The organism is Nonomuraea sediminis, from assembly GCF_018531495.1.
Taxonomy (GTDB): domain Bacteria; phylum Actinomycetota; class Actinomycetes; order Streptosporangiales; family Streptosporangiaceae; genus Nonomuraea; species Nonomuraea sediminis.
In genome coordinates, this window is the sequence record NZ_JAHDTI010000015.1 from 1 (window position 1) to 229,559 (window position 229,559).

At 69.6% G+C, this 229,559-nt stretch carries 207 protein-coding genes, 2 tRNA genes and 2 pseudogenes (1 of these 211 running past the window's edge); 101 read left to right on the forward strand and 110 right to left on the reverse strand.

Annotated features, from left to right (window positions below):
* Window positions 1–2,791 (forward strand): ATP-binding protein (locus tag KIK09_RS45645; RefSeq protein WP_214325808.1); only part of this gene is annotated, 2,791 nt, incomplete at its 5' end.
* A gap of 248 nt (window positions 2,792–3,039) precedes the next feature.
* Here the strand turns inward: KIK09_RS45645 and KIK09_RS45650 are convergent.
* On the reverse strand, window positions 3,040–3,873 hold the full coding sequence (locus KIK09_RS45650; RefSeq protein WP_214325809.1) for an enoyl-CoA hydratase/isomerase family protein: 834 nt from the start codon (window positions 3,871–3,873) through the stop codon (window positions 3,040–3,042).
* A gap of 129 nt (window positions 3,874–4,002) precedes the next feature.
* On the opposite strand from KIK09_RS45650, the gene KIK09_RS45655 reads away from it, so the two are divergent.
* Window positions 4,003–4,638: a TetR/AcrR family transcriptional regulator gene (locus KIK09_RS45655; RefSeq protein WP_214325810.1), complete on the forward strand. Its 636-nt coding sequence runs from the start codon at window positions 4,003–4,005 to the stop codon at window positions 4,636–4,638.
* Window positions 4,639–5,344: 706 nt separating this feature from the next.
* Complete coding sequence (locus KIK09_RS45660; RefSeq protein ID WP_214325811.1) at window positions 5,345–6,988, forward strand: fumarate hydratase; 1,644 nt, start codon at window positions 5,345–5,347, stop codon at window positions 6,986–6,988.
* Between the two features lie 388 nt (window positions 6,989–7,376).
* Here KIK09_RS45660 and KIK09_RS58575 read toward each other — a convergent pair whose 3' ends face one another.
* On the reverse strand, window positions 7,377–7,565 hold the full coding sequence (locus KIK09_RS58575) for a DUF5999 family protein (protein ID WP_250574854.1): 189 nt from the start codon (window positions 7,563–7,565) through the stop codon (window positions 7,377–7,379).
* A gap of 731 nt (window positions 7,566–8,296) precedes the next feature.
* On the opposite strand from KIK09_RS58575, the gene KIK09_RS45665 reads away from it, so the two are divergent.
* The 4 genes from KIK09_RS45665 to KIK09_RS45680 all read left to right on the forward strand — a co-directional run bounded on the left by KIK09_RS45665 (window position 8,297) and on the right by KIK09_RS45680 (window position 13,216).
* Window positions 8,297–8,905 (forward strand): superoxide dismutase, encoded by a 609-nt coding sequence (locus tag KIK09_RS45665; protein ID WP_214325812.1) that lies wholly within the window; start codon window positions 8,297–8,299, stop codon window positions 8,903–8,905.
* 70 nt (window positions 8,906–8,975) lie between these two features.
* On the forward strand, window positions 8,976–10,067 hold the full coding sequence (locus tag KIK09_RS45670) for a serine/threonine-protein kinase (RefSeq protein ID WP_214325813.1): 1,092 nt from the start codon (window positions 8,976–8,978) through the stop codon (window positions 10,065–10,067).
* Window positions 10,068–10,101: 34 nt separating this feature from the next.
* Window positions 10,102–11,769 (forward strand): serine/threonine-protein kinase, encoded by a 1,668-nt coding sequence (locus tag KIK09_RS45675; RefSeq protein WP_214325814.1) that lies wholly within the window; start codon window positions 10,102–10,104, stop codon window positions 11,767–11,769.
* Between the two features lie 61 nt (window positions 11,770–11,830).
* Window positions 11,831–13,216 carry a class II fumarate hydratase gene (locus tag KIK09_RS45680; RefSeq protein ID WP_214325815.1) on the forward strand — a complete coding sequence of 462 codons (1,386 nt, stop codon included), beginning with the start codon at window positions 11,831–11,833 and terminating at the stop codon, window positions 13,214–13,216.
* 245 nt (window positions 13,217–13,461) lie between these two features.
* Here the strand turns inward: KIK09_RS45680 and trpD are convergent, their stop codons facing one another.
* Entirely contained in the window at window positions 13,462–14,502 is a 1,041-nt protein-coding gene (gene trpD / locus KIK09_RS45685; protein ID WP_214325816.1) for an anthranilate phosphoribosyltransferase, read from the reverse strand.
* Window positions 14,503–15,101: 599 nt separating this feature from the next.
* Between trpD and KIK09_RS45690 the strand changes: the two genes are divergently transcribed.
* Genes KIK09_RS45690 through KIK09_RS45710 form a run of 5 tightly spaced genes read left to right on the forward strand, consistent with a single transcriptional unit; the run spans window position 15,102 to window position 21,117 of the window.
* A complete protein-coding gene (locus KIK09_RS45690; RefSeq protein ID WP_214325817.1) occupies window positions 15,102–15,854 on the forward strand; it encodes a 3-hydroxybutyrate dehydrogenase in 753 nt (250 codons plus the stop codon).
* A complete protein-coding gene (locus KIK09_RS45695; RefSeq protein ID WP_308164697.1) occupies window positions 15,854–17,692 on the forward strand; it encodes a helix-turn-helix domain-containing protein in 1,839 nt (612 codons plus the stop codon). The genes KIK09_RS45690 and KIK09_RS45695 overlap by 1 nt, the downstream gene beginning before the upstream one ends.
* 31 nt (window positions 17,693–17,723) lie before the next feature.
* A complete protein-coding gene (locus tag KIK09_RS45700; RefSeq protein ID WP_214325818.1) occupies window positions 17,724–18,998 on the forward strand; it encodes an MFS transporter in 1,275 nt (424 codons plus the stop codon).
* Window positions 18,995–19,987: an alpha/beta fold hydrolase gene (locus KIK09_RS45705; RefSeq protein ID WP_214325819.1), complete on the forward strand. Its 993-nt coding sequence runs from the start codon at window positions 18,995–18,997 to the stop codon at window positions 19,985–19,987. The genes KIK09_RS45700 and KIK09_RS45705 overlap by 4 nt, the downstream gene beginning before the upstream one ends.
* Window positions 19,987–21,117: an alpha/beta hydrolase family protein gene (locus KIK09_RS45710; protein ID WP_214325820.1), complete on the forward strand. Its 1,131-nt coding sequence runs from the start codon at window positions 19,987–19,989 to the stop codon at window positions 21,115–21,117. Before KIK09_RS45705 ends, KIK09_RS45710 begins: the two co-directional genes overlap by 1 nt.
* Here KIK09_RS45710 and KIK09_RS45715 read toward each other — a convergent pair.
* Window positions 21,107–23,104, reverse strand: coding sequence for a glycosyltransferase family 2 protein (locus KIK09_RS45715; protein WP_214325821.1), 1,998 nt, complete (start codon window positions 23,102–23,104; stop codon window positions 21,107–21,109). The genes KIK09_RS45710 and KIK09_RS45715 overlap by 11 nt on opposite strands.
* Window positions 23,105–23,174: 70 nt before the next feature.
* Window positions 23,175–23,867 (reverse strand): aggregation-promoting factor C-terminal-like domain-containing protein, encoded by a 693-nt coding sequence (locus KIK09_RS45720; RefSeq protein WP_250574855.1) that lies wholly within the window; start codon window positions 23,865–23,867, stop codon window positions 23,175–23,177.
* 282 nt (window positions 23,868–24,149) lie between these two features.
* Here KIK09_RS45720 and KIK09_RS45725 point away from each other — a divergent pair, with 282 nt between their 5' ends.
* Genes KIK09_RS45725 through KIK09_RS45735 form a run of 3 tightly spaced genes read left to right on the forward strand, consistent with a single transcriptional unit; the run spans window position 24,150 to window position 26,745 of the window.
* Complete coding sequence (locus KIK09_RS45725; protein ID WP_214325822.1) at window positions 24,150–24,824, forward strand: response regulator; 675 nt, start codon at window positions 24,150–24,152, stop codon at window positions 24,822–24,824.
* Entirely contained in the window at window positions 24,821–26,233 is a 1,413-nt protein-coding gene (locus KIK09_RS45730; RefSeq protein WP_214325823.1) for an ATP-binding protein, read from the forward strand. The genes KIK09_RS45725 and KIK09_RS45730 overlap by 4 nt, the downstream gene beginning before the upstream one ends.
* The gene (locus tag KIK09_RS45735; RefSeq protein WP_214325824.1) at window positions 26,230–26,745 is read left to right on the forward strand and encodes a hypothetical protein; all 516 of its coding nucleotides are present in this window, start codon (window positions 26,230–26,232) and stop codon (window positions 26,743–26,745) included. The genes KIK09_RS45730 and KIK09_RS45735 overlap by 4 nt, the downstream gene beginning before the upstream one ends.
* Here KIK09_RS45735 and phoH2 read toward each other — a convergent pair.
* The 10 genes from phoH2 to KIK09_RS45785 all read right to left on the reverse strand — a co-directional run bounded on the left by phoH2 (window position 26,735) and on the right by KIK09_RS45785 (window position 36,212).
* Window positions 26,735–28,054 (reverse strand): RNA 5'-3' helicase PhoH2, encoded by a 1,320-nt coding sequence (phoH2, locus tag KIK09_RS45740; protein ID WP_372455778.1) that lies wholly within the window; start codon window positions 28,052–28,054, stop codon window positions 26,735–26,737. The two genes, KIK09_RS45735 and phoH2, sit on opposite strands and share 11 nt — an antisense overlap.
* Before the next feature lie 189 nt (window positions 28,055–28,243).
* Entirely contained in the window at window positions 28,244–29,005 is a 762-nt protein-coding gene (locus tag KIK09_RS45745) for an isoprenyl transferase (RefSeq protein WP_214325825.1), read from the reverse strand.
* A 40-nt stretch (window positions 29,006–29,045) separates the two neighbouring features.
* Window positions 29,046–29,585, reverse strand: a complete 540-nt coding sequence (locus tag KIK09_RS45750) for a hypothetical protein (protein WP_308164698.1) — start codon at window positions 29,583–29,585, stop codon at window positions 29,046–29,048.
* 46 nt (window positions 29,586–29,631) lie between these two features.
* Window positions 29,632–30,450, reverse strand: coding sequence for an amidohydrolase family protein (locus KIK09_RS45755; RefSeq protein ID WP_214325827.1), 819 nt, complete (start codon window positions 30,448–30,450; stop codon window positions 29,632–29,634).
* Between the two features lie 27 nt (window positions 30,451–30,477).
* Window positions 30,478–31,362 carry a DUF7064 domain-containing protein gene (locus KIK09_RS45760; RefSeq protein ID WP_214325828.1) on the reverse strand — a complete coding sequence of 295 codons (885 nt, stop codon included), beginning with the start codon at window positions 31,360–31,362 and terminating at the stop codon, window positions 30,478–30,480.
* A gap of 103 nt (window positions 31,363–31,465) precedes the next feature.
* The gene (locus tag KIK09_RS45765; RefSeq protein WP_214325829.1) at window positions 31,466–33,259 is read right to left on the reverse strand and encodes a phosphoenolpyruvate carboxykinase (GTP); all 1,794 of its coding nucleotides are present in this window, start codon (window positions 33,257–33,259) and stop codon (window positions 31,466–31,468) included.
* Window positions 33,260–33,451: 192 nt separating this feature from the next.
* The gene (abmR, locus tag KIK09_RS45770; RefSeq protein ID WP_214325830.1) at window positions 33,452–33,973 is read right to left on the reverse strand and encodes an ATP-binding transcription factor AbmR; all 522 of its coding nucleotides are present in this window, start codon (window positions 33,971–33,973) and stop codon (window positions 33,452–33,454) included.
* A 70-nt stretch (window positions 33,974–34,043) separates the two neighbouring features.
* Window positions 34,044–35,204, reverse strand: coding sequence for a C40 family peptidase (locus tag KIK09_RS45775; RefSeq protein ID WP_308164699.1), 1,161 nt, complete (start codon window positions 35,202–35,204; stop codon window positions 34,044–34,046).
* 76 nt (window positions 35,205–35,280) lie between these two features.
* The gene (gene greA / locus KIK09_RS45780) at window positions 35,281–35,781 is read right to left on the reverse strand and encodes a transcription elongation factor GreA (RefSeq protein ID WP_214325831.1); all 501 of its coding nucleotides are present in this window, start codon (window positions 35,779–35,781) and stop codon (window positions 35,281–35,283) included.
* A 107-nt stretch (window positions 35,782–35,888) separates the two neighbouring features.
* Window positions 35,889–36,212, reverse strand: a complete 324-nt coding sequence (locus KIK09_RS45785; protein ID WP_308164700.1) for a DUF4307 domain-containing protein — start codon at window positions 36,210–36,212, stop codon at window positions 35,889–35,891.
* Between the two features lie 247 nt (window positions 36,213–36,459).
* Between KIK09_RS45785 and mca the strand changes: the two genes are divergently transcribed.
* The 3 genes from mca (at window position 36,460) to KIK09_RS45800 (ending at window position 37,888) form a co-directional block, all read left to right on the forward strand.
* Window positions 36,460–37,344, forward strand: a complete 885-nt coding sequence (gene mca, locus KIK09_RS45790) for a mycothiol conjugate amidase Mca (protein WP_308164701.1) — start codon at window positions 36,460–36,462, stop codon at window positions 37,342–37,344.
* Between the two features lie 85 nt (window positions 37,345–37,429).
* The gene (locus KIK09_RS45795; protein WP_214325833.1) at window positions 37,430–37,594 is read left to right on the forward strand and encodes a hypothetical protein; all 165 of its coding nucleotides are present in this window, start codon (window positions 37,430–37,432) and stop codon (window positions 37,592–37,594) included.
* Entirely contained in the window at window positions 37,595–37,888 is a 294-nt protein-coding gene (locus KIK09_RS45800) for a GNAT family N-acetyltransferase (protein ID WP_214325834.1), read from the forward strand.
* Here the strand turns inward: KIK09_RS45800 and KIK09_RS45805 are convergent.
* Window positions 37,874–39,034 (reverse strand): hypothetical protein, encoded by a 1,161-nt coding sequence (locus tag KIK09_RS45805; protein WP_214325835.1) that lies wholly within the window; start codon window positions 39,032–39,034, stop codon window positions 37,874–37,876. The genes KIK09_RS45800 and KIK09_RS45805 overlap by 15 nt on opposite strands.
* A 32-nt stretch (window positions 39,035–39,066) precedes the next feature.
* Here KIK09_RS45805 and KIK09_RS45810 point away from each other — a divergent pair, with 32 nt between their 5' ends.
* Window positions 39,067–41,022: a thioredoxin domain-containing protein gene (locus KIK09_RS45810; RefSeq protein WP_214325836.1), complete on the forward strand. Its 1,956-nt coding sequence runs from the start codon at window positions 39,067–39,069 to the stop codon at window positions 41,020–41,022.
* Here the strand turns inward: KIK09_RS45810 and KIK09_RS45815 are convergent.
* Entirely contained in the window at window positions 41,008–43,104 is a 2,097-nt protein-coding gene (locus KIK09_RS45815; RefSeq protein WP_250574857.1) for a transglycosylase domain-containing protein, read from the reverse strand. The two genes, KIK09_RS45810 and KIK09_RS45815, sit on opposite strands and share 15 nt — an antisense overlap.
* Window positions 43,105–43,211: 107 nt before the next feature.
* Entirely contained in the window at window positions 43,212–43,697 is a 486-nt protein-coding gene (locus KIK09_RS45820; protein ID WP_214325838.1) for an Lrp/AsnC family transcriptional regulator, read from the reverse strand.
* Between the two features lie 67 nt (window positions 43,698–43,764).
* Here KIK09_RS45820 and hppD point away from each other — a divergent pair, with 67 nt between their 5' ends.
* From hppD to KIK09_RS45875, 11 genes are all read left to right on the forward strand, one after another.
* Window positions 43,765–44,865, forward strand: coding sequence for a 4-hydroxyphenylpyruvate dioxygenase (gene hppD / locus KIK09_RS45825; RefSeq protein ID WP_214325839.1), 1,101 nt, complete (start codon window positions 43,765–43,767; stop codon window positions 44,863–44,865).
* Window positions 44,866–44,899: 34 nt separating this feature from the next.
* Window positions 44,900–45,346, forward strand: coding sequence for an RDD family protein (locus tag KIK09_RS45830; RefSeq protein WP_214325840.1), 447 nt, complete (start codon window positions 44,900–44,902; stop codon window positions 45,344–45,346).
* A 54-nt stretch (window positions 45,347–45,400) separates the two neighbouring features.
* Window positions 45,401–46,828, forward strand: coding sequence for a M1 family metallopeptidase (locus KIK09_RS45835; RefSeq protein ID WP_308164702.1), 1,428 nt, complete (start codon window positions 45,401–45,403; stop codon window positions 46,826–46,828).
* A gap of 57 nt (window positions 46,829–46,885) precedes the next feature.
* On the forward strand, window positions 46,886–47,215 hold the full coding sequence (locus tag KIK09_RS45840) for a PadR family transcriptional regulator (protein ID WP_214325841.1): 330 nt from the start codon (window positions 46,886–46,888) through the stop codon (window positions 47,213–47,215).
* On the forward strand, window positions 47,212–48,096 hold the full coding sequence (locus tag KIK09_RS45845; RefSeq protein WP_214325842.1) for a hypothetical protein: 885 nt from the start codon (window positions 47,212–47,214) through the stop codon (window positions 48,094–48,096). The genes KIK09_RS45840 and KIK09_RS45845 overlap by 4 nt, the downstream gene beginning before the upstream one ends.
* A 33-nt stretch (window positions 48,097–48,129) precedes the next feature.
* Window positions 48,130–49,020, forward strand: coding sequence for a hypothetical protein (locus KIK09_RS45850; RefSeq protein WP_214325843.1), 891 nt, complete (start codon window positions 48,130–48,132; stop codon window positions 49,018–49,020).
* A 99-nt stretch (window positions 49,021–49,119) separates the two neighbouring features.
* A complete protein-coding gene (locus tag KIK09_RS45855; RefSeq protein WP_214325844.1) occupies window positions 49,120–49,986 on the forward strand; it encodes a hypothetical protein in 867 nt (288 codons plus the stop codon).
* A gap of 4 nt (window positions 49,987–49,990) precedes the next feature.
* Window positions 49,991–51,709, forward strand: a complete 1,719-nt coding sequence (locus KIK09_RS45860) for a peptidoglycan-binding protein (protein WP_214325845.1) — start codon at window positions 49,991–49,993, stop codon at window positions 51,707–51,709.
* Window positions 51,702–52,370: an ABC transporter ATP-binding protein gene (locus tag KIK09_RS45865; protein WP_214325846.1), complete on the forward strand. Its 669-nt coding sequence runs from the start codon at window positions 51,702–51,704 to the stop codon at window positions 52,368–52,370. The genes KIK09_RS45860 and KIK09_RS45865 overlap by 8 nt, the downstream gene beginning before the upstream one ends.
* Window positions 52,357–53,535 (forward strand): ABC transporter permease, encoded by a 1,179-nt coding sequence (locus tag KIK09_RS45870; protein ID WP_214325847.1) that lies wholly within the window; start codon window positions 52,357–52,359, stop codon window positions 53,533–53,535. Before KIK09_RS45865 ends, KIK09_RS45870 begins: the two co-directional genes overlap by 14 nt.
* Before the next feature lie 37 nt (window positions 53,536–53,572).
* Complete coding sequence (locus tag KIK09_RS45875; RefSeq protein ID WP_250574858.1) at window positions 53,573–53,902, forward strand: PadR family transcriptional regulator; 330 nt, start codon at window positions 53,573–53,575, stop codon at window positions 53,900–53,902.
* 15 nt (window positions 53,903–53,917) lie between these two features.
* On the opposite strand, the gene KIK09_RS45880 is transcribed toward KIK09_RS45875, so the two are convergent.
* Window positions 53,918–55,093, reverse strand: a complete 1,176-nt coding sequence (locus KIK09_RS45880; protein ID WP_214326050.1) for an FIST signal transduction protein — start codon at window positions 55,091–55,093, stop codon at window positions 53,918–53,920.
* A gap of 121 nt (window positions 55,094–55,214) precedes the next feature.
* Between KIK09_RS45880 and KIK09_RS45885 the strand changes: the two genes are divergently transcribed.
* The 3 genes from KIK09_RS45885 (at window position 55,215) to KIK09_RS45895 (ending at window position 59,415) form a co-directional block, all read left to right on the forward strand.
* Complete coding sequence (locus KIK09_RS45885) at window positions 55,215–56,654, forward strand: sigma 54-interacting transcriptional regulator (RefSeq protein WP_214325848.1); 1,440 nt, start codon at window positions 55,215–55,217, stop codon at window positions 56,652–56,654.
* A gap of 61 nt (window positions 56,655–56,715) precedes the next feature.
* The gene (locus tag KIK09_RS45890; protein WP_214325849.1) at window positions 56,716–57,432 is read left to right on the forward strand and encodes a hypothetical protein; all 717 of its coding nucleotides are present in this window, start codon (window positions 56,716–56,718) and stop codon (window positions 57,430–57,432) included.
* A 27-nt stretch (window positions 57,433–57,459) separates the two neighbouring features.
* Entirely contained in the window at window positions 57,460–59,415 is a 1,956-nt protein-coding gene (locus KIK09_RS45895; protein ID WP_214325850.1) for a vWA domain-containing protein, read from the forward strand.
* On the opposite strand, the gene KIK09_RS45900 is transcribed toward KIK09_RS45895, so the two are convergent.
* Window positions 59,393–59,824, reverse strand: a complete 432-nt coding sequence (locus KIK09_RS45900; RefSeq protein WP_214325851.1) for a DUF6292 family protein — start codon at window positions 59,822–59,824, stop codon at window positions 59,393–59,395. The genes KIK09_RS45895 and KIK09_RS45900 overlap by 23 nt on opposite strands.
* A 130-nt stretch (window positions 59,825–59,954) precedes the next feature.
* Between KIK09_RS45900 and KIK09_RS59700 the strand changes: the two genes are divergently transcribed.
* Both KIK09_RS59700 and KIK09_RS45905 read left to right on the forward strand, forming a co-directional pair.
* The gene (locus tag KIK09_RS59700) at window positions 59,955–60,080 is read left to right on the forward strand and encodes a hypothetical protein (protein ID WP_275956523.1); all 126 of its coding nucleotides are present in this window, start codon (window positions 59,955–59,957) and stop codon (window positions 60,078–60,080) included.
* A 10-nt stretch (window positions 60,081–60,090) separates the two neighbouring features.
* The gene (locus KIK09_RS45905; RefSeq protein WP_214325852.1) at window positions 60,091–60,522 is read left to right on the forward strand and encodes a DUF2269 family protein; all 432 of its coding nucleotides are present in this window, start codon (window positions 60,091–60,093) and stop codon (window positions 60,520–60,522) included.
* Here KIK09_RS45905 and KIK09_RS45910 read toward each other — a convergent pair.
* Both KIK09_RS45910 and KIK09_RS45915 read right to left on the reverse strand, forming a co-directional pair.
* Window positions 60,519–61,658, reverse strand: a complete 1,140-nt coding sequence (locus KIK09_RS45910) for a cystathionine gamma-synthase (RefSeq protein WP_214325853.1) — start codon at window positions 61,656–61,658, stop codon at window positions 60,519–60,521. The two genes, KIK09_RS45905 and KIK09_RS45910, sit on opposite strands and share 4 nt — an antisense overlap.
* A 141-nt stretch (window positions 61,659–61,799) precedes the next feature.
* Entirely contained in the window at window positions 61,800–62,000 is a 201-nt protein-coding gene (locus tag KIK09_RS45915) for a hypothetical protein (protein WP_214325854.1), read from the reverse strand.
* A 138-nt stretch (window positions 62,001–62,138) separates the two neighbouring features.
* Between KIK09_RS45915 and KIK09_RS45920 the strand changes: the two genes are divergently transcribed.
* Window positions 62,139–63,281, forward strand: coding sequence for a sensor histidine kinase (locus KIK09_RS45920; RefSeq protein ID WP_214325855.1), 1,143 nt, complete (start codon window positions 62,139–62,141; stop codon window positions 63,279–63,281).
* On the opposite strand, the gene KIK09_RS45925 is transcribed toward KIK09_RS45920, so the two are convergent.
* Together KIK09_RS45925 and KIK09_RS45930 are read right to left on the reverse strand one after the other, a co-directional pair.
* Entirely contained in the window at window positions 63,219–66,263 is a 3,045-nt protein-coding gene (locus KIK09_RS45925; RefSeq protein WP_214325856.1) for an ATP-binding protein, read from the reverse strand. The genes KIK09_RS45920 and KIK09_RS45925 overlap by 63 nt on opposite strands.
* Before the next feature lie 102 nt (window positions 66,264–66,365).
* A complete protein-coding gene (locus tag KIK09_RS45930) occupies window positions 66,366–66,968 on the reverse strand; it encodes a class I SAM-dependent methyltransferase (RefSeq protein WP_214325857.1) in 603 nt (200 codons plus the stop codon).
* 478 nt (window positions 66,969–67,446) lie between these two features.
* Here KIK09_RS45930 and KIK09_RS45935 point away from each other — a divergent pair, with 478 nt between their 5' ends.
* From KIK09_RS45935 to KIK09_RS45990, 12 genes are all read left to right on the forward strand, one after another.
* A complete protein-coding gene (locus KIK09_RS45935; protein ID WP_214325858.1) occupies window positions 67,447–68,076 on the forward strand; it encodes a PIG-L deacetylase family protein in 630 nt (209 codons plus the stop codon).
* Window positions 68,073–68,741: a WbqC family protein gene (locus tag KIK09_RS45940; protein WP_214325859.1), complete on the forward strand. Its 669-nt coding sequence runs from the start codon at window positions 68,073–68,075 to the stop codon at window positions 68,739–68,741. Before KIK09_RS45935 ends, KIK09_RS45940 begins: the two co-directional genes overlap by 4 nt.
* Before the next feature lie 127 nt (window positions 68,742–68,868).
* The gene (locus KIK09_RS45945; protein WP_214325860.1) at window positions 68,869–69,717 is read left to right on the forward strand and encodes an NAD(P)-dependent oxidoreductase; all 849 of its coding nucleotides are present in this window, start codon (window positions 68,869–68,871) and stop codon (window positions 69,715–69,717) included.
* Between the two features lie 77 nt (window positions 69,718–69,794).
* Window positions 69,795–70,877 carry a glycosyltransferase gene (locus tag KIK09_RS45950; RefSeq protein ID WP_214325861.1) on the forward strand — a complete coding sequence of 361 codons (1,083 nt, stop codon included), beginning with the start codon at window positions 69,795–69,797 and terminating at the stop codon, window positions 70,875–70,877.
* Window positions 70,878–71,017: 140 nt separating this feature from the next.
* Window positions 71,018–72,010: a glycosyltransferase family 2 protein gene (locus KIK09_RS45955; RefSeq protein WP_214325862.1), complete on the forward strand. Its 993-nt coding sequence runs from the start codon at window positions 71,018–71,020 to the stop codon at window positions 72,008–72,010.
* Window positions 72,003–72,380 carry a GtrA family protein gene (locus KIK09_RS45960; RefSeq protein ID WP_214325863.1) on the forward strand — a complete coding sequence of 126 codons (378 nt, stop codon included), beginning with the start codon at window positions 72,003–72,005 and terminating at the stop codon, window positions 72,378–72,380. Before KIK09_RS45955 ends, KIK09_RS45960 begins: the two co-directional genes overlap by 8 nt.
* The gene (locus tag KIK09_RS45965; protein WP_214325864.1) at window positions 72,377–73,642 is read left to right on the forward strand and encodes an NAD(P)/FAD-dependent oxidoreductase; all 1,266 of its coding nucleotides are present in this window, start codon (window positions 72,377–72,379) and stop codon (window positions 73,640–73,642) included. Before KIK09_RS45960 ends, KIK09_RS45965 begins: the two co-directional genes overlap by 4 nt.
* Window positions 73,643–73,651: 9 nt before the next feature.
* A complete protein-coding gene (locus tag KIK09_RS45970) occupies window positions 73,652–75,157 on the forward strand; it encodes a hypothetical protein (protein ID WP_214325865.1) in 1,506 nt (501 codons plus the stop codon).
* A 17-nt stretch (window positions 75,158–75,174) separates the two neighbouring features.
* Window positions 75,175–76,893 (forward strand): hypothetical protein, encoded by a 1,719-nt coding sequence (locus KIK09_RS45975; RefSeq protein WP_214325866.1) that lies wholly within the window; start codon window positions 75,175–75,177, stop codon window positions 76,891–76,893.
* A 127-nt stretch (window positions 76,894–77,020) separates the two neighbouring features.
* Window positions 77,021–77,200: a hypothetical protein gene (locus KIK09_RS45980; protein ID WP_214325867.1), complete on the forward strand. Its 180-nt coding sequence runs from the start codon at window positions 77,021–77,023 to the stop codon at window positions 77,198–77,200.
* Window positions 77,184–78,341 carry a glycosyltransferase gene (locus tag KIK09_RS45985; protein WP_214325868.1) on the forward strand — a complete coding sequence of 386 codons (1,158 nt, stop codon included), beginning with the start codon at window positions 77,184–77,186 and terminating at the stop codon, window positions 78,339–78,341. The genes KIK09_RS45980 and KIK09_RS45985 overlap by 17 nt, the downstream gene beginning before the upstream one ends.
* Window positions 78,342–78,486: 145 nt before the next feature.
* The gene (locus KIK09_RS45990; RefSeq protein WP_214325869.1) at window positions 78,487–79,479 is read left to right on the forward strand and encodes a polysaccharide deacetylase family protein; all 993 of its coding nucleotides are present in this window, start codon (window positions 78,487–78,489) and stop codon (window positions 79,477–79,479) included.
* 47 nt (window positions 79,480–79,526) lie between these two features.
* Here KIK09_RS45990 and KIK09_RS45995 read toward each other — a convergent pair whose 3' ends face one another.
* On the reverse strand, window positions 79,527–80,129 hold the full coding sequence (locus tag KIK09_RS45995) for a class I SAM-dependent methyltransferase (RefSeq protein WP_214325870.1): 603 nt from the start codon (window positions 80,127–80,129) through the stop codon (window positions 79,527–79,529).
* An 8-nt stretch (window positions 80,130–80,137) separates the two neighbouring features.
* Window positions 80,138–81,256 carry a GNAT family N-acetyltransferase gene (locus KIK09_RS46000; RefSeq protein WP_214325871.1) on the reverse strand — a complete coding sequence of 373 codons (1,119 nt, stop codon included), beginning with the start codon at window positions 81,254–81,256 and terminating at the stop codon, window positions 80,138–80,140.
* Between the two features lie 198 nt (window positions 81,257–81,454).
* Between KIK09_RS46000 and KIK09_RS46005 the strand changes: the two genes are divergently transcribed.
* From KIK09_RS46005 to KIK09_RS46025, 5 genes are all read left to right on the forward strand, one after another.
* Complete coding sequence (locus tag KIK09_RS46005; RefSeq protein WP_214325872.1) at window positions 81,455–82,390, forward strand: NAD-dependent epimerase/dehydratase family protein; 936 nt, start codon at window positions 81,455–81,457, stop codon at window positions 82,388–82,390.
* A gap of 284 nt (window positions 82,391–82,674) precedes the next feature.
* Complete coding sequence (locus tag KIK09_RS46010; RefSeq protein ID WP_214325873.1) at window positions 82,675–83,934, forward strand: nucleotide sugar dehydrogenase; 1,260 nt, start codon at window positions 82,675–82,677, stop codon at window positions 83,932–83,934.
* Between the two features lie 103 nt (window positions 83,935–84,037).
* On the forward strand, window positions 84,038–84,649 hold the full coding sequence (locus tag KIK09_RS46015) for an LPXTG cell wall anchor domain-containing protein (protein WP_214325874.1): 612 nt from the start codon (window positions 84,038–84,040) through the stop codon (window positions 84,647–84,649).
* An 88-nt stretch (window positions 84,650–84,737) separates the two neighbouring features.
* The gene (locus tag KIK09_RS46020) at window positions 84,738–86,399 is read left to right on the forward strand and encodes a DUF4012 domain-containing protein (protein WP_214325875.1); all 1,662 of its coding nucleotides are present in this window, start codon (window positions 84,738–84,740) and stop codon (window positions 86,397–86,399) included.
* A gap of 57 nt (window positions 86,400–86,456) precedes the next feature.
* The gene (locus KIK09_RS46025) at window positions 86,457–87,074 is read left to right on the forward strand and encodes an arsenate reductase/protein-tyrosine-phosphatase family protein (protein WP_214325876.1); all 618 of its coding nucleotides are present in this window, start codon (window positions 86,457–86,459) and stop codon (window positions 87,072–87,074) included.
* Here the strand turns inward: KIK09_RS46025 and KIK09_RS46030 are convergent.
* The 3 genes from KIK09_RS46030 to KIK09_RS46040 are packed head-to-tail and all read right to left on the reverse strand — an operon-like array spanning window position 87,043 to window position 90,488.
* On the reverse strand, window positions 87,043–88,452 hold the full coding sequence (locus KIK09_RS46030; protein ID WP_214325877.1) for a tyrosine-protein kinase domain-containing protein: 1,410 nt from the start codon (window positions 88,450–88,452) through the stop codon (window positions 87,043–87,045). The two genes, KIK09_RS46025 and KIK09_RS46030, sit on opposite strands and share 32 nt — an antisense overlap.
* Window positions 88,453–88,467: 15 nt before the next feature.
* The gene (locus KIK09_RS46035) at window positions 88,468–89,502 is read right to left on the reverse strand and encodes an MraY family glycosyltransferase (RefSeq protein WP_214325878.1); all 1,035 of its coding nucleotides are present in this window, start codon (window positions 89,500–89,502) and stop codon (window positions 88,468–88,470) included.
* On the reverse strand, window positions 89,499–90,488 hold the full coding sequence (locus tag KIK09_RS46040; protein WP_214325879.1) for an NAD-dependent epimerase/dehydratase family protein: 990 nt from the start codon (window positions 90,486–90,488) through the stop codon (window positions 89,499–89,501). Before KIK09_RS46040 ends, KIK09_RS46035 begins: the two co-directional genes overlap by 4 nt.
* A gap of 304 nt (window positions 90,489–90,792) precedes the next feature.
* Here KIK09_RS46040 and KIK09_RS46045 point away from each other — a divergent pair, with 304 nt between their 5' ends.
* Window positions 90,793–92,187 (forward strand): O-antigen ligase family protein, encoded by a 1,395-nt coding sequence (locus KIK09_RS46045; protein WP_214325880.1) that lies wholly within the window; start codon window positions 90,793–90,795, stop codon window positions 92,185–92,187.
* 387 nt (window positions 92,188–92,574) lie between these two features.
* On the opposite strand, the gene KIK09_RS46050 is transcribed toward KIK09_RS46045, so the two are convergent.
* The 5 genes from KIK09_RS46050 to KIK09_RS46070 form a co-directional block, all read right to left on the reverse strand.
* On the reverse strand, window positions 92,575–93,489 hold the full coding sequence (locus KIK09_RS46050) for a glycosyltransferase family 2 protein (protein ID WP_214325881.1): 915 nt from the start codon (window positions 93,487–93,489) through the stop codon (window positions 92,575–92,577).
* Window positions 93,490–93,631: 142 nt separating this feature from the next.
* Entirely contained in the window at window positions 93,632–94,945 is a 1,314-nt protein-coding gene (locus KIK09_RS46055) for a lipopolysaccharide biosynthesis protein (protein WP_214325882.1), read from the reverse strand.
* Window positions 94,946–94,976: 31 nt separating this feature from the next.
* Complete coding sequence (locus tag KIK09_RS46060; protein ID WP_214325883.1) at window positions 94,977–96,176, reverse strand: glycosyltransferase; 1,200 nt, start codon at window positions 96,174–96,176, stop codon at window positions 94,977–94,979.
* Window positions 96,160–96,474, reverse strand: a complete 315-nt coding sequence (locus KIK09_RS46065) for a hypothetical protein (protein WP_214325884.1) — start codon at window positions 96,472–96,474, stop codon at window positions 96,160–96,162. The genes KIK09_RS46060 and KIK09_RS46065 overlap by 17 nt, the downstream gene beginning before the upstream one ends.
* Before the next feature lie 219 nt (window positions 96,475–96,693).
* Window positions 96,694–98,064, reverse strand: coding sequence for a cystathionine beta-synthase (locus KIK09_RS46070; RefSeq protein WP_214325885.1), 1,371 nt, complete (start codon window positions 98,062–98,064; stop codon window positions 96,694–96,696).
* Window positions 98,065–98,171: 107 nt separating this feature from the next.
* Between KIK09_RS46070 and KIK09_RS46075 the strand changes: the two genes are divergently transcribed.
* The 3 genes from KIK09_RS46075 (at window position 98,172) to KIK09_RS46085 (ending at window position 101,183) form a co-directional block, all read left to right on the forward strand.
* Complete coding sequence (locus tag KIK09_RS46075; RefSeq protein ID WP_308164705.1) at window positions 98,172–99,155, forward strand: SGNH/GDSL hydrolase family protein; 984 nt, start codon at window positions 98,172–98,174, stop codon at window positions 99,153–99,155.
* A 58-nt stretch (window positions 99,156–99,213) separates the two neighbouring features.
* Window positions 99,214–100,557, forward strand: coding sequence for an outer membrane protein assembly factor BamB family protein (locus KIK09_RS46080; protein WP_214325886.1), 1,344 nt, complete (start codon window positions 99,214–99,216; stop codon window positions 100,555–100,557).
* A 65-nt stretch (window positions 100,558–100,622) separates the two neighbouring features.
* The gene (locus tag KIK09_RS46085) at window positions 100,623–101,183 is read left to right on the forward strand and encodes a dihydrofolate reductase family protein (RefSeq protein WP_214325887.1); all 561 of its coding nucleotides are present in this window, start codon (window positions 100,623–100,625) and stop codon (window positions 101,181–101,183) included.
* On the opposite strand, the gene KIK09_RS46090 is transcribed toward KIK09_RS46085, so the two are convergent.
* Both KIK09_RS46090 and KIK09_RS46095 read right to left on the reverse strand, forming a co-directional pair.
* The gene (locus KIK09_RS46090; protein WP_308164706.1) at window positions 101,170–101,619 is read right to left on the reverse strand and encodes a GbsR/MarR family transcriptional regulator; all 450 of its coding nucleotides are present in this window, start codon (window positions 101,617–101,619) and stop codon (window positions 101,170–101,172) included. The two genes, KIK09_RS46085 and KIK09_RS46090, sit on opposite strands and share 14 nt — an antisense overlap.
* Window positions 101,620–101,642: 23 nt before the next feature.
* On the reverse strand, window positions 101,643–102,551 hold the full coding sequence (locus tag KIK09_RS46095) for an alpha/beta hydrolase (RefSeq protein ID WP_214325888.1): 909 nt from the start codon (window positions 102,549–102,551) through the stop codon (window positions 101,643–101,645).
* A gap of 136 nt (window positions 102,552–102,687) precedes the next feature.
* Here KIK09_RS46095 and KIK09_RS46100 point away from each other — a divergent pair, with 136 nt between their 5' ends.
* Window positions 102,688–103,905: an acetyl-CoA C-acetyltransferase gene (locus KIK09_RS46100; protein WP_214325889.1), complete on the forward strand. Its 1,218-nt coding sequence runs from the start codon at window positions 102,688–102,690 to the stop codon at window positions 103,903–103,905.
* Window positions 103,906–104,408: 503 nt separating this feature from the next.
* Here KIK09_RS46100 and KIK09_RS46105 read toward each other — a convergent pair.
* The 16 genes from KIK09_RS46105 to KIK09_RS46180 all read right to left on the reverse strand — a co-directional run bounded on the left by KIK09_RS46105 (window position 104,409) and on the right by KIK09_RS46180 (window position 117,571).
* Window positions 104,409–104,819, reverse strand: a complete 411-nt coding sequence (locus KIK09_RS46105; protein ID WP_214325890.1) for a PPOX class F420-dependent oxidoreductase — start codon at window positions 104,817–104,819, stop codon at window positions 104,409–104,411.
* 55 nt (window positions 104,820–104,874) lie between these two features.
* Complete coding sequence (locus KIK09_RS46110) at window positions 104,875–105,108, reverse strand: DUF4287 domain-containing protein (RefSeq protein ID WP_214325891.1); 234 nt, start codon at window positions 105,106–105,108, stop codon at window positions 104,875–104,877.
* A gap of 146 nt (window positions 105,109–105,254) precedes the next feature.
* On the reverse strand, window positions 105,255–106,046 hold the full coding sequence (locus tag KIK09_RS46115) for a Bax inhibitor-1/YccA family protein (RefSeq protein WP_214325892.1): 792 nt from the start codon (window positions 106,044–106,046) through the stop codon (window positions 105,255–105,257).
* Window positions 106,047–106,240: 194 nt separating this feature from the next.
* Window positions 106,241–106,313: transfer RNA gene (locus tag KIK09_RS46120), tRNA-Leu, on the reverse strand.
* Between the two features lie 49 nt (window positions 106,314–106,362).
* Window positions 106,363–106,881 (reverse strand): peptide deformylase, encoded by a 519-nt coding sequence (locus tag KIK09_RS46125; protein ID WP_214325893.1) that lies wholly within the window; start codon window positions 106,879–106,881, stop codon window positions 106,363–106,365.
* Entirely contained in the window at window positions 106,878–107,390 is a 513-nt protein-coding gene (locus KIK09_RS46130; RefSeq protein WP_214325894.1) for a glycine cleavage system transcriptional repressor, read from the reverse strand. Before KIK09_RS46130 ends, KIK09_RS46125 begins: the two co-directional genes overlap by 4 nt.
* 83 nt (window positions 107,391–107,473) lie before the next feature.
* Window positions 107,474–108,790, reverse strand: coding sequence for an NAD(P)/FAD-dependent oxidoreductase (locus tag KIK09_RS46135; RefSeq protein WP_214325895.1), 1,317 nt, complete (start codon window positions 108,788–108,790; stop codon window positions 107,474–107,476).
* A 93-nt stretch (window positions 108,791–108,883) separates the two neighbouring features.
* Window positions 108,884–109,666 carry a uracil-DNA glycosylase gene (locus KIK09_RS46140; RefSeq protein WP_214325896.1) on the reverse strand — a complete coding sequence of 261 codons (783 nt, stop codon included), beginning with the start codon at window positions 109,664–109,666 and terminating at the stop codon, window positions 108,884–108,886.
* 18 nt (window positions 109,667–109,684) lie between these two features.
* Window positions 109,685–110,509 (reverse strand): hypothetical protein, encoded by an 825-nt coding sequence (locus KIK09_RS46145; RefSeq protein WP_214325897.1) that lies wholly within the window; start codon window positions 110,507–110,509, stop codon window positions 109,685–109,687.
* Window positions 110,509–110,835, reverse strand: coding sequence for a PadR family transcriptional regulator (locus tag KIK09_RS46150; RefSeq protein ID WP_214325898.1), 327 nt, complete (start codon window positions 110,833–110,835; stop codon window positions 110,509–110,511). Before KIK09_RS46150 ends, KIK09_RS46145 begins: the two co-directional genes overlap by 1 nt.
* An 88-nt stretch (window positions 110,836–110,923) precedes the next feature.
* Window positions 110,924–112,348 (reverse strand): hypothetical protein, encoded by a 1,425-nt coding sequence (locus tag KIK09_RS46155; protein ID WP_214325899.1) that lies wholly within the window; start codon window positions 112,346–112,348, stop codon window positions 110,924–110,926.
* Window positions 112,349–112,521: 173 nt separating this feature from the next.
* Window positions 112,522–113,439, reverse strand: a complete 918-nt coding sequence (locus tag KIK09_RS46160) for a Ppx/GppA phosphatase family protein (protein ID WP_275956524.1) — start codon at window positions 113,437–113,439, stop codon at window positions 112,522–112,524.
* The gene (locus tag KIK09_RS46165) at window positions 113,436–113,924 is read right to left on the reverse strand and encodes a DUF501 domain-containing protein (RefSeq protein ID WP_214325900.1); all 489 of its coding nucleotides are present in this window, start codon (window positions 113,922–113,924) and stop codon (window positions 113,436–113,438) included. The genes KIK09_RS46160 and KIK09_RS46165 overlap by 4 nt, the downstream gene beginning before the upstream one ends.
* A complete protein-coding gene (locus tag KIK09_RS46170) occupies window positions 113,914–114,324 on the reverse strand; it encodes an FtsB family cell division protein (RefSeq protein ID WP_214325901.1) in 411 nt (136 codons plus the stop codon). Before KIK09_RS46170 ends, KIK09_RS46165 begins: the two co-directional genes overlap by 11 nt.
* A 60-nt stretch (window positions 114,325–114,384) precedes the next feature.
* Entirely contained in the window at window positions 114,385–115,662 is a 1,278-nt protein-coding gene (eno, locus tag KIK09_RS46175) for a phosphopyruvate hydratase (protein WP_214325902.1), read from the reverse strand.
* Between the two features lie 55 nt (window positions 115,663–115,717).
* Window positions 115,718–117,571: a WD40 repeat domain-containing serine/threonine protein kinase gene (locus tag KIK09_RS46180; RefSeq protein ID WP_214325903.1), complete on the reverse strand. Its 1,854-nt coding sequence runs from the start codon at window positions 117,569–117,571 to the stop codon at window positions 115,718–115,720.
* Between the two features lie 73 nt (window positions 117,572–117,644).
* Here KIK09_RS46180 and KIK09_RS46185 point away from each other — a divergent pair, with 73 nt between their 5' ends.
* Entirely contained in the window at window positions 117,645–118,388 is a 744-nt protein-coding gene (locus KIK09_RS46185) for a methyltransferase domain-containing protein (RefSeq protein ID WP_214325904.1), read from the forward strand.
* Here the strand turns inward: KIK09_RS46185 and KIK09_RS46190 are convergent.
* From KIK09_RS46190 to KIK09_RS46210, 5 genes are all read right to left on the reverse strand, one after another.
* Complete coding sequence (locus KIK09_RS46190) at window positions 118,375–120,081, reverse strand: serine/threonine-protein kinase (RefSeq protein WP_214325905.1); 1,707 nt, start codon at window positions 120,079–120,081, stop codon at window positions 118,375–118,377. The genes KIK09_RS46185 and KIK09_RS46190 overlap by 14 nt on opposite strands.
* A gap of 19 nt (window positions 120,082–120,100) precedes the next feature.
* On the reverse strand, window positions 120,101–121,030 hold the full coding sequence (locus KIK09_RS46195) for a nucleoside triphosphate pyrophosphohydrolase (protein ID WP_214325906.1): 930 nt from the start codon (window positions 121,028–121,030) through the stop codon (window positions 120,101–120,103).
* Between the two features lie 3 nt (window positions 121,031–121,033).
* On the reverse strand, window positions 121,034–121,636 hold the full coding sequence (locus tag KIK09_RS46200) for a SurA N-terminal domain-containing protein (RefSeq protein ID WP_214325907.1): 603 nt from the start codon (window positions 121,634–121,636) through the stop codon (window positions 121,034–121,036).
* 28 nt (window positions 121,637–121,664) lie between these two features.
* Window positions 121,665–125,153, reverse strand: coding sequence for a transcription-repair coupling factor (mfd, locus tag KIK09_RS46205; protein ID WP_214325908.1), 3,489 nt, complete (start codon window positions 125,151–125,153; stop codon window positions 121,665–121,667).
* Window positions 125,154–125,240: 87 nt separating this feature from the next.
* Complete coding sequence (locus tag KIK09_RS46210; protein WP_214325909.1) at window positions 125,241–125,606, reverse strand: cupin domain-containing protein; 366 nt, start codon at window positions 125,604–125,606, stop codon at window positions 125,241–125,243.
* 67 nt (window positions 125,607–125,673) lie between these two features.
* On the opposite strand from KIK09_RS46210, the gene KIK09_RS46215 reads away from it, so the two are divergent.
* From KIK09_RS46215 to KIK09_RS46225, 3 genes are read left to right on the forward strand one after another with little or no spacing between them, the layout of a single operon-like run.
* Window positions 125,674–126,390, forward strand: coding sequence for a class I SAM-dependent methyltransferase (locus KIK09_RS46215; protein WP_214325910.1), 717 nt, complete (start codon window positions 125,674–125,676; stop codon window positions 126,388–126,390).
* A 51-nt stretch (window positions 126,391–126,441) separates the two neighbouring features.
* The gene (gene cysC, locus KIK09_RS46220; RefSeq protein WP_214325911.1) at window positions 126,442–127,647 is read left to right on the forward strand and encodes an adenylyl-sulfate kinase; all 1,206 of its coding nucleotides are present in this window, start codon (window positions 126,442–126,444) and stop codon (window positions 127,645–127,647) included.
* A complete protein-coding gene (locus KIK09_RS46225; RefSeq protein WP_250574863.1) occupies window positions 127,644–128,519 on the forward strand; it encodes a sulfite exporter TauE/SafE family protein in 876 nt (291 codons plus the stop codon). Before cysC ends, KIK09_RS46225 begins: the two co-directional genes overlap by 4 nt.
* Here KIK09_RS46225 and KIK09_RS46230 read toward each other — a convergent pair.
* Window positions 128,464–129,474, reverse strand: a complete 1,011-nt coding sequence (locus KIK09_RS46230) for a glycoside hydrolase family 26 protein (protein ID WP_214325913.1) — start codon at window positions 129,472–129,474, stop codon at window positions 128,464–128,466. The genes KIK09_RS46225 and KIK09_RS46230 overlap by 56 nt on opposite strands.
* A 291-nt stretch (window positions 129,475–129,765) precedes the next feature.
* Here KIK09_RS46230 and KIK09_RS46235 point away from each other — a divergent pair, with 291 nt between their 5' ends.
* Genes KIK09_RS46235 through KIK09_RS46260 form a run of 6 tightly spaced genes read left to right on the forward strand, consistent with a single transcriptional unit; the run spans window position 129,766 to window position 136,192 of the window.
* A complete protein-coding gene (locus KIK09_RS46235; protein ID WP_214325914.1) occupies window positions 129,766–131,043 on the forward strand; it encodes a YveK family protein in 1,278 nt (425 codons plus the stop codon).
* A complete protein-coding gene (locus KIK09_RS46240; RefSeq protein WP_214325915.1) occupies window positions 131,040–132,308 on the forward strand; it encodes a hypothetical protein in 1,269 nt (422 codons plus the stop codon). The genes KIK09_RS46235 and KIK09_RS46240 overlap by 4 nt, the downstream gene beginning before the upstream one ends.
* Complete coding sequence (locus KIK09_RS46245; RefSeq protein WP_214325916.1) at window positions 132,305–133,204, forward strand: hypothetical protein; 900 nt, start codon at window positions 132,305–132,307, stop codon at window positions 133,202–133,204. Before KIK09_RS46240 ends, KIK09_RS46245 begins: the two co-directional genes overlap by 4 nt.
* 5 nt (window positions 133,205–133,209) lie before the next feature.
* Window positions 133,210–134,055: a sulfotransferase domain-containing protein gene (locus tag KIK09_RS46250; protein ID WP_214326054.1), complete on the forward strand. Its 846-nt coding sequence runs from the start codon at window positions 133,210–133,212 to the stop codon at window positions 134,053–134,055.
* Window positions 134,052–135,296 carry a lipopolysaccharide biosynthesis protein gene (locus KIK09_RS46255; RefSeq protein WP_214326055.1) on the forward strand — a complete coding sequence of 415 codons (1,245 nt, stop codon included), beginning with the start codon at window positions 134,052–134,054 and terminating at the stop codon, window positions 135,294–135,296. Before KIK09_RS46250 ends, KIK09_RS46255 begins: the two co-directional genes overlap by 4 nt.
* The gene (locus KIK09_RS46260; protein WP_214325917.1) at window positions 135,293–136,192 is read left to right on the forward strand and encodes a sulfotransferase; all 900 of its coding nucleotides are present in this window, start codon (window positions 135,293–135,295) and stop codon (window positions 136,190–136,192) included. The genes KIK09_RS46255 and KIK09_RS46260 overlap by 4 nt, the downstream gene beginning before the upstream one ends.
* 392 nt (window positions 136,193–136,584) lie before the next feature.
* On the opposite strand, the gene KIK09_RS61015 is transcribed toward KIK09_RS46260, so the two are convergent.
* From KIK09_RS61015 to KIK09_RS46320, 12 genes are all read right to left on the reverse strand, one after another.
* Window positions 136,585–137,745: a WecB/TagA/CpsF family glycosyltransferase gene (locus KIK09_RS61015; RefSeq protein WP_214325918.1), complete on the reverse strand. Its 1,161-nt coding sequence runs from the start codon at window positions 137,743–137,745 to the stop codon at window positions 136,585–136,587.
* Complete coding sequence (locus KIK09_RS59705) at window positions 137,742–138,680, reverse strand: glycosyltransferase family 2 protein (RefSeq protein ID WP_275956525.1); 939 nt, start codon at window positions 138,678–138,680, stop codon at window positions 137,742–137,744. Before KIK09_RS59705 ends, KIK09_RS61015 begins: the two co-directional genes overlap by 4 nt.
* 473 nt (window positions 138,681–139,153) lie before the next feature.
* Complete coding sequence (locus KIK09_RS46275) at window positions 139,154–140,038, reverse strand: sulfotransferase family protein (protein WP_308164707.1); 885 nt, start codon at window positions 140,036–140,038, stop codon at window positions 139,154–139,156.
* A gap of 734 nt (window positions 140,039–140,772) precedes the next feature.
* Window positions 140,773–142,035 carry a sulfate adenylyltransferase subunit CysN gene (cysN, locus tag KIK09_RS46280; RefSeq protein WP_214325920.1) on the reverse strand — a complete coding sequence of 421 codons (1,263 nt, stop codon included), beginning with the start codon at window positions 142,033–142,035 and terminating at the stop codon, window positions 140,773–140,775.
* Window positions 142,036–142,950 carry a sulfate adenylyltransferase subunit CysD gene (gene cysD, locus KIK09_RS46285; protein WP_214325921.1) on the reverse strand — a complete coding sequence of 305 codons (915 nt, stop codon included), beginning with the start codon at window positions 142,948–142,950 and terminating at the stop codon, window positions 142,036–142,038.
* Between the two features lie 19 nt (window positions 142,951–142,969).
* On the reverse strand, window positions 142,970–143,728 hold the full coding sequence (locus tag KIK09_RS46290) for a 3'(2'),5'-bisphosphate nucleotidase CysQ (RefSeq protein ID WP_214325922.1): 759 nt from the start codon (window positions 143,726–143,728) through the stop codon (window positions 142,970–142,972).
* On the reverse strand, window positions 143,728–145,077 hold the full coding sequence (locus tag KIK09_RS46295; RefSeq protein WP_214326057.1) for a sugar transferase: 1,350 nt from the start codon (window positions 145,075–145,077) through the stop codon (window positions 143,728–143,730). The genes KIK09_RS46290 and KIK09_RS46295 overlap by 1 nt, the downstream gene beginning before the upstream one ends.
* Window positions 145,078–145,271: 194 nt before the next feature.
* Window positions 145,272–145,856, reverse strand: a complete 585-nt coding sequence (gene pth, locus KIK09_RS46300; RefSeq protein ID WP_214325923.1) for an aminoacyl-tRNA hydrolase — start codon at window positions 145,854–145,856, stop codon at window positions 145,272–145,274.
* A gap of 62 nt (window positions 145,857–145,918) precedes the next feature.
* The gene (locus KIK09_RS46305; protein WP_214325924.1) at window positions 145,919–146,545 is read right to left on the reverse strand and encodes a 50S ribosomal protein L25/general stress protein Ctc; all 627 of its coding nucleotides are present in this window, start codon (window positions 146,543–146,545) and stop codon (window positions 145,919–145,921) included.
* A 95-nt stretch (window positions 146,546–146,640) separates the two neighbouring features.
* Window positions 146,641–147,618 (reverse strand): ribose-phosphate diphosphokinase, encoded by a 978-nt coding sequence (locus tag KIK09_RS46310; protein WP_214325925.1) that lies wholly within the window; start codon window positions 147,616–147,618, stop codon window positions 146,641–146,643.
* Complete coding sequence (glmU, locus tag KIK09_RS46315; RefSeq protein WP_214325926.1) at window positions 147,615–149,054, reverse strand: bifunctional UDP-N-acetylglucosamine diphosphorylase/glucosamine-1-phosphate N-acetyltransferase GlmU; 1,440 nt, start codon at window positions 149,052–149,054, stop codon at window positions 147,615–147,617. The genes KIK09_RS46310 and glmU overlap by 4 nt, the downstream gene beginning before the upstream one ends.
* Before the next feature lie 130 nt (window positions 149,055–149,184).
* Window positions 149,185–149,256 (reverse strand) — tRNA-Gln (locus KIK09_RS46320).
* Window positions 149,257–149,492: 236 nt separating this feature from the next.
* Between KIK09_RS46320 and KIK09_RS46325 the strand changes: the two genes are divergently transcribed.
* Genes KIK09_RS46325 through KIK09_RS46340 form a run of 4 tightly spaced genes read left to right on the forward strand, consistent with a single transcriptional unit; the run spans window position 149,493 to window position 154,303 of the window.
* Window positions 149,493–150,431 carry an acyl-CoA desaturase gene (locus KIK09_RS46325; RefSeq protein WP_214325927.1) on the forward strand — a complete coding sequence of 313 codons (939 nt, stop codon included), beginning with the start codon at window positions 149,493–149,495 and terminating at the stop codon, window positions 150,429–150,431.
* A 43-nt stretch (window positions 150,432–150,474) separates the two neighbouring features.
* Complete coding sequence (locus KIK09_RS46330; protein WP_214325928.1) at window positions 150,475–151,368, forward strand: TetR/AcrR family transcriptional regulator; 894 nt, start codon at window positions 150,475–150,477, stop codon at window positions 151,366–151,368.
* Between the two features lie 54 nt (window positions 151,369–151,422).
* Complete coding sequence (locus KIK09_RS46335) at window positions 151,423–153,483, forward strand: RNA degradosome polyphosphate kinase (protein ID WP_214325929.1); 2,061 nt, start codon at window positions 151,423–151,425, stop codon at window positions 153,481–153,483.
* Window positions 153,476–154,303 carry an NUDIX hydrolase gene (locus tag KIK09_RS46340; RefSeq protein WP_250574865.1) on the forward strand — a complete coding sequence of 276 codons (828 nt, stop codon included), beginning with the start codon at window positions 153,476–153,478 and terminating at the stop codon, window positions 154,301–154,303. Before KIK09_RS46335 ends, KIK09_RS46340 begins: the two co-directional genes overlap by 8 nt.
* On the opposite strand, the gene KIK09_RS46345 is transcribed toward KIK09_RS46340, so the two are convergent.
* From KIK09_RS46345 to KIK09_RS46360, 4 genes are read right to left on the reverse strand one after another with little or no spacing between them, the layout of a single operon-like run.
* Complete coding sequence (locus KIK09_RS46345) at window positions 154,278–155,465, reverse strand: cytochrome P450 (RefSeq protein ID WP_214325930.1); 1,188 nt, start codon at window positions 155,463–155,465, stop codon at window positions 154,278–154,280. The two genes, KIK09_RS46340 and KIK09_RS46345, sit on opposite strands and share 26 nt — an antisense overlap.
* Entirely contained in the window at window positions 155,462–156,937 is a 1,476-nt protein-coding gene (locus KIK09_RS60360; RefSeq protein WP_214325931.1) for a CYTH and CHAD domain-containing protein, read from the reverse strand. The genes KIK09_RS46345 and KIK09_RS60360 overlap by 4 nt, the downstream gene beginning before the upstream one ends.
* Window positions 156,938–156,978: 41 nt before the next feature.
* On the reverse strand, window positions 156,979–157,311 hold the full coding sequence (locus KIK09_RS46355; protein ID WP_214325932.1) for a VOC family protein: 333 nt from the start codon (window positions 157,309–157,311) through the stop codon (window positions 156,979–156,981).
* Entirely contained in the window at window positions 157,308–158,078 is a 771-nt protein-coding gene (locus KIK09_RS46360; RefSeq protein WP_250574866.1) for a trans-aconitate 2-methyltransferase, read from the reverse strand. Before KIK09_RS46360 ends, KIK09_RS46355 begins: the two co-directional genes overlap by 4 nt.
* 56 nt (window positions 158,079–158,134) lie before the next feature.
* On the opposite strand from KIK09_RS46360, the gene KIK09_RS46365 reads away from it, so the two are divergent.
* Window positions 158,135–158,635, forward strand: coding sequence for a MarR family winged helix-turn-helix transcriptional regulator (locus KIK09_RS46365; protein WP_214325933.1), 501 nt, complete (start codon window positions 158,135–158,137; stop codon window positions 158,633–158,635).
* Between the two features lie 2 nt (window positions 158,636–158,637).
* Here the strand turns inward: KIK09_RS46365 and KIK09_RS46370 are convergent, their stop codons facing one another.
* Both KIK09_RS46370 and KIK09_RS46375 read right to left on the reverse strand, forming a co-directional pair.
* Entirely contained in the window at window positions 158,638–160,428 is a 1,791-nt protein-coding gene (locus KIK09_RS46370; RefSeq protein WP_214325934.1) for an ABC-F family ATP-binding cassette domain-containing protein, read from the reverse strand.
* Window positions 160,429–161,028: 600 nt separating this feature from the next.
* Window positions 161,029–161,916, reverse strand: coding sequence for a 4-(cytidine 5'-diphospho)-2-C-methyl-D-erythritol kinase (locus KIK09_RS46375; protein WP_214326060.1), 888 nt, complete (start codon window positions 161,914–161,916; stop codon window positions 161,029–161,031).
* Window positions 161,917–161,990: 74 nt separating this feature from the next.
* Between KIK09_RS46375 and KIK09_RS46380 the strand changes: the two genes are divergently transcribed.
* Complete coding sequence (locus tag KIK09_RS46380; protein WP_214325935.1) at window positions 161,991–162,761, forward strand: arginase family protein; 771 nt, start codon at window positions 161,991–161,993, stop codon at window positions 162,759–162,761.
* Between the two features lie 129 nt (window positions 162,762–162,890).
* Window positions 162,891–163,760, forward strand: coding sequence for a helix-turn-helix domain-containing protein (locus tag KIK09_RS46385; protein WP_250574867.1), 870 nt, complete (start codon window positions 162,891–162,893; stop codon window positions 163,758–163,760).
* Window positions 163,761–163,772: 12 nt separating this feature from the next.
* On the opposite strand, the pseudogene KIK09_RS58590 reads toward KIK09_RS46385, so the two are convergent.
* Together KIK09_RS58590 and KIK09_RS46395 are read right to left on the reverse strand one after the other, a co-directional pair.
* Window positions 163,773–164,219 (reverse strand): annotated as a pseudogene (locus tag KIK09_RS58590) (class I SAM-dependent methyltransferase); the annotation flags it as partial.
* A 318-nt stretch (window positions 164,220–164,537) separates the two neighbouring features.
* Window positions 164,538–165,536: an NADPH:quinone oxidoreductase family protein gene (locus KIK09_RS46395; protein WP_308164708.1), complete on the reverse strand. Its 999-nt coding sequence runs from the start codon at window positions 165,534–165,536 to the stop codon at window positions 164,538–164,540.
* A gap of 112 nt (window positions 165,537–165,648) precedes the next feature.
* On the opposite strand from KIK09_RS46395, the gene KIK09_RS46400 reads away from it, so the two are divergent.
* Window positions 165,649–166,275 carry a TetR/AcrR family transcriptional regulator gene (locus KIK09_RS46400; protein WP_214325937.1) on the forward strand — a complete coding sequence of 209 codons (627 nt, stop codon included), beginning with the start codon at window positions 165,649–165,651 and terminating at the stop codon, window positions 166,273–166,275.
* Here the strand turns inward: KIK09_RS46400 and KIK09_RS46405 are convergent.
* The gene (locus KIK09_RS46405; RefSeq protein ID WP_214325938.1) at window positions 166,244–166,720 is read right to left on the reverse strand and encodes a hypothetical protein; all 477 of its coding nucleotides are present in this window, start codon (window positions 166,718–166,720) and stop codon (window positions 166,244–166,246) included. The genes KIK09_RS46400 and KIK09_RS46405 overlap by 32 nt on opposite strands.
* A 602-nt stretch (window positions 166,721–167,322) precedes the next feature.
* Between KIK09_RS46405 and KIK09_RS46410 the strand changes: the two genes are divergently transcribed.
* Both KIK09_RS46410 and KIK09_RS46415 read left to right on the forward strand, forming a co-directional pair.
* Window positions 167,323–168,546, forward strand: a complete 1,224-nt coding sequence (locus KIK09_RS46410) for a sensor histidine kinase (RefSeq protein ID WP_214325939.1) — start codon at window positions 167,323–167,325, stop codon at window positions 168,544–168,546.
* Window positions 168,543–169,226: a response regulator gene (locus KIK09_RS46415; RefSeq protein ID WP_214325940.1), complete on the forward strand. Its 684-nt coding sequence runs from the start codon at window positions 168,543–168,545 to the stop codon at window positions 169,224–169,226. The genes KIK09_RS46410 and KIK09_RS46415 overlap by 4 nt, the downstream gene beginning before the upstream one ends.
* Window positions 169,227–169,566: 340 nt before the next feature.
* Here the strand turns inward: KIK09_RS46415 and KIK09_RS46420 are convergent, their stop codons facing one another.
* The gene (locus KIK09_RS46420) at window positions 169,567–170,466 is read right to left on the reverse strand and encodes a LysR family transcriptional regulator (protein WP_214325941.1); all 900 of its coding nucleotides are present in this window, start codon (window positions 170,464–170,466) and stop codon (window positions 169,567–169,569) included.
* Window positions 170,467–170,883: 417 nt separating this feature from the next.
* Between KIK09_RS46420 and KIK09_RS46425 the strand changes: the two genes are divergently transcribed.
* Both KIK09_RS46425 and KIK09_RS59720 read left to right on the forward strand, forming a co-directional pair.
* Window positions 170,884–172,173 (forward strand): amidohydrolase family protein, encoded by a 1,290-nt coding sequence (locus KIK09_RS46425; protein WP_214325942.1) that lies wholly within the window; start codon window positions 170,884–170,886, stop codon window positions 172,171–172,173.
* Between the two features lie 14 nt (window positions 172,174–172,187).
* Entirely contained in the window at window positions 172,188–173,348 is a 1,161-nt protein-coding gene (locus tag KIK09_RS59720) for an ATP-binding protein (protein ID WP_275956535.1), read from the forward strand.
* Between the two features lie 274 nt (window positions 173,349–173,622).
* Here KIK09_RS59720 and KIK09_RS46435 read toward each other — a convergent pair whose 3' ends face one another.
* The gene (locus KIK09_RS46435; protein ID WP_214326062.1) at window positions 173,623–173,994 is read right to left on the reverse strand and encodes a winged helix-turn-helix transcriptional regulator; all 372 of its coding nucleotides are present in this window, start codon (window positions 173,992–173,994) and stop codon (window positions 173,623–173,625) included.
* Window positions 173,995–174,340: 346 nt separating this feature from the next.
* On the opposite strand from KIK09_RS46435, the gene KIK09_RS46440 reads away from it, so the two are divergent.
* From KIK09_RS46440 to KIK09_RS58605, 5 genes and pseudogenes are all read left to right on the forward strand, one after another.
* Window positions 174,341–174,805 (forward strand): VOC family protein, encoded by a 465-nt coding sequence (locus KIK09_RS46440; protein WP_214326063.1) that lies wholly within the window; start codon window positions 174,341–174,343, stop codon window positions 174,803–174,805.
* Between the two features lie 109 nt (window positions 174,806–174,914).
* A complete protein-coding gene (locus KIK09_RS58600) occupies window positions 174,915–175,205 on the forward strand; it encodes a hypothetical protein (RefSeq protein WP_250574916.1) in 291 nt (96 codons plus the stop codon).
* A gap of 704 nt (window positions 175,206–175,909) precedes the next feature.
* On the forward strand, window positions 175,910–176,545 hold the full coding sequence (locus KIK09_RS46450) for an NAD(P)-dependent oxidoreductase (RefSeq protein ID WP_214325944.1): 636 nt from the start codon (window positions 175,910–175,912) through the stop codon (window positions 176,543–176,545).
* Between the two features lie 798 nt (window positions 176,546–177,343).
* Window positions 177,344–178,027 carry a hypothetical protein gene (locus tag KIK09_RS46455; RefSeq protein WP_214325945.1) on the forward strand — a complete coding sequence of 228 codons (684 nt, stop codon included), beginning with the start codon at window positions 177,344–177,346 and terminating at the stop codon, window positions 178,025–178,027.
* A 38-nt stretch (window positions 178,028–178,065) separates the two neighbouring features.
* Window positions 178,066–178,210: pseudogene (locus KIK09_RS58605) on the forward strand (IS1380 family transposase); the annotation flags it as partial.
* 271 nt (window positions 178,211–178,481) lie between these two features.
* On the opposite strand, the gene KIK09_RS60365 reads toward KIK09_RS58605, so the two are convergent.
* The 4 genes from KIK09_RS60365 to KIK09_RS46475 all read right to left on the reverse strand — a co-directional run bounded on the left by KIK09_RS60365 (window position 178,482) and on the right by KIK09_RS46475 (window position 183,068).
* Window positions 178,482–178,874 carry a C40 family peptidase gene (locus tag KIK09_RS60365; protein ID WP_214325946.1) on the reverse strand — a complete coding sequence of 131 codons (393 nt, stop codon included), beginning with the start codon at window positions 178,872–178,874 and terminating at the stop codon, window positions 178,482–178,484.
* Window positions 178,875–179,833: 959 nt separating this feature from the next.
* Window positions 179,834–180,658: an SMP-30/gluconolactonase/LRE family protein gene (locus KIK09_RS46465; protein WP_214325947.1), complete on the reverse strand. Its 825-nt coding sequence runs from the start codon at window positions 180,656–180,658 to the stop codon at window positions 179,834–179,836.
* Between the two features lie 509 nt (window positions 180,659–181,167).
* On the reverse strand, window positions 181,168–182,400 hold the full coding sequence (locus KIK09_RS46470) for a serine hydrolase domain-containing protein (RefSeq protein WP_250574870.1): 1,233 nt from the start codon (window positions 182,398–182,400) through the stop codon (window positions 181,168–181,170).
* A 293-nt stretch (window positions 182,401–182,693) separates the two neighbouring features.
* Window positions 182,694–183,068, reverse strand: coding sequence for a DUF1048 domain-containing protein (locus tag KIK09_RS46475; RefSeq protein ID WP_250574871.1), 375 nt, complete (start codon window positions 183,066–183,068; stop codon window positions 182,694–182,696).
* A 275-nt stretch (window positions 183,069–183,343) separates the two neighbouring features.
* Between KIK09_RS46475 and KIK09_RS46480 the strand changes: the two genes are divergently transcribed.
* A complete protein-coding gene (locus KIK09_RS46480) occupies window positions 183,344–184,072 on the forward strand; it encodes a GbsR/MarR family transcriptional regulator (RefSeq protein ID WP_214325948.1) in 729 nt (242 codons plus the stop codon).
* Between the two features lie 163 nt (window positions 184,073–184,235).
* Here KIK09_RS46480 and rsmA read toward each other — a convergent pair whose 3' ends face one another.
* On the reverse strand, window positions 184,236–185,081 hold the full coding sequence (gene rsmA / locus KIK09_RS46485) for a 16S rRNA (adenine(1518)-N(6)/adenine(1519)-N(6))-dimethyltransferase RsmA (RefSeq protein WP_214326066.1): 846 nt from the start codon (window positions 185,079–185,081) through the stop codon (window positions 184,236–184,238).
* 112 nt (window positions 185,082–185,193) lie between these two features.
* Here rsmA and KIK09_RS46490 point away from each other — a divergent pair, with 112 nt between their 5' ends.
* Both KIK09_RS46490 and KIK09_RS46495 read left to right on the forward strand, forming a co-directional pair.
* Window positions 185,194–186,846 (forward strand): serine/threonine-protein kinase, encoded by a 1,653-nt coding sequence (locus KIK09_RS46490; protein ID WP_214325949.1) that lies wholly within the window; start codon window positions 185,194–185,196, stop codon window positions 186,844–186,846.
* Entirely contained in the window at window positions 186,843–187,985 is a 1,143-nt protein-coding gene (locus KIK09_RS46495; protein WP_214325950.1) for an FG-GAP repeat protein, read from the forward strand. The genes KIK09_RS46490 and KIK09_RS46495 overlap by 4 nt, the downstream gene beginning before the upstream one ends.
* Here the strand turns inward: KIK09_RS46495 and KIK09_RS46500 are convergent.
* Both KIK09_RS46500 and KIK09_RS46505 read right to left on the reverse strand, forming a co-directional pair.
* A complete protein-coding gene (locus KIK09_RS46500; RefSeq protein ID WP_214325951.1) occupies window positions 187,982–188,836 on the reverse strand; it encodes a resuscitation-promoting factor in 855 nt (284 codons plus the stop codon). The two genes, KIK09_RS46495 and KIK09_RS46500, sit on opposite strands and share 4 nt — an antisense overlap.
* Window positions 188,837–188,984: 148 nt before the next feature.
* Window positions 188,985–189,839 carry a TatD family hydrolase gene (locus KIK09_RS46505; RefSeq protein WP_308164709.1) on the reverse strand — a complete coding sequence of 285 codons (855 nt, stop codon included), beginning with the start codon at window positions 189,837–189,839 and terminating at the stop codon, window positions 188,985–188,987.
* 19 nt (window positions 189,840–189,858) lie between these two features.
* Between KIK09_RS46505 and KIK09_RS46510 the strand changes: the two genes are divergently transcribed.
* Together KIK09_RS46510 and KIK09_RS46515 are read left to right on the forward strand one after the other, a co-directional pair.
* Entirely contained in the window at window positions 189,859–192,909 is a 3,051-nt protein-coding gene (locus KIK09_RS46510) for an ATP-binding protein (protein WP_214325953.1), read from the forward strand.
* Between the two features lie 46 nt (window positions 192,910–192,955).
* Window positions 192,956–194,167: an FAD-dependent monooxygenase gene (locus KIK09_RS46515; RefSeq protein WP_214325954.1), complete on the forward strand. Its 1,212-nt coding sequence runs from the start codon at window positions 192,956–192,958 to the stop codon at window positions 194,165–194,167.
* Here the strand turns inward: KIK09_RS46515 and metG are convergent.
* From metG to KIK09_RS46535, 4 genes are all read right to left on the reverse strand, one after another.
* Complete coding sequence (gene metG / locus KIK09_RS46520) at window positions 194,103–195,893, reverse strand: methionine--tRNA ligase (RefSeq protein ID WP_214325955.1); 1,791 nt, start codon at window positions 195,891–195,893, stop codon at window positions 194,103–194,105. The genes KIK09_RS46515 and metG overlap by 65 nt on opposite strands.
* Before the next feature lie 186 nt (window positions 195,894–196,079).
* The gene (locus KIK09_RS46525; RefSeq protein ID WP_214325956.1) at window positions 196,080–196,922 is read right to left on the reverse strand and encodes a hypothetical protein; all 843 of its coding nucleotides are present in this window, start codon (window positions 196,920–196,922) and stop codon (window positions 196,080–196,082) included.
* A gap of 104 nt (window positions 196,923–197,026) precedes the next feature.
* Window positions 197,027–197,575, reverse strand: coding sequence for an RNA polymerase sigma factor (locus KIK09_RS46530; protein WP_214325957.1), 549 nt, complete (start codon window positions 197,573–197,575; stop codon window positions 197,027–197,029).
* Window positions 197,576–198,687: 1,112 nt separating this feature from the next.
* Entirely contained in the window at window positions 198,688–199,911 is a 1,224-nt protein-coding gene (locus tag KIK09_RS46535) for a glycosyltransferase (RefSeq protein ID WP_214325958.1), read from the reverse strand.
* A gap of 99 nt (window positions 199,912–200,010) precedes the next feature.
* Here KIK09_RS46535 and KIK09_RS46540 point away from each other — a divergent pair, with 99 nt between their 5' ends.
* On the forward strand, window positions 200,011–201,579 hold the full coding sequence (locus KIK09_RS46540; protein WP_250574872.1) for a hypothetical protein: 1,569 nt from the start codon (window positions 200,011–200,013) through the stop codon (window positions 201,577–201,579).
* On the opposite strand, the gene KIK09_RS46545 is transcribed toward KIK09_RS46540, so the two are convergent.
* Window positions 201,473–203,098 (reverse strand): dolichyl-phosphate-mannose--protein mannosyltransferase, encoded by a 1,626-nt coding sequence (locus KIK09_RS46545; RefSeq protein ID WP_308164710.1) that lies wholly within the window; start codon window positions 203,096–203,098, stop codon window positions 201,473–201,475. The two genes, KIK09_RS46540 and KIK09_RS46545, sit on opposite strands and share 107 nt — an antisense overlap.
* A gap of 10 nt (window positions 203,099–203,108) precedes the next feature.
* Window positions 203,109–204,002, reverse strand: coding sequence for a 16S rRNA (cytidine(1402)-2'-O)-methyltransferase (rsmI, locus tag KIK09_RS46550; protein WP_214325959.1), 894 nt, complete (start codon window positions 204,000–204,002; stop codon window positions 203,109–203,111).
* Between the two features lie 33 nt (window positions 204,003–204,035).
* Between rsmI and KIK09_RS46555 the strand changes: the two genes are divergently transcribed.
* Complete coding sequence (locus tag KIK09_RS46555) at window positions 204,036–205,652, forward strand: dolichyl-phosphate-mannose--protein mannosyltransferase (RefSeq protein WP_214325960.1); 1,617 nt, start codon at window positions 204,036–204,038, stop codon at window positions 205,650–205,652.
* Window positions 205,653–205,766: 114 nt separating this feature from the next.
* A complete protein-coding gene (locus KIK09_RS46560) occupies window positions 205,767–206,939 on the forward strand; it encodes a hypothetical protein (protein ID WP_214325961.1) in 1,173 nt (390 codons plus the stop codon).
* Here the strand turns inward: KIK09_RS46560 and KIK09_RS46565 are convergent.
* The 5 genes from KIK09_RS46565 to KIK09_RS46585 all read right to left on the reverse strand — a co-directional run bounded on the left by KIK09_RS46565 (window position 206,936) and on the right by KIK09_RS46585 (window position 211,676).
* The gene (locus KIK09_RS46565) at window positions 206,936–207,250 is read right to left on the reverse strand and encodes a hypothetical protein (RefSeq protein ID WP_214325962.1); all 315 of its coding nucleotides are present in this window, start codon (window positions 207,248–207,250) and stop codon (window positions 206,936–206,938) included. The genes KIK09_RS46560 and KIK09_RS46565 overlap by 4 nt on opposite strands.
* A gap of 19 nt (window positions 207,251–207,269) precedes the next feature.
* Window positions 207,270–208,172, reverse strand: coding sequence for a hypothetical protein (locus KIK09_RS46570; RefSeq protein WP_214325963.1), 903 nt, complete (start codon window positions 208,170–208,172; stop codon window positions 207,270–207,272).
* 75 nt (window positions 208,173–208,247) lie between these two features.
* Complete coding sequence (locus KIK09_RS46575; protein WP_214325964.1) at window positions 208,248–210,161, reverse strand: elongation factor G; 1,914 nt, start codon at window positions 210,159–210,161, stop codon at window positions 208,248–208,250.
* A gap of 132 nt (window positions 210,162–210,293) precedes the next feature.
* The gene (locus tag KIK09_RS46580) at window positions 210,294–211,178 is read right to left on the reverse strand and encodes a YobF C-terminal domain-containing protein (protein WP_214325965.1); all 885 of its coding nucleotides are present in this window, start codon (window positions 211,176–211,178) and stop codon (window positions 210,294–210,296) included.
* A 33-nt stretch (window positions 211,179–211,211) separates the two neighbouring features.
* The gene (locus KIK09_RS46585; protein WP_214325966.1) at window positions 211,212–211,676 is read right to left on the reverse strand and encodes a hypothetical protein; all 465 of its coding nucleotides are present in this window, start codon (window positions 211,674–211,676) and stop codon (window positions 211,212–211,214) included.
* 106 nt (window positions 211,677–211,782) lie between these two features.
* On the opposite strand from KIK09_RS46585, the gene KIK09_RS46590 reads away from it, so the two are divergent.
* The 3 genes from KIK09_RS46590 (at window position 211,783) to KIK09_RS46600 (ending at window position 213,525) form a co-directional block, all read left to right on the forward strand.
* Window positions 211,783–212,022 (forward strand): hypothetical protein, encoded by a 240-nt coding sequence (locus KIK09_RS46590; RefSeq protein WP_214325967.1) that lies wholly within the window; start codon window positions 211,783–211,785, stop codon window positions 212,020–212,022.
* Window positions 212,023–212,123: 101 nt separating this feature from the next.
* Window positions 212,124–212,720, forward strand: a complete 597-nt coding sequence (locus KIK09_RS46595) for a transglutaminase domain-containing protein (protein ID WP_214325968.1) — start codon at window positions 212,124–212,126, stop codon at window positions 212,718–212,720.
* An 82-nt stretch (window positions 212,721–212,802) separates the two neighbouring features.
* Entirely contained in the window at window positions 212,803–213,525 is a 723-nt protein-coding gene (locus tag KIK09_RS46600; RefSeq protein ID WP_214325969.1) for a phytanoyl-CoA dioxygenase family protein, read from the forward strand.
* A 49-nt stretch (window positions 213,526–213,574) separates the two neighbouring features.
* Here KIK09_RS46600 and KIK09_RS46605 read toward each other — a convergent pair whose 3' ends face one another.
* Complete coding sequence (locus KIK09_RS46605) at window positions 213,575–214,813, reverse strand: HD-GYP domain-containing protein (protein WP_214325970.1); 1,239 nt, start codon at window positions 214,811–214,813, stop codon at window positions 213,575–213,577.
* A 146-nt stretch (window positions 214,814–214,959) separates the two neighbouring features.
* Between KIK09_RS46605 and KIK09_RS46610 the strand changes: the two genes are divergently transcribed.
* A complete protein-coding gene (locus KIK09_RS46610; RefSeq protein ID WP_214325971.1) occupies window positions 214,960–215,580 on the forward strand; it encodes a TMEM175 family protein in 621 nt (206 codons plus the stop codon).
* Window positions 215,581–215,676: 96 nt separating this feature from the next.
* On the opposite strand, the gene KIK09_RS46615 is transcribed toward KIK09_RS46610, so the two are convergent.
* Complete coding sequence (locus KIK09_RS46615) at window positions 215,677–216,291, reverse strand: TetR/AcrR family transcriptional regulator (protein ID WP_308164712.1); 615 nt, start codon at window positions 216,289–216,291, stop codon at window positions 215,677–215,679.
* A 428-nt stretch (window positions 216,292–216,719) separates the two neighbouring features.
* Here KIK09_RS46615 and KIK09_RS46620 point away from each other — a divergent pair, with 428 nt between their 5' ends.
* Window positions 216,720–217,412 (forward strand): hypothetical protein, encoded by a 693-nt coding sequence (locus tag KIK09_RS46620; RefSeq protein WP_214325972.1) that lies wholly within the window; start codon window positions 216,720–216,722, stop codon window positions 217,410–217,412.
* 223 nt (window positions 217,413–217,635) lie between these two features.
* Here KIK09_RS46620 and KIK09_RS46625 read toward each other — a convergent pair whose 3' ends face one another.
* Window positions 217,636–218,628: a M23 family metallopeptidase gene (locus KIK09_RS46625; protein ID WP_214325973.1), complete on the reverse strand. Its 993-nt coding sequence runs from the start codon at window positions 218,626–218,628 to the stop codon at window positions 217,636–217,638.
* Window positions 218,629–218,894: 266 nt separating this feature from the next.
* Window positions 218,895–219,548: a TetR/AcrR family transcriptional regulator gene (locus KIK09_RS46630; protein ID WP_308164713.1), complete on the reverse strand. Its 654-nt coding sequence runs from the start codon at window positions 219,546–219,548 to the stop codon at window positions 218,895–218,897.
* A 253-nt stretch (window positions 219,549–219,801) separates the two neighbouring features.
* Between KIK09_RS46630 and KIK09_RS46635 the strand changes: the two genes are divergently transcribed.
* Window positions 219,802–221,367 carry an FAD-dependent oxidoreductase gene (locus tag KIK09_RS46635; protein WP_214325974.1) on the forward strand — a complete coding sequence of 522 codons (1,566 nt, stop codon included), beginning with the start codon at window positions 219,802–219,804 and terminating at the stop codon, window positions 221,365–221,367.
* A 249-nt stretch (window positions 221,368–221,616) separates the two neighbouring features.
* On the opposite strand, the gene KIK09_RS46640 is transcribed toward KIK09_RS46635, so the two are convergent.
* The gene (locus KIK09_RS46640; protein ID WP_214325975.1) at window positions 221,617–222,726 is read right to left on the reverse strand and encodes a hypothetical protein; all 1,110 of its coding nucleotides are present in this window, start codon (window positions 222,724–222,726) and stop codon (window positions 221,617–221,619) included.
* A 143-nt stretch (window positions 222,727–222,869) separates the two neighbouring features.
* Window positions 222,870–223,382 carry an RNA polymerase sigma factor gene (locus tag KIK09_RS46645; RefSeq protein WP_214325976.1) on the reverse strand — a complete coding sequence of 171 codons (513 nt, stop codon included), beginning with the start codon at window positions 223,380–223,382 and terminating at the stop codon, window positions 222,870–222,872.
* Between the two features lie 240 nt (window positions 223,383–223,622).
* Between KIK09_RS46645 and KIK09_RS46650 the strand changes: the two genes are divergently transcribed.
* Entirely contained in the window at window positions 223,623–223,823 is a 201-nt protein-coding gene (locus KIK09_RS46650; RefSeq protein ID WP_214325977.1) for a hypothetical protein, read from the forward strand.
* Window positions 223,820–224,257: a hypothetical protein gene (locus KIK09_RS46655; protein ID WP_214325978.1), complete on the forward strand. Its 438-nt coding sequence runs from the start codon at window positions 223,820–223,822 to the stop codon at window positions 224,255–224,257. The genes KIK09_RS46650 and KIK09_RS46655 overlap by 4 nt, the downstream gene beginning before the upstream one ends.
* A gap of 512 nt (window positions 224,258–224,769) precedes the next feature.
* On the opposite strand, the gene KIK09_RS46660 is transcribed toward KIK09_RS46655, so the two are convergent.
* The 5 genes from KIK09_RS46660 to KIK09_RS46680 all read right to left on the reverse strand — a co-directional run.
* Window positions 224,770–225,741: an Acg family FMN-binding oxidoreductase gene (locus KIK09_RS46660; protein ID WP_214325979.1), complete on the reverse strand. Its 972-nt coding sequence runs from the start codon at window positions 225,739–225,741 to the stop codon at window positions 224,770–224,772.
* Between the two features lie 299 nt (window positions 225,742–226,040).
* Window positions 226,041–226,205 carry a hypothetical protein gene (locus KIK09_RS46665; RefSeq protein WP_214325980.1) on the reverse strand — a complete coding sequence of 55 codons (165 nt, stop codon included), beginning with the start codon at window positions 226,203–226,205 and terminating at the stop codon, window positions 226,041–226,043.
* A gap of 334 nt (window positions 226,206–226,539) precedes the next feature.
* Window positions 226,540–227,829, reverse strand: coding sequence for an FAD-dependent monooxygenase (locus KIK09_RS46670; RefSeq protein WP_214325981.1), 1,290 nt, complete (start codon window positions 227,827–227,829; stop codon window positions 226,540–226,542).
* Between the two features lie 607 nt (window positions 227,830–228,436).
* The gene (locus tag KIK09_RS46675; RefSeq protein ID WP_308164714.1) at window positions 228,437–229,255 is read right to left on the reverse strand and encodes a MerR family transcriptional regulator; all 819 of its coding nucleotides are present in this window, start codon (window positions 229,253–229,255) and stop codon (window positions 228,437–228,439) included.
* Between the two features lie 38 nt (window positions 229,256–229,293).
* A protein-coding gene (locus KIK09_RS46680) for a VOC family protein (protein WP_214325982.1) crosses the window boundary here: on the reverse strand, window positions 229,294–229,559 show its 3' portion. 241 nt of this gene lie beyond the right edge of the window; 266 of the gene's 507 nt are visible here — the last part of the coding sequence; its start codon lies beyond the right edge, outside the window; the stop codon is at window positions 229,294–229,296.

Here is a 229,559-nt window from a genome sequence, read left to right on the forward strand (position 1 = left end):
CGGCGCCGAGCCCGCGGTCGTCGCCGCGGTGGCGCCCGCCGCCGCGATCCGGCTGGCCCACGCCTCGGTCGAGGCCGTGGCCGACCTCGCCGACGCCGAGCTGTCCCTGGGCCGTGCCGACGCGGCCGCCGCCCGCCTGAGCGCCCTGCTCGCCGAGCACCCCGTCCATGAGCGGGCGGCCGCGCTGCTCATGGACGCGCTCGCCGCCCAGGGGCGCCAGGCCGAGGCCCTGGCCCTGTACGAGCGGGTCCGCGAAACCCTGGCCGACGCCCTCGGCACCGACCCGGGCGCCGCCCTGCGCGAGCGCCACCTGAGCCTGCTGCGCGCCGAGCGACCCGCCGATGCCGCGCAGATCAGGCCGGGTAACCTGCCCGCGCCGCTGACCAGCTTCATCGGGCGTGACGACGACCTCGCCCGGATCGACACGCTGCTCGCCGCCGGGCGCCTGGTCACCGTGGTCGGTCCTGGCGGCGCCGGCAAGACTCGGCTCGCCGTCGAGGCCGCCCGGCGCCACCGCCACGAGTACCGCGACGGCGCCTGGATGATCGACCTCGCCTCGGTCACCGAGCCGGCCAAGGTGGGCGCTGCCGTACTCGCCGGGATCGGGCTGCGCGGAGGCGCGATGTTCGAGGCCCGGATGCGGGTCGAGGGCTCCGACCTGGACGTACTCGCCGACCATCTCGGCAGTCGGGAGAGCCTGCTGCTGGTCGACAACTGCGAGCATCTGATCGACGCCGTGGCCCACCTGGTCGCGGCGCTGCTGTCCCGATGCTCGGGGCTGCGCGTGCTCGCCACCAGCCGCGAACCCCTCGCGGTCGACGGCGAGGCGCTGGTGCCGCTCGGCCCGCTCGCGCTGCCCGGGCCTGACGACGGCGTCGAGCAGGCCCGGCGGGCGGCGTCGGTACGCCTGTTCACCGAGCGGGCCGCGGCCGTGCGCCCGGGCTTCGACGTGGACGAGACGACGCTGCCCGAGGTCCGGCGGGTGGTCCGCGGCCTGGACGGGATGCCGCTGGCGCTGGAGCTGGCCGCGGCCCGGCTGCGGACGCTGTCGCTGCCCGAGCTCGCCGACGGGCTGTCCGACCGGTTCCGGCTGCTGTCCACCGGCAGCCGCACCGCGCTGCCCCGGCACCGCACGCTGCGCGCGGTCATCGCCTGGAGCTGGGAGCTGCTGAGCGAGCACGAGCGTACGGTCGCCGAACGCGTCTCGATCCTGCCCGGCGGCGTCACGTCCGCCTCGGCCGCCGCGGTCTGCGCCGGCACCGCCGTACCGGCTGCCGAGATCCCCGAGCTGCTCGCGGGCCTGGTCGACCGGTCGCTGCTGCAGCTCGCGCCCGATCCGGGCCGCTACCGCATGCTGGAGACGCTGCGCGAGTACGGCACCGGCCGCCTGGCCGAGACGGGCGGCCTCGGCACAGTCCGGGACCTGGCAGCCGGCTACTTCGCCGAGCTGATGGCCCGCCACGACCCGCAGCTGCGCGGGCCCGGCCAGCTGGCGGCCATCCAGGTCATCAGCGCCGAGTACGACAACGCGCTCGCGGCCCTGCGTCGGCGGTGCGACACCGGCGACGCCCCCGGCGCGATCGCTCTCGCCCTGAACCTGAACTGGTACTGGCACATGTTCGGCCGGCACGGCGACGCGGCCTACTGGCTGGGCGAGGCACTGGCGGTGCCCGGCGGCGAGCCGACGCCCGAGCGCGACTGCGCCCACGCGATCTACCTGATCAACCGGGGCGACATCCGGCCAGGGACGACCGCCGAGGAGCTGGCCGGCAGGCTGCCCGCCCATCCGGAGCTACCCGGTCTGTACGGCGCGCTCACCGCGCTCGCACTGGCGCTCCTCCTGCAGGAGAAGGCCGCGCTCGCGATCCTCGAGCATCTGGCCGGCGGCGACGACGTGTGGCTGTCCGGGCTGGCCCGCATGTTCCGGGCCCAGATCGCCGAGAACGCGGGCGACCTCGACAAGGTGCGCATCGACGTGGAGGCGGCCCTGGCCTGCTTCCGGCAGGTCGGCGACCGCTGGGGCCAGGCCGTCACGCTGCCGATGCGCGCCCAGCTGCGGCAGTACGACGACGACCTCGACGGCGCGCTGGCCGACATGCGCCAGGCCCGGTCGCTGGCCGGCGAGTTCGGCTCGCTCAGCCTCGGCGACGAGGTGTTCAGCGACCTGCGCTGGATCGACCTGCACCTGCGGCGCGGCGACACCGACCTGGCGATCGCGGTGATCGGCTCGGCCCGGGAGCGGGCGTCGCGCGCGCACTCGCCGGAGATGGTGTTCCTGGTCGACGCGTGGGAGGCCGTCTTCCGCGTACGGCTCGGCGACCTGGACCGGGCGCGGGAACTGCTCGACCACGCCGAACGTGGTCTGCACGGCGAGACCACGTTCCCCGGCGACCACGCGCGGACGCTGGTCGGCAGCGTACGGGCCTCGCTCTGCCTGGAGACGGGTGACCTGGCCGGCGCGGAGAAGGCGCTCGCGAAGGCGTACGCGGCGGCGCTGCGGGCCCGGGACCTGCCGATCCTGTCGCTGGTGGCGGTGAACGCGGCCGCGCTCGCCGAGGCGCACGGGCGGCATCACGAGTCGGCCGTCCTGCTCGGCGCCGCCTCCCGGCTGCGCGGCGCTCACGACCGCACCGATCGGCAGGTCCGCGAGCTCACCCGCCGAGGGCGGGCCGCTCTGGGCGAGGAAGCGTTCGCCACGGCGTACGGGAAGGGCTGGGAACTGGACGGAAAGACGGCCGTGACCGCAGTCGACCCGTCCCTGCTCACGCAGGCTCACCCAGCTCCCGAGTGATCCGGCCGACCGTATCGAAGCGCACCCAAGACGACCTCGCGAGCCTCGCCGTACTCCCCCGACTGCACCAGAGCGTGCGTTCGCGTACACACGGGCAGCGCGTGCGACTGGCCGACGCGGACCTGCGCCGGGGCCGCGCATGCGCGTACACACGAGCAGCGCGCTCGGCTGGCCAACGCGGACCTGCGCCGGGGCCGTGCATGCGCGTACACACGGGCAGATGCGCCACACATGCTTGAGGAAGTGGGTCAGCTGATCAGGCGGTCTGCGGAGATGGCGAACATTTCGTGGGCGACGCCGAAGCCGAGGTCCTGGACGAGGCGGCGCTTCCAGGGGCGCTGGATGATCGCGTGGGTGAGGCGGCGGGCGGCGCGGGGGGCACGCATGATCTCCTCGGCGAGTTCCCAGGCTCTGGGGACGAGGCCGTCGGCGGGAAGGACCTCGTTGACGAGGCCGAGCTCGAGGGCCTGGCGGGCTCCGATGGGCCGGCCTGTGTACAGGTGGTAGGCGGCGCGTTTGGCACCGAGGAGTTCCTGGAGCGTGAGCTGCTGGCCGTCGCCGGGGGCCACGCCGGTGATCACGTGCGGGTCGATGATGGTCGCCGTCTCCGAGGCCAGCGTGATGTCGCACAGCAGCGCGAACTCCGTGTGCGCCACGCTGGGGCCGTTGATCGCCGCGATCGTGGGGATGTCGATGGCGAAGACGAAGTTCTCCAGGAGTTTGACGGCGTCGTAGTAGGTGTGCTCGTAGGCGAAGTCCTTGGGGCGCGGCTCGGCCATGAACCGGCGGGTCGCCTCCGGTGAGGCGTCGGAGACACGCAGCCACTCGTCGCCGGTGCCGGTCAGGATCAGGACCTCGTTGTCTGGGTCGTTGCCGATCTCCTGCCAGGCCTGGGCCCACGCGTTGTGCACGGCGAAGTCGAAGGCGGCCGGGCCGCCGTCGGTGTGCATGCGGAGCTCGATGATGCCGTCGCGGCGCCGCATGACGAAGTAGTCGGCGTACTTCTCGGAGTACTCGGCGAAGTCGGGGCGCTTGACGTAGCCGCCCATGCGGCCGTGCCAGTCGTCGAGTTCCTTGGGCATGGTGGTCTCCTCGCATTCCGTTGAAACGGAGCAGTGCTCCGATAATACGGAGCAGCGCTCCGATTGGCAAGGAACGAGGTTCTGGCATGCTCGACAAGCCCGCCACACGCCTCAGGAGGGATGGAGCCCATGGACCACGAGAGCGCCTCGCGGCAATCCGGAAGCACCGACGCGCAACGCGCTGACGACCAAGGGCCGACCGCCACTCGGGCATCCAGGCGGACCGACGCGCGGCGCAATCACGAGCAGGTGCTGGCCGCCGCTCGGGCCGCCTTCGCCGAGCAGGGCACCGAGGCTTCGCTGCGGGAGGTCGCGCGGCGGGCCGGGGTCGGGATCGGCACGCTGTACCGCCACTTCCCGACCCGGGAAGCGCTGCTGGAGGCGCTGCTCGCGGACGGGTTCGACAGGCTGCACGCCCAGGCCGTCGAGCTGGCGCACACCAGGGAGCCCGGAGGCGCGCTGGCCACGTGGGTTCGCGAGCTGGCCGTGGGCTCGTCGCGCTACGACGGGCTGCCCGCCTCCGTGATGGCCGCGCTCCACGATCCCGGCTCCGACCTGCACGCCTCCTGCGAGCGACTCAGGAGCGCGGCCGCCGGGCTCCTCTCGGCGGCCCAGCAGACGGGCGAGATCCGCGCGGACCTGACGCCCGAGGAGCTCCTCACCACCGTCAACGCCATGGCCTGGGCCGCCAAGCAGGCCGCCCAGCCCCCGGACCGCTACCTCAACCTCCTCCTGGACGGCCTGGAAGTACGGCAGGCCAACTGAAACCCGGTCACGGCAACTCCGGGCCCCGGCGGGCGCAGAGGCACGGCAACCTGGCTGAGCGCCCCTGCCCCACTCGGGATTCGGAAGACGAGGGAGCCGAGAGCCGGAGTCCTGCCACACACTCGGAGATCGGACGCCGCAGGGACGCGGGCAGCCCGCCGTACTCAAGGGCCAGGGATGCGGGCGGCGCGCCGTGCGCGGGTGGCCAGGAACGTGGGTAGCGCGCCGTGGCGCGGCGGGCCAGGAACGTGGGTAGCGCGGCGGGCCAAGGGCGTGGGCGGCTCGCCGTACTCGGGGGGCCAGGGATGTAGGTAACGCAGAGGGCCAGGGACGTGGGGAGCGCGCCGTGGCGCGGCGGGCCAAGGGCGTGGGCGGCTCGCCATACTCGGGGGCCAGGGGATGTCGGTAGCGCGCCGTGCGCGGAGGGCCAAGGGCGCGGGCGGCTCGCCGTGCGCGGGGGGCCAGGGACGTGGGTGGCCCGCCGTGGCGCGGGGGCCAGGGGATGTAGGTAGCGCGCCGTGCGCGGGGGGCCAAGGGCGTGGGCGGCTTGCCGTACTCGGGGAGGCGGACACTTCAGGGGAACCGGAGGGGTGGCGGTTGTCGCGGCGTAGGCGCAGGGGGTGGGTGGCAGGCCGTGCTGCGGGTGGAGGGCTTGCCGTACAGGTCGGGAAGGAGGGCTAATCTCTAGGGGACTGAAAGGACGAGCATGCCCGAGTTCGACTACACCGATCTTCTTCCGCTGGGCGCCGATGACACCGAGTATCGGCTGATCACGACGGAGGGGGTGCGGACGGTCGAGGCCGCGGGACGCAGGTTCCTGGAGGTCGAGCCGGAGGTGTTGCGGCTGCTGACCGAGACGGCGATCCACGACATCTCGCACTTCCTGCGCTCGTCGCACCTGGCGCAGCTGCGGAAGATCGTCGACGACCCCGAGTCCAGCGGCAACGACCGGTTCGTCGCGCTCGACCTGCTCAAGAACGCCTCCATCTCCGCCGGCGGCGTGCTGCCGATGTGCCAGGACACGGGCACGGCGATCGTCATGGGCAAGCGCGGCCGGCACGTGCTGACCGACGGCCGCGACGCCGAGCACATCTCGCGCGGCGTCTACGACGCCTACACCAGGCTGAACCTGCGCTACTCCCAGATGGCGCCGCTGACCATGTGGGAGGAGAAGAACACCGGCAGCAACCTGCCCGCACAGATCGAGCTGTACGCCGAGGGGGACGACGCCTACAAGCTCCTGTTCATGGCCAAGGGCGGCGGGTCGGCGAACAAGTCGTTCCTCTACCAGGAGACGAAGGCGGTGCTGAACGAGAAGCGCATGCTCGCCTTCCTGGAGGAGAAGATCCGCTCGCTGGGCACCGCGGCCTGCCCGCCGTACCACCTGGCCGTGGTCGTGGGTGGGACGTCGGCGGAGTACGCGCTCAAGACGGCCAAGTACGCCAGCGCCCGCTACCTGGACTCGCTGCCCACCGAGGGCTCCGCTTCTGCGCACGGCTTCCGTGACCTGGAGATGGAGGCCAAGGTCTTCGAGCTGACGCAGAAGCTGGGCATCGGGGCACAGTTCGGCGGGAAGTACTTCTGCCACGACGTGCGTGTGATCCGGCTGCCGCGCCACGGCGCGTCCTGCCCGGTGGCGATCGCGGTGTCCTGCTCGGCGGACCGGCAGGCGCTCGCCAAGATCACGCCGGAGGGTGTCTTCCTGGAGAAGCTGGAGACGGACCCGGCCCGGTTCCTGCCGGAGACCACGGACGAGCACCTCTCCGACGATGTCGTGAAAATCAACCTCAACCGCCCGATGCCAGAAATCTTGGCAGAGTTGACGAAGTACCCCGTTAAGACGCGACTTTCCCTCACGGGCCCGTTGGTCGTGGCCCGCGACATCGCCCACGCGAAGATCGCCGAGCTGCTCGACAACGGCGGCGAGATGCCGCAGTACCTGAAGGACCACGCCGTCTACTACGCCGGGCCCGCCAAGACCCCCGAGGGCTACGCCTCCGGCTCCTTCGGACCCACCACGGCCGGGCGGATGGACTCCTACGTGGGCCGCTTCCAGGAGGCGGGCGGCTCGATGGTCATGCTGGCCAAGGGGAACCGGTCCAAGCAGGTCACCGAGGCGTGCCGGCAGTTCGGCGGCTTCTACCTGGGGTCCATCGGTGGGCCGGCGGCTCGGCTCGCTCAGGACTGCATCAAGAAGGTCGAGGTCCTGGAGTATCCGGAGCTGGGCATGGAGGCGGTCTGGAAGATCGAGGTCGAGGACTTCCCCGCCTTCATCGTGGTCGACGACAAGGGCGACGACTTCTTCCAGGACAAGACCGGCCCCGCCCTGACCATCGGCCGCCGCCCCTGACCTCCGCCAGAACACCCACGCGACATCCCGGGCACGAGCCCCACACGACCCGTGCCCACTCACCACGACCGTCGCGTATCGCCCGCGCCAGGCCCGTCCAGAACACCGGGGAGCGACACGGCCCTCCGATGAGCGCCACGGCGCAGGGGGCCACTGTCCGCTGGCGCTGGTTGCCGGGAGGGTAGGCGCTTCGGCCGCGCTGCGGGTGTCGCAGGGCCATGGGAGGGTGGCGCGAGTCGTCAGGAGGCGCGCGCTTGGGTCGCGGGGCGCGTGTGGTGAGAGGCGCGGTTGAGTGAGTCTGTTGCCCAGGTTGTAGTGCCGATGGGAGGGCGGCGAGGCCGGGGGTCGGGGTCGCCGGGCTGTGCGGGGGCGGGTGGGCGTGGGTGGGTCAGGCTGCTACGGGGGCCCGGTGGGGGGCCACGATGGAGCCGTCGGGCAGTAGCAACCCGGTGTCCTCGAAGATCACGACGCCGTTGCACAACAGGCTCCACCCCTGGTCGGGATGGGCGGAAATCACGTGCGACGCCTCACGGTCGGGTGAGTCGGCACTGGGGCAAGGTGGGTTGTGACTGCACATCATGCACCTCTCAGATGGCGCTCCTGTTTCCTGGTCAAAAGGGCAGCATTCGCCCCGACGGCGTGCGAAGGTCCAGCGAAGCTCTGGTCGGCTTGCCAGGCCGGCGACGAATACGGATCTTACGCATCCTCATCACGTCCCTTAGTAGCTTCAGTGGCGCATGCCTTCATTCTGATGATTTGCACCGACAGAATTTCTGACGTCTCGATGACGAGCATGCGCGCGACCGCTTGCAATTCCGTTAAGGGTCTCTTGCCGCCGACTCTCCACCCACGGCAAGGTGCCCAGTCACACCACCCGCGCCTGGGCGTCATGCCCACCGCTCATGGTCGCTGACCTGCAATTTTCCCACTCCGGTACGGCAAGCCGCCCCCACCCGCCACTCGCCGAAACATCCTCATGTCCTGCTCTCGGCGACACGCATGGGTGGGGTGGTAACTCGCCGCCACGACCAGAGTGAGCGTGGCCGTGGGGTCGCCGTAGAGGCGCTCGAAGAACGCACAACGCCGTATTGCACGGGGGCGGTAGATCGAAAAGGCCTTTTCGGCCGAGAGTCCCCGGAGCCCGAGCGGGCCCGCCGTACCCAGAAGCAAGCAGGAAGCGCGCGGGCGGGTGCTGAAGCCCGCCCGCGCTTGGACCTCGCTCCAAGGATTGGACCTATGTCGCAAGTCTGATGCAGTTGCGAGTTACTTGCAATAGTGTCGTCCCCTGGAGATCACGAAGGAGGATCCATGGGGGACTACACGCTTCCCGACATGCCCTACGACTACGCGGCCCTCGAGCCCGCCATCACCGGCGAGATCCTGGAGCTGCACCACGCCAAGCACCACGCCGCCTACGTCAAGGGCGCCAACGACACGCTCGAGCGCCTGGCCGAGGCGCGCGACAAGGGCGAGTTCGGCAACCTGGTGGGCCTGGAGAAGACGTTCGCGTTCAACCTCTCGGGCCACGTGCTGCACTCGATCTTCTGGGAGAACCTCTCCCCCGACGGCGGCGACCGCCCCGACGGCGCGCTCGGGGACGCCGTCCTGGAGCACTTCGGCACGTTCGAGGCCTTCCAGAAGCAGCTGACCGCCGCCACGACCGGCGTGCAGGGTTCCGGCTGGGGCGTTCTGGCCTGGGAGCCGCTCGGCCGCAGGCTCGTCGTCGAACAGGTCTACGACCACCACGGCAACGTGGGCATGAACACCACGCCGCTGCTCGTCTTCGACGCCTGGGAGCACGCCTACTACCTGCAATACCGCAACGTGCGCCCCGACTATGTGGACAGGCTGTGGAGCCTGGTGAACTGGGCGGATGTGGCGCGCAGGTTCGCTGACGTGACGAGTCAGACCGGTTGACTTAAGTTCGCAACATTTTATCGGCCCGGCCTCTACAGGTCGGTTTACACAAATAGGTAAGCTGCCAGGCATGCGTGCGCCCTCCGGTTACCTGCTAGCCGCGCGCTACCGGCTGCTGGAGCCGGTCGGCCGCGGCGGAATGGGCACCGTTTGGCGGGCACACGATGAGCTACTCAACCGTGACGTAGCGGTCAAGGAGGTCCGGCTCCCGACCGTTCTGGACGAGGAACTCCGGGCCGAGCTGTGCGCCCGCACCGAGCGCGAGGGCAGGGCGACCGCCATGGTCGCGCACCCCTCGGTCATCACCGTCTTCGACGTCGTCACCGAGGACGACCGGCCCTGGATCGTGATGGAGCTGCTCCAGGCCAAGTCGCTGGAGCAGCTCATCCAGGAGCACGGACCGCTCCACCCACGCAGGGCCGCGGAGATCGGCAGGCAGATCCTGGGCGCGCTGCGCGCCGTGCACGCCAAGGGCATCCTGCACCGCGACGTGAAGCCCAGCAACGTGCTCGTCACCGAGGACCGCGCGGTGCTCACCGATTTCGGCCTGGCCGCATTGGAGGGTGACGTCTCGATCACCCAGGCCGGCATCGTGCTGGGCTCGGCCGGCTACATCGCCCCCGAGCGGGTGCTCGGCTCCAAGGCCAGTCCGGCCGGCGACCTGTGGTCGCTCGGCGCGACCCTCTACACCGCCGTCGAGGGCAGGGGCCTGAGCGGCAGGCGTACGGCTGCCGCCGCGCTGGCGGCCCTGACCAGCGGCGAGCCGATCCCGATGACGAAGGCGGGCCCGCTCGCCCCGGTCCTGGACGCCCTGCTCCGCATCGACCCGGCGACCAGGCTCGACTCGGTGCGCGCCTCGCTCATGCTCACCCGCGTGGCCGCGGGGGGTTCGGCCGAGGAGCCGCTGACCCCGCGCAAGAGCGGCCGTCCCGTCTCCGTGATCACCGCGCCGGCTTTCGCGCGCAGGCCCGCGCATCGCGGGCTCCACAGGGCCGAGGCCACCGCCGCGGCGCTCGCCGTACCGGAGCCGAGACAGGGGTCGCACAGAAAGCGCGTCGAGCCTCGACCGGCTCCGTCCGCTTATGCCCGCTTCAAGGCGACGGTGATAAAGTTGTGTCTTCCTCGGCGGTTCTGGCCAAGAGAACTTCGCAAGCGAGGGTAAAGCACTTCCTAAGCGAAATAGATATCTTCTTCTCATGCCGGAACAGCAGACACGCCTGCTCGCGGAGCGCTACGAGCTGATAGCGCCCCTGGGTCGGGGGACCATGGGCACCGTGTGGCGCGCCAGGGATCGCGCCCTCGGACGCGAGGTGGCGGTCAAGGAGATCCGACAGGATCCCGGCCTCACCGAGGAGCAACGGGGTGAGCTCCGCGAACGCATGGTGCGCGAGGGCCGCATCGCCGCCCGCATCAACCACCCGTCGGTGGCCTCCATCCACGACGTGCTCGTCTACAAGAACAGCCCGTGGATCATCATGGAGCTGGTCGAGGCCCGCTCGCTGGAGCAGGTGATCGACGAGGAGGGGCCGCTGCCGCCCCGGCTGGTGGCCGAGATCGGCGTCGACCTGCTCGGCGCGCTGCGTGCCGCGCACGCCCAGGGCATCACCCACCGCGACGTCAAGCCGGGCAACGTGCTCATCACCGAGACCGGCCGGGTCGTGCTGACCGACTTCGGCATCGCCAAGGCGGAGGGCGACTCCAGGCTCACCAAGACCGGCATGGTGATCGGGTCGCCCGGCTACACGGCTCCGGAACGCGCCAGGGGCGAGTACACGGGTCCCGAGTCCGACATCTGGTCGCTCGGGGCGACGCTCTACTTCGCGGTCGAGGGGCGTCCCGCCTACGAGCGGGCCACGATCTCCGAGACGCTGGCGGCGCTGCTCAGCGAGAACGCCGATCCGCCCACGCAGGCCGGGCAACTGCGGCCGGTGCTGACCGGTCTGCTCAACAAGGACTACAAGAAACGGCTGAGCGCGGCCAAAGCGGAGACGATGCTGCGAATGATCGCCGACACGCCCACCAACGAGATGCCCGCCATCACCGGCGACGAGCCGTCCGCCGCACCGGCACCCAAGCCTGCCGCGTCGCAGGCCCCGCGCCCCCAGCAGGCCCCGGGATCCCAGCAGGCTTCGGGCTCCCAGCAGGCTTCGGGCTCCCAGCAGGCGCCCGCCGGTGGACCCGGCTCGGTGCCCGGCTCGCAGGCCGCGAGCTTGTCGCAAGGCTCTCCCGCTCGCCCGGACACTCCGCGCACGAGCGCTCAGACCGCACCCAGAGCCGCAACGCGGACTGGGGCGCCCGCGGACGCTCAGAGCCCGCCGCCCGGTGCCGCGCCCCAGGCCCCGGCGCCCGGCGCACCTCACGCCACGGCCCCCGGTGCCGCGGCGAACGACTTCGGACCCGGTGCAGGGCCGTCGGCGGCGAACGCCCAGGGCTTCGCGCAAGGGTCTCCCACCCGGCCGGGCGCGGCCGCCGTGCCGGGGTCGTCCGGCGCCGCCGTACCAGCTGCCCCGCAGGGCTATGACCCCGAGCGGACGATCAGCGTGGCGCGGCCGAAGAAGCCGCTCCCGCAGGGGCGCGAGGGCAGGGCGCCGCAGAGCGGGCCGCCCGGGCAGCAGGTGTATCCGATCCCGGCCGGTCAGACCCCGCCCCCACCACCGCCGCTGCAGCCGCCGCCCATGCCGATGCAGCAGCCGCCGCAGGACGTGCGTGAGCAGAAGGGCCTGGGCACGGACCTGTTCGCCATCGCGGGCACCCCGGAGCAGAGTCCCGCGGGCAACCGCACGGGGATGCTGATCCTGATGGCGGTGGCGGCCGCCGCCGCGGTCGTGATCGCCATCCTGATCGTCGCCGCCCTCTCGGGCTGAGCACCGAAAAGCCGAAAGCCCTCCCCGGGGATGACCGGAACCGGTGCGCAAGACTAGGAGTATGAGCGAGTTCCGGATAGAGCATGACTCGATGGGGGAAGTCCGCGTTCCGGTGGGGGCGAGGTGGCGCGCGCAGACCCAGCGGGCGGTGGAGAACTTCCCCGTGTCGGGACGGCCGCTCGAGCCGTCGCACATCGCCGCGCTCGGCCTGATCAAGGCGGTCGCCGCCGAGGTCAACGGCGAGCTCGGCGTGATCGACAAGGACCTGGCCAAGGCGATCGCGCAGGCCGCCGCCGACGTGGCCGAGAACGAGCACGACTCGCACTTCCCGCTCGACGTCTTCCAGACCGGCTCCGGCACCTCGTCCAACATGAATGCCAACGAGGTGATCGCCAGTCTGGCCGAGGAGCGGCTCGGCCGGTCCGTGCACCCCAACGACCACGTGAACGCCTCGCAGTCGTCCAACGACGTGTTCCCCACCTCGATCCACGTGGCGGCGGCCACCGAGGTGACCTTCCACCTGCTGCCCTCGCTCGACCACCTGGCCACCGTGCTGCGCGGCAAGGCGGCCGAGTTCTCGGACGTGGTCAAGTCCGGCAGGACCCACCTGATGGACGCCACCCCGGTCACGCTCGGCCAGGAGTTCGGCGGGTACGCCTCCCAGATCGAGCACGGCGAGGCCCGCGTCAGGTCGGCCCTCGAGCGTGTCCTCGAACTGCCGCTGGGCGGCACGGCCGTCGGCACCGGCATCAACACGCCGCCCGGCTTCGCCGAGCGCGCCGTCGAGAAGCTGCGCGACGCGACAGGGATCCCGTTCGTCGAGGCGCCCGACCACTTCGAGGCCCAGAGCGCCCAGGACTCCATCGTCGAACTCTCCGGCCAGCTCAAGGTCGTCGCCGTCTCGCTCAACAAGATCGCCAACGACCTGCGCTGGATGGGCTCGGGTCCCCGCGCGGGGCTCGGCGAGATCAACCTGCCGGACCTGCAGCCCGGCTCGTCGATCATGCCGGGCAAGGTCAACCCGGTCATCCCCGAGGCCACCGCGATGGTCGCCGCCCAGGTCATCGGCAACGACGCCGCCATCACCTTCGCCGGGGCGTCCGGCACGTTCGAGCTCAACGTGCAGCTGCCGGTGATCGCCCGCAACATTCTGGAGTCGATCCGCCTGCTGGCCAACGTCTCCCGCCTGCTCGCGGACCGCTGCGTGGCGGGGATCACGGCCAACGTGGAACGCCTGCGGGAGTACGCCGAGTCGTCCCCGTCGATCGTCACGCCGCTCAACCGGTACATCGGGTACGAGGAGGCGGCCAAGGTCGCCAAGCAGGCCCTGGCCGAGCGCAAGACGATCCGCGAGGTGGTCATCGAACGCGGCCACGTGGCCTCAGGCAAACTCACCGAATCCCAACTCGACGCCGCCCTGGACGTCCTCTCCATGACCCGCCCGTAGCTGCTGCCGCCTTTTGAGCTGATTGCTGCTGTACGGCGGGCCGCCGCCACCGGCCGCCCGCCGTACTCCGGCTGAGGACCCGCGCCCGGCGCTTCCGGCGAGTCGATGACGCTCACCCGCCGTCACGCCCTTCGTGACGCAGGCACCACGGCCCCCCGGCCCGCCGTACCAGGCGCCGGACAACCACCGTGCCACGTCTCGCCGACCCCGGCGGGGAAGCCTGTTGGTGGGCTAGGCGCCGGGGGTTAGCGGAGGTGTTGGGTGGTGGTGGTCCAGTGGGATAGGAGGGTGGTGGCGGCGCCGGAGTCGATGGCTTGGGTGGCGCGTTTGTAGGCCGCTGCAAGGGTGGGCGTCAGGTCGTCGGGGGTGGGGGTGCCGTCGGCGGCGACGATGGCGGCGGCGGCGTTGAGGAGGACGATGTCGCGGACCGGGCCGGGCTCGCCCGAGAAGGTGGCGCGGGCGACCGCCGCGTTGTGCGCGACGTCGCCGCCGCGCAGGTCGGCCACGGTGCAGCGGGGGATGCCGAGGTCGGCGGGGTCGAAGCGGGTCTCGGTGGCGGTCCCCCGGCGTACCACCCAGATCGTCGAGGGACCCGAGGTGGTGAGCTCGTCCAGGCCGTCGTCGCCGCGGAAGACGAGCGACGAGCCGCCCCGCTCGGCGAGGACCCCGGCGATGATCCCGGCCATGCGCGGGTGGAAGACGCCGACCGCCTGGGCGGCGGGCAGGGCGGGGTTGGTGAGGGGCCCGAGGAAGTTGAAGACCGTGGGCACCCCGAGCTCCCTGCGCGCCCCTGACGTGCGGCGGAACGACGGGTGGAAGGTCGGCGCGAAGCAGAACGTGATCCCCACCTCCTCCGCCACCTGGGCCACGGCCGCCGGCGGCAGGTCGATGACGACGCCAAGCTCCTCCAGCACGTCGGCCGCGCCCACCGCCGAGGAGGACGCCCTGCCGCCGTGCTTGACCACCTTCACCCCGGCCGCGGCGGCCACGACGGCGGCCATGGTGGAGACGTTCACGGTGCCGGACCGGTCGCCGCCGGTGCCGACCAGGTCGACGGTGTCGCCGGGGATGCGGATCGCCGACGAGCGCGCGAGCATGCCGTCGGCCAGGCCGGACACCTCGTCCACGGTCTCGCCCTTGGCGCGCAGCGCGATGGCGAACCCGGCGATCTGGGCATCGGTCGCGGCGCCGGACATGATCTGGTCCATCGCCCACGCCGCCTCGCGGCTGGACAGGGATCGGCCGTCGAGCAGGGTTCCGAGCAGGGCCGGCCAGGTGCTGGTCACGTGACGCCTTTCTGTTCTTTGCTCGACAGGGCGCCGGAAACGCGAGAGGCCGCCTCGTCGAGGCGGCCTGGGTGCGTTGCTGCGTCGTGGGTCCGCCTACCTGGCGGGCCACCACGAGTACAAGAACGCGTTCATGAGCGCAACGTTATCAGCAGTACGGCAAGGCGTTTGCAGCAGCAGGGCAAGGCGTTTGCAGCAGTAGGGCAAGGCACGAGCAGTAGTACGGCAAGGCCGCCGCTACCGGCCGCCCTCCACACTTCGGCTCAGGGCCCGTGCCCGGCGCTTCCGGCGAGTCGGAGACTGTTGCTCACCGCCACGGCGTGTCGTGATCCGGGCACCCCGGTCCCCCTGGCCCGCCGTACAACGCGCCGGACAACCACCGCACCACGCCTCGCCGACCCCGGCGCGATGAGCGAGCCTCGCCCAGGCGCGGTGGGCCAGCCTCGACCGGCCACCGTGAGTCAGCCTTGCCCGGGCCCGGTGAGGGAGCCCTGCCGCAGCGTGGCGAGGTGGGCCGTGGTGGCGGGCCATAGGGGCGGGTGGATATGTGTGTGTTGGGACCATGCGGGCTGATAGGCGGAGGAACTATCGTCGAAGGTATGGCGAAGGAGCTGACCGGGCGGACTGCCTTGGTGACGGGGGCCGGTGCCGGGATCGGGGCGGCGTGTGCGCGGCGGCTGGCGGCCGACGGCGCGCGGGTGGTGGTCGTCGACAGGAACAAGGAGGCCGCGGAGGAGGTGGCGGCCGAGGTCGGGGGCGTGCCGGTGGCGGCCGACCTGGCGGATCCGGGATTCCTGTCGGCCTTCCCCGACGAGCGGGTCGACATCGTGGTCAACAACGCGGGCTTCCAGCACGTGGCTCCGATCGAGGAGTTCCCGCCCGAGGTGTTCGCCACGATGCTCAAGGTCATGGTGGAGGCGCCGTTCCTGATCGCGCGCCACGTGCTGCCCGGGATGTACGCCAGCGGGTGGGGGCGGGTCGTGAACATCTCCTCGGTGCACGGGTTGCGGGCCTCGCCGTACAAGTCGGCCTACACGACGGCCAAGCACGCGCTTGAGGGCCTGTCGAAGGTGATCGCGCTGGAGGGCGCCGAGCACGGCGTGACGTCGACCTGCGTGTGCCCGGCCTACGTGCGGACCCGGCTGGTCGAGGACCAGATCGCCGACCAGGCCAGGACGCACGGCATCGACGCGAGCCAGGTCGTCGAGGACGTCATGCTCAAGCCGGCCGCCATCAAGCGCCTGATCGAGCCGGAGGAGGTGGCGGAACTGGTGGCCTATCTGTGCGGACCCGCGGGCTCGTTCATCACCGGCGTCTCGCTTCCCGTGGACGGCGGCTGGACGGCCAGGTAGTGGCGAGACGATTCCTCGAACTGCTCGCCAGGGAGGCCTCGGCGGTCGAGTTCGAGGGCCCGGTGCTCGAGGCCAGGGCGTCCGGCGCGGACGCGGCGACCCTGGAGGAGCTTGAGCGCGCCAAGGTCGAGGCGCTGAAGGTGCGCGAGCTGCTGCGGCGCAGGGCCAGGCGCGAGGCCGAGCTGACCGCGCTCTACGACACCGCGGGCGACCTGGCGGCGTTGCGCGACCTGGACGCCGTGCTCGAGGCGATCGTGCACCGGGCCAGGCAGCTGCTCGGCACCGACACGGCCTACCTGACGCTGCACGACCCGGACAGGGGCGACACCTACATGCGGGTGACCTCCGGCTCGACCTCTGCGGCGTTCCAGTCGCTGCGGCTGGAGATGGGCGCGGGGCTGGGCGGGCTGGTGGCGCAGACCGCCATGCCGTACTGGACCGCGAACTATCCGGAGGACCAGCGCTTCCGCCACACCCGCAACATCGACTCCGCGGTGCACGAGGAGGGGCTGATCGCGATCCTCGGCGTGCCGCTGCGGCTTGGGCAGCGCGTGATCGGGGTGCTGTTCGCGGCCAACCGGGGCGTCAGGCCGTTCCTGCAGGAGGAGGTGGCGCTGCTGTCGAGCCTGGCGGCGCACGCGGCCGTCGCGATCGACAACGCGCGGCTGCTGCAGGAGACCAGGAACGCCCTCGAGGAGCTGTCGCGGGCCCACCGCAGCGCCAGGGAGCACGGCGAGGTGGTCGAGCGGGCCGCGCAGGCCCACGACCGGATGACCTCGCTGGTGCTGCGCGGCGGCGGCATCGAGGACGTGGCGGCCGTGGTGACCGAGGTGCTCGGCGGCTCGCTGGCGGTGCTCGACGACCTGGGCAGGCCGATCACGGGCGAGGTGGGGGCGCTGGACGCCGGGGTGTTCGAGGCCGCCCAGGCCTCGCGGGCGCTGGGCCGTACCGTCAGGAAGGGCGACCTGCTCATCGCGTCGGTGGACGTCGGCGGCGAGCCGCTGTGCACGCTGCTGCTGCGCAGCGACGACGCCGACGAGCGGATCCTGGAGCGCGCGGCGCTGGTGTGCGCGCTGCTGCTGCTGTTCAGGCGGAGCGTGGCCGAGGCCGAGGGCCGGGTGCGCGGCGAGCTGCTCGACGACCTGATATCCCGCCCCGGCTCCCCCGGCCTGGCCGACCGCGCCCGCAGGCTGGGCGTGGACCTGGGCGCGCCGCACGTGGTCGTGGTGGTCAGGCACGACGGGCAGCGCGAGCGGGCGGCGTTCTGGGCGTCCTCGCACGCGGCGCTGCACCACGGGCTGGCCGCCGCCAGGGGCGAGGAGGTCGTGCTGCTGCTGCCGGGCGACGATCCCGGCGCGATGGCCAGGAAGATCGCGGCCGAGCTGGGCGCGCGGGCGACCGCGGGCGCGGCCCGCTCGCGCGAGGTGGCGCAGGCCTACCAGGAGGCGCGCCGCTGCGCCGAGGCGCTGATCGCGCTCGGGCGCGCGGGTGACGGGGCGAGCGCGGCCGAGCTGGGCTTCGTCGGGCTGCTGCTGGGCGAGGGCAGGGACGTGCCCGGGTTCGTGGGGTCCGTGCTGGGGCCGGTGGTGGACTACGACGTGCGCAGAGGCACCGCGCTGGTCGACACGCTGGCCGCCTACTTCGCCTCGGGCGGCTCGCCGTCGCGTACCGCCGAGGCCATGCACATCCACGTCAACACCGTCACCCAGCGCCTGGAGCGCGTCGGCAAGCTGCTCGGCGAGGGATGGCTGGAGCCGGAGCGGGCGCTGGAGATCCAGCTCGCCCTGCGGTTGCACACCATATCGGGCGCGAAGAGTATGGGGTTTCCACCCATATGAGTGATGCCGGTCACTCCCTAGCGTGACCGGCATGGCCACTTCCATCAAGAAGATCGTCGCCGCGAGCCTGATCGGCACCACCATCGAGTGGTACGACTTCTTCCTGTACGGCTCCGCCGCCGCGCTGGTGTTCAACAAACTGTTCTTCCCCGAGGCCGACCCGCTCACCGGGACGCTGCTGGCGTTCCTCACCTACGCCGTCGGCTTCATCGCCCGCCCGCTCGGCGGTCTGGTCTTCGGCCACTTCGGCGACCGGGCAGGGCGCAAGACGCTGCTGGTGGTCAGCCTGCTGATGATGGGCGCGGCCACGTTCCTGATCGGCTGCCTGCCCACGCACGCAGCCGTGGGCGCCGCGGCGCCGCTGCTGCTGACCGCGCTCCGGCTGGTGCAGGGGTTCGCGCTGGGCGGCGAGTGGGGCGGCGCGGTGCTGATCGTGTCCGAGCACGGCGAGGCCGGGCGGCGCGGCTTCTGGGCCTCGTGGCCGCAGGCGGGCGCGCCGGGCGGGAACCTGCTGGCCACCGGCGTGCTGGCCGTGCTGGCCGCCACGCAGTCCGAGGAGACGTTCCTGAGCTGGGGCTGGCGGGTGCCGTTCCTGCTGTCGGGCGTGCTGGTGCTGATCGGGCTGTGGATCCGGCTCTCGATCACCGAGTCGCCGCTGTTCCTCGAGGCGCCGAAGGAGGAGCGGGCGCCGATCGTCGGCGTGCTCCGCCACCACTGGCGCGACGTGCTGACGGCGATCGGCGCGCGGCTGGCGGAGAACATCTCCTTCTACCTGCTCACCGTCTTCGTGATCGCCTACGCCAAGACCGTCAAGGTGGAGAACTCCACCGTGCTCGAGGCCATCCTCATCGCCTCGGCCATCCACTTCGTCACGATCCCGATGTGGGGCGCGCTGTCGGACCGCGTCGGCCGCCGGCCGATCTACCTGGCGGGCGCGGCCGGCATCGGGATCTGGATCTTCGCGTTCTTCCCGCTGGTCAACACCGGCAACTTCCTGGCCATCACGCTGGCCGTCACGGTCGGGCTGCTGTTCCACGGGATGATGTACGGCCCGCAGGCGGCCTTCTTCTCCGAGCTGTTCGGGACGAGGATGCGGTACACGGGCGTGTCGATCGGCGCCCAGCTGTCCGCGATCGTGGCGGGCGCGCTGGCTCCGATCATCGCCGTGGCCCTGCTCAAGGCCTACGGCAGCAGCGTCCCCATCTCCATCTACCTGGGAATCGCGGCCCTGCTCACCCTCTTCGCGGTGTTCAGGGCCAGGGAGACCCAGGGCCGTGACCTGGCCGAGAGGATCACCGTCTCATGAAGCTCACCACCGCGAGGCTCACCCACCACGTCCGCACCGCCTCGGAAACGGGCGAGCCCGTGCTGTTCGTGCACGGCAACGTCTCCTCCGGCGCGTTCTGGCGCGACGCCCTCGCCGCGCTGCCCGACGGCTTCCGTGGGCTGGCGCCCGACCTGCGCGGCTTCGGCGAGAGCGACCCCGCCCCTGTCGACGCCACGCGCGGCGTGCGCGACTTCTCCGACGACCTGCACGAGCTCGTCGGCGCGCTCGGCCTGGAGCGGGTCCACCTGGTGGGCTGGAGCATGGGCGGCGGGATCGTGCTGCAGTTCCTGCGCGAGCACCCGGGCCTGGTCAGGAGCATCACGCTGGTCAACCCCGTCTCGCCGTACGGGTTCGGCGGCACCGAGGGCGCCGACGGCCGCCTCACCCACCCCGACGGCACCGGCGCGGGAGCGGGAGGCGCCAACCCGGACTTCGTCGAGCGCCTCAGGAACGCCGACACGTCGGATGAGTCAGCGACGTCGCCCCGCAGCGTCTTCAGGAGCGCCTACGTGACCCGCCCGGTCGACGACGAGGACTTCTACGTGGCCTCCATGCTCACGACCGTGGTGGGCGAGGCCAACTACCCGGGCGACGCGGTCGCCTCGGCCGAGTGGCCCGGTGTGGCCCCCGGCAAGACCGGCATCCTCAACGCCCTGTCGCCCACCTACTTCCGGCTCGACGACCTGCACGACATCGAGCCGAAGCCGCCGATCCTGTGGCTCAGGGGCGCCGACGACGTGATCGTCTCCGACACGTCCCTGTTCGACCTGGCCCACCTGGGCGTGCTCGGCGTCGTGCCCGGCTCCCCCGGCACGCCTGGCCAGCCCATGGTGACGCAGACGCGGGCCGTACTGGAGCGGTACGGGAACTTCAGGGAGATCGTCTTCGACGGGTGCGGGCACACGCCGCACCTGGACAGGCCGCAGGACTTCACCGCCGCGCTCGTCGAGCACCTGAGGAGCGCCTGATGCTCGTCGCGCTGTCGCTGGTGGCGAGCCTGCTGACCCCCGTCTTACCCCTGACGGTCCCCGGCGCGGAGAAGCAGGTCGTGGCCACGCTCGACGACCTGACCACCGCGGGGACCGTCCAGACCGGCCACACCGACCCGGCGGACTGGGCCGGCCTGCACTCCAGGACCACGGTCAACCCGACGGGCGTGCCCGGCATCCAGATCGACGGCTACTTCCCCGACACCTCCACCACCAACACCGACCACGGCTGGAACCACGACTCCCAGTTCGTCATCCGCCTGCCGGAGAAGTGGAACGGCGGCCTGATCATCACCGGCACGCCGGGTAACAGGGAGCAGTACGCCAACGACTTCACGATCTCCGACTGGGTGCTGTCCAAGGGCTACGCCTTCGCCGCCACCGACAAGGGCAACACCGGCCTGGCCTTCTACGCCGGCGACCGGCGCCCCGGCGACGCCATGGCCGAGTGGAACACCCGGGTCACGCAGCTCACCCTGGCCGCCAAGGCGGTCGTCAGGCAGCGGTACGGCAGGCCGCCCGCCCGCACGTTCATGGCGGGCATCTCCAACGGCGGCTACCTGGTCAGGTGGCAGCTGGAGAACCGTGGCTGGCTCTACGACGGCGGCCTGGACTGGGAGGGCACGCTCTGGCGCGTCAAGGGCGACAACCTGCTGAACTTCCTGCCCACGGCGCTGAAGGGCGACCCGGCGGCCGCGGGCTTCGCCCCCGAGTCGGACTTCCTGTGGCCGTTCCACCGCCAGTACTACTGGGAGCTGACCCAGCGGATCTACCAGAAGGAGCTCGACCCGGACTACACCGGCGAGCCGGCGGACTACGACTACGACGCGCGCATGCCGTACGCCGCGGTGGCGCGGATCGCGCTGACCGGCAGGATCACCAAGCCGCTGATCACGCTGCACGGCACGCTCGACTCGCTGCTGCCGATCAGCCGCGACTCCGACGTGTACGCCAGGATGGTCGGCCCGCACCGGCCGTTCCGCTACTACCGGATCGAGGGCGGCAACCACCTCGACAGCCTGGTCGACGTCTACCCGGACCGGCTCAAGCCCATCCTGCCCGCGTTCAGGAACGCCCTGGACGAGCTGGAGGCCTGGGTCAGTCCCTGAGATAGCGGTGCTTGCCCGCGCGTGCCAGCCGCGCCAGGTGCCTGGCGCCCGGCACGCGGCGGGCCAGCCGCACCAGCGCGCTGTCGTGCCCGTACGGCGACTGCCGCTCGGGATCGATCTCGGTCGAGGCGCAGACGGCGACCCTGCCGTGGCGCATCTCCAGCCCGAACCTGAGCCCGGTCTCGCCGTCCTCGTCGCGCAGCCACGACATCCACGCGCCGGGACCGAGCGCGTCCCTGCCGGGCGCCAGCCGTTTGACCGGCACCTTGGCCACCAGCTGGCCGGCCATCCTGCCGCGCATGCCGGGCTCGACCAGCGCGGGCACGACGAGCTCGCGCGGCGGTCCCGCGGTGTTGCGCAGCACCAGCTCGATCGGCGGGCCGCCGCTCGGCGGCACGTAGGGGACGGGCAGGACGACGTAGACGTGGCCGTCCTTGCGCTTGAGGTCGGCGCCCGGCGACACCAGCGCGATCGACTCGCAGAACGAGCGCGGCTCGATGACCAGGCCGAGCTCGCCCGCGTCGCTCCAGCACGGCACGACCAGGCGCCGCCTGGGATGCTGGGCGAGCACTCCCAGGCAGTTCAGCGGGCCCTCGGGGCGGCTGACGCGGGTCCTGGCCTGGTCGGCTCCGCCGTACATGCGCACGTGCACCTCCCACTGGCCGGAGGCCAGTGGCTCGCCCAGGGCGGCGGTGCTGACGTCGAGCCTGGCCTCGCCCGCGATGATCAGGCGGATGTCGTTCCCGTCGGGGACGCGCTCCACGTGGAAGTCGACGGGCAGGAAGTGGATCACTCCGGTGCCGGCGTGGCGGACGTAGACCTCGACGCGGGCCCGCTCGACGGCCGAGGTGACGTCGGTGATGCCGGGCGGCAGCAGGTCGAGGTCGATCGCGCGGGGCGGGCACCACAGCAGCTTGTCGCCCTCGGCGCGGAACCTGGCGGGCTCGCCGCCGTCGGCGAGCACCTCGACGCTCAGGCCGAGCACGAGCACGTCGGAGTCCCAGCCCATCTCGCGCAGGTCGGCGCGGAGCCCGGCGCGGCGCGAGGCGTTGGCCAGTGTGATCAGCTGGTCCAGCCGGCCCGCCCTGATCAGCGCGGCGACCACGCGCAGCTGCACGGGCAGGTGGCGGTCCAGCCGCTCGGGCAGGTGGGCGAGCACCAGGTCCCTGGCGAGGGTGAAGTGCATCCCGCGGTCGACGGAGGAGCCGGCGAAGCGCGGGGTCAGGAAGGGACGCAGGACGGTGGTGCGGAACCAGTGCGCGTACATGCGGTCGCGCTGGCGGCCCTCCTCGGTGTGCGCGTCGATCGCGGCGAACAGCTCGCGCAGCTCGGCGGCGACGGCCTTGGGGTCCTCCTCGCCGGCCTCGGCGGGCGCGCCCAGGTGGCAGCAGACCTCCTCGGCCAGCACGGCCACGACCTTGGCGAGCAGGTAGGCGCGGACCGAGAAGGTCTGCTCGGCGACCCGGCCGCCCGGCACGGGGAAGCCGATCCCGTGCTGCTCCAGGAAGGACCTGCGCAGCAGCTTGTGCGGGGTCAGGAGGGTGAGCAGCCTGTCGCGCAGGATGTCGGCGCGTTCGGCGCTGGACTCGAAGGCGGTCATCGGCTGGCCGACGTCGCTCACCAGGCGGCCGATCAGCACGTCGGCGTCGGTCTCGACGGCCCGGTCGTACATGCGCACGATCGCGCCGCGGGCCAGCCGGTCGTACTGGTCGAGCAGGTAGACGTAGGTGCCCTTGGCGGCGGCCAGGCCCACGTTGCGGCCTCGCATGGGCGAGCCGGTGTGCGGCAGGTGCAGCACGCGCACGTTGCTCCTGAGCGCGGCGACCGTGTCCAGCCGCTCGGCGATGCCGTCCGTCGACCCGTCGTCGACGATGATCACTTCGTACTCGTCCGCGGGCATCGGCTGCTCCAGGACGGAGCGGATGCACGCGTCGGCGCGGTCGCCGGGGTTATGGACACTGACGATCACGCTGACCTTCACACCCATGCGGCCAGCGTGCGCCGTCCTACCCGATCTGACCCGGTGGCTTGCCGATTCCGGAGGGAAAGATGACCGGCTAGTACCATCCGGTGGACTGCGAGTGGCCCCAGGCTCCGCAGGGCGTGCCGTAGCGGCCCTTGATGTAGCCGAGTCCCCACTTGATCTGGGTGGCGGCGTTGGTCTGCCAGTCGGAGCCCGCGCTGGCCATCTTGCTGCCGGGCAGGGCCTGGGCGATGCCGTAGGCGCCGGAGTAGCGGTTCATCGCCCGCTCGTTCCAGCCGCTCTCCTTGGTCCAGAGCTTCTCCAGGCAGCCCCACTGGTCCGCGCCGAAGCCGGCGGCCATCATCATCTCCTTGCCGACGGCCTTGTTGGAGCCCGGGGACGGGTTGCTGCCCGGCGGGAAGTTGCCGGTCGGGAAGCCGTTGCCGCCCGGCTTCTTCTTGGCCTGGACCCAGTCGAGGCCGTCGTCGCCGCCGGAGCGGCCCTTCTTCAGCTCGTCGGCCTTCCACGCCTGGACGGCCGCCTCCTTGAGCGCGTCCGTCTCGGGGTCGGGCGCGTCGAAGTTGCCGCTGGCGAGCTTGCCGAAGTCCTGCGGCGAGAGAGGGGTGACCTGCGGCGCCTTGGCGTTCTCGATGGCGCGGTAGGCGACGAAACCGCCACCGCCGAAGACCACGACGGCGGACAGGCCGATCATCACGATGCGCTTGGGGGTCAAACGCGCCGGTCGGCGGGCCGAGCGGGGGGTTTCCTGCGCGGGGCGCTCACTCAACTGCGGACCTGGGCTCACGACCAATGAGCTTGCCCTGTCCTGGGGGGTGGTCCGCAACCGATACGGGATAATCGGTTGGCGCCCCGTTGACTAACCGCCAGGTTGGAGGGGTGATCAGTGACCGGTGTGACTTTGGTCACATTCTGTAGGCCCGCCCTTCGCGCCCCCGCCGAAGGGAGGACCGATTTCAGACTGCCCGTGGTTCTTTGGGATCTCGTGCGCGACATGTCACAGTTCTATGACAGAACTCGGATATCCACGACATGGAACCATAATGTGCCAGTGGCTGGCATCCTCCTCGTCGAAGACGACCTCTCGGTCCGCACCGCTCTCGAGCTGGCGCTGACAAGGCAGGGGCATTCTGTCACGTCTTATGCCACCGGCGAAGAGGCACTGGACCACATCCGCTCCCGCCGCCCCGAGATCGCGATCCTGGACGTCATGCTGCCCGGCATCGACGGCGTGGAGGTGTGCCGCCGGATCCGCCGCCTGGACCAGCTGCCCGTCATCCTGCTCACCGCGCGCGGCGACGACCTGGACGTGGTCGTGGGCCTGGAGGCGGGCGCCGACGACTACGTGGTCAAGCCCGTCGAGCCGCGCGTGCTGGACGCCCGCATCCGCGCCATCCTGCGCAGGGCCGAGTCGGCGGCCTCCGACCGGATCTCCTTCGGCGACCTGATGATCGACCGGGGCGCGCTGAAGGTCACGCTGGCCAACAAGGAGATCCACCTGACCCCGACCGAGCTGCGGCTGCTGCTCGAGTTGGTGCGCCACCCCGGCCAGGTGCTCAACCGGCGCTACCTGCTGCGGGTCGTGTGGGACCACACGCACGTGGCCGACTCCCGGCTGGTGGACGCCTGCGTGCAGCGGGTACGAGCCAAGATCGAGCCCAAGCCGGCCGAGCCGGTGTTCATCCACACCGTCCGGGGCTTCGGTTACCGGTTCAGCCCTCCGTGAGCCGGCTGCCATCCGGGCTGCGGGCGCGCCTGGTCATCACCTTCACCCTCGTCGCCGTGGCCGCCTCCGTCATCGTGGCCACGATCGGGTTCGAGCTGGCCAAGAGCGCGCTGGTGACCAGGGCGGAGAAGACCTCGATCGACCTGGTGACCAGGGAGCTGGGCAGGATCACCTTCCCCGTCGGCCGGCTGCGCGAGGGCGAGGCGGCGCCCACGACCCGCGAGCTGAACGCCATCGGCCGGGTGCTCGACGGCCCTGGCCGCAGCGTCTTCATCGAGTACGGCAACCTGACCTACGCCAACGGCACGCTGTCGATGAGCGACATCCCCAACGAGCTGGCCGGCCAGGCCAGGAGCGGGGTGGCCACCCAGCGCAAGGTGATCAAGGGCCAGCTCTGGCTCATCGTCGGCACCGCCCTGTTCCGCAGGGAGGGGACGGCGGCGCCGGAGGCCACCGGGCTGCGCGCGTTCGTCTTCTTCCCGCTGCACGACGAGGAGAACCAGCTCGACATGCTGCGGGTCAAGCTCGTCCAGGGCAGCGTGGTGATTTTACTGATCGCTCTGGTGGTCGCGCTGGTGTCGGCCAGGCGCGTGCTGCTGCCGGTGCGGCGGCTCAGCGCGGCCGCGCAGGCGCTCGGCCAGGGACGGCTGGACACCCGCCTGCCCGTGCACGGGCAGGACGAGCTGGCCGAGCTGACGGCCCGCTTCAACGACGCGGCGGCGGCGCTCGAGCTGAGCGTGTCCGAGCTGCGCGCGCTGGAGGCGATGTCGCGCAGGTTCGTGGCCGACGTCTCCCACGAGCTGCGCACGCCGCTGACCGCCATGACGGCGGTGGCCGACATGCTCTCCGAGGAGGCCAACTACCTGCCCAAGGCGCCCGCCGAGGCGGTCAGGCTGATGCTCAACGAGGTGGAGCGGCTGCGTGAGCTGGTCGAGCACCTCATCGAGGTCAGCCGCTTCGACGCGGGCACGGCCACGCTCAACGTGGAGCCGGTCAACGTGGCCGACGCCATCCAGGACTGCCTGGAGATGCGCGGCTGGAACGACGGAGTGCGGGTCAACGCCTCGCAGGGCCTGACCGTCAACCTGGACCCGAGGCGGTTCGACGTGATCGTGGCCAACCTGGTCGGCAATGCGCTCAAGCACGGGAAGCCTCCCGTCATGATCAGCGCCAGGGGCACCGAGAACGGGCTGGAGGTGAAGGTGCGCGACCACGGTGCCGGGATCCCGCCGGAGGCGCTGCCGCACGTGTTCGACCGCTTCTTCAAGGCGGGCGCGCGGGGCCGCAGCCAGGGCAGCGGGCTCGGGCTGTCCATCGCGCGGGCCAACGTGCACCTGCACGGCGGCACGATCTCGGTGCGCCCGCAGGACCCTGGAACGCTCTTCACGGTCTGGCTTCCGCACCAATGAACGCCCGGCGAGTGTTGCCTGCCGTACTGCTGCTGTTGGTGGCGGGATGCGGGATCACGCCCACGGACGTGACGGATCGCGGCAAGCCGCCCACGATCGAGATCCCGCCGCCCACCAAGACGATCTTCCTGCTCAAGGACGGCAAGCTCATCCTGCAGCCGGCCGACGTCGACTCCGACACGGTCGGCAGCCTGCTCACCGCGCTGTTCGACGCCTCCACCGCCTCGCTGGGCGACCTGGACACCGCGCTGCGCGGCTTCACCCTGGAAGGCATCGAGGATTCGCTGAACCCCATCCAGCGCGACGAGATCCAGCTGCCCAGGACCTCGACACTGACGGTCTTCGTCAAGGGCGAGGGCACCATGACCCGGCTGGCCAAGGCGCAGATCGTCTGTACGGCGCAGCAGGACGCGGCCTTCGAGCAGGTGCGCATCATCCACCGTTACGAAAACCGCCCCTCCAGGTCGGAAGGGCGGTTCACGTGCGCGGACCTCAAGCCCGCTACAGGGTGATGTCCTCCAGCATTTCGGTCACCAGCGCCGCGATCGGCGAGCGCTCCGACCGGGTCAGCGTCACGTGCGCGAACAGCGGGTGGCCCTTGAGCTTCTCCACCACCGCGACCACGCCGTCGTGCCGGCCCACCCGCAGGTTGTCGCGCTGGGCGATGTCGTGGGTGAGCACCACGCGGGAGTTGGCGCCGATGCGGCTCAGGACGGTCAGCAGCACGCCGCGCTCCAGCGACTGGGCCTCGTCCACGATCACGAACGCGTCGTGCAGCGAGCGGCCGCGGATGTGGGTGAGCGGGAGCACCTCCAGCATGCCGCGTTCCAGCACCTCCTCGATCACCTCGGGAGAGGTGACGGCGCCGAGCGTGTCGTAGACCGCCTGCGCCCACGGGCCCATCTTCTCGCCCTCGGATCCGGGCAGGTAGCCGAGCTCCTGCCCGCCGACCGCGTACAGCGGGCGGAAGACGACCACCTTGCGGTGCTGGCGGCGCTCCAGAACGGCCTCCAGGCCCGCGCACAGCGCCAGCGCGGACTTGCCCGTGCCCGCCCTGCCGCCCAGCGACACGATGCCGATCTCCGGGTCCATCAGCAGCTCGAGCGCGATGCGCTGCTCGGCGGAGCGGCCGTGCAGGCCGAACGCCTCGCGGTCGCCGCGCACCAGCCGCACCGACTTGTCCGGCAGCACCCGGCCGAGCGCGGAGCCCTTGTTCGACAGCAGCCGCAGGCCGGTGTGCGCCGGCATGTCCCTGGCCTCGTCCAGGTCGGCTGTGCCGTGCTCGAAGAGCGTCTCCACGTCGCCGGTGGTCACCTGGATCTCGGCCATGCCCGTCCAGCCCGACTCGATCACCAGCTCGGCGCGGTACTCCTCGGCCGCCAAGCCGATCGAGGCCGCCTTGACCCGCATGGGCAGGTCCTTGGACACCAGCACCACGTCGCAGCCTTCGGCGGCCAGCGAGCGGGCCACGGTCAGGATGCGGGTGTCGTTGTCGCCAAGGCGGAAACCGGCGGGCAAGATGGACGGGTCGCTGTGGTTGAGCTCGACCCTGATCGTGCCATCCCCCGTCGGCATCGGCTCGTCCAGCCGGCCGTACTGGACCCGCAGGTCGTCCAGGTAGCGCAAGGCCTTGCGGGCGAAGTAGCCAAGTTCGGGATGGTGCCGCTTACCCTCCAACTCCGTGATCACCACGATCGGAAGCACGACGTCGTGCTCGGCGAACCTGGTCATGGCCGCCGGGTCGGCTAGCAGGACCGAGGTGTCCAGCACGTAGGTGCGCTTGGCGAGGCTGGTCGAAGGGTTGCTCGAGGACACTGCCACACGTTCTCCCCCGGGCGCCAAGGGGATCGGCGCCCTGCAGACGAGGCGGGAATTCGGACCGGGCCCGTGCCTACGAGGAGGCCGCGAGATCCGGCCCTCCTCGGCAGGTGAGTGTGCAAAGGCGGGCCCTCTCCGAAGCTTCCGGTCTGTGACCGGATGCTTGCAACGCTACGTCCTGAATACCCACAATCAGGAGCCGTAACGCCGGTGTCTCGCGGCGTAGTCGCGCAGTGCCCGCAAGAAGTCGACCCTGCGGAAGTCCGGCCAGTATGCCTCGTGGAAGTAGAACTCGGAGTGAGCGCTCTGCCAGAGCATGAAGCCGGAAAGCCGCTGCTCACCGCTGGTGCGGATGAGCAGGTCGGGGTCTGGCTGGCCGCGAGTGTAGAGATGCTCCGCGATGTGCTCGACATCCAGAACCTCCACGAGGTCCTCGATGCTCGCCCCCTTGCTGGCGTGCTCCTGGAGGAGTGAGCGCACCGCATCGGCAATCTCACGTCTTCCTCCATACCCAACTGCAACGTTCACAATCAGGCCAGGACGGTGCGATGTCACTTCTTTTGCGTTTTTCAGGACATTCGCCGTCCTGTCGGGCAGCAGGTCGAGCGCGCCGACGGGGATGATCCGCCAGCCCTCCTCCACCAGCTCCTGCGTCACGTCCTCGATGATGCGCAGGAGCGGCTCGAGCTCGTCCTTGGGCCGGTTGAGGTTGTCGCTGGACAGCATCCAGACCGTGACGACCTCCACGCCCGTCTCCCGGCACCAGCCGAGCAGCTCGGAGATCTTGTCGGCGCCCTTGCGATGGCCGCTCGCGACGTCCCGCATGCCCATGGCCCGGGCCCATCGGCGGTTGCCGTCGATGATGACCCCGACGTGCCGGGGGACGCTGTCTTTCGACAGCTTGGCCTCCAGCCGGCGCTCGTACAGCCGGTAGACCAGATCGCGCAGGCCCACGGAGTGTCCCTCCCCAGACGGATGACCCAACAGGTCATTATCACCGCCTTTCGCCCCTGCCCGCCCCCTCAACGGGATTCCTGGCCAGGTTCCTTCCGCCCAGGCAGCCCTCAGCCTCGGTGACCAGGCCACGGACGAACGCGGCAAGCTCGGACGAGGTCAGCACGGCACGCATGCCGACCCCGCCGGCGCCCCACGCCTCCACGAAGGCCCGGCGCGTGACGCGCCACTCTCCATGGTTGTCCTGCCCAGGAACCCAGAGGGGAATCGTCCTCAGCTGGCAGCGCAGCTCTCCCCCGCCGATCGCGCCCGATCTGGTGCGGTAGCGGAAGGAGAACAGCTCGCTGTCGGGTTCCTCGTCGGGGAAACGGTCGTCGGGGTCGGGCCACAGCCGCGCCTCGCCCCGGCCCTCGCGGGCCTCGTCCACGCCGCGCGACAGCCGCGCCAGGAACCAGCCGCACCGCTCCCCCACGGTCCCGTACGGCGTGCCGTCGCGACGCAGCTCGAGGGTGATCTCGTACGGTATGCCGACGCTGTCGGTGCACGGAATCGGCGTGACGGTCAGGTAAGAGCCGTCCACACAGCGTAGTCCCCCCATCAGGGAGAGATTTCCGCCCCAAAGCCAGCTAAACCCCGTAGAAACGGGCGGCGGTCCTGGTGAAGACCTCGTCGGCGTCGCCGAGCAGTTCGCGAGCCGTACCGAGCACGGTCCGGTAGTCGGCCGCCTGCAGGGCCACCGGCCAGTCGCTGCCGAACATCAGCCGCTCCGGCCCGAACACCTCCACCGCGTGGTCGACGTAGGGCCGCAGGTCGGCCACCGTCCAGCGTTCGTGGTCGGCCTCGGTGACCAGGCCAGACACCTTGGCATGGACGTTCGGGCAGGCCGCCGCCCTGCGCAGCAGGGTGGCCCAGGGCTCGAGCTCGCCATCCCTGATGCGCGGCTTGGACAGGTGATCGATGACGAGCTTCAGCGTGGGGTGCCGCTCGGCCAGCGTGACGACGTGCTCCAGGTGGCGGGGCAGCAGCGACACCACGTCGAAGGCCAGCCCCGCCTCGGCCAGCAGGCCGAGCGACTCCAGGACCGCGGGCTGGACCACCCAGTCGGGATCCGGTTCGTCGTGGATGAGGTGACGGACCCCGACAAACTTCGGATGTTTCCGATATTTCGTGATTGCTTCGGCGGCCTGCGCCGGATCCGTCAGCGGGACCCAGCCGACCACACCGCGGACGAAGTCGTTGTTGTCCGCCTGGGCCAGCATCAGGTCGGTGTCGGCGACGGAGTTGGCCGCCTGCACCAGGATCGTGCCGGTCACGCCGGCTTCCGCGAGCTCCGGCGCCAGGTCCTCGGGCGCGTAGGTGCGGTAGAGGATGCCCGCCTCGGGCGTCAGCCACGGGTAGGAGCCCTTGTCCAGGTCCCAGAAGTGCTGGTGCGCGTCGACAATCACCTAGCAAACCTAGGATGTCTGGATATATCAGAGCAAGGGGTGCCAGCCGTGCTCGCGCCAGCCTGGCGGCTGGTGCCACTCCGTCCAGCCGTAGCCGCCGCGCCCGTCCTGCGCCGTGAAACGGCACAGCGCGCGCGAGAACTCGGCCTTGGCGCCCTCCGGCGAGGTCAGCGTGACCGGCGCGAACGCGATCGGCGTCACGATCGTGGTCATCCGCGGATACTCCAGCCGCGCCTCCACGGGCTGGTCGCCCTCGAAGTCGGCGCCCACCGCGAACCCGTCGGCGTGCGTGAGTTCGCCGCCCGGCGTGACCGTGAAGGCCGGCCAGGGCAGCGGCATGCCGATGTTGGCCTGCATGCCGTGCACGAACGTGCCGTCCTCGAGCCGGCCGCTGCTCCAGGTCCAGGAGAGCGACCACCAGTCGCGCACGCCCCAGCTGTGGTCGCGCTCGCCGTGGCCCTCGAACGGCCTGCCGTTGACCGTGCCGCTCACCAGGCACGGGATCTCGTAGCGGGGTGTCAGCGAGTAGCCGTAGACGCCGCCCACGCTCTGCCAGCGGAGGTCGAGGTCGAGGTCCTGGGCGCGCAGGGTCACGCGGGCGGATTCGAGCGGCCTCTCCACGGCCATGGCCGCCGTGTACTCCGCGCCGGATACTTCCAGATCCGCACCCGGCAGCGGTGCCGCGTTGTCCACGAGCAGCACCGTCGGGCGATCGCGCCCGACCAGGCAGGCCCAGTACCAGGCCCTGTTCCAGTTCGGGTAAATGCCCAGGCGGATGTATCCGGCTAATGATCCATCGGATGTCGTGAAGTCGAAATAATAGGACTCATTCCACAGGTGCTCGCCGTCCGACTGATGCAGCGCCTCGTCCCGCGCGCCGATCGCCCATTCCGCCATATTCAAGACCCGCACTTGGATATTTCACCATTTAGCACGGCGGCTTGCGAGTTCCTCGACCCGCGCGTCGCTCACCCGCGTCGTCCCTGGGGACGACGCGGGTGAGCGCGGGAGTCACCTAGGCGAGCCGGTCGAGGAGGGCGTTGTACTCCGCCCACAGCTCCTTGGGCAGGTGGCTGCCGAACTTCTCGAAGTGCGCCGGGATCAGCGCCGCCTCCTCGCGCCACACCTCGGCGTCGACGCTGAGCAGCGTGCGCAGGTCCTCCTCGGCGATGTCGAGCCCGTCGGTGTCGAGCGTTTCCGGCAGCAGCCCGATGGGCGTCGGGACGGCGGTGGCCGTACCGTTGAGCCGCTCGACGATCCACTTGAGCACGCGGCTGTTCTCGCCGAAGCCGGGCCAGATGAAGCGGCCGCCGGCGTCCTTGCGGAACCAGTTGACGTAGAAGATGCGCGGCAGCCGGGCGCCCTCGCGGCGGCCGATCTCCAGCCAGTGGCCGAAGTAGTCGCCCATGTTGTAGCCGCAGAACGGCAGCATGGCGAACGGGTCGTAGCGCAGCTCGCCCACCTTGCCCTCGGCCGCGGCGGTCTTCTCGGAGGCGACGTTGGCTCCGAGGAAGACGCCGTGCTGCCAGCTCAGCGACTCGGTGACCAGCGGCACCGCGGTGGCGCGGCGGCCGCCGAACAGGATCGCCGAGATGGGCACGCCCTTGGGGTCCTGCCATTCGGGGGCGATGGTCGGACACTGCCCGGCGGGGGTGGTGAAGCGGGCGTTCGGGTGAGCCGCGGGCTCGCTGGAGCCGGGCGTCCAGGAACGCCCCTTCCAGTCGGTCAGGTGGGCGGGCGGCGTGTCGGTGAGCCCCTCCCACCACACGTCGCCGTCGTCGGTGAGGGCGACGTTGGTGAAGATGCTGTTGCCCCACAGCGTCTTGATCGCGTTGGCGTTGGTGACCTCGCCGGTGCCGGGGGCGACGCCGAAGAACCCCGCCTCGGGGTTGATGGCGTACAGCTGCCCGTCAGCGCCGAAGCGCATCCAGGCGATGTCGTCGCCGACCGTCTCGACCTTCCAGCCCGGGATCGTGGGCTGCAGCATGGCCAGGTTCGTCTTGCCGCAGGCGCTGGGGAAGGCGGCGGCGATGTAACGTACCTCGCCGGAGGGCGGCGTGAGCTTGAGGATGAGCATGTGCTCGGCCATCCAGCCCTCGTCGCGGGCCATCACGCTGGCGATGCGCAGCGCGTAGCACTTCTTGCCGAGCAGCGCGTTGCCGCCGTAGCCGGAGCCGTAGGACCAGATCTCGCGGGTCTCGGGGAAGTGGCTGATGTACTTGGTGTCGCTGCAGGGCCAGGGCACGTCGTGCTGCCCCGGCGCGAGCGGCGCGCCGACGGAGTGGACGGCCTTGACGAACTCGCCCCTCTTCTCGATCTCGGCCAGCGCCTTCGACCCCATGCGCGTCATGATCCGCATCGACACCGCGACGTAGGCGGAGTCGGTGATCTCGACGCCGACCTGGGAGATCTCCCCGCCCAGCGGGCCCATGCAGAACGGGACGACGTACATCGTGCGGCCGCGCATGCAGCCGCTGAACAGCTCGCCGAACGTGGCGCGCATCTGGTCGGGAGCGATCCAGTTGTTGGTCGGCCCGGCGTCCTGCTCACGCTCGGAGCAGATGTAGGTGCGGTCCTCGACACGGGCGACGTCGCTCGGGTCGGACTTGGCGTAGAAGCTGTTGGGCCGCTTGGCCAGGCGGGTGAAGGTGCCCTGCTGCACGAGCAGGTTCGTCAGGCGCGTCCACTCCTCCTCCGAGCCGTCGCACCACTCGATCCTGTCGGGCTGGGTCAGGGCGGCGATCTCACGCACCCAGGCGACCAATTCGGCATTGGTCGTCGGCGCGGGAACTTCCACGGAAACGGACACGGCTCTGGCTCCTCCACTCTTTCGCGGGCCCAAACATCATTAACGACGACGACGCCGGAAAGCCAATTGGCATAGACCTGTCGTCGCAGGCTGTGGGCCTGATGATTGGTGGAGCCTACCCATGGAGCGGCGATTTAAAGAATCGTCCCCATGGTCTAAACCAATTTCTTCAGTGGTTTATACCAATCGCGTTTATGAATTCACGTCCGGACCTGCGGAGCGCACGCGGTCCACGTGCTGCAGCGCGTCGCGCAGCTCGCCGAGCCACGTGTCGGTGTTCTTGCCGACCAGGCGCACGCACCAGGCGAGCGCGTCGCTGCGGCTCCTGGCCACGCCGGCGGCCACGAGCGTGTCGAGGACCTGTCGCTCGGACTGCCGCAACCGGGTCATCACCGGCACCGACAGCGTGGTGAACATCACTGTCTCGCCGCCGCACACGACGCCCCACGACACCTTCTGGCGGAAGCGGCGCTCGGCCTCCTTGGCGATCTCGATCCGACGCTCGCGCGTCTCCTCCCTGAACCGCCTGGCCAGGCCCTCGAGCAGGGCCACACGCTCGGCCTCCGACCCCTCCGTCTGGGGCTCGGGCAGCGTGCCGATGACCGCGATCTCCTCGCGGTCCCTGATGATCTGCGGCGCTCCGGTGAACCAACCCTCGGGCAGCCGGCCGGTGAACCAGCCCCGCACGCGCTCCGTTGCTTCTTCGCTTTCCATGTAATCAACATTACATCGTTGCCGAAGACAGGAAGAGTACGGTTATGGGGGTGTTGCCGGAAAGGAAGTACTAACGCACCCGTGCGGCGGCGACCGGGCTCACCCGGACCACGCCCGCCAGGCCCCTGGTGCTGACCGGGGCGATCTTGACGACGTCGCCCGTGCGGGGCGCGACCAGCATCTTCCCGCCGCCCCAGTAGATCGCCACGTGCGAGATGTAGTCGGGGTTGGTCGGGTCGAGGCGCCAGAAGATCAGGTCGCCCGGCTGGGCGTCGTTGAGCGAGATCCGCGGGCCGGTGAGCCACTGCTGGTCGGTGACCCGGGGCATCCGCACCCCCGCCTGGGCGAAGGCCCACTGGACCAGGCCGGAACAGTCGAAGGAGTCAGGGCCCTCGGCGCCCCACACGTACGGCCTGCCCACCTTCGAGGCGCCGGCCGTCAGGGCGGCGGTGATCTGCTGGGCCGTCATGAACGAGCCGACCGGCCAGTTCTGCTTCTGGGTCTGCGGGGCGGGCAGCACCGCGTTGACCAGGGCGACCTGTGAGCCCTTCGGCAGCACCTTGCGCAGCGCGTTGCGCAGCCGCAGCGAGTCGGCCTCGGGGGCGCTGATGATGAGGGCGTTGTCGTGCGGCAGGCCCAGGGTGCGCCCGGTCTGCCTGGACACCACGGCGTCGATGGCGCCGAACCCGGTGGTGGCGTAGGCGCCGATGCGCAGTTGCCCGACCGGCGCGGGGACCCGGCTGTGCAGGGCCAGCCCGCCGTCGTTGCCCAGCACGAACGACACAGCCACGTCGCCGGCGGCCACGTTGGCCCACAGCGCGTCGGAGGCGGCGGTCACCCGCGGGGTGTAGGCGCGGAAGCTGGAGGGATTGACGGCCAGGGTCTGCACCCGCTTGCCGTCCAGCATGATCGAGGCGGCGTCGGCGAGCTCGAGCGCCCGCACGCCGCGCAGCTTGGCCACCTTGCGCAGCAGCGGCGTGGTGAACGGCTTGCGGGTGACCACGAACAGGTTGGGCTTGTGCAGCTGGCCCAGCGGCGCGACGGGCTCGTTGCGCTTGCTCTCGGCGACCAGGTTCTCTGTCGGGACGGGCCGGTGGTGTGGTAACTGCCGGGCCGCCTGCGGAGTCTCGGGCTGCAGCAGGAGTAACAGGTCCGTGGTGAGCACCAGGACCAGCGTGATCACGATGAACGGCACCAGCCGCCGCGGGTCGCGCCGCTTCCTGGACTTCACCAGGAAGGCCAGATCCTCAGAGAACGCGAAAGAGCCGCCGGACCCTCCAGGGCCCGGCGGGTCGTTCCTACGCAGATCAGTTGCCGATATAGGGCACTGCCTCGAGGATCTCGACGGTGTTCTGACGGCCGTTCGGCATCGAGTAGGTCGCCTTGTCGCCGATCTTCTTGCCGTTGATCGCCGCGCCCAGCGGGGACTTGGGCGAGTACACGTCGATCGGGGCGCCGCTCTCCTCGCGCGAGGCGAGCAGGAAGGTCACCTCGTCGTCGTCGCCGACGAACCGGATCGTCACGGTCATCCCCGGACCGACGACGCCCTCGGTCTTCGGAGCCTCCCCCACCTGGGCGCTGTCGAGGATCTGCCGGAGGTGGAAGATGCGGGCCTCCATCTTGCCCTGCTCGTCCTTGGCCGCGTGGTAGCCGCCGTTCTCTTTGAGGTCGCCCTCCTCACGGGCGGCCTCGATCTTCTTGGCGATGTCGACGCGCCCTGGGCCGGAGAGATACTCGTACTCCGCCTTCAGGCGGTCGTACGCCTCCTGCGTCAGCCAGGTGACGTTCTCATCGCGAGAGTCGGCCACGGGTACTCCTTGCTTGCCTAGGGGGCCCTGGATCACTTGGGGTTGCGTCCTGTCGAATTGCGAAAGGCTAACAAGTTAACCGGTCGAACGCTTCCCCAAATGTCTCACTATACGAGATTGCAGTACTGGATGTGGACGGAAGTCGCCTGGGCACTCGTGTCGAGGCGTTCCTTGAGCGTCTTAGTACCCTCACCTGGCGGAATTCTTACTTCCTTGGCGCCAACTTCCGCGTGGTTGACATCCGTCGCCCTGATCCGGCACACCGCCGTACGGTCCTCCGGCTTGGCCACCTCAAAGGTGATCTCAACCTGATCCGCCCGATTCACATCGAAGTAAATGATCTGGTTGCTCACCCCGGTACTGCTGCCCGTCATCGACCACATCACGTAGCCCCAGCCGCCCGCCACGATGGCGACGAGCACACCGATCACCAGGTGCACCACGAGCCGGCCCCCGCGCCGTGGACGGTCGGGGAAGTCGTCGGGGGTGCCGAGAACGGGCCCGTTCCCGACATCTCTCGTGGCCATGGCGGAATCTCCCTGCACTTCCTCGGCGTTATCCGAGACACTCGTTATCCGAGACAATTGTCGCCTGCGGGGGCCGTGCCCATGTGACTGGGCCCTCGCGTACGCCCAGCTAAAAATAAGTGATCGGTCCGACTGAGGAGACATCGAGCCCGTGAGTGCACCGCTGAGGCTGATGGCCGTCCACGCCCACCCCGACGACGAGTCGAGCAAGGGTGCCGCCACCATGGCACGCTACGTGCGCGAAGGCGTCGAGGTGCTGGTGTGCACGCTGACGGGTGGCGAGCGCGGGTCCGTCTTGAACCCGAAGATGGACCGGCCCGAGGTCGTGGCCAACATCGCCGAGATCCGCAAGGCCGAGATGGACAAGGCCAGGGAGATCCTTGGCGTGCAGCAGCGTTTCCTCGGTTTCGTCGACTCCGGCCTGCCGGAGAGCGAGGAGGAGGAACTGCCCGAGGGTTGCTTCGCGCTGCAGAAGCTGGAGGACGCCTCGGCTCCCCTGGTGGCGGCCGTGCGCGAGTTCCGCCCGCACGTGATCATCACCTATGACGACGACGGCGGCTACCCGCACCCCGACCACATCATGACCAACCGCGTCTCGATCGAGGCGTTCGAGGCCGCCGGCGACCCCGACCGCTACCCCGGCACCGGCGAGCCCTGGCAGCCGCTCAAGCTCTACTACCAGATGGGTTTCCACAAGGAGCGCTTCGAGGCGCTGCACGAGGCGATGACGGCGCGCGGGATGGGCTCGCCGTACTCCGACTGGATCTCCCGCTGGGAGGACCGCCCGCAGAAGTGGCCGGTCACCACCAAGGTGCCGTGCGCCGACTACTTCGAGATCCGCGACAGGGCGCTGCTGGCGCACGCCACGCAGATCGACCCCGACGGCTGGTTCTTCTCCTGCCCGCGCGAGGTGCAGCAGGAGATCTGGCCCACCGAGGACTACCACCTGGCCCGCACGCTGGTCGACACGACGCTTCCCGAAGACGATCTTTTCGCGGGGATCCACGCCGACGACGTCGCTCCCGTCTGCAAGTGACCTTTCCGTACGGCGGGCCGCCACCGGCCGCCCGCCGTACCGGCACCGGTTCGGGGACCGGTCAGGCGAACCATAGACTGGATGGGTGAGCGTTCTAGCTGCTGGTGATGTCAGTCCTGGACTGCTCGGCTTCACCGTCGTCGCCGTGATCGGCGTGGCTCTGTGGTTTCTGATCAAGTCCATGAACAAGCAGATGGGTAAGATCAAGGTTCCGCACGAGGCCGACATCGACGACAAGAAAGCCGAATAGATGTCCGTAGAAGTGGTCGACAACTCGGGTGAGAGCCGTTTCGAGGTGCACGTGGACGGCAAGGTCGCCGGGTTCGCCGACTACCGGCTGCTGCCCACGAAGATCGTTTTTACCCACACCGAGGTGCTGCCCGACTACGAGGGCAAGGGCATGGCCAGCCGGCTGGTCAAGTTCGCCCTGGAGGCGAGCCGCGCCACGGGCCTGCGGGTGGTGCCGTTGTGCCCCTACGTCAAGGACTACATCGAGCGCCACCCCGAGTTCGCCGACCTGGTCGACGACTCAGTCAGCGGGTGACCAGGCGCGCTCCAGCGCCTTGGGCAGCCCCCACCAGCCCAGTGGCGTGAGCACGTCGTCGGTGTCGACGATGCCCAGGTAACCCCACAGGGTCACCACCGAGCCGAACATGCTCTCGGTGCTCTCCAGGTCGTCCAGCTCGTCGTCGAAATCGGCGTCGAGGTCGACGTCCTCGGACTCGGCGATGAGCCTGGCGACGCGCTCCGGCGAGGCCAGCACGCCCGGGCCGAGCCTGACCAGGGCGGCCACCGCCGCCAGCCAGTCGGCGTGCTGGATCGCGCACAGGTTGGCCAGCACCGTGTCCTCGTGGCTGAGCTCGCTCTCCATGTCGGTGAAGATCTCCAGCGAGTCGCCGTCCTCCGACAGGTCGGACACGGGCCCCGCGATGCCGGCCGCCACCGCCAGCCACAGCTCCCGGTCGTCGTCGGGCACCGGACGGTCCTCGAAGCCCGCGCAGGCGCGCAGCACGTTGGCCGGGTAGCCCGGCAGCACGAGCAGCTCGCGCAGCCGGGTCGCGGCCCGGTCGAGCTCGGCGACGGGCAACTCCGGCTGCTTGGGCAGCTCGCCGAGGATGCGCCGCAGCTCGGCCAGCGCATAGGCCTCCTCCTCGTCCCAGGCGGCGAACAGCTCCTCGTCCTGCTCGTCGTTGACGGCGAAACCGGGCATCCTGCCGTCGGGCAGCGCGGTGCTCAGCCAGGTCTCCTGCAGCTCCTCGTAGGCCCGCCTGGCCTCCGGGGCGCCCTCCGCCAGCGCGTCGGGGTCGATGACGCCCGCCTTGATCCGCTCCTCCAGATAGGCCACGAGCAGCGCGAACATCTCCTCGGCCACGGGCCCGCGCTCGTCCTCCTCCGGCCAGATGAAGTAGCTTGGCGTCATCAGGATCGGCTCGCTGCCGGTCGACTCGACCCAGCGCTGCACGTCACCGACCGTGGCCGCGCCCGCCTCGATCGAGCTGAGCGTGGCCCTGGCCGAATCCCAGAAAGGCAGCGACAGCGGGTTGCCCACGGCGACCAGCGCCCGCCGCAGGTCGGGCATGGCCACCAGGGCCACCCCGGAGGGCACGGCCAGCAGCGCCCGCGCCACGTCCCTGCGCGTCAGGGCCGCGGCGGGCCGCCCTGCGTGCGTGCACACGAAGTCCAGGTCCACGCTCTGTAACCTACGCCGTCTAGGGTGTGTTGATGAACCGCTTGAAGGACGCGACCAGCCCGTATCTGCTGCAGCACGCGGCCAACCCGGTCGACTGGCATCCGTGGGGTGAGGAGGCGTTCGCCGAGGCCCGCAGGCGCGACGTCCCGCTGCTGATCAGCGTGGGTTATTCGGCCTGCCACTGGTGTCACGTCATGGCGCATGAGAGCTTCGAGGACCCCGCGACCGCGGCGCTGATGAACGAGCACTTCGTCAACGTCAAGGTCGACAGGGAGGAGCGCCCGGACGTCGACGCGGTCTACATGAACGCCACGCAGGCGATGACGCACAGCGGCGGCTGGCCGATGACGGTGTTCGCCACGCCCGACGGGCACCCCTTCTACTGCGGCACCTACTTCCCGCGCGACACCTTCCAGCGGCTGCTGCTCGGCGTGCACCAGGCCTGGACGGACGAGCGCGACACCGTGCTCACCCAGGGCGCCAAGGTCGTCGAGGCGCTCAACCAGAACACCGCGCTCCCGAGCGGGCCGCTGCCCACCGAGGAGACGCTGGCGCTGGCCGTACGCAATCTGCGGGAGAGTTTCGACGCGCGCCGCGGCGGCTTCGGCGGCGCGCCCAAGTTCCCGCCGTCCATGGTGCTGGAGTTCCTGCTCAGGTACGGCGAGCGGACCATGAGCGGCGCGACGCTGGAGGCGATGGCGCGGGGCGGCATGTACGACCAGCTCGGCGGCGGCTTCGCCCGCTACAGCGTGGACGCGGGCTGGGTGGTGCCGCACTTCGAGAAGATGCTCTACGACAACGCCCTGCTGCTGCGCGTCTACACGCACTGGTGGAAGGTGACAGGGTCGGCCCTGGCGCGCAGGATCGCGCTGGAGACCGCCGACTGGCTGCTGCGCGAGATGCGCACCCCGGAGGGCGGCTTCGCCTCGGCGCTCGACGCCGACAGCGAGGGCGAGGAGGGCCGCTTCTACGTCTGGACGCCGGAGCGGCTGGCCGAGGTCCTGGGACCGGAGGACGGCGCGTGGGCCGCCGAGCTGTTCGAGGTGACGGGCACCTTCGAGCACGGGACCTCGGTGCTGCAGCTCCTGGCCGAACCGCCGGACCTCGCGCGCTACGACAGCGTCCGCGAGCGCCTGCTGGCCGCGCGCGAGCAGCGGGTACGGCCTGGCCGCGACGACAAGGTGGTCGCCGCGTGGAACGGCCTGGCCATCGCCGCGCTGGCCGAGACCGGGCTGGTGTTCGAGCGGCCCGACCTGGTCGAGGCCGCCACGGCGGCGGCCGAACTCCTCGAGCGGGTGCACGTGGCGGACGGGCGGCTGCTGCGCACCTCGCGCGACGGCCGGGCCGGATCGAACGCCGGGGTGCTCGAGGACCACGCCGACCTGGCCGAGGGGCTGATCGCGCTGTACGCCGTGACCGGTGACGAGCCCTGGTTCCTGCTGGCCGAGCGGCTGCTCGAGGACGTGCTCGAGCGCTTCACGGACGGCTCCGGCGGGTTCTACGACACCGCCGACGACGCCGAGCGGCTGTTCCAGCGGCCGCAGGACCCCACGGACAACGCCACGCCGTCGGGGCAGTTCGCGGCGGCCGGCGCGCTGCTGTCGTACGCGGCGCTGACCGGCTCCGCGCGGCACAGGGAGGCCGCCTACGAGGCGCTGGGCACGGTGTCGGTGCTGGCCAGGGGGCACGCCAGGTTCGCCGGCTGGGGGCTGGCCGTGGCGCAGGCGGCGCTGGGCGGGCCCGTGGAGGTGGCGATCGTGGGGCCGCGCGACGACCCGCGCACGCGGGAGCTGCACAGGCAGGCGCTGCTGGCCGGCGTCCCCGGGCTGGTGGTGGCGCTGGGGACGGGCGAGCAGACCGGGGTGCCGCTGCTGGAGGGCCGCGGGCTCGTGGACGGCGCCCCGGCGGCCTATGTGTGCAGGAACTTCGCCTGCCGGATGCCGGTCACCACGCCGGAGGAGCTGCGGGCCCAGCTAGCCGCCGGGTGAGGCCTGGATCGTGGGCGGCGCGTTGCCGTCGGGGCCGCCCGTGGGCGCGTCGGTCGGCGGGCCGTTCTGCTCGGGCGGGCCCGTGTTGTCGTCCGGCGAGCGGGTGTTGTTCGGGTCGTTGATCGCCGGCGGGCTCTGGTCGGTGAACGGGGTGTCCGCGTTCGGGTCGGTGTTGCGCTGGTCCTGCTGGGGGTCCTGGGTGGGGTTGGTGTTGTCGGCGTAGTCGTTGTAGCCCCAGGAGTAGCCGGAGGGCTCGGGGAAGTCGACGACGGGCTTGCCGTTCATCGCCTCGGTCATGAACGCTCGCCACACCTGCGCCGGCAGCTGGCCGCCGAACTGCACGCCGTACCCGGGGATGGTGACGGGCTTGCGGTCGTCGCGGAACATGTCGACGGCCACGGCCAGCTGCGGGGTGAAGCCGTTGAACCAGACGCTGACGTTGTTGTCGGTCGTGCCGGTCTTGCCGGCGACCGGGCGGTCGTAGAGCCTGGCGGCGGTGCCGGTGCCGTACTTGACGACCTGCTGCAGCGCGAACGTGGCGTCGCCGGCGGCCTTCTCGCTGATCACGCGGGTGGAGCGCGGCTTGACGACGCTCTTCAGGCCCTCGGCGTCGGTGACCGACTTGACCACGTGGGCCTCCATGTGGACGCCCTTGTTGGCGAAGGTGGAGAAGCCCGAGGCGTTCTGCACCGCGCTCACCGAGGCCACGCCCAGCGGGAAGGAGGCCGCGCTCTGGTGCGGCGCGATCTGCGCCTCGGGGATCCCCGCGGCCTCGGCGGTGGCGGCCACCTTGTCGAGGCCGACCTGCTGGCCGAGGTGGACGAAGGCGGTGTTGACCGAGTTCTGCGTGGCGCGCACCAGGTCGATGCGGCCGTAGGAGCGGTTGCTGTCGTTGTTGATGGGGTGGGTCGGGTCGGAGGCGACGTGCATCGGCGAGTTGCCGTCCACTCTGGTCGACAGGTCGAAGCCGTTGTCCAGCGCGGCGGCCAGCGTGTACGCCTTGAACGTCGAGCCGGCCTGCGCGGTGGAGGAGAAGGCGTTGTCGTACTTGGAGCGGTCGGGGTTGCCGCCGTAGAAGGCGACGACCTCGCCGGTCGACGGGTCGACCGCGGCCAGGCCGGTGCGGATCTTCTTGGGCACCCCGGCGGGCAGGACGTTCTTGACCGCCCGCCCGGCGGCGTCCATCAGCTTCTTGTCGAACGTCGTCACGACGCGCAGGCCGCCGCTGTTGATGTCCTCGTCGCTGTAGCCGCGCTGGTTGAGCTCCTTGGTGACCTGGTCGAGCATGTACTGCTGCTGGCCCTTGAGCTCGAACGGCTTGCGCGGCGCCTTCAGCGTGGGGAACTGCTGCTCGGCGACCTGCTGGGCGGTGAGCACGCCGGTCTGGCCCATCGCCTGGATGACCGACTGCCAGCGGGCCCTGACGGCCTCCAGGTCGGCGCCCGTCGGGGCGGCGAAGCGGCTGGGCTGCTGGATCACCGAGGCCAGGTAGGCGCCTTCCGCGATGCTGAGCTTGCCGACGTCCTTGCCGAAGTAGGCCTGCGCTGCGGCCTGGACGCCGTTGGCGCCGCGGCCGAAGTAGATCGTGTTCAGGTACTGCTCAAGCACCCAGTCCTTGGACTTGGACTGGTCGACCTTGATCGAGATCAGGATCTCCTTGAACTTCCTGGTCACGGAGCGTTCCTGGCTCAGGCCGCTGTAGTAGTTGCGCACCAGCTGCTGGGTGATCGTGGAGCCGCCCTGCAGCTGCTGGCCGGTGACCGTGGACCACACGGCGCGCGCGGTGCCCTTGAGCGACACGCCGCCGTCGTCGTAGAAGGAGCGGTTCTCGGCGGCGATCACCGCGTCGCGTACGTGCTTGGGCACGTCGGCGAGCTTGACGTTGCGCCGGTCGACGCCCTGGCGGGCCAGGACGCTCTTGCCGTCGCGGTAGTAGATCACGGAGCCCTGCGCGGTGGCCTGCTTCTGGGTGCTGTCGGGAATCGGCGTCATGGCCCACGCGACGGCGAAAAGGCCCACCAGCACGAGGATTCCGGCACCGACAGTGATCAACAGATAGCGGAGGATCCGCCGCTTCCGCATGCCCTTCTCCCCACCGCTCCGCACCCGAACCCCCGATCACGACCCCTACCACCTGGGCGGATGTTCAGGGTAAACGATCGATAACGGTGCTCGTCCCTGCAGCGATACTACGACCGGCCTCCGCGATGGCGCGGGACATCGGCGACCAACGGCAACACTCGGTATGGGACCGGATTGTCCAGAGCGATGATGGAGGACGTCCGCAACACCCCTTGAACCGCGACGATCTGGTCGATGACCCGCTGCAGATCGGGGTTCGAGCGGGCCACCACCCGGCACAGCAGGTCGCTGCCCCCGGTGATCGTGTGCACCTCGAGGACCTCGGGGATCCTGGCCAGCCCGTGCAGCACCGGATCGTGCCCGGCGATCTGCCTGATCTCCATCGTGACGAACGCGGTGACGCCGTAGCCCAGCGCCGCCGGCGACACGTCGGGCCCGAAACCGGTGATCACCTCGCGCGCGATCATGCGGTCGAGCCTGGCCTGGACCGTGCCGCGGGCCACGCCGAGGCGCCGCGAGCACTCGAGCACCCCCAGGCGCGGCTCGGAGGTGAGCAGACTGAGCAGTTTGGCATCGAGCTCATCGATAGTCATGTACATAGTGTCCACTGATTTAAGTAACTCTTGCGCAGCTCGTCCACCAAAATCGAGAGTTAGCGCCATGAGCGACGTATTTCCGGTGAACGGTATGGACGCCGTGGTCTTCGCGGTGGGGAACGCCAAGCAGACCGCCCACTACTACTCGACCGCGTTCGGCATGAAGCTGATCGCCTACCGCGGTCCCGAGAACGGCAGCAGGGACGAAGTGGCCTACGTCCTCAAGTCCGGCGGCGCCGTGTTCGAGTTCAGGGGTGCGCTCAGGCCGGGAGGCGAGCTGGCCAGGCACGTGGCCGAGCACGGCGACGGGGTGATCGACCTGGCCATCGAGGTGCCGGACGTGGAGGCGGCCTACGCGCACGCGGTCGCCCAGGGGGCCACCGGTCTGGCCGAGCCGTACACGCTGGAGGACGAGCACGGCAAGGTGGTGCTGGCGGCGATCGCCACCTACGGCGAGACCCGCCACACGCTGGTCGACCGCTCCAACTACGGCGGCGTCCACCTGCCCGGCTACGTGCCGGCCCAGCCGATGGTCGAGCCGCCGGCCAAGCGCTTCTTCCAGGCCGTCGACCACTGCGTGGGCAACGTCGAGCTCGGCAAGATGGACGAGTGGGTGGCCTTCTACCGGCACGTGATGGGCTTCACCAACATGGCGGAGTTCGTCGGCGACGACATCGCCACCGAGTACTCCGCGCTCATGTCCAAGGTCGTGGCCGACGGCACGCGCAAGGTCAAGTTCCCGCTGAACGAGCCGGCCATCAGCAAGAAGAAGTCGCAGATCGACGAGTACCTGGAGTTCTACGGCGGTCCCGGCGTGCAGCACATCGCGCTGGCCACCAACGACATCCTGACCACCGTCGACCACATGCGCGCGGCGGGCGTGCAGTTCCTCGACACCCCCGACTCCTACTACGACGACCCCGAGCTGCGGGCGCGCATCGGCGAGGTGCGGGCGCCGATCGAGGAGCTGAAGAAGCGCAAGATCCTCGTCGACCGTGACGAGGACGGCTACCTGCTGCAGATCTTCACCAAGCCGGTGCAGGACCGCCCGACCGTGTTCTTCGAGCTCATCGAGCGGCACGGCTCGCTCGGCTTCGGCAAGGGCAACTTCAAGGCGCTGTTCGAGGCCATCGAGCGCGAGCAGGAACGCAGGGGCAACCTTTAGTTTGTCATGACATGGTGGTGGTGATCACGACTTCATGGGATCACCACCACCGCAGATCGCGCTGGCAGGCCGATGGCGCCGCCTGTTCGCGGGCATCCTCGACGCCATCATCATCAGCCTCGTCTCCGCGCCCTTCAGCAGCGGCTGGAAGGTGGTGTGGGACTCCTCGCGAGGCGTGTGGGAACGCGTCCCCGTGCAGCACGTGCTGATCGTCACGATCATCGGATACCTCTACTACTGGCTGCTCGAGGCGTTCTGGAACGGGCAGACCCTCGGCAAGAAGCTGTTCGGCATGCGGGTCTCGCGGGAGGACGGCGGCCGTGCCGGTGTCGGCCAGATCGCGCTGCGCGAGTTCGTCCGGGTTGTGCTCGGCTGGCTCTGCTGCATCGGCGAGTTGGTCAACTATGGCTGGATCCTGTTCGACCCGCGTAAGCAGGCTCTGCACGACAAGGCGGCCAAGACTTTGGTAATAGATGCCTGAAACCCCATATTCCCCTGGCGTAGGCTGCTGGCCACGTATCCGAAGGGGGAATCGGTGGGGTCGAACCGGCATGTGGCCACGATGGCGGTCGCGCTCGTAAGCGTGCTCGCCTGCTCTCCGTCCACCGGGGCGACCGCCTCGGGCGGGGCGGCGGTGGAGGCACCGCACCGCAAGGACGTGGGGGCACCGGGCATCGGTGACAAGGACTTCCCCGACGACGGCAACGGCGGCTACGACGTCGCCCACTACGGCCTCAAGATCGAGTATGAGCCGGAGAGCAAGCACCTGACCGGCGTGGCCTCCATCTACGCCAGGGCCACCCAGCGGCTCGACGCGTTCAACCTGGACCTGTCCGGGCTCGAGGTCGGCGGGATCTCGGTCGACGGCAAGGAAGCCACCTACTCGCGCAGTGGTTCCGAACTGACCGTCCGGCCCGCCGCTCCGCTGGCCGACGGCGCCCGCTTCACCATCCAGGTCTCCTACTCCGGTGTGCCCAAGCCCATCAACGATCCGAAGAACCTGGGCCTGTTCGGCTTCGTCCCGACCGACGACGGCGCGTTCGTCGCCTGCCAGCCCGACGGCGCCAAGACCTGGTTCCCCTCCAACGACCACCCGGCCGACAAGGCCACCTTCGACTTCGAGATCACGGTGCCGAAGGGCGTGACCGCGCTGGCCAACGGCGAGATGCCCAGGCAGCCCGCCACCGAGGGCGACAAGACCACCTTCTACTGGCGCGAGAAGCACCCGATGGTGACCTACCTGGCCACCGCCACGATGGGCAAGTTCTCCGTGCGCCAGGGCAGGACGCCGGGCGGCATCCCGGTGCTCGCGGCGGTGGACCCGAAGTTCAAGAAGTCGCTGTCCAGGCTCTACACGACCTCCGCCGCGGTGACCGACTACTTCGGCAAGGTCTTCGGCCCCTACCCGTTCTCCTCCACCGGCGGCATCGTCGACGACTTCAACGCCGGATACGCCCTGGAGAACCAGACCAAGCCCATCTACGGCGGCTTCGACCCCGACGAGTCGATCATCGCGCACGAGCTGGCGCACGAGTGGTACGGCGACAGCGTGAGCATCCAGCGGTGGAAGGACCTCTGGCTCAACGAGGGCTTCGCCACCTACGCCGAGTGGCTGTGGGCCGAGCACAAGGGCACCAACACCGCCGACGCCCTGTTCAAGGGCTACTACGAGCGGCCCTCCAGCGATGCGATGTGGAAGTACCCGCCCGGGCGCGCCCAGCCTCGTGACCTGTTCAACGAGTCGGTCTACACGCGCGGCGGGATGACGCTGCACGTGCTGCGCAAGACGATCGGCGACGCGACGTTCTTCAAGCTGCTGAAGGAGTGGGCGGCCGAGCACCGCTACGGCAACGCCACGACCGCCCAGTTCATCGCGCTGGCGGAGAAGCTGTCGGGCAAGGATCTCGGCTCGCTCTTCAACGCCTGGCTCTTCCAGCCGAAGAAGCCCGCGCCGCTGACCTAGCCTCCGGGCCGCCGAGGGCGTTGCCGATGCTCCGTTGAACGGAATAACGTTGTCCCCATGCCCAGGGGAACATCTGAAGTCAGCGAGCCGATGTACTTCGTGCTCACCGCCCTGCTCGGCGGCCCGTTGCACGGCCACGCGATCAGCAAGTCCATCCAGGAGCTGTCCGGCGGCCGGGTCAAACCCTCGGTGGGCACCCTCTACGGGATCCTGGAGCGCCTGCACGAGCGCGGCGTGATCGCCGTTGACCGCGAGGAGACGGTCAACGGCCGCGCCCGGCGCTACTTCAGGATCACCGACGAGGGCCAGGCCCTGGTGACGGCCGAGGCCAGGCGCATGCGGGAGGCGGCGGCCCTGGTCCTGCGGACGGCCGAGGCCTCTGCGTGACCGTTCTGGAGCGTCGCTACCGGCGCCTCCTGCTCGCCTATCCGCGCGCGTACCGCCGCGCCCACGGCGACGAGCTCCTCGACGTGCTGCTGGAGTCGGCGGAGCCGGACAGGAGGGTCCCCGAGGGCAGGGAGGTGCTGGGGCTCCTCACGGGCGGCCTGCGCTCCCGCCTCATCCACCAGGCGACGGGCAGCCCGTGGACGGGCGGCCTGCATCTGGGGATCGCCGCGCTGGCCGCCGCCAACCTGGCGGCCGTGCTGCCCTACCTGGGGTCGATCCCGTGGTGGGTCGCGATGTCGGCGCTGGCGCTGCTGGCGATCCTGCGTGGCTGGATCCTGGCGGCGTTACCGCTCACCCTGGCCGTCGGCGTCAAGGCGGTGGCGATCGCCGGTGGTTGGCGGGTGCTCGACGTGACCCTGATCCCCGTGTATCCGAGCCTGCTCGCCGACCGGCCGCTGTTCTCCCACGACGGCCCGCTCGTGGTCGCCGCTCTCTACGCGCTCGTGCTGGTCGGGCTGCTGGTACTGGCCACCAGGCCGGGGCAGGTCCGCGCGCGGTCCTGGTGGTGGTGGGCGGCGGTCCCCGTGGCCGCGTGGGCGGGCCCGCGGTGGATGGCCGACGACGCGCTGTTCTCGATCAGCCTGAGCCGGATGGCGGTGGAGTTCGCGGCGCTGACTGTGGCGGTCGCCGGCGGGTATCTCGCTCGCGATCCACGCTGGGCGATCGCGTCGGTGGCCTATCTGGCGGCGGTGTCGGGAGAGCTGGCCGGGGACGCCATCGACCTCGGCCTGACCAGGCAGCACCTGGCCTACTGGGGTCTGCTCGGAGTGCTCACCGCGGCGGCCTGCTTCGCGCCTTACTGGCGTCGCCATCCCGATTGACCATACTCTGTTGAACGGAGTATGGTCCTCGCCATGCCCAAAAGATCCTTTGTGGCCGTGGTCGCGGTCGTCATGCTGACCGGCTGCGCGGGTGCCCCCCAGAGCGCGCAGCCGTCACCTACGGGAGCGGTGACGGACAAGCGGCAGCTGCTCGAGGCGGCCAAGGCGGACTGCATGAAGCAGAAGGGCTTCACCTACGTCGCCTTCGTACCGCCCGAGAAGAAGAAGAGCGCGGACGAGGTCAAGCGCGACAACGGCGACTATCAGTCGATGCAGGACTACCGCCGGAAGTACGGATTCGGGGTGTTCGCGCAACTGGTGTACCCGAAGGAATTCGGGAATCCGGAGGTCAAGCCCGACGACCCGGTCATCAACCCCAACATGAAGGTCCAGAACGACCTCTCCAAGCCTCAGCTGGCCGCCTACCGCAAGGCGCTGGACGCGTGCTACGTGAAGTCGGCCAAGAAGGTGCTCGGCAAGACCCTGCGGTCGGCGACCGACTACTTCATCCAGGTGAACAAGGCCACCAAGGCGTTGACCACCAGCCGCATCGACTCCGACCCCAAGCTCGTCGAGCTGGCCTCGGCGATGGCCGACTGCCTGAAGGGCAAGGGATACGCGATCGGGAAGACCACCCCGTCGGCGATGTCCAGCCGCGGCATGGACGAGTTCACGGCAGAGCAGGACAGGCTCGGCCGCGCCCAGCGGGACGACGTACCCAAGGTCGCGCCCCCGCCGAAGGACGACGACGACATACCCATGATCTACATGCCCACGATGACTCCCGAGGAGGCCAAGCCGTACCTCGCCAAGGAGGTCAAGGCGGCCCTGGACGACCTGGAGTGCGGCAAGGACTTCTACCCGGTCATCACACCGCGGGAGAACGAGATCAACCGCCAGGCCAACGCCGAGTTCGGCTTGTAGTGACCGATGGGATCCTCGCGCAGGAAACTGCTGCTCATCCGGGTGGGCGTGCCGGCAACGATTGACCATACTTCGTTGAACGGAGTATGGTCGCTGGCCATGCCGAGAAGATCAATGCCGGCTTCGGTCGTGCTCTGCCTCGCCCTGGCCGCGGGCTGCGGGTCGGCGGCGCCCGCCGCGCAGCCCGCGCCCACGGCCACCTCGAGCAACCCGCAGCGGATCCAGGCGCTCGTCGCCGACTGCATGAAGCAGCAGGGGTTCAGGTACGTCGCCTGGGTGCCGCAGCAGAAGAACCTCTCCGAACTGGACAAGGCCGCCACCGGCGACTATGAGGCCATGCGCAAGCAGCGCGCCAAGACCGGCTTCGACGTCTTCGTCATGCTGGCCGATCGCTCCCTGATGGAGGACAGGGTGCTGTGGAAGGGCTCTGACAACCCCAACAGCGCCATCAAGGAGCAGCTGTCCAACTCCCAGCGCACCGCCTACGACAAGGCCGAGGTGACGTGCAAGTCCTCGGCGGTCAAGCAGGTCACCGGCAAGGTCGTCAAGGACGACGCCGACCGGGCGGAGCAGGAGACGAAGATGATCAAGCAGGCGACCGAGCGGGAGCTCAACGGCGATCCCAAGCTGGTGGAGCTGGCCGCGGCCATGGGCGAGTGCGTCAAGGGCAAGGGCTACCAGGTCGATTCGCTCAGGCCGACCGACATCGACTCCCGCGGCCCTGACGCCTTCGAGGCGATCAAGCAGAGCATCGCCAAGAAGCAGGGCATGGCCGATCCCGACCGCCCAGGCTCCTACTACGAGCCCAAGCTCTCCCAGGCCGACGCGCGGCGATACCTGAACCAGGAGATCAAGGCCGCGCTTGACGACCTGGAGTGCGGCAGGGACTTCTACGCGGCCTACTCGCCCCGGGCGGCGCAGATCGCGAGCGAGGTCGAGTTGGAGTTCGGCGGGAGCGGGGACTGAGCCGATGTCCCGCAACAGGATCCTGCTCATTGTCATGGGGGCGGTGTTGCTCGTCGCGTCGACGGGGTGGGCGCTGGGCAGCCGCCTGCGCTCCCCGGCCGACGAGGCGGCCCGCCGTACGCCTCCCAAGGCCTCGCTCGTCACGGCGGCGGTCGAGCGGCGCAAGCTGGTCAGCAGCGTCGCGGTCAGCGGCACGCTGGAGTACGGCTCGCCGCTGCCGATCACGCTCGCCGGGGTGGTCGGGGGCGTGACCGGGGGGGCCGCCGAGCTCCAGCGGGCCACCCGGGCGCCCCGGGTGGGCACGATCAGGGAGGGCGGCGTGCTGATGGAGGTCAACGGGCGGCCGGTGTACGCGCTGCGCGGCACGGTCCCGATGCACCGCACGATCACCCCGGGCACCAAGGGCGACGACGTCAGGCAGCTCCAGCGGGCCCTGCGCAGGCTGGGCTTCGGCGGTCCCAAGTCCGGCGTGTTCGACCCGGCCACCGTGGCGGCCATGACCAGGCTGTACGCCAAGGACGGCTACGAGGCCCAGCAGCCCACGCTGGCTGACAAGCAGGCCTACGACACGCTCCGCAAGGCCGTACAGACCGCCAAGGAGACCCAGGCCACCGAGCAGCAGGCCCTCGACCAGGGCCGCGACGTGCTGCCGCTCAAGGTCAAGCTGGACAACGCCAAGGCCGACGCGAAGGCGGCCGAGCGCGCGCTGAAGCAGGCCGAGGCCCAGCGGCTCACCCCCGAGGACGAGGGCAAGCTCGCGGCGGCGGATTCGGCCGTCCGCACGGCCGAGGAGAACCTCGTCGAGGCTCGGCAGGCGCTCGACCAGGCCAGGAACCAGCCCACTCCCGCTCCCTCGGCAACCCCGTCGGCCACCCCGGACACGCGGCTGCTGGAGATGAAGGTGGCCAACGCGCAGGCGGAGCTGGACGCGGCGCACGAGTCCTACGACCGGATCATGGAGGAGGCCAGTCAGGCACGCGACAAGCGGCTGGTGGACCTCCGCAAGGCCGTACGCGACGCGCGGGACGTCCTGGTCACCGCCCAGCAGGCCCTGCGCCAGGCCCGCCGGCTGTCCCCCACGAGGCTCAAGGTGGCCGACGCGGCCAAGGACGTGGACGCGGCCAAGGCGATGCTGGCGGAGTTCGCCAGGACCTACGGCACCTCCATCCCGCCGGGCGAGATCGTCTTCCTGCCGAAGCTGCCCGCCCGGGTGCAGAAGACGAAGGTGAAGGCGGGCCAGGCCGTCGAGGACGACGTGGCCACGGTGACCAGCTCGTCGTTCATGGTCACGGGCGCGGTCGATCCCACCGAGGCCGGCCTGCTGCGCGCGGGCATGGAAGTCGACATCGAGCTCGACTCGGGCAAGACCTACCCGGCCACGCTCACGGCGGTCGGGGAGAAGGCCAAGGTCCCCGGCGAGAAGGCGGGGGAGAACGGCGCGCAGCCGGTGCTGATCACCCCGAAGTCGATGAAGGGCCTCAAGGGGCTGGCCGGCGGCACGGTCACGGCCAAGGTGACCGTCGGCGCGACCGACGCGGCCGTCCTGGTGGTGCCGGTCGCCGCGGTGATCACCGCGGCCGACGGCAAGGCCCGGGTGCAGGTGGAGTACGCCCCCGACCGCACCAGGCAGGTCGAGGTGCGCACCGGGCTGACCGCCGACGGAGCCGTCGCGGTCAGCGGCGATCTCAAGGAAGGCGACAGGGTGGTGATCAGCGGTGTCTGAGCCGGTCATCGTGCTCGACCGCGTCGGCAAGCGGTTCCCCTCCGTGCGGGCGCTGGCCGAGGTGTCGCTCGAGGTGCGGCGCGGCGACTACCTGGCCGTCGTCGGCCCCTCGGGCTCGGGCAAGTCGACCCTGCTCAACGTGCTCGGCCTGCTGGACCGGCCCACCTCGGGCCGCTACCTGCTCGACGGCACCGAGACGACGGGACTGCGTGACGCGGCCAGGACCAGGCTGCGCGGCGAGCGCATCGGCTTCGTCTTCCAGTCCTTCCACCTGCTCGCCCACCGCACCGTGGTGGAGAACGTGATGCTCGCCGAGATCTACGGCAGGCAGGCGCGCAAGGGCAGGCGCGAGCGCGCGCTGAGCTCGCTGGACCGGGTCGGGCTCAGCCACCGGGTCGGCTTCCTGCCCGACCGCCTGTCCGGCGGCGAGCGCCAGCGCGCGGCCATCGCCAGGGCGCTGATGGGCCGGCCCTCGCTGTTGCTGTGCGACGAGCCCACGGGCAACCTCGACAGCCGCAACACCGGCGCGGTCCTCGACCTGTTCGACGAGCTGCGCGCGCAGGGCCTGACGATCGTGGTGATCACCCACGAGCGGGAGGTCAGCGAGCGGGCCCAGCGCCGGGTCAGCATCACCGACGGGGTGCTCAGTGAACATCCGTGACCTGGGCGCCGAGGCCATGGCGGGGATGCTGGCCCGGCCCCTGCGCTCCGCGCTCACCACGCTCGGCACGGTGCTCGGCATCACCACGCTGGTCGTCACCCTGGGCGTGGCCGCCACCGCGGGCAACCAGATCGTCGGCCGCTTCGACGAGCTGGTCGCCACGGCCATCACGGTGGAGGTCCCGGAGTCCGAGGCGGCGCCGCTCGTGACCTGGGACGCGCTCGACCGCGTCACCAGGCTGCGCGGCGTCGTCTCGGCCGCCGCGGTCGCCGAGTCCAAGGACGGCGCCAACCTCTCCGTCCGGGCCAACGCCATCGTCGACCCGACCAGGGTCACCCAGCAGACCCTGACCGTGATGTCCGCCACGCTCGGCCTGCCCGAGGCGGCCCGCGGCCGGATGGTGCAGGGCAGGTTCTTCGACCTCGGCCACGTCAGGCGCGGCGACAAGGTCGCGGTCATCGGCGACCAGGCGGCCAGGATGCTCGGCATCACCCGCCTGGACCAGGCTCCCGCGATCTTCATCGGCGAGCACGCCTACACCGTCATCGGCATCCTCGGCGATCTGCGCCGCGAGCGGAGCCTGAGCACCGCGGTGCTGGTGCCGCCCACCATCGGCAGGCGGTTCGGGCTGCGGAACGTGACCCGCGTCCTGATCAACACCAGCCTCGGCGCCGCCGGCCTGATCGCCAGGCAGGCCCCGACGGCCCTCTCCCCCGGCAACGCCGACATGCTGCAGGTGGTCGCCCCGCCCAGCCCGACCAAGGCCCGCGACAAGGCGCAGGACGACGCCAACGCCCTGTTCCTGATCCTCGGCCTGGTCTCGCTGGTGGTCGGCGCGGTCGGCATCGCCAACGTCACCCTGGTCACCGTCATGGAACGGGTGCCGGAGATCGGCCTGCGCCGCGCCCTGGGCGCCGCCCGCCGCCACATCGCCGCCCAGTTCCTGCTGGAGTCCACGCTGATCGGGCTGACCGGCGGCGTGATCGGGGCCGGCCTGGGCGTGGTCGCCATCGTCGCCATCTCCGCGGCCAAGCAGTGGACACCCCTGCTCGACGTACGGCTGGCGGTCGCGGCACCCGTCGCGGGCGCCGTCGTCGGCCTGCTGGCCGGGCTCTACCCGGCGCTGCGGGCCGCCCGGATGGAGCCTGTCGAGGCGCTGAGATGAGTTGTTTCACTTCGCGCGGCGAAGTATCTTGGCGGGCATGCCGAAGGGAGCGCCGGGGCTGAGCGAGCAGGCCTACTTCGTGCTGGCCGCGCTGCTCGACGGGCCGCTGCACGGTCACGCCATACTCAAGCGCGTCGTCGACCTGACCGAGGGCCGGATCACGCTGCCCGTCGGCACCCTGTACGGCGCGCTCGACCGGCTGGCCGCCAACGGCGTCATCGAGGTGGAGAAGGAAGAGGTCGTCAAGGGCCGCAGGCGGCGCTACTTCCGGATCACCGACACGGGCAGGACCATGGTCCACGCCGAGGCCCGGCGCATGCACCAGGCCGCCTCGGTGGTCACCCGGCGCACGCTGCGCGCCACCTGACCAACGCGGCCAGGGTCAGCGGCCGCCTGCCGTACCGGAGAAGACCAGGACGGAGGCGGTGAAGCCGTGCACGTGGTTCTGCCCGCCGACCGGGCCCACCTCGCCGGCGGCGAAGAAGCCCGCGACGCCGATGGGACCGAGCGTGTCGCGCACCGCGATCGGGTCGTGGTCGGCCGAGCCGAACATGGCCGAGCCGCGCCCGTTGCAGGAGAACAGCAGCGCGCCGTCCACCCGGCCGAGCCGCTCGCGGTGGGCGTCGAGCAGGTCGTACAGGTCCTCGTCGGCGGTGGCGGCGTCGCGCACCTGGAAGCGGACCGTCCTGCCGACGTCGACCACGTCGCCGATGGCCACCGCCTCGCGCTCGGGGTCGATGCCGATCACACCCCTGATCAGGAAGTCGCCGCGCTCGTGGCGCTCGGCGTACTCGTCCATGGCCAGGCCGATCTGCAGCCCGGAGGCGACCAGCTCGCGGTCGTCCTCGTCCAGGTCGGTGACGATGTCCTCCAGGCGGGCCAGGGCGGGCTGACCGGCCAGCTCGAGCAGCAAATTGTCCTCGGCACGCGTGACGACCATGGTCGGCCCGATGGGCCTGCAGCCCTGGCTGACCACGGTGGAGACGTTCACGGAGCCGCTCAGCAGCACGCCGATCGCGCCCTCGGTGTAGACCTCGCCGTCGGCGAACAACCTCACGGAGCCGCGTCCCTGCAGCCCGTTGGCCAGGCCGCCGATGATCGGCAGGTCGCCGAGCACGTCCGCGGAACGCTCGACGAAGGCGTCGGTCGGGAAGGAGTACGGGTCGGCCAGCAGGATCGCCACGTGATCGTCCGAGCCGCGCTCCGGCAGCCCCACCACCACGAACCTGTCCTCGGCCGTCAAGGTGTCCAGGGCGAACGTGGTGATCCTGGCGCCCTCCAGGGTCGCCGCCCACGCGCTGACCGCGGGGGTCAGCTCGACGCCCTGCCCGTCGCCGATCACGCCCGTGGCGCTGCAGCCGATCACGTTGGCGCCCGGCGCCAGCGCCATCGCGCGCTGCCCTGCCCTGGCGACGGCATCGGGATCGTCACCGCAGATGAAAAAACAGACCAGGTCGGCGCTTCCGCTCAACCTCGACAGCGCCTGACCGACGGCGCTCTCGGCCGCCGCGACCAGGTCGGAATCCACGGCGAGGCCATCGGCGAAGCGGCTCGTCATCAGTGCCACGCGTCTCGCCTCCCTTGATATGACAAATTCCCTTGGCCCGATTCTCCCCACTGGAGCAACAAGCACTCGTACGAACCGTCACGCAATAGTCAAGATCCGAAATCTCTGCCAGATGCGAAACCTCTGCCACATTTCCCGCGGGGGACGTAGTCTCGATCCCGTGTCTCAACCTCGAAATCTCCGCGAGTTGCGAGAGAGCGGCTACGTTCATCGCACCGTGAAACAAGAGGTCCGCGAGAACCTGCTGGCCAAGCTCCGGGCGGGTGAACCCCGGTTTCCAGGCATCGTGGGCTTCGACGAGTCCGTCCTGCCCCATCTGGAACGCGCCCTGCTGGCCGGGCACGACCTGGTCCTGCTGGGTGAGCGCGGCCAGGGCAAGACCCGGCTGATCCGCACGATCACCGGGCTGCTCGACGAGTGGACCCCGGTCGTCGAGGGCTGCGAGATCAACGACGACCCGCTCGCCCCGGTCTGTACGGCATGCCGCAGGAAGTCCCGCGAGCTGGGCGACGAGCTGCCCGTGGCCTGGCGCCACCGCGACGAGCGGTACGGCGAGAAGCTGGCCACGCCCGACACCTCGGTCGGCGACCTCATCGGCGACGTGGACCCCATCAAGATCGCCGAGGGCCGCACGCTCGGCGACCCGGAGACCGTCCACTACGGCCTGGTCCCGCGCACCAACCGCGGCGTGTTCTCCGTCAACGAGCTGCCCGACCTGGCCGAGCGGATCCAGGTCTCGCTGCTGAACGTGCTGGAGGAGCGCGACATCCAGGTCCGCGGCTACAACCTGCGGCTGCCCCTGGACATCCTGCTCATCGCCAGCGCGAACCCGGAGGACTACACCAACCGCGGCCGGATCATCACGCCGCTGAAGGACCGCTTCGGCGCCGAGATCCGCACCCACTACCCGCTGACGATCGAGGACGAGCTGACGCTCATCCGGCAGGAGTCCATGCCGGACATCGGGGCCGACATCCCCGAGCACCTGATCGAGGTCATCGCCCGCTTCACCCGGCTGGTGCGCGAGTCCACCGCGGTCGACGCCCGCTCCGGCGTGTCGGCCAGGTTCTCGATCGCGGCCGCGGAGACCGCGTCCGCCTCGGCGGTGCGCAGGATGGCCATCAGCGGCGAGGAGCGCGCGGTCGCCCGCGTCTGCGACCTGGCCAGCATCGTGCACAGCCTGCGCGGCAAGGTCGAGTTCGAGGTCAGCGAGGAGGGCAGGGAGACCGAGATCCTGGCCCACCTGCTGCGCCGGGCCACCGCGGAGACGTTCCGCAGCCGGCTGGGCGGCACCGACCTGTCGCCACTGACCGACAAGTTCGCCGAGGGCAACCAGGTGGAGTCGGGCGAGCTGGTGGCCGCGACCGAGCTGCTGCAGCGGATCGGGCCCGTCAACGGCCTGTCGAAGCTCATGTCCAGGCTGGGCATGGGCGCGGGCGAGGAGTCGCCGGGGCACGCCGCCGCGGCCCTGGAGTTCGCCTTGGAAGGCCTTTACCTGATGCGGCGCCTGTCCAAGGACGATCTTGACGGGATGTCGGTCTACCGCACGTGAACAACCGGGCGGTCTCGCGCGTCTGACTGGTGGAGATCACCATTTTCGGGGGAGACCGCCCATGCGTCCACTGCTGGCCTGCGCCACTGCTCTGACTCTCTGTACCGTCGCCACACCCGCCACCGCCGCCACAGGCACGGTCGTGTACGGCTACGCCTGGGCGGACGGCACGTCCACCCTGCGCGTCACCCCCCTGACCGCCACGGCGCACGGCAAGCGCTACCGCCTCGAGCGGCTGCCCGGCGCCAAGGAGCTCAAGCTCGACTACTCCGCGGCCGATTTCCGCAGGGTCACCGTGGCCTGCGACCTGAAGGAGACCGAGGGCAAGGTGGCGCTCGACGCCAAGGGCCTCGGCAAGACCCGCTGCACGCCCAAGGACCTGGCCTTCGTGCTGTCGCTCGGCCCAGCGCCCGTGCGGATCGCCTACGAGGGCGGCAAGGCGGTCAAGGTCAACGAGTTCCTCCCCGACGGCTCCTCGACCAGGTCCGCGACCGGCACCGTCAAGCGCGTCGACGACCACACGGTCCAGTTCGGCGGGCTCCGCCTCGGCTACACCTGGATGCTCGGCTTCAACCGCGTCACGTCCAGGTGCACCGACCCGTGGCTGCACGGCAGGCCCGTCCACGCCGACAAGCACGGGCTGGGCACCAAGGCCTGTACCGACAAGGACTTCACCAGAGCGCTCAAGCCGCTGGCGAACCCCGTGCGCGTCCGCGTTGACTACGACCCGCTCAGCAACCAACTGCTCAACGTCTGGGAGGTCTTCGGCGACGCATAGCCGGGCATCTCGGGTTAGCGTGGGACGGTGAGCGCCTACCGCTATGGCGAGTACAACGACGGCCCCGACCCCCTGGCCCCGCCGTACGACGTGCGGGCGGCCCTGGACGAGATGGGCGACGCGATCCTGTCCGGCTCGACGCCCGTGCACGCCCTGCGCGACCTGCTCAAGCGCGGCCTGCCCGGCGCGCAGGACCGGCGCGGCCTGGACGACATGCTGCGCGAGGTACGGCGGCGCCGCCGCGAGCTGCGTGAGAGTGGCCGCCTCGACGGCACCCTGGAGCGGGCCAGGGCCCTGCTGGACAAGGCGATCGGCCAGGAGCGCGCCGAACTGTTCCCCGACCCGTCCGACGACGCGCGGCTGCGCGAGTCCGAGCTCGACGCGCTGCCCGAGGACACCGCGAGCGCGATCCAGGAGCTGAGCTCCTACGAGTGGCGTTCGCAGGCGGCCAGGCAGACCTTCGAGGAGCTGCGCGACCTGCTGCGGCGCGAGGTGCTCGACAGCCAGTTCAGGGGACTGCGCGAAGCGCTGGCCAACCCCGACCCCGAGGCCATGGAGCGCGTCCGGCAGATGATGTCGGACCTCAACGAGATGCTGGAGAAGGACGCCAGGGGCGAGCACACCCAGGCCGACTTCGATGACTTCATGGGGAAGTACGGAGATCTCTTCCCCGAGAAGCCGCGGAACCTGGAGGAGCTGGTCGACATCCTGGCCCGCCGGGCCGCGGCCACCCAGCGGATGCTGGCCTCGATGACCCCGCGCCAGCGCGAGGAGCTCGGCAACCTGATCAACCAGACGCTCGAGCAGGCGGGCCTGGCCGACCAGATGCGCCGCCTGGGCGAGGCCCTGTACGCCCGCAGGCCCGACCTGTCCTGGGGCGGGCAGGAGCGGATGACGGGCGAGGAGCCGCTGGGCATGGGCGACGCCGTCACCGCGCTCGAGGAGCTGGCCGACCTGACCCAGCTGGAGTCGTCGCTGCGTCAGGACTATCCGGGCGCCCGGCTCGACGACATCGACGAGGCCGCGGTCAGGCGCGCGCTCGGCCGCTCGGCGGTCGACGATCTGGAGGCGCTGCGCCGGATCGAGCGGGAGCTGGAGGAGCAGGGCTACCTGCTGCGCCGCCGCGGCAAGCTGGAGCTCACGCCCAAGGCGGTGCGCAGGCTCGGCGAGACGGCGCTGCGGCGGGTGTTCTCCTCGCTGGACGCGGGCCGCCGTGGCGACCACGACCAGCATGACGCCGGCGCGGCCGGGGAGTTGACCGGATCGTCCAGGCCGTGGCGCTTCGGCGACGAGCAGCCCATCGACGTGGTCCGCACGCTGGTCAACGGCGTGCGCAACGGCGGCGTCCGCACCGGCACGGCCGTGAAGCTGTCGGTGGACGACTTCGAGGTGGCCGAGACCGAGCGGCGCAGCGCGGCGGCGGTGTGCCTGCTGGTGGACCTGTCGTACTCGATGGCGCTGCGCGGCACGTGGGCGGCGGCCAAGCAGACGGCGCTGGCGCTGCAGGCGCTGGTGGCCTCGAAGTTCCCGCAGGACGCGGTGCAGATCATCGGGTTCTCGAACTACGCCAGGGTGTTGCAGCCCGACGAGCTGGCCGGGCTCGACTGGGACATGGTCCAGGGCACGAACCTGCACCACGCGCTGCTGATCGCCGGGCGGCACCTGGACCGGCATCCGGACTTCGAGCCGGTGGTGCTGGTGGTCACCGACGGCGAGCCGACGGCGCACCTGATGCGCAACGGGCGCTCGGCCTTCGAGTGGCCGCCCTCACGGGAGACGCTGGAGCTCACGCTGGCCGAGGTGGACAAGATGACCCGGCGTCGCGCCACGATCAACGTGTTCATGCTGGCCGGGGACGAGCGGCTCAAGGAGTTCGTGGACGAGGTGGCCCGCCGTAACGGAGGCCGGGTCTTCTCCCCCAGCGCCGACCGCCTGGGCGAGTACGTGGTGAGCGACTTCCTCAGACTCCGGCGCTCGCGCTAGAGCCGGTGTAGAAGTCCAGCGCGACGTCGAAGCCGTCGCGGCAGTTGCGGTGGGAGCGGTAGCAGGGGCGCCAGGCGCTGCTCGCGCCCACGCCGGTGCGGGCGTCGGACAGGGCCTCGGAGACCCGCTCCGGTTTGGGCACCAGCCCGTGGCCCAGGTAACGCACGTCGGCCAGTTCGGCGTGCGCGCCGCGCTCGCCGGAAACGAAGCGGCCGAGCCGCCAGCCGCTCTCCTCGTCCCACACCAGCGCACTGCCGTCGCCGAGTCTGACGGTGGCGTCACGCGGGTCGCAGGGACCCTCCCACCAGTCGGTCACCTCGGTTCCCAGCACATCGACAACGCGCCGCACGTAGCCGACCGGCTGGCGCAACCATTCGTCGGTGTAGGGCTCGACATGCCTGATGCCCACGACAGGACCTCTCGCGGTGTGTGGATTGCAGCGACACGTCACCTTACCTGCCCTGAACTAATTGTGTTGCCCGGGCGTCTAGTCATTACGGACGATATTTACGTCCACGGCGGGGAAGGAGGGGGCCCCAATGCTTGCCGCGATCGTCCTGGTCGTTCTCATGGTGGTGACCATCGTCGCCACCGAACTCATCATGCGCTGCTCTCGCGAGCGCAAAGAGAGTGTCGACTCCCCCAGCGAGATCACCGGGGACTAGTCTCTCGGGCATGTCGTCCCTGCTGACTTGGCTCCACATCGGATTCGCCATCTTCACGATCGGTCCGCTCACCGCCGTGACCATGGCCGCGCCGCGCGCCATCAGGAACAAGAACGTCGCCGTGCTGCAGAACCTGCAGCGCATGGCCAGGACCTACAGCCTGGGCTCGCTGGGGGTGCTGGTCTTCGGGGTCGCGCTCGGGCTGAGCCTCGGCAAGGGCGTCCTGGGCCAGTGGTACATGACGGCCTCGATGACGCTGTTCATCGTGGCCGCGGTGCTCCTCGTCATCATCGACCGCGACCTGCGCACCGCCGTCCGGGCTCTGTCCAGCGAGAGCCCGGACGACGACGCGAAGGTGCAGAACGGCAGGATCGCCGCGTTCAGCGGCATCGTGTCGCTGATCTGGCTGGTGATCCTCTTCCTGATGATCGTGCCGCGCTAGCCCAGCGCCTGGGTGAGGTCGGCGAGCAGGTCGTCGACCGTCTCGATGCCGACCGACAGGCGCACCAGGTCGGCGGGCACCTCCAGGGGCGAGCCCGCCGCCGAGGCGTGCGTCATGCGGCCCGGGTGCTCGATCAGGGACTCGACCCCGCCCAGCGACTCGCCCAGCGTGAACAGCTTGGCGGAATTGCAGACCTTGACGGCCTCCTCCTCGCCGCCCGCCACGCGGAACGACACCATGCCGCCGAAGCGCTTCATCTGCTTGGCGGCCACCTCGTGGCCTTGGTGCTCGGCCAGACCCGGGTAGAGCACGTGGGTGACGCGCGGGTGCGCGAGCAGCAGGTCGACGATGCGCTCGGCGTTGTCGCTATGGCGGTCCATCCGCACGCCGAGCGTCTTGAGCCCGCGCAGCGTCAGCCAGGCGTCGAACGGCCCCGCCACGGCGCCCATCGCGTTCTGGTGGTAGGCGAGCTGCTCGCCCAGCTCCTGCGAGGCCGCGATCAGCGCGCCGCCGACCACGTCGGAGTGCCCGCCGATGTACTTGGTGGTGGAGTGCACGACGACGTCGGCCCCCAGCTCGAGCGGCCGCTGCAGGTACGGCGAGGCGAAGGTGTTGTCCACCACGAGCAGCGCCCCGTTGTCGTGGGCCAGCTCGGCGAGCGCGGCGATGTCGGCGATGCCGAGCAGCGGGTTCGTCGGCGTCTCCACCCAGACGATCTTCGTCTTCTGGGTCATGGCGTTGGCCACGGCGGCCAGGCTGCCCAGCGGCACCGGGTCGAAGCGCAGGTCCCAGCGGCTGTTCACCTTGGCGAAGAGCCGGTAGGTGCCGCCGTAGGCGTCATTGGGAATGATCACGTGGTCATTCGGCTTGCACACTGTCCGCAGCAGGGTGTCCTCGGCGGCGAGTCCCGAGGCGAACGCCAGCCCGCGCGCCCCGCCCTCGACCGCGGCCAGCGCCTCCTCGAGCGCGGTACGCGTCGGGTTGGCCGACCGGCTGTACTCGTAGCCGGAACGCAGGCCGCCCACGCCGTCCTGCTTGTAGGTGGAGGTGGCGTAGATGGGCGGCACCACCGCGCCGGTCAGCGGGTCAGGCTCTTGACCTGCGTGGATCGCCAGGGTTTCGAAACCGTTGCTCATAGGGCCAACGGTAACGGAAGCGGCCCGCGATCCGTCCCCCAACCGATCGCGGACCGTTTCCGGGGCGCCGTCCCCCGACGTGCGCCCTGCCGGGCTCGTGGCCATGCCACTCACGAGCCCGGAGCTCTCAGGCTGCCCCTGTCAGGCGGCCTTGGTCTCGTGGGTGCTGCGCTGCGGCAGCCGTACCACCTGTGCGTCCTCGCGCGGCGCCTGGATGAAGCGGCCGCTCGAGCCCTCGGCGGGCTGGCCGTTGATCCGGGAGAGCATCACGGGGTCGGCCAGTGCGAGCAGCACTCCGACCACCAGTCCCACTCCCAGCAGAACGAACCCGATGACGATCATTTCTTTCCCCCTTCCGACGTCATCCAGCATGCTCGCCGGGCCGGGCCTGGCACCTCCGCTGAAGGGCTGGGGTTGAGGCCGGCGCCTCGGCCGAACGGTTGATACTGGCTGTCCGACTTGCGGCTTAGGCTCAAGGCCGTGGGGGACACCAAGCGCATCGTGTACTGGATCCGGCGGCTGAGCGAGATAGCGGTCATCGGCTGGCTGTGCATGATGCTGCTGGTCGACCTGGTCATGGCCGCGGGCACGGGCGGGCTGCAGTGGCTGGTCCCCATCTGCGGCGGGGTCGGGATCGTGGCAGTCGTGCTGCGCCGCCGCTTCCGGCTCGAGGGGTTCGCCCTGCTGTTCGGCCTGTCCTTCGCGGTGTCCGTGATCATGGGCGGGATCAACTTCGCCGGCGCGCCCGGCACGGCCGAGACGGGCGCGATGCTCGTGCTGACGATCGGCGTGCTGCGCAATGTCGAGCCGGTCAGGCGGGCGGCGATCCTGGCGATCGTCTCGCTGGTCGTGCTGATGGCCGAGGGCGGCGGCCGCGACTACCACAACGCCGGGCTGGCCTTCTCGTTCCTGCTGTTCGCCGCCTGGTCGATGGCCGCGGGCATCGGCGGCTACCTGCGCTTCCAGCAGGAGCGCCGCACGGAGGCCGTGTACTCGGTACGGCGGGCCGAGCGCCTCGAGCTGGCCAGGGAGCTGCACGACCTGGTGGCCCACCACATCACCGGCATCGTCGTGCAGGCGCAGGCGGCCCGCACGGTGGCCGAGATGAAACCCGACGCCGTGGTGCCCGCGCTGGACGCGATCGCCAACGCCGGCGCCGAGGCGCTGACGTCGATGCGCCGCCTGGTGTCGGTGCTGCGCGAGCAGGAGGAGGGCGCGCGCACGCCCGGCATGACGCTGGCCGACCTGCGCATCCTGACCGAGCGGTTCTCGCAGGACGGGCCGCGGGTGGCCTTCGAGATCGGGCAGGGCGTGGACGAGCGGACGCTGCCGCGCGAGGTGCTGACCACGCTGCACCGGGTGCTGCAGGAGGCGCTCACCAACGTGCGCAAGCACGCCCCTGGCACCGGCTGGGTGGAGGCGGAGCTGCGCCGCAACGGCGGCGAGCTGGTGCTGCGGGTGCGCAACTACGGCTCGCAGTCCGATCCGCGGGTCTCGCGGCTCGGCGGCGGGTTCGGGCTGGTCGGGATGGCCGAGCGGGTCGAGGCGCTGGGCGGGCGGCTATACGCCGGCCCGACCCCGCAGGGCGCCTGGGAGGTGGTCGCCGAGTTCCCGCTGCCCTGACAGGCGAGCCTCGGCGAACGCTTCGGCGCCGAGCAGCCCTGTCAGCCGGTCGCCGATCCGGTTGACGTCCAGCCGTTCGGCGTCGGGCAGCGGGGCGCCCACCAGGTTCCTGATGCCCGCCGCGGCACCCAGCGACCTGGCGGCCTCCTCGGCCTGGCCGCACAGCGACAGGGCGCCGGCCAGTCCTTCCAGCGACAGGGCGATCGCCCTGGGGTCGCCGGTCTGCCGGGCGGCCTGGTAGCTCTCGCGCTGCCTGGCCAGCGCGAGCTCGGCCTCGCCGCGCTGCTCGGCGGCGAAACCCAGTTCGGCCATGAGGAAGGCGATCCCGGGCAGCCCGCCGACCTGGCGCAGCCACGCCAGCCACGGCCGGACGTACGCCTCGGCCTCGGCGTAGCGTCCCTGCCGCCTGGCGCTGACGGCCAGGCCCAGGACGGCGTGTTCCTCGGCGCCCTTGTAGGACTGCTCCACTGCCAGCCGCCTGGCCCGCTCGTGGTAGTCGTCGGCCCGCTCGTAGTCGCCCGCGAGCAGCGCGCTGCGGCCGATCGCGGACAGCTTGTTGGCGGTCTCGAAGCCCAGCTCCTCCGCCAGGCGCAGCCCGCGCATGCGCAGCCGGGTGGCCTCGTCGTACTCGCCGCGGATCTCGGCCAGCCGGTCGAGCGTGTCCATCGCCTCGATCTGGCCCCAGCCGTCGCCCAGCTCGCGGAAGAGGGCCAGGCTGCGCTCGCCGTCGCGCTCCATGGCGGCCAGGTCTCCCCTGCCTCCCGCGAACTTGGCGCGCAGCGACAGCGCCGCGGCCATCCCCCACCTGTCGTCCAGCGCGGTGAAGGTCTCCAGCGCGCCGGTGAGGCGGCGTTCGTGCTCGTCGAAGTCGCCGTAGGCCCAGCGGACGTGGGTGAGGAACCAGTCGGCCAGCGCCCGTCCGGCGGCGTCCAGGTCGTCGTGGCGCACAGCGGGGGCGGCCTCGCCCACGGACATGGCGATGCCCGCCTGCCACACGGTCGCGAGCGCCACCTCCTCGGCCCTGCCGCCGCGTTCGAGCACCGCGGCCAGGGTACGGCGGGCCTCGCCCAGCCTGCCGCGCAGGAACCAGTACCAGGCCAGCGCATTGACCAGGCGCGGCGCGTAGGGGCCGCGGGTGGCCAGGCGCAGGTTCGCGCTCTCGGCGTCCAGGCGTTCCAGCCACTGCCGCTGGCCCTGGCCGCGCAGGTCGGCCCGTTCGGCCAGTTCGGTGTAGTAACGCGCGTGCCGGTCGGTGATCAGCTCGCGCTCGCCCGCCTCGTCAAAGCGTTCGGCCGCGTAGGCGGCCACGGACTCCAGCAGCAGGAAGCGCGAGCCGCGCGAGACGACCAGCGAGCGGTCCACCAGCCGGACCAGCGCGTCGACCACGTCCACGCCCGGCTCGGCGCAGACCGTCTCGGCCGCCTCCAGGGTGCAGCCGTCGGCGTGCGCGGCCAGGCGCCGCAGCACGATCCGCTCGGGGGGCGGCAGCAGCTCCCAGCTCCAGTCGAGCACGGCCCGCAGCGTGCGCTGGCGGGCGGGCGCGTCCCGCATGCCGGAGCTGAGCAGCCGGAACCGCTCGTCGGCCCGCCGCCCGTCCGCTTCGCCGCCGGGCGGCCCGAGCCTCCCGGCGAGTTCCTCGGCGCCCAGGGCGCGGACGCGGGGGGCCGCGAGTTCCAGGGCCAGAGGGATCCCGTCCAGCCGACGTGAGATGACGCGCAGCGTCTCGTCCTCGGGGACGCCCGCCCTGGTGGCCAGCAGCCGGGTGGCGTCGCGCTCGGACAGCGGCGGCACCACGCTGACGCGCTCGCCGGTGATGCCGATGGGCTCCTGGCTGGTGGCCAGCACGCGCAGCCCGGGTGCGGCACGCAGCAGGCCCGAGGTCAGCGCGGCCACCTGCTCGATGACGTGCTCGCAGTTGTCGAGCACGAGCAGCATCCGCCTGGCGGCCAGGCCGCTCGCGAGCCTTTCCGCCAGCGGCGCGGCGCTGTCGTCGCGCATGCCGAGCGCCGCGGCGACGGCCTCGGCCACGTCGGCGGCGCCCGCCAGCTCGACCAGCCACACGCCGTCGGGAAAGGCCACACTCCCACGCGCCTCGGCGGCCGGATCGCCGGTCACGTGCCGGGCGATCTCCAGAGCCAGCCGGGTCTTGCCGACACCGCCCGAGCCGGTCAGCGTCACCAGCCGGAACGTCTCCAGCAGCGCCGACACGTCGCGGACCTGCGTCTGCCTGCCGATCATGTCGGTGAGCGGCGTGGGCAGGCTCGAGGCGGCGCCGGGCGGCGCGAGCGCGGGATCCTGGCGCAGGATCGCCTCGTGCACGGCGACGATCTCGGGTGACGGGTCGAGCCCCAGCTCGTCGGCCAGCAGCGTGCGCAGCTGCCGGTAGCTGGCCAGCGCCTCGCTCTGGCGGCCTGCCCGGTACAGGGCCTTCATGTGCACGGCGCGCAGCCGTTCCCGCAGGGGGTGGGCGGCCACCAGGTCGGCAACCTCGACGGGTTCGCCCAGTGCCTGCCGTACCTCGGCGAGCTCCTCGACGGCGGACAGCCGGGCCTCTTCCAGTCGCGTGATCTCGGGCCGGGCGAAGTCGAAGTCGGCGAAGTCGGCGTAAGCGGGGCCGCGCCACAGCGCGAGCGCCTCCTCCAGCCGGTCGGCGCGCTCGCGGGGCGTTCCGGTGCGGGCGCCGGCCAGCGCCAGGAAGCGGTCGGCGTCCACGTCGGCGGCGGTCAGCCGATACCCCGCGGGGCCCAGGACGATCGCGCCCGGGTCGCCCAGGGCGCGGCGGAGCTGGGAGATCCTCGCCTGGAGCGTGCTCGCCGGCGTCGCCCGCCCCCAGACATCCTCGATCAGCCGGTCGGCCGGGACCGGCTGCCCCTCGTGGACGAGCAGGTCGGCCAGCAGCGCACGCACCTTGGTCTCGGGAACGTGTACCGGCTCGCCGTCCTCACCCCATACGGCCAGCGGCCCCAGCACCCCGAATCTCACCACGTCACGTTAACCCGTCGCGGGCCCGTCGGACTTCCGTAGCAGTCACGCGGGACAAGGCGGCGACGACTCATCGAGTCGAGGCTCGCCCGAGCCCGAGGCCTACGTCCCGGTGCCTGACATCCAGTGGTAGAAGTGCAGGCGCTGCTCGATCATCTGGCGCTCGAAGCCGTATTCGGCCACGGCGGAGCTCCACGCCGGAGGATTGTTGTACACGATGGTCAGCTTGCGAGGAACACGCCGCAGGCTCTCGACGATCCTCTCCATGACCTCTCTCAAGGTCGGCTCGCGGAAGGGGTTGTAGAAGTAAACAACGGTGACATCGTCCGGCAGTTTGTACTTCCGTGCGTCGGCCTGCTCGATGCTGATGTCCTTGCAGCGAAGCTTCGGCCGCGCCGCGGCGATGTTCCGCTGGGCGCGCTGGTACAGCTCGGCCTGGTGTTCGACCCCGATGATCCGGCGCACTCGCACGTCTCTTGCGAGGACGAGCATCATGCGCCCCAGCCCGGCGCCGTAATCGATCACCACGTCGTCCGGCCCCGGCCGCAGCGCGCGTAGAGCACGCCGGATCTTGCGCAGGTCGCTCGGCTGGTGTTCCAGCTCCTGGTGAGCGATGCCGCGGTCGGCCGGTGTGCCGGAGGTATCCGTTCCCATGCGAACGTCGAACCACCGGCCCGTGAGCCAACGACGTGAGCGATCGACCATCAAATGGACGGAAGTCACAGATCTGCCTCCAGAGTCGAAACCGCGCGCAGCGCTCCGGTGTCGCGCAACCCAGTACCCGACGGCACTCCAGGAAATCACGTTCTGTCGTCTTTGCAACACTATTTGTAGTCGTCAGGCGCCCTCAGCGTAACAGCCTGATCACTTGTCGTGGTCTCATCAACACCCTCCCTGCCCGCCCGGATCCCGGCGATCGATCTGCCCGCCCCCCTGAAGGGGCAAGTACGCGCCCGGAGGCCCTGCTCCCCTTTGCAGAGCAGGGATCGAGGGCGGGCTTGGCACCAGCTCGAGGATCTCTTCACGAAACACATACCCGAAACGCCGAGCACGAAGAGTGACTAAGGGATTACAAATGAGGTAGAGATCTCTGCGGCGGCCCGGACAACAGGAATGCCTCGTCGGTCGAGAAAGCAATCCTTGCCCCGTCGCGAAGGCAGTCCTTGCCCCCAAGGAGGATGGCATGTCCGATCTAGTAGTGATCGCACCGCACATGGATGACGAAACCCTGGGATGCGGTGGCGTTCTGGCCATGGCCGACGACCCCATGGTGGTGTTCGTCGTCGCGCCGACCGACGACAACGTGGAGATCGACCAGGTCGCCGACATTCTCGGGTTCCGTTACACCGTGCTCTACGAAAAGGAGTGGGAGGCCCGCCTGCTCTCTGTCGACCGGCGCGAACTCGTCGGCCGGATCGAAAAGGTCCTGCATACTGAACGGCCACGCGAGGTCATGATTCCGGCCCCGTCATACCACCAGGACCACGTGGTGACGTTCGAAGCGGGCATCAGTGCCACCCGCCCGCTGTCGCGCAACGGTTACATCGCGCAGATGGTCGCCGCCTACGAATACCCCGGATCCACCTGGGGGTTCGACGGGCGGGAGATCGAGCTGAACTACTACGTGGACATCGAATCCGTCCGCGACCTGAAGCTCAAGGCGGTGTCTCTCTACCAGTCATCGCAGTTCGGACGCGAAGTGATCGCCCCCGATGTCGTCGACGCCTGGGCGACACTGCGGGGAAGCAGCGTCGGCCTTCAGTACGCGGAGGCGTTTCGAATCCTCCGGCTCGTCAATGCGAGGCGGTCGTGACAACGGTTGCCATTCTTCAGCCGACCTACTGGGCTCGCGCGCACGTATGGAACCGTGTGTTCCACTCTGACATCTTCATCTGGCTCGATTCCGTGAAGTTCGCCCGATCTTCCACCAAATGGGAGGATCGGACCATCGTCGAGACGCCGAACGGCCAGCAGCTCGTCCTGCGTCTTCCCAAGCAAGGCTCGCGAGACGTGCCTTGGTCCGAGGCGCGGCTCAGCGACGGGTGGCTCAAGCACAGGACGAGCATCCTGCACTGTTACGCGAGGAGCGCGCACTGGGACGTGGTGAAACCGATGCTCGACCCGGTGTACCAGCCTGACGCGACGACCATCGAGGCCGTGTGCTGGCGCTCCTTCTGCGCCATCTCCTCGCTCCTCCAGCCGTCGTGCAAAGTGATCCGCAGTTCGGATCTCGACGTCTCAGGGGCGAAAGGCGAATTGATGCTCAATTTGGTCAGCGCGGTGGGGGGCTCCAGTTATCTGACCGGGCAGCCCGGTGCCGCCTACCTCGACCAGCCCGCCTTCGCGGCCCGCGGCATCGCCATCGAGACGCAGTCATGGGCGGCGCCGAGCACGAAGCACGGACTCAAGAATCCCTCGATCATTCATCTCGTTGCCGAAAACGGGATAGACGACACAAAAGACCTACTGGCCGGCTGAAGGCGCTCGCGGGGCACCCGCATCTCCCAGCCCTCGTCATCGCGCACGCTCGGGGACCCGCATCGCTTCGGGTTGACCCGTAGCCGAGCCGAAGGATTTCCGAAGCGGGGCGAGGAAGCCTGGGGTCATGACTGATGTGACTGTGATCGGCCTTGGCCCGATGGGCTCGAAGATGGCCGAGACGTTCCTTGCGGCGGGCCACCGGGTGAGCGTGTGGAACCGTACGCGCAGCAAGGCCGACCCGCTGCTGGCCAAGGGTGCCGAGTGGGCCGACCGGCCGGCGAGCGACCTCGTGGTGATCAGCCAGATCGACTACCAGGCGATGTACGACAGCCTCGGAGAGCAGCGGCTCGACGGGAAGGTGCTGGTCAACCTGAGCTCCGACACGCCGAACCGGCTGCGGGAGGCGGCGGACTGGGTGGCCTCGCGCGGCGGCGTGCTGGTGACCGCGGGCATCATGACCCCGCCGCCGGGCATCGGGCTGCCCGGCGCGTACACCTACTACAGCGGGCCTCGTGCGGCCCTCGACCGGTTCGCGGACACGCTGGCCGCGCTCACCGAGGTCAGGTACGTCGGCGAGGACCCGGGGCTGGCGATGTCGTACTACCAGGCCAGCCTGCTGATGTTCTGGTCGTCGCTGGCCGCCCACATGCACGCCACGGCGCTGGTCGGGGCGGCGGGCGCCAAGCCGGGCGAGTTCCTGCCCTTCGCCCAGCACCTGGTGGGCGGCCTGGCCGTCGAGGGCCCGATGGGGTATCTGAAGATCCTCACGGAGAACTTCGAGAGCGGGGAGTACCCGGGCGGGGAGAACAGCCTGCACATGCAGGTGGCCGGCCTCGGCCACGCGGTGCACGCGCTGGAGGACGAGGGCGTCGACGCGTCCTGGCCGAAGGCGCTGCTGCGGCTGTTCGAGCGCGCCGAGGCGGCCGGCCACGGCCAGGACGGCGTGGGCAGCCTCTACGAGGTGCTGACCTAGCCGCCGACGTCCCCCACTGTGATCGCCTCGCTACATACAGTGGTCGGCGAGATATCCGGAAGAGGGGGACGAACACCATGAGGATCTGCGAGGTGGCCAAGACCCTGGACATCGGCGGTGCCGAGGTCCTGCTGGTCGAGCGGCTCAAGGCCGCCCCTCGGGCGGGCGTCGACTACACCGTGGTGTGCCTGCGCAGGACGACCACGGGGCTCGTCGACGCCCTGCGCGACATCGGGATCACGGTGGTGGACCTGTCCGGCAGCGGGCGGCTGCTGGTGTACCTGCGGCTGGTCGCGGCCGTACGGCGGCTCCGCCCGGACGTGGTCAACGCGCACTCCCCGGTGCCTGCGATCGCCCTGCGGCTGGCGTCGCGGTTCCGGCGCCGCCGGCCGTACCTGGTGCGCACGGTGCACAGCGTCAAGTACCGGCCGCTGACGAAGGTGCTCGACCGGCTCACCCGCAGGCTCGACGACGAGACCGTGGCGGTGTCGCGGATCGTGGCCGAGGCCCCGCTCACGAGGGGCGCGCCCCGGATCTCCGTCCGGGTGCACGGCGTGGACGTCAAGGAGCAGCAGCGCCTGGCGGCGGACGCGGAGAGCGTGCGGCGCGAGTTCGAGGTCCCCGACGGGGCCTTCCTTATCGCGTTCGTCGCCAATCTCCTGCGCCTGAAGGGGCACGACCTGCTGATCAGGGCGGCCGCGGAGGTCGTCAAGGCCCGTCCCGAGGCGATGTTCCTGCTCGCGGGCAAGGGGCCGATGCAGCAGCGGATCGTCGAGGACATCGAGCGGTACGGCCTCGGCGGCAACGTGCGGCTGCTGGGTCTCCTGCCGCGGGCCAACCGGCTGATCGCGGCGTCGGACCTGCTGGTGCTCAGCTCCCGCTGGGAGGCCCTGCCCGTGGTGATCATGGAGGCGCTGGCGGCCGGGGTGCCCGTCGTTGCGCCTGCCGTGGGAGGCATCCCCGACCTGGTCAAACCCGGAGAGAACGGGATACTGACGAGGCCCGGCTCCGCGGAGGATCTGGCCGCGGGCATTCTCGAGGCGATGAAGTCGCACGACCGGCTCCGTGCGGGCGCCGCCGCGGGCGCGGACCTGCTGGACATGTCCCACACCGCGCGCTGGTTCGAGGAGCTCTACACCAGGCGCGCAGCCGTACGCTGACCAGATCTTGATCGAGTCATCGGCCGAGCCTCCGCCCTGGCGCCGTCTGTCCTCAATATCCTTCTCATCGAGAATTAACAGCCGCTAACTGCATCTCCCCGGTTCGACATTCGTGAAGGCGACCGCAGGGAGGGACAGATATGTCGGCAAGCAATGAGATCCGGGTGGATACGCGGGCCACGAGCACGAAACCCCGGCAACTGATCTCCTACGTCCTGCCCGTGTTCAACGAGCAGGACGGGCTGCGGCTCTTTCACGAGCGGCTGACCGCGAGCACAGACCTGCTTTCCCGCTTCGACTTCGAGTACGTCTACGTGAACGACGGTTCCGCTGACGGCTCGCTGAACGTCCTGCATGAACTGGCCCGCGCGGACGAGCGGATCACCGTCATCGACCTGTCGCGCAACTTCGGCCATCAGATGGCCATCACGGCCGGTATCGACCATGCGGTCGGCGACGCGATCATCGTGATGGACACCGATCTGCAGGATCCGCCCGAAGTGAGCATCGACCTCATCGCGGAGTGGGAAAGCGGCTCCGACATCATCTACGCCCAGCGCAGGACCCGCAAGGACACGCTGTTCAAGCGGCTGAGCGCGCACCTGTACTACCGGCTGCTGCGCCGATTCGCGGACGTCGACATCCCCGTCGACACCGGCGACTTCCGCTTGATGGACCGCAAGGCCGCCGACGTCCTGCGCCAGAGCAGGGAGAGCAACCGATTCGTTCGGGGCCTGGTCAGCTGGATGGGCTTCAAACAGAAGGCCGTCCCCTTCGACCGCGACGCGAGAGTCGCCGGCAAGACGAACTACCCGATGGCCAAGATGATCGGGCTGGCCCTGGACGGCATCCTGAGCTTCTCCGCGGTGCCGCTGAGAATCATCACCAGGCTGGGCTTCCTCACCGTGGTTCTCTCCACGCTCGGCATCCTCTACGCGGTGACCATGCGGGTCTTCTTTCCGCAGGTGTCCGTGCCCGGCTGGACGTTGCTGATGGTGGTGATGTGGTTTCTCGGCGGTATCCAGATGCTCTCGCTCGGCGTCATCGGCGAATACGTCGGGCGCATGTACAAGCAGACCCAGGACCGCCCGCTCTACATCGTCCAGGACGTGATCGCCGGGTGCCGTGAATAGCGCCGCCCGGCCGTTCCTGCTGTACATGGTCATCGGCTGCAGCGGAGTGTCGCTCGACCTCGCGACGTTCGCGCTGCTGTTCGACGTGGTCGGCCTGCACGAGCAGGTGGCCAACGCGCTGAGCACCACGCTGGGCATCACCAGCAACTTCCTGCTGAACAGCCGTTTCACCTTCGGCAAACGGGACCGCCTGGCGGTGCGCTTCGCCCGCTTCTACGGCGTAGGGCTGTTCGGGATGGCGGTCACCACGGCGGCGCTGCACGTGTTCGTCACCGTGCTCGGCATCGAGGCGACTCTCGTGAAGGCGCTCACCATTCCGTGCGTCGCCGTCATGCAGTACTGGCTGAACAAGAAGTGGAGTTTCGCATGAGGGTCGGTGTCATCGGAGCAGGCGCGACCGGACTGACAGCCGCCTACGACCTGACCAGGAGCGGGCAGGAAGTGGTCGTGCTCGAGGCGGCCCACGAGCTCGGCGGGCTGGCCGGCTCCCTCCTGATCGACCAGGTCCCGCTGGAGCGGTTCTACCACCACCTGTTCGGCACCGATCGCGCCATCATCGAACTGATCGGGGAGCTCGGCCTGGCCGACCGGTTGCGTTTTCACGCCACGACCACCGGGATCTACCACCGCGGGCGGCTGCACGCCTTCAGCACGCCGGCCGACATGCTGCGGTTCAGCCCTCTGCCCCTGGTGGACCGGCTGCGCTTCGGGCTGAGCTCGGCCGCGATCAAGGCGGTCCGTCACGGGGAACGCTTCAACGACGTCGCCGCGCTCGACTGGACACGCCGATGGGCGGGCAGGCGGGCGAGCAGCGTGATCTGGGAGCCCCTGCTGGCGGGCAAGTTCGGCAACCGGGCCGCCGAGATCTCCATGGCCTGGCTGTGGGCCCGGGTGCACTGCCGTACCTTCAAGCTCGGCTATCTGGACGGCGGGTTCGCGCAGCTCTACACGGCGCTCGCGGAGCGGGTGACGCTCGAGGGCGGCAAGCTCGAGTTCGGCAGGAAACTGTCGACGATCAGCCAGGCCGGCGCGGGCCGGCCCGTGCTGGTGTCGACGGAGGACGGGTCGCGGTACGAGTTCGACCGGGTCCTGGTCACGGTGCCGCAGCCGGCCTTCGCCAAGGCGGTCGGCGCCGACCCGCAGGACTCCCTGTGGCAGAACCACTATCTGGGGGCGACCTGCTTCGTCCTCGAGCTCGACCGCAGCGTGATCCCGTACTACTGGCTGAACGTCAACGACCCCGAGTTCCCCTTCCTGGCCCTCGTCGAGCACACCCGGATGATCCCACCCCGTGAATACGGTGGCCGCCATCTGCTCTACGTCGGGAACTACGTCCCCAGGGACGACTGGCGGTTCGTCACGCCTCCGGAGGAGCTGCTCGACCGGTTCGCTCCCTTCATCCGCAGGATCAACCCGGATTTCGACCTGTCCTGGGTGAAACGGTGGCACTTCTCGCGCTCCGGATTCGCCCAGCCCGTGGTCACCTCCGCCTATCGCGCGTGGATCCCACCGCACACCACCGAGTTGCCCGGGGTCTTCCTCGCCACGATGGCGCAGGTCTACCCCCAGGACCGGGGGCAGAACTACGCGGTGGCGATGGCCCGCAAAGTCGTCCGTGACCATCTCAGCTGAGGATCCGTCATGCAGGTCGATCAACTGGTCGCCGGGACGCGCCATCGCGTCCGCCCCAGCAGGCAGCTACCGGGATTCCTGACCGATCCCTACGTGCTCGTGTCGACCGCCCTCGTCGTGTGGGGGCTGGTCATCACGGCCTATCACATCCGCAGCGGCGACTGGCAGGCGCATGTGGCCAGCATCCGCGCGCTCGTGGACAATCCATGGCATCCGGCCAACCCCCTGGTGGGCGGCTCCGGCCCGTGGCCCTACTTCGAGCCGTACGAGCTGCTGCTGGCCTTCGTGGCGCGCGCCACGGGGCTGTCCGCCGAGACCGTTTTCGAGCTCGCGGGTCCGCTCAACGGCGTGCTCCTGTTCTGGGCGCTGCGCCGCTTCTGCCGGCGTCTGGGCGGCGGGCGTTGGACACCGGTGCTCGTGCTCGTGTTCACGCTGTTCCTCTGGGGAGTCAAGACGGTCGGCTGGAGCGGCGTGTTCGCGCTGAACTCGCTGGTGTCGGGCTTCAGCTACCCGGCCACGTTCGCCGGGGCGCTCGCGCTGCTGTTCCTGGACACCCTGCTGAGCTTCCGTTCCGGGCCGACGGTGCGGCGGCTCGCCCTGCTGTGCGTGCTGTCCGGAGCGCTCGTTCTGATCAACTCCGCGACCGCTCTCGGCGCCGCCTCTGCCGGGGCAGGTCTCATCCTCTTCCGTTGCACGCGGTGGAGCCCGTGGCGGCTGCTCGCGCTGCTGGCGCCGGCGGCGGCGGGCCTGTTCGCGCTGCTCTACTGGCCCTACTTCGGCTTCTCGACCCTCCTCAATCGCGGCGAGGGCTTCGACCAGGTCCAGACGGGCCTCCTGGAGAACCCGATCGCCTTCTACGGGCTGTCGTTGCTGGGGCTCCCCGCCCTGCTGCGGGACCGCCGCCGCCAGATGGGGCCTGAGCTGCTCGGGATGTTCGCGGTGTGCACCGCCGTGATCCTGGTGGGAGTCCTGGCCGGGGTGGGTTCCGTGGCGAGACTGATCCCGTTCCCCGTGCTCGCGCTCCATCTGGCGCTCGCCCGGCACCTGGTGGGGCGGCCGCGGCGCTGGGGGCGGTACCGGAAGGTGGTCGCCGCCGCGACGGTCATCGGCGCCTGCGCGACCAGTGGATCGGCCGTGCTCCAGATCCTCCCGACGAACCTGCGGCTCGGCAGGTACCAGGATGTGGCGGCACCCCTGCGCTTCGTCCAGCGATACCTGCGGCCAGGCGACGTGGTGCTGACCGCGGACCAGGCTGCCGCACGGCAACTGCCGGTCTGGGGAATCCGATCCGTCGCGCCCGGCTACGAGCACTTCTTCGTCCCCGACGAGGACCAGCGCCGCCAGGCAGTGCGGAGTTTCCTGGATGCGCGCACGAGCGTCGAGGAGCGTCAGCGCATCGTCGACGACTATCGGGCGCGGTGTGTGCTGAGCGCGGCGTCGCCGTACGAGCCGCTGCCCGGATTCGCGCTGAAGGAGGCGGCCTCGCCCGCCCTGGCTCTCTACTGCAGGTACTGAATCGAACGGAACCACCGATGGGCAGACTTCTGCTGGCCTCGCTTGCCATGCTCGGCCTGATCCACCTGCCGATCCCCGTAGACGGTGAGTCGCGCACGATCTCCGTGGACGACCGCGTGATCGGCACGGGCGACAACCAATTCCGTTACACCGGCCAATGGATGAACGGGAGCGGAGTCGACTATCACGGCGGCACGCGCACCTGGAGCGACACCCCTGGCGCGTCGGCGACGCTGACGTTCAGGGGCACGCAGATCACGCTGTACGGCGGGACGGGTGCGAACACCGGCATCGGAAGGGTCTCGATAGACGGCGGCCCCGCCTACGAGGTCGACTTCTACACGCCCTCCGATCAGGGAGACGTCGAACTGTGGACGAGCCGGGTCCTGCCCGCGGGGCCCCACACCTTCACGCTGACCGTCGCCGGCATCCGCAACAACGTCTCCAGCGGCACCTACGTCGTGCCGGACCGGGTGAGCATCATCAGGTCCGACACCAGGCGCATCCTCGCTCGCGACTTCGGCTACAGCGGCAGTTGGACGGACGGCGGCAGTGACACGCCCGGCAGCTCCATTTCGGTCCCCTTCAGCGGGGCCGCCGCGAACTTCTTCGGCGCCGTCGGCCCCGACGGAGGCAGCGCGAACGTGTCCATCGACGGGGATCCCTGGCAGAAGGTCAATTTCTCCGCCGGAACGGCCAGGAGGGGCGTCCTGCTGTGGCGGAGCGGTGCGCTCCAACCCGGTCAGCACGTCTTCAGGCTGCGGGTGATCGGTGGCGGCCGTGTCGTCGCCGTCGGGCTCGAGATCGTCAGGGAAGCCGCGATCATGCCGATCCCCACCACGGCTGCCGGCTCGAGCACCGGCTGGGCCAAGTTCGCCCGCAACCCCGTCCTGGGCAAGAACTACGGCACCGCCTTCGACACCTCGGTGCTGCACGAGAGCGGTGTCTACCGGATGTGGTTCTCCGCGCGCCTCATGAACGCCATCGCCTACGCGGAAAGCGTGGACGGCGTCTCCTGGACCAGGCCGAGCATCGTCCTGAGAGCCGTCCCCGGCACCTGGGAGAGCTTGGTCAACCGGCCGAGCGTCATCTACAACCCCGACCGCGGCCAGTACCAGATGTGGTACACCGGCCAGCGGAACTCCTCGAAGTTCGGCTACGCCACGAGCGCGAACGGAATCACCTGGCAGAGGGACACCCCTAATCCGGTCATGGAGGGCACCGTCGGGTGGGAGAAGGGCACCGTCCTCAACCCGTGCGTGCTGTGGGACTCCGACCAGCACCTGTACCGGATGTGGTACGCGGCGGGCAACGACTGGGAGCCCGAGGCGATCGGCTACGCCACCAGCACCGACGGTGTCAACTGGACCAAGAGCGGCAGGAATCCCGTGCTCGCCGCCGATCCGGCCCAGACCTGGGAACGGGACCGGGTCTCCGGTGCGAACGTGTTCCGTCTCCCCGATGGCTACTACTACATGTTCTACATCGGCTACGTCACCATCCATCGTGGCGCGATCGGCATCGCCCGCTCGGCCGACGGAGTCACCTGGTCACGGATGCCGACCAATCCCGTCCTCGCGCCCGTCGTGGACTCGTGGGAATGCGACTCCGACTACAAGCCGTCGGTGCTCTGGGAGAGCGCGAGCGGATCGTGGAAGCTCTGGTACAACGGCCGATGCGGCACCCCTGAGCAGCAGGGGCTGGCCGTCCACAACGGAGAGCCGCTGGGCTTCTGAGGTCGCCTGCCTGCGGCGCGGAGTCTCTGTCGAAATCACGCGCCGGCCAATGTTCGGCAAATGTATTCAGACGCGCGACACGCGGATCAATCGGACCTGGGCGGACAGCCTTCCATAATCTTTCACCGTGGCGATCAACGCCGCACGCTCTTCCGTTTTCCTGCGTAACGGGCGATATCACATGACGTTGCTCGTCAAGGACCTGTGGACAGGCGCCGTCGAGCGATTCGCGATCGGGCGTACCTGGTGCCCAGCCGCCTGCGTGCGGCTTGCTGAAGGGGAGAATGCACATGCGATCGCCGGCTGACGGCAAGATCCGGATCATGCGGATCATCGCCAGGATGAACGTGGGCGGGCCCGCCAGGCAGGTGTCAGGGCTGAGCAGGCACCTCGATCCAGCCCGGTTCGAGCAGCGCCTCTACACGGGTCACGTCGCCGCGGGTGAGGCCGATCACCTTGCGCTCTCCGCACCGGACATCAAGACCTGGGTCGTCCGCGGGCTGGGCCGGTCCGTGCGCCCGCTCGACGACCTGGCGGCGCTGGCCCAACTGCACACGGAGATGCGCCGGTTCCGGCCGCACATCGTGCACACGCACACCGCGAAAGCAGGTGCGCTCGGGAGAACGGCCGCGATGCTCGCCCGGGTCCCCGCGGTCGTGCACACCTACCACGGGCACCTGCTGCATGGCTCCTTCTCCGCGCGGACGACCAGGCTCGTCGTCGGCGTGGAGAAGATACTCGCCAGATCCGCCGACCGCCTGCTCACCGTGGGAGCGCGGGTGCGTGACGACCTGATCGCGGCCGGGATCGGACGGCCTGGTCAGTACATCGTGATGCCTCCGGGGACCTCGGTCGGGCCGCCGCCGGCCGTCGCGGAGGCCCGGCGGATGCTCGGGCTTCCCGCCGATGCGCTCGTCGTCTCCTACGTCGGCAGGGTCACCGCCATCAAGCGGCCCGACCGGCTGCTGGCCGTGTTCAGGAGCGTCCTTGCGGCGCGGCCGCGGACCCGGTTCGTGGTGTGCGGTGAGGGCGACATGCTGAACGTCGTACGCGCCGCGGAGGCCGAGTTCGCCGGAGCACTGAGTCTGGTGGGCTGGCGGTCGGACGTGGAGACGGTGTACGCGGCCTCCGATGTGACCCTGCTCGCATCGGACAGCGAGGGTATGCCGCTGTCCCTGATCGAGGCGGGCATGGTCGGCATTCCTGCGGTGGCGACCCGCGTGGGCAGCGTGGCCGAGGTGGTCAATGACGGCAGCACAGGCCTCCTGTCGGGCACGGATGCGGACGAGCTCGCCGGACACGTCCTGCGCCTGCTGGACGACGGCGAGCTCCGCCGGACCATGGGGGAAGCCGCCAGGGAGTGGGTGACGCACCGCTTCGGCGTTCCCCGGTTGGTCGCCGACACGGAAGCCGTGTACACCGAGATCGCCCGGGCACACGGCTGGTGACATGATTCCGCGCAGCCCGATCTGGCAGGCGCGTGTGAACGGGCAACCGCAAGATTACCCTCATGGATGAAATGAGGTAATTGTTTTCCACTGGGACACCGTTACCGCCCCATTCATCGCGATAGCGGTCCTTTAGTCTTCTGTCGTGACCAATAATCCTGCGTTCATCATCACCATCGACGTGGAAGCGGATGACGCGTGGAATGGATCCACCGAAGTCACCGCGGAGAACGCGGCATTTCTGCCGAGGTTCCAGGAGCTCTGCGAGAAGTACCGCCTGCGTCCCACCTACCTCGTGGAGTGGGCCATGGCGCAAAGCCCTGCGTTTCGCGAGTTCGGCCAGGCCGTCATCACCGGCAAGACCGCCGAGCTCGGCATGCATCTCCATTCGTGGACGACTCCCCCGCACCGACCGCTGACCGAGGCGGACCACCGGCACAAGCCTTTTCTCATCGACTTCCCGCCGGCGGTCATGGCGGAGAAGGTCAAGGTGATAACGGGCACGCTGGAGGACGTCTTCCAGATGCCCGTGACCAGCCATCGGGCCGGTCGGTGGATGCTCGACGAGACGTACGCCAGAATCCTGGTCGAGCATGGCTATCTGGTGGACTGCTCCGTGACGCCGCACATCTCCTGGGCCGGCACGCGGGGCGCCCCTGGGGGACGCGGTCCGTGTGACTACTCGCGGTTCCCTGAGCAGCCGTATTTCGTCGACCTTCAGGACATCGGGAAGGCGGGGGTGTCCCCGCTCCTGGAGGTGCCCATGACCATCGTGCGACGGCCACGGGCGGGGTGGCTGGGCAGGACCGCCGGCTTGGCGGGCCGGTCAGGCCTCGCGAGCCGCGTGGTGAACCGGCTGTCTCCCGAGGTGACCTGGATGAGACCGAACGGCCGCAACCGCCGCCAACTGCTCGACCTTGCACGTACGGCCCGCACCCAGGGGCGGCAGCACGTGGAGTTCATGATCCATTCCTCTGAGCTCATGCCGGGCGGGAGCCCTTACTTCCGCAGTCGGCGCAGCGTGGAGGGGCTCTACGCCGACCTGGAAGCGCTCTTCGCCTGCGTGGCGAGTGGCTATGACCCGATGACCCTGACCGAGTTCCATGCCAGGGTCAATCGCCCGGCGACCCAGGCGTGATCCGCGCCTGAGGCGCCCGTCACGCCCGCTGCCTCATGGAGGCGCTCTCAGTCGTCCTGCGAACCGATCGTGATCAGGGCCGCCCGGTGGAACTGCGGCGGCACCGGGATCAGCGTGACCCGGCAGTCGGGGTCGGCCTCGAAGACGTGCAGGTGCAGGCAGTTGTAGTAGATGACGCGGATCGGCCCGGGCACGCCGTCAGGCAGGCCGGCCGCGCGCTTCTTCAGCGTGTCGAGGAACCCCGCCATGACGTCCGCGTTGAACGGGTTGAACAGGAAGTAGAGCGTCCCGTCCTCCGGCGCCAGTGTGCGGATGTCACCGATCACGATCGTCACCGGATAGTTCCGCAGGCGCGTCTCGGTCTCGGCCGCGACGTCCTCGTCGAGCTCGATCCCGTACATGCGGTAGCCGGGGAAGGTGTCCAGCCACCAGTTCAGCACCCGGCCCTTGCCACACCCGACATCCACGAGGACCTCGCCGGGCCGCAGGCCGTCACGGAAGAGCGGGGGGAGCTCCTCGTAGGCGATGTTGGCCGTGTTCTCGGCTCCCATGTGCGCGAAGGGCGTCTTCTTCGTCCCGCCGATGAAGGCGCCGAAGCGCCGATCGAAGAAATAGTTCTGCCGAAGCCGCTTGAATCTCCGGATGAGCATCGATGTGTTCATCGCTTGTTTCCCCCTGACCCGCCTGACCGAAGCTGGTTGGCGCGTGCACGTACCGATCTGAACGTGCCGCGCATGGCGGCCACACCGGCACGGATCTTTGGCGTCGCCCGCACGAAATTGATGACTTCCTGCCGGGGGGCAGCGGTGACCCTGTGCACCACTGTTCCCATCGCAGGGCGAGCCATCCACCCTTCCAATACTTCGACATTTCCGGTTTTGAACTGATCCTTGTAGGCGTGGCGGCCACGTCCCAGCTCGAAACACTCGATGCCAAGGGCCGCCGCGTCCTCGCTGAGTGCCATGAGCTGAATGAATCCCGGCGAATATTTTCCGAATTCCGGATCGTAGGACGGAAACCACAGCACGAGCGCCCGCGGCGTGTACAGGCCGAAATGGGCCGCCACCGGAACGTCTCCGGCGTACAGCACCGACAGACTGCCGGAGAACCCCTCGGATTGGGTGTGCTGGAGTCGGACGAGCATGTCCGCGAACCCGGGCTGGGCGTAGAGGTCGCCCTTGCCGGTCCGCAGGTACTGCCCGGACTTCCACTTCATGAACGTGCGCAGCGCGCCGCTGTCCAGCGAGCGCATCTCGTGGCGCACAGGGCCGACGTCCCTTTCGAGCTTGCGGCGCTTGTAGTTGATCCCCTTGAGCGTGACCGACGACCTACGCCGCATGCCCTCGACGTAGGCCTCGTAGCCGTGCCGCAGGTCGACCACGGGCGTGGGGAAGAGCTTGGAACGCTCGGAGGTGGCGACCAGCTGGCCGGTGACCTGGTGGTCGAACTGCCACACCGCCAGGTCGCACCCGCGCAGCAGCTCGCCCGCGTTCAGCTGAACCCCTGGGGCCAGGGCCGCCCCGTCGCGATCACGGAAGCCCCTGCCCACCGGCCGGGCGACGCCGAGCGCATTGCGCTGGTACGGGAAGAACCCGACGATGGAGTTCCCGTCGCTGACGACCGCCACGCGGACGCTGGGCCGGAATTCCGCCACCGCCGAGGTGAACTCGGGAGAAAGGAATGGATTGTCCTGCGCGGGGTCCGCGGCCTGGAATTTCCGCCACAGCGCGAGCTCGGACTGGCCGAGCTCTTGCGGGCGTACGGTGGTTACTCTCATGATTCCCGAATTTAACCAACCGGATCATCCCGGAGGCCTGCACGCCATAATTTGTTGGCTTATGGGCGATTCGGGCTGGCAAACTTCAGCCCTGACTTTCGGCAGCGTACGCCAATCGAAGTGGCGATCGAGTCGTAGCGAGCGGCAACTGGTCCACCCTGACTCCAACGGAACGCGATGTCGCGGGAAGGGGGAAACATGCGGGTACTGGTTACCGGTGGCGCAGGGTTCATCGGGGCGAATTTGTGTGCCGAACTGGCCAAGCGCCGGGAAATAGAGGACATCGTCGTGCTTGACGATCTGTCCACCGGTTCGCTGGACAACCTGTCGGGTATCGACGTCGAGTTCGTGCTCGGCAGCATTCTCGATCGTGATCTGCTGGACAAGGTCGCGAGGAAGGTCGACGCCGTCGTCCACCTCGGTGCCCGGCCTTCGGTGCCGCGGTCGCTCACCGACCCTGTGGCGACGCACGAGGCGAACGCCACGGGCACGCTCAACGTCCTGGAGGCCTGCCGCAGGATCGGCGCCCACGTCGTGGCCGCCTCGTCCTCGTCGGTCTACGGCAATTCCGCCGTTCTCCCGGCGCACGAGGGGCTGCCGACCCGCCCGCTGAGCCCGTACGCGGCCAGCAAGCTGGCCGCCGAGGGCTACCTGTCCGGCTACGCCGCCTCGTTCGGCCTGCCGATCCTGACGTTCCGGTTCTTCAACGTGTACGGCCCGCGGCAGGCGGCCAACCACGACTACGCGGCCGTCATCCCGAAGTTCCTGCACAGCGCGCTGCTCGGAGAGCCTGTGCGCGTCTACGGCGACGGCAGGCAGACGCGGGACTTCACCTTCGTCGGCAGCGTGGTCCGCGTGCTGGCCGACGCGGTGATCGGCCGGGTCACTTACGAAGGGCCGGTCAACCTGGCCTTCGGCACGAACACGTCGATCCTCGAGCTGATCGAGTCGATGCGGCGGACCCTGGGCCTGACCGTCGAGACCACGCACCTGCCCGCCAGGCCGGGAGAGGTGCTCAACTCGCGCGCCTGCAGCGACCAACTGGCCGAACTCTTCCCGGAGGTTCAGCCCACGCCGCTGAGCCGGGGACTCGAGATCACCTGTGACTGGATGGCAAAAGCGGTAGCGCGATGACCGGTGTCACCCACCTGAGGCACGCGGGGATGGACACCGGCTGACTGGTGATCTCCCAACGAGCTGCAGCCCCGGGCGAAGTACCCGCTCGGGGAGGGCGGCTCCTGGGTGAAGGGGTGCTACGGCCGGAAGCCGGTGCGTCAGTCGTGGCCGGCCTGCCCACCAAACGGCTGTGATTTATCACCCTCGCACCAGAATCTCCGAGACGAGGGCTGAGCACGATTAGCCCGCGCATTGCTCCCTAAAGTCTGCCTCAGCCTGATCAAGAAGGAGGACGGGATGCAATGGCAGACAAACTAGTAATTGTCGGGCAGGGATATGTGGGCCTGCCACTGGCGATGCGAGGAGTGTCGGCGGGCTTCGACGTCGTCGGGATCGACGTCGACGAACTGCGGGTCAAGCGGCTCAACGCCGCCGACTCCTTCGTCGAGGACATCTCCGACGACGAGCTCACCGCCGCGCTGGACACGGGCCGCTACCGGGCGACCACCGAACACGCCGACGCGCGGGGCTTCGACGTGTGCGTGATCACCGTGCCCACGCCGCTGCGCGACAGCGTGCCGGACCTGAGCTATATCGCCGAGGCGGGGCGTGCCATCGCTGACTGCATCGAGCCGGGCGCCACGGTGATCCTGGAGTCGACCACCTACCCGGGAACCACGGAGGAGATGCTGCGTCCGCTGCTGGAAGCAGGCTCTGGACTCCGCGCGCCGGAGGAGTTCCACCTCGGCTACAGTCCCGAGCGCATCGATCCGGGCAACACGCGCTGGCGGCTTCGGAACACGCCCAAGATTGTCTCCGGGATCGACGCGCGTTCCCTGGCCAAGGTCAAGAACTTCTACGACAGGATCGTCGAGACGACGGTCCCGGTGTCCACCACGGCCGTCGCCGAGCTGTGCAAGCTCCTGGAGAACACCTTCAGGCACGTCAACATCGCTCTGGTGAACGAGCTGTCGATCTTCGCGCAGCAGCTCGGCATCGACGTGTGGGAGGCCATCGACGCGGCCTCCACCAAGCCCTTCGGCTACATGCGCTTCCTGCCGGGTCCCGGCGTGGGAGGACACTGCCTGCCGATCGACCCGTCGTACCTGTCGTGGCAGGTCAAGCGGACCCTCGGACACAACTTCCGCTTCGTCGAACTGGCCAACGACATCAACGACCACATGCCGGCCCACGTGGTCAGCCGCATCGGCCTGATGCTCAACAGGGCGGGCAAGCCGTACAACGGCAGCCGCCTGCTGGTGCTCGGGCTGGCCTACAAGAAGAACAGCGGGGACACACGCGAGTCGCCGGCGATCGAGGTGGTCAAGCGGCTCAACCGGCTGGGCGCCGAAGTGCGGATCGCCGATCCGTGCGTGGAGCCCGGCGACTTCCCCCCCGACGTGATCCCTGTCGGCGCGACCGAGCACGAACTGGCCGAGGCCGACGCGGTGATCATCCTGACGGACCACGACATGTTCGACTTCGGCCTGATCCAGCGGGCGAGCCGAAGGGTGTTCGACACCCGCAACCGCTGCAGGGGCGAGAACGTCGAACGGCTCTAGGTCAATGATCGGTGATCATTCGGCAAGGCTTCTGACCTGCGCGGGTGATGCTTGATCGAGAGGAAATAACGGCTTCCGTACCCATGTCCACTATGGAGCTCGAATGATCAGAAGAAGCCTGGCCGTCGCCGTTATGGCGACAGCCGTTAGCGGGGCCTGGACGGCCGCCACCATCTCGGCGGGGTTCGCCGAGACCAAGGTGTCGACGTTCAAGGTCAATCCGCCACCGGACGACAACAGCGACTGGTCGGACAACAACGACTGGTCCAACAACAACGACTGGTCGGACAACAACGACTGGTCCGACAACAAAGACCACGGGGACGACCATGGCGACGACCATGGCGACGACCACGGGGACGACCACGGGGACGACCACGGGGACGACAACAAGAAGGACCACTTCTACCCGCCGAAACACCGCGATCACCACCACGTTCACCACAATCACCACCGTCACCACCACCACCGCCACTGCGGTGGCTGCGGTGGACCCGGCCCATGCGGTGGCGGGTGCGGTGGCCCCGGTGGCCCCGGCGGCCCCGGCGCGGGTCCTGTTAACGCGGCACCCGTCGCAGCACAGGGCTCGCAGCTGCCCATGACAGGTCGCAACATCGGTGCCATGGCCGCCGTCGGCGGGGGGCTACTGGCACTGGGGAGCACCGGAGTCGTGGTCGCGGTTCGCCGTCGTCGCAACTCCACCGTTGCCGAATAAGCGGCGCCGCCGCGTCGCCGTAGCGGGCCTGCTGGCCGTGGCCGCCCTGGTATCTGCAGGGGGCTGGTCAGCAGGGCGCGCTCTGAGCGTGAGAGATCACCTCGAGCTGGTCAGAGACGCTCTGCTCCAGCTGCGGAAGGTCGCGGACACGGGCGACCCGGCCACTCTGGCCGGGTCGCTACGCGAGGCGGAGGCGCAGGCGGCGGAGGCGCGCAGGCTCACCAGCGGCTTCGACTGGTCGCTGCTCGAGCGGGTTCCTGTCGCGGGAGACGGGGCCACGGTCGTGCGGGTGCTGTCCGAGACCGCCGCCGAGCTGACCGACGTGCTGGGAGACGTCCGGGAGATCGGCGCGGGTCTGCTGACCGGCGCCACGCATTCCGTGACCAAGCTTCGCAAGCTACTGTCCGATCTCGACACGGCCGCACCGGTGCTCCAGAGCGCTGTCACCCGCCTGCAGGACGCGCGATCCCGCCTGGCCGCCACGCCCGCCTCCTCGAACGTCACCCAGGTGGACGAGGCGCGTACCACGGTACTGCGCGAAATGGACGAGCTGAAAGGCAAGCTGGACGCCGCGGCCACCGCCGCCACCCTGCTGCCGGCGATGCTGGGCCGAGACGGCCCGCGCCGCTACTTCCTGGCCTTCCAGACCAACGCCGAGTCCCGTGGGACCGGCGGGCTGGTGGGAGCGTTCGGCATCCTCGAGGCCGAGCACGGGCACATCCACGTGCAGCAGCTGGCCAGCAACGCCGAGCTCCCCCTCACCTCCACGCCGGTGGCCGACCTCGGCCCCGACTACCTTCACCGCTACGGGCCGGGCGCCGCCAGGCTGCTCTCCGTCTCCAACCTCTCACCCCACTTCCCCTACGCCGCCACCATCTGGACCGGGCTGTGGGAACGCCGGACCGGCCAGCGGCTGGACGGCGCCATCGCCACCGACCCCGTGGGCCTTTCCTACCTGCTGCGGCTGATCGGACCCGTCACCCTGCCCAGCGGGGAGAAGGTGACCGCGGACAACGTCGTCGACCTCACCGAGCGGGTCGCCTACGCGCGCTACCAGGACCAGGCCGAGCGCAAGCAATTTCTCATCGGCCTGGCCGGGACCGTCAGCAAGGCCATGACCCACTCGCTCTCCGACCCGGCCAAGGCTCTACCTGTGCTGTCGCAGCTGGTCGCCGACCACCGCCTGCAGATCTGGAGCCGCAGGCCGGACGAGCAGCGCCTGCTGGCCGAGACGCCGCTGTCAGGCGAGCTCACGACCTCGCCGGGGCCGTTCGCCGGGCTGGTGGTGAACAACTCCGCGGGCGGCAAGCTCGACTACTACCTGGACCGCTCCGTCGACTACCAGCTCGAGCCCTGTTACGGCGGGCAACGCTTCTCGCGGGTGCGGATCACCCTGCGCAACGACGTCCCACGCGGGACACTCCCCGACTACGTCACCGGCCGGCTCGACTACCCGGATCGGCCCACGGCCGTCGGCGCCAACCGGCTGTGGGTATCGCTGTACGCCGGCGTGGGCGCGCGGCTGTACTCGGTGCAGATGGACGGGCGCGCCACCTCGGTGGACGAGGAGAAGGAGCGATCCCACCCGATCTACTCGAAGATGATCGAGCTGCCTCCCCGGCAGTCGAGAACGCTGGAGTTCACCCTGGTGGAGCCGTACTCGAACCAGCCTCCGCAGGTCCCCGTCCAGCCGCTGGCACGGCCGCAGCACACCACGATCACGCAGAGTCCTGGTGGATGCATTCCCTGAGCAAAGCTCCAGCGCGCCGCGGCCATGGGCCGATGGGCGCACCCTAACGTCACACCCGTGGTTGAGCCCATGGAAACAGGCCGTCATCGGTCCGCCAGCGACTTCTTGTTGCTGTTCGTCTGCACGGCGAACATCTGCCGCTCGCCGATGGCCGAGCGGCTGACCCGCGCCGCCCTCCCTGCCATGCCGATCGTGGCGATGAGCGCGGGGACCCACGGCATTCCCGGCAGGCCGATGCCCGTCGAGGCGGCCGCTGCCTTGCGCGAATGCGGTGGCAACCCGGACGGTTTCGTCTCGCAACCGCTGACCGAAGAGCTGGTACGCGCGGCCGACCTGGTGCTGACGGGCGCGATGGAGCATCGCCGCGAGGTCGTCACGATACTGCCGCAGGCGGCGAGCCGGACGTTCACCATCATGGAGTTCGGCGCCCTGGCGGCGGCCGTGTCCACCGCGGAGCTCGCCGAGATCGACAACCGGGTACTGCGGGCGCAGACGCTGGTGGAGCAGGCCCGCCTGCTGCGCGGAGTGGTGCGGCCCGAGGACCTGGACGTCGCCGACCCCTTCGGCGGTCCCGCGAGGGGATACAAAGCAGCGGCCCGGCAGATCGCTGCCGGGCTCGCTCCCTTCTTCGGGCACTTCGCGCCTATGCCCCAACGGGCGTTGGACGTTCGCTGACCTTGTCGCCCTCGGAGGCGATGCTGCCGTAGCCGTACCTGCCGTAGCCGTAGCCGTAGCCGTAACCGTCGCCGCCCCTGGTCGGGGCGAAGTTGAGCACGGTGCCGAGCACCCGCGCGTTGACGGAGGCGAGCAGGTCCATCGCCCGCGCCAGATGCTCCCTGCGGGACTTGGCGTAGCGTGCGACGAGAAGTGCGCCGTCACAGACGGCGGCGAGCGCGGCGGCGTCGGTGACCGGCAGCAGCGGCGGCGCATCGATGATCACCATGTCGTAGTCATCGGAGAGCCGCTTGAGCAGATGCTTCATCTGCTGGGAGCCGAGAAGTTCGCTCGGGTTGGGCGGGACAGGCCCGCTGGGCAGCACGGAAAGGCCGTTGGGCCCCCACAGCTGCACCACGTCACCGAGCCCGGCACGCCCGATCAGGACGTCGGTCAGCCCGACGCCGCCTTCGATGCCGAGGTATTCGGGGATGCGTGGCCTGCGCAGGTCGGCGTCCACGAGGATCACCCGCCAGCCCGCCTGGGTCAGGGCGATCGCCAGGTTGCTGGCCGTGGAGGACTTCCCCTCACCCGGCAGCGAACTGGTGACGACCAGCGACTTGGGCTGCTTGTCGACCCCGATGAACTGCAGGTTGGTGCGGAGTGACCGGAACGCCTCCGCCCGCGCGGACCCTCCTCCCCCGCTCCGGACGATCAGCGGGTGCTTGCGGGCGTCCCGCTCGAAGCTGATGATCCCGAGCGTGGGGCTGTTGGAGATCTCCTGCATGGCATCGCTGGACTTGATCGTCGTGTCCAGTCTGTCGCGCAGGACAATGGTTGCCGCGCTCAACAGCAGCGACAGCAGTACGGCCAGCCCGAAGTTGAGCACCGGCCTGGGACTGACGGGCACCGTGGGAAGCTCCGCGTGGTCCACCACCGTGACCCTGACGGTCGCGGCACTGAACGGGGTCGGCCGCTCGAGCTCGTCGATGAGCTTGGTGAAGGTGGTGCCGAGGGCATCGGCCAGCGCACGGGCGCGTGCCGGGTCGGTGTCGGACACCGTCGCGCGCAGCAGGACCGTTTCCGGTACCGCTTCCGCCCTGATGTGGTCCTGGAGGGTGTGCACACCAGCGCTTCCCACCAGTTGCTCGAGCACGCGGCGGCTGGTGAGCAGGTTGGCGTAGGACTTCACCCGCTCCTGAGACAGCAGGACCGCCTGGTAGGCGGTTTCGGTGCTGCCCTTGTTGTTCTGGGCCGAGACCAGCAGGGAGATCGACGCCTCGTACGTCGGCGGCGTGTTGACGGTCACCACATAGGCCGCGCCCAGAGCTATGACGAGAGACACCAGAATGAGCAGCAGGTTTCTCCGGGCGAGCCGGATGTAATAGACCAAATCCACGGACTGATACGCCTCTCAAGAGAGCTTGCGGGTTGACTGTGGTGGCGCACCCGATACGGTCGCCGTTTCGTAGACGTCAACGCCCTGGAAGAGGGCGATGAGGATGAGCGCGGCCGCGGCAGCAGCGATCACCGCGGGCATGGCGTCCACCGCACCGAGGACGACGGCCAGCCCCAGGAGTCCGCCGAGCGCGGCCACCCCCGCCAGAGTCACGGCCACCGTTCCGGTGCCGAGACCCAACCTCCGCAGCCGGTGCGACAGATGATCCGTGCCTCCCTGGAAGGGCGACCTGCCGTTCAGCAAGCGAGAGAGCAGGACGACGGCGGTGTCCACGACACCCAGGAACGTCGACAGCAGCAACCCCGCGGAAACGGCGGCGCCGTCCTGCTTGGACACGAGCAGGACTGCGCAGCAGGAGGTGGTGAATCCCAGGTAGAGCGAGCCCGCGTCACCCATGAACATCTTGGCTGGACGCCAGTTGTGCAGGAGGAAGCCCAGGCAGGCCGCGGACAGGGCCGCCAGGAGCAGGCCGGGACCTGCCTGGCCGAGAGCGAACGCCGTCGCGGAGAGCAGTCCGCAGCTCGCGGCTGCGATGCAGGTCAGCGCGCCGTCCATGTTGTCGAGCAGGTTGAAGGCGTTGGTCATGAGGACGATCCACAGCACGGTGATGGGGATGTCCATCCACTGGCCGGACAGCGGCGCGCGTACACCGTTGAGCACGACCCCGGTCGCGACCACGATCTCGACCGCCAGCCTGACGAGGGGAGACAACGGCTGCAGATCGTCAAGCAGGCCCAGGACCGCCACGGCGCAACTACCGAGCAGGATCGCGATCATGGCGGAGTCGTCGGCGGCGGCGTACGCCGCCGTCAGCGTCCCGAGCAGGATCGCGATGCCTCCCAGGTAAGGAGTCACCTCGCGGTGAACCTTGCGGACGTCGGGCTGGACCGTGAGACCCCGCCGAAGAGCCAGCCGCCGAAGCGGGACCGCGGAGGTGGCACTGACCAGGCCCGCGGCCGTACCGGTCAGGAGCACGGTCGTCAGCATCATGGGGCGAGCACCGAGCCCTCCTGACGCGCTGCCGAGATGGTGTCCGTGAGGATGTCGCGCAGATTGCGCTGGGGAACCCAGCCGGTCAGTCCGCGCAGTTTCGAGGTGTCGGGGACCCTGCGCATCATGTCCTCGAAGCCGGGCTCGTAGGCCTCGTGGTAGGGAACCATCCTGACTCCGGCGTTGCTGCCGCACATCTCACCGATCTGCTTGGCCAGTTCGAGGATGGTCACCTCCTCGTTGGACCCGATGTTGAAGGTCTGCCCGATCGCGTTGGGTTCGCCGAGCAGTCTGACCAGGGCATCGACCACGTCGTGGACGTGTGCGAAGCAGCGGGTCTGGGTGCCGTCGCCGTACACCGTGAGTTCTTCGTCACGCAGGGCCTGATGGACGAGGCGAGGGATGACCATCCCGTATGCGGGGCTCTGGCGTGGACCGACCGTGTTGAACAGCCGGACCACGATGGTCTCCAGCCCGCGCTCCCTGTGGAAGGCGTTGGCCAGGATCTCGTCGACCGCCTTGGCCGTGCTGTAGGACCAGCGGACAACGGCTGGGCTGCCGAGGATCCGGTCGGCGTCCTCGCTCAACGGACCCGAGGCGTTCTTTCCGTAGATCTCACTCGTGCTGGCGACGAGGATCTTCTTGCGGTGGCAGAGCGCCGCCTCGATAACGGCCTCGGTGCCACGGATGTTCGTGATCAGTGACCGCAGAGGCTTCTCCATGATCATCTTGACGCCGACGGCGGCGGCCAGGTGGACGACGACGTCGCACTCCCGAACCAGCTCGTCCACGATGGCGGCGTCGAGCACGGAGCCGTGCACGAACCGGACATCGCGCGCACTGGGGACGTTGCCCTGCGAACCGCTGGCGAGGTTGTCCAGGATGATGATCTTGTCACCTCGCCGCAGCAGGGCTTCGACCAGGTGCGAGCCGATGAAGCCGGCCCCTCCCGTCACCAGATATGTGGTCTGTACGTTGCCATCCATGCGGCTCTCCCCTTCCGCTCGGCCAACTGAAAGCCGGGGATTTTCAGTTATGCAGGGTTATTCGATCACGGGGTCAGCGGAATTCTGCCCAGGACGAATATATGGCGTAACAAGTCAGGTTCATGCGTGGTCGCGGTTATGGTCAGCGAGTTCCATCGGAATGAGAAAGCGGTGGCAAAATGACCCTGCGCACGGCCGATTCTGTCGCGATTTCCGTCGTGTCCATCCGGCCGGTCTCCGTTAGGTCCTGATAGCTTCCTCGTTGTCCCGACAATCCCGCGGACTGTCGGAACTTCGTTGCAAGATGCGGAGCAAGCAGGTCGATGTGTCGGTTATTGAGCATTTTCGCGTGCGAATCACCAATCTGAATACCACTTGCGCTGGCGCATCCCGTTATGACCTTGTTTGCGCCTCAGCAACGGCGTGTCTGGTCGCGATCGTGCTGGTGCTGCTGGACGAGCACAGGTACATGACGCTGGCCATTCCCGCGGTCTTGTTCGCGGTGTTCGCCATCGTGCGGCCACGCGCCGCGAGCCTTTCTCTACTACCGCTGGGCTTGCTCATCTCCATCGCCTTCGAATGGGGCTTTTCTGGAGACCTGGACGCCAGCCAGGCCACCGCCGCCGTCGTCACCGCGTGCGTGGCCATCGTCACCGCGGGAGTGAGCATGAGGTGGCTGTCCGGGCAGTTCCGCCTGTGCGTTGATCATCTGCTCATCGGCGGGCTGGGCGCCCTGGTCATGGCCTCCTACCTCGCTCCGTCGGTTGTCATGCCGAGCTGGATGAACGCGAACAGCCTGGTCGACAGCCACCACTTTCCCGGGCTGCTCGTGTGCCTGCTGATGCTCGCCATCACGCTCGCCGTGCGGCCCAAACCCGCGCACATCCTTCAGCTGTTCGTCTGGAGCAGCGTCGCGGTCGCCGTGTTCGCCTTCTCCCGTGGCCTTTACGGGGGCAACAACCGGCTCTACACCGAGGTCTACTACTCGACCTGGCTCGGCATCATCGAGGGGCCCGCGGTGGTGGTCTGTATCGGCCTGGCGTACGTCCGCCGCACCCCGCTCTGGCTCGCTCCCGCTGCGATCTGCCTGGCTTGCGTCATCGCGTCGGGCTCCAGAGCCGGAATGCTGGCCGCGGTGGTCGGTGTGACGTTCTTCCTCATGACGGGACGCACCGGCTTCCTGCGGGTCTTGTACATGCTCGTACTGGGGCTCGGCGCAGTCATGATCCTCAGGTACGGGGGGTCCGCGGAGGACCTGCTGGCGCCGCTGCGGGCCGGCTCCAGCATCGACTCCAGCGACATGCATCGCACAGGGCTCATGACGTCCTCTCTGCAGCTGATCGCGCAGCACCCGCTGCGGGGCGTCGGGTACGGAAACCTCGTCGACATGATCGATATCTCGTACGGCCCGCGGACCGGCGCCCACAACGACTACATCCGGCTGGCGGCCGAGAACGGCCTTCCCGCGCTGGTGTTGTTCCTGGTCCTCGTCTTCCGCGGCGTCCGGTCAAGACAGCAGGGCGATCTCGGCGTGATCCGAGCCCTGGTGGTCTCCTGCCTGGTCTGGATCGGCACGGACGTGGCGCTCCCCCACCCGGTGATCTCGGTACATTTCTGGATCCCGCTGGCCTGCCTTCTGGCCGCGAGAGTGGAACGCGGTCGAGCCGACGCCGTCGCGCGCTCCGGAGCACCGGCGTGAAGGGCGCATCTGATCGGGAATCTTTCGGTCGCCCAGGCTCGTGACGCGCCGGCAGCAGGTGGAGGCGCGATCGAGCCTGCGGGTCAACCGCCTGTTCCTCGGTCCGATCCTGGGCGCTCGTAGCGATCCAGATCCTGCCGCGCGCCGGGTGTACCTGCTGCGGTCCGAACGAGGACGAAAGGCTGAGCACACGTCCGTTCAGCGAGATGGCGCCGGGCAGGAGGATGGCCTACCTGGCCGTGTCGAACGACGACCTGAGGTAGGCGCTGTTCGTGAAGTCTTTCGCGCAGGGACGGTCCGATACGGCTTCCACCTGCGGCCGGAGCCCGGTGAACGGGCTCCGCTAGTGGTCGGCCTCGACGCCGGCGGTGATGATGAAGGCCGGGTTCACGGACGCCTGCTCCTGGCCTTGTCGGTCAGGTAGAGCGCGACGCCTGCCGGCATGCTGGTGAGCGCGAGCAGCTTGGCGCCGGCGCCGATCAGATCGGCCAGCTGGGCCATCGGGCCGATGCGCAGGTGGAGGCTGGATCGCACGTACTGCGCGGAGGACTTCATGAAGAGCTTCCGCGCGCTGGGCCAGTACTTGAGGTCCCGGTTCAGCCTGGTCATGTAGACGGCCCGTCGGCCCGCCGCCAGATCGCCGAAGGGGCGCGCGCTCAGCCTGTCGGCGCCGTCCAGCGAGTACCAGCGGACGGCCGCGTCCAGATACCTGATCAGCAGGTCGCCGCTCACCCTGGACCACACGGGGCTCTCCGCGACGAACCGCTGTCCGGGCGGCTCGGGGAACGGGTGCTGCCGCAGCCGCTCCAGCCGATCGAAGCGGAGCCGCTCCTCGAGGATCTTGTGCCGGTAGGAAGCGTCGAGGTAGGTGACGTCGCGGTAGGGCTCGCCCGGTTCGAAAGGTACGCCGAGGGGGCCTTCGGCCGTCATGCAGCGACCGGACACCCCGCAGAACTCGTGCCTGCGCGAGAGCGGTATCGCCGTCCATGCTTCCCAGATGGTCCGCAGCCCGTCGTCGAGCAGCGTGTCGTCGGAGTCCACGATCCCGGCCAGTTCGCCCGTCGCCTCGCGTACTCCCCTGTTGTGCGCCACGTGCTTGCCCCCGTTCTTGGGCAGCCGGACGTAGCGCAGGGGAAACCTGGCCTGGCGGCGGAACGCGTCGACGACCGCCTGCGTGTCGTCGGTGGAGCCGTCGTCGACGATGATCCATTCAAAGTCGGCGCGCTGCCGGCAGAGGCTGTCAAAGAGCCGGGGCAGGCAGTGCGCCCGGTTGTAGGTGGGAGTGATCACGCTGATGTTCACCGCGGCCTCCGGCCCTCGTCCTTGGTACTGCCGTTCTGCAGGATGGAGCGTTGATTCTCCGCACATCCGACTATGAGGTGGGTGACGTCCGAGCTGAGGCGATCGGCACTCCGCGTCCGTTAATGGATCGGCCAAATAGTGATCAGGGTCGCTCTGCGAGCACGGGCGGCTTGCGCCGGGAGGCTAGCCTGCCGGCCATGGCCAGGACGGCACGCACCTCCGCGGGGCCGGCGACCACGGCGGATACCGGCAGCCCTGTGGTCCTGAGGAACCACACGGTCTGCAGGATCCCGAGGCAGGCATAGGCCACCGACGAGGCGATCGCGCATCCCAGCCCGCCGAGCACCGGGAGCAGCGCCAGGCTCAGCGCCGCGTTCAGCGCGAAGACCGACAGCGAGATCGTGGCCGCCAGCCCCGGCCGGTTCAGCCGCAGCAGGTGCGTCCACAACGGACGCGTCGCATTGAAGATCAGCAACCCGGGGGCCAGCCCCAGCAGAGGGAACAGGCTGTCGCGGAAGTCGGCCCCGTACACCAGCGGGATCATCACCGGCGCGGCGCCGCACAGGACCGCCATCGACACGGCGCCGACCAGGCCGGCGACCCTGGTGGCCTTGGCGGTGATCGCGGCCGCGTCGGCCAGTTCCTCATCCGCCTGGCGGGACAGCGCGATCAGAGACAGCGATGAGGTCGCGACGAAGACCAGGTCGATCAGGGTGGTCGCGATGGAGAACAGGCCCGCCGCCTGCGCGGAGTCGGCCGCATCCACCATGAGCAGGTCGACGCGCAGCAGGAGCTGCGTGGCCACCAGCCCCACGTGGTTGCGCACGCCCAGTGTCAGCGTGCGCACGGCCAGCCCCAGATCCAGGGGCACCCGCCTGAACCGGCCTCCGCGCAGGTACAGCAGCAGCGGGACGGCGGTGGACAGCACCCAGAGCGGCACGGCGGTGCCGATGGTCAGCCCGCCTGTGCCCATCAGCAGCAGCAACAGCACGAACTGGCTCGCGGATCCGGCGAAGGATCCCCAGGTGACCAGCACGATCCGGCCCTCGAGGCCGAGGACACCCGCCAGGTAGGTGCTGGTGATGACGATGGACGGCATCGTGAGCGCGATGACCAGCGTGATGCCGTCGTACGGCCGCGCGGTCCCCGAGCCCCAGATGACGGCCACTCCCGCGACGACCGCCGAGATCAGGCCGAGAATCGGGCCGAGAAACAGACAGTTGGCGCGCAGGCTCGGCCGGTCTCGGACGTTCTGCCAGCGCGAGACGAGCGCCTGATCGATCGACAGGTTTCCGATCAGCGTCGCCATGATGGCGATCGAGACGAGAACGTAGTACGTACCCCGGCCGGACGGGGACAGCTGCCTGGCGATCAAGGCGCCGGTCATCGCGTTCATCATCAGCGTGGCGCCCCGCGCGAAGAGCGTCCCGATCGTGGCCGTGCCCCAGCTGCTCACAGCCGACTCCCCACTCCCGCCTCCGCCGAGGTCACCGGGCGGCGGCGGGGCCGTGGGCGGAGGATGGGCCGTTCCACCAGCCGTGGGCGCGGGCGAGGTCGGTGTACAGGGCCTCGGTGTCGGCGACCAGCCGAGGGACGCCGAACCGCTGGGTCATCCGGTCCACGGCCGCCTTCCCCATGGCCTGTCGCAGGGCGTCGTCGTCCAGCAGGCGGAGCACGTGGCGGGCCAGTTCGTCGGCGTCGGGCTCCGCCAGCAGGCCGGTCTCGTCGTCATCGACCACCTCGGCCACGCTGCCCACACGGGTCGCCACGGCCGGCACGCCGACCATGCCCGCCTCGATCAGCGACAGCGGCATGCCCTCGCTGTCCGAGGCGAGGACAGTCACGTCGGAGGCCGCGTAGACCGTCTCCACGTCCGACCGCCAGCCCACCAGCCGCAGCGCTTCACCGAACTCGGCCTGCGCGGCGCGCAGGACGTCCATCAGGTCGCCCTCGCCGCAGACCACGAACACGGTGTCCGGACGGGCCGCCAGCACGGTCCTGGCCACGGCGAGCAGTCGGTCGGGCCGCTTGATGGCGGTGACCCTGCCGACGTAGGAGACGACGGGCACGTCTTCCGCGAGCCCGAGCAGCCGGCGGGCCTCAGGGCCGGTCGGCGGCGTGCCGACCGCGGTACCCGGAGGCATCACGACGTACTGCGCGGGTCGTCCGATCCCTGCAGCGATCAGGTCGTTCCTGACTCGCGCCCCGACGGTCAGCAGCCGGTCGGTGGCCATGGCGAGCACCTTCTCGACGCCGACGACCAGACCGGTCGTCCGCCTGGAGAAGGCGCCGTGCAGCAGGTGGCCGTGGTAGGTGTGCACGACGGCGGGCACCCGGGTCAGGACCGCGGCCATCCTGCCGAGCGCTCCCGCCTTGGCGGTGTGAGTGTGCACGATGTGCGGGCGAAAACGGCGCATCTCGGCGACCAACCGGGCGAGCGCCGCCATGTCGTCCAGCGGGCGGACCGTCCGTCCCAGCCCGCGGATGACCTTGGCCTTGACGTCGGGGGCGGACAGCGTCAGGTGGTCGGCCTCCCCCTCGGCGACGTGACCCGTGTAGAGGCGCTGCTCGAAGCGGGCGGGGTCGAGGTTCCTGCTCAGCCCCGACACCTGCCGGGCGGGTCCGCCGACGTTCATCCTGGCGATGATCCGCATGACGCGGATCCTGCGGTCAGTGGGCGACTGCATGCGTTTTCTCCCATCCGGCGAGCCGCCGGCAGGCGGCCAGGTAGGTGTCGACCGTCGCGTCGGCGCAGGACCTGCCCGCGTTCCGCAGCAGGGCGGCCGCGTCGAGGAGGTGGCGGTGGCCCCTGTAGCGGCCGAGCGTGCGGGCGTGCGGCCCGCGTTCGAAGAGCACACCTACCGAGACGTTCACGCCATGCGCCGGCAGGCCGTTGGCGAGCAGGGTCACCCGATACTCGGCCCCGCCGAGCCCCCATTGCCCGATAGGCAGGAAAACGTAAGGGCGCGCGGTGTCGATCATCACGGAGAAAGACTATGAGGCGGTTATCGGTCCAGGTCCGATTGATCCGCGTGTCGCGCCCGTGAATACATTTTGCCAAATACTTCCCGGCACGCGAGTTTCCGCAGGTGAATGCGCCTTGCTACCGTCGCGCGGCCGGGTGTGCGCGATATTTGCCTTCTTTGGAAATTGGCTTGCAGCACAAAAAGGCCCGGCGGTTGACCGCCGGGCCGATTTTGTTTACTAGTGGTTGGCCAGGAAGGCCAGCAGGTCCTGCCGGGTGATCATCCCGGCGGGCTTGCCGTCCTCCAGGACGACCGCCGCGTCCGCCTTCTCCAGCGCCTCGACCGCGCGCGAGACCGGCTCGCCGTTGCCGATCATCGGAAGCGGAGCCGACATGTGGTCGGAGATCGGGTCGTCGGAGCTGATCTTGCCGTGGTACAGGGCCTCGAGCAGGTCGCGCTCCAGGATGGAGCCGACCACCTCGGCCGCCATCACCGGCGGCTCCTCCTTCATGACGGGAAGCTGCGACACCGAGTACTCGCGCATGATCGTGATCGCGGTGCCGACCGTCTCGTGCGGGTGCGCGTGCACGAACTCGGGCATGCCCGAGCTCTTGCGCGACAGCACGTCGCCGACCAGCCCCTCTTCCGAGGTCTCGATGAGGAAGCCGTAGTCGGCCATCCAGTCGTCGTTGAAGATCTTCGACAGGTAGCCCCTGCCGCCGTCGGGCAGCAGCACGACCACCACGTCGTCGGGCCCGGCCTGGGCCGCCACCTGCAGCGCGGCGACCACGGCCATCCCGCACGAGCCGCCGACCAGCAGCCCCTCCTCGCGGGCGAGCCTGCGGGTCATGTTGAAGGAGTCCTTGTCGGAGACCGCGATGACCTGGTCGCAGATCGTCGTGTCGTAGGTCTCCGGCCAGATGTCCTCGCCGACGCCCTCCACCAGGTACGGCCGGCCGCTGCCACCGGAGTACACCGAGCCCTCGGGATCGGCGCCGATGATCTTCACGCGGCCGTCGGAGATCTCCTTGAGGTAGCGCCCGGTGCCGCTGATCGTGCCTCCGGTGCCGATGCCGGCCACGAAGTGCGTGATGCGGCCCTCGGTCTGCTCCCAGATCTCCGGACCCGTGGAGTAGTAGTGGGACTCGGGGTTGTTCGGGTTGGTGTACTGGTTGGGCTTCCAGGCGTTCGGGATCTCCCGGGCCAGGCGGTCGGAGACCGAGTAGTAGGAATCGGGGTGGTCGGGCGAGACCGCGGTCGGGCAGACGACCACCTCCGCGCCGTAGGCGCGCAGCACCGCGACCTTGTCCTGGGCCACCTTGTCGGGGACCACGAAGACGCACTTGTAGCCGCGCTGCTGGGCCACCAGAGCCAGGCCCACGCCGGTGTTGCCGGAGGTCGGCTCGACGATCGTGCCGCCGGGACGCAACTGGCCCGACCGCTCGGCCGCGTCGATCATCCGGACGGCGATGCGGTCCTTGACCGAGCCGCCCGGATTGAAGTACTCGACCTTGGCGAGCACCTGGGCGGGCACACCAGCGTTGACCTTGTGCAACCGGACGAGCGGGGTGTTACCCATGAGCTCGACCAGGGAATCGTAAACGCGCACCGAGGTGTTCACCTTCTTTACGGAGCTTGATCCGCCGAGCTCCACAGAGGGTGACGGGCGCTCGGCTAGTTTCTCTAGCAAACGGTACCGCCGAGGGAGGACGCCGGGTGTTCTGGACTGCGGGGGTGGCGCGCGCGGCGCGCAAGATCGCGGCGGCGGCCGCGCTGGGCGGAGGCGGTCTGACCGCGCTCGGAGCGACCGCATACGGCTTGCTCATCGCGGAAAGCCTGGTCGCCAGGAAGGTCATCGGACGGCCGCACGGCATGGAGGGCCCGCCCTCCGACGGCGTTTACGGAGAGTTCCCGGGAAACCCGATCAGGATGGTCATGCTCGGCGACTCCACCTCCGTGGGCCTCGGCATGACGGAGTCGGCCAGGACTCCGGGGGTGCTGCTCGCCAACGGGCTGGCCGCCATCGCCGAACGCCCGGTGCGGCTGAGCGTCCTCGGCAGGTCCGGAGCCCCCTCGGCGCAGCTGGGTGGCCAGGTCGACAAGGCGCTCGAGCTGGAGCCCGAGATCGCGGTGGTCTTCGTCGGGGCCAACGACATCACCACGCAGACGCCGCCGGCGACAGCCGTACGGCATCTGGTCAAGGCCGTGCGGCGGCTGCGGGAGGCAGGGGCGGAGGTGGTCGTCGGGACCTGTCCCGACCTGGGGACCGTGCGGCCGCTCGCGCAGCCGCTGCGGTGGGTGACCAGGCGCTGGAGCCGCCAGCTCGCCGCGGCGCAGACGGTCGGGGTGGTCGAGGCGGGCGGCAGGACGGTGGCCTTCGCCGACATCCTGGGCCCGGAATTCGCGACAAATCCGGCGGAAATGTTCGGACCGGATCGTTTCCATCCATCTGACCGAGGTTACGCACAGGCCGCTTACGCGGTGCTACCTTCTGTATGCGCTGCGTTGGGGTTGTGGCCTGAGCCGCGACCCGCGCGTGGTGAAGGACTGCAACCGATCTACCTAGCGGCGGCGACGGCCGCGGAGGAGTCCGGCACCGAGGTCACGGCGACCCAGGTCGCCGGGCGGACGACAGGCCCCCACGGCAGATGGGTGACGTTGTTCCGCCGGCGGCTCGGCGAGCTGCTCAACGACGCCTGATACCGGTCACCCTCCGAGGTCGAGCCGTCACGCCCATCCCCATTGGAGTGGATTGCCCGTGCTCCGGCCCCTCGCGACACCGGCCCTCGCTGTGGCCGGGATCCTGGCTCTGGCAGGCTGTTCCGGCAGCGACGCCGCCACGGCGAAGTTCCCGACGTGGCAGAACACCGAGGTCAACGCGGTCAGCCGCATGACCACCGCAGGCGGGGTGGTCGCCACCACCTCCATGAAGCCCGACGGCACGCTCGAGACGGTCGCGCTGAGCCTGGCCGACGGCAAGAAGCTGTGGGCCTACCCGGCCACGATGGCCGGGCGACTTCCCGGCATGGGCGTCTCGGCGCCCGCGATCGTCGAGACCGGCAAGGACCAGGCCGTCGTCGTCGCCGTCGACCCGACCAAGAAGGGCCGCTGGAACGCGACGCTGATCGCCCGCGACGCGCGCTCAGGGCAGCAGAAGTGGACCCGGCCGGTGCACTCGACGTTCGGGCCGCAGCGCTGCGGGCCCTACGTCTGCCTGTCGGAGCACACCGCGCTGTCCTCGGCCCGGGTGGTCGTCCTCGACCCCGGCACGGGCAAGACCATGTGGAAGCTGCCCGGCATCGCCGAGGTCGAGTGGTCCGACCCCACCCGCGTGCTGATGCTGCGCCTGGCCTCCAACCCGATGGTGGAGTCCTACGAGCTCAAGAGCGGCAAGCTGCAGTGGCAGCAGCCCGTCAGCCAGGCGCTCGGCCCCGGCCTCGACCTGTCGGGCGGCTGGGCCTTCGGCGCCACCGGCGACAACCTGATCGGCTACATCGCGCCCTACACCAACCCGCAGACCAAGCAGGTCTCGACGTTCGGCCTGTTCTCCATCAAGATCTCCGACGGCACGATCAACTGGATGCGGCCCTCGGTGGTGCGCGTCTACCCCAGCGGCAGCCCCGGCCTGGCCCCCGTCGTGCGGCCTGTCGACCAGCAGGGCTCCTACGGCGGGTTCGCCCGGCTCGACTCCGAGAGCGGACGCGTGGTCGGGCAGATCACCGCCGCCCAGGTGCCAGGCTCCGGATGGTGGCTGGCCTTCCCCGAGCAGATGGACAAGCTCGGCTTCCTCAAGCACAACACCAAGGGCACGGCCTTCGACCTGGGTTCTGGCCAGGCCGTCTCGGTGGACGACCAGCACGGCTGGTCCTTCTGCGTCACCGATCCCAAGCCGCTGCCGCTGCGCGCGCAGGCGCCCGGCTTCTACTCCATCGCCGCCCTGTGCCAGTACGACCTGGCCACCGGCAAGCGCATCGACGACGCCTCGGCCCCGCCCGCCTGGTTCACCGGCAGCCAGAACGGCTGGCGCCTGTGGCGCGACGACAAGGGCGCCGTGCACGCCGTCAACGACCGGACGTCCACAGAGCCCGGAATGTACGGTTGACACCACTCCGTATGTAGTACTACGGTGAAACCACTTCAACCGCAGTACTACATACGGAGTTTATTTTGCGAAAGCTCGTCTACTACGTCGGCGTCTCCATCGACGGCTACATCGCGGGCCCCGGCGGCGAGTTCGACTTCTACCCGGAGAGCCCGGCCTACTCGGCCTGGATGACCGGCGAGTTCCCCGACACGGTCCCCACCCACATGCGCACCGGGGACGTGCCCAACGCGAGATTCGACACCGTGCTGATGGGGCGGGGCTCCTACGAGCCCGCCTTCAAGTACGGCATCACCAGCCCCTTTGCCCACCTGCGGCAGTACGTGGTCTCCAGCACGCTCGGGCCGGTGGACGACCCGGCCGTGACCGTGGTGAAGGACGACCCGCTGAGCCTGGTGCGCGAGCTCAAGCAGCAGGACGGCATGGACATCTGGCTGTGCGGGGGCGGCAAGCTGGCCGGCACGCTGCTGCCCGAGATCGACGAAATGGTGGTCAAGAGCTACCCGGTGGTCGCGGGCGCCGGCGTGTCCGTCTTCGACGGGGAGTTCGACCCCACCCTGTTCACCCCCGTCAAGCGCGAGAGCTTCGACAACGGCGCCCTGGTGACCTGGTTCAGCCGTGCCTAGGCTCGCTGGTCACCCGGGCCAGCCAGGCCATCGCGTCACGCGCGGTCTGGATGCGCTTGGCCCTGGACGGGTCGCCCCCGGCCAGCTCCAGCCCTTCCTCGGCGATCTCGTCGAAGAGGCCCAGGGCGGCGAGCTTGCGCCGGACGACCCGCTCCCAGGCGTCGTCCTCGATGCGGTAGTAGGCCGTGCGCTCGCCCGGCCTGCTCTGCCGCCGGATCAGGCCGATGGCCGTCAGCAGCCGGATGTTGGAGGTGAGCGAGGCCCGGCTGGCGCCGATCGCGTCGGCGATCTCACCGGCCGACTGCTCGGCCGGGTCGCAGATCATCAGCCAGCCCATGATGCGGCCGGTGATCGGCGCGAGCCCCCACTCCTCGACGCAGAACGCGGCCACGCGCTCGACCCAGCGCAGCGTCTGGTCGGTGTCTCCCTCGGCCACTGGCGGTCCCGGCCTTCCTTCGGCTAGCTGGTCGGTGCGGGCGTGGTGGTGGCGAGGCGGGCCTTGCGGAGATACCGGTCGAACCAGTCGACCGCCAGCCCCATGGCCTCCTTCAGCCCCTCCCCTGTGTACAGCCCGAGCACATCGTAGGGCAGCACCTCCATCCTCTTGGGTTCTCCCGCGTGGCGGTAGACGCTCTGCGCCTCGTCGAGGGAGTGGTAGGGGTCGTAGCCGCCGTTGGCGATCATCAGCAACGGCGTCGGCGCCAGGCGCTCGACCAGGTTGTCGGGCGCGAACATGAGCAGGTGCTCCAGCGAGTCGAGCGTGATCTCGTTGCGCCACGTCGGATACCGCTGGGAGGCCAGCTCCTGCGACTTGCGCGCCTCCTCGTGCTCGAGCGCGAGGAAGGGCACGCGCGCGCTCTCGCCCTTCTCGACGCGGGCCTCCCAGTCCCCCTCGAGCGCGTCCCGCAGGCCCTTGAAGCCGACCTGCCCGCGGAGCTGAAGCATGCTGCGCCATCCGTCGCCGATGCTCGGGCTGTGGGCGACCACGGCCTTGACGCGCCGGTCGAAGACGGCGGCCTGGATGGCGACCATGCCGCCCAGGCTGACGCCCCACAGCCCGATCCTGTCGGGGTCCACCTCGGGGCGGGTACGCAGGTAGGAGACCGCCGCGCGCAGGTCCTCGGCCTGCCGTTCAGGATAGAGCTGGCCCCTGGGCTCGCCCTCGCTCGAGCCCACGGTGCGGTAGTCGATGGCCAGCGCGGCGAACCCGGCCTCGGCCAGCGACGGGGCGAAGTCGGCCAGGGCCTCCTTGACCATGACCCCGCTGTGCCCGAGCACCACGCCCGGCACCGGGCCGTCGGCGTGCTCGGGCAGGTAGAGGTCGCCCGCGCACCGGGTACCAAGGCTGGGGAAGTGGATGTGTTCCATGCGATCCTCGCTTCGTGAATTTCAGTTCTGACTGAAATTGCTAGTCGAAGCTACCCCTTTCAAGCGTGGGGCGGCAAGCGGTCTCGCGTGAGCGCGGAATATAGTTCTGGATAGTGCTGAGACAAGGAGGGGCCACATGCCCGAGGCAGTGATCGTCGCGACCGCTCGCTCACCCATCGGCCGAGCGTTCAAGGGCTCGCTCAAGGAGATCCGGCCCGACGACCTCACCGTGCAGATGATCAAGGCGGCCCTGGCCAAGGTGCCGCAGCTCGACCCGGCCACGATCGACGACATCATGCTCGGCTGCGGGCTCCCCGGCGGCGAGCAGGGCTTCAACATGGCCCGGGTGGTCTCGGTGATGCTCGGGCTGGACAACGTGCCCGGCACCACGATCACCCGCTACTGCTCCTCCTCGCTCCAGACCACGCGCATGGCCTTCCACGCGATCAAGGCGGGCGAGGGCGACGTGTTCGTCTCGGCCGGCGTCGAGACCGTGTCGCGCTTCGCGAAGGGCAACTCCGACTCGCTGCCCGACACGCAGAACCCGATCTTCCACGACGCCATCGGCCGCACCAAGACCTTCGCCGAGGGCGGCAAGACCTGGCACGACCCGCGCCAGGACGGCGACGTCCCCGACATCTACGTCGCGATGGGCCAGACCGCCGAGAACCTGGCCCAGCTCAAGGGCGTCACCCGCCAGGAGCAGGACGAGTTCGGCGTCCGGTCGCAGAACCTGGCAGAGAAGGCGATCGCCGACGGGTTCTGGCAGAAGGACATCACCCCGGTCACGCTCCCCGACGGCACGGTCGTCAGCAAGGACGACGGGCCGCGCGCCGGCACCACCTACGAGGCGGTCAGCGGGCTCAAGCCCGTCTTCCGCCCCGACGGCACGGTCACCGCCGGCAACTGCTGCCCGCTCAACGACGGCGCCGCCGCGGTCATCGTGATGAGCGACACCAAGGCCGCCGAGCTCGGCATCACGCCGCTGGCGCGCATCGTCTCGACCGGCGTCACCGGCCTCTCCCCCGAGATCATGGGCCTCGGGCCCGTGGAGGCGTCCAGGATGGCGCTGTCGCGGGCGGGCATGGCCATCGAGGACGTCGACCTCGTCGAGATCAACGAGGCCTTCGCGGCGCAGGTCATCCCCTCCTACCGCGACCTCGGGATCGACCTCGACCGCCTCAACGTCAACGGCGGCGCGATCGCGGTCGGGCACCCGTTCGGCATGACGGGCGCGCGCATCACCTCGACCCTGATCAACAGCCTCCAGCACCACGACAAGTCGATCGGCCTCGAGACGATGTGCGTGGGCGGCGGCCAGGGCATGGCCATGCTCCTCGAGCGCCTGTCGTAGCTCTCCCTGCCTCTCCTGTACGGCGGGCCGCCGCCACCGGCCGCCCGCCGTACTCGACCTCAGGACCCGCGACCGGCGCTCCCGGCGAGTCGCCGCCACTCACTCACCGCCACGCCGCTGTCCTGCGTCGCTCACCGCCACCCCGATCGCCCGCGCGTCTCGATCCCGCGTCGCTCGCCCTCACCTCGGTCGGGCGCCGGGTCGGCGAGATGGCGTACGGAGAAGCCGGCGCCCAGTACGGCGAGCACCCCGAAACCGTGGCACGCGGGTAACGGGAGTGGCGGTGAGTGGCCCAGGATCGTGACACGTGGGTTACCGGGGCGGCGGGCAAGCGGGGATCATGGCATGCCGGCGGCAGGTGGACCGGGGCCGTGGGAGGTGGGTTGGGGGCGCCGTGGCGGCGGGAAAGTGTCATCGACTCGCCGGGAGCGCCGGGCTCGGGGCGCGAGGCATTGACGGCGGGCGGCCGGTGGCGGAGGCCTCGCCGTACAGCAACAGGAGGATCAGCCGTGGCGGTCGGGGCCTGCGTGGGTGAGGGTGATGCGGAGGATGACGCGGCGGTCGCGGACCATGGCGGCGCGGTAGTCGTCCCAGTCCGGGTGTTCTCCTGAGATGTCGCGGTAGTAGGCCACGAGGTGGTCCATCGCCTCGGGAAGGTGGATCACCTCGGCGGTGCCGTCGATCTGGATCCACTCGCCGAAGAAGCCGTCGCTCATCACGCAGACCGACACGGACGGGTCACGCAGGACGTTGTGCGTCTTCGCGGCGGTCTCGCGGGTGCTGATCACCGCGTATCCCTCGGAGTCCACGCCGACCGTCACCGGCGACATCTGCGGGCGCCCATCGCGATGTCTGGTGAGCAGGACGGCACGGTGGTTCTTGCGGAGGTAGGCGCGGGCCTTGTCGAAATCCATCCCTCAATGATCGCGCGCCCGTACCAGCGGCACGGGCGCGGGGGTGGACCGGGCTCTACATGGAGCCCGAGCGGTTACGGCGGTGCCGCTCGTGCTCGAGCACGATCGCGGCGGCGTAGCCGTGGGACAGCCCGTGCTCGTCGGCAAGCCAGTTGGCCCGCTCGTCACACCTGAGGAAAGCCGGGCCGTTCTCGATGGCTTGGAACCACTCGGGGAGTGCGCGTCCCGTTACGGTTGGGACCCTGGCGATGAGCTTTGTCTGCGTCTCCGGTGAGTGGTTCAAGGACATGGGCACCTCCACGGATAAGGTCCTTTGCTCGACACTGCAACACGAGTTCCGGAAAGGCAACCCCCAAATTCGTGACGAGGCGTAGATCTTCCGTCGCACAACGAGAAGGCCCCGCCGGTGGGCGAGGCCTTCTGGAGGATGAACGGTCAGTCGTTGCTGGTGAAATAACTGATGAACCGCAGGACCTCGAGGTAGATCCACACCAGGCTCAGCGTCAGGCCGAACGCGCACTGCCAGGCGAACTTCTCCGGGGCGCCCTGCCGGACGCCCTGCTCGACGGCGTCGAAGTCGAGCAGCAGGAAGAAGCAGCCGATCAGGATCATGGCCACGCTGAAGATCCAACCGAGCGGGCTGTCGGTGCGCAGCCCGAGCCCGCCGGCGACGAAGAAGCCGACGATCCAGTTGACCAGCATGAGGCCGAGGGCGGAGATCGCGGCGGCGATCACGAACTTGGTGAACTTGGGCGTCACCCGCACGACGCGCAGCGCGTAGACGGTCAGCACGCCGCCGAAGGCGAAGGCCGTGCCGAGGACCGCCTGGAGCACGATGCCGTTGTAGAGGCTCTCGTAAAGGTGGCTGATACTTCCCAGGAACACGCCCTCGAACAGCGCGTAGCCGAGGATCAGCGCCGGGTTGGTGCTCTGCTTGAACGAGGCGACCAGGCCGAGGACCAACGCGATGAGGGCGCTGAAGATGGCGATGCGGACCGGCACGTCGAAGTACCAGGCCGCGGCGGCGCCAAGGATGAGTGTGCCCAGGGTCAAGAACCCGCGCACCACGACATCGTCGATCGTCATCGCCCGGTAGGCGGGCGCGGGAGGGGCATACGACGGAGCGTCGTACATGTTCTGCAGGTGCTGGGGACTCGGCGCCTGCGCCGCCCAGCCTCCTACCTGGCCTCCGCGAGACCGGCTGAATACGGGGTTCTTGCTCTCCATCGCTTCCTCCTGAGGGACGAGCCTATGGGAGAGGCCGTCACCGTGTACATCTGAGATCCCAACGAACGCCCGCGCGTAGGAGTTCCCTCGTAGCACATAGTAGTCGGGTGCCTATTCGCGATCACGTCGTCACTGACCGCTGCCGAAGGGCATAAGTTATCCGTAAATGCGGAGTTTGCCGAGGTAGATGCCGGTGCCCCCGGCGGGACTCGAACCCGCACTACAACCCTTTTAAGGGGTTTGCCTCTGCCTTTGGGCTACGGGGGCGCCGCAATCATACGAAACGGACCATCCATCCGAGGAGCACAACTTCGCATCAGCCGTCACACATGTCAGATCTGCGGTGAAGTGACAGGGCTCCTGCCACTCTGTCCAGGAAGAGAACCCCGTCCAGATGGTCCAGTTGGTGCTGAATACACCTTGCTTCGAAGGCATCAGCCTCGATGGTGACGCGATCTCCGCTACCTGGCAAACGCCCTAGTACGGTGATGCGTGACGCCCGCCGTATGTCCGCCGAGAGGCCGGCGACGGAGGCGCAGCGCTCCCTGCCGCCCTCCCAGCGGGAGGCCTGCGCGAGGCGTGGATTGACCACCACGAGCTCTCCGGCCCACGAGCGGCTGCGGGGGTGCGGCCCGGCGTCGAAGGCGATCAGGCGCCAGCTCAGCCCGATCTGGGGGGCTGCCAGGCCGCTCATGCCCGGCTGGTCGCGCATCGTGGCGAGCAGGTCGGCGGCGGCCGCCACCACCTCGGGCGCGGTTGGGTCGACCTCGTCGGCGGAGGCGGACAGCACGGGATGCGGCGCCCCCAGCACCTCGCGTGCCGTGCCGGTGCTCACAGCAGGTCCGGTTCGACGGGGCGGAAGGTGATGTCCGAGTCGAGCCCGGCGCCCACCACGGCCAGGTGGCGCATCAGCTCGGCCACGTCTACCTCCTCGGGCAGCTCGACGTCGGCGATGAGCACGTACAGGCGGCCGGTCAGCCGGGTGCTCATGCCGGTGATGTTGCCGCCCACCGAGGCCAGCGCCGCGCTGATGGCCGAGATGATGCCGGGTCTGTCGGGCCCGTGCACGGTGAGCACGTAGCCCAGGCCGCTGGCGGGGCAGCCGAAGTAACGCCGCGCCTCGACGGCCGCGGCGGTGATCACCAGGTCGGGCGCGCACAGCCGCTTGGTGAGCTCGTCGGCGTCCAGGTCGCCGTTGACCAGCAGCATCATCGCGACGTGGCCGCCGAGCAGCGTCATCGTCGAGTCCTGGATGTTGACGCCGCAATCGGCCAGCGCGCCGGCGACAGTGGCTATCACGCCCGGCCTGTCGACGCCGAGCACGGTCACCGCCGATAGCCCCACCCTTGGATCCCCCTTCGTCAAAGAGTCCACGGGTGCCGAAAGCGCCCCGGTGCATGGGCACCGGGGCGCTTGCCGTACTCGAGCTAGCGGCGGTTCGCCGCCACCGCGGCCCTGAACTCGTCGCGGGGGTGTTCCATCTCGCCAAGCGAGATCGTCTCCCGCTTGAAGAAGAGCGCGAGTGTCCAGTCGACGACGACGCGGACCTTGCGATTCAGCGTCGGCACCCGCGACAGATGGTAGGTGCGGTGCATGAACCACGCAGGGAAACCGCGCAGCTTCACACCGTAGACGTTGGCCACGCCCTGGTGCAGGCCGAGACCGGCGACCGATCCGACATACTTGTGGCGGTAGTCGACCAGTTGCTCCCCGCGCAGGTAGTGGATGATGTTGTCGGCCAGCACCTTGGCCTGGCGGACCGCGTGCTGGGCGTTGGGCGCGCAGTACTCGCCGGGGTTGGTCACGTCCGGCACGCCCGCCGCGTCGCCCGCGGCGAAGGCGCCCTCGACCCCGGCCACGGTCAGCAGGGTCGTGGTCTTGATCCGGCCGCGCTCGTCGACGGGCAGGTCGGTGCTGTTGACGACCGGGCTGGGCTTGACGCCCGCGGTCCAGACGAGGGTCTCGGCGTCGAACTCGGTGCCGTCGGAGAGCACCACGTGGCCGCCCTCGCACGACTCGAGCCGGGTCTCCATCTTGACATCGATGCCGCGCTCACGCAGCTGCTCGAGCGTCCACTTGCCCATCTCGGGCCCGACCTCGGGCAGGATGCGGTTGCTCGCCTCGACGAGCACCCAGCGGATGTCGGCCGGGCTGATGTTGCGGTAGTACTTCGTGGAGTCCCTGGCCATGTCCTCCAGCTCGGCCAGCGCCTCGACGCCGGCGAATCCGGCGCCGACGAACACGAAGGTGAGCGCCCTGCGGCGCACCTCGGGGTCGTCGGTCGACTCGGCCACGTCGAGCAGGTGCAGCACCCGGTTGCGCAGCGCGATCGCCTCGCCGACCTCCTTGAAGCCGATGCCGATGTCGGTGAGCCCGGGGATCGGCAGCGTCCGCGAGATCGAGCCGACGGCCATGACGATCACGTCGTAGGCGACCTCGCGCGACTCGCCCTCGGCGGGCTGGAAGGTGGCGGTCCGCTCGGAGTGGTTGACCTTGGTCACCGTGCCGTTGAGTATGCGCACCTTGGGCAGGATCCGCCGCAGCGGCGCGACCATGTGCCGCGGCGACAGGCTGCCGGCCGCCGCCTCGGGGAGGAACGGCTGGTAGGTCATGTAGGACTGGGGGTCGATGATGGTGATGGTCACGTCGCCGGAACGCAGCTGGCTCCGGAGTTTCTTCTGCAGACGCAGCGCGGTGTACAGGCCGACGTATCCGCCGCCGACGATAAGGATGTTCTTGTTCATCCTGAGGCCCCATCCTCGTGGAGTGCTTGTGAAAGCATTCACAAGGTTATAAGGCGCCCGTCAGGAAATCTATTCCGGGGGTGGTGCTCCTCGTCACACCGCCATCTCGCGGGCCCTGGCGAAGACCTGGTCCAGCATCTCGGCGGTGACCCTGCCGGTGAAGGTGTTCTGCTGGCTGGGGTGATAGCAGCCGAGCAACGTCACGTCACCGATGACGACCTCGACCCCGTGCCCGAACGCCGGCCTCGAGCGCGGCAGGTCGAACCCGGCCGCCTTCAGCGCCGGCCACGCCGCCTGCCAGGCGAACCCGCCCAGCGCCACGATCACCCTGAGCCCCGGCCGTACGAGCTCGATCTCCCGCTCCAGCCACGGCCGGCAGGCGTCACGCTCCTCCGGCGTGGGCTTGTTGGCCGGCGGCGCGCATCTCACCGCCGCCGCCACCCGCGCCCCGACGAGCTTCTGCCCGTCACCGGCGTGCGTGCTGGTCTCCTGTACGGCGAGGCCGCTGCGGTACAGCGAGGCGAACAGCCAGTCGCCGCTGCGGTCACCGGTGAAGATCCGCCCCGTCCGGTTGCCGCCGTGCGCCGCGGGGGCCAGGCCCACGATCAGCACGCGCGGCTCCTCGTCGCCCCAGCCGGGAACCGGCCGACCCCAGTACGTCTCGTCCGCGAACGCGCGCCGCCTCACCTCGGCGACCTCTTCGCGCCAGGCCACCAGGCGGGGGCAGGCACGGCAGACGGACTGCCTGGCCGTGAGCTCCGCGAGGGTGCTGCTGGTGGCCGCGAGGCGGCGCACGTCCGCGGGGTCCTGGGCGACGGGCGTGTCAGCCGTCGCGGGATCGCCGGGCCAGCCGCTGCCCGGTGGTACGAAGCTCATGACTCCGATGGTGCCCGATCACTTCGTCCTGGACGGGGTCGGGCTGGGACAGACCTGAGGAGCGGTGGCGGCCTGTTCGTCCTGCGAGGTGCTCACCAGCGGCAGCGGGTAGCGGTTGAGCACCGGCTCACCGCACGAGCGGTCCACCTGGTAGCCGAAGTCCTCGGGGTCGACCGTGATCGGCTTGCCGTCCTGATCGTAGAGGTAGACGTCCTTCAGCGGGCTGCCGTCCTTGGCGTACGGCTTGATGTTGTAGACCTCGTCGCCCACGGAGACCTGCCGCACGATCTCCCCCTCCAGGGAACTCCGCTGTTCCGCGTCCTTCCACTCCTGGGCTTGGACGGCCCCGGCGAGCACCGCGAAGCCGCCCAGCACGTTGAGCGCCACGACCAGGGGCACCAGCAGCCGCACGGGCCTGCGCATGCCGATCCACACCGAGACCGCCACCCCGCCCGCGGCCATCAGGAACTCACCCGGGTTGGCGGGCACCAGCCCGCTGCGAAACGTCAGCACCTGCAGCAGCATGGCGAGCGCGTAGCCGCGCAGCACCCACCAGCCGGGCCTGAGCTGCCGTATGAAGCCCCGCGCCGCCGTGAACGACTCGTGGTGCGCCAGGGCCCTGACGCGGCTCCACGCCCCTCTCCGACCTTCCGGCCTGCCCCCGTAGGCGGCCGCGAGCTCGGCGGCGTAGGCGATCGGCGGTCCGAGCCGCTCCTCCAGCGGCAGGCCGGACTCCATGGCGATCTCGGCCAGGTGGTCGTCGAGGTCCTCCAGCAGCCCGTCCCGGTCGGGATGGTCGGCGAGCGCCTCGCGTACGGCTCGCGCGTACTCCTCGACAGTCATCACGCGTTCCCCTTCTCGAGCAGCGATGCCATGGTGGCGGCGAATGAGGCCCAGGTCTTGGCCGACGAGGCGTACAGGCCGCGCCCCGCGTCGTTGAGGCCGTAGTACTTGCGGTGGGGCCCCTCGCCGGAGGCGACCACGTAGGACGTGAGCACCCCGGCCTTGAACAGCCGCCGCAGCGTGCCGTAGACGGAGGCGTCGCCCACCTCCTCGAGCCCGGCCTCGCGGAGCCTGCGCACGATGTCGTAGCCGTAGCCGTCGCGCTCGTCGAGCACCGCCAGCACGGCCAGATCGAGCACGCCCTTGAGGAGCTGGCTTGTATCCACGCGATGCACACTACTGTGTTAAGCACAGTAGTGCCAACAAGAAACCGGATGGCGCCCGAGGGCACCATCCGGTCTCAGGTCACTTCGATCAGGCCGCCGGAGGGCAGGTCTTCACGAAGGAGGTGGCGCCCGAGGACGCCGAGTTCGGGCCGTCGATCACGAGCTCGATCGAGCCGGAGGTCTCAGAAGCACCGTGGGTGCCTCCGATGCCCCAGGTCACGACCATGTCGCCGTCGACCTTGCGCTCCAGCTGCGGCCCGTCCTGCTTGCCGTTCACGACCCAGTGGTACTTGACCGTGGCGGAAGCGGTGGTGTGCAGGGTCGCCTGGAAGTCGACGCCGGGACCACGCGTGTCCTTGCACATGTCGTTGCGCTGGCCGACGACCGACACCGCGGACACGCTCGCCTTGGCCACGCACGCGGCGTAGCTCTGGGTGATCGAGTCGCTGTTGTCGGGGCCGTAGACCGACAGCGTGATCTTGCCGCCGTTCTTGGCGTCACCGGCCAGAACCTGGTCCGCCAGGACCACGTTCTTGGTGCCGGCGCCGGAGAAGACGGCCTCGTCCTTGGCAACGGGGGTGCCGTTGACGGACCAGACGTACTTCACGCGGGCCGGGCCGGTGCTGTTGATGTTGGCGTTGGCGCCGACCTTGCAGCCGTCGTGGTTGGTGCCCGTCACCAGGTCGGTGGCGGAAACCTTGACGTGCGGGGTCTCGTCCTTGCACCAGACCTTGTAGTAGGCCCGGTTGGACGCGCCCTCGTCGGGGCCGACGATGACCAGCTGCGCCCAGCCACGCTGGCTCTGACGCGGCGAGTAGCCCAGGTCCACCCTGCGGGAGTCCCAGACCTTGATGGTGCCGCCGTCGACGACGTCACCGTTGAGGACCCAGCGGTACTTGACCCACGTCGGACGGTTGACCTTGATCACGCCGCCGAAGTCGATCTTGTCGCCAGGGGTGCACGGACCGACGTACGAGTCCGGGTCGGCCCAGGCGCGGGCCCACACGCGGATGTTGTCGTCGCCGTGGTCACCGTTGTCGCACGAGACGGAGAAGTAGCCCTTCTTCGACACGGCCTTGCGCGGACCGAGGACCTGGACGGCCTCCCAGCCCTTCACGTCGCCGTTGAAGGTGAGGGACTCCTTGACCTTCACGTACTTGTTGCCGTGGCCCTTGAGCTTGACGACCTTGACCTTGCCCTTGGACCCGTCACCGTGCAGCCAGCGGTAGGCCAGCTCGGTCTTGCCCTTCACCGGGACCTTGATGGTCGAGGAGAGGTTGACCTTGACCGGGCAGGCGCCCTGGTAGTCGCCGGGCGAAGCCTTCGGCGTGGTGATCGAGACCTTCGGCTTGTGTCCCGCCTGGCCCGCGGCGGCGGCCTGAACCGCCTTGCCCGCGGCAGCGGGGGTCGCCGCCTGGGCGGGGCTGGAGACCAGTCCCGTGACCATGGCGGCCAGCACGGCGGCGGAGGCGCTGAACGCCGCCGCCCTACGTGCCAACCCAACGGACTTCATGTGAGAGTGCTCCATTCCGTGAGGGAAAAGACGCTCGGGAACGGTCGCCACGCGGACACCATCCGTGTCCGGCGATATGGCAAAGCCCCCGTAAAGCCCCTTTACCTAATCACAAAACAGATTGCACGCTCAACACACGCCCAAGGCCGGATATGTCTGGATTTGCTGAAGATTCAGGCGAGCTTCCAGGCAATTCCATCCAGAATGTCGTGTTCGCTGACGACGACCTGGGAAAACGCGAACCGCCTCACGATGCGGTCGAGAATCAGCGCGCCGGCCCCGATGACGTCGACGCGGCCCGGGTGCATGACCCCTATCTCCGCCCGCTCACGATGGGTCATCGCGAGCAATCTCCGCGTCACCTCGTGAACGTCCTGCGCCGAAATCCGCGCGTGATGAATCCGCTCCGGATCGTATTCGGGAAGGCCCAGCGCGATTCCCGCCACGGTCGTCACGGAACCCGCCAGTCCGACGAGCGTGTGCGCCCGTTCGACCGGCACCGAATGCGTCACCAGGTCCAATGCCGCCTCGATGTCGGCCACCACGGCTTCGAGCGCGACGGCGCCCGGCGGGTCGCCCGCCTCCTTGAGGTGGCGCTCGGTCAGCCGCACGCATCCGATGTCGACGGACAGGGCGGCCTCGGCGTGCTCGGATCCCACCACGAACTCGGTCGAGCCGCCGCCGATGTCCACCACCAGGTAGGGCGCCCCCTCGCTCAGGCTCCGCGTGGCGCCGGTGAACGACAGCTCGGCCTCCTCCGCCCCGGTGATCACCTCGGGCACGACGCCGAAGATCTCACGGACGCCGTCGACGAACTCCCGCCGGTTCTCCGCGTCGCGGGTCGCGCTGGTGGCCACCACCCGGGTCGCCACCGCGCCGTGCTGGTCGATCAGCTTGCGGTAGCCGCGCATCGCCGTGAACGTGCGCTCCAGGGCGTCGGGGGCCAGCCTGCCCGTCCGGTCGACGCCCTGGCCGAGCCGTACGATCTCCATGCGCCGCTCGAGGTCGGTGAGCGTGCCGTCGACGACGTCGGCGACCAGCAGGCGCACGGAGTTGGTGCCGCAGTCGACGGCGGCTACACGCCCAGTCATACGCAGGGTCCGTCCTTCCACCATTCGGGGAGCGCCTCGAGCGCCTCCCTGCCGAACGGGTTGCCGCCCGGCGCGGCCAGCTCGTGCGCCACCAGCGCGTGCAGGCACTTGACCCGGTACGGCATGCCACCCGTGCTCTGCATCCCCCGCGGGAGCGGCTCGAGGCCCTCCTCCTCGGCGGCCTTGTCGCGCCTGGCGACGTAGTCGTCGTGCGCGGCCTGGTAGGCGGCGGCCAGCTCGGGATCGTCGGCCAGGCGGGCCTGCATCTCGCGCATCAGCCCCGAGCCCTCGAGCGTGCCGATCGCCGAGGCGGCCTTGGGGCAGGTCAGGTAGTAGAGCGTGGGGAACGGCGAACCGTCGGGCAGGCGTGGGGCGGTCTCCACCACGTCGGGGTTGCCGCACGGGCAGCGGTGCGCCACCCGGCGCAGTCCGCGGGGCGGGCGGCCGAGCTGCTTCTCGACGGCCTCGACGTCCTTACTTTCCACCTGTCGTCCCTGCTTTGTGCCCGGTGCCCTTGTCTGCCGCCTCCACCGACTCCCACAGTGTCTGATACCACGGGGGCGGGGCCGCGGCCTGCTGCTTGACGGCCGTCTTGGCCTGCTCGGGCGGGCGGTCCATGACGACGTAGCACTTCTCGCCCGCGCCGCAGTAGTGCAGCTCCTCCTTGGCGCGGCGTTTGATGTCGTTGGGGTCCTTGATCTGCTCGGCCTGCTGGGCGATGCGGCGGGTCTCGGCGTCGACCCTGGCCTTCTCCTCCTGCAGTGCCGCCAGGTCACGGCGGTTGGCGATGTACTCCCGCACAGGGTAGGCCAGGCTCATCGCGATCGCGCACACCACGACCGCCAGGATGGCCGCACGTCCGGTCAGCTGAGGTCGTTTCGCCACTGCTCCCCCTCCGCGTCGGGCTCGCGCCGCACGACGATGCGGCGCGAGCCGTACCACAAGCTAGCGCTGGAAGCGCGGGAACGCCGCGCGACCCGCGTAGCGGGCGGCGTCGTCGAGGAGTTCCTCGATGCGCAGCAGCTGGTTGTACTTGGCGACGCGGTCGGAGCGGGCGGGCGCGCCGGTCTTGATCTGGCCGCAGTTCACCGCGACGGCCAGGTCGGCGATCGTGGTGTCCTCGGTCTCGCCGGAGCGGTGGCTCATCATGCACCGGTAGCCGCTGCGGTGGGCCAGGTCGACGGCGTCGAGCGTCTCGCTGAGCGTGCCGATCTGGTTGACCTTGACCAGCAGGGCGTTGGCGGCGCCCTCGGCGATGCCGCGGCCGAGCCGCTCGGGGTTGGTGACGAACAGGTCGTCGCCGACGAGCTGCACCTTGTCGCCGAGCGCCTTGGTGATCTTCTTCCAGCCCTCCCAGTCCTCCTCGTCCAGCGGGTCCTCGATGGAGACCAGCGGATAGGAGTCGACCAGGTCGGTGTAGAACTCGATGAGCTCGTCGGCGCTGAGGCCCTTGCCGTCGATGGTGTAGACGCCGTCCTTGTGGAACTCGGAGGCGGCCACGTCCAGCGCGAGCGCGATGTCCTGGCCGGGCACGTATCCGGCCCGCTCGATGGCGACCAGGATCAGGTCGAGCGCGTCGCGGTTGGAGGGCAGGTTGGGCGCGAAGCCGCCCTCGTCGCCCAGGCCGGTGGCGTAGCCCTTCTCCTTCAGCACCTTCTTCAGCGTGTGGTAGACCTCGGTGCCCATGCGCACGGCCTCGCGGAAGGTCTCCGCGCCGATCGGCGCGATCATGAACTCCTGGATGTCCACGTTGGTGTCGGCGTGCGCGCCGCCGTTGAGGATGTTCATCATCGGCACCGGCAGCACGTGCGCGTTGGGCCCGCCCACGTAGCGGAACAGCGGCAGCTCGGCGCTGTCGGCGGCGGCCTTGGCCACGGCCAGCGACACGCCCAGGATGGCGTTGGCGCCCAGCTTCGCCTTGTTGGGCGTGGCGTCCAGGTCGATCATGATCTGGTCGATGATGCGCTGGTCCTCGGCCTCGACGCCGTGGACCTCGTCGAAGATCTCGTCGGTGACCGCGAGCACGGCCTTCTCGACGCCCTTGCCGGCGTAGCGCTCGCCGCCGTCGCGCAGCTCGACCGCCTCGAACTGGCCGGTGGACGCACCGCTGGGCACCGCCGCACGGCCGCTGCTTCCGTCGTCCAGTACCACCTCGACCTCGACGGTCGGGTTGCCCCTGGAGTCGAGGATCTCTCGGGCGTAGACGACCTCGATGGTAGCCACGGAATGCGCTCCTAAGTCGAAAGGCTGGTATGCGGTTAGAGCCTATCGGTAGCCACTAGCCCTGGCCGTCAAGGCTCCAGACGCGCAGTCTGCCCTCCACCACGGCGGCCACCAGGCCGTCCGAGACGGCCAGGTCGGTCACGCCCTCGCCCGGCCCTGTCAGCCTGCCCAGGGACGCGCCCGACACCGGGTTCCAGACGTTGAGCTCCGCGGCCATGCCGACGACCACCTCCTGGCCGCCGGCGTGGGTCACGCCCATGCCGCGGATCGTGTCGGGGATCGTCCGCACCCGGGTTCCCGCGGGCACGGTGTAGACGGTGGCGGTGGTGCCGGTGGTGACGGCGACCTTGCCGCCGAGCATCGGGGCCAGGGCACGGACCGCGCCCTTGACCATGAAGCCGCGGTCGCCCACGGCCACGTAGCCGATCTGGGTGCCGACCATCAGCCGGTCGCCCGCGGAGTCCCAGGCCAGCGCGGTGACCGGCCCCTTGACGTAGGTGACGGCGGCCGGGAGCTTGCGGCCGGAGGGGTCGACGGACCTGATGGAGCCGTCGGCGCAGCCGACCGCCACGACGGATCCGCGCACGGCCAGGCGGGCGTTCCTGTCGCACAGCTTGAAGTAGGCGCCCGGCTTGGGGTCGCCGACCGCCCACTGCCGCACGACGCCGTCGGCCCCCGACCACATGACCGTCGGCCTGCCCGTCCCGGTGACCATGGCCATCGACAGGACCGGTGACCTGGCGGCGCCGGGCAGCCAGGCGATGCGTTTCCCGGTCTCCGCCTGCCACACCTCGATGGCGTGGCTGGTGCCGTCGGCGTAGGCCACGGCGGGCCCGCCCTGGTAGGTGCCCACGGCCATGGCGGTGACGTCGGCGCCGTCGGGTCCGAAGGGGAGGCCCACCGACGTGCCGTAGGTGTTGGTGGTCGTCTGCGACGGGAGGTTGGACGGGCGGAAGATGATGCCGACGGCCACGCCCGCGATCACCACGGCCGTCACGCCGGCGACCACCAGGCCGGCGCGCCGCCCGCGCCTGCGCGGAACCGGCCCGCGCTCCCTGGTGGCGGGCGGCTCGACCCGGGTGTGCTGCCTGGCGGGGATCGGCTGCTCGGTGGGATTGGTGCTGCCGAGCAGGCGCATCAGCACCTCGTCGGCCGAGGGCCTGGCGGCCGGGTCCTTGACCAGGCACGCCGCCAGCACCGAGCGCAGCGGCTCCTGCACGCGGCTCAGGTCCGGCTCGGTGTTGAGGATGCGGTGCATGACCGCGGGGATCGAGTCGCGGCCGAACAGCGGCGCGCCGGTGGCCGCGTAGGCGATCGTGGAGGCCCAGCTGAACATGTCGGAGGCCGCGGTGGCGTTCTCGCCGGCGATCTGCTCGGGCGCCATGTAGCCGGGGGTGCCGACGACGCTGCTCGCGGTGGTGGCGACGTCCATCTCCTTGGCGATGCCGAAGTCGATCACGCGCGGCCCGTCCGGCCCGATGAGCACGTTGCTGGGCTTGAAGTCGCGGTGCACGATCCCGGCCCGGTGGATGGCGGCCAGCGCGGTGGCCGTGCCGACCGCCAGCCGCTCGAGCGCGCCCCCGTTGCGCGGCCCCAGGTCCTGCAGCGACGGCCCGTCGATGTACTCGCTGACGATGTACGGCCGGCCGTCGAGGAACCCGGTCTCGTACACCCGCGCCGTGCAGAACCCGGCGACCCGCTCGGCGGTCGCGCCCTCCTGCAGGAAGCGGCGGCGTGCCTTGTCGTTGCCGAGCAGCCGGGTGTGCAGCACCTTGATCGCGACACGGGTCCCGTCGGCGGCCTCCCCCAGGTACACCGACCCCTGCCCGCCGTCGCCCAGCCCGCCGCGCAGGCGGTATCCGGCGATCTCGCGCGGCTCCGCCTGATGCAGCTCGCGCACCTCCGGCATCACGAACTCCCCCCGTTCAACCAAGAGATCCTGACATTTCACGCTTCATCCCGCCACTTGATCTAATGGGTTCATGGAGCGGGTGCTGAAGCTGCTCGAGCCGCCGGTGACGGATCCCGACCGTACGCGCGGCTATCTCGACCTGCTGCCCGAGGGGCCGGGCGACGACTCGATCGCGCAGCGGCTGATGCGGTCGAGCGCGCTGCCGCAGATCTACGAGCGGCTGTGGCGGCCGGCCCTGATCGGTCTGGCCAAGGGGCCGCTCGGGCCCTCGACCGCGCAGGAGATGGCGCTCATCAGGGACCTGCTCGCGCTTTCCCCCGGTGACGTGGTGCTCGACGTGGCCTGCGGGCCGGGCAACGTGGCCCGCGCGCTCGCGCCCGCCGTGGGCGAGGCCGGGCTGGTGGTGGGGCTGGACGCCTCGGCCTCGATGCTGGACCAGGCGGTCATGGAGACGGGCCGCTCGCCGTACCGGGAGCGGCTGGAGTTCGTCAGGGCGGACGCGGTGTCGCTGCCCTTCCACGCGGGCTGTTTCGACGCCGTGTCGTGCTTCGCCGCGCTCTACCTGTTCGACCGGCCCTTCGAGGCGCTGTCGAGCATGGCCAGGGTGCTGCGGCCCGGCGGGCGGCTGGCGATCCTGACCACCCGGCGGCTGCCGGGGATCGGGCCGCTCAACGACGTGTTCGGGCAGGTGAGCGGGGTGCGCATGTTCGGCGACGACGAGGTGACCGCCGCGCTGGCCGAGCGCGGCTTCACCGAGGTGCGCCGCAGGACGGCCGGGCTGATGCAGTTCGTGGCCGGGGTCAGAGGATCCTGAGGTTCTCGAAGCGGGCGCGGCAGTCGAGGGTCGTCAGGCCGGCCCTGCCGCCCTGCGGCAGCTTGAACGTGCGGGTCTGCAGGGGCACGCCGTCAAGGACGAAGGTGAACGTGTCGCCGTTCCTGATCACCTTGACCGCGTGCGACGTCCTCGGGTCGAACCCGGCGGGCAGCTTGGTGCTCTGCCACGGTGAGGAGGCGCCGCCGGTCCAGGCGTGGGTGGTCAGCGCCTTGTTCCTGAGGTCGATGTAGGCCTCGGCGTAGTCGCCGGGGCCGCTGACGGCCACCAGCACGCCGTACCTGGGCGCTGCGGCGGTGCTGCCGCGCTCCAGCAGGGTCAGCTGCGCCCTGAGGTGGTAGGTGCCCTGGGGCAGCGGGTCGACGCGCAGCAGGTCGTCGCGGCGCTCGCCGTCCAGGCCGGCGGCGGCCACGGTCTTGGGCCCGAAGACCTTCCATTTGCCGATCCTGAGCGGCGGCACCAGCCCCCATCCGTATCGGTCCCGGCGAGGCGGCTCGGCCGTCGGCGTCCCTTGGGTGGGCGGTGCGGTGGTGGCCGGGCTCGACGGTGGCGCGCTCGTGGCCGGCTTGGTCGCGGGCTTGGTGGTGGCGGGGTCGGTCGGCGGGTGGGTCGTGGGCGGCCGGATGGTCTTGCGGGTGGCGGGGGCGCTCTGCGGTACGGCGTGCCGCGAGGCGGAGACGGGCGCGCCTGTCAGGGTGCTCTCGTTGGGCAGGCGCTGCATGACCTGCGGCCCGTGAGGCAGCGCGAACGCCGCCACGGCCAGCGCGCCGAGCGCGGCGGTGCTGGCCGCCGCGATGGCCATCCGCGCCCGCCCCGCGCTCCCCCGTTTAGGAGGGGTGACAGGCGTCTCGGGAGCCTTGTCGGGCACCACCTCGTCGAGGGTGGCGCCCATCAGCCGCATCAGCACGTCGGCGGCCGCCGGCCGGGCGGCGGGATCCTTGTGCAGGCACGCCGCGAGCAGCGGACGCAGCGGCTCGGGCACCTCGGACAGGTCGGCGACCGTGTTGAGCACCCGGTTCAGCACCGCGGGGATCGAGTCGGAGCCGAAGGCGGGCTTCCCCGTGGCGGCGAAGACCATGGTCCCCGCCCACCCGAACACGTCGGCCGCGGGCCCGACCGCGGCGCCCTGGATCTGCTCGGGCGCCATGTAGGCGGGCGAGCCCACCACGGTCCCGCCGGTCACCGACGTCGAGTCGACCGTCGTGGCGATCCCGAAGTCGATCACCCGGGGCCCGTCGGCGGCCAGCAGCACGTTCTTGGGCTTGAAGTCGCGGTGCACGATCCCGGCCCGGTGGATGGCCACCAGCGCGGTCATCGTCCCCACGGCCAGCCTGGTCAGGTCGTCGCCCTTCAGCGGCCCGCGCTCGCGCACGGCCTGCTCGAGCGGCACGCTTTCGACGAACTCGCTCACCAGGTACGGCAGGCCGCCCTCCACCCCGGCGTCCAGGACCCTGGCGGTGCAGAACTGGGCCACCTGGCGGGCCATGTCGATCTCCCGCCGGAAGCGCCGCACGGCCTCGGCGTCGCCGGCGAAGCGGGCGTGCAGCACCTTGACCGCCACCCGCGTGCCGTCGGGGGCCTCGCCGGCGTACACCGTGCCCTGCCCGCCCTCGCCGAGGAAGCCGTCAAGGGTGTAGCCGGCTAAGAGGTCCGGATCACCGGGGCGCAAATCCATAGATCGGGAAAATAGCGGCCTAACCGGGCTGCTGGCCAGATTCCCAGGCGCGGACACGGTCGCGGTAGGTGCGGGCGGCGGCGCGCAGCTCCGCCTCCGCGTCGAGGCCCGCCTCGTGGGCGCGGCGGACCAGGTCCCACAGCTCGCGGGCGACGCCCTGGCCGACGGCCGAGGCCAGCGCGTCGGGCGCGCCGGAGCGTTCGGCCCGCCCCAGCAGCTGGGCGGCCAGCGAGAGCGCGGGCTGGCCCATGGGGACGCCGTCGAAGGTGTCCTTGCCCGCCCGCTCAGTGGCCTTGATGGCCTCCCAGTTGGCGTTGACCTCGTCGGCGCTCTCGACGGTCACGGTACCGAAGACGTGCGGGTGGCGGCGGATCAGCTTGTCCACGATGCCCTGGGCGACGTCGTCGATGTCGAACCCCTCGGCCACCCGGGCGTGGAAGGCCACCTGCAGCAGCACGTCGCCGAGTTCCTCGCGCAGCGCGGAGTAGTCGCCCTGTTCGACCGTCTCGAGCACCTCGTAGGCCTCTTCGAGCAGGTAGGGGACGAGCGTCTCGTGGGTCTGCTTGCGGTCCCACGGGCACTCGGCGCGCAGCCGTTCCATCACCGCGACCAGGTCGAGCACCCGGGCGCCCGGCAGGTCGTAGGAGCCGGGCACGACCTCGATGACCGGCGGCTCGGGCAGCTCGATGGCGGCGTGACCGATCGCCCGCATGAAGTCTTCGTCGTCGTCGGCCAGCCACACCACGGTGTCCTCGACCGCCTGACGGGCCAGCCGCCGCGCGTCGGGGGTGACGACCTGCACCTCGACGCCCGCTTCCGCCAGGTAGGGCAGGTGCGGGTGGTCCTCGGACCCGGCCAGCACCCTCCCGCTGCGGAACGCCTGCCAGGCCTGGTGGCTCAGCAGGCCCGGAGCGACCCGCGGCGAGGTGGTGACGACGATCAGCGGCATGGGTCAGCCCTGCGGCTGCTGCTGTTGCTGCTGCTGCGGTGCGGGCTCGAGCTTGCCGAAGCGCCCGGTGTCGATGAAGCCCTGCTGCGGGTCGAAGGTGCCGTAGCGCGGGCTGTAGACGACCTTGATGGAGCCGAAGTCGGCGCGCAGCTTGGCCATGGCCTGCTGGTTCTGCTGGCCGCCGAGGGAGTCGACGACCTTCTTCAGCCCGACCTCGGCCCTGATGTAGCCGCGCGCGTCCGTCGGGACGACGCCCTTGGACAGCAGGTTCAGCTCGGGCGAGGACTGCTGGCCCGGGTCCTTGAGCGCGGCGTCCACCTCCGCCTCGGTGACCTGCATGTTGTACTTGGCCGCCAGCTGGCGGGCCGCCGCCTCGTTCGTCATGCCGAGCAGGACGAACTGGTTGACGGGCAGCGGGAGCTGGGAGGGCTCGATCTTGGCGAGCCTCAGCGCCTCCTCGAATCCCTTGACCTTGGTGTTGAGCTGGTCCGCCGAGATGCGCTCGTCACCCACGACGGCCGCGGCTCCGGCCTGCAGGGGTGAGGAGCAGGCGGTCAGCGCTATGCCCGCCGCGGCGGCGGCCAGAGCCACTCGAATCGACTTCACGTGCTTCCCTTTCCGACACAAACCGCGGCTAGCTTACCCGCGCCGGCTCGAGGAACATGGCCTGGACCAGGTCTCCGCACCATTTCAGCAGATCAAGATCCCGCAACGGCTGCCCGCCCAGGGGCTTGGTCTTGGGCACCGGCACCAGCAGCATCTCCGCCGCGGCCTTGTAGATGGCCTTCTTGTACAGCCGGTCGAGGCGGACCTGCTGCGACTCCTTCAGTGTGACGGGGCCGAACTTGATGTTCTGCCCCTGCAGCGTGACGTCGGTCAGCCCCGCCTGGCGTGCCCGCAGCCGGAAGTGGGCCACCTCGAGCAGGTTCTCCACCTCGACGGGTGGCTTGCCGTACCTGTCGGTCAGCTCGTCGCGCACCTCGTCGATGCCGATGTCGGCGGTGATGGCGGCGATGCGCTTGTAGGCCTCCAGGCGCAGCCGCTCGGAGGTGACGTAGTCGTGCGGGATGTGCGCGTTGATCGGCAGCTCGACCTTGACGTCGTGGTGCTCCTCGACGACCTCCTCGCCGCTCAGCTTGGCCTTCTGCTCCTGTACGGCTTCCGCCATCAGCCGGACGTACAGGTCGAAGCCCACACCGGCGATGAACCCGGACTGTTCGGCGCCCAGCACGTTGCCCGCGCCGCGGATCTCCAGGTCCTTCATCGCCACGTACATGCCGGCGCCCATCTCGGTGTGCTGCGCGATCGTGGCCAGGCGCTCGTGCGCGGTCTCGGTCAGCGGCTTCTCCGGCGGGTAGAGGAAGTAGGCGTAGCCGCGCTCGCGGCCCCGGCCGACGCGGCCGCGCAGCTGGTGCAGCTGCGACAGGCCGTAGTTGTCTGCGCGGTCGACGATCAGCGTGTTGGCGTTGGGCACGTCCAGGCCGGACTCGACGATCGTGGTGGAGACGAGCACGTCGTACTCGCGCTCCCAGAAGCCGACCATGATCTTCTCGAGCTGGTGCTCGTTCATCTGCCCGTGCGCCACCGCGATGCGCGCCTCGGGGACCAGCTCCCTGATCCTGGCGGCGACGCGGTTGATCGAGGCCACCCGGTTGTGCACGAAGAAGATCTGGCCGTCGCGCATCAGCTCGCGGCGGACGGCGGCGGCGATCTGCTTCTCGTCGTAGGGGCCGACGAAGGTGAGGATCGGGTGCCGCTCCTCCGGCGGGGTCAGGATCGTGGACATCTCGCGGATGCCGGTCAGGCCCATCTCCAGCGTGCGCGGGATCGGCGTGGCCGACATGGCCAGCACGTCGACCTGGGTGCGCAGGTGCTTCATGGCCTCCTTGTGCTCGACGCCGAAGCGCTGCTCCTCGTCGATGATGATCAGGCCCAGGTCCTTGAAGCGGACCTCGGGGCTGAGCAGCCGGTGGGTGCCGATGACCAGGTCGACGCCGCCGGAGCGCAGGCCCTCCAGGGTCTCCTTGACCTCGCCGTCGCTCTGGAAGCGGGAGACGGGCTTGAGCGTCACGGGGAAGCTGGAGAAGCGCTCGGTGAAGGTGGACATGTGCTGCTGCACCAGCAGCGTGGTCGGCACGAGCACGGCGACCTGCTTGCCGTCCTGCACGGCCTTGAAGGCGGCCCGCACGGCGATCTCGGTCTTGCCGTAGCCCACGTCGCCGCAGATCAGCCGGTCCATCGGGACGCCGCGCTCCATGTCGCGCTTGACCTCGTCGATGGCCTCGAGCTGGTCGCCTGTCTCGGCGTAGGGGAAGGCGTCCTCCATCTCGCGCTGCCAGGGGCTGTCGGCCGCGAAGGGGTGCCCCGGGCTGGCCATGCGGGCGCTGTAGAGGCGGATCAGCTCGCCGGCGATCTCCTTGACCGCCTTCTTGGCCCTGGACTTGGCCTTGGCCCAGTCGGCGCCGCCCATCCTGTTGAGCGTGGGCGCCTCGCCGCCGACGTAGCGGGTGACCTCGTCGAGCTGGTCGGTGGGCACGTACAGCCGGTCGCCCTTGGCGTACTCGATGACCAGGTACTCGCGGGTGGCGCCCTGCACGGTGCGCTGGACCATCTCGATGTAGCGGCCGACGCCGTGCTGTTCGTGCACGACGTGGTCGCCGACCTTGAGCTGCAGCGGGTCGACCATGTTGCGCCGGCGGCTGGGCAGGCGCCGCATGTCCTTGGTGGAGGCCTTCTGCCCGACCAGGTCGAGGTGCGTGAGCACGGCCAAGCTGGGGGTGATGAATCCGTGCTCGATCAGACCTGTCGTGACATGGACGACTTTGGGCTCGGGGGCCGTGTCCAGGAATTCCTGCAGACGGGCGGGGACGTCCACGCCCTTGAGCAGTTCCACCATGCGCGCGGCCGAGCCGTGGCCCTCGCTGAGCAGCACGACGGCCTTGCCGTCGCCGAGCCAGCCCTTGATATCGCCCAGCGCCTTGGCGGTGTCGCCGCGGTAGGCCTCGGAGTCCTGCGCGCCCAGCTCGACGCCGTTGCCGAAGGGCGCCATCGTCCACCACGGCTGGCCGAGCGTGTCGGCGTGGCCGCGGATCTCCTCCAGGCTCCTGAAGGCCGCGGCGCCCAGGTCGATGGGTGCCTCGCCGCCGGCCGCCGCGTTGATCCAGGAGGCCTCGAGGAACTCCTGCGAGGTCCTGACCAGTTCCTCGGCCCTGCTCCTGATCCGCTCGGGGTCGCAGACGAACACCGCCGAGCGGACGGGCAGGTGGTCGAGCAGCAGGTCCATCTCGCCGGCCAGCACCGGGGCGAAGGCCTCCATGCCCTCCACCGGGATGCCGTCGCCCAGCTGGTCGAGCACCTCGGCCAGCGCGGGGTGCTGCTCGGCCAGCTCGCGCGCCCGCTGCCGCACCTCCTGGGTCAGCAGCAGCTCGCGGCAGGGCGGCGCGAACAGCCCGCCGTCGGCCGCCTCGAGCGAGCGCTGGTCGGCCACCTTGAACCAGCGGATCTCCTCGACCGTGTCGCCCCAGAACTCCAGCCGCAGCGGGTGCTCCTCGGTCGGCGGGAACACGTCGAGCAGGCCGCCGCGCACGGCGACCTCGCCGCGCCGCTCGACCATGTCGACGCGGTGGTAGCCGTTCTCGACGAGCCGGTCGACGACCTCTTCCAGGTCGGCCTCGTCGCCGGCCCTGAGCCTGGTCGGCTCCAGCTCGCCCAGGCCGCGCACGATCGGCTGCAGCAGCGCCCTGATCGGCGCCACGATCACGCTCAGCGGCCCGGCGGCGGGGTCGTCCTTGATCGGGTGTGCCAGCCTGCGCAGCACGGCCAGGCGCTGGCCGACAGTGTCGCTGCGCGGCGAGAGCCGCTCGTGCGGCAGCGTCTCCCAGGCCGGGAACACCGCGACCGAGGTGGGCTCCATCAGGCTGGTCAGCGCGGCGGCCAGGTCCTCGGCCTCCCGCCCGGTGGCGGTGACGGCCAGCACGGTGGTCCGGTCGTGCCCGGCGAGCGCGGCCACGCCGAAGGGCCGCAGCGCCGACGGTGCGATCAGCGCGACGTCTCCGCCCTCTTCGAGAGCGCTGGTCAGTTTCGGGTCGGCGGCGACAAGGTCAAGCAGTCCGGAAAGACTCATCAGATAAACCCACAGCCCCACGAGCGCAACGCAACTACCCCCGGCCGAACGTGGTCACGGGGGTTTCGACGTCCAGCCTACTTGCCGTCAGCCCCCGACGGCGTAGCCGGGGACGGAGGGCCAGCGCACGGTGAGCACGACGGATTCCTCCTCGGCGTACCAGGAGTGATCGACCCCGTGCCCCCACACGACGTAGTCGCCGCGCTTGGCCAGCAGCACGCTGCGCCCGGGCAGCTCGACGCGGAAGCGGCCGCTGATGAGGACGAGCAGGGCCGTGCGTTCCTCTCCCCTGACCCATGCGGCCCGCTCGTCGCCGGGCGGGTGGACGCCCCATTTGATCTCGACGTCCTGGCTGTGCCGCGGGTCCGTTTCCGGACGGAAGTGCCCGAGCAGCCAGCCCCGCTCGCTGAGGGCGTCAACGTCCGCGTTGCCCACATACACACGCTCGTCCACAGCGGGGCACGCTAGCACCTCGGGGAAATACCTAACCCATGGAGATCTAATGGCTACTGTGGGTGACATGTCAGAGGTGCGGACGGTCGCCTGGCGGGGCGACCTGTTTGGTCAGCGGATCCGCGAGCAGTGGACCGAGCAGCTGGGGCGACGGCTGGACATCCTGGTCGCCGGGTGTGCCCAGCACGAGCCGATGGCCCTGGAGCGCATCGAGACCAGGGTCTCAGGGGTGGACGAGGAACTGCCCGCGGTCCGGGCGGCCCTCGCGGGGCGTGGCGACTACGCCACCTGGTCGCTGGGCGACATGCGGTCGGTGCATCTGCCGCCGCGGTCCTTCGACGTGATCCAGATCAACTTCCTGCTGGAGCGGATCCACCACGCCGAGCTGGTCTTCGACCGGCTGCTGCAGGCGTTGCGGCCGGGCGGGCTGGTGCTGCTGCGGATGCGCGACCGCGAGTCCGCCTACGGGCTGTGCGTGCGGATGACGCCGGGGTGGGCGCGCCGACTGGTGTGGCGGCGCCTGGTGCCCGCCGGGACGCCCGGGCCACTGCCGAAGGTGTACGAGCCGATCACCTCGCACGAGGGGCTGCACACGTTCTGCCTGACCAGGGGGCTGATGGTCGCCGACGACCTGCGCGCGACCACGGGTCCCGCGATGGGGCGCATCGGCAGCGCGATGGTGGCGATGGTGGCGAAACTGACACGCGGGCGATACCCGGCGACCCATGATGAGGTGACCATGGTCATCAGGAAGCCGCAGAACCACTTCGCCAGGCTCATCTGAACCTGATACTATTCCTACCAATTCAATCGGAATAGTTGGGATGGCGGAATCGTGGAGTGGACCCCCGACGCGCGCGAGCTCGCCGACCTTGAGCTGCTGCTCTCCGGGGCCTTCCACCCGCTGGAGGGCTTTCTCGGTCACGACGACGTGCACGCGGTGCACGAGCGCGGCACGCTGAAGGACGGCACCCCGTGGCCCGCCCCGGTCACCATCCACGTTCCCGAGGCGGTCGGCGAGGTGACCCTGCTCGACCCGGAGGGCGTGCCGCTGGCCGTACTCACGGTGACCGAGCACGACGAGGACGGGCTGACCGCGGGGCCCGTCAGGAGCCTGGGCGCGGCCGAGCACGGGCCGTTCGCGCGGCTGCGCCGTACGCCCGCGCAGGTGCGCGAGGAGCTGGCCGGACGGCCGGCGCTGGCGGTCACCATGCGCGGCCCGCTCGACGACCTCACCGAGATCACCTCCACGGCCAAGGAACTGGGCGCGGTGATCCTGCTGCTGCCGCTGGCCTACGGCGAGCAGGGCCCCGCCGTGGTGCGGGCCGCCTTGAAGGCCAAGGAGCAGCTGCCCGCCGACACGATCGTCGTCTCGGTCCCGCTGGCGCCGCGCCAGGAGCCGGAGATCGACCTGGAGCTGCGCGAGCACGTCGCGGAGAACTACGGCGCCAGCGAGCACCTGGCGGGTCCCGAGCCGATCACGCTGCCGGGGCCGCCGCACCGGCGCGGGCTGGTGGTCTTCTTCACCGGCCTGTCGGGGTCGGGCAAGTCCACCATCGCCCGCGGGCTGCGCGACGCGCTGCTCGAGCTCGGCAGCAGGACGATCACCTACCTGGACGGCGACGTGGTGCGCCACCTGCTGTCGAAGGGGCTGACGTTCTCCAAGGCCGACCGCGATCTCAACATTCGGCGCATCGGCTTCGTGGCGGCGGAGTCGGCCAGGCACGGCGGGCTGGCGATCTGCGCGCCGATCGCGCCGTACGCGCGCACCCGCGAGGAGGTGCGCGAGATGGTCGAGTCGGTGGGGGCCGACTTCCTGCTCGTGCACGTGGCCACGCCGCTGGAGGAGTGCGAGCGGCGCGACCGCAAGGGCCTGTACGCCAAGGCGCGCGCCGGGCTGATCCCCGAGTTCACCGGCGTCTCCGATCCCTACGAGGAGCCGGAGGACGCCGAGCTGGTCATCGACACCACGCACATCTCGATCGAGGCTGCTGTCTCCCGCGTCCTCGACACGCTCAGAAGCGGAGGATGGGTACGTTGATCGATCTCCCCCTGATCGTCGGCTCGTTCCTGGTCGCCATCGTCGTCGGTCTCACCGGCATGGGCGGTGGCGCGCTCATGACCCCGATGATGATGCTGTTCTTCAACGTGCCGCCGCTGGCCGCGGTCTCCAGCGACCTGGTCGCCTCGGCGGTGATGAAGCCCGTCGGCAGCCTGGTCCACCTGCGGCAGGGCACGGTCAACCTGCGCCTGGTGGGCTGGCTGTGCGCGGGGTCGGTGCCGGCCGCGTTCGCGGGGGTGTTCGTGGCGCGGGCGTTCTCGGTGGGCGACGGGGTGAAGTACGCGCTGGGGGTGGCGCTGCTGCTGGCCGTGGTGGGACTGGCGGCCAAGTTCTGGTTCGGCGACCGGGGCGGTTCCGCGAGCGCGCACGAGATCGTCGTGCGCCCAATTCCGACCCTACTGGTCGGTACGGTAGGCGGGCTGGTCGTCGGGGTCTCGTCGGTGGGCTCAGGTTCGCTGATCATCGTCGCGCTGCTCGCGCTCTACCCGGCGCTCAAGGCCAACCAGCTCGTGGGCACCGACCTGGTGCAGGCCGTGCCGCTGGTGGCCTCGGCCGCGCTGGGCCACCTGCTGTTCGGCGACTTCAAGCTGGACCTGACGGTGTCGCTGCTGATCGGCTCGATCCCCGGCGTCTACCTGGGCGCCCGGATCTCCTCCCGGGCGCCGGGCGGGCTGATCAGGGCCCTGCTCGCCGTCGTGCTGCTGGCCTCGGCGCTCAAGCTGCTGAACGTGGGCACGGCCGCCATGCTGTGGACGCTGGCGGCAGCCGTACTGGTGGGGCTGGCCGGATGGCGGCTCAGGGCCGTGGCACGCGCGTCGCGCGGAAGTAGGGATCTCGCGCGAGCTCGCTGAAGGCCCTGGCGGCGGCCGGGTCGGAGTCGAAGCGGGTGTCGCCGCGCGGCGCCCGCGGCGAGTCGAAGTAGACCAGCGCCTTGATCTGCGGGTAGCGCTGGATCTGGGTGCGCACGGAGTTGAAGAACTCCTGCTTGAACGTGCGCTGCTGGGAACGCTCGAACACGCCCCACTCGGCGATCATGATGGGCTTGCCGGGGAAGCGCCACTGCATCCACCGGTAGAAGCCCGGCCACTGGCCGTACTCCCTGCGGGTCTTGTTGACCAGGCCGTCGAAGTCGCGGACCCAGGCATCGGCGTAGGGGTCCATGGCCACCCAGTCGACCACGTCGTCGCCCGGGTACAGCTGCTCGAACCAGGGCTTGGCCGCCCAGTTGGGCGCGCCCATGTAGGTCATGACGGTCACCGCGTTGCGCACGCCCCTGTCGCGCAGGCGCAGCACGACGTGGCGGTACATGGCGGCGTAGTCGGCCGCCTGCATGCCGGAGCCCTCGCCGGCGCGCACGTCGTTCTCCGGCTCGTGGTGGATGGTCAGGAAGAACCGCTCGGGGAAGGTCCGCCTGATGTAGTCGGCCAGCCGGTCGATCCTGCGGTCGATGGCCCCGTCGGCGATCTGGCGCCAGGTGTGGGTGAGCGACGGCTTCCAGTTGACCAGCAGCAGCCTCGGCCTGGCCGCGTCGCGGGCCAGCTCGATCTCCTTGCTCGTGGGGAACAGCTCGTCGCCGCGGTGGTAGACGTGCACGATGTCGGCGGTGCCGCCCATGCGCCCCTCGGCCTGATGGGTGGCCTGAACCGGCCCCGCACCGCTGAAGACCTCGGGTGCCAGGCCCCACCAGGCGCCGCACGACGGGATGAGTTTGTCGGTGACCGTGCAGGAGGGCGAGCTGGGCAGGCTCAGCATGCCGTTCACCTGTTCCGCCTCACCCTTGGCGCCCGAACAACCGGACAATGTCATCGCCATGACCATGAACGCGATAATTCCCCGTGGCCGCAAAGCCGTCCCCCCTTCTTGCCGCTCCAAACCTTGCCACGTCATTGCGCGAAGTTCAGCAATAGCACGCCCATGACCTGCGAAGACACCATCCGCTATTTCACGAAATTTCGGGGTTAAATGGGGCAGTTCGCCTGCCGTCATTCGAGAAAATCTTGTGTATTCAACCAGGGCAATATTCCTCAGGCCTATAGTGGCGAGCACCCCGGATCGTGACGCTCCGTCGCCGACCTTCCACTCTGCGCAAGGAGGATCATGAGCCTGTCCCCCGGTTCCGGCACGGATCTGCGAGAGCTCCTGGCGTTGCTCCGCAGGCGCAGGCTGCTCTTCCTGGGGCTGCCGGTCGCCGGGCTGGTGGCGGGCTTCGCCCTGCTGAAGGCCACGCCGCCGGAATACACCGCGACCACGCAGGTCCTGGTCACCCCCGTGGGCCCGCAGGACCAGACCAACCAGGTGACCAACCGCCAGCGCGAGTCGCTCAACCTCGACACCGAGGCGCAGGTCGCCCAGTCGGCCGTGGTGGCGGCCAAGGCCGCGCAGCTGCTCAAGGTGCAGGCGGCCGAGCCCGTCGAGGTGTCGGTGCCGCCCAACTCGGCGGTGCTGTGGATCTCCGTCACCGCCGCCGACCCCGCGACGGCGGCGGCCCAGTCGCGCGCCTACGCCCAGGCCTACCTGGCCAACCGCACGGAGGCCGCCCAGGCCGCGCTCACCGCGCAGCAGAAGACGCTGCTCGGCAAGCTCAAGCAGGTCAACACCGCGCTCGACAAGGTCATCGAGGACCTGGCAGCGCTGCGCAAGGGCACCGCCGAGTTCGCCATCGCCGACCACCGCCAGAGCGTGCTCAACCGGCAGGTCTACAGCCTGACCATGAAGTACGACGCCCAGCGCACCGTCGCGGTGACCCCCGGCTCGATCATCAGCCAGGCCACCCCGCCGGCCGCGCCCAGCTCCCCCAGCCTGCCCCTGTACCTGGGCACGGGGCTGATGGCAGGGCTGCTGCTGGGCTCGGGCGCGGCCTACGCGCGCGACCGGCTCGACACCGCCCTGCGCACGCCGGCCGACGTCGAGCGCCTGATCGGGCTGCCCGTGCTGGCCGACCTGACCGGCCCGGCCGATCACAGCACGCTGCACGACCTGACCTCGACCGTGCTCGCCGCCTGCCCCGGCCAGCGACTGCTGGTGCGGGCCGTGCCCGCAGACCTGGGCGCCTCACCGCTGGCCGGTCCGCTGTCGGCCGGCGCGCCGCTGTCGGTGCTGAGCGGCGCCGACGTGAGCGACCTGGCCAGGGCCGACGCCGCCCTCCTGCTGATCGGGCTCGGCCGGGCGGGCGCGGGCGACGTGGCGGCAGCCGTACGGCATCTGAGCAGGCACAACGTGCCGATCATCGGGGTCGTGTGCGCGGCGGGGCCCGTGCGGCTGCCCGAGGTGCCGCAGAAGACGCCGCTGGGCAAGCTCGTCGCAGGCGTGGAGATGTCGGCGGAGACCACCCCGATGAAGGCGCTCACGCCGGATCAGCGGGGCACGCCGACGTGAGGGGCCCCGCGTGGCCCATCGCCGCGCTGCTGGTGGGATACCCGATCTGGTGGGCGCTCGGCTTCGGCGGGCTGTCGGTGATCGTCCTGGCCGTGCCGATGGCGGCGATCCTGTGGCGCCGGCGGCCGATCAGGCTGCCGCGCGGGTTCGGGCTGTGGCTGCTGCTGCTGGCCGGATACCTGCTGAGCGCGATGATGCTGGACGAGATGCCGCCGGGCACCTACGGCGGGTTCGGCGCGGGCCGCGTCATCGGCTACCTCATGCGCCTCCTGCTGTACGTGGCGCTGCTGATCATGGTGCTCTACCTGGGCAACCTGTCCGAACGCGAGCTGCCCCAACTGCGCCTGGTGCGCATGCTGGGCGTACTGTTCGTCACGACCGTCGCAGGCGGGCTGCTGGGCGTGCTGTTCCCGCGCCTCGCCTTCACCTCGCCGCTGGAGATGCTGCTGCCCGGCTGGATCAGCGACAACGCCTTCGTGCAGAACCTGATCCACCCGACCGCCGCCCAGACCCAGCACGTCCTCGGCTACGCCTCGCCCCGCCCCGAGGCCCCCTTCGAATGGGCCAACGCCTGGGGCAGCAACATCTCGGTGCTGCTCGTCTGGTTCCTGGTCGGCTGGTGGGTGTACGGCGGGCCACGGCGCAGGGCGGCCGCCGTGGCGCTCACGGCGGTGGCCGCCGTCCCGATCGTCTACTCCCTCAACCGGGGCCTGTGGATCGGCCTCGGCCTGGGCGCGCTCTACCTGATGGTCCGCGTCGGCGGCCGCACCAGGATCGCGCTGGCCGCCGCGGCCGTCGCGGGCGCCGCCGTGTTCGTGCTCAGCCCGCTGGCCTCGCTGGTCGGGCAGCGGCTGGACAACCCGCACTCCAACGACATCCGCGCCTTCACCGTCGCGGCCACCATCAAGGCCGCGACCCACTCGCCGATCATCGGCTACGGCAACACGCGCAACGCGATGGGCAACCATCGCACCATCACCACCGGCAAGACCGAATGGTGCACCGGCTGCGGCCACCCGCCGCTGGGCAGCGACGGCCAGCTCTGGCTGCTGATCATCACGCAGGGGTTCGCCGGGGCGGCGCTCTACGTCGGCTTCTTCCTGGGCGCCATCAAACGCCACTGGCGCGACAGGAGCCCGATCGGGCTGGCCGGAGTCCTGGTGATGATCCTCGTCCTGCTCTACATGTTCGTCTACGACGGCCTGGTCACACCCCTCAGCCTCTACCTCATCTCCTTCGCCCTCCTGTGGAGGAACTCCTCATGAACGACGCGAAGGCCCGGCTGGGCTACCTGCGCCAGACGCTGGGCCTGCTCTACCCGGGTCCCGGCTCGCCCGTCGCCCACAGCGTGCTGCCGCACGCGCTGCTGCCCCGGCGCCTGGCTCCGCGGCGCTGGTGGCACGTGCCGCTCGGACGGCGCGTCATGGTCCCGGTCGACGGGTCGATCCGCGCGCACCTCGGCGACGTCTTCGGCATGCCGATAGAGGCGATCCTGCACGTACGGCCGGCCAGGCGGGCCAACCGCAAGCCGGTGCTCGAGGCGTACTCCGGCGGGCGCAGGATCGCCTTCGTCAAGATCGGCGACTCGCCGCGGACGAGGGAGCTGGTCAACAACGAGGCGGCCGCGCTGAAGAAGCTGGCCGACCTGCCGCTCAAGACCGTGGTCCCGCCCAGCGTGCTCTACCACGGCCGCTGGCGCGACCTGGCCGTGCTGGCCCTGTCGCCGCTGCCGATCCGCCGCTCGAAGGTCCCCCAGGGCCTGCTGGAGAGCGCGGTCAAGGAGATCGCCGGCACCGGGGTGGGCCCCGCCTGGCACGGTGACCTGTCGCCGTGGAACATCGCGCCCTCCGGCGACGGGCGGCTGCTCGTCTGGGACTGGGAGCGGTACGAGGTCGGCGTGCCGTACGGCTTCGACCTGGTCCACCACGCCTTCCAGCGGTCGCTGCGGCGGATGGACCCGGCCACGGCCGCCCGCGCGTGCCTGGCAGGGGCCGTGCGGTTGCTGGCGCCGCTCGGGCTGTCGGCCGCGCAGTCCAAGCAGACGGCGCTGCGCTACCTCATCGCGCTGGCCGACCGGCACGCCGCCGACGGCCACGAGCCGCTCGGCCCGCCCGATGGCTGGCTCAACCCGATCGTCGACCACCAGGAGTTGCTGACGTGAGTGCCATGAAGCAGTCGGTGCTGGCCGTGTCGCGGACCACGGGGAGGCTCACCTCCGGCGCGCGGGTCCTGCCGTCGTTCCTCATCGTGGGGGCGCAGCGGTGCGGCACGACCTCGCTCTACCGGGCGCTGGCGCAGCATCCGCTGCTGCTCAAGCCCGTGCTGCACAAGGGCGTGCACTACTTCGACGTGGCCTACTCGCGTGGCAGGTCCTGGTATCAGGGGCATTTCCCGCTGCGCGTGGGTGCGGCGCTGTTGTCGGGCCGGTATGGCTGCAGGCCGCTCGCGTTTGAGTCGTCCCCGTACTACCTGTTCCATCCGCTGGCGGGTGAGCGGATCGCGGCGGACCTGCCGGGGGTGAAGCTGATCGTGCTGGTGCGCGACCCGGTCGAGCGGGCGTGCTCGGCGCACGCGCACGAGCTGGCGCGCGGGTACGAGACCGAGTCGCACTTCGAGTACGCCGTCGAGCTGGAGGTGCAGCGGCTGGCGGGGGCCGAGGAGTTCCTGCGCGCGCATCCCGACATCGTTCACCACTCCCACCGCCACCACGCCTACCTGGCCCGCGGGCGCTACGCCGAGCAGCTCGACCGGCTCGAGCCGCTGTTCGGGCTCGACCGGATGCTCGTGCTCGACAGCCACCGCTTCTTCACCGAGCCCGAGCTGGTCTACGACCGGGTGCTGGAGTTCCTGGGCGTGCCACATCTCGGATACCCGATCTTCGAGCGGCACAACGGGCGGCCCCTGCCCAAGCCGCTGCCGGAGTCGGTACGGCAGGCCCTCGGCGACCACTTCGAGGTGTACGACACCCAGCTGACCCGCTGGCTGGAGGAGGATCCGTCGTGGCGGCGATGACGCTGCGGCGGGTGGCCAGGGGCGGGGTCGCCGGGATCACCGGGGCGGGGGTGAGCGCGCTCGCGCAGTTCCTGCTGGTGGTCGTGGTGACACGCGGCTTCTCCAGGGAGCAGGCCGGGGTGTTCTTCACGGCCACCGCGCTGGCGTTGATGGTTTCCGGGATGGCCAAGCTCGACGCCGGGAACGGGGTGATCTACTTCATCGCGCGGGCTCGGACGTACGGCTACCGCGGTATTTCCGGATATATCCGGGCGGGGCTGGTGCCTGGGGTGGTCGTGGCCTGCGTCGCCGGTGCCGTTCTGTTCGGCGAGCTGGGGTTCCTGGCGGTGGTGCTGCCCTTCGTCGTGGCGGCCGACGTGCTGCTCGCGGCCGGGCGGGGGTTCGGCACGATGCGCCCCACCGTCTGCTACGACGGGATCCTGCTGCCTCTGGCGCAGCTCGGGCTCGTGTGGCTGGTGCGGGATCCTTCGTGGCTGGCCGTCGCGTGGGGCCTGCCGTACGTGCCCGTGGCTTTTCTGGCGGCGCTGAGCCTGCGCGGGCGGGTGCCGCGCACGCAGTACCTGCCGGGGACGGGGCGCGATCTGTGGCGCTACACGGCGCCGCGGTCGGTGGCGGGGGCGATCCAGGCCGTGTTCCAGCGGTTGGACATCGTCATCGTGGCCGTGCTCGGCGGGCCCGTGCAGGCGGCCGTCTACACGGCCGCCACCCGGTTCAAGGTCGTCGGGCAGCTGGCCAACCAGGGGCTGTCCCAGGCGGCGCAGCCCCTGCTCGTGCGGGCGCTTGCCACCGGTGACCTGGCTCGGGCACGGGAGCTCTACCAGGCGACCACGGTGTGGCTGGTGCTGCTGACCTGGCCGGTCTGGCTCGGGTACGCGGCGCTCGCGCCCTGGCTGCTGCGGGTCTTCGGCTCCGGGTACGACTCCGCCGTGCCCATCGCGCTGGTCCTGTCAGGGACGATGATGGTGGCCACCGCGTGCGGCATGGTCGACGTCGTCCTGACCGCCGCGGGGCACACCACGGCCTCGCTGGTCAACCTGGCGATCGCTGTCGCGTGCACGGTCGTGCTCGACCTGGCGCTGATCCCTCCGCACGGGGCACTGGGCGCGGTGCTCGGCTGGTCGGGCGGGGTGCTCGTGAAGAACCTGCTGCCGCTCTGGCAGATCCACCAGCGGTACGGCTTGCGCCCCTTCGGCCGCCACACCCTGGCCGCGCTGCGGGTGCGCTCGTGGGCGGCCGCGTGAGTGCGCCCATCCTCGTCACCGGGCTGCCGCGGAGCGGGACCAGCTGGACGGGAAAGATGCTGGCCGCCTCGGGCGAGCTCGTCTACGTCAACGAACCGCTCAACCCGCAGCACCCGCCCGGGCGGTGCCCCGGCGTCCTGCGGGCCGGCGTCTCCCACCGGTTCCAGTACATCTGCGACGCCAACTCCGGGGCCTGGCTGCCCGCCTTCCGTGACACGGTCGCGCTGCGGTACCGGTTCCTGGCGGAGCTTCGGGCGAACCGCTCGCCGTACGACCTCGCTCGCCTTGCCCGCTACGGCGGGGCCTTCGTCCTCGGCCGCCTGGCCGGCCGCCGAGCCCTGCTCGACGACCCCTTCGCGGTGCTGTCGGCGGGCTGGTTCGCCACCCGGCTCGGGTGCCGGGTGATCGCGCTGGAGCGGGATCCGGTGGCGTTCGTGGCCAGCTGGCAGCGTCTCGGCTGGACGGTCTACTTCCACGAACTCCTTGAACAACCCCTCCTCGTCCGCGACCACCCCGAGGTCCTCTCCCTGCGCGCCCTCGTCGGCTCCCAGGACCGCATCGCCAAGGCGGCCGCCCTCTGGCGCGTCACCCACACCATCCTCGCCCGCACGCCCGGGATCCGGCTCGTCTCCTACGACGCCCTCGCCGCCGACCCCCTCCCCGGCTTCCGCGACCTGTACGCCTACTGCGGCCTCACCTGGACCCCGCGCGCGGAGGAACGCATCACCCACGCCTGCACCGGCACGACCACCTCCCGCCGCGGCTTCACCTGGACCGGCCTCTCCCGAACCGCCTTCCACCCCATGAACTCCCGCGCCGCCCTGTCCACCGCCACCGCCGGCCTGACCCCCACCGAAATAACCCGCATCCAAACCCTCACCACCACCCCCACCTGACCCCCATCCCGCCTACGCCCTCCCCAGCCGCGCCCCAACGCCTCCCCCAAGTCCCCGCCCCAGCACACGGGTAGGACGCCCCCACGCCGGGCTGACCAACCCCACCTCCGCACCCCGCCCCGCAGCCCGGGGAGACCCCAACCCGCACCCATACCAGGCGAACCGACCCCACCTCCGCGGCCCACCCCGCAGCCCAAGTAGACCCCAACTCGCACCCATGCCAGGCAAACCGACCCCACCTCCGCGCCCCGCCCTGCGGCCCAAGGAGACCCCCAGCCGCGCCCAGCCGCTCACCCCCGGAGGCTGGGTGTCCAGGGATGCGGACCGCGGTCAGGAGGGTGGCTGTTGGAGGGGTGGCTGGGCGGTGGTGAGGCGGTGGAGGAGGGTGGAGGTCAGGAGGGCGGCTGTTGGAAGGGTGGCCCGGCGGTGGTGAGGCGGTGGAGGAGGGTGGAGGTCAGGAGGGCGGCAGCGAAGGGGAGGTCGTGGACGAGGTAGCGGCGGGCCAGCCGTCCAGGCTCGCTGACGAGGCGGAACGCCCACTCCAGGCCTGACCGCCGCATCCACGCGGGAGCCCGCCGCACGGTGCCGGCCGCGAAGGCGATCGCAGCACCGCACCCGACGAACCACGCGTCAGGCAACTCCCTCCGCAGCTCCGCGATGAGCCGATCCTGCCGAGGAAACCCCAACCCCACGAACACCAGCCGCGGCCCGGCCTCCACCACCTTCCGCCGGACCTTCTCCCGCCCGCCGTCGCAGGCATCGAAGCCGTACGGCGGAGCGTCCACCCCGCACACCACGAGCTCGGGATGCCGTTCGACGAGTTGCCCGGCGGCCCGCGCCGCCACGCCCGGAGGGCCGCCGAGCAAGTAGATGGGCCAGCCACGCGACGCGGCCAACTCGCTGAGGGACCAGATCAGATCAGCACCGGTAACCCGCTCGGGCAGAGGCGCCCGCGCCAACCGCGAGGCCCACACCAACGGCATCCCATCGGCCACCACGATCTCGGCCGACTCCACCAACCCCCGCAACCCGGGATCCCGCCCCACCGCCCGACAAATATCCACATTGGGCGTAACAATCCGCCCCCCTATCCCCCGCTCCAGCGCGCCCCCAACCCACTCCACAACCTCCCGCTCAGTAACCACATCCACCCCAACCCCACCCACCACCACCCGCCTCCCAACTCCAAGAGCTCCCCCACCACTCCCCACCGAGACACAAGCAGGAGCGGCGGGGTGAGCGGAGGCGTGGCCCGTCACTGATGAGGCGAGAGCCCTGGCGTAGGTGATGGTGAGCGGTGCCACTGGCGCGGTAGGAGCCGTGGCGCGGGCAACGGCGGGGGGTGGCGCTGACGCGCTGGAAGTCGTGTTGTGGGTGGCAATGCGGAGTGACGCTGGCACAGACGGACCCGTGGCGTGGGCAACGGCGGGAGGTGACGCTGGCGAGGAATGAGCCGTGATGTGGGTGGTGGTGGTGGGGGGTGGTGCTGGCGGGGTGGGAATCGTGGTTTGGGTGGGGGGTGGCGCTGGTGGGGTGAAGGGTGGGGGGGTCATATGCCATGGCCTCGGTGGTGGAGGAGGGCTAGGACCTTTGAGGCGGGGATCAGGCCGGTGGCTACGGCGAGGGCGATGGGGGCGCGGGGTTCGCCGAAGCGGGCGGCGAAGGTGCGCAGCGCCCAGCGGCCCGCTTCGCGGCGGCGGCCGAGCGCGGCGTTGTGGAAGGCTAGCTGACCGTAGATCCGCGCCGCGCCGCGCGGATCCACGGCCAGTTCAGGGTGCCGGGCGAGCATCCACTCGAGCCCGGCGATGCGGTCCGCCCAACGGGCGACATAGTGGGATCCGCCCCAGCGCACGCGCACCAGCGGCCGGTCGACGTACGCGATCGGGCGGCGCTTGGCGGCTCGTAGGGCGAGGTCCCAGTCCTCGTTCTGACCTGCGGGGGCGCTCTCGTCCACCCAGAGGGTGCCGCGGCGGAAGATGAACGTCGACGAGTGCACCATCACCATGCGGGATCTCACGAGGTCGGCCTTGGTGATCGTCTCGGTGCCCGCCAGGCGGGGTCGGCGGTGCGTGCCGTACTCGACCTCTATGGCGCAGCTGGCGAACTCGGCGCCGCCGGCGAGTGCGGCGGTCTGGGCGGCGAGCTTGCCGGGGAGCCATTCGTCGTCGTCGTCACAGAAGGCGATCAGGTCTGTGTCGCAGGCGGCGATGCCGGTGTTGCGCGCGCCGGGGAGGCCGGGGCTTAGGCGGTTGGGCAGGACGCGTACGTCGTGGAGGGCGTCCTTGGCGTCGCGCGGGACGATCACGTCGGCCACCTGCTCGGCCACGATCTCAGGGCTGGCGCCGTCGACCACGATCACCACGGAGATCCTGCCGTCGTAGTGCTGGTCGAGGACTGCCCATACCGCGGCTCGCAGCTCTTCCGGGCGGTTGCCTCGGGTGGGGATGACCACGCCCACCGAGGGCATTCGCGGGCTCGGGGACTCCATGCCGACGGCCTCCTGTGTGAATGAGAGCCCCTCGTCCGCGGTGGCCGCGGCCGTTCGCGCACCGACCGCCTCGGGCGTGCCGGAAGCCGTCGCGGCGCCGGCAGTTCGCTGATGGGCCGCCTCGGTCACTTCGTTTGTCCGCGGGCGAGCGCTCCGGGATGCGCGCATGTCCGAGAACGCTGCCGGGACATCGGCGACGACCATCTCGACCTCGGAGGACGCCGCAGAGACGCGTGCCGCAGCGCCGGACGGAGACGCCATGGGCAGCGCGGCTTCCGGCCTGCTTGAGAGCTCGGGCGCGGCTTCCGGCCTGCTTGAGGGCACGGGCGCGGGAGACGAGGGCGTGGTGCGGTCAGGCCGGCATGGCGATCCGGGCGACACATGGGCCTGGCCCGTGGCGGAAGGTGCGGCTTCCGACTGGGGTGGCCGTGCGGGCGGCGCAGGGGGCTGGGCCGTGGTGGGGGTGGGGAGGGTCATGCGGTTTCTCCGCGGTAGCCGTACTGCGATCTGAGGGGCCAGGTGAGGGCGGCGACCAGGCTCTGGTGGCGGCGGGGTAGGGCCGAGCGCCAGGAGTCGTCGCGGGTGAGCTGGATCTGGCCGGTCGTGAAGCGCATCGGGTTGCCCGAGACCGTGTGGGAGGTGGTGAGGCGGGCGGTGGTGCCGTCCAGGAAGTCGAGGGTGGGCGTCAGGCCGAGGCGCGTCGCGAGGGTCGTGAGGGTGGCGCGGGGGTCGGCGACGAGGTCCTCGTAGCGGACGCGGGTGACCTGGGCGCCGCGGCGGGCGAGGAGGTCGAGGGCGAGGTTCTGCGCGGTCCAGTGGAACGACGTGCGGGTGGCGCCCCAGCGGGTCATGGGGGCGCCGTCCTCGGGGCGGGCGACGCTGCGGCGCCAGGAGTGGGCCACGGCGCGCGGGTCTCTGACGACCTGGATGACGCTGACGGGGAGGCCGCCGGCCGCCAGGCAGTGCGCGAGGGAGGCGTGCTTGCTGGAGTCGATGACCACCTGGGCGCCTGGGACGCTTTCGTAGACCTTGCGGTAGGCGGTGACGTATTCAGCCAGGTCGGGGTGGGCGATGCGCGGGATGCGGCGGGTGCGGTCGATCCGTCGGCGTAGGTGGAGCACCCGCTCGGCCAGCGCGTCCTGCCAACCGCCGAAGGCCCGCGCGCCGATCAGGGACCAGAACGGGCACGCGGCGAAGCGCGCCCCGCAGCCGCACGGTTCGTCGCCCAGCACGCCTCTGGCCCACAGATGGACGACCTCGCCGAGGGGGACGGCGCCCGGCAGCTCGCCGAGCAGGCGTTCAAGCAGCGTGGTGCCACTGCGGCCGAGGCCACCCAGGAAGACAACCTGGCCAGACACAGATACCGGAACCTTCGCCTCGCGGATACGGACCGTGGAGACATTAGCGCGGAGAGTAATCATCGGGTCACTGAATGCGCAAAGAATCTTCGCCCGAGCCCACCGGTCGGCGAGGTCCGCCAGGCGCCGCCTCCCCGCCTTGTCACCGGCGGCGAGGCAGCCCGGTCTGCAGCCCCGCGTAGGCGGGCGATGAGCAGGGTGGCCCGACGTGGGCGGCGCTATGCGGGGTGGCCCCACGTGGGCGGCGTTAAGCGGGATGACCCAACGCGGGCGGCGTTGAGCAGGGCGGCCCGACGCGAGCGGCGTTATGCGGGGTGGCCCGACGCGAGCGGCTTTGAGCGGGGCGGCCCGACGCGAGCGGCTTTGAGCGGGGCGGCCCGGTGCAGCGTCCTCTTCTCGGGCACGCCGTGAACGCGCAGCACCTCGGCCGCGATCTCGGCCCGCCCGCATCCTGCGCGCGTACGGTCTACCGAGCACCCTGCGCACGTACGGCAGGCCGAGCATCTCGAGCGGCTACGCCTCCCACCGAACCGTAATCGGCGGCGGATGGCCCTCGATCTGGGCGGCCTGGCACCTCAAAGCACGCAGGTGCCGGGATCGAGGGCTGAGAAGCACGGCGCCCGGGTGGGAGGCGCCGTCGCGGCGGGGTGGTGCGTCGCCGGAGGAGCGTCTCCCTGGACAGGCGCCGGCCCGCTACGGCGGGTGGCGTTACCCGGGCTTGCCGTACAACAGGATCAGCGAGCGTCGATGATCATGCCGGCGCCGACCGTGACGTTGGTGGCCTCGTCGATCAGGATGAAGCCGCCCGTGAGCCGGTTGCGCGAGTAGTCGTCGACGAACAGCGGCTGAGTGACGCGCAGCGTCACCCGGCCGATCTCGTTGAGACCGAGCGAGGTGGCCGCCTCGTCGCGGTGCAGCGTGTTGACGTCCAGCCGGTAGTGCAGGTCGCGGATCAAGGCCCGGGCCGTGCGAGTCGTGTGCTTGATGGTCAGCTTGGAGCGGGGCGCGAGCTTGGTCGCGTCCGCCATCCAGCAGACCATCGCCTCCAGGTCCTGGGCCACGTGCGGCTGGTTGTTGGGGCGGGCGATCATGTCGCCGCGGGAGATGTCCAGGTCGTCCTCGAAGCGGAGGGTGACCGACATGGGCGGGAACGCCTCCTCGACCGGCCCGTCGAAGGTGTCGATCGAGGCGATCCTGGTGGACAGGCCCGAGGGCAGGTGGACCACCTCGTCGCCGGGCTTGAGCACGCCGCCCGCCACCTGGCCCGCGTAGCCGCGGTAGTCATGGAAGGCGTGGTCGTTGGCGCGCTGCGGGCGGATCACGTACTGCACGGGGAAGCGCACGTCGACCAGGTTGCGGTCGGAGGCGATGTGCACGTTCTCCAGGTGGTGCAGCAGCGAGGTGCCCTGGTACCAGGGCATGTTCTCCGACCTGGACACCACGTTGTCGCCGTGCAGGGCGGAGATGGGGATGAAGGTGAGGTCGCCGACCTGGAGCTTGGAGGCGAAGGCGGTGAACTCCTCGCGGATCTCCTCGAAGCGCTCCTCGGCGTAGTCGACCAGGTCCATCTTGTTGACGGCGAGCACCAGGTGCGGCACCCGCAGCAGCGAGGTCAGGAAGGCGTGGCGGCGCGACTGCTCCAGCACGCCCTTGCGCGCGTCGATCAGGATGATCGCCAGGTCGGCGGTGGAGGCGCCGGTGACCATGTTCCGGGTGTACTGGATGTGCCCGGGCGTGTCAGCGATGATGAACTTGCGCCGGGGCGTGGCGAAGTAGCGGTAGGCCACGTCGATCGTGATGCCCTGCTCCCGCTCGGCCCGCAGGCCGTCGGTCAGCAGCGACAGGTCGGTGTACTCGGTGCCGCGGTCGCGCGAGGTCCGCTCGACCGCCTCGAGCTGGTCCTCGAAGATCGCCTTGGAGTCGAACAGAAGCCGCCCGATGAGCGTGGACTTGCCGTCGTCGACAGAGCCCGCCGTGGCGAAACGCAGGATGTCCATTTAGAAGTAGCCCTCTCGCTTGCGGTCTTCCATGGCGGCCTCGGAAGCGCGGTCGTCGGCTCGGGTGGCGCCGCGCTCGGTGATGCGGGTGGCCGCGATCTCCTCGATGATCTCCTCGACGGTGGCGGCGGTCGATTGGACCGCTCCTGTGCAGGTCATGTCACCCACCGTCCGGTAGCGGACCACCGACTCGAACAGCGGCTCGTCCTCGCCGCGCTGCACCACCTCGGAGTCGGGCAGCAGCATGCCGTCGCGCTCGAAGACCTTGCGCGTGTGGGCGAAGTAGATGGACGGGATCTCGATCCCCTCGCGCCGAATGTAGTCCCAGATGTCCAGCTCGGTCCAGTTGGACAGCGGGAAGACGCGGATGTGCTCGCCCTTGCGGATCCGCCCGTTGTAGAGGTTCCACAGCTCGGGCCGCTGGTTCTTGGGGTCCCACTGCCCGAAGTCGTCGCGGAAGGAGAACACCCGCTCCTTGGCGCGCGCCTTCTCCTCATCGCGGCGGGCGCCGCCGAAGACCGCGTCGTACTCGTGCTCCTCGATCGCGTCGAGCAGCGTGGTGGTCTGCAGCCGGTTGCGCGAGGCCCGGCGGCCGGTCTCCTCGGCCACCCGGCCGGCGTCGATGGAGTCCTGCACGCTGGCCACGACCAGGCGCGCGCCCAGCTCGGCGGCCCGCCGGTCGCGGAAGTCGATGACCTCGGAGAAGTTGTGCCCGGTGTCGACGTGCATCAGCGGGAACGGGATCGGGGCCGGCCAGAACGCCTTCTCCGCGATGCGCAGCATCACGATCGAGTCCTTGCCGCCGGAGAAGAGCAGACAGGGACGCTCGAACTCCGCCGCCACCTCACGCATAATGTGAATGGCTTCGGCCTCGAGGACGTCTAGTTGCGACGTGGTGTAGTCGCGCTGGAGCATGGAAGCTTCCTCCGGCGTTCTAGCGGTGAAGGTCCCGAATCCCGGCGAGCAGCGTTGGCGCCAAGTCCGGTAGGGAAACCAGGATATCTGGTAGTGACGGGTCCGCCTGATTGTAGCTCAGCGTGGCGCCATCGATACGGCTCGTGTGCGCCCCGGCGGCCTGCGCCACGGCGACGGGGGCCGCGGAGTCCCACTCGTACTGGCCGCCCGCGTGCACGTAGGCCTCGACCTCGCCGGTGAGCACCGCGGAGATCTTCGCCCCGGCCGAGCCGATCGGCACCAGGTCGGCCCCGACCAGGTAGGCCAGCCTCTGCACGAACTCCGGCGGGCGCGACCTGCTGACCGCGATGCGGAAGCGGCCACCGTCGTGAACGGGCAGCTTGGGCGGGGCGGCCGTGTTCAGCGTGCGCCCCTGCGCCGGCAGCGCCACGGCCCCGGCGGTCAGCGAGCCCTGTTCCCACAGCGCCACGTGCACGGCCCAGTCGGTGCGCCCCTCCTCGGCGTACTCGCGGGTGCCGTCGAGCGGGTCGACGATCCACACCCGGGACGCACTGAGCCTGCGCGGGTCGAGCCGCTCCTCGCGGGTGGCCTCCTCCGACAGCACGCTGTCGCTGGGGCGGAGCCGCGCCAGCGCCTCCATCAGGAACACGTGCGCTGCACGATCGCCCTTGGCGCGCAGCGCGGCGGGATCGTCGAAGCCCTCACGGATCTCCAGGAGCCGCTCGCCGGCCTCGGTCGCGAGATCGGTGGCAAGGGCATGGTCGTCGCGAATCGTCATCAATATGCTCCTTGCCCACGTGCGACGGCCGACCAAGTCTTCCACAGGATCTGGAGGTCCAGCATGAGGGACCAGTTCTCCACGTAACGCAGGTCGAGGCGGACGGATTCCTCCCACGACAAATCCGACCTGCCGCTTACCTGCCACAGCCCCGTCAGCCCCGGCCGCACCAGGAGTCGTCGCCGCACGTCGTCGCCGTAGCGGGCGACCTCCTCCGGCAGCGGTGGCCGCGGCCCGACCAGCGACATGTGACCGAGCAACACGTTGATCAGCTGTGGCAGCTCGTCGAGGGAGTGCCGGCGCATGCGCGCGCCGAGCGGGGTCACGCGTGGATCGTTCCGGATCTTGAACAGCAGCCCGTCGCCCTCGCTGACCAGCGCGATCTTCTGCCGCTCCGCGTCGGGCCGCATGGTGCGGAACTTCACGATGGTGAACGGCCGGCCGTCGCGCCCCACCCGCGTCTGCCGGAACAGCGCGGGCCCGGGACTCGTCATGCGCACCGCCACCGCGAGCCCGGCGAGCAGCGGGGCGAGCAGCACCAGCAGCCCGAAGGCCACCACGCGGTCGAAGACGCTCTTGACCAGCTTGCGCGCCCCCGCCAGCTCGGGATGCTCCACGTGCAGCAGCGGCAGCCCGGCCGCGGGCCTGATCGTGGTACGCGGCCCCGCCACCTCCATCAGCGCGGGCGCCACGACCAGCTCGGTGTGGGTGCGCTCGAGCCGCCAGGCCAGCCTGCGCAGCGCGAGCCCGTCCATTTCCGGGCAGGCCAGCACGGCGACCGTGTCGGCGTCGACCTGCTCGACCACCAGCGGCACGTCGGTGAAGTCGCCCGCGACCTGCACCCCGCCGACCAGGCCGCGCGCCTCGTCAGGCAGGCAGGCCGCCACGACCTCCATCCCGTGGTACGGCTCGCGCCGGAAGCGCTGGACGAGCTCGTCCACGGCGGCCCGGTGGCCCACCGCCACGACCCGGCGCAGGCAGGCCCCGGCGGCCCTGCGCCGGTAGAGCGAGCGGCGCAAGCCGTACCTGAAGATCAGGGTGAGCAGCGTGACGAGGGGCAGCGCGAGGACGACGTAGCCGCGGGCGACGTCGGTCTTGGTCAGGTAGGAGGCGATGGCCGTGGTGGCGATCAGCGCGACGCCGCACTGGACGACGCGGCGGAACTCCTCCGAGCCGATGCCGATCATGCGGGGCTCGTAGGCCCTGTTGAGCGCGACGGCGGCGACCCAGATCAGCGGGAGCACGGCGCTGAGCACCAGGTAGGGCATGACCCACGAGGTCAGCTCGCCGAAGCGGGTGAGGAAGGCCAGGGCGGCCCCTGCACCGGCGCCGCCGAAGTCGGACAGCATCGTGCGGACGCGGTAGGCGCGCACCCAGTCGCGCGGGGCGGCCCGCCAGGCATGGGCAGGGTCGGTCGGGACGACGGTCAACAGCACCTCGCCGTCGCTCACGCACGCCTCCCCGTGACCTACCGTCAACAGATAGTCACCAGATGGTAGCGGCGGGCGACGATCCCGGGGTCGCGAACGGTTCTATGCGGTGATCAGCGAGGAGGGCCCGAAATGTTCAGGTCGGCGCGGTGGAAGTCGTTCTGCGTGGCCTCGAGCCCGCGCTCCATCAGCGACTCCACCACGTCCGCGGCCCGGTCGACCAGGAAGGGAAGGTCCTTACGTTCGGCGGTGGCGAAGTCCTTGAGCACGAACGAGGCCGCGTCCATCCGGCCGGGCGGACGGCCGATGCCGAACCTGACCCGCAGGTAGTCGCGGGTGCCCAGCACCTTGGTGATCGACTTGAGCCCGTTGTGGCCGTTGTCGCCGCCGCCCAGCTTGGCGCGCAGCGCGCCGTAGGGGACGTCGAGCTCGTCGTGGACGACGATCAGCCGCTCGGGACCGAGCTTGTAGAAGTCGGCGAGCGCCTTGACGGGCCCGCCGGAGAGGTTCATGTAGGACAGCGGCTTGGCCAGCACCGCCGCCCGGGTCTCCAGGACCTCGGCGCGGCTCTTGTGCGCCTTGAACCGGCCGCCGGCCCGCACGGCCAGCTCGTCGAGCACCATGAACCCGGCGTTGTGCCGGTTACCCGCGTATTCAGCGCCAGGGTTACCCAACCCGACGACCAGCCAGCGATCCATCCGATCCCCTCAAAACCGAAAAACGGGACAGCCGGCTGACCCGGCTGCCCCGATGTCCGGAACTACTCGGAAGCGCTCTCGGCGCTCTCGGCCTCGGCGGGAGCGGCGGCCTCGACGGCCTCGCCCTCGACCTCTTCCTCGGCCGGGGCCTCGACGGGCTTGGCGACCACGTGCAGCACCAGGGCCTCGGGGTCGGCGGCCAGCGTCGAGCCCTGCGGCAGCTCGAGGTCGGCCGCGGTGATGGCCTTGCCGACCTCGAAGCCGTCGATGTCGACCTCGATGCCGGTGGGGATGTTGGTGGCCTCGGCCTCGACCGCGATGGACACCAGCTGCTGGTCGAGCAGGCCCTCGGAGTTGACGTCGCCGACCGTGGTGACCGGGATCTCGACCGTGACCTTCTCGCCGCGCTTGACCAGCAGCAGGTCGACGTGCTCGACGAAGCCCTTGATCGGGTCGCGCTGCACGCCCTTGGGCAGGGCCAGCTCGTCGACGCCCTCACCCTTGAGGTGGATCAGGACGTTCGGCGTGCGCAGCGCGAGCAGGACCTCGTGACCGGGCAGGGTCAGGTGCTTGGGGTCGATGCCGTGCCCGTAGAGGACTGCGGGCACCTTGTCGGCGCGGCGGATCTTGCGAGCGGCGCCCTTGCCGAACTCGTTGCGAGGCTCGGCGGCGATACGTACTTCAGACACGACATCTCCTAGGGATGCGAATCGGATTCGAAAGCGCTCACCCTCACCCGCCCTAGCGGAAGGCGTTACGAGCGCAACCTGTGCAGTCTATCGGCTTACGTGTCTCCCTCGAACAGACTCGTGACCGAGCCGTCCGTGAAGACCTCGGTGATGGCACGCGCGATGAGCGGCGCGATCGACAGGACCGTCAGCTTGTCGAACTGCTTCTCCTCCGACAGCGGCAGCGTGTTGGTCACGATGACCTCGGAGATGCGCGAGTTCTTCAAACGGTCCACCGCGGGATCGGAGAAGACCGCGTGCGTGGCGGCGGTGATCACGTTGGTGGCGCCCTGCTCGTAGAGGGCGTCGGCGGCCTTGCAGATGGTGCCGGCCGTGTCGATCATGTCGTCGATCAGCACGCAGGTGCGGCCGCGGACCTTGCCGACCACCTCGCTGACCTTCACCGAGTTGGCCACGTCCAGGTCGCGGCGCTTGTGGATGAAGGCCATCGGCGTGCCGAGCGTGTCGGCCCAGCGCTCCGACAGCCGCACGCGGCCGGTGTCGGGCGAGACGATGGTGGTGTTCTCCAGGTCGAGCTTGTTCTTCAGGTAGCTCTCGAGCACCGGCATCGCGAACAGGTGGTCGACGGGACCGTCGAAGAAGCCCTGGATCTGCGAGGTGTGCAGGTCGATCGACATGAGCCGGTCGGCGCCCGCGGTCTTGAACAGGTCGGCCATCAGGCGCGCGGTGATCGGCTCGCGGCCGCGGCCCTTCTTGTCCTGCCTGGCGTAGCCGAAGAACGGCATGACCACGGTGATGCGCTTGGCGGAGGCCCGCTTGAGTGCGTCGACCATGATGAGCTGCTCCATGATCCACTTGTTGATCGGGCCGGTGTGGCTCTGGATCACGAAGGCGTCGCAGCCGCGTACGGACTCCAGGTAGCGCGCGTAGATCTCACCGTTGGCGAAGTCGATCAGCTTGGTGGGGGTCAGCGAGACGCCGACGTGCCTGGCAACCTCCTCGGCCAGCTCGGGGTAGGCCCGGCCGGAAAAGAGCATGAGCTCCTTCTCGCCAGGCTGTTTGATGCCGCTCATGACCCGTTCTCCTGCTCGATGGCCTTCTGTGCCGCTTTTGCGGACTTTGTGCCCGCTCGTCGGCGTAGGACCCATTGTTCTATGTTGCGTTGTTTTGCCCTAGCCACCCCGATGGCCCCTGGTGGGACGTCATCGATGATGACCGAGCCGGCCGCCGTGTAGGCGCCGTCGCCGACCGTCACCGGCGCGACGAGCATGGTGTCGCAGCCCACGAACGCGCCGTCGCGCACGGTCGTGGGGTGCTTGTTGACGCCGTCGTAGTTGACGAAGACCGTGGAGGCGCCGATGTTGACGTCCTGCCCGATCGTGGCGTCTCCGGCGTAGGTCAGGTGCGGCACCTTGGAGCGCTCCCCGACCGTGGTGTTCTTGGTCTCCACGAACGTGCCGACCTTGGCGGCGCGGCCGAGCACCGTGCCGGGGCGCAGGTAGGCGTAGGGACCCACGCTCACCTCCGGGCCGATCACCGCGCCGTCGCACACGGCGTTGCGCACGAGCGCGCCCTCGCCGACCGTCGTGCCGGTCAGTGTGGAGGCGGGGCCGACCTCGGCGCCCGTCTCGATCCTCGTCTGCCCGTGCAGCTGCGTGCCCGGGTGGATCACGACGTCCGGCGAGATCTCGACGCCGACGTCGATCCAGGTGCTGTCGGGGTCGACGATCGTGACCCCGGCCCGCATGTGGGCCTCGAGCAGCCGCCTGTTGAGCACCTTGCGGACGAAGGCCAGCTGCACGCGGTCGTTGACGCCTTCCACCTCGACATGGTCGCTCGCCACGTGCGCGCCGACCCGGTGGCCCTCCTCGCGCAGGATGGACAGCACGTCGGTGAGATATTCCTCACCCTGTGCGTTGTCGGAGGAGACCCGCTTGACCGCGTCGGCCAGCAGCAGCCCGTCGAAGGCGTAGATGCCGGAGTTCATCTCGGTGATCGCCCGCTGCTGCGGTGAGGCGTCCTTCTCTTCGACGATCTCCAGTACGGCTCCCGCCGCGTCGCGCACGATCCGCCCGTATCCGGTGGGATCGGGCACCACGGCGGTCAGCACGGTCACGGCGTTGCCGTCGGCGGCGTGCTGTTCGAGCAGCTGGGCCAGGGTCTCGGTGCGCAGCAGGGGCACGTCGCCGTAGGTGACCAGCACCGTGCCGGTGATCGTGCCCACCTCCTCCAGCACGGTGCGCACGGCGTGGCCGGTGCCACGCTGCTCGCGCTGGACGATCGCCCGGGCATCCGGGCTGGAGGAGGCCAGATGCGCGCCGACCCGCTCCCTGTCGTGGCCGATCACCACGATCAGCCGCTCGGGCTCGAGCCTGCGGGCGGCGGCGAGCATGTGGTCCACGAGCGCGCGTCCGCACACTTCGTGGAGGACTTTGGGGGTCTGACTCTTCATCCGGGTGCCCTCGCCTGCGGCGAGGACGACGACTGCGGCCGGGCGCGGCACACTCACGGACTGAGGCTCCCTGTGACGAGGGCGGATCTGGACAACGGTACGGCTACCGCACCGCTACCCACCCGACACCGTGAGGATACCTGCCCACCCGGACAGCCAACCATGGACCCACGAACGACACGGACAGCTCCGGCGCCAGGACTCGAACCTGGACAACAGACACCAAAAGACTGCGAGCTGCCAATTACTCAACGCCGGAAAACGGACGCCTCGCAGCGTCCGGACCTAGCTTACCGACCTTGCGGCGCTCGCGTGCTACCGAGTCGGCAGACCCCGAGCGCGTCCCGTGCATCGCCCCGGAGCACCGACACTGACGTAAGCCCCCCGTAGCCGAAACGTAAATAACGGCCCTTAGGGATTCCTTACTTACGCTGCCGTAGGTTACGGTTGCGTAGCCCGGACATTCGAGCTCATACACGTCGCGAGAGGTAGTCCATGACCGTTGTCGCCGAGCGCACGTCTCCCGGTCCCAAGCCCGAATCCGACCCCGAGCACCGCACCAAGGGTGAGCTGATCACCTTCGCGTTCGTCATCGGCCTGCCCCTGATCGCCATGGCCGCCGCCGTGCCGTTCGCGTGGGGATGGGGCCTGGGGTGGAGCGACGTCGTGATCGCCTTCGTCTTCTACGTCATCTCCGGCCTGGGAGTCACGGTCGGCTTCCACCGCTACTTCACGCACGGCTCGTTCAAGGCCAAGCGGCCGCTGAAGATCGCGCTGGGCATCGCGGGGAGCCTGTCCCTGGAGATGTCCGTGCTGGACTGGGTGGCCGTCCACCGCAAGCACCACAAGTTCTCCGACAAGGAGGGCGACCCGCACTCGCCGTGGCGCTTCGGGACCGGGTTCACCGCGCTGTGCAAGGGGCTGCTGTTCGCGCACATGGGCTGGATGTTCGAGGCCGAGCGGGCCAACCGCGAGAAGTACGCCCCCGACCTGCTCAAGGACCCCGACATCATGCGGATGCACCGGTGGTTCGGCTGGCTGGCGGTCACCTCGATCGCGCTTCCCGCCGTGCTCGGCGGGCTGGTCACCTGGTCGTGGCAGGGCGCGGTGACCGCGCTGTTCTGGGCCTCTATCATCCGCATCGGCCTGCTGCACCACGTGACGTGGTCGATCAACTCCATCTGCCACGTGTTCGGCGACGAGCAGTTCGAGGCTCGCGACAAGTCGCGCCAGGTGTGGATCCTGGCGATCCCCTCCTTCGGCGAGTCGTGGCACAACCTGCACCACGCCGAGCCCACCAGCGCCCGGCACGGCGCGCTGAAGGGACAGATCGATCTCAGCGCCGGGACGATCCGCCTCTTCGAGAAGATGGGCTGGGCCTACAACGTGCGCTGGCCCACGCCAGAACGCCTGGCGGCGAAGCGCGTTGCCTGACTCCGGGGGTTCGGCTCCCGGCGGTTCGTCCGGGACAGCCATTATGGAGAGTGTGACCACCACACCCCGATCTCGCAGGCGTATGTCCGGTAGCGAGCGAAGAGAGCAGCTGATCCGCATCAGCCGCTCCCTCTTCGCGGAGAAGGGGTTCGACGGGACCTCCATCGAGGAGATCGCCGCGACGGCGCAGGTGTCCAAGCCGGTGGTCTACGAACACTTCGGCGGCAAGGAAGGCGTCTACGCGGTGGTGGTGGACCGCGAGATGCAGAAACTGCTCGGGATGATCACCCAGGCGCTGTCGGCGGCGCACTCGCTGGTCAAACTGGAGCGGGCCGCGCTCGCGCTGCTGCAGTACATCGAGGAGAGCAGCGAGGGTTTCCGCATCCTGGTGCGCGACTCCCACGCCGCCAGCGGCACGGGCTCGTTCGCCAGCCTGATCAGCGAGATCGCCAGCCAGGTCGAGGACGTGCTGGCCGACGAGTTCGTGACCCGCGGCTACGACCCGAAGCTGGCACCGATGTACGCGCAGATGCTGGTGGGCATGGTGGCGCTGACCGGCCAGTGGTGGCTGGACGTGCGCAAGCCCGGGCGCGAGGAGGTGGCCGCGCACCTGGTCAACCTGGCGTGGAACGGCCTGACGGGGCTGAACCCGCAGCCGACGATCTCGGTGGCGACCCGCGCCACCCATCCGGTGATGAGCGAGAAGGACCTGCGCGAGCTGGAGAGGGCCAGGGACAAGGAGCTCAAGGAGGCCGAGAAGGCCCGCCAGCGTGAGCTGAAGGAGGCCGAGAAGGCCAGGGTGCGGGACATGAAGGAGCGCGAGCGCCTGCTGAAGGAGGCCGAGAGGGCCCAGGAGCGGGAGGAGAAGCTCCGTCAGCGCGAGGCGCGCATCGCGGAGCGGGCCGCGCGGCTGGAGCAAGCGGATCAACCAGAATAATTCGTTGCTGCGAAGTTAACGTTCCGTTCAACCAAGGTGGGCATATTAGGAAATATGTCCGCGGAACTGTTGCAACCTGGAAACGACCTGCCCCTGCCCCAGGAACGGTTCCTCAACCGTGAGGAGAGCTGGCTTCAGTTCAACGAGCGGGTGCTGGAGCTGGCCGAAGACCCCTCGCTACCCCTTCTCGAGCGGGTGCGATTCCTGGCGATCTTCGCCAGCAACCTGGATGAGTTCTTCCGGGTGCGGGTGGCGGGTCTCAAGCGCCGGATGGCCACCGGCCTGCTGCTACGGACCAAGAGCGGACTGAAACCGAGCGAGGAACTGGCGCGCATCGCCACCATCGCCGACGAGCTGGCCATCCGGCACGCGTCGATCTTCCACGACCAGGTCCTGCCCAAGCTGGCCACGGAGGGCATCGAGATCGTCCGCTGGGACGACCTGGGCCGCGAGGAGCGCACCGAGCTGCGCAAGCTGTTCCGCGAGCGGATCCGGCCGGTGCTGACGCCGCTGGCCGTGGACCCCGCCCACCCATTCCCCTACATCTCCGGGCTCAGCCTGAACCTGGCCGTCGTGGTGCGCAACCCGGCCACGGACCACACGGTCTTCGCCCGGGTCAAGGTTCCCTCGCAGCTGCCGCGGTTCGTCACGGCCTCCAAGAACCGCTTCGTCCCGCTGGAGGACGTGATCGCGGCGCACCTGGGCCAGCTGTTCAAGGGGATGGAGATCGTCCAGCACCACGCCTTCCGCGTGACCAGGAACGAGGACCTGGACGTCGACGAGGACGTCACGGAGAACCTGATGCAGGCGCTGGAGAAGGAGCTGCAGCGCCGCCGCTTCGGGCCGCCGGTGCGCCTGGAGGTCGAGGACACGATCTCGCAGGAGGTCCTGGACCTGCTGGTGGAGGAGCTGGAGCTGGCGCCGCACGAGATCTACAAGATCCCTGGCCCGCTGGACCTGAGCGGCCTGCACGCCATCGCCGACCTGGACCGCGGCGAGCTGAGCTACCGCCCGTTCGTGCCGGCCGAGGCGATCAACGCCGAGGACGACGTCTTCTCGGTGCTGCGCGAGCGCGACATCCTGCTGCACCACCCCTACGACTCCTTCGGCACCAGCGTGCAGCGCTTCATCGAGGCGGCCTCCACCGATCCGCGGGTGCTGGCGATCAAGCAGACCCTGTACCGCACCAGCGGCGAGTCGCCGATCGTGGACGCGCTGATCGACGCGGCCGAGGCCGGCAAGCAGGTGGTCGTGGTCGTGGAGATCAAGGCCCGCTTCGACGAGCACGCCAACATCTCCTGGGCGCGCAAGCTGGAGCGCGCAGGCTGCCACGTGGTCTACGGGGTGGTCGGGCTCAAGACGCACTGCAAGCTGGCGCTGGTCGTGCGCCAGGAGGCCTCGGGCGAGCTGCGCCGCTACTGCCACATCGGCACGGGCAACTACAACCCCAAGACGGCCAGGCAGTACGAGGACTTCGGCCTGCTGACCGCCGACCCGCTGGTGGGCGAGGACGTCACGGACCTGTTCATCCACCTGACCGGCTACTCCAACCACTCGGCCTACCGCCGGCTGCTGGTCGCCCCGCACTCGCTGCGCGGCGGGCTGCTGGCCAGGATCGAGCGGGAGATCGCGCACCAGCAGGCCGGCCGCCCGGCCAGGATCCGCATCAAGACCAACTCGCTGGTGGACGAGCCGATCATCGACGCGCTCTACCGGGCCTCGCGGGCGGGCGTCCCCGTGGACCTGTGGGTGCGCGGCATCTGCACCCTGCGCCCCGGCATCCCGGACCTGTCGGAGAACATCCGGGTCCGCAGCGTCCTCGGCCGCTTCCTGGAGCACTCGCGGATCTACGAGTTCGGCCTGGGCAGGCGTCCGGAGGTGTGGATCGGCAGCGCCGACCTGATGCGCCGCAACCTGGACCGGCGGGTGGAGGCGCTGGTCAAGGTGACAGGGCAGCAGCACAAGAGCTACCTGATCGAGCTGATGGACCGGGCCATGGCGGAGACGACGAACGCGTGGTGGCTGAACTCGGACGGCGACTGGGTCCGTCATCCGGGCGAGGACCTGCAGAGCCATCTGATCGGCACCCGCCGCTGGAGGACCGTTGATGACTGACATGCTCCGGGCCGCCGGAGCGGTGGTCTGGCGCGGCGACGAGGGCGACCCCGAGGTGGCTGTCATCCACCGGCCGCGCTACGACGACTGGACCTTCCCCAAGGGCAAGCTGAAGGCCGGCGAGCACATGATCGCCGCGGCGTTGCGCGAGGTGCGCGAGGAGACGGGCATGTCGGTCGTGCTCGGCCGCGCCCTGCCCCCGATCCACTACCTCAACAAGGGCCGGCTCAAGCGCGTCGACTACTGGGCCGGCCAGTCCTCCGAGGGCGAGTTCACCCCCGGCGAGGAGGTCGACGAGCTGGTCTGGCTGCCGCTCAGCGCGGCCCGCGACCGCCTCACCTACGCCTGGGACGCGGGTTTACTGCACGCCCTGGCCGCCGCGCCGCTCGCCACCACCCCCCTGGTCCTGGTACGGCACGCCGTAGCGGGAAGCCGCCAGGACTGGACGGGCGAGGACGCCCTGCGCCCGCTGGACAGCGTGGGCAGGGCGCAGGCCGCCACGATCGCGCAGGTGCTGCCCGCCTACCGGCCGCAGCTGCTGGTCAGCTCGCCCAGCCTGCGCTGCGTGCAGACGCTCGAGCCGTTCTCCTCCGACATCCGGCTGGAACCGCTGCTGAGTGAGGAGCACCAGGACGGCGACAAGACCCCGGCGCTGGTCGGCGAGATCTCGGTGCCGGCGGCGGTGTGCAGCCACCGCAAGGTGCTCCCCCACGTGATCCACACGCTCAGCGGCAAGGACGTGCACCTGCGCAAGGGCGCCTTCGCCGTGCTGCACCGGCTGGGCGACCAGGTGGTCAGCGTGGAGCGGTACTCCAGCTGACCGGCAGTTCCTTGAGGCCGCCGGTGAGGCGGCCCTCGTTCATCGGCAGCTCCTCGAACGGCACGGCCAGCCGCAGGTCGGGCAGGCGCTGGAAGAGCCGCTCGAAGACGGCGGTGAGCTCGACCCTGGCCAGGCTGGCGCCGACGCAGAAGTGCGCGCCGTGGCCGAAGCCGAGGTGCGGGTTGTCCTGGCTGCGGTGCAGGTCGAACAGGTCGGGGTGGTCGAAGGCGGTCTCGTCCCTGTTGGCGGCGTTGGTGGTCAGGACGACGGCCTCGCCGGCCTTGATGGTGACGCCGGCGATCTCGACGTCCTCCCTGGCGTAGCGGGGGATGCCGTGCAGGCCTGGCGATCCCATGCGCAGGATCTCCTCGACCGCGGCCGGCGCGAGGCCGGGGTCGGCCTTGAGCATGGCCAGCTGCTCGGGGAAGTGGAGCAGGAGCAGCACGCCGTAGTCGATGCGGTTGACGGTGGTCTCGTGGCCGGCGAACAGCAGCCCGCCCGCCAGCTGGGCGATGGTGCCGTCGTCGTCGACCACGTCGACCAGGTCCGACAGGACGTCCTCGCCCGGGTCGTGGCGTTTGGCGTCGATGAGGCGGGCCATGTAGCGGCCCATCTCCTCGCGGGCGGCCATGCCGACGGCCTCGTCCATGCTGCCCATCCGGGTGGAGACCTCGCTGAAGTAGTCGCGGTCGTCGAACGGCACGCCGAGCAGCTCGCAGATGACGTAGACGGGCAGCGGGAAGGAGAACTCCTTGTGCAGGTCGACGGGCGGCGTCCGGGTCGTGAGCTCGTCGAGGAGGCCGTCGACCAGGCCTCCCACGTGCTCGCTCAGCGCCTTCATCCTGCGGGCGGAGAAGGAGCGGACGAACAGCTTGCGCATCCGCTCGTGGTCGGCCTTCTCCGTCTCGAAGTCGCCCTGCGGGCCACCGAGCAGCGCCGAACCCGAGATTCTGGCCGCCTCCTCGGGTTTGGGATGCGAGCGGCCCATCCGGCCGTCGGCGAACAGCGCTCTGGCGTCCTCGTAGCCGCTCACCAGCCAGACCTCGTCGCCCGCCCGGGTGCGGACCCGGGCGATGCGTTCCTTGTGCCGCAGCTCGCGGTAGGCGGCGGGCACGTCGAGGGGATCACTTCGGTCGAAGGGGATCACCGGAAGATCAGTCATACAACCTTCTTAACAGCTTGCAAGGTCTCCGCCCAGACTCGCGGGAACTCCTCGTGCGCGCGTTCTGCGGCGCCGCGCTCGATGCCGATGAGCAGGCCGTAGGTGAAGGTGTCCTCGCCCGCCTCGCGGGCGCTCTCGGCCTCCTTGGCCAGCACCTCCTGGGCGACCACGCCGTCCTGGTGCAGGCCGAGGATCTCCTGGACCGCCTCGGCGTTCTTGGCCAGCTTGCGCATGGGCTTGCCGAGCGTGGGCCGCAGCGCCTCGGCGGTGTAGCGGGCGCGCTTGGCGGCCTTGCGGACGTCGTGCATGGCGATCTCGCGCCGCTCGGGGTCCTCGACGGCCTGGGCGGTGTCGTAGGCCTTGGTGACGCGGTCCCAGTTCTTGACCGCGACGCCGTTGAGGGTCTTCTCGGCGGGCTTGCCGGCGGGCTTGCGCAGGCCGGGGTCGGCCACCAGCGCGTCGAGGGCGTCGAGCAGGGCGTAGTAGCGCGCGCCGCTGAGGGTGTCCTTGATCCGCTCGTAGGCCTGCTGCTCGCGCTCGTGCAGGTCGTCGCCGAGCCGGGTCGCGATGGGGCCGGTGACCAGTTCGGGGGCCAGGCCCTCCAGGTGGCGGGCGAACCTGTCCCTGATCACCTCCAGATCGCGGGCCTCGCCCAGGACGTTGCCCAGCCAGCGCAGCTCGTCCTGCAGCGCCTGGGTGTCGCCCAGGAGGCTCTTGAAGGCCTTCAGGGCGCTGCGGAGCCTACGGCAGGCCACCCGCATCTGGTGCACGGCGTCCTCCTCGGCCCGCCGTACCCGGGGGTCCTGGGAGAGCAGGGCGGTGACCTGCGACTCGAGGTAGTCCACGAGGACCTCGCCCGCCGTGCCCGGCTCGGTGGGGACGCGATCGGGGGTGGGCGGCTGGAGCAGTCTGGCGAGCTTGCTGGCGCTGTCCGCGGGCCTGGCGCCGGCCTTCCGCAGGCGCTTGCCGACCTTGGCGAGCAGGGCCTCGTCGCCGGACAGGAGCTCGGCCTCGACCTCGCGCCAGCGTTCCACCCGCGGCTCCTCGCCCAGCACGGTGCCCTTGACGCGGTCGTCGGCGACCTCGAGCAGCCTGGCGTCGCCGTCCACGAGGAGGGTGACGGTGCGCTTGGTGTCGAGCTCGGCCACCGGCCGCAGCTCGCCGCCGCGGCTGTAGGCGCGCACGAGCTCGGCCAGCTCGTCGGGAACGGTCCTGGTGCTGCGGGTGAGGGGGTGGGTGATCTCCTGCCTGACCCCCTTGGCTTTAGGGAGCTTGAGATGCCAGCCGGGATCGGCGCCGCCCCGCCTGCGTCTGAGTGTCACGCCGCGCGTGGCCAGCCTCAGGTCGGGCGTGTCGTAGTAGAGCGCCACGAGCTGGTGACCCTTGGGGCCCACGACCTCAGCGACGCCGCTCAGGTCGGGCACCGCGTAGTCGGGCGGAACGTCGAACTTGTCCTCGATCTCGATGCCCACAGCACCTCACAAAAGTCCGATTTAGCCCCATACTGCCACCGTTAGGTGAGCCTTTGTAGAAGCTCGATGCGGTTACCGACGGGATCGCTGAGGTAGATGCGGCGATATCCGGGGAAGAGCAGGTCGACTTCCGCGCCCTCGGGAAGCTCGTCGACGAGGAAGGCGGGGTGCGCCTTGCGCGCCGGGCGGAAGTCCTCCTCGATGCCCAGGTGGACCTCGACGCCCTCGCCGCGGAACCAGGCTCCGCCCCGTTTGGCCAGCTCGGGCGGCTTGGGCACCTCGCGCAGCCCGAGCACGCCCTCGTAGAACTCCCGCAGTTGCGGCTCGCTGCCCGCAGGCGCGGCCAGCTGGACATGATGAAGCGCTTTGATCATTTCTGTGCCACCAGGAAGATGCGACGGAAGGGGAACGGCGTGCCGTACTTCCTCGACGGATAGACCTCGTCGAGTCGTACGGCAAGCTCGGCGGTGAAGCGTTTGCGCTCGTCCTCGTCCAGCCGGTCGAAGATCGGGCGCAGCGCGGTGCCGGAGATCCACTGCAGGACGGCGTTGTCGCCGTGGAGCACGTGGAGGTAGGTGGTCTCCCAGGCGTCGACGCGGCAGCCGAGGTCGCTGAGCTGGTCCAGGTAGCCGATCGGGTCGTCGACAGGGCTGCCGCGGTCGTAGTCGCCGAGGCGGTCGGCCCACTGGGGCGAGCGGCACAGCTCGCGGATGGCCACGTGGCTGGGCGCGTCGAAGTTGCCCGGCACCTGGAAGGCCAGCCAGCCGCCGGGGCTGAGCGCGTCGACCCAGTGCTCGAGCAGGTCGCGGTGGGAGGGCACCCACTGCAGGACGGCGTTGGAGATCAGGACGTCGACGGGCCTGTCGGGGCGCCACAGGGTCACGTCGGTGACGAAGAAGCGTGGCATCGCGCCCAGCTCCCTGGCTTTCGCGATCATGGCAGGTGAGGAGTCGAAGCCGTCGATGCTCGCCTTCGGCCAGCGTCTGGCGAGTTCGACGGTGAGTTCACCCGTGCCGCAGCCCGCGTCCACGACATAATCGGGGTCGACGGCACGCACCCGTGCCAGGAGGTCGAAGAACGGTCGTGACCGTTCGTCGGCGTATCTGGCGTAGGTGCTGGGATCCCAGATATCTCTTGACATGAAGATAATTGGTATCGAGATATGTATCTCGATGTCAAGACAGTAGACTTCGTGTCATGACGGAGGATTCGCGGGACGAGGTCGACCGCCTCGTCGCGGCCTGGCAGACCGAGCGGCCCGATCTGGACGTGGAGCCGCTCCAGGTGCTCTCGCGCGTGTCGCGGCTGGCCAAGCACCTGGACCGGGCCAGGCGTGCCGCCTTCGCCGAGCACGACCTGGAGCCGTGGGAGTTCGACGTGCTGACCGCGCTGCGGCGGGCGGGCAAGCCGTACGAGCTGTCACCCGGGGCGCTGCTGCGGGCCACGCTGGTCACCTCGGGCACGATGACCAACCGCATCGACCGCCTGGCCCAGGCCGGGCTGGTGCGCCGCCGCCCCGACCCGGAGGACCGGCGCGGGGTGCTCGTCTCGCTCACCGACACCGGCGTCACCCAGGTCGACGCGGCCTTCTCCGACCTGCTGCGGCGCGAGCGCGAGCTGCTGTCGGCCCTGGACACCTCCGAGCGGGCCACGCTGGCGGGGCTGCTGCGCACGCTGCTGACGCCCTTCGACGCCTGAGGCTAGTCGCCGAGGCGGTCGGCGACCTCCAGCCATTCGGCCTCGATCGCGTCCTTCTGCGCGAGCACGTCCCTGAGCTGCGTGTCCAGGGTGCCGAGCTTGTTGTAGTCGTCGGCGGCCTCGGCCATCGCGGCGTGCAGCTTGGACTCCTGGCCGGAGAGCTTGTCCAGCTGGCGTTCCAGGCGGTTGAGCTCCTTGCGCAGCTCACGCTCCTCCTTGGCCGACATGCCCGACTGTTCAGCCTCCGCCGGGATTTCCTTTTCGGGGGTCGAGGCGATCCGGGCCGTGACCGCGGTTCCCGCGGCCCGCCGTTCCAGATACTCGTCCACCCCGCCCGGAAGCAGCGACAGCCTGCCGTCGCCGAGCAGCGCGACGCACCGGTCGGTCACCCGCTCGAGGAAGTACCTGTCGTGGCTGACCAGCACCAGCGTGCCGGGCCAGCCGTCAAGCAGGTCCTCGAGCTCGTTGAGCGTCTCGATGTCGAGGTCGTTGGTGGGCTCGTCGAGCAGCAGGACGTTCGGGTCGTCCATGAGCAGGCGCAGCAGCTGCAGGCGCCGCCGCTCGCCGCCGGACAGGTCGCCGACCATCTTCCACTGCGCGTCGCCCTTGAACCCGAGGCGCTCGAGCAGCTGGGAAGCCGTCCACTCCCGCTTGCCGACCTTGATGTACTTGCGGATCTCCTCGACCGTCTCCAGCACCCGGCGGGTCGGCTCGAGCTCGGCCAGCTCCTGCGACAGGTGCGCCAGCCGTACCGTCTTGCCCGTCACGAGGCGGCCCGAATCGGGCTTGACCGTGCCCGACAGCAGGCGCAGCACCGTCGACTTGCCCGAGCCGTTCACGCCGATCAGCCCGATGCGATCGCCGGGGCCGAACTGCCAGGTCATGCGGTCGAGCACGAGCGGCCCGCTGTCCGGACCGCCGGCGTGCAGGGTCACGCCCTCCAGGTCGTAGACGGTCCTGCCGAGGCGCGCGGCGGCGAAACGCATCAGCTCCACGTTCTCGCGCGCCGGCGGCTCATCGGCGATCAGCGCCTGGGCGGCCTCGATCCTGAACTTCGGCTTCGAGGTGCGCGCGGGCGGGCCGCGGCGCAGCCAGGCGATCTCCTTGCGCATGAGGTTCTGGCGGCGCTCCTCGGCGGCCTGCGCGATCCTCGCGCGCTCGGCCTTGGCCAGCACGTACGCCGCGTAGCCACCCTCGTAGCGCTCGACCCGGCCGTCGACGACCTCCCACGTCCTGGTGGAGACCGCGTCCAGGAACCACCGGTCGTGCGTCACCACCAGCAGCGCGCTCCTGCGCACCGCCAGATGGCCGGCCAGCCACGCGATCGCCTCGATGTCGAGATGGTTCGTCGGCTCGTCCAGCATGATCAGGTCATGGTCGTCGATCAGCAGCCGCGCCAGCGCCGTGCGCCTGCGCTCGCCGCCCGACAGGTCGCCCGCCTTGGCGTCCAGGTCCAGGTCACCGATCAGGTTGGCCAGGATCTCCCTGATCCGCTGGTCGCCCGCCCACTCGTGCTCGGCCTTGCCGTCCAGCACCAGCTCCCGCACGGCGCTTCCCGGGTCGAGCCCGTCATGCTGGGTCAGGAAACCGACCCTCAGCCCGCGCGTGTGGGTGACACGCCCGCTGTCGGGCCGCACCCCACCGGCGATCACCGACATCAAGGTGGTCTTACCACCGCCGTTACGCCCCACGACCCCGATCCGCTCCCCCTCCTCGACGCCCAACGAGACGTCGTGGAGTAGCGGCTTGGGCCCGTAAGCATGGGAAACAGCCTCAAGATTGACCAGATTCATCGCACCCCAAGGGTATACGTCACCACGGCCCGCTCCGCTACGTCTCTCACCACCCCACCACCCGCCTGGAGGCTCCGCCGCCGTGCTCTCTCAACTTCTGTACGGCAAGCCGCCGCCACCGGCCGCCCACCGCACTTCGGCTGAGGACCTGTGCCCGGCGCTTGCGGCGAGTCGAGGACGGTTGCCCACCGACACGACGCTCCACCACCCAGGCACCCCGGCGCCCCTGACCCGCCGTACGAGGCGCCGGACAACCGCCGTCCCCCTCCTCGCCGACCCCGGCGCGGGCACGCCGCCCGGCCTCGACGCCACGGCACCCCGACAACCTCGGCGCCCTGTGCGATGGGAGGGGGCGGCCGGGGTGCCACGAGCACGGAGCGGTGGCGGGGGCACGAAAACCGTGGTGCCCGGGGATGGGACGCCGTAGCGGTGGGAAGCGGCACCGACTCGCCGGAAGCGCCGGGCACGGGTCCTCAGCCGAAGTGCGGTGGGCGGCCGGTGGCGGCGGCCTTGCCGTACAGGAGAGCCCTACAAGACTCGCTGTACAAGAAGGCCCTGCAAGACGCGCGCACAGGACAGCCGTGTGAGGAAGGAGCGGGGCTAGAGGATCGTGGCGCCGGGGGTGGGGCCGGTGGTGGGGAGGGCGGTGCGGCAGGTGGCTGAGAGGGAGATGGACAGGTCGCGGGCGTGGGCGGCGTCGGTGGCGAGGAAGGCGCAGGTGGGGCCCGAGCCGGAGACGATCGAGCCGAGGGCGCCGAGTTGGCGGCCGGTCTCGAGGGTGCGGACCAGCGAGTGGCGCAGCATGATCGCGGCGGGCTGGAGGTCGTTGTGCAGCCGGGCGCCGAGCGTGCGGGCGTCGCCGGTGCGCAGGGCCTCGACGAGGGTGTCGTCGACCTGCGGCCAGCCGACGTGGGTGCCGGTGGCGTCGCGCATGAGGTCACATTCGGCGTAGACCTTGGCGGTCGACAGGCCGCCGTCGGCGAAGGCGAAGACCCAGTGGAAGGTGCCGCTCGTCTCCAGCGGCAGGAGCCGCTCGCCGCGGCCGGTGCCGAGCGCGGTGCCGCCGAGCAGGGCGAAGGGTACGTCGCTGCCCAGGTCGGCGGCGATCTCCATGAGGTCTTCGCGAGGCAGGCCGAGTCCCCACAGTTCGTTGCAGGCCACCAGCGCGCCGGCGGCGTCGGCGCTGCCGCCGGCCATGCCGCCCGCGACCGGGATGGACTTGCGGATGAGCAGGTCGGCGCCGTAGGTACGGCCGGCGTGCTTGGCCAGCGCCATGGCCGCCCGTACCGCCAGGTTGCCCTCGTCGAGCGGGACCTGGTCGGCCTGGGTACCCTCCACCCGGATGGTGATCTTCCCTGCCTCGACGGCCACCACCTCGTCGTAGATCGAGACGGCGTGGAAGACGTTGATCAGATCGTGGAAGCCGTCATCGCGCACAGGTCCCACGGACAGCTGCACGTTGACCTTCGCGGGCACCCTCACGGTCACCGTACTCACCGATCGATCGTATCGGGACCTGCGGGCATACCGACCGAGTGGCTGTCTCGGACAGTATTGGTCCTATGTCCTACACCATCGAGGTACCCCAGTGGCGGGGCTCGGGTTCGCCCACCGCGCGGCGGCTCGTCGAGGGCGCGCGGCTGCTCGCCGACATGGTCCCGGACGCGCACCGGGTCCGCGTCGAGGTCTCTGAATCTCTGTCCGACACGGCCTCCCGAGTACGGCAGGCCCTCCCGGAATCCGGTTTCGCCTTCACGGCGGGCGGCGACTGCGGCGTGGAACTCGAACCCGTCGCGGCGGCCCGCCGCCGTCACGGCGACGGTCTGGTCGTCGTCTGGTTCGACGCGCACGGCGATCTGAACACCCCCTCGTCGTCCCCGTCCGGCGCCTTCCACGGCATGGTCCTCCGCGCCCTGACGGGCGACGGCTTTCCCGAGCTGGTCCCCTCCGAACCGCTCGATCCGCGCCGGGTCGTCCTGGCAGGGGTACGCGACCTGGATCCCGCGGAGTCGTCCTTCATCGCGGAGTCCGGCATGCACCATCTGCCCGACCCCGCCTCCCTCGTCGAGACGGTCGCGACCCTGTCCCCCTCGGCGGTCTACGTCCACATCGACCTGGACGTCCTCGACCCCACCACGTTCTCCTCGGTCGGCACGCCCGCCCCCGGCGGCCTCCACCCCGATCAGCTCCTGTCACTGGTGAAGGGCCTGAGCGACCGCTTCGAGATCGCCGGCCTGGGCATCACCGAGTACGAACCCACCACCCCCGAGGACCAATCCCTCCTGACACCCCTGGTCGCCGCCCTCGTAGCCACCTGCGCGCAGGGGGCCTGAGGCGTAGCTCCGCTGGGCGCGGCCCTCCCACCGGCAGAAGTTCCCGGTCGAAAGGACTAGCCGGGGATCGGGTTACCCACGGGCTCCCACAACCTGGATCGGCGAGGGCGAAAGGAAGAGGTGAGCCTGATGGCCGACGATGAAGGCGAGAGTCTGATGCCGGATTTCGTCGTCGGCCGCGGTTATGCCTTCTACCAGGGCCCGTCAGTGGACAGCACTTTCCACCGGCACGCCGCCTTCCAGATCGCCATCGCCCCCGCAGGCGTGGTGGCCATGGCGGACTCCGACGGCGTACGCCACCAAGCGCCCGCGCTCGTCGTGCCGCCCATGGTCCGCCATCGGATGCTGGCGACGGCGGACCTTCGGGTGTTCTTCATCGAGCCGCAGTGTGCGCTGGCCGACCGCCTGCGCCGGCGTTACGGCCCCAGGATCACCGCCGCACCCGAACTGCGGCATCTCGACGAGACCGACGTTCGCCACGCCGGCGCCAGTCCGGCAGGCGAACTTGATCCCCGCCTGCTCGCGGCCATGGCGGCGCTGTCGGACGGGTCGGTGCCGCTGACGGAGGTGGCCGCGAGCGTCGGCCTGTCTCCCCAACGCCTGCGCTCCTTGGCCCGCAGCCAGTTGGGCATGCCCCTGGCCCGCTGGCGCGCTTGGCGTCGGCTGCGCAGAGCCGTCGAGGCGTTGCGCGAGGAGGAGTCACTGGCCGACGCGGCGACCATGAGCGGCTTCGCCGACCAGGCGCACCTGACCCGGTGGATGCGCGAGATGATGGGTCTGACACCCAAAGCGGTGAATCCGCTACTCAGGCCGGAACGCGACGTACACCGAGATCGAACCCGTGAGTGTCGGCACGACCTCGGCCTCCCTCACGTCGCGGAAACCGGCCTCGGCGATCAGGCGCGGCAGGACGCCCTCGGCGTTGGGCCGGGTGTCCTCGACCCCGTCCGCGAATTGCACCAGCCGGAACCCCAGCCGCATCAACCTGGTGCGCTGTAGCCCGTAGTCGGCGATCACCAGCTTCCCACCGGGCCGCACCGCCGAGTACATCGACGCGAGGACGGCCCGTTTCATCTCGAGCCGGCACTGGTGAAGCACCAGACTCGACACCACCGTGTCCGCGACGCCGGACCCGACGACCTGCGGCAGCGCGTCCCCCATGCCGATCTTCCACTGAACCTCGGCGCCGGAGTCCTCGGCCTTGCGCCGCGCCACCGCGATCACATTCGGATCCGGATCCACCCCGATGAGCCGCGCACGCGGCTCGACCCGGTTCAGCAGCAGCTCCGTCGAACCGGTGCCGCATCCCACGTCGACGATGACGTCCTCCGCCCGCGGCGCGACGTACATGACCATCAGAGTCCGCCACAGCCGTTCCCGGGTCAGCGCGACAATCGGATCGTAGAGCCGCGTGGGCCCCACACGCCCCAGCGCAGGAGTAAACGCATTTCCAGCCATACCCGAAGTCTCACCAGTACGGCACGCACCGTCTTGAACGAAACGCTCACCTCGCCCTCGCCACCGCAGCGAAGATCAGCCAGCGGAACCGCCTTCAGCGCGACTCTCCGCCGCCACCAGGACGCGCACATCACACCCTCAACACAGACCTCCTCGGCCAGCCGCCGCAGCGACGGCAGCAGTGGTTGTACGGCTTGCGCCAGCACGAGATGGTGTGGGCTTCCGCACGATCGAGAAGGCGTGGGACTCGGTCTGGCCGGAACCGCCTGCGACGATCGGAAGAACGCCGCGAGCTGACCGGTTGGCGTCACGGTCTGTTCAGGGCACCAGTGCCAGCTTGCCCACGGTGGCCCGCGCTTCAAGTTCCGCGAGTAGTTTCGGTCCCTCGGCCAGCCCATGCACGGTGGGCCGGCCGGGACCGAGCACTCCTGCCGCGAGGAGCCCGAACAGCTGACCCATGACCTCGCCGAAGATCTGCGGTGCGGCCTGGATCAGGGTCCCGATGTTCAGGCCGATGACGTGGATCTGGTGCTTGTAGACCAGTTCCCAGTTGGTGATCGCGGCTTCGCCGCCGGCCAGGCCGTACACGACGACCCGGCCGGTGACACGCTTGGCCGCGGCCAGGCTGGCGCCGAGGGTGGGGCCGCCGACCGACTCCAGTACCAGGTCGGCGCCCGCGCCGCCGGTCAGCCGCAGGACCTCGGCGGCGATGTCGCCGCCGCGGGAGTCGATGACGTGGTCGGCGCCCAGCGCCCGTACCACCTCGTGCTTGCCCGGCGAGGCCGTGGCGATCACCGTCGCGCCGTAGTGTTTGGCCATCTTCACCGCGGCCTGGCCGGTCCCGCCGGCCGCGGCGTGGATCAGCACGGTCTGCCCTTCGGTGAGGCCTCCCAGTGGCTTGAGTGCCGCCAGCGCCGTTGGCCAGTTCACGACCAGGCCCAGGGCCTGCTCGTCGGCCCAGCCCGTCGGCACCGGGACCGCGCCGGCTGCGGGCAGCACCATGTACTCGGCGAAGGCGCCGCCGTTGACGCCGACGCCGATGACGTGGGCACCGGGCTCCAGGCCGGTCACCCCCTCGCCAACGGCGGTGACTTCACCGGCGCCCTCGATGCCCGCCAGATACGGCGGCTGCGGGCCGCCCGCGAACGTACCTCGGGCCTGTGAGATGTCGACGAAGTTCACGCCGGCGGCGGTGACACGGATCAGCACCTCGCCCGGACCCGGGCTCGGTACCGGCGCGCCGGTGATCAGCCGTAGGTCCTGCGGGCCGTTCAGTGACGTCTGCTGCAGGGCGCGCATGGTGGAGGGGGTGTTCACGGCGGTCGGCCTTCCATTTGTTTATCGAACGACCAATAAACCGTGTCATGACGCCCAGCGAGGGTCAAGATAAAATTTGATCGAACGACAAAGAAGTCTGGAGGGACGCTGGATGGCTCCTCGCGGCAGGCCGCGTACATTCGACCCGGACACCGCCCTGCGCAAGGCGCTGGACCTGTTCTGGGAACGGGGCTACGAGGGCACCTCGCTCAACGACCTGGCCCAGGCCATGGGCATCGCCTCGGCCAGCATCTACGCCTGCTTCGGCAGCAAGGAGGACCTGTTCCGCAAGGTCATGGCGCTCTACGCCATCACCTCAGGCGAACCGCCCAGGCGCGCGCTGCGCGAACAGCCGACCGCGCGCGCCGCGATCCACACCATGCTGCGCGCCACCGCCGACGAGATCACCCGCCCCGACACGCCGCACTACTGCATGCTCATCCTGGCCGCGCCCACCGGCGCCGTGGAGAACCACGCGGTCAGGGAGTTCCTGGCCGACCGCCGGCGCGGCATGCTCGACACCATCAAAGACCGGCTCGCCCGCGGCGTCACCGACGGCGATCTCACCGCGCCGCCCGCCGGCCTCGACGCCATCGCCCGCTACTACACCACCGTGGTGCAAGGCCTCTCCATCCAAGCCCGCGACGGCGCCGACCGCGCCGAACTGGAAACGGTCATCACCTGCGCGATGGCCGCCTGGGACACACTCACCTCCCCACCATCACACCCAGAGAGCTAGCGAGCTCCTCCGCCTTGGTCCACGAAGTGGAACCCGGGACACGCACCTTGGGGGGCCTGCCGGCGGCGCCCGTGGAGTCCCAGGTCAGCGAGGGAGCGCGTGGAACACGGGGGTACCGGCGGCGTCCACCACGTCGAAGTCGCCCCCGAGCGCCCGCGCGCAGGGTCCCGCCCTTGACGCTGGTCCTGAACCGCATCCGGGCCAGTCTGCTGTCGGTCGCCGCCTGCCGGGTCTTGACCACGATCTGCTCGGCGAAGCCCTCGGCCCCGGCGCGAATGCGCAGGTCCACGTCCTGCAGCCCGGGAATCGCGCCGGGGTAGGTGGCGGTGTCCCCGTCGAGCACCGGCTCGGGCAGCGCCCCCGGCCACCCGAACGCCAACTCGGTGCCGTCCCTGACCAGCGTGGCCGGCGGCGCGTCGCCACCTCCGGAGAGCCTGAGCTCCATCGGTGTCGCCTTCGGCGCGACCACGCCGTCGGAGCGGCGCACGAGTTCGGTGTCGACGGGGGCTCAGTCCGTACCACGCTTGACCCATCTGGGCAGGAGGTACTCCTCGACCGTCGTCGACCCGTCCGGATTCGCCAGCACCCGCCGCGACTCCGCACGCTGTCCCATCACCTCGACTGGATGATCCGATGCGCGGGACAGGGCCAGCACCGTCCGCACCTGCGCCGATTTCCCTGATCGGCGCCGGGCACGTCGGCGTTGGCCGGCCGTAAGGACGTGATGACGAGCAGCGCACCCACCAGTCCTGCCACACCGCCGACACCGAGCGGTAAGAGAGGTCGGCATCGCGCCCTCACACGCATGTGCTTCTCTTCTCTTCGCCACCACTGCGCGAGTCGGCGGGAGTCCGTTGTAGCTACGGACATGAGCAACTCATTTATGCCAAATATCAACAACCAAGGCGTCAAACTGGCGGTTGAAGCGTCGCTAGAACGCCTGCCGTACGCTCGCGCCGGCGCCGCGCACGGGGGTAAACCCTCGCGGTAGCAGACGTCAACCCAGCGGTTGATCCGCGGCGGCGGCTGGGCGAATAGCATGCGCTGATGTGCGCGAAGGTCGTGTCGTCCCTCGTACGGCTGGCCGGCGTCAACCCGTTCCTGGTCGACCTGACACTGGGCGTGGTGATCGCCGCCAGCACCACGGTGTTCGAGTTCACGCTCTCCAGCAGCCAGGGAAGCGCTCCTGACGCGCTCTGCCTGGCCTTGATCGGCGTGACCAGCCTGGCGTTGGCGTGGCGCAGGCGGGCGCCGCTGATCGTGCTGGCCGTTTCGTGCGTGGGGGCGATCGTCTTTCACACGCTCGGTTACGAGTACCAGTTGAACAACTTCGCGTCCCTGTTCGCTCTCTACACGGTGGCGGCTCACCGCCTGCCACAGCTCTCCCTCCTGACCACGCTGCCCGTGGCGGCCGTGTGGTGGCACACCGCGCTGCTCGGGCCGGTTGACCTGGTCTGGCCGAGCATCGTCCAGGGCAGCCTCGTGATCGCCATCGCGTGGGCGTTCGGCAACAGCACCCGCATGCTGGCCGAACGCAACCGGCGGCTGGCCCACCTGGCCGAACGGCTGCAACAGGACCAGGGAGACCGAGCGCGACGCGCGGTGACGGAGGAGCGGGTGCACATCGCCCGCGAACTGCACGACATCGTGGCCCACCACATCTCCGTGATCGCCGTCCAGGCCGGGCTCGCGCGCTATGTGTCCCTGTCGGATCCGGCCACCGCCCGCACCGCGCTGGCCACGATCGCCGACACCAGCAGCGAGGCCATGGACGAGATGAGGCGGCTGCTGGCGGTCCTGCGCATCGAGGCCGACGACGAAGGCGACAGCTACGATCCCGCTCCCGGCCTGGGGCGGCTCGGGCAACTGGTCGAACGGATGCGCTCCGCGGGGGTGGAGGTGGACGTGGAGGTCACCGGCTCGCCGCGTTCCCTGTCGCCCGGGGTCGATCTGTGCGCGTACCGGGTGATCCAGGAGTCCCTCACGAACGTGCTCAAACACGCCGGGCCCGCTCACGCGCGGGTGGCACTGCGCTACAGCGTGGACGAGCTGGAATTACGGATCACCGACGACGGCCACGGCGCCGCGGCGGTCAACGAACCCGATGGCCACGGCTTGATCGGGATGCGTGAACGCGTCAGGCTCTACAGGGGAACGACCATCGCGAGAGCCCGGCCGCAGCGCGGATTCGAGGTCGTCGTGACCTTGCCCATGTCGGCCACAGCCTCCGACGATCAGTCCCCGACCTCACAGGGTGAGACATACGCATGATCAAGGTACTGGTCGTCGACGATCAGCCCCTGGTACGTGCAGGCCTGGCCGCGCTGATCCGCGCCGTGCCGGACCTCGACGTCGTCGGCGAGGCGGCCACCGGCGAGGAAGCGGTGCGCCTGGCTCCGGCGACCCGCCCGGACGTGATCCTGATGGACATCAGGATGCCGGGCATGAACGGGGTCACCGCCTGCGAACGTATCCTGGCCGCCGCCGACGACCATCAGCCCCGCGTGCTCATCCTGACGACGTTCGACCTCGACGACTACGTCTACAACGCCCTGCGGGTGGGGGCCTCGGGGTTCCTGCTCAAGGACACTCCGCCCGAACGCCTCATCGCCGCGATCCACACCATCGCCTCCGGCGACATGCTCTTCGCCCCGACCGTCACCCGGCGCCTGATCGAGACCTACACGCATCGTCCCGGCCCGGCCGCCTCCGGGCCCCTGCCCGACCTGGACCTGCTCACCGCTCGTGAGGTCGAGGTGTTCAAGCTGGTCGGGCAGGCGCTGTCCAACACCGAGATCGCCACCCGGCTGTGCGTCAGTGAGGCCACGGTCAAGACCCATCTCAACCGTGCCATGGCCAAGCTGTGCCTCTCGAGCCGAGCTCAGGTGGTCGCGCTCGCCTACGAGTCCGGACTAATCACACCTCGCGCGGCTCGCCGGTGTCCCCCATGAATACTCAGCCCCCGTTAACTACAGTTCCCTGCCCCGGAGAGGGAACCCCATAGGTTATTTCTTTACAGGACGGCGAGGCGCGCGGCGGCCCTGGCGCTGGGCGAGTTCTCCGTCATCCTCGGCTGGCCGGGTTCGCACAGCATGATGACGGCGAAGCGAAGCGGCCCGCGATCCTGGAGCCGCCGAAGTGCCTGGGGTGGCTTTGACGGTGAAACCCGACGTCGTTCAGGTGTTCGGGTAGGGCATGTCGGCGAAAGTTGGCGTCACTGAGACTGAGCAGGTGGCCCGCTCGTCGTGGAGTTGGCCTATCGGCTGGCAACCACGAACGGTAGCTGCAGAGTCAACTACCGTTCGACGGCGCCTGCTTGCTTGCTGTTCTCCTCTGCGCAGCGGTGAGCAGGCTCAGTGCGGAGGCGCGGGGTGTGGGGTCGGGTAGTGCGAGTGCGGCGGGGACGCGGATCGGTGGGTCGGGGTGGATGAGGGCGACGGCAGTGAAGTCTTGCGAGACGACGCCGGCGGGGAGCAGGGTCCAGCACCCTCCGGAGGCAACGGGTCCGGCAAGGAGGTCTTGGACTCGGGTCAGAGTCGGCCCCACGCGGGGGGTGAACCCGGCCGCTTGGCAGGCGGCCGTAATCAGGTCGTAGATGCCGGGGTTATCTGCGCGTTCGGATCGGGCCAGGGGGAGCTCAGCGAGCGTGGCGAGGTTGCCGGCGGTGCGGGCGTATGCGGCGGGGACGGCCAGGAGCAGCGGCTCGTCCCAGAGGTGGTGAACCCGCACGCCCGGGGTGTCCGGTGGCGCTGCCACGAATGCGGCATCGAGGTCGTCAGCGGCGAGGGCGGCGAGCTGACCGGTCGTTGAGGCGGAGCTTGTCACCTGGAGCGTGATGCCGGGGTGAGCGTCACGGACAGCGGCAAGAGCAGCTTCGATACGAGAGCTGAACACGACGCTGCTGCCGATGCGCAGTAAACCGGTGCTACCGACGGCGATGTCGACGGCCGCAGCGGCGGCACGGTCGATGCCGCGTAGCGCGCGGCGCGCGTGGACAAGGAATGCCTGGCCGTCCGGGGTGAGCCGGGCCCGACGGTGGGACCGGTCGAACAAGGTCAGTCCGAGTTCGCGTTCCAGCCGCGCGACCTGCTTGCTTACCGCGGATTGAACGATGTGCAGGGCCTCCGCGGCCCGGCCGAAGTGTTCACACTCGGCGACAGTGACGAAATAGCGCAGCTGCCGGACCTCCATCGCCACTGCCCTCCTCGCCTCGATCGATTCCTTTTGGTGATTGTTCCATGGCCGGGTTGGTCGTTGATCGGCCCTGGTGAGACCGACTGGAGTAGAGCGTGCGAGTAGACGTCATCAGCCGGCGTGGAAAGGGGTCAGCGTGGTGGAACTGGTGCAGGGCCTCGCCGGGGGGGCTGGTGACGTCGCAGGTGGTCGGGCTGATGCAGAAGCTGTTCAAACCGGGCCCGGAACGGGGCAAGGCAGCCGGGGCGTACAGCGCGATGGTCGCCACTGGCCACGGCCATCGGCCCGCTGGCCAGTGGTCTGCTGATCCAGGTGGGGGCTTTTCCGCTAACGAGGTCGAGGACCTCCCGAGGGGACCCTGACGTTGGGCGAACTTCGGTCCAGGTTGTTCAGGATCCCTTGAAGGAGGACGTCGTGGCCGCGGCAACAACGATCGTGAACGCGAAGGTATTCGACGGGACGAAGTCGCAGGACTGGACTTCGGTCCGGTTCGCTGACGGGCTGATCACCAAGTGCTCGGCCGCCTCGGCCGCCCAAGAAGGCGACGAAGTGATCGACGCGGGTGGCGGGACTGTGCTTCCCGGTCTGATCGACGCGCACGTGCACCTCGTTCCCGGCGCCCTCGCGCAATCGTTGACCTTCGGCGTTACCACCGTTCTCGACATGTTCAGCAAACCCGACCTGGTGGCCAGGGCCAAGGAGCAGGCCGACTCCTGTCCGGACGTGGCCGATGTGCGTTCCTCGGGTGTCGGTGCCACCGCGCCCGGCGGGCACCCGTCGATGATGTACGCCCCGTTCCCGACGTTGACCGCCGCCGGCCAGGCCGAGCAGTTCGTCGCGGAACGGATCGCGGAGGGCTCGGACTATCTGAAGATCTTCTCCGGCACCAGGGGTCTGTGGCCGTCGCTGGACTCCGAGACCATCAAGGCACTGGTCACTGCCGCGCACGCCCGCGGCCTGGTCGTCGTCGCTCACGTGAGCTCGACGGCCGGTGTCGAGGAGGTCGTGTCCGCCGGCGTCGACGTGGTGGCCCACGTCCCCGCGGACGCCGAGCTGGACAAGGCCCTGGTCGAACGCATGGCCGAGGCCGGAATCGTGGTCGGTCCGACGCTGGCCACCGTCGAGAACACCCTCGGTGAACCGGGTGGCGCAGCAGTGGCAGGAGACCCGCGGCTCGCTGATGCGCTCGGGGACGCCTGGGCACGTCGGTTGACCTCGGGCGCCTCGGGATGGCGTGGCCGGGAAATGCCGCCCTACTCGCGGGCCGAGGACAACGTGCGGCGACTGGCCGATGCGGGGGTCACCTTGCTGGCGGGCACCGACGCTCCGAACCCGGGGACCGTGTTCGGAGCAAGCCTGCACCGGGAGCTGGAACTCCTTGTCCGGTGCGGCATCAGCCCGGCGCAGGCCCTGGCCGCTGCCACAACCGAACCGGCGCGAGTGTTCGGTCTCGCCGACCGAGGACGTGTCGCGGCCGGGCAGCGCGCGGACCTGATCCTCGTGTCCGGTAACCCGTTGACGGACATCACCGCAACACGCGCGATCGAGCGGATATGGCGCGCGGGCATAGCCTGCGATCGACGCGCCTTCGTCGCGAGCGCTGCCGAAGCTGAGCAGATCGACGCTTTCGACGCTCAGGTCGCCGGGGCCGTGGCAGCCGTGCGCGAACGCTGGTCCAGCTTCGACCCGAGGAAGGCCCCCTGAAGGCGGTTGATCCTCTGCTGATCGATGAGCTGGGGTACATGACACTTGATAAGAAGGGGGCGAAGCTGCTGTTCCGGGTCCTCACCGAACGTGTGGAGACCAACAGCATCGCCATCGCGTCCAACGCCAGCTTCAGTGAGTGGACAAACACGTTTACCGACCCGCGCCTGTGCGCCGCGATCGTCGATCGGTTCACCTTCGGCGGCAACATCATCGAGACCGGTACCACCTCCTACCAGCTTGCCCACACAAGGCCAAGCCTGACCTTGGCACGCATATCGAGATCATCCCGTGACGCCGGGAGGACAAGATCTCTTCCCATGAAGCGTCTGGTAGTCATTGCCGCCGCGGCCGGGGTCGCCACGTTCCTCGCCGGCGCCGGTCAGGCTCAGGCCGCCGCACCGGCTGACCCGGTCACGGCACTGAAGAAGCAGTTCTCCCCAGGACGGGGCGTCCGGGTCACTGAGACCACCACGTCCACCATCACCGGCATCACCGGCGCCATCACCTCCAGGACCACCGGAGTGATCGGATTCGGAAAGTCCTCGGCCGTGGACTACGACCTCGTGTCGAAAACGAAGCTCACCGACAGGCAGAAGGCCGACGCCAAGCTGAGCCAAGATTACGAACCACCCATCATCCACGCCGTCAGGGTGGGCCGCTCCACCTATGTCCAGGGCTTCACCTGGGGGACCGCGCCCGAGGGCAAGAGCTGGATCCGGTTCAGCGGCAACTCGCATTGGGGCAGCGATGGGCAGCGCGGCAGTCAGTTCGTCGACGTTCTGAATCCGGCGATCTTGCAGAAGGTGATCACGAAGGCCGCCGTCGCCAAGGCGGGCGAGTACCGTGGCACTCTCACCTTCCACAACGGGTACCCCTCCGACCCCGACAAGATCTCCTTCAGGCTCCTCGTCAACCGCGATCAGCTACCGGTCCGCCTGATCACGGAGTACACCGTGAAAACCAAATTGCCCAACGAGGACGGCAAGCTCGTCAAATCCACGGAGCACTCCATCATCGACACGCGCTACAGCGACTGGGGCATCAAGGTAACGGTCGCGAAGCCCCCAGCCCGCGAGATCGTCGACTTCGACGACCTGGATTGGCCGCCGATCGACCAGGGCCCGATCAGCGTGACCGACCGCATCCAGGTCGCCCCCCTGCCGAAGAGCTGATACTGCCCGCAGTGCGCGGCGGGGCATCCGAGAGCCCGGCAATCCCGCCGCGCGACGCTCCGCGCGGCAGGACATCCGTGGCCGAAGCCCGACAATCCCGCCACACGATCCTCCACGCGGCAGGACATCCGTGGCCGAGATCCTGGTAATGCGGCCGAGCAGGAGCAGGCTGTCGATCTCCGAAGTCTGCTGCACAGATGTCCGGAGTTGTCTGCACCCCTGGGGCGTCGAACCTACGGTCTGGCATGTCGCCGCTGGTCAGCCGAGGGTCGCCTCAGCCTGCTCGGTCGAAGGTGGCGGCCTCGCGGGCGTCGATGAGCTCGTCCCAGTGGTCCTCGGCCCAGGCGCAGACGGCGTTGATGGGCTCGATCATGCTCCGGCCGAGGGGCGTGAGCTCGTACTCGACGCGCATCCCGTCATCGTGGACCGTACGCGACACAAGGCCATCGCGCTCGAGCCCCCGCAGCGACTGCGTGAGCACCTTGGCAGTGATCCCCCGAAGCGGAACCCGCAGCTCCGAGAACCGCCGAGGCCCGCCTTCCAGGCACCGAATGATCATCCCGGCCCACTTGTCCCCGATCCGGATCGGCATGAGATCAGACGGGCAGATCGGATCGAACATATCCGGATCAAGCGGCTCCTTCATGCCCACACCCTAACCACCCACCACCCCTCAAACCCACACACACCCAAGCCCCACCCACCCAGACCGCCGGCGACGCTGGACCCGCACGAGCCCCCCAAACCCACGCGAAACACACAGGCACCGGCCCAGGTGGTTACGTAGGTGAGTAGCGACAGCGCTTGTCGGTCAGTGCGACAGCGATCGTTTTGAGCGGGAAGCGATGTCGGTGAGAAGTAGCAGCGCTCTTGGGCTTGCGGTGAGACGATGGATGTGCTCCTCAGAGCGAGGGGGCGCTGGTCAAGCTGGGCCCGTGGATCTCCCCGTGGCTTCACTTACCCCGTCGGCCACCCTGCGGGCGGTTACAGCCATGCACCGCCCAGTATGGAAGGCTTCTCCCGTGGCATCCGTTAAGCAGTTTCAAGTCACTTTCGACTGTGCAGAACCTGAACGCGTCGCCCGTTTCTGGTGCGAAGTGTTGGGGTACGTCGCACCGCCGGTACCTGAGGGATTTGCTACTTGGGACGATTTCAACCGCACGCTGCCGCCTGAGCATCAGGGTTCATGGTCCGCATGCGTTGATCCCTCAGGGGTGGGTCCGCGGTTGTACTTCCAACGCGTTCCCGAAGGCAAGGTCGTCAAGAATCGGCTGCACCTTGACGTGCGCGTCGGCATCGGGCTCGTGGGTGCAGAGCGCCTGGCAGCCCTTGAGGCCGAATGCGCACGGCTGATCCCACTCGGCGCGGTACGCGTACGGCTCCTGCCTGCCGATGAAGTAAACGAGTCGACCCTCGTGATGCAGGACGTAGAGGGCAACGAGTTCTGTCTGGACTGAGTGGCCGTGAACGTGAGCCTTCGCGAGCCGACTGGCGCAGTTCGCTGTCACTGCCGACCGCACCCTGCCGACTGGCATCCGAGTACGGCTCGCCCTGCTGCTGGCTTACCTGGCCCTGCCCATCGACGTGATCCCCGACTTCACCCCATCCTCGGCTACGCCGACGATGCCATCATCGTCACCTTCGTCCTGCGCAGCGTGGTCCGCCGCGCCAACCTGGAAGCCACCTGACGGCGCACCGGCTCGGCAGCGACGACGGCTTCCACCGCGCTCTGCCGACTCGCCTGGCTCACCAACAAGGGCCTCAGCGCTGTCATTTCTGACCGACATTCCTTGCGCTCACCGACCCTCATCGCTGTCCGAACTCATCGACAAGCGCCGTCGCTGCTCACCTACGTAATCACCCAGGCCGCCTTACAGCCGAGGCGACCTCCGCCGGGCTCAAGCGCCCCCTCCTGACCCGGGCAAGCTTCGCCGACGTACCAATATCCCGAGACGGGGCACCATCGTGCACCTGCCGACCTCCCCCACCTGAGGACGAAATTCGCGATCCCACCGGCCTCCTCGACCCGCGGCGAGCATCACGGACCTACCAACGTCCCACGACCCGCGAACCCACCACCCCCCTCGACCCCTCGACCCCTCGACCCCTCGACAAGCTTCACGGACCTACCAACCCCCGCGACCCACGACGAGCATCGCGAACCCACCGGCGTCCTCGACCCGTGGCGAGCATCGCGAACCCACCAACCTCTCCCAGGTCCGAGCCAGCGTCGCGGGCCTCCCACGTCCCCTGACCCACGGCGAGCTTCACGGGCCGACCAACCCCCTCGACCGTGGCGAGCATCGCGATCCCGCTGATCCCGGCGAGCATCGTGCACGTTCCGGCGGCCTGGACGCGGGTGAGCTTCACTGCGGGACCGGCACGCCTCTCGGGGACGTGGCTAGGCGCCTAGACCAAGGCAATCTCATGCCAGGCGACTCTGGAGCCGGGATGAGGTCCCGACGGGGGTGGGTGAGGTTCCCTGAAGGTAACTGGGTGGGTTTGTACCGTCCCGTGCATTGGGCCGGCGTGGGGTCGGCTCGCGGGAAAGCGGGTGACGCATGAGCAGGATCATTGTGTTCGGGGCGGGTGGCAGGGGTGGACGCGCGACCATTCAGGAAGCGGTCCGTCGCGGCCATCGGGTCACCGCGGTCGTCCGGGACTCGGGCAAGCACGCGGACCTCGTGTCCGATGGCGTCGAGGTCGTTGTGGGGGACGTCACGGATGTGGAGGCTGTCGCGCGACTGGCCAAGGGGCACGACGCCGCCGTCAACTCCACGGCCGATCTGAACGCGGACTTCGACGCCTTCTTCAGTACGGCCGCCCGGGCCACGCTCGAAGCTCTCGCAGCGGCGGGGGTCGGTCGGCTGGTGACCGTGGGCCTCGCCTCCCTCCTCGAGAACGCCTCCGGGGTGCCGCTGATGGACACGCCTGGGTATCCGCAGGAGTATCGCTCCTTCTACCTGGGCCATGAGGCAGGCATGCGAGTCCTCCGTGAGACCGCGACGCCGGTCGACTGGGTGGTGCTCAGCCCCGCCGGCGACTTCGACCACGGCGGCACGCCGACCGGCCGTTACCGCCTGGCACCAGGGGATGCGGACAGCCGGATCACGTACGCGGACTTCGCCCTGGCCGTCCTCGACGAGATCGACAACCCAGCCCACCACAAGACCCACCTCGGCATCGAAGCCGCCTGACAGCCTCACGGTTCATCGGCATGCACGCAGCCGCTGGCCGACCTCCCAGGTCCCGGGGACCAGACATCCTCCTGGTCCCCACAAGGACTTCGCCGCGAGCCCTCCCGGTCCCCGCAAGCGCTCTGCCGCGAGCCCTCCCGGTCCTCACAAGCGCTTCGCCGCAGGCCCTCCCGGCCCCCGCAAGCGCTCCACCGCGAGCCCGGTCCTGCTCGCATGCGCGGACAGCACAGAAATCACCCTGCCAGGAAACCAAAACCTATAACCCGACGCCAAGTTCGGCACGACAACGGCTTCTCAGGCATCCGTCGATCAGGTCGCTGCGGTACTGGATTTCGCGGAGTCCCGCCGAAGGTGACGGACGAACTGATCGGTGTCGGTAAATGCGGTGTTGGCCTGCGAGCTGCGCCGGAGCAGCGACCCCTCCAGCACCGCGAACAGGTCCGCGCGCAGTTTGGGCCTGGCCCCGGTCCGCAACGCCGCCAGTTTCACAGTCCCGTCGCCAGCCGTCATCTCGCATGTGCCACGCCTGTAGTCGCACCTCATCGGACCGGGAGCCTACGTCCTGCGTCTGACAACGCCGCGACAGGTCTGGACCTCGGGATCGACGCCTTCGGCAGCAGGGCTCGCACGGATCGCGACCTGCGACGGGCGACGCTCGGATGAAGGAACTCGGAGAAGTGACCTTCACTCGGATCGCCCGTCAGCATGTTGTCGTAGCTGTGAGGGAGGATCACGGCAGCTATCGAACGCTGCGGCGGCGACCACCCGCCGATGACCCCACTGTCGAAAGGGAGAGGCATGTTTCTCGAATCGCCCGCCGCAAACTGGGATGCCGTGCCAGTTGAGGAGGCGCTGGAGCAGTACGACATGGCCGAAGCGAGCAACCGCACCAGCTGGGATGTCGACGACTATTTCGGTGAGGAACCCGAGCATTTCTACGTCCACCGCGGTGACCTGACGATCGACGGTGCGCTGGCGCTGGGCAACACGCCCTGCGAGGACGAGGACACGGTCTACGTCATCGATGGCGATCTAACCGTCAGCGGTCCCATCACCTTTTGCAACGCGGACGTCTACACTTCGCTCTACGTCACCGGCTCGGTCGTGGCACAGGATCTGGTGTGCCTCTGGGACAGTTGCCTGTTCGTCGGCCGGTCTTTGACCGTCCGGAACCTTCTCGCGACTTCGCTGTACGACCCGGCCGCCCTCGTCGTCAAAGGGCCGGTGTCTGCACATACCTGGCTTGAGATGGGCGGCCGGGGCTGTATCTACTTCGCCGGCAAACCAACGACCGACACCTGTGTTCGCGGGCACCTGGACGAGTACGCCGAGGGAGCCAATGCCGCTGTCTACCTCGGCGGGGAAGGCAAGGTCGCCAGCGTGGCGGAGGCGGTCCTCCCTGAGTTCCTCGAAGAGGACAGAATCTGCGACAGCCTGAAGATCCTGAAGGCGGTGCTTGAGGGCAGGCCCGTCCTGCGGTAGGCACCCGCCCAGGCGCGCTGTTGTGCCGGTTCGGGGTTCCCGCGAGCGCGTGGACCCCGACCGTCGAAGCCGACGGCACCGTCGGCGAGGACGCGTGGGACGGGGCTGGTCGTGCGGAAGGAACGCCCGCACCCCGGCGCCCAATTGTGGGCCACCGACGTGGACGTAAACCGCGTTCGCTGCGAACACCCCTGGGCTCACCAGCGGAAACGCAGGAACTACATTCGGTAAGACAACGGCTTCTAACTGCCCTTCAAGGCTTTGCTCTCGGCAGCCTCCTGTCCTCCATGGCTCGGATGTGGGCACCCTCCTCGCTCTGACCCGTTGAGCGAGGAGGGTGCGGCTCGTGGCCCGGCGTGGTTCTCGCCGAAGCGGTAATCGCTTTGGCCAGGCCCGTGGCCGGGGCGGTGGCCGGGCCCGGGTCGAGCTTCTGGGTATCGAGGGGCGGGGTGGATTAGGTGGGGCGGGTGGCGCCTCGGTAGCGGGGGCGGTAGTAGGGGGAGTCGATGAAGCGGGTTGTGCGGACTACGTCGCCGGTTTTGGGGGCGTGGATCATGAGGCCGTGGTCTAGGTAGAGGCCTACGTGGGTGGGGTCGCCTGTGCCGCCGCCGAAGAAGAGCAGGTCGCCTGGGTGGAGGTCGTTGAGGGCGACTCGGTGGCCTTGGCGGAATTGGGTGCCTGTGTAGTGGGCTAGGTGGACGCCTGCTTTGGACCAGGCGTAGAGGGTTAGGCCGCTGCAGTCGAAGCCTGTTGTGTGGGCGCCTCGGCCTATTCCCAATGTGGCGCCGGTGGTGGCGCCGCCACCCCATGAGAACGGCGTGCCCAGCTTCTCCAGGGCCGCGGCCACGGCTATCTCGCCCTTGGTGCGGGGTTCCTCGGGTGTGGTCGTGTGGCCACCTGTTGACGGGGTTGCTGGGCTCTTGCTGCTGGGTGACGGCAGGGTTGTGTGCCCCGAGCCGGGTGTGCTCTGCGGTTCGGGTGCGCTCTGGTCGGGTGCGCTCTGATCGGGTGCGCTCTGATCGGGCGCGCTCTGATCGGGTGCGCTTGTGGGGTTCGGGGCGAGTGAGGGGGCGGTTGTGGTCGATGACTCGGGGGCGTCGGTGATGGGTCTAGTGGGTTCGGCGGGGCCTGCTGGGTTTTCTCGTGTGGGGGTGGACCAGCGAGTAAGCCATGAGGGGATGGCATTGGGTGGGATGCGGTGGGCTCCCATGCGTCTCAGGGCCTCATCCAGGCTGGGTGTGCATGTGTGGGCTGAGAGGGGGGACCAATAGGCGGAAAGTCCTGCGGTCGGCTTGGTTGGTTGTGGTGTTGGGAGGGGGCCAAGCGTGGGGGTCGTACCGGAGGGGTTGGGTTGTGGAGCCGCTGATGTAGGGGGTGGACCAGCGGGTGTAGGTGGTGGGGAGGGTGATTGTGGCGTAGCAGCTCGCGGCGGTCTGTTTGGGGTGGGTTGTTGGGGGCTTGGTGAGGGGTTCGGTGGCGGTAGCCGTACTGGAGAAGGCGGACGTGGCGGTAGCCGTACCGGGGAAGGCGGACAGAGTGGCGAGTAGGCCGCCGCTGAAGGTGAGCAACCTCAGTGGGGAGATTGGGGGCATGGGGGCTCCTGAGCCTGGGGGTGCGTTGGACGGGAGGCTCAGGATGCGCGGCGGGGGGTGGGGTGCGGGTGGCCGAGCGGGGTTCTGTGGATGGAGGGGGTTGGGTTGGGCTGGCTGTGGACGACGGTTCACGGCGGGCCGCGGACGGCGGGGCGTCCCGAGTGTTAAGGGGGACGCCGGTCCAGGGTGTTACGGGGAGGCCGGTCCAGGGGTGTTAGGGGAGGCCGGGGGTGGGGACTTGGGTGGTGAGGATTTGGGCGCGGTGGTGTTTGGCGGCTTCTGTGGGGTCGTAGGTGGGGGCTGTGCAGAGGTAGAGGGTGTGGTCGCCTAGGGCGCAGGCGAAGACGCCCAGGGTGCCGGTACTGATTTGGTCGAGGATTCGGCCGCCTTCCTGGACTCTCAGGGCGCGGTTGCCGCCGGCGTCGGCTACCCAGATGGCGCCTGAGGAGTCGAGGGCTATGCCGTCGGGGCTGATGCCCGTCAGGTCCGCCCAGATGCGGCGGTCGGTGAGGGTGCCGTCGGGCTGCAGGGTGAAGGCGGTGAGGCGCTGGGCCCAGGACTCGGCGACGATGAGGGTCTTGCCGTCGGGGGTGATGGCCGGGCCGTTGGGGAAGGCCATGTTGTCCGCCACTACCGTGACCGTGCCGTCGGGGTCCACGCGACGGAGGTCCGTCAGGGGGATCTGGCCGGTGAAGTCGATGGTGCCGATGTACGCCCTTCCCTGGGCATCGACCACCATGTCATTGCTCATCCAGGCGACCTGACCTTCGGGCGACAAATCCGCGTAGACGGACGTCTCGCCCTCGTGGACGCGGAGGAGCTTGTTGTCCGTCATCGAGACGACCAGCAGGCTGCCGTCCGGCAGCCAGCCCAGGCCGGACGGTGAGCCCGGCACCGATGCCACCGTCTCGGTGTCTCCGGAGGGCGAGACGGCGTCCACCTCGTGCCGCCAGAAGTCCGACACCCACAGCCGGCCGTCGTGCCACCTCGGCCCCTCGAAGAAGGCTCCACCGGTGACCAGCGTGTCCAGCAGGTTCATCGTGTGCTCCCACAGGTCCGGCGCCCCAGGCGGGCGCCTCTCACCCTGGACGTAGAGGCCAACCTCAGGATTTCGACGTGTCCGTCGCACGATTTCCAAGATTTTCCGGGTACGGCCCACTCCACAGGTACGGCCAGGCCCCGCCTTCCACCGGTATGGCAAAGCCCTCGACCCAGGGGTACGGCAAGGCCATCCGAACCGTGGGTACGACCTTCAACCCTTGGGTCCCCGGGTCTCGGGTTGCTCGCCGTACAGGGCGCCGGACTTCGACGTGCACCGTCCCGCGGGTGGTTCTCGCCGCCAGAGCGCAGGAGGTTGTGTGTGCAGCGATCGTGGGTCGGCTCGCCTACGGCGGAAATGTCACCGAGAACGGCAGTGTGTCCTACTGCGGTTAAGGCTGTCTGGCGACATCGGGCTGACCGCCGGCGTGTTCTTCCCGGACAGCCGCCGAACCCGTCGGCCGCAAGTCTGGTCGAGGTCTTCTGCCGGATCGATCTCGACCAGGGAGGTCAGTCGATTGCCTGGTAGAGGGTGGTCCAGAAGTCGTGGATGGCTCGCGACGAATCCGGGGTGGACATCCCGGTCTGGGTGAGCAGGATGCCGACGAGCTGGTTTTCCGGGTCGGCGTAGGTGGTGGTGCCGGTGCCGCCGTCCCAGCCGAACTGGCCGATGGGCGCGTAGTCGCCGCGGTAGGTGCGCACCGTCATTCCGAAGCCCCAGCCGCCGTGCTGCCCCGTGCCGTGCGCCAGATGGACGACACTGCGTGCCCAGGCCTGTAGGGCGGTGTGTTGCTCGGGCGGGAGGCGGTTGGTGGTCATCAGCTCGACCGCGGGCCGGGACAAGATCCGCCGGCCGTCGTGCATGCCCTTGTTGAGCAGCATCCGGAAGTAGGCGTGGTAGTCGTCGACGGTTGAGTCGAGTCCGCCGCCGCCTGACTGGAACGCCGGGGGCTGACTGTGGTGTCCCCCTTCGACCTTGTCCGCCACGATGAACTCTCCGGTCTGCGGATCGGGGGCGTACAGGGGCGGCAGCCGGTGGATCTTGTCGGCGGGCACGTGGAAGGCGGTGTCCTTCATGCCCAGCGGGTCGAAGATGCGTTCGCGCAGGAACGTCTCGAACGACTGGCCGGTGACCCTGGCCACCAGCACGCCGAGCACGTCGTTGCTGATGTTGTACTGCCACCGCTCTCCGGGCTGGTACATCAGCGGGAGCGTGCCCAGGCGGCGCATCCACTCATCCGGCTCCGGTGCCGGCAAGATCCATTCCTGGCCGTAAACCCCCTGTTCGAAGAGCGCGGCCATCATCGGGGAGCCCATCGCCGTCATATCCACACCGAGCCCGAACGTGGAGGTGAGCAGGTCCCTTACGGTGATCGGCCGCCGTGCCGGCACGGTGTCATCCAGGGGGCCGTCGGGCCGCTTCAACACCTGCCGGTCGGCGAGCTCGGGCAGCCACGGATCTACCGGGTCGTCCAGCCGCAGCCTGCACTCATCCAGCAGGACCATCGCCGCCGCCACCGCGACGGGCTTGGTCGTCGAGGCCATCCGGAAGATGGTGTCGCGGCGCATCGGCGCGCCACCGTCATGACGCATCGTCCCGATCGCTTCGACATGTGTCTCCTCGCCCCGGCTGACCAGGGCGACGAGTCCGGGAATCTTCCCGGACTCGACATGCCCTGCCAGCACCTCGCGCAGCCTGCGCAGCCCTGCTTCGGAGAAGCCGCTGTTGCCTTTTCTCATCATGAATCTCCTTACACACAGTGTTTGATCTTGCGAGACCCGTCCCGGCATGGCGCTCACGGGCTTCCACGAGCGACGCATGGGAGTCGGGGGTCAGCTCGGCGTGGTCCACGGGGGCGCGATCGCTGAGCCGGTCATGGCGTCCACCGTGGCCGGCCGCTCTGATACTGGCTGTCACCGTCTTGCCGGCAGGCGGCGAGAAGGAGCCGGCCGGGCATAACCCGCCGCGTCGTGCAGACAGTCGATGAAGTGGTGCTCGACCCCGGGCGCGATGTGCAGACTGTTTTGTCTTGTTTTCAGGTGTCTTCGCCGGCGGCGTGCGTGATGGCGTCGGCCAGCTGCTTCCGCGCACGGGCGGGGACGTAGCCACCCTCCGTGTAGTTCTGGGCGAACGCCTCGGCGAACTTCACCGGGTCCTCCCCGACGATCTCGCGGATCGGCGTTCCGTCCGCCGCGGCCTGTTCGAACAGGCCGGCGAGGTCTTCGAACCTCGACGCATCGCTGTCACCGTCGGTCGGCACGAAGTGCATCATGTACCGCTCGATCGCTTCGACCGCCGCGCGATAGTTCCCGGGTAGCTGCTCCCTGCGCGCCTTGTACTGACGCCACCGCCGCTTGGGGCCTATCACCTTTGCGATGAAGCCGCCCATTTCAGCGTCGGACATGGTCATCTGCCTCCTTTGCGGAGCTGTGTTCTCGTGAGAGGCGTTCATAGATTGCTGAACTTTTGTGACAGTACATTGCATTCATGAATCGGTCAACATGCAAGGAAGCCTCATTAGGCCTGTTCAGTCGCAATAAGAGGCTTACATTGCAATGAGTATGATGCTGAATGCAATGGGCGATCAAGCTTCGTATTGCAATGGACTTCGAGTGAATGCATACTGTGCCGCGGGGATGCGGGCGCCGAGCCCCGCGCACGCCGGCAGATGGGAGACGAGCACCAGTGCCCGGAGACAGACTCACCGAAGAGGACCGTCAGCACATCGCTGCGGGGCTGGCCGAGGGGCTCGGATTCACAGAGATCGGCCGGCGTCTCGGGCGGCCCGCCTCGACCATCATGCGGGAGGTCACCCGCAACGGCGGGCCCGACGATTACGGGGCGCAGCGGGCGCAGGAGGCTACCAAGCAGCGTGCGCGCCGGCACAGGCGGGCTCAGTCTCCGGCACCCCCGGTCGGCGACAGCAGCCATGGGCGTGACCCCCAGGCGGTGCAGAACCTCACGGAATCCTTCGCCACGCTCCTCGAGCAGCAGGGGATGCCCCGGATGGCGGCCAGGATGCTGGCCTGCCTGTATGTCACCGACTCCGGTACCCTCACCGCCGCTGACCTGGTCCAGCAGCTTCGCGTCAGCCCCGCGTCGATCTCACAGACCGTCGCCTTCCTCGAACAGCAGGGACTGCTCAAGCGGGAACGAGTTCCCGGTGGGCGCCGGGAACGCTATGTCGTCGACGATGAGCTCTGGGTCCGGTCCACCCTTGCGGCTCTGCAGATGAACGACACCCTGGTCGCCGCATCGCAGCACGCGGCGGAGATCCTCGGGGGCTCGACCCCGGCCGGCGGCCGGTTCGGCGTCGCTGCCGAGTTCCTGCTCCTCGTGAGCGCGTCCCTTCGGCAGGTCATGGAGCAGTGGCAGCAGAACCAGGCCGACCGGAACGCCGGGCGCCAGTCATGATCTGTCGCGGCTTTCGGCGGTAGTTGCGGCGCCGACCTTCGCCGTACACCGTCCCGCCGACCCGGCGCCCGTGGGGGCCGTGGGGGCCGTGGGGGGGTCTCGACTTGCACCGGCTCGCCGGTCCGGCGCCCGTGGGAGCCGCGGGTCAGGGCAGGGAGGGGCTTTAGGGGGTTGGTTTGTGTTCGGCTATGCGGGCGAAGGCTGTTATGTCTAGTTGTTCGCCGCGTTCGCCGGGTGAGACTCCGGCTGATACGAGTGCCTGTTCGGCCAAGGCGGGGGTTCCGGCCCAGGAGGACAGGGCGGCTCGGAGGGTTTTGCGGCGTTGGGCGAAGGCTGCGTCGATGACCGCGAAGACCTCCTCGCGGGACGCGGTGGTCGTAGGCGGGGAGCGGCGTTCGAGGGATACCAGGCCGGAGTCCACGTTCGGCACCGGCCAGAAGACCGTGCGGCCGACGGGGCCGGCTCGGCGGACGGAGGCGTACCAGGCCGCCTTGACGGACGGCACGCCGTACACCTTGGAGCCGGGGGCGGCGGCGAGGCGGTCGGCGACCTCGGCCTGGACCATCACGAGGCCCTTGCGCAGGGACGGCAACGCCTCGAGCAGGTGCAGAACCACGGGAACCGCGACGTTGTACGGCAGGTTGGCCACGAGCGCCGTGGGGGAAAAGCCCGACAAATCGGCGGATGTCATGCGTAGGGCGTCCTGATTCACCACCGTGAGGCGATCCCCGAGCCCACGGGCCTCCACGGTGAGAGGCAGTTGCCGGGCCAGCACCGGATCGATCTCCACGGCGACGACGTGCGCGGAAGCAGGCAGCAGGGCGAGGGTGAGCGACCCGAGCCCGGGCCCCACCTCGATGACCACGTCGTCACTCGACAAAGAGGCCACCCGGACGATCCGCCGGACGGTCCCGGCGTCGATCACGAAGTTCTGCCCGAGCCTCTTCGTCGGACGAAGGTCTAGCTTGTCCGCCAAATTACGTATTTCCGCGGGCCCCAACAGGTTCATCATTTCAACCACGTAGACAACATCCGTCCAGTCTCCCGCATCGAAGAACCTGTGATGGCGGATGGGGGCACCTAAAGGGGAGGATGGGGTGCACGACGAAGGGACATCCCTGATGGAGCCAACGGGCGCCGCCCCGCTCCGTCCCACTGACCTGCGGGAAATAGGCCCGTACCGGCTCCTGGGGCGGCTTGGCGAGGGCGGAATGGGCACGGTCTTCCTGGCCAAGGCGCCGACCGGGCGTTTCGTCGCGCTCAAGGTGGTGAAATCCGAGTTCGCCAACCAGGAGGGTTTCGCGATCCGGTTCCACGCCGAGGTCGACAGCGCCCGCCGGGTGGCCTCGTTCTGCACGGCCCAGGTCCTGGACAACGGCAACCTCGGTGACGGCCGCCCGTACATGGTCACCGAATACATCGCGGGCACCCCTTTGTCCGATCAAATCGTGAAATATGGGGCGCTCGATCCGGGGCCACTGCACGGCGTGGCGCTGGGCGTCGCCGCCGCTCTGGCCGCGATCCACGTGGCGGGACTCGTCCACCGCGACCTCAAGCCCGCGAACGTGATCCTCTCGCTGTCCGGCCCCCGGGTGATCGACTTCGGCATCGCCAGGGCGCTCGACCGCGAGACCGGCTTCACCCTGTCGGGCGAACTGCTGGGCAGCCCCGGCTGGTGGGCCCCCGAGCAGGTGCGCGGCGAGGCCGTCACCCCGGCCGCCGACATCTTCGCCTGGGGCTGCCTGATCGCCTACGCCGGCAACGGCCGCCACCCCTTCGGCCGCGGCGACCCCATCACGCTGGCCACCCGGGTCCTGAACACGCCCCCCGACCTGGGCGCGCTGCCCGCGCCGCTCAACGATCTCGTACGGCGAGCCACGGCGATGGACGCCTCCCAGCGCCCCACAGCGCAGGAACTGCTCCTGGCCCTGGTCGGAGCCGAAGCCCCGGCACGCCCCGCGGCGGCCCCCGACCCGCCGACCCTGGTCGCCGACAACGTCCTGACCGGCTGGAAGCCGCCCCAGAACGTGGTCGAGACCCCGGACATCACGGCCGCCTTCGCCACGCCACCCCCCAGCGACACCACCAGGACCCCGACCCCGGTCCCGGCAGGAAAAGCGCAGAACGCGAGCGACACCGACAGGATCGCCTGGGAGGAGCAGGCGGCCCGCGAGGAGCTGGCCCGCTGGGCGGTCCCGAGCACCAACCCGCCCCGCCAGCCCGACACCGAGCCTCCCAAGCCCCCCAGGCCGCGCGGCACGAGGTGGCTGATCGCGGCTGCCGCGGCGGTGCTGGCGATCGCCGTCACGGCGGGCGTCCTGATCGTCACCTCGACCCGCAACTCCCCGCACCCGACACCCAGTACCCAGAACCAGGTCCAACAGGAGCAGGACCATCCCAGCGACGTCGGCCGCCGTTTCGCGCTGAGCAAGGAGCTCGACGGCCCGTTCCTGACCGTGGCGAGCACTCCCGAGTGCGGGTTGAAGGACTATCAGGGCACCGCCTCGACGCAGGGCCAGCTGTGCCTGCTCCGGTGGACGATGCTGAACCCGGGCGGCGAGCGGGCCCAGCTCGGCAACCCCGTCCTGACGTTGATCGACGACCGCAACGGCCGCCACGACCCGCTGCCGGTCTCCTCCAAGCTGCCCGACAACATCGTGCCCGGCGGCCGCATTGACGGCGTGTTCGTCTTCGATCTGCAGCCCGCCCGCAAGCCCGCCCGCCTGTCGGGCACCATGCTGGACAACGGCCAGCAGATCGAGGTGCGGCTTTGAAGACGCTCATGGCGATCCTGCTCGCGGCCACGGCACTCGTCCCCTCGGCGCAGCAGGCGGCGGCCGACTGCGCCAGGGCGGCCGCGAACGACTTCGACGGCGACGGCCAGGACGACGTGGTGGTCGGCGACCCGTTCGCCGACACGGTGTCGATCGTCTCGGCCGGCAAGGTGATCCCGGTCGACGTCCCGGCGGAGAAGGGCGACGGACTGGGCTGGTCGGTCCGCCTGACCAGGCTCAACGCCGACGGCTGCGCCGATCTGGTCGTCGGCGCGCCCTACGCCGACGTCAACGGCACCGTGGACGCCGGCGCCGTCTACCTGGTGTACGGCGGGGGCGTCGCCCCGCCCAAGCGGCTGGTGGCCCCTGAGCCGCAGCGCGACGCGCACTTCGGCTGGTCGCTGGCCGCCAAGGGCGACCTGCTCGCGGTCGGCGCGCCGTACGAGGACCAGGCCCAGCTGGCCGACGCGGGCTCGGTGTACGTGCGCAAGGGCGAGGGCGCGCTGCGCAGGATCCAGGAGGACACCGACGGGATCCTGGGCAACGCCGAGGTGGGCGACCAGTTCGGCTGGTCGCTGGCGTTCACCTCGGGAAACGCGCTCGCGGTCGGCGTGCCGTACGAGAACGACGACGGTCCTGGCCGTCAGGTGGCCAGCGGAAAGATCGACTCGGGCTCCATCACGGTGGTCAAGGACGTGCTGGCGGCCACCCTGGCCAGCGTGAAGTGGGACTCGCCGACCAAGACCGCCGGTGACAGGTACGGCTACGCGGTGGCCTACAGCGACAGGGGCGGGCTGGCCGTGAGCGCGCCGGGAGCGGGTTACGTGCAGCTGTTCGACGCGAATCTGAAGGCGGGCAGGACGATCCGCGGCGTGTCCGGGGTGACGCTGGCCGCCGCGCAGGACGGCAGGCTGGCGATCGGGTCGCCGAGCGGCGTGCGGGTGACCGGTCAGGGCGAGGACCGGACGATCTCCGCGCCGGGCCTGTCGTCGCTGACGTTCAGCGGCAACAAGGTCTTCGTGGGCCTGCCCGACGCGGGCCGCTACGGGACGGTGTCGTCGGCGGGCCGCAACGACAGCACGCTCAAGGCGTACGAGCCGGCCAAGGGCGCCGACTTCGGCTCGTCGGTGGCGGGCTAGCCGAACAGGTCGGCGCCGCAGTTGGGCCACTGGGCCTGCCAGCGGCCGCCGATGCGCTGGTAGAGGAGCTGGGCGCGGTAGGTCTGCTCCTCGGCGGGCCACTGGTCGGGCGTGCCCTGGCCGCCCACGGCGCGCCACATCGGCAGGCTGACCCGGTACATGCCGTAGTAGCCCGTGGCGCTCACCGACAGCGGATTGCCGTGCGACTCGCAGGCCGCCAGGGCGGCCCAGTTCAGCCGGGCGACGGCCGCCAGGACGGGCACGGTGTGCGGGGGAAGAACAGGTCCCGCGGGGACGACCCGGATGACCGTGCCGTCGGGCGGGAAGCTGTCCAGCGGCGGATCGACCCTGTCACCGGCCTGCAGCCGGATCCGCTGCTGCCGCAGCACCTCGCGCACGCTGGCGCCGGTGGTGCGCGTCCACGTCCCGGCCCCGCCGGCCTGCACGTAGACGCGGCGGCGGGTGAACATCGTCAGCGCCATCCCCTGCAGCGGCACGGCGCCGCTCGGCGGGGCGGAGATGCGCCCGCCGGCCTGCGTGAGGTGCAGCTCGGCCAGCGCGTCGCCCACGTTGCCCGCGGTGACCAGGTGCCGCGTGGTGTGGCCGTCGACGGTCAGCGTGATGGGCCTGGCGTGCCTGACCACGACCTGCTCGCCGTCGGCCAGATCCTCCTGTCCGCCGGGGAACAGGTAGTCGCCGAAGCCCACGTCGACGTCGGCCTCGTCAAGCAGCTCGTGCACCGAGCCCGCGAAGCTGCGGATGGCGACCGCGTGGCCGTCGACCACGATCCGCACGTCCTTGGCCAGGTGGGAGACGGTGACCAGGCCGGCCACGACCAGCGCGGCGGCCACGCCGACGACGGGCGTCCATGGGGATCGCCACTGTATCCCCGGGCGTGGCGCCCGCCTCTTTCCGCGCATCGAGGACCTCCGGGTGGCTGGGGACGCACGACGCTAGCGGCGCCCCCGAGGTCGCCTCCACCGGTTCACGGAAAGATGGTCACCATTGGCCGAAGACGGTGACCCCGTTGTCTTCGATCGCCGCGCACAACGCCTCCGGCTGGACGGCCTTGACCTCGGCCAGGCAGTGCAGGGTGATGGGGATGAGGTAGGGGGCGTTGGGCTTGCCGCGGTGCGGGACCGGCGGCAGATAGGGGGCGTCGGTCTCGACCAGCAGCAGCTCGGTGGGCGCGACCTGGGCGGCCTCGCGCAGGTATCCGGCGTTCTTGTAGGTGACGGGCCCGGAGAACGACATGAAATATCCGGCTTCGGCGCACTTTTTCGCCATTTCGGCGTCGCCGGAGAAGCTGTGGAAGACGACCTTGTCGGGGGCGCCCTCGTGGGCCAGGACCTTCAGCACGTCGTCGTGGGCGTCCCTGTCGTGGATGACCAGCGCCTTGCCCGTGCGCTTGGCGATCTCGATGTGCGCGCGGAAGCTGGCGTGCTGGTCGTCCTTGGCCGCCCAGTCGCGGAAGTAGTCCAGCCCGGTCTCGCCCACCGCGCGCACCTCGGGCCGGCCCGCCAGCGCCTCGATCTCGGCCAGCACCTCGGGCGTGGCCTCGTGGGCCTCGTTCGGGTGGATGGCCACCCCCGCGTACACATCGCGGTGCTGGGCGGCCACGTCGGCGTTCCATTGCGAGGAGCGCAGGTCATAGCCGATCGTGACGAGCCGGGCCACGCCCACGGCCCGCGCGTCGGCCAGGATCGACTCGACCGTGGCCGAGGCGGCCTGCGCGGCCTGCGCCACCGGGTCTCCCGAGGAGGCCTGCCGGTTGCCGACCATGATGTCCAGGTGGCAGTGGCTGTCGAACACCTGCGCGGGCAGTGGATCTGGGACGGCGGGAATCTTGCTCACGCACTCTAAAGTAACGTCCATGCGCTACGGCATTCTCGGCAGCACCCGCGCGTGGCGCACCGACGGCGACGAGGTGCCGCTCGGCGGCCGCGCCCGGCGCGCCCTGCTGGCGCTGCTGCTGGTACGGCCCGGCCAGAGCGTCTCCCCCGACCGGCTCATCGACGTCCTGTACGGCGAGCGGCCGCAGAAGAACCCGCACCACGCGCTCCAGTCGCAGGTCTCGCGACTGCGGGCCGACGGCATCGAGGTCGAGCTGGGTCCGGCGGGCTACCGGCTGGCCGTCGATCCCGAGGACGTGGACGCCCACCGCTTCCTGCGGCTGGCCGACCAGGGGCGGCGGGCCCTCGACACCGATCCCGAGCGGGCCGCCGCGCTGCTCGACGAGGCGCTGGGGTTGTGGCGGGGGCCGGCGCTGGCCGAGGTGGACGAGACGCACGCCGTACATCTGGAGGATCGGCGGGTCGCGGCGCAGGAGGACAGGGCCGAGGCCGACCTGCGGCGGGGCGCCTACCGGGCGGCGATCGCCGCGCTCGGCGAGCTGATCGAGCGGCATCCGCTGCGCGAGCGGCTGCGCGGGCAGCTCATGCGGGCGCTGTCGGGCGACGGGCGGCCCGCGGAGGCGCTGGTCGTCTACGAGCAGACCAGGACGCTGCTGGCCGACGAGCTCGGCGCCGATCCCTCGCCCGAGCTGATGGCCCTGCACCAGACGCTGCTGCGCGGCGAGACCGTCTCCAGGGGGCACGTCCCGGCCCCGCCGCTGACCAGCTTCGTCGGGCGGGCGGACGACGTCGACGGCGTCGAGGAGCTGCTCGAGCGGGCGCGGCTGGTGACGCTGCTCGGCCCCGGCGGCGTGGGCAAGACCCGGCTGGCCACGGAGGTCGCCAGGAGGCGGCCTTCGGCATGGATGGCGGAGCTGGCAGGGGCCCGGGAGGGCGACGACCTCGCGCAGGCCGTGCTCATGGCGCTGGGCGTGCGCGCGGGCACCGGGATCGGCGGCCAGGACGACACCGCGCCGCTCGACCGGCTGGTCGCCGCGCTGTCCGAGGGTCCCGCGCTGCTCGTGCTCGACAACTGCGAGCAGGTCGTCGAGGGCGTCGCCCGCCTCGCGCAGCGGCTGCTCGACGCCTGCCGCGACCTGCGCGTACTGACCACCAGCCGCGAGCCGCTGGCCGTCACGGCCGAACACCTCTGGCCGGTCAAGCCGCTGCCCTCGGCGCAGGCCGTACGGCTGTTCACCGACCGCGCGTCCGCCGTCCGGCCCGGGTTCGCCGCCGACGGGGCGGTGGAGCGGATCTGCGCCGCGCTCGACGGGCTGCCGCTGGCGATCGAGCTGGCCGCCGCGCGCACCCGCACCCACGACACGGCCGAGCTGGCGGCCCGGCTGGCCGACGAGGACCGCTTCAGGCTGCTCTCCCGTGGCAGCCGCACCGCCGACGCCCGCCACCAGACGCTGCGCGCGGTGGTGCGCTGGAGCTGGGACCTGCTCACCGACGCCGAACGCACCATGGCCGCGCGCCTGACCGTCTTCTCGGGCGGCGCCACGGCCGGGGCGGCCGCGGAGGTGTGCGGGCTGCCCGACGCCGAGGACCTGCTCGACTCGCTCGCGGACAAATCCCTGGTCGAGGTCGCTTCCGGCCGCTACCGGATGCTCGAGACGATCCGCGCCTTCTGCGCGGAGCAGGAAGATCTCCACGAGGTACGGCAGGCCCACGCCGCCCACTTCCTGGCCCTGGCCGAGCAGGCCGACACCCACCTGCGGCGGGCCGAGCAGCTGGAGTGGCTGGCCAGGTTGTCGGCCGACCACGACAACCTCCAGGCGGCGCTGCGGTGGGCGGTCGAGTCGGGCCGGCTCTCCCTGGGGATGCGCCTGGTCGCCACCCAGATCACGTACCTGTGGATCCGCGGCATGCGCGGCGTGGTCACGGCTCCCGCGGTCGCGCTGCTCGAGCTGGCGGGCCCCGATCCCGATCCGGCGCTGGGTGACGGCTACATCCTGTGCGCGCTGGTCGCGGCCTCCGACCGGGCCGGGCGCGAGGCCTGGCTGGCCTGCCGTCCCGCGGCGGAACGCCTGGCCCTGGCGGACCCGCCCGGAAGCAGGTATCCGCTGGTGACGTTCCTGTGGCCGATGATCACCGCGGTGTCGTCGGGTGCCTCCACCGTCGCGCTGGCGCTGCTGGACAGGGGCGCCGCGGACGAGGACCCGTGGGAGCGGGCGGCCGTCCAGCTGGTGTGGGGCTATCCGCGGCTGAGCGAGGGGGACCTGGAGGCCGCAGGGCAGTCGTTCGAGGCGGCGCTCGAGGTGTTCCGCGAGCTGGGTGACCGCTGGGGGTCGGGGCTGGCGCTCGACTCGCTGGCGTGGCTGGCGGCCACCAAGGGCGACCTCGCCGACGCGCTGGCCCGCACGGAGGAGGCCATCGCGCTGGCCGAGCAGCTGGGAGCCGAGGAAGACCTGGCCGACCTGCTGTGCAACCGGGGCGACTACGGCACCGATCCCGCGCGCAGGCGGGCCGACTACGAGCGCGCCGCCGAGCTGGCGCGCAGGACCGGCACCCGCACCTACCTGGCCACCGCGCTGCGCGGGCTGGGCGACGTGGCCCGCGAGGAGGGAGACCTGGCCGGGGCGCGGGCGCTGTACGAGCAGGCGCTGGAGCGCTCTGACCCGCTGTGGATCAAGAACGCCGGCAACCAGGCCAGGCTCCTGGTCGGCCTGGGCAACGTCGCCGAGGCGGAGGGCGATCGCGCCACGGCCCGCTCGCGGTACGTGGAGGCGCTGGAGGCCGCGACCACCTCGGGCGGCGTCTCCGAGGGCGCCAGGGCCGTCGAGGCGCTGGCCGGGCTCGCCCTGCCCGACTCGCCGCAGGAGGCGGCGGTCCTGCTCGGGGCCGCCACGGTGATCCGCGGGGTGGCCGTGGTCTCCCCCGTGGAGGCCGGGGTGCGGCAGGCCCTGGGCGACGACGGGTTCGAGGCGGCCCGCCGTACCGGGGAGCGCATGTCGCACGCTCAGGCGCTCAGCACGGCCGGTGTGCGGGAGGAGGTCATCGCGGGCTCACCGATCGGGCTCGTGCCGTGAGCCTGCGGTGAGCGCGCGGTGAGCGGCCCCGGCCAGGCTCTGGGGCATGGACATCCTGATCTCCGGCGCCAGCGTCGCCGGCCCCGCCCTGGCCTACTGGCTGCGCCGCCACGGTTTCAACCCCACCATCGTCGAGCGCGCGCCGCAGCTGCGTGACGGCGGGCACGCCGTCGACTTCCGCGGCGACGTGCACCTGTCGATCCTGCGCAAGATGGACGGCGTCCTGCCCGCGATCGAGCGGGCGCAGACCGGCATGGGCGCCACCTGGACCGTCAACGCCGCGGGCAAGAAGATCGCCCGCATGCCCGCCGACCTGTTCGCGGGCGACATCGAGATCCAGCGGGGCGACCTGAGCAGGATCCTCGTCGACGCCTCCGACACCGAGTACATCTTCGGCGACTCGATCACCGGCATGACCGAGGACGCCGACGGAGTGACCGTGACGTTCGAGCGCACCCCGCCGCGCCGGTTCCACCTGGTGATCGGCGCCGATGGGCTGCACTCCACGGTCCGCGCGCTCACCTTTGGCCCCGAGTCGCGCTTCGCCAAGTATCTGGGGCTCTACGTCGCCATCTTCAGGATGGAGAACTACCTGGGCCTGGACCACCTCGGGCTCTCCCACACCGCCCCCGGCAGGCTCGCCGCCTACTACAGCGCCAGGAACAACACCGAGGCGCGGGCCATGTTCTTCTTCGGCTCCGAGCCGCTGACCTACGACCGGCGCGACGTCGAGCACCAGAAGCGGCTGCTGCGGGAGGCCATGTCGGGGGTGGGCTGGGAGGTGCCCAGGATGCTGCGCGAGATGGAGCGGGCGCCGGAGTTCTACTTCGACTCGGTCAGCCAGGTCCACGTGGACCGCTGGTCGCACGGCAGGATCACGCTGCTCGGCGACGCGGCCTGGTGCGCCTCGCCGCTGTCGGGCGTGGGATCCGGGCTGGCCCTCGTCGGCGCCTACGTGCTGGCGGGCGAGCTGGCGGCCGCGCGCGGCGACCACCGCGTCGCCTTCCCCCGCTACGAGCAGCTGATGCGGCCCTACGCCGCGCGCGCCCAGAAGTCGGGCGAGGGAATCGCCGGGATGATGGTGCCCGAGGGCAGGTTCATGACCTGGATGATGCGGCAGAGCCAGCGGCTCATGCCCTACACGCCGGGCATGAGCCTGATCGCCAAGTCGGCCAGGAAGACGGCCGAGGCCATCACTCTGCCGGAGTACCCAGTCGGCTCAGCTCCTCGTCCACGACCTTCGGGTCGAGCTTCTTGAACAGCGGCACCGGCGGCGCCAGCGGAGTGCCCGGCTTGATCGGCCGGTGCTCCCAGCGCGCCGCGCCGTCGTACTCGCCGCTGATCACCGGGTACGGCGTGCCGCCGTCCTCGTCGACCTCCTGGATCTCCGGCATGCCCGACCAGACGCCCTCGCCGCCGAGCATGCCGTACACCTTGTTGGAGGAGGACGGCAGGAACGGCGTCAGCATCGTCTTGGCGTCGTCGACCACCTGCAGCGCGACGTGCAGGATCGACTTCTGCCGCTCGGGGTCGTCCTTGAGCTTCCACGGCTCCTGGTCGGCCAGGTACTTGTTGGCCTCGCGGACCACGTCGAACGCCTCGGTGATGGCGTTCTTGAAGCGCGAGCGGCCCAGCTCCGCGCCCACCGGGGCGAAGGCGTTGCGGGAACGCTCGAGCAGCTGGCGGTCGGCGTCGGTCAGGTCGCCCGCCTCGGGGATCTGGCCGAAGTTCTTGGCCGCCATCGAGATCGACCGGTTGACCAGGTTGCCCCAGGCCGCGACAAGCTCGCCGTTGTTGCGGTTGACGAACTCCTGCCAGGTGAAGTCGGTGTCCTGGTTCTCAGGGCCGGCCACGGCGATGTAGTAGCGCAGCGCGTCGGCGTCGTAGCGCGCGAGGAAGTCGCGCACGTAGATCACGACCTGGCGCGAGGAGGAGAACTTCCTGCCCTCCATCGTCAGGAACTCGCTGGAGACCACCTCGGACGGCACGTTCAGCGCGCCCAGCGAGCCCGCCTTGCCGTCCTTGGCGCCCTGGCCGTTGTAGCCGAACAGCATCGCCGGCCAGATCTCGGCGTGGAAGACGATGTTGTCCTTGCCCATGAAGTAGTAGCTCTTGGCGTCGGGGTTCTGCCACCACTGCCGCCAGGCGTCCGGGTCGCCGCTGCGCCTGGCCCACTCGATCGAGGCGCTCAGGTAGCCGATGACGGCGTCGAACCAGACGTACAGGCGCTTGTTCGCCTGGTCGCTCCAGCCGTCGAGCGGGATCGGCACGCCCCAGTCCAGGTCGCGGCTGATGGCGCGCGGCTGCAGGTCGCCGAGCAGGTTCAGGGCGAACTTCAGCACGTTCGGCCGCCAGTCGCCCTGCTTGGACTGCAGGTAGGTGCCCAGCACCTCGGCGAAGGCGGGCAGGTCGAGCATGAAGTGCTCGGTCTCGACGAAGATCGGCGTCTCGCCGTTGATGCGGCTCCTGGGGTTGATCAGCTGGATCGGGTCGAGCTGGTTGCCGCAGTTGTCGCACTGGTCGCCGCGCGCGCCGTCGTAGCCGCAGATGGGGCAGGTGCCCTCGATGTAGCGGTCGGGCAGCGTCCGCGCGGTCGACGGGGAGATCGCGCCCATCGTCACCTTGGGCACGATGTAGCCGTTGGCGTACAGGCCCTTGAAGATCTCCTGCGTGACGGCGTAGTGGTTCTTGGTCGTGGTCCTGGTGAACAGGTCGTACGACAGACCGAGCGCGGTCAGGTCCTCGGCGATCACCCGGTTGTACCGGTCGGCCAGCTCGCGGGCGGTCACGCCCTCCTTGTCGGCCTGGACCTGGATCGGAGTGCCGTGCTCGTCGGTGCCCGACACCATCAGCACCTTGTTGCCCGCCATCCGCTGGTAGCGGCTGAAAACATCGGACGGCACGCCGAACCCGGAGACATGCCCGATATGACGGGGACCGTTGGCGTAGGGCCACGCGACGGCGGTGAGGATGTGCTGGGACATGCACCTAAGCCTACGGTCTCTTTCCCACGCGTACGGCAAGCCCTCACGAACCCGCGGCAACAGGAGTCAGCCTGCCGTCAACTCATCGGTGTCTGGGCAACACGACGACTGCCCGGACGGTGCGCGGACAGTCGTCGTGGCGAGGATAGGGCAGGGGCGGCGGTACGGCCGCCGCCTGTTTCGTGGCTAGTCGGTGACGACGTTGTCGCGCGGGCCACCGTAGACGGGGTTCTTGTCGTAGCGCTTGTCGGTGACGAGCAGGCGGACTGTGTCGGAGGCGACTTGTTCCGCCTCCCAGACGACCCAGTCCTTTCCGACGGGTGTGCTCTGCTCGGATACCTCCGTGAAGCCTCCCGGATTGCCCGGATAGGGCTCGATGATCAGGTAGGTGATCTTCAATCCGCGCTTGGTGATCTCCGGCAGCACCTCGCGTACGGTCTTCTCGTCCACTCGATACCCGGCGAGCACGCCTGCCTTGCTGGTGGCTGCCTGCTGTCCGCCCTCGTCGTAGCGCTCTCCCGGCTTGGCCTGGCGTCCCAGCCTGAGAGAGGCCTTCCCTGTGAGGTCAGCCGGAACGCGGAGCACCAGGTAGCAGTTCTTCTGCTGGGCGGAACACGGCTTGCCTTCGCGATCTTCCATGCCGGAGGCGGAGGTCCAGCTCTTCCCGGACGCGCGCACTCCGCCCTCGATGCCCGTCACCTCCTGGCCCACCTTTGTCGGCGCCACGGGGACGATCCGCACATCGACGTCCAGGCCGAGCGCCAGGAACGCCTGGTGATACTTCTCGTGGTCAGCGTAGGGATCCTTGATCCGCGCGAGGTATTCCTCGCCCTCGCGCTCGATCTCGATCTCCGAGCTGGCGTAGGAGGTGGCCGTGCCGTGGCCACCCCCCAGGACGCTGGGACCGATCACGACGCCGGCGGCGAGCGCCGCCGTGACGGTCACGCCCAGCAGCAGGCGCCGGACACCGCGGCGACGGGCAGGGCGCGCTCGTGGGGCGGCTGTGCTGGGGTCCTCGGCTGTGATCAAGGTAAGCAGCGTTCGTGCCTCAGCGTCGGAAGGGAGGCCTCCCGGCTGACCGGGTGCGATCCGGGCCAGCGCTCTGGTCATGGCGTCGATCTCGTCGGTGTTCTTCACAGCGGCCTCTCCGCCGGCGCGAGCCGGCTCTGCGGCGTTGAATAGATGCCCGCTCGGGTCAGCGCGCGGGAGAAGCGCCGGCGGGCGCGGTGAAGCCTGACGCGTACGACATTGCGCGACAGGCCCAGCGCCGTGGCGATCTCCTTGTGGTCCAGGTCCTCCCAGGCGACCAGCGCCAGCAATTCCCTGTCGTCGTCGGGCAGGGCCCGAAATATCTGGGCGATCGCTTCCCGTTCGAGCCCGCTGTCGGGAGAGTCCGCGTAACGGTCGGCCATCTTGAGATCGAGCTCGGCGCTACGAGCCTTGCGGCGGCCCTCGCTACGGTGGTGGTTGGCCAGCACGTTGCGTGCCACGCCGTAGAGCCACAACGTGGCCTCTTCCCTTGGCGGCAGATCCTCCATCCGCCGCCAGGCGATCGTGAAGGTCTCCGCGACCACGTCCGCGGCGTCCTGCGGCGAGTCGCAGCGGCGCACGGCATACGCTGTGATCTGGCCATACGTCTCCCGGTAGATGGCCTCGAATCTGGCCAGCCGTTCGTCATCCACGGGCGGTTCCCATGAGCGATTCCTTAGTCAGCACGAAATACAGACATGCCGCCTATGTATGAAGCGGGCCCATCATTACGCCCCAACCTCAAGAAGATTCAGCGCGTCGATGACCCCAGAAGCGGGCTGCATCCCTGCACGCAAGGACGGCAGGCAGTTCCCCACACCCGCACGGGACCCGGTCGTGGAGCCAGAGAAACCTCAGCATCTGTGCGAAGGCCGGCTTCGTCGGCCCGCGACGCCCTGCCAGGCGTTCCATCTCGTCACCGAGCAGCGTCCAGTGGCTGACCGACTCGTCCTCGAAGGACACGCGCCACGGCGCTCGGGACTCCCCTCCCGGGCGGCCGACAGTTCCGGGCCAGAGACCACAGACCAACCCCAGAGATCCGGACCAATACTTACCGTGCACGACTCGACACGTCGGGAGAAGAAGGCTCCTCAAGGGCCCACGTGTACCTGGTGACAGCTTCGTCAACGACAGGTCAGTGCCGGTCGTCCTTGCCGATCGATGCAGGACATCCAAGATCCTCACCGCTGCCTCCGCTCCCTATGGGGAGCCGACCGCTTCACCCTTCTTGCGTACGACGACGCATGCGCAGGGCGACACCTCAACCCCGCGAGGGCCTCGTCCACGCGGCGGCAGCCGCCCTCCACACCCTCATCGACCACCTGGCCGGCTGGATGATGAACGGCCACCATCGCAAGCCCTGATCGATCCTCATTGCCGCCAGTGGCATGCTCGACATCTCATAGACCTTGTCCTGGGACGCCTATCAACGGCGCGGGGTCGAACGCCCCGGCGCCTGGAGCGTGGCCAAGGTGGGTGAGCTGGAGACGCGGCCCACGGCGCCTCCCCGATGGCGCCAGCGGGTTTGCGCGCCGCCAGGCGCGCCCTCAAAGGGGCGCCTGAGCGTAGCGAAGACCTTCAGGGGTCGGGGCTGGCCCCGACTGGAGAAGCGTCTGAGCAAGACCGCGCGACAGCGCTGATCGCGAAGCCCTCGCTTTTCATCTCAGGAAAAGCGCCTGAGCGCAGCGAAGACCTTGCCTTTGGCCCAGAAAAATACGCCGCAGGCGCCCCGGGTAGGGGCGCCTGCGGCGATAGTGAAGGGCTTTCAGTGCTTGGTGGACTCTTCGCGGGTGAGGGCCTCGGCGGCTTCCTCGGCGGCCTTGGCGGCGACATCGACCGAGGATTCCCTGGTGCGGCGGATGCCGAGGATGCTGATGAAGAGCGAGGCGAAGATCGTCTGGAAGCTCATGACGAGCGCTGTGGCCGCGGGCACCACCATGCGCAGCGACTCCCGCGGGTCGAGCTGGCCGAAGCTGCGGACCTGCCAGTGGACCAGCGACATCACCAGGCCGACGAGACCGGCGAGCGCCAGCAGGCCGCCGACCACGAGGCCCTTCTCCAGGGTGACGATGTCGATGAGTTTCCTGATCCGTGGTGACTCGGGCAGGAACCCTTCCTCCGCCGCGTAGATCTTGGTGAAGACCGCGAACAGGACCGCCTGGAAGCCGATCACCACCGCGGCCGACGCCCCGACCAGGGTGTCGACGTCGAAGGCCAGCTCACCGATCTCGACAGGGCCGAACGTCAGGGCGGTGCCGGCGACCACGCCGAGCGCCATCAGCAGCAGGCCCGGATAGAAGAACAGCCACTTCGGGCTGTACAGGAGCAGGAAACGCAGGTGGCGCCAGCCGTCGCGCCAGGAGCGCAGGTGCGGCGGGCGGGAGCGGCCGTCGGGCGAGAGCGTGGTGGGCACCTCGCGCACGTCCAGGCCGGACAGGGTGGAGCGGACCACCATCTCGCTGGCGAACTCCATGCCGCCGGTCTGCAGCTGCAGCTTGAGGATGGAGTCGCGGCGGAACCCGCGCAGCCCGCAGTGGAAGTCGCCGATCGCGCTCGGGAAGAACAGCCGCCCGACGAACGACAGGACCGGGTTGCCCAGGTAGCGGTGGAGCGGAGGCATGGCCCCTGGTGCGATGCCGCCCTTGAAGCGGTTGCCCATCACCAGGTCGGCGCCGTCACGCAGCTGCTCTACAAAAGGGAGCAGGGCCGTGAAGTCGTAGGAGTCGTCGGCGTCGCCCATGATGACGTACTTGCCACGGGCGGCGCGGATGCCGCCGATCAGGGCGTTGCCGTAGCCCTTCTCGTCGACGTGGACGACGCGGGCCCCGGCGTCACGCGCGAGCTGCTGAGAGCCGTCCGTACTGCCATTGTCGGCGATCAGGACCTCGCCCTCGATGCCGTTCTCCTCCATGCACGCGACTGCCTTGCGCACACAGACTTCCACGGTCTCGGCCTCGTTGAGGCAGGGCATGACCACCGTCAGTTCCACGTCTCAACCCTTCAGTCACGTGTGTTCCAGTGAACCATCATGCACTCTGCCCGGGCATGCTCGCGTCAAGACCACAAAACGACTGGCATTCTTGATTGCATGGTGAGCGTCGCGGAGGCCACCCCTGTGGGGCACTCCGCTCCTGGCCCGGTGGCCCGTGTGTGGATGTTCCTGCGCAGGCACCGGGTGTTCGCCGTGGCATTCGCCGTGGGCGGGTTGCTGCGGCTGATCACCATGCTCGGGTACGGCCCGGCCATGTGGTTCAACGATTCCTACGAATACGTATCGGTTGCGTTGCATCCACGTCCCAGCGCCATCAGGCCCGACGGTTACGGGTTCTGGCTGATGGTGCTGAAACCGTTCCACAGTTTCGCCTTGGTCATATTTACGCAGCACTTGATGGGTCTCGCGACCGCGGCGCTGATCTACGCCCTGTTGAGGTGCAAGTTCGCGCTCCCCAAGTGGGGGGCGACGCTCGCGGCCGTGCCGGTGCTGCTCGACGCCTACCAGATCCAGCTCGAGCAGCTCGTCATGTCGGACGTGATGTTCACGCTGATCGTGGTGGGCGTGATCACGCTGGTGCTGTGGAAGCGGCGGATGTCGTGGCAGATCGGCGCCGTCGTCGGGCTGCTGCTCGCGCTGACCGCGCTCACCCGTTCGATCGGCCTGCCGATCCTGGGCCTGGTGGTGGCGTACCTGGTCATCAAGCGGGTGGGGTGGAAGCCGATCGTGGCCATGGTGATCGCGTGTGCGATCCCGGTCGGCTCCTACATGGCGTGGTTCTCCACAAACTTCGGCAAATTCGCGATGACCAACAGCGACGGCACCATCCTTTACATGCGTACGGCAATCTTTGCCGACTGCCAGAAGATGGGGGTCGGCGGCTTCAAGCACACCGACCTGATCCCGCTGTGCATCACCGACCCGCCCGACCTGCGCAAGCCCTACGCGCAGTGGTACCTGTGGGGCACGGGCAACGGCAACGGCGAGGGCATCGGCGAGGTGCTGCACCGCTACGGCGCCAACAAGAAGTTCACCTACATCACCAACGAGATGGCCAGCGAGTTCGCCAAGCTCGCGATCATCTCGCAGCCGGCCGACTACCTGCGCGTGGTGGGGCTGGACTTCCTGCGCACCTTCCACTGGGGCAGGCCGGTCTTCCCCGACCCCGACACCTACGACATGTACGAGTTCAAGCCGTACTACGAGCTCGGCGCGAACGGCCAGCCCACGCGCCTGCCCAGCTGGTCCTCCCCCGGCGGCCGGGTCGACACCGACGCCTTCGCCTACGAGCAGGGCCCGCCCGAGACGAAGATCGTCGCCCCGTGGGCCGACATCATGTCCGCCTACCAGAAGCTCTTCTACCTGCGCGGCATCCTGCTCGGCGGCATCCTGCTGATCGGCCTGTACGGCGTGGCGGTCCGCTGGCGGAAGGTCGGCGGCCCGGTGGCGTTGCCGTGGTTCGCCGCGTTCGGGCTGCTGCTGGCTCCGGCCGCGACGGCCGAGTTCGACTACCGGTACGTGCTGCCCGCCGTACCGCTGGCCTGCATCGCGGCGGCGATCACGTTGCGGAAGGTGTCACGGAGACGGAAGGGGGCGGCTTCGGCGTCGGCGCAGGAGTCACCCACGATCGCGACAGCATCCGACTCCACCAGTCTGCGAACGTGATCGTGTCGGCCGACAGCACCGGGTAGAGCCACCAGAAGTTGATCAGCACGACGAGCGCGAACGCGCCGACCGCGGCGGCCCCCATGGCCCGCCGTACCGGGGGATCGTCGGCCTTGCCCAGGGCCAGGCCGGCGACCAGGACGCAGGCCAGCACCATGAACGGCACGAGCGGGATCATGTAGAACAGGTACATGGTGCGGTGGTCGGCCAGCGCGAAGTAGAACCAGGGGATCCAGCCGGCCGCGTAGGTCAGCAGCACGGCGCCGGCCCGCCAGTCGCGGTTGGCGACGTACCAGACGATGAGGGCGAGCAGCGCCAGGATCGAGGCGTACCAGAGCGCGGGGGTGCCGACGCCGATGATCGCCTGGGCGCAGCGCTCGGCGCCGCACGGCACGTTCTTGGGTTCGACGTAGTAGAAGGTCACGGGCCTGAACTGGACCGGCCAGCTCCAGGGCTGCGACATGTAGGGGTGGTAGGCGTCCAGCCCGCTGTGGTAGCCGAGGACGTCGAGTTGATACTTCAGCCACGACCGGATCGAGTCGATCACGAAGAACATGGGCCCGGCGGAGGTGGCCTGCTCCCAGTTGCGCCCGTACCCGGCGTCGGTGACGAACCAGCCGGTCCACGACAGCAGGAACGTCGCCCCAGGAATCAGCGCGAACGCGGCGAACCCGGAGGGCAGGTCCAGTGAGAAGGTCCCCCGGTACGGCTGCCGCAGCCCGATCGCCCGCCTGGCACCCATGTCCCAGAACAGGGACAGCAGCGCGAAGGCCACCAGGAAGAAGATCCCCGACCACTTGACCGCGCACGCGGCCCCCAGGCACACCCCGGCCGCGATCCGCCACGGCCTTAACCCGAGCCGGGGTCCCATGGCCGTGATCGGCGAACTCGCGTACCAGGCGACGAGCCGTTCCCGCACCCGGTCGCGGTCGACGACCAGGCAGCCGAACCCGGCCAGCACCCAGAACATCAGGAAGATGTCCAGCAGCGCGGTGCGCGACAGCACGAAGTGCAGTCCGTCGAGCGACAGCAGCAGCCCGCCCAGGCACCCGAGCAGTGTGGACCGGGTCATCCTGCGGGCGATCCTGGCCAGCATCAGGATCGACAGCGTGCCCACCAGCGCCGCGACGAAGCGCCAGCCGAACGGGTTCATCCCGAAGATCCACTCGCCGAGGCCGATCATCCACTTGCCCAGCGGCGGGTGGGCGACGTAGGAGGCGCAGTCGTCGAAGTTGGGGCACTGCTTGAAGATGTCCAGGTTGCCGGCGATCAGCCGCTTGTCGGCGATGGGGTTCTTGGCGTCGCCGAGCATGGTCCGCTCGACGCCGTACTTGAGCAGGGAGTAGGCGTCCTTGATGTAGAACGTCTCGTCGAAGACGACCGCCTTCGGCTCGGCCAGGCGGTAGAAGCGCAGAAATCCCCCGAACAGCGCGACCGCGATGGGTCCGAGCCAGCCCCACAGGGGGCTGCCCTGCATCGGCGGCACGAGCCTGTGAGCTGAAACCCCCCAGTTCTTCACGATGCGCACCCTATGGGGTTGTAGATCCCCTGTGAACCGCGTCATACAGCACGCGCTTGGGAACGCCGGCGGCCTTGGCCACGTCGACGATCGCGGTCTTGCGCGGCTTGCCCGCCTCGACCTGCCGGGCCACCTCCGCGACGAGGTCGTCGAGGTCGGGTTCGGCCTCGCCGGCGACGTGCCCGGCGACGACCAGGGTGATCTCGCCCCGGACGTCGCCGTGAGCCCACGCGGCCAGCTCGGCCAGGCCGCCGCGCCGTACCTCCTCGTAGGTCTTGGTGAGCTCGCGGCAGACCGCGGCGGGCCGGTCGGCGCCGAACGCCTCGGCCATGGCCTTGAGCGACTCCTCCAGCCGGTGCGGCGACTCGAAGAACACCATGGTGCGCTCCTCGGTGGCCAGCGCGGCCAGGCGCCTGGCGCGCTCGCCCGCCTTGCGCGGCGGGAAGCCCTCGAAGCAGAACCGGTCGCTGGCCAGTCCGGACACGGCCAGCGCGGTGGTGACCGCGCTGGGGCCGGGCAGCGCGGTGACCGTGATGCCCTCCTCGACGGCGAGCCTGGTCAGGCGGTAGCCGGGATCGGAGACGCCCGGCATGCCTGCGTCGGTGATCACCAGAACCGTGCGACCCTCCTTGAGTGTCTCGACCAGCTCCTTGGCGCGGGCGACCTCGTTGGCGTCGTAGTAGGACACGACCCGGCCGGTCAGCTCCACGCCCAGCTCGGTGGCCAGCCTGCGCAGGCGCCTGGTGTCCTCGGCGGCCACCACGTCGGCGTTCGCCAGCGCCTCCCGCAATCGCGGCGAGACGTCGCCTGCCTGTCCTATGGGGGCTCCTGCCAGCACCAACCTGCCGCGTTCCGTCACCCAGCCATTGTTGCAGGGCACCCCAATTCGACCGTGTTTCTTCATTTACCACCGGGTCAGGGCCCGTACGATGTCCGAATGGCGGTGACCTCTTTCGCGTACTCGACCTTCAACGATCCGAAGGTCAACGAGAGCAGTCCCCGGGGCAGGTCCGTGCGTGACCGGCTCGTCCCGCCGATGGGTGGCAGCGTGCTGTGGGGCTGGATCGGCCCGCTGCTCGTCGCGATCTTCGGTGCCATCCTCCGCTTCGCGAACCTGGGTTACCCCAAGGCGATCGTCTTCGACGAGACGTACTACGCCAAGGACGGGTTCTCGCTGATCACCTGGGGCGTCGAGCGGGTCACGATCAAGGACGCCGACAAGCTGCTCATCGCCGGCAACACCAACATCTGGCAGCAGTGCACCCAGGAGACGCTCGACAAGTGCGCCTCGTACGTGGTGCACCCGCCGCTGGGCAAGTGGATGATCGGCATCGGCGAGTGGCTGTTCGGGATGACCCCCTTCGGCTGGCGTTTCGCCGCCGCGCTGATCGGCTCGCTGTCGATCCTGGTGCTGGCCAGGGTGGCCCGCCGGATGACCCGTTCGACGCTGCTCGGCTGCTTCGCCGGGCTGCTGCTGGCGCTCGACGGGCTGCACTTCGTGCTGTCGCGCACCGCGCTGCTGGACATCTTCCTGATGTTCTGGGTGCTGGCCGGGTTCGCCTGCCTGGTCGTCGACCGCGACCGCACCCGCGAGCGGCTTGTCGACTGGTACGAGACCTCGCCCATGTCGCCGCGCGGGCCGTGGCTGGGCCTGCGGCCGTGGCGGATCGCCGCGGGTGTGTGCCTGGGCCTGGCGATGGGGGTCAAGTGGTCGGGGATCTTCTTCCTGGCCGCCTTCGCCGTCATGTCGCTGATGTGGGACTTCGGCGCGCGCCGGGCGGTGGGCGTGCGCAACGCCTATCTGGGCGCGTTCACCAGGGACCTGCCCAGCGGGCTGGTGGGCATGGCCGTCGTGCCGTTCGTGACGTACATGGCCACCTGGACGGGCTGGTTCGCCACCGCCACCGGTTACGGTCGCAACTGGGATCGGGCCACCTCGGCCAACCTGCCCTACTTCGTCTTCGACTCGATGCGGTCGTGGATCTCCTACCAGTGGCAGGTCTTCAGCTTCCACAACGGACTGGAGACCTCCCATCCCTACATGTCCGATCCGTGGCAGTGGCCACTGCTGCTGCGCCCGGTGGCCTTCTATTACGAGGGCAAGCAGAACGCCTGCGGCGTCAAGGACTGCTCGGAAGCCGTCCTCGGCGTCGGCACCCCAGTGATCTGGTTCGGCGCGATCGCCGCGCTCATCGCGCTGGTCGCCTGGTACGTGGCCTCGCGCGACTGGCGGGCCGGCGCCGTGCTGCTGGCGTACGCCGCGGGGTGGCTGCCGTGGTTCTACTGGGCGATCGCCGACAACCGGACGATGTTCCTGTTCTACGCGATCCCGATGGTGCCGTTCATGGTGCTGGCGATCACGTTGTGCGCCGGGCTGATCATCGGGCCCGCTACGGCCACGCAAAACCGGAGAACCGTGGGAGCCGCTGTCGTCGGCGCGTTCAGCCTGCTAGCCTTGATCAACTTCTGGTGGTTGCACCCGATCCTGTCGGCGGATCTCATCCCGTACACGGAATGGAAGGCCAGGATGCTGTTCGACAAGCGCTGGATCTGAGCCTGGCCACGTGGAGAGACGGAATGATTTCGTAGGGTAGTTGCAGTGCAAGACCCGATACGCACAGGTTTCAGTCATCGTCAGGGCTGGGGTCCATACGGCAAACTTCGAGGCATGAGTGCACCGGATGTCGCCGCGCTCCTGGCCGAACTGGAGCGCTCCGAGCCGGACCTGGCCGATGAAGCCAGGACCGCGGTCGAGTGGCTGACCGGCGGCGAGCCGCTGGAGACGGTGACGCAGCTCGACGTATGTGAATTCCTCTGGTACACGCTGCCGCTCAAGGTGGGCGGCGACCACGAGCGGTTGGCCCGCTCGCTGGGCAAGCTGCTCGAACTCGGGGGCATGCACCGCTACGCCGCGCTGTGCACCTCGTACACGACCAAGAAGATCCTCTACACCTACGCCCGCCACGGCGAGGACGCCGGCACGGCCTTCTACCAGCGGGCTCTCGAGCGCACCGGGGTGCTCCCGCCCGACGTGCCCGAGCTGCAGTGGAGCATGATCATGGGGCCGGAGGAGCTGGGCGCGCACGTGGCCTGCTCCGCCGCGCTCGAGCTGGCCATCGTCGCCGGAGACCCGGGCGACCGGCACGCGCTGACCCGGCGCTGGCTGACCGAGCCGCGGTCGGAGCTGGGCGGCGACAGCTGGCTGCACCGCGTGCACGGCGAGCGGCTGAACCGCTGGGTGCTGGGCCGCGGCCCCGCCAGGCGGGAGCTGGCCCAGCCGTTCGAGGTGCGGTTGCACGCCCCGATCACGCCGCAGCCGCTGCCCGCCCTGAACGGGCTGCTGTCGCTGTCGCTCGAGGGGCTGCCGATGCGGCTGGCGCCCTCACCGCAGGCGCTGCGGCTGCGTGACCTGGCCGAGCGGGAGCTGGGCGCACTGAGCCGCGACGGCGCCCGCCTGTCGATCACCGATTACGGCCGGCGACTGCTGGACGATCCGCAGGCCATGTGGGACGCGACCACCCGCCTGCTGGTCGGGGCTGGCGGCCACGAGTTCGACGTCGCCGCACGCGAGGCGGCCCTGCTGCTGCTGGCCGACGGGACGCTGATGTCGCCTGCCGAGCTGAACGAGCGCGTCGGCGAGGTCGTCGGCGCCGAGGGCTGGCACCCCACGTCCGGCCCCGAGGACATCGCCGCCTCCCTGACCGACCTGGTCGCCCAGCTCACGGCACTCGACCTGGCCTTCTCCGACGACCTGGCCATCCGCCTGACCAGAACAGGCCAGCTGGCCGCCCTCACCTCACTCCGCACCCACGCCCTTCGCCCCCGCCAGTACGTCGCCTAGCGCCGCCGCACCGCCACCACGTTGATGACGGTCAGGGCGATCAGCATGATGATCGCGGCCGCGAGCCCGCCGGGCTTCTCCACCAGCGCGATGGTCCCGCCCACCCCGAAGAACACCGAGAAGTACGGCAGGCCGCTCGCCCACCCGGGCTGAGCGGCCTGCCGCTGCGCGGCCATGCGCTCGTCGACCCGCCTGTCGATCTCGTGCTCGATCTTGTCGAGGAAGCCCTCGATCACGGCGGACTCGTACTCGCTTCCCAGCTCCGCGCGGGCGGCCATCGCGGCCCGCAACTCCTCACGTGGCAGCTCCATGCCTCGCAGCGTGGGCGCTTCAGCGGGATGCGTCCAGTCTTCTGCGCAGGAAGTAGGCGTAGGTCGCCGTTCCCAGGGCGATTCCCCAGGGGAGCCACGACAGGGTGGGGGCCAGTTGGCCCCAGGTGTCGGGGCGCAGGAACTCGGGGCGCAGGAACATCCACGAGCGGACGCCGGACTGCGTCAGCAGGATGGCGGCCGCCGCTCCCGGCACGACGGCCATGCTCACCGGCACGCGCCTGCCCGCCAGCCACGGGATCCATCGCGGGAACACCTCGCCCCACCGCTGCACCAGCCCGAGCGTCAGCACCGCCCCGCCGAAGCACAGCACGGCGAACAGCACCTCCGACAGCGCCCCCGCGCCGCCGGTGAGCCCGCCCTGCTTGAGGAACTCCTCGGTCACCCCGAGCGGGATCCCCATCGCCCAGGCCAGCCGCGAGATCCCGTACGGCAGCGCGAGCACGGCAGCCGCGTACGCGGCCCACCCGCCGATCCTGGGCATGGACATGGCGCCCGCCTTGACGGCCGCCCACGCCCACAGCACCCCGCCGGCGATCGAGAACAGCATGAACGCCAGCGCCCCGTCCCACAGCCCGGTGTAGCCCATCAGCGCGTAGACGGAGTTCTGCAGGACCCGCACGTCGGGCACGACCACGACCAGCCCCAGGGCCAGGATCCACGCGAAGATCCGCGCCACCCGGGATCCGCGCGGGAGGGCCCACGCGGCCACGACCCCGGCCAGCCCGACGGCGAGCATGCCCAGGCTGAGCGGGAGCGGCTCCGCCGTACCGAACACCGAACCGACCTGCGCGGCCCGCCAGTCGTTGCGTCCCAGCGGGAAGCCCGCGCCGCCCAGCGCCCAGTAGGCTCCGCACGCCGTGAGCACCGTCGACCAGGTGCCGGCCATCCATGCGATCTTCATGACGACCAGCCTCGCGAAGGCGTCGTGCCGCCTCCTCCCCCGTGCGAGGGATCTGCCTCCCCCGGGCGGTAAGGGTCAGACCCGGCGTTCGACGTGCAGGAGGTACTCCTTGCGGTCGAGCGGGTTGTGGTCCGTCCGCGGCCTTTCCTGCGGCGGGCCTGAGACAGGCTCGTAGCGGTCGAAGGCCGTCTCCAGGACGCCCTCGCCCCTGGTCAGGGTGGGGAGCTGGAGCTGCAGCCCGTGGATCCTGGCCGCGGGTACCTCGCCCTCCAGGCCCGTCGCCGACGGCTGCGGGATCGCGCCCAGGCGGACGAGCGCCGGGAGCACCGTGCCCAGCAGGTCGGGCGGGAGCTCCAGGGTGAAGCGGTGGACGGGCTCGCACACCCGGGTGCCCGCCTGGCGAAGGGCGTCCATGAGGACCAGCGGGGTCAGGTTGCGGAAGTCGCCGGCCGTACTGGACATGCTCTTGTCGAAGGTCGCGTGCGCGTGGCTCTGCCGCGGCCAGTAGCCCGAGTGGGTCATTGTGACCAGGCAGTCGGTGACCTGCCAGCCGTGCAGGCCCTGGGTCAGCGTCTCGTGCACGGTCTCCTCGACGGCCTTGAAGAAGGCGTACGGCATCGCGCCGAGCGAGACGCCGAGGCGGAACTCGACCCCCGTGCCCGGCTCGACGCGCAGGCCGACCGTGGCCAGGAACGGGTTCGACCCCAGGAACTCGGCCGCCTCGCCGATCCCGGCCACCCGTTCCACGCAGATCGTGGTCGTCTCGCGGAAGGTGACGTCCAGGCCGTACTCCTCGGCCAGCGTCGCCTGGATGACCTCCTTCTGCACCTCGCCGTAGAGCGAGACGGAGATCTCCTGCCGCACGCCGTCCTGGCGCAGGTTGATCAGCGGGTCCTGCTCGGCGAGCTGGGTGAGCGCGACGTGCATGGCGCCCCTGTCGGACCGCCTGCGCGGCTCGACGACGGTCTCCAGGCTGGGCGGCGCGAAGTAGTGCTCCGCCCTGTCGGGCGCCGCCCCGATCCGGTCGCCGATCTTGATGCCGGCCAGGCCCCAGAGCTTGCCGATCTCGCCGGCCCTGACTGATTCGCGTGGTACGGCGGAGCCGCGGTCGAAGACGCTTACCGCGGTGACCTTGCCCTGGTCGAGGCCCTGGCGGTTCCTCAGCGTGCCGGAGAACATGCGGACGTAGGCCACCTTCTCCCCTGCCGGTCCGCGTTCGACCTTGAAGACGGCGCCGGCCGGCGGGCCGTCCTCGTCCGGGCTCGCGGCGGGCAGGAGGGTTGTGATGCCCCGGGTGAGCTCTTCCACGCCGGCGCCGGTGATGGCCGAGCCCGCGTAGACCGGGTGGACGGCGGCCTGCTTGGTCCGGGTCGCCAGCTCTTCGTGCAGCCTGCCGTACGGGATCTGCTGGTCGTCGACGAAGGCTTGGAGCAGTTCGTCGCTGTGGTCGGCCAGGGCGGCCTGCCAGGCTCTGCTGCTGGCCTGGAACCTCGGGCTGCGGGTGCCCAGGTCGTGGGCGTCGCCCATGGGGACGATGGCCGGGGTGAGCTTGTGCGAGATCTCCCGCAACAGGTCGTCGTATCGGGCGCCGCGGCGGTCGAGTTTGTTGACGAAGATCAGCGTCGGGATGCGTAGCCGCGTCAGGGTGCGCATCAGCACCCGGGTCTGCGCCTGGACGCCCTCGACGGCCGAGATCACCAGCACGGCGCCGTCGAGCACGCTCAGCACCCGCTCCACCTCGGCGATGAAGTCCGGGTGGCCAGGGGTGTCGATCAGGTTGACCGCGACGTCGCCGATGACGAACGACACCACGGCGGACTTGATCGTGATGCCGCGTTGCCGCTCGAGCGCGAGCGAGTCGGTTTGCGTGCTGCCGTCGTCGACGCTGCCGACCTCGGCGATGACGCCGGCGTTGTAGAGCAGGCGCTCGGTCAGGCTGGTCTTACCGGCGTCGACATGTGCCAGAATCCCCAAGTTCAACGATCTCACGAAGCGTCATGTCCTTCAGATGGGTGGATCTTGCCTGGTTGGACATGAACGCAGCCCGCATCTCGACTCCCGAGATCGATGAACAGATGCCACGGAGTACACCAGACGGCTCCGTGGCCGGACAACGGATTTTCAGCCGATGGCCTCCCTCAGGCGCTCGTAGGTCGGCGCCAGCTCGTACAGCCCCGCGGCCAGGGCCTTGTCGTCACCCGTCACGGCAGGGAGCTGGAGCCCGCCCACGATCCGCGCCTGCGTGGCCGCGATATCCGAGGCCTCCTCCATCCCGAGCATGCCGAGACAGGCGGCGAGATCGTTGAGCCGTCTGGCCCCCACCCGGATCCCGAACGCCTGCAACAGCCCCCTGATGTCGTCGTCGAGCCCTCCTTCGACCATCTCGGCCAGCCTCGTCGCCGCCGCTTCGGCATGCCTGCCGCGGAGCCACGCGGCGCCCTGGACGAGGGACTCGCGGAGCGCATCTGCCGGCCGTACCTGGCGCTGCCGTACGAACCCCTGGCGCATCGCGAACGGCCGCTCCAGATACCCGACCGTCTCCCCCCGCCAGGCCTCGACGAATGCCGCGACGGGCAACGTCGCGTACGGGTACCCCTCCGGATCGTGCATCAGCACCAGATCCCCCTCCACCCCCAGCACCACCACGTAGTGATCAACCCCCACCGCGCCGTTCGCCCCCGGCTGATGCCCCAGCAGCCCCATCTCCACCGGCCCGGCCAGCACCGGTCCCCGCGCCGCCTTGAGCCGATCCACCGCCTCCGCGTCCGACCCGCCGTCACTCCGCTCACACCCCCACCCCAGCAACGAGACGGCGGCATCCACGCCCATCTCCGGATCCCACCCGAACGGATCGAACATCGGGACCCGCCCCCCGATGAGGTGCATCCCGTACGGCGACCCGGTGAGCACCTCGATCACCCCGACCTCAGGAGCCCCCTCCCCCATCACCATCGCCAGCGAATTGGCGTAGCAGTACGGCCCGGACCCCACATAAGAAACGCTCATGCCCCCACCGTGCCCCCTGACACGGTGTCACCCTCAACCCCCGGCCAGCGCCCCGTAAACGAAGAGCCCGACGAACAACCCCACAACCAGCACCCGCACCAGCCGATGAACCCCTGGCGTGGTCACCCAGGCCGCCACCGGATAGGCGATCAGCCCACCGCACACGGCGAGCATGACCGCCCCGTCAACCGCCACCACCTCCGTGGCCGCGAACCGCCAGATCGCCGCCAGAAACACCCCGCCCACGATCGCGACCCGCCAAGCCGGCCGAACCCGCACCAGGTAGAGCAACGGCCAGGCCAACACGACCGCCCCCCACCGCCCCACATCCCAGTCCCACACGAACAGCCCAAGACACCCGGTGTACTCGCCACACAGCGAGGGGTCGAAAACCACCATCGCCACCAACGCGGCCCACCCGAACATCACAACAGGCGGCATAACCCCGACCACCACCGCCAGCACGACCCGCCTACGAACCAGCGCCGCATCGATCATGCGCGCATCGTGCCACGCCACCGACAGCCGAGCCAGAGCCAGCCTGCTCCCCCAGGAAGCCCTTCCAAGCGATCAAGATTCCCAACGGCCTTCTGACGTAGAGAGAATGAGCGCCATCCACCTCAAGGGGCAGGCATTGTTGACTTCTCTCACCGACCTCGTTGCTCTCATAGGACCGTGGCTCCAGGACTCGCCGACCATCGACCTCATCGACGATGCGGGGAACACGACGGCAGCTCCGCCCTTGCCCCTTTACCCGGAGCCCGGCGGCGTCTATCGCTGGGGATCGACCGACAACGGCGACTACCTGCTCTGGTTCACCGATCCCGAGCACGGCTACCGATGAGGTTCCACGGAGGGGTCGCTGCCGAGGGAGGCGTAAGGCCCACGCCCATTCTCGACTGGGAGCATCCGCGCGTACTGGAGCTCGCGGCCGAGGCTCGAGGCATGAGCGCCGACGGGGCCCGGACGCTGTTGATCACGGCGCATCAGCTGATCGCGGCGCGCGTACGCCCGGTGTATGCCATGAACGAGCGGCAGCCCGTCTCCAGGACCCTGCTCCTCGGGCGCGGATCGTGCAGCCAGCGGATGGCGCTGCTGGAAGCCGTGGCGCGCGCCTGCGGGATCGCCACCCGGGTCAGAGGGCTGCTGATAGACGGTCGTTTCTGGCATCCCCGGTTCCCACGGCTGCGGCGGCTGATCCCCCGGAAGGTGGTGCTCGCCTGGCCGGAGTTCCTCCTCGACGGGCGGTGGACCCCCGTTTCCGAGCTCTACGGCAACCTGGACACGTTGCGTGAGGGAGGCAGGTTCACCAATACCGGCGGCGAGACGCTCTTCGACGCGGTCGCTCGCACCGCCGTGGACTGGGATGGCGCCACCTGCTCCTCGTGCGACCTGTCGCGCCACGTCCTGGCCGATCTCGGCTACTTCGACTCCCGGGACGCCCTGTTCAGGACGCACGGACAGACCTTGTGCCTGCCGTTGCGTGCCCCTGCGGAGCTCATCCTGAGGGGCTCAGGACAACAGGTAGGCGCGGAAGGCTAGTTGGGGAACTGTCAAGTCTGGCCCGGCTAATGCGGCGGCTGGTGTGCGGAAAATCGGTGGACGCCGTCGTTACGGTGGCCGCATGAGCATTGTGGATGTTGACCGGTTTGTTGCCGACGGGTTCGTCAAGGTGGAGGCGGTCGTGCCTCGCGAGGTGGGCGACGCGGCCAGGGCGTTGGTGTGGCAGCAGATGGGGCTGTCGCCTGATGATCGTTCCGGCTGGCTGCAGCCTGTGGTGTGGGCCGCGGACCTGACCGGTGTGGGGCCCTTCGGGGAGATCATGCGCAGCCCGCGGCTGAATCAGGCACTGGATGAGGTGGCCGGGCCTGGCGGGTGGGTGCCGCGCGGGTCCCTGGGCAACATGCCGATCCGCTTCCCGGGCGTGGAGCCGGCCGACGATCGTGGCTGGCATATTGACGCCTCGGTGGCCAAGCCCGACGGTTCATGGGCCGTGTCGGGGCGGCCGGAGTCGCTGCTGCTGCTCGTGTTGCTGTCGGAGGTGGGTGACGACGACGCGCCGACCCGCATCAGGGTGGGCTCGCAGCGCGACGCGGAACGGCTGCTGGGCGAGCAGGTCGTCGACCCGTTCGAGGCGGGTCCGTTGCTGGACACCGCCTCCAAGGACCGGCCGGTGACGTACGCGACCGGCCTGCCCGGCGACGTGTACATCGTGCATCCGCTGACCGTCCACGCGGCCGACGAGCATCGAGGCACGCGCCCGCGCTTCATGTCCCAGGCGCCGGTGTTCCTGACCGCGCCGGTCGCGCCGGGCGAAGGCAACGCCCTGGCGCGAGCCGTACTGTAGCGGCCTGCTCTGCGGGCCCATCTTGTGGAGGTCCAAGCCCCGGTATCCGTCAAGGCCTGCCGTACCGCATCTGGAATCCGGCCAGGAACGCCGCCACCATGCGCGGGTCGAAGTGGGTGCCGGCTCCGGCTTGGAGCTCCGCGATCGCTTTCTCCTGCGGCCACGCGCGCTTGTACGGCCGGGCGGAGGTCACGGCGTCGAAGAAGTCGGCCACGGCGATGATGCGGGCGAACTCGGGGATCTCGTCGCCCGCCAGCCCTGACGGATAGCCGGTCCCGTCGAGGCGTTCGTGGTGGTGCATGACGCCGTCGACGGCCTCGCGCAGGAACGGGATGTCCTGGATGAGCTGGCGACCGTACAGGGGGTGAAGCTCCAGTACGGCCCGCTCCTCGTCGGTCGGTTTGCCGGGCTTCTGGAGGATGGCGGTGGGCACGGCGGTTTTGCCCACGTCGTGCACGATGCCCGCGTAGCGGAGGGCTTGGAGGCGGCTGGGCGACAGCCCCAGCTGCTCGGCGATCATCGCCACTCCTTCGCTGACGCGGAGGCAGTGGCCCCGGGTGTCGGGGTCCTTGGTCTCGACCGCCTGGCAGAGGGCGGCGATGGCCGCCTCGGACGCCTTGACCTCGGCGTGCGCCCACTCCATCGCCCATCGGGCGGTGACCACGGGGGCCAGGACGAGGAGCGCGGTGTACGGCCCGACACTGGGCCACAGACCGACGAGCAGCAGGCCGAAGCTGCCGTTGCCGAGGGTGGGGAGGAGCAGGTGCGACGCCTCTCGCCTGAGCTGCCGCCCGGTGGCCTGGCGGCTCAGCAGCAGGACGGCGGCGACCAGCATCAGGTTGGCCATCACGAAGGTCAGCAGGGCCGCGCAGAAAGCCAGGTACGTGCGTGAGCTCATGGTCCCGCTCCAGGCTGGATCGAGGACGCTGAACACCAGCCCGGCCGCGAAGCTGGACAGGGCGAACTGGGCACCGTTGAACATCCGCTTGACGACCGGCAGGTCCTGCTGCGGGGACACCATGGCGGTGAGCCCGATGAGAGCCGCCGGACCGGCGCCGAGCAGCACCGCCGAGGCCGTGCAAACGGCGTAGCTCATCGAGGCCCTCGCGTTGCGGACGGTCAGCCGTACGGGGTTGACCTCGCAGTAGTGGAACAGCAGCGCCAGGATCGTGAAATATCCCCAGTTCGGCGTGGTGGCGCTGGAGAACATGGCCACTCCGACCACGGTCAGGGCGACGGCCACGACAGCGGCCAGGTACAACCGGGAGAGGACTGGCAGCTCAGCCATGCGGGCTCCTGACGTTACTCGTTAGTCATCACCTCATCACCCGGCGTCGCATGATCGGGCGGGATCGCCCAGACTCGGCTGGGCCAGGTACAAGACGGTCATCCATGGTCTAACCCTGACCAATCAACCTCTGTACGATGCCCGGCGTGAGCGATGACTCCTCAGTGATGACCACCGGGCGCCTGGAGGCGTTCAGCGACGGCGTGTTCGCCATCGCGATCACCCTGCTGGTGCTCGAGATCCGGCTGCCCGAAGGCTGGGAGGAGGACCTCGGAGGCACGCTCATCCGCCTGTGGCCGTCCTACCTCGCCTACGTGGTGACGTTCCTGCTGGTGGGCATGGTCTGGATGAACCACCACCGGATGTTCCACTTCATCCGCAGGACCGACGGCATGCTGCTTGCCCTCAACGTGCTCCTCCTGATGGATGTTGCCTTCCTGCCGTTCCCCACGCACGTACTCGCCGAGGCCCTGCACGCCGACCACGGCACCCAGATGGCGGCCGTCTTCTACGGAATCGTGCTGGTGATCGGCGGCATCTTCTACAACGCCGTCTGGTGGTACGCCTCCTCAGGCCACCGCCACCTCGGCGGCCACATCACCCCGGAGGAGGCTCGCTCATTGCGGATCCGCTGGGGCATGGGCCCGGTGCTCTACCTCATCGCAACCGTCATCGGCGCGATCAGCGCGATAGGCGCGCTCGTGTTCTACATGCTGCTACTCGTCTTCTACATGTTCGACATGCGCCCCAAACGCCAGCCCGCGTAGCACCACCGGCTTGGTACGAATGATCACGTGATCGATTACTACCGTGCTTTCTTCGACCGGCATCAGTGGCTGGAGAACGGACTGTCCTGGACGGCCTCAGCGGACCCGATGTGCTCCGGCCTTCGCGGCCGCGATGGCCGCAGCGGCGGTTTGTTCGACGAGAGCGTCGTCGACGGGTTCGTGGGTGACGAGCATCCGGTAGTAGAAGGGTGCCCCCACGGCCCGGATCACCTCGACGGGGTCGGTGTCGGCGGGTAGCTCGCCGCGTTTGATGGCGTGCCGTACGGCTTCGGCGGCCTGGTCGTTGCGGGCCCGGAAGAAGTCGTGGAGGACCTCTGCCGCGCGCGGGCTGTTGACCCCTGCGGCGATCAGCCCGAGCATCATCGGGCGCCAGACGGGGTTGGCGTAGAAGCGGGAAATGCCCATCGCCAGTTGGCGTAGGTCCAGGTCGATCGACCCGGTGTCGTACAGCGGGACCTCGGTCATCGTCAGCTCGGCGAGCAGTTCGGCGAGCAGTCCCGCCGGGTCGCGCCAGCGCCGGTACACGGTGCTCTTGGCGACGCCGGCGATCTCGGCGACGCGCTCCATGGTCAGCGCCGGGTATCCGTGGGCCTCCAACTCGGCGCGGGTGGCGGCCAGGACGGCGGCGCGGACGCGTTCGGTCCGCCCCCGTGGACGCACCGTGCCGGGCGCCGGGCGGTCGTCGGACACGGAACGACTCCTCTCTCACGTGGTGGACGGGACCTCCAGACGGCCAGTCTAACGCAACGATTGTCTCCTTTACCTGCCCGGATGGCCTGCTAAGAAAACCAGAGTTGCGTTAGCGATGTTCCAGGGTTACCTTGTAGGCGGTTAACGCGACACCAGTTTCGTTTGCATCTGGCTTCTGCGAGCGTCGAAGACCGCCCTCACGGGGCGCCGCCGGCGCTGGTGCTCATCCCTGCTCGGTTCCCCACAGGAGGAACTGTGTCCGATGCACGCGGCGACGGGCGTGGAGCTCACGCACGTCACCGAGATCGAACATCGCCGGCGGCCCGGCTCGCCGTAACGCGACCGTCGTCGTCCGGAACGGCGGGATCCTCGCCGTGGACCGTCCCGGCGATTCGAATGTCCACAAAGGAAACGATCAAAGGAACACCGTGACCGAACCCATGATCCGCAAGTACACCGGCCTGTTCGGCATCCTCGCCAGCGCCTTCATCGTGGTGCAGGTGCCGCTGTACTTCATCTATGAGACCCCGCCGGACTGGGACATCCTGACCCGCAGTCTCATCGGCATCACCGGCTGCACCCTCTACATCGTCTACTTCATCGGACTTCGTCAGCTCATCCGCCACGTCAACCCGGCCTACGACTGGATCGCCGCCATCGTCCAGACGGCGGGTGTGCTCTGGGTGGCCATGGTGTTCGTCCCTCAGTCCATGGAGGTGGGCGCGGCGATCTCAGTGAGCCACGACATCGACACGACAGCGGAGGGGCCTTTCGCCGCGGCGCAGTATCTCATGCAGGGCGCCGTCTCCCGGCTCCTCATGGGCCTGTTCCTGATAGCCCTGGGAATCGCCGTATCGAGGCTCGGGCTGCTCCCCCGCTGGGTGGGCCGCTCCGCGTACGTCCTGGCCGCGATCAACCTCGCCTTCCTGCCGGCCGTGTTCTTCGGCGACAACCCCGCCGACTTCTACAGCGCACAGGGCTGGGGGACCACCGCCAGCATGGGCGCCCTCTGGAGCCTGTGGACCCTCGCGGTGAGCATCAGCACACTGCGCAGCGCCCGCCGCGCCGGGACCGCGACCGCGAGTGCCGTCGCGACTCCGGCTGCCGCCGTGGCCAGATAGGCACCACAAGGTCGAGGAAGGCAGGGACACAGCAGCCTGTCCTCCTCGACGGATGGCGGTTGAGCTGTGCCACCTGATGGCCCGTGGCGCGTTCACAACCAAAGAACCGCCCCTGACCTGCCGAAACATCGACAGGGCAGGGGCGGTTTTGACCTTGCAGGAGGAGCGCCTTCATCACGCCGAAGGCCTCTTCATTGATCAAGTGCCGCTGGTGGTCGTATACCTAGCCGCAGTGTTCGAGAGGGCTGTCGTAGGTGGCCGTCCCGGCCTTGCCACCCCACCTGACGCACTTGCCCGCCGCACTCGCCCGGACCGGACCCGCGTAGTAGTCGAAGTTTCCGCTGTCGGTCACCCGTGACCTGCCCTGCACCTCCAGGTAGGCGCTCACGGCAGAGGCCCTGCCCAGCGACGTCGTCTTGATCGTCGCCACGCAGTTGTTGCTGTTGCCCGAGTTGTACAGCAGGTAGACCGTCCCCGCCGAGCCCAGCGCCGCCGAGTCGATCACTTTGTAGCCGCTGCCGCACACCTTCTCCGCCGTGTACGGGTTGGTGCTGCCGCCGCCGCAACCGTTCTTCGAGGTCACTGTCTGGATCGGGTAGCCGAAGGTGACCCCGTTGAAGACGGCCTTGCGGATGTTGCCCGGGTAGCCGCTGCCCTGCCGTACCTCGTAGTGCAGGTGCGGCGAGATGTTGTTGCCCGGCTTGCTGGTGTTGCCCACCGTACCGATCTTCTGGCCCTGGGCCACGTGGGCGCCCGCGGCGACGGCGCGCGAGTTCAGGTGCGCGTAGAACGACGTCCAGCCACCTCCGTGGTCAATCTTGACGAGGTTGCCGTAGCCGTTGGTCGAGCCCTGGTGGGCCGAGATCACCACGGTGCCGGCCGCGGCGGCGACGACGGTGTCCCCGAGGTCGGCGCCCGGCGTGCTGCCCCGGTTGAAGTCGATCTCCCACGACCGGTGGGCGCTGCTCGCGCTGGAGTTGCCATTCCAGGCCTGGCCGCAGGGGAAGGGCAACTGGAAGTTCGTGGAGGCGAGGGTCGACACCTGCGGCGCCTCCGCCTGGTTCGGAGGGTCGTTCTGGTCCGTCGGAGACGGCGGCGGATCGTCGTCCGCCGCCGCCTGCCACACCGCGGCGATCGGGCTCGCCGAGGCGGCCTGACCGGTAGCGAGGCCGGCGAGCAGGGCTAACCCCAACGCAAGCACCCCTATGGGTCTCATACGGATCCTTTCTGCACGATGCGGGGGACGACGTCCCGGCCGCGCCGCGCACTGTCTGCTGGATCTCTGGTAGTGCTCTTGCTGGCGATCTAGCTTGCAGGTACGGCGTACAGAGAACATCCAAAATCGGCATAAAGACCTATCCGACCTGACGAATAGTTGCCCTGCACGTCCCCGGCAGACGACGGTCGGCCCCCGCAGCTCGTCTCCGGCAGAAGACCCGAGACGATCCCCCTGGAGCGCCGTTCCCCTCCAGGACGGGCAGCTCACTGATGCCGGCGGCGGCGCGCCTGTTGCTCCGCGGCGTTGAGCGCGGGCGCGAGTGGTGCGAGCGAGGTGCGCAGCAGGTCCGGTAGCGAGCCGGACGGCACGACGAGCCCGCTCGCCGTGAAGGACGCGGCAGTGGTGTGCAGCCACTGTTCGAGCGCGACGCGGACCGCGGCGGCCACGCTCGCCGCAAGCACACGGGCGGTGTGCGGGTCGGTATCTCCGAGGCGTCCGGCGATCGCGTCGGTGAGGGGATGTTCCATCGCGCTGGTGGTATCGACGAATGCCTCGCGCAGCGCGGGACGGGTGGTGATCAGCAGCAGCGCGTCGAGACCGGGTCCGCCCGAAGCGGTGTACTGATCCACGATCGCCTCGATGACCGCGTCGGCGAGGCCGACGTCGTCGGGCCGGTCGGCCACTGCCGCCGCGACCCGCGCTTCCCGTTCACTGGTGACGGCGGCGACGATCGCCTGTTCCCGGCTGGAGAAGTAGTTGTTGTAGGTCCGGGGTGAGACGCCGGCGGCCTCGGCGATGTCGTCGACGCGCACGTTGTCCGGTCCATGCTCAAGGGCCAGCCGCAGTGCCGCCGCGCTCAACGCCTCTCGGGTGGCCTGCTTCTTCTGATCACGCAACCCGGTTCGTCTCGTCGTCACCGTGTCAGCATTCCAGCTTGAGTGCGTGCACGCAAACTTGCGTGCACGCATTTTTCTGCCTAGCCTGACGTCTCGTCCTGACAGGAAGGACCAGACGACCGGCCCGCGACCACTCCGACCTGACCAGCCTCACATCGTCGCCATGTCCGCAAAAACCCAAGACCGCCGAGCACCACAGGACCGAGATCCGCCGCGAGCCGGGCGCCAAGCACCTCATCCGTCCTGCCTTCTCCCATGCGAACGAAGGAGCAACATGATCACCGATGTCGTCATCGCGGGCGGCGGCCCGAACGGGCTGATGCTGGCCTGCGAACTGAGCCTGGCAGGGCTCCGGCCGCTCGTGCTGGAGCGGCTACCTGAGCCCAGCCAGGAACCGAAAGCGAACGGATTGCTCGGCCAGGTCGTGAAGATGCTCGACCACCGCGGGCTGCACGAAGGTCTCAGCGGCAGCCCGGAACCGCCGCAGCCGAACTCCGCGTACTTCATGTTCGGCGCGATGGGCCTGGACCTGAGCCTGCTGGAGGACAGCCCCGTCTACGCCCTGCCGGTGCCGCAGCGACGCATCGTGCAGGTCCTGCAGGAGCGAGCGATCGAGCTGGGCGTGGAAATCCGGTGGGGACACGAGGTCGTGGACCTGTCACAGGACGACGACGCCGTCACCATCGGCATCGCGAGCCCGGACGAGGAGTACCACCTGCGGGCCCGATACCTGGTCGGTGCTGACGGAGCCCACAGCACCACGCGCAAGCTCTCCGGCATCGAATTCCGCGGCGTCACCTACGACCGCATGACCGTTCGCTCAGCGCACGCGACCGTTCCCGCGGACTGGGTCGACCCCTCGAACGGCGCGCTGAACGTGCCCGGCTACGGCGCCGTCATGCCGTTCCTGCCCCACCGCACCGAGCACGGAGGATTCTCCTACGCGCCGATGCCCGGCCATCCACCGCTGGTCAGCACCACCGAGTGGGACCAGCCCGCAACCGACGCCCCGATGAGCCTGGAGGAGTTGCGCGCGAGCATCCGCCGCGTGCTCGGCGTCGACGTCCCACTCGGGCCGCCCGACGGCCATGGGCCGCACGTGCTGCGCCGGCTGACCGGCGGCAACACCCGGGTCGCTGAACGGTTCGCCCACGGCCGGGTGTTCCTGATCGGTGACGCCGCCCACGTGTTCGCCGCCACCGGGGGCGGCCCCGGGCTCAACCTCGGCCTGCAGGACGCGATCAACCTCGGCTGGAAACTCGCCGCCGAGATCCGAGGAAGCGCTCCGCCCGGACTGCTGAACACGTACGAGACGGAGCGGCGATCGGCCGCGCAGCGCATGGTGGTGAACGCCCAGGCGCAGTCGGCGCTGATCGCCCCCGGCAGCGACGTCACCGGACTGCGCGAACTGTTCACCGAACTGCTCCATGACCCGAACACGGTGCGGCGCCTGGCCGAACTCACCGCGGGCGCCGACGTCCGCTACGACATGGGCGAACCCGAGCCGCACCCACTGATCGGCCGCTTCGCCCCGGACCTGGAACTGCACACCCCGACCGGGCCGGTCCGGCTGGCTGAGCTGACCAGAACCGCACGCCCCCTGCTGCTCGACCTGACCGAAGGAGCATCGCTGGCGCAGGCACCTGCCCTGCGGCACAGCCAGGTCGACATCGTCACCGCGCGCCCCCAGCCCCACGCGCCCACCGCCCTGCTCCTTCGACCGGACTGCTACGTGGCCTGGGCATCTACATCACCCCAACCAGATTCCGTGGAGCTGGAAGCACTCCGGGCGGCCTTGCAGCGGTGGTTCGGCGCGCCCGCACCTGAAAGGAATCCCTGAAGAGCCGTGCAGTGCCGTTCACGCGGCCTTCATCAGGGAAGAACGGCCACTTGTGGGCTGTTCGCGAGTACGGCCGGCCTCCGTAATGCGACCCCTTCGAAGATCCATGTGGTCATGCGAAGAAGCGGAGACCCCGGCCCTTCGCCGGGGTCTCCGCGAGTGAGGGTGCTGGAAGAGATGTGAGGGTGCTGGAAGAACCGAATCGGCAGACCTCGGCCCCCGCTCGAGGCCTACAGGATCAGGCCTGAGTCACTGGCCCGGCTTCGCGCCCAGCTCGTCGACGTAGCCCATGGCCTCGTAGGTCTCCCGGAGCAGCGGCGTCGAGGCCCCTGCTTCGATGACATCGAACTCCAGGAGCTTGGCGGTCTTGTCGTCGAAGATCATGCGGTAGGTGATCTTGCCAGGCTCGCCGGCGTCGTTGGGTCCGGTGGTCTCCAGGGCGACTCCCGTACGGTTCATGCCGTCGGCCACTCCAGTCTGCGACGTCAGACCAGACGTGGAATCGGCCAGCACCTGGTAGAGGGCCGCCCTTGTGCCCGGTGTGATCGGTGCGGCCAGCAGGTCCAGGCCCGTTTGCCACATGTAGAGGGCGAGCGGGGTCGACTTGTCGCTCCGGTCCGCGTACAGGCCGTGCAGCTTCGCCTTCAGCCCCTCCTTGTCGGTCGGCAGCTTGGAGATGTTGGACCAGGTGAGGGTGGGGTTGTCGATCGAGATGATGCCCTCCGGCGCGCCTTCCTTGGTCTTCGGCTGGTCATTGCCGGAGAGGCGAGGTGAGCCGGCTTGCTTCCACTTGGCCTCGTCCTCTGGAGTCGCGAACTCGATCTTCACGTCCTGGTTCGTCACCGAGCGGCCGGTCGCGTCCTTGAGCGATCTCCAGGACTCGGCCGTGTCGCCGCGGGTCGCGGTGTATGGCAGTTTCGCCATCTTCAGTGCGCGGAACGTCTCGTCGAACTCGTTCTTGGCGGCCTTCAGCTCGGCAGGCTTGTCCTTCAGCTCCGCCTCCTTTGCCTTCCACTCAGTGAGCAGTGCTTTGACCTTGGCCAAGTACTCATCCGGGACGTTGTCGACCATGTCGGCGGTGCGCACCCGCGAGTACCAGAACTTGCCCGACGTGATCGGCTCTTCGGCGGCCACCTTGGCCGCCGCGAGCAGAATCGTCCGGGTGTTCGCGACGGTTCCGGTGGTCGTGGACTTCGCCCCGGCGTCCACCGAGGGCGTTCGCACCTCGGACCGCTGAGCGGCGATCGGACCGCTGGACGACGCGTCCTGCGAGACGAGCCGCGGGACGACGATCGCCGTGGCGGCGGCGAGCCCCGCCGCCGCGGCGGCCATCACGATCAGTGGTCGGCGCTTGGTCATGGGAATCCTCTGCAGGTGTTGAGGTGTACGAGGTGACTGGAACGCACGGGCCAGATCAGCCGAGCGTCGCCGCCGATAGGCGTCTTCGGTGAGCGCGTCCGGGCGTAGCGTGGTGATCAGTTCATCGATCGGGTCTTTTTCGTTCATGCCTGTCCCTGAAAGGTGAAGCGAGGCGGGAGCTTGAGCGCGTCGGCCAGGCGACGGCGTGCACGGTGCAGCCGGACGTTGTACGTGCGAGGCGAGCAGCCGGCCACCTGAGCCGCCTCCGCGGGGGCGAGGCCGTACCAGTTGGCCAGAACCACCGCCTCGATGTCCTGTTCGCTCAGGCCGGCCAGTACGGCGAGGGCCTCCTGCCGGCTGGCGACCCGCTCGGCCACGTCGCCCTCGACGAAGCTGCTCAGCCCGGCGAGCCGAGCGATCAATTCGTCACTGCGCAGGCGGCGGACACGCTGGTTGCGCAGCAGGTTTCGGGTCACGCCGAGCAACCACGGCAACGGCGGATCGGGCAGATCGTCCAGACGCCGCCAGGCGACCAGAAAGGTCTCGCTGGTCAGGTCCTCCGCCATGGCCAACTCGGCGCGCAGCAGGGCATATCCCAGCACGTTCCGGTAATGCCGGTCGTAGAGGTTCGTGAATCGTTCTTCTGGATCGTCCACACCTAGAACTGTCTCGGAGGGCCCTCCCGATTACAGGACAACCAAAAGTTCACGTCATGCCGGCACAAGCGGCGCCCGCAACAGGGGCAGAAGGCGATGTCGATGGTCGAGGCTCCGCGTCGGCAGGAACCCGTGGCCCATTGGACCAGTGAGTAGGGACTTTGGCCCCTGCCGCCGAGCATCGGTCCACCGAAAATCTGGAGCTATGTCCCCTGTATCCCCCTTCGCCGAGGACCTCCAGTGACCAGAAAGCCTGAGGACGGACCTCGCATCGACACCGTTCCCGGCACGAGTCCGTTGCTCGCCGCCCGCAGGTTCTTCACCGAAGCGGAGGTGTCGGCCGACGGCCGCACCCTGCACCAGATAGACCCCAGTGCCTGGGACCGCGACCCCGCCATGACCCGCGGCGCCCACGGCGTCTTCCAGGTGAGCGCGCGATGACGTGGTGGTCGGTCGTCCGGTTCCTCCACGTGGTCTCCGCGGCGCTGTGGGTCGGCGGCCAGCTCACCGTCTCCCTCGTGGTGCTCCCGCTCGCCCGTCGCCTCCTGGACGCCGAGCGGCGGGCCGCGGTGCTGCGGGCAGTGGGCAAACGCTTCGGCCTGTTCACCATCGCGGTGTTCCTGCCCGTCCAGATCACGACCGGGGTGGCTATCGCCGCCCACAAGGGTGTCACCTGGGAGTCACTGGCCGAGCCCGGCTACGGGCGGATCCTCGCAGCGAAGCTCGGCCTGTTCTGCGCGGTCATGGTGGCGGCCGCGCTCCATGGCTGGGCCAGCGGCACCGGTCGGCCGGGCACTGCGAGGGTGCTGGCTGTGGCCTCCCTCGTCGGCTCGCTCGGCATCGTGCTGCTCGCCACCGCGCTGCCTGCCACATGACAGGTGCCGGGGCGGTCGGCCGCCCCGGCACCTGGAGGGTCTTGGCCCTTTGCCACGCCTGTCATCTGGAGGCCGGGCTCCAGGGGGATCCTCTCCCAAGCGGATAGGGGCAGCAGGCCGTGCTCCTCCTTGTCGATGTGCTGGTGCAGCCGATGGAGCACTTCCAGGACCAGCGGCCAGTCCGGCGCGGTCCGGTCCACCGCGTCTCATGGATGTCGGCGTGCTCCGCGCACAGCCTGTCCACCTCTTCGGCGAGCGTCCCATCCGCGAAGAGCCCCTGCTCCTCGGTAGCGGTGTGCGGAAACAGCTGGGCCCTGGCCTCGTCGTGCAGGCCTACGTTGACCGACCTCCGCAGAGCTCCGGCGATCTCCTCGATCTCCACGTGTTCCTCGGTCAGCCGCCCGATCAGCGGAAATTCCCGGCACCATCGTGAGTGGCTCTCTGGCCAAGGATGCGCGCTGCCACGGCGTGGCGGCAGGGCCGTACGACCTCTGTGGGGTGGCCGCGCCACGTCAGCAGCGCCACTGCCGCGCGTTGAGGACTTCGTGCAGGGGACGGCGTGACACGGCAGGGACCGACGGGCCGTAGCCCAGCCGCAGCACCATCTGCACATGGCCGTGTGCCCCGTCCCGCCAACCGCCGAACCGGTCGTCCTCGAGATCCAGCGGCTGGCTGAACATCGACACCGACACACCGTGGGCGGTGGCGGTGAGCAGCACGCGCTGCAGGGCCTGCCCGGCCACCAGCCAGTCGTGCGGACCGTCGCCGCCGGTCAGCAGGGCCGCGATCTGAGGATCGCCTTCGAAGTCGGCCACCTGCGTGCCCGTCCCGAGGCTGAAGTCGCGCATCGGCAACCCGCCGTCCCGGGGATGCGGGCCGTAGGCATCTCTCGGCACCCCGTCGTCGCGCAGGCCGTCTGCCGTCCAATGGGCCAGCTCGGCACGGTAGGCCTCGTCACCGGACAGGTTCCGGTCGGCATCGGCGACCAGGGAGAGCACCCGGCGGGCCGCCTGGCCGCGCAGCATGGTGAGGGTCGCCCCCTCCCGGCCGGCCGCAGCGGCGAGGTCGCCGACGACCTCCGCAGGCAGCGGGTGCCCGTCGAAGGGGAAACGGTTGGTGCGCCGGTGCGGGATGGCGGCATGCAGCCGCCGCTCCTCGGGCGACGGCGACTCCCCCTGGGCAGTACGGACGACGGCGAGGAGATCGGGCGCGGAGCGCGGAGCAGGCAACGTCAGGACACGGGCCTCGTATCCGGTCATCCTGATGGCCAGCCTCATGTTGAACAGCGCCGCTCCACAGCTCACGCCGAGGCTACGCCCGAGGGGGTCCGCGACCTTCAGGCGCCGGCGAAGGTCGGCATACACGGACACGCTGTCCTTGAGGTGGTAGAACAGCCACGGCTGGGTGTTGTGCACCGAAGGCGCGGCGATCGCGGCCTCGATGACCCGGCGCACGCCGGCCCGGGTGGCGAAGGGCTTGGTCACCCTTCGAGCCTCGCGCCACGCCCCCGGTTCGGGCGAAGGTCTTTAGTCCCGAAAAGTACGACCATTCGTCACAGGATGCCCCGGCAGGCCGAACAGCTGCTTGCGATTCTTCCCCCGGCCGAGGTGAACACCTCAGCCTTCGGCTACAGCGAAGCCCAGCTCCGCTTCCATGCCGGCAGCGCCCTCACGCATCTGGGCAGAGGCGATGAAGCCTGGCTGCCGCGCGGACATCAACCACCCTCGCGCGGCCGTCCGCCAACCGTGCGAAGTAGTCGGGCGCGTGACGGCGAGCCACACCATCACGCCAGTGCAGCCAGAACGGCTGCGAGCTGCGGATTGAAGTCCAGCAGGATCAGCCGGTCCCGCTCCAGCCATGATTCGTAACCGACGTGGTCGCGGGTTGTCGCTGACCAGTACCAGCCGGCGAAACCCCGGCCGCCCTTGGCCCAGCGGAACCCCCGCACAGGCGGCACATGCTCGAACGGGGTCCTCCAGCCGTCGCCCAATCGGGTCCGCAGTTGCCGCTCGCCATCGAAGAAGTCCAGGTCAAAGGCACTGAGCGCGGGCTCGCCGTACGCACGTGCCAGTTCCGGTGCGCCGACCAGGCAAGTGACAGAACCGCTGAGACCAGCCGCGGTGGAATCTCATCGATCTTGTCAGTTTTCCGAGTCAACACCGTCTCATCGGAGCGTGGCGTGGCCGCCGAACGGGCGCTCCAACGCGCACTATGCGGCATGAGCGGAGGTCGTCCGGCGGTGTCCTACCGAAGCGTGGTCCCTCTCGAACGTTATGTGACACCTACGGCTTGGCCGACGAGGTGATCGGCGATCCGGCCGGGGCTGCGGAGTCCGGCACCCCCGCGTAGTCGGGCAGTTCGACGCCGTTGATCGCGCGCCCGACCAGCTCGGCGAACCATTCGCCGGCGAAATCGGGGCTCGGCTCGGCGTCTGGCCCGGGGACCTCGCGGCTGCGGGCGTTCAACCGGCCGATCTCCTGGTTGGCCTCGACGAACGAGCGCATCCGCGCCTCGTAGCGGGCGAACCCGGCGTCGGGGTCCCATCCGGCGGCGGCCAGCTCTCCGGCCAGCAGGTAGGCGCCGACCAGGGCCAGCCCGGTGCCCTGCCCGGACATCGGCGAGGAGCTGAACGCCGCGTCCCCGAGCAGCCCCACCCGTCCACTCGACCAGCGGTCCATCACCACCTGGGCGACCTGGTCGAGGTAGAAGTCCGGGGTGTCGTCCAGGTGCGCGAGGATGTCCGGGGTCAACCAGCCCAGGCCCGCCATCCGCTCACGCAGCAGGACCTTCTGGGCCGCGACGTCACGGTAGTCGACGTCGAAGTCGGCCGAGGCGAAGGAGAATATGGCCATCGCCCGGGTGGCGTCCTGGATGGGCCGCAGGAGGGCGGAGCGCCCGGACTCCTGGTCCTGGTACTCGAGCAGCCAGCGGTCCAGCCCGAACTCGTTGGGCACACTGTAGAAGGCCAGCACGTGCCCGAGGTGGCGGAGGAACCGCTCATGCGGCCCGAAGACCATCGCTCGCAGCGCCGAGTGCAACCCGTCGGCCCCGACCACCAGGTCGAAGCGCCGCCGGTTGCCGCCCGCGAAGTCCACGTCGACCCCGTCCGCGTCCTGGGCGAGCCCGGCGATTCGGTCGCCGAAGACGTACTCGACGCCGTCGCGGGTGTCGTCGTAGAGCACCTGGGACAGGTCCCCGCGCAGGATCTCGATGTCCGCGATGAACCCGTCGCCACCGTCGTCGTCGGCACGGAAGGTCTCCAGCACTTGCCCGTCCGCGTCCACGGTGTGCGCGCCGGCGGTGTCGGTGCACGCCGCACGCACCGCCGCGTCCAGCCCCATGCGCCCGATGACCTCCTTGGCGACCCCGCGCGCGTCCACCGCCTGCCCGCCGGGACGCAGCTCGGGAGCCCGCTCCACCACGGTCACCTCGGCCCCCCACCGGCGCAGCCAGTGGGCCAGCGCGGGTCCCGCGATGCTCGCCCCCGCCACCAACACCCTGGGACCGCTCACCCGCGTCCCCTGCCCGCCAGTCCGGATGGGGTGCTCCTGCTTGGAGTCGTCGACGCTCATCACTGCCTCCATGTGCTTCCTCCCGCGCTGGGACGTTCCCAGCACAGGCCCACCGCTGTCGGTGTGTCCAGCCGTATCGACCACGGATCCGCACAGAACTCATCGGCACGACCCGAAATCGCGTCCACGCTCCCGCAAACACCCTGAACTCGGCAGGTGCGTGCGACGGGCATGGTCATGATCGCGCCTCGGCCTCGGCAGACATTGATGAGAAACGCCAACTCCGATGACGCCCACATCAGCCCAGACTGGTGCAAACCAGGCGAACCAGGCCGCCGCCTGAGAATTCGCCAGATCTGCGCGCAACACAGTGAGACGCGAAAGGACCAGTGAGAACGGACATCAAGCCCCAGCAGTCACTCCACCTTCGGTGAGACACCGTAGTCGTGATCAATCTTCGATGACAATGCTCAGTCTTCACTGCGACAGAACAACCCTGAAACAACATCTCGATGATCAGACGGGGTCCCGTCAACTTCGGTCCAGCCGTTTCAAGAACGGCCCTGGGTGGGGTGTTCACGAGAGCCAATCACCTCGCGGAATGGAAGATCGCCTCCCGCGTGAAGGTTGATCGTTTCCCAGCGCCGCCTGCGCCACGGTGGATGCGTCAGGTCCAAGTCGCTGAATCCGGGTCGATGCCTCGATCGCGGGCGTTGGCGTCGATGATGTCACGGAGCCAGATGGTCAGGCCTGGCTCGATTGCGTCGTAGTAGGCCGTGAAGCCGGGATCGGCGACGTACTTCCTTCCCAGGCAGACCTGCATCGAAAGGGTGCAGTCGAAGTACGCGTCCATGGAGGCCCTGTGCCGTTCCGCCAGAGCGTTGGCTTCGGCACTGCCTGGCCTGACGCCGGCTCGCTTGGCTGCTGCCAGGTCCTGCTCGAGCGTTGTGATGTTGTCGGCGATCTGCTGCCAGTCCTCGGGGGTCATGCCCGCGGCGCGCTCGGCGTACTGTGCCCATTGAGCTGTGTCGCCCCACCGCTCACGTGCGCCTGCGGCCAGTGACGGCTTCCAGCGCTGCCCGAAGATCGCGACTTGTTCCTCCGCGGAGAGCAGGATGCCGGCGCGTGCTGCTTCGATCATGCGATCGACCGCGTCGACCATTGCCTGCAAGCGGGAGATGCGATCGACGAGTTGGGCGCGCTGTTGTCTCAGCGGCACGGTCATATCGACCGTCGGAGCATCGAGAAGTTCACCGATGTCGTCGAGTGACAGACCGAGCTCGCGGTAGATGAGCACCCGGTGGATACGTGCGACGTCGGCCGCGGAGTAGAGCCGGTAGCCGCCGGTGGTTCGCCCGGACGGGCGGACGAGCCCGATCGCGTCCCAATGATGGAGGGTGCGGACGGTGACTTCCACGAGCGATGCCGCGGCCCCGATGGTCAGCCCGCCGGGTCCCGCGGCATCGTCCATCGCGGTGTCAGTCACGCTGTCGAGTCTGACATGCGCGTCTGACCTTGGCGGTTTCACCCCTTGGGAAGCGTGAAGCCGTTTGCTTCGAGGTAGCGTGCCTCGGCGCTGTCGAGGTCGAGGGGACGGGCCGCAGTCATGATCACGCGAGCGTTCTCCGGCGTGATGACCTCCAGTTCTACGGTGTTCCACGGAGTCTGTCGCGGTCCCGTCGTGCATCCGGGCACCAGCGCCGTGCACGCCTGCGCGATCTCGTCGACCTGGCTCAGCACGCAACTGAAGCCGATGCTCACTGTTGAAGGGGCCGGCAGGGCGCCGGTCG

Coding starts and splice junctions, on each gene's coding strand:
- KIK09_RS45650 (WP_214325809.1), bottom strand. CDS start 3,873: ATGCCCAAGGAACTCGACGACTGGCACGGCCGCATGGGCGGCTACGTC.
- KIK09_RS45655 (WP_214325810.1), top strand. CDS start 4,003: ATGGACCACGAGAGCGCCTCGCGGCAATCCGGAAGCACCGACGCGCAA.
- KIK09_RS45660 (WP_214325811.1), top strand. CDS start 5,345: ATGCCCGAGTTCGACTACACCGATCTTCTTCCGCTGGGCGCCGATGAC.
- KIK09_RS58575 (WP_250574854.1), bottom strand. CDS start 7,565: ATGTGCAGTCACAACCCACCTTGCCCCAGTGCCGACTCACCCGACCGT.
- KIK09_RS45665 (WP_214325812.1), top strand. CDS start 8,297: ATGGGGGACTACACGCTTCCCGACATGCCCTACGACTACGCGGCCCTC.
- KIK09_RS45670 (WP_214325813.1), top strand. CDS start 8,976: ATGCGTGCGCCCTCCGGTTACCTGCTAGCCGCGCGCTACCGGCTGCTG.
- KIK09_RS45675 (WP_214325814.1), top strand. CDS start 10,102: ATGCCGGAACAGCAGACACGCCTGCTCGCGGAGCGCTACGAGCTGATA.
- KIK09_RS45680 (WP_214325815.1), top strand. CDS start 11,831: ATGAGCGAGTTCCGGATAGAGCATGACTCGATGGGGGAAGTCCGCGTT.
- KIK09_RS45690 (WP_214325817.1), top strand. CDS start 15,102: ATGGCGAAGGAGCTGACCGGGCGGACTGCCTTGGTGACGGGGGCCGGT.
- KIK09_RS45700 (WP_214325818.1), top strand. CDS start 17,724: ATGGCCACTTCCATCAAGAAGATCGTCGCCGCGAGCCTGATCGGCACC.
- KIK09_RS45705 (WP_214325819.1), top strand. CDS start 18,995: ATGAAGCTCACCACCGCGAGGCTCACCCACCACGTCCGCACCGCCTCG.
- KIK09_RS45710 (WP_214325820.1), top strand. CDS start 19,987: ATGCTCGTCGCGCTGTCGCTGGTGGCGAGCCTGCTGACCCCCGTCTTA.
- KIK09_RS45715 (WP_214325821.1), bottom strand. CDS start 23,104: ATGGGTGTGAAGGTCAGCGTGATCGTCAGTGTCCATAACCCCGGCGAC.
- KIK09_RS45735 (WP_214325824.1), top strand. CDS start 26,230: ATGAACGCCCGGCGAGTGTTGCCTGCCGTACTGCTGCTGTTGGTGGCG.
- abmR (WP_214325830.1), bottom strand. CDS start 33,973: ATGGAAAGCGAAGAAGCAACGGAGCGCGTGCGGGGCTGGTTCACCGGC.
- KIK09_RS45800 (WP_214325834.1), top strand. CDS start 37,595: ATGTCCGTAGAAGTGGTCGACAACTCGGGTGAGAGCCGTTTCGAGGTG.
- KIK09_RS45810 (WP_214325836.1), top strand. CDS start 39,067: ATGAACCGCTTGAAGGACGCGACCAGCCCGTATCTGCTGCAGCACGCG.
- KIK09_RS45815 (WP_250574857.1), bottom strand. CDS start 43,104: ATGCGGAAGCGGCGGATCCTCCGCTATCTGTTGATCACTGTCGGTGCC.
- KIK09_RS45820 (WP_214325838.1), bottom strand. CDS start 43,697: ATGACTATCGATGAGCTCGATGCCAAACTGCTCAGTCTGCTCACCTCC.
- hppD (WP_214325839.1), top strand. CDS start 43,765: ATGAGCGACGTATTTCCGGTGAACGGTATGGACGCCGTGGTCTTCGCG.
- KIK09_RS45830 (WP_214325840.1), top strand. CDS start 44,900: ATGGGATCACCACCACCGCAGATCGCGCTGGCAGGCCGATGGCGCCGC.
- KIK09_RS45840 (WP_214325841.1), top strand. CDS start 46,886: ATGCCCAGGGGAACATCTGAAGTCAGCGAGCCGATGTACTTCGTGCTC.
- KIK09_RS45850 (WP_214325843.1), top strand. CDS start 48,130: ATGCCCAAAAGATCCTTTGTGGCCGTGGTCGCGGTCGTCATGCTGACC.
- KIK09_RS45855 (WP_214325844.1), top strand. CDS start 49,120: ATGCCGAGAAGATCAATGCCGGCTTCGGTCGTGCTCTGCCTCGCCCTG.
- KIK09_RS45860 (WP_214325845.1), top strand. CDS start 49,991: ATGTCCCGCAACAGGATCCTGCTCATTGTCATGGGGGCGGTGTTGCTC.
- KIK09_RS45875 (WP_250574858.1), top strand. CDS start 53,573: ATGCCGAAGGGAGCGCCGGGGCTGAGCGAGCAGGCCTACTTCGTGCTG.
- KIK09_RS45880 (WP_214326050.1), bottom strand. CDS start 55,093: ATGACGAGCCGCTTCGCCGATGGCCTCGCCGTGGATTCCGACCTGGTC.
- KIK09_RS45885 (WP_214325848.1), top strand. CDS start 55,215: ATGCGAAACCTCTGCCACATTTCCCGCGGGGGACGTAGTCTCGATCCC.
- KIK09_RS45890 (WP_214325849.1), top strand. CDS start 56,716: ATGCGTCCACTGCTGGCCTGCGCCACTGCTCTGACTCTCTGTACCGTC.
- KIK09_RS59700 (WP_275956523.1), top strand. CDS start 59,955: ATGCTTGCCGCGATCGTCCTGGTCGTTCTCATGGTGGTGACCATCGTC.
- KIK09_RS45905 (WP_214325852.1), top strand. CDS start 60,091: ATGTCGTCCCTGCTGACTTGGCTCCACATCGGATTCGCCATCTTCACG.
- KIK09_RS45910 (WP_214325853.1), bottom strand. CDS start 61,658: ATGAGCAACGGTTTCGAAACCCTGGCGATCCACGCAGGTCAAGAGCCT.
- KIK09_RS45915 (WP_214325854.1), bottom strand. CDS start 62,000: ATGATCGTCATCGGGTTCGTTCTGCTGGGAGTGGGACTGGTGGTCGGA.
- KIK09_RS45930 (WP_214325857.1), bottom strand. CDS start 66,968: ATGGTCGATCGCTCACGTCGTTGGCTCACGGGCCGGTGGTTCGACGTT.
- KIK09_RS45935 (WP_214325858.1), top strand. CDS start 67,447: ATGTCCGATCTAGTAGTGATCGCACCGCACATGGATGACGAAACCCTG.
- KIK09_RS45945 (WP_214325860.1), top strand. CDS start 68,869: ATGACTGATGTGACTGTGATCGGCCTTGGCCCGATGGGCTCGAAGATG.
- KIK09_RS45950 (WP_214325861.1), top strand. CDS start 69,795: ATGAGGATCTGCGAGGTGGCCAAGACCCTGGACATCGGCGGTGCCGAG.
- KIK09_RS45955 (WP_214325862.1), top strand. CDS start 71,018: ATGTCGGCAAGCAATGAGATCCGGGTGGATACGCGGGCCACGAGCACG.
- KIK09_RS45965 (WP_214325864.1), top strand. CDS start 72,377: ATGAGGGTCGGTGTCATCGGAGCAGGCGCGACCGGACTGACAGCCGCC.
- KIK09_RS45970 (WP_214325865.1), top strand. CDS start 73,652: ATGCAGGTCGATCAACTGGTCGCCGGGACGCGCCATCGCGTCCGCCCC.
- KIK09_RS45975 (WP_214325866.1), top strand. CDS start 75,175: ATGGGCAGACTTCTGCTGGCCTCGCTTGCCATGCTCGGCCTGATCCAC.
- KIK09_RS45985 (WP_214325868.1), top strand. CDS start 77,184: ATGCGATCGCCGGCTGACGGCAAGATCCGGATCATGCGGATCATCGCC.
- KIK09_RS45995 (WP_214325870.1), bottom strand. CDS start 80,129: ATGCTCATCCGGAGATTCAAGCGGCTTCGGCAGAACTATTTCTTCGAT.
- KIK09_RS46000 (WP_214325871.1), bottom strand. CDS start 81,256: ATGAGAGTAACCACCGTACGCCCGCAAGAGCTCGGCCAGTCCGAGCTC.
- KIK09_RS46005 (WP_214325872.1), top strand. CDS start 81,455: ATGCGGGTACTGGTTACCGGTGGCGCAGGGTTCATCGGGGCGAATTTG.
- KIK09_RS46010 (WP_214325873.1), top strand. CDS start 82,675: ATGGCAGACAAACTAGTAATTGTCGGGCAGGGATATGTGGGCCTGCCA.
- KIK09_RS46015 (WP_214325874.1), top strand. CDS start 84,038: ATGATCAGAAGAAGCCTGGCCGTCGCCGTTATGGCGACAGCCGTTAGC.
- KIK09_RS46035 (WP_214325878.1), bottom strand. CDS start 89,502: ATGATGCTGACGACCGTGCTCCTGACCGGTACGGCCGCGGGCCTGGTC.
- KIK09_RS46040 (WP_214325879.1), bottom strand. CDS start 90,488: ATGGATGGCAACGTACAGACCACATATCTGGTGACGGGAGGGGCCGGC.
- KIK09_RS46045 (WP_214325880.1), top strand. CDS start 90,793: ATGCGGAGCAAGCAGGTCGATGTGTCGGTTATTGAGCATTTTCGCGTG.
- KIK09_RS46060 (WP_214325883.1), bottom strand. CDS start 96,176: ATGCAGTCGCCCACTGACCGCAGGATCCGCGTCATGCGGATCATCGCC.
- KIK09_RS46095 (WP_214325888.1), bottom strand. CDS start 102,551: ATGGAACACATCCACTTCCCCAGCCTTGGTACCCGGTGCGCGGGCGAC.
- KIK09_RS46100 (WP_214325889.1), top strand. CDS start 102,688: ATGCCCGAGGCAGTGATCGTCGCGACCGCTCGCTCACCCATCGGCCGA.
- KIK09_RS46105 (WP_214325890.1), bottom strand. CDS start 104,819: ATGGATTTCGACAAGGCCCGCGCCTACCTCCGCAAGAACCACCGTGCC.
- KIK09_RS46110 (WP_214325891.1), bottom strand. CDS start 105,108: ATGTCCTTGAACCACTCACCGGAGACGCAGACAAAGCTCATCGCCAGG.
- KIK09_RS46115 (WP_214325892.1), bottom strand. CDS start 106,046: ATGGAGAGCAAGAACCCCGTATTCAGCCGGTCTCGCGGAGGCCAGGTA.
- KIK09_RS46135 (WP_214325895.1), bottom strand. CDS start 108,790: ATGAACAAGAACATCCTTATCGTCGGCGGCGGATACGTCGGCCTGTAC.
- KIK09_RS46140 (WP_214325896.1), bottom strand. CDS start 109,666: ATGAGCTTCGTACCACCGGGCAGCGGCTGGCCCGGCGATCCCGCGACG.
- KIK09_RS46145 (WP_214325897.1), bottom strand. CDS start 110,509: ATGACTGTCGAGGAGTACGCGCGAGCCGTACGCGAGGCGCTCGCCGAC.
- KIK09_RS46155 (WP_214325899.1), bottom strand. CDS start 112,348: ATGAAGTCCGTTGGGTTGGCACGTAGGGCGGCGGCGTTCAGCGCCTCC.
- KIK09_RS46160 (WP_275956524.1), bottom strand. CDS start 113,439: ATGACTGGGCGTGTAGCCGCCGTCGACTGCGGCACCAACTCCGTGCGC.
- KIK09_RS46180 (WP_214325903.1), bottom strand. CDS start 117,571: ATGCCGGAGGTGCGCGAGCTGCATCAGGCGGAGCCGCGCGAGATCGCC.
- KIK09_RS46185 (WP_214325904.1), top strand. CDS start 117,645: ATGGAGCGGGTGCTGAAGCTGCTCGAGCCGCCGGTGACGGATCCCGAC.
- KIK09_RS46190 (WP_214325905.1), bottom strand. CDS start 120,081: ATGGATTTGCGCCCCGGTGATCCGGACCTCTTAGCCGGCTACACCCTT.
- KIK09_RS46195 (WP_214325906.1), bottom strand. CDS start 121,030: ATGCCGCTGATCGTCGTCACCACCTCGCCGCGGGTCGCTCCGGGCCTG.
- mfd (WP_214325908.1), bottom strand. CDS start 125,153: ATGAGTCTTTCCGGACTGCTTGACCTTGTCGCCGCCGACCCGAAACTG.
- KIK09_RS46215 (WP_214325910.1), top strand. CDS start 125,674: ATGTCAGAGGTGCGGACGGTCGCCTGGCGGGGCGACCTGTTTGGTCAG.
- KIK09_RS46230 (WP_214325913.1), bottom strand. CDS start 129,474: ATGACATTGTCCGGTTGTTCGGGCGCCAAGGGTGAGGCGGAACAGGTG.
- KIK09_RS46235 (WP_214325914.1), top strand. CDS start 129,766: ATGAGCCTGTCCCCCGGTTCCGGCACGGATCTGCGAGAGCTCCTGGCG.
- KIK09_RS46245 (WP_214325916.1), top strand. CDS start 132,305: ATGAACGACGCGAAGGCCCGGCTGGGCTACCTGCGCCAGACGCTGGGC.
- KIK09_RS46250 (WP_214326054.1), top strand. CDS start 133,210: ATGAAGCAGTCGGTGCTGGCCGTGTCGCGGACCACGGGGAGGCTCACC.
- KIK09_RS46255 (WP_214326055.1), top strand. CDS start 134,052: ATGACGCTGCGGCGGGTGGCCAGGGGCGGGGTCGCCGGGATCACCGGG.
- KIK09_RS61015 (WP_214325918.1), bottom strand. CDS start 137,745: ATGACCCCCCCACCCTTCACCCCACCAGCGCCACCCCCCACCCAAACC.
- KIK09_RS59705 (WP_275956525.1), bottom strand. CDS start 138,680: ATGGAGTCCCCGAGCCCGCGAATGCCCTCGGTGGGCGTGGTCATCCCC.
- cysN (WP_214325920.1), bottom strand. CDS start 142,035: ATGGACATCCTGCGTTTCGCCACGGCGGGCTCTGTCGACGACGGCAAG.
- cysD (WP_214325921.1), bottom strand. CDS start 142,950: ATGCTCCAGCGCGACTACACCACGTCGCAACTAGACGTCCTCGAGGCC.
- KIK09_RS46290 (WP_214325922.1), bottom strand. CDS start 143,728: ATGACGATTCGCGACGACCATGCCCTTGCCACCGATCTCGCGACCGAG.
- KIK09_RS46295 (WP_214326057.1), bottom strand. CDS start 145,077: ATGCTGTCCGACTTCGGCGGCGCCGGTGCAGGGGCCGCCCTGGCCTTC.
- pth (WP_214325923.1), bottom strand. CDS start 145,856: ATGGATCGCTGGCTGGTCGTCGGGTTGGGTAACCCTGGCGCTGAATAC.
- KIK09_RS46310 (WP_214325925.1), bottom strand. CDS start 147,618: ATGAGCGGCATCAAACAGCCTGGCGAGAAGGAGCTCATGCTCTTTTCC.
- KIK09_RS46325 (WP_214325927.1), top strand. CDS start 149,493: ATGACCGTTGTCGCCGAGCGCACGTCTCCCGGTCCCAAGCCCGAATCC.
- KIK09_RS46330 (WP_214325928.1), top strand. CDS start 150,475: ATGGAGAGTGTGACCACCACACCCCGATCTCGCAGGCGTATGTCCGGT.
- KIK09_RS46335 (WP_214325929.1), top strand. CDS start 151,423: ATGTCCGCGGAACTGTTGCAACCTGGAAACGACCTGCCCCTGCCCCAG.
- KIK09_RS46340 (WP_250574865.1), top strand. CDS start 153,476: ATGACTGACATGCTCCGGGCCGCCGGAGCGGTGGTCTGGCGCGGCGAC.
- KIK09_RS46345 (WP_214325930.1), bottom strand. CDS start 155,465: ATGACTGATCTTCCGGTGATCCCCTTCGACCGAAGTGATCCCCTCGAC.
- KIK09_RS46355 (WP_214325932.1), bottom strand. CDS start 157,311: ATGATCAAAGCGCTTCATCATGTCCAGCTGGCCGCGCCTGCGGGCAGC.
- KIK09_RS46360 (WP_250574866.1), bottom strand. CDS start 158,078: ATGTCAAGAGATATCTGGGATCCCAGCACCTACGCCAGATACGCCGAC.
- KIK09_RS46365 (WP_214325933.1), top strand. CDS start 158,135: ATGACGGAGGATTCGCGGGACGAGGTCGACCGCCTCGTCGCGGCCTGG.
- KIK09_RS46370 (WP_214325934.1), bottom strand. CDS start 160,428: ATGAATCTGGTCAATCTTGAGGCTGTTTCCCATGCTTACGGGCCCAAG.
- KIK09_RS46380 (WP_214325935.1), top strand. CDS start 161,991: ATGTCCTACACCATCGAGGTACCCCAGTGGCGGGGCTCGGGTTCGCCC.
- KIK09_RS46385 (WP_250574867.1), top strand. CDS start 162,891: ATGGCCGACGATGAAGGCGAGAGTCTGATGCCGGATTTCGTCGTCGGC.
- KIK09_RS46400 (WP_214325937.1), top strand. CDS start 165,649: ATGGCTCCTCGCGGCAGGCCGCGTACATTCGACCCGGACACCGCCCTG.
- KIK09_RS46405 (WP_214325938.1), bottom strand. CDS start 166,720: ATGGAGCTCAGGCTCTCCGGAGGTGGCGACGCGCCGCCGGCCACGCTG.
- KIK09_RS46410 (WP_214325939.1), top strand. CDS start 167,323: ATGTGCGCGAAGGTCGTGTCGTCCCTCGTACGGCTGGCCGGCGTCAAC.
- KIK09_RS46415 (WP_214325940.1), top strand. CDS start 168,543: ATGATCAAGGTACTGGTCGTCGACGATCAGCCCCTGGTACGTGCAGGC.
- KIK09_RS46420 (WP_214325941.1), bottom strand. CDS start 170,466: ATGGAGGTCCGGCAGCTGCGCTATTTCGTCACTGTCGCCGAGTGTGAA.
- KIK09_RS46435 (WP_214326062.1), bottom strand. CDS start 173,994: ATGAAGGAGCCGCTTGATCCGGATATGTTCGATCCGATCTGCCCGTCT.
- KIK09_RS46440 (WP_214326063.1), top strand. CDS start 174,341: ATGCACCGCCCAGTATGGAAGGCTTCTCCCGTGGCATCCGTTAAGCAG.
- KIK09_RS46450 (WP_214325944.1), top strand. CDS start 175,910: ATGAGCAGGATCATTGTGTTCGGGGCGGGTGGCAGGGGTGGACGCGCG.
- KIK09_RS46455 (WP_214325945.1), top strand. CDS start 177,344: ATGTTTCTCGAATCGCCCGCCGCAAACTGGGATGCCGTGCCAGTTGAG.
- KIK09_RS46465 (WP_214325947.1), bottom strand. CDS start 180,658: ATGAACCTGCTGGACACGCTGGTCACCGGTGGAGCCTTCTTCGAGGGG.
- KIK09_RS46470 (WP_250574870.1), bottom strand. CDS start 182,400: ATGATGAGAAAAGGCAACAGCGGCTTCTCCGAAGCAGGGCTGCGCAGG.
- KIK09_RS46475 (WP_250574871.1), bottom strand. CDS start 183,068: ATGACCATGTCCGACGCTGAAATGGGCGGCTTCATCGCAAAGGTGATA.
- rsmA (WP_214326066.1), bottom strand. CDS start 185,081: ATGAACCTGTTGGGGCCCGCGGAAATACGTAATTTGGCGGACAAGCTA.
- KIK09_RS46490 (WP_214325949.1), top strand. CDS start 185,194: ATGGAGCCAACGGGCGCCGCCCCGCTCCGTCCCACTGACCTGCGGGAA.
- KIK09_RS46510 (WP_214325953.1), top strand. CDS start 189,859: ATGCGCTACGGCATTCTCGGCAGCACCCGCGCGTGGCGCACCGACGGC.
- KIK09_RS46515 (WP_214325954.1), top strand. CDS start 192,956: ATGGACATCCTGATCTCCGGCGCCAGCGTCGCCGGCCCCGCCCTGGCC.
- metG (WP_214325955.1), bottom strand. CDS start 195,893: ATGTCCCAGCACATCCTCACCGCCGTCGCGTGGCCCTACGCCAACGGT.
- KIK09_RS46540 (WP_250574872.1), top strand. CDS start 200,011: ATGGTGAGCGTCGCGGAGGCCACCCCTGTGGGGCACTCCGCTCCTGGC.
- rsmI (WP_214325959.1), bottom strand. CDS start 204,002: ATGAAGAAACACGGTCGAATTGGGGTGCCCTGCAACAATGGCTGGGTG.
- KIK09_RS46555 (WP_214325960.1), top strand. CDS start 204,036: ATGGCGGTGACCTCTTTCGCGTACTCGACCTTCAACGATCCGAAGGTC.
- KIK09_RS46560 (WP_214325961.1), top strand. CDS start 205,767: ATGAGTGCACCGGATGTCGCCGCGCTCCTGGCCGAACTGGAGCGCTCC.
- KIK09_RS46565 (WP_214325962.1), bottom strand. CDS start 207,250: ATGGAGCTGCCACGTGAGGAGTTGCGGGCCGCGATGGCCGCCCGCGCG.
- KIK09_RS46570 (WP_214325963.1), bottom strand. CDS start 208,172: ATGAAGATCGCATGGATGGCCGGCACCTGGTCGACGGTGCTCACGGCG.
- KIK09_RS46580 (WP_214325965.1), bottom strand. CDS start 211,178: ATGAGCGTTTCTTATGTGGGGTCCGGGCCGTACTGCTACGCCAATTCG.
- KIK09_RS46585 (WP_214325966.1), bottom strand. CDS start 211,676: ATGATCGATGCGGCGCTGGTTCGTAGGCGGGTCGTGCTGGCGGTGGTG.
- KIK09_RS46590 (WP_214325967.1), top strand. CDS start 211,783: ATGAGCGCCATCCACCTCAAGGGGCAGGCATTGTTGACTTCTCTCACC.
- KIK09_RS46595 (WP_214325968.1), top strand. CDS start 212,124: ATGAGCGCCGACGGGGCCCGGACGCTGTTGATCACGGCGCATCAGCTG.
- KIK09_RS46600 (WP_214325969.1), top strand. CDS start 212,803: ATGAGCATTGTGGATGTTGACCGGTTTGTTGCCGACGGGTTCGTCAAG.
- KIK09_RS46605 (WP_214325970.1), bottom strand. CDS start 214,813: ATGGCTGAGCTGCCAGTCCTCTCCCGGTTGTACCTGGCCGCTGTCGTG.
- KIK09_RS46625 (WP_214325973.1), bottom strand. CDS start 218,628: ATGAGACCCATAGGGGTGCTTGCGTTGGGGTTAGCCCTGCTCGCCGGC.
- KIK09_RS46635 (WP_214325974.1), top strand. CDS start 219,802: ATGATCACCGATGTCGTCATCGCGGGCGGCGGCCCGAACGGGCTGATG.
- KIK09_RS46640 (WP_214325975.1), bottom strand. CDS start 222,726: ATGACCAAGCGCCGACCACTGATCGTGATGGCCGCCGCGGCGGCGGGG.
- KIK09_RS46655 (WP_214325978.1), top strand. CDS start 223,820: ATGACGTGGTGGTCGGTCGTCCGGTTCCTCCACGTGGTCTCCGCGGCG.
- KIK09_RS46670 (WP_214325981.1), bottom strand. CDS start 227,829: ATGAGCGTCGACGACTCCAAGCAGGAGCACCCCATCCGGACTGGCGGG.